This is a genomic window from Mesorhizobium sp. WSM3866 (genome assembly GCF_002294795.1).
GTDB lineage: Bacteria > Pseudomonadota > Alphaproteobacteria > Rhizobiales > Rhizobiaceae > Mesorhizobium.
Genome location: NZ_NSGC01000005.1, coordinates 167,239 through 391,417, shown reverse-complemented (window position 1 = coordinate 391,417; position 224,179 = coordinate 167,239). Strand labels below are relative to the sequence as shown.

The following is a 224,179-nucleotide window of genomic DNA, read 5'->3' as shown; positions in this document are numbered from 1 at the left end:
GATGGGCCAGGCCTATCCGGAACTGGTGCGTGGCGAAGCGCTGATCACCGAGACGCTGAAGCTCGAGGAGACGCGCTTCCGCAAGACGCTGGTCCGCGGTCTCGGCCTGCTTTCGGAGGCGACGGAACAGCTACACGCCGGCGACATGCTGGATGGCGAGACGGCCTTCAAGCTCTACGACACCTATGGCTTCCCGCTCGACCTGACGCAGGATGCGCTGCGCCAACGCGACATCTCGGTCGATCTTGCCGGCTTCACCGCTGCGATGGAGCGGCAGAAGGCGGAAGCGCGCGCGCACTGGGCGGGGTCGGGCGAAGCGGCGACCGAGACGGTCTGGTTCCCGGTGCGCGAGCAGACCGGCGCCACCGATTTCCTCGGTTACGAGACGGAAGAGGCGGAAGGCCTGATCCAGGCCCTGGTCAAGGATGGCAAGATCGTCGACAGCGCGGGGCAGGGCGACGCGGTTGCGGTCGTCGTCAACCAGACGCCGTTCTATGGCGAATCCGGTGGTCAGATGGGCGATAGCGGCATGATTTCCGGCGACGGCTTCTCGATCGAGGTCACCGACACGCAGAAGAAGGCCGACGGGCTTTTCGTGCATTTGGGCAAGGTGACGCGCGGTACGATCAAGACCGGCGCTGCCGTGGAGCTAAAGGTCGATCACGCGCGCCGTTCGAAGCTGCGCGCCAATCACTCCGCGACGCATCTCATCCACGAGGCGCTGCGTGAGGTGCTGGGCACCCATGTCGCGCAGAAGGGTTCGCTGGTCGCGCCTGATCGCCTCCGCTTCGACATCTCCCACAACAAGCCGATCTCGGCCGAGGAGCTCGAGGATGTCGAGCGCATGGCCAACGAGATCGTCGTGCAGAACAGCCCGGTGACGACGCGGCTGATGTCGGTGGACGATGCCATTGCCGAGGGCGCGATGGCGCTGTTCGGCGAGAAATACGGCGACGAGGTGCGCGTCGTTTCGATGGGCACCGGCCTGCACGGCGCCAAGGCCAACCGTCCCTATTCGGTCGAGCTCTGCGGCGGCACGCATGTCAGGTCGACCGGCGATATCGGCCTTGTGCGCATCCTGTCGGACAGCGCGGTCGCCGCCGGCGTGCGCCGCATCGAGGCGCTGACCGGCGAGGCGGCGCGCAAGCATCTCGACGAGCAGGACAAGCGCCTGAAGGCAGCCGCGGCGACCTTGAGGATCTCGCCGGCCGACGTTCCGGCGCGTGTCGAGACTTTGCTCGAGGAGCGCAAGAAACTCGAGAAAGAGCTCACCGAGGCGCGCAAGAAACTGGCCCTTGGCGGCGGCGCGGCCGTTGCCGATGCTCCGGCCACCAACGAGACGGTTGCGGGTGTCGGCTTCCTCGGCAAAGCGGTCAGCGGTGTCGCGCCGAAGGACCTGAAGCCGCTTGCGGATGCCGGCAAGAAGACGCTGGGCTCCGGCGTGGTCGTCTTTATCGGCGCCGGCGAGGACAACAAGGCGAGCGTGGTGGTCGGCGTCACCGACGACTTGACCGGCCGCTTCAGCGCTGTCGATCTCGTCCGTGTTGCGTCCGCCGCGCTTGGCGGGCAGGGCGGCGGCGGGCGTCCCGATATGGCGCAAGCCGGCGGCCCCGACGCCTCCAAGGCGGACGACGCCATCGCGGCGGTAAAGGCGGCGCTCGAAGCCGCTTAGTGTTCCTGTGTCAGGAAGGCTTTGCCGCTTTCAGGGCGCGCGCCATTCTGACAGAGTCGCCCCAGGTGGACAGCCAGATGAGGCAATCCGTGGCGACGGCGATCGCCGCGCGCAGGAGGAGAAGCAGCGGGCCTGGTGCCAGCAGATGCTCCTCGGCGTGACGCAGATGGGCCAGCTCTTCCTCGCGGATCGACAGGATGATGGCGTGCAGTCCGGGATCGCGCCCGGCTAGATAGTAGAGCTGGTCGTCAAGATGGCGGTGCACGGTCGCTTCGACAGCGGCGGTGCATGCCCAGATGCCTTGTGGGCCGAGCAGGGCGGTGAGAAAGCCCAACAGCCAGCCGCCCCAGCTCCAGAACTGCATGACGCGACATGGACGCGAGTTTCGCATTGGCATGGCGGCACGGAAGGCGGCGCAATGCTGGCGCTCGTGTCCAAGCATCTCCGACAAAGACGGCACGCAATCGCGCCAAAAGTGCCGGGCGACAAAGATTTGCGCTGAATAGATCCTGATCGCTCCAAACTCGCCTGCGTGGTTGACCCGGACTATCCTGGCTGTGGTCAGCGCTTCGCGACCGGAAAGCTCATGCATTGGAGAAGCTTGCCCGCCTGACGATGCGATCCCACCGGTCCTGCAAGTCTGGAAAGCGGGCAAGCAGCTTTCGCCCTTCGGCGACCTTGAGGAAATAGCCGATAATTGACGCCCTTTCGGCCGTGAAGATGTCGAGAGGGACGAGCTCGTAGTCGACGCCCTTTTGATTGAGCGCCATTCGCGCGATGCGGACATAGACGCTGTAATGGGCGCCGTAGAGAAGAGGCTTTGCCACTTCATTCCTCTTTGGCTTGGCTGTCCCGTATCCAGACGCGCAGGGTGCCGGTGGTCTGAAAGCCGCAGTCCAGTGCGTCATCCAGCCCGCCGCCGCGTTCATACCCGACCAGCGCGCGACTTTCAGCAAACGTATTGGCTGCGGCTTGCACAGCATCTCGATAGGTCGAATTGCCATCCGTGGCAAAGACATTTGACAACCCGATCACGAGCTCGGATCTATTGGCTATGCAGCCGGCGGTGAAGCCGTCGGCCGTCCGTCGGCCAAGGATGGCGATGGCAGGGTCGGCCAGAACTGCGGTCGGAAAGACACGGCCGCTGGAGGAACCTGCGCCATCCGTCCAGGCAAGTTCCCACATCTCCAAGCTGGCTGCGTCCCCAACACGTTCCCAACCGGAGGGGGTCGTCGTTGGACGCCTTAGGTCCATCCAGATCCAGCTTGCTTCGAAGAGTTGGCTGAACCCGAGCGGTCGGAGATCCAGACGGCAGAAGCAATCCTTGACCGAAAAGCTGGTGGCAAGAACAGATGTCAGTCTGGCTATTTCTGCAAGTTGGATCGGTATGGCATCGGCATCCAAAGTGGCGGCATTGGGGTAGTAAGGAGGTGCTTGCTCATCGCTGGACCAGACGGAGCGGCTCCTCCGGCCGCTTAGCCCGTGCACCTTGAAAATAGCCTGGCAGAGGTCGGCATTGTTGCCAGCGCAAAGGCGACCCCTTTCGCTGGCAACAAGGCTCGGCACTTCTTACCCCATCGCCTTCTGCAGGTTCTCGTCGATCTTGTCGAGAAAGCCGGTGGTCGACAGCCAGGGCTGGTCGGGGCCGATCAGCAGCGACAGGTCCTTGGTCATGAAGCCGCCCTCGACGGTCTGGATGCAGACCTTTTCCAGCGTCTCGGCAAAGCGCTTGAGCTCGGCATTGCCGTCGAGCTTGGCGCGGTGGGCCAAGCCACGCGTCCAGGCGAAGATCGAGGCGATCGAGTTGGTCGAGGTTTCCTCGCCCTTCTGATGCTGGCGGTAGTGGCGGGTAACGGTGCCGTGGGCGGCTTCCGCTTCCACGGTCTTGCCGTCCGGCGTCATCAGCACCGAGGTCATCAGGCCGAGCGAGCCGAAGCCCTGCGCCACGGTGTCGGATTGCACGTCGCCGTCATAATTCTTGCAGGCCCAGACATAGCCGCCCGACCATTTCAGGCTGGAGGCGACCATGTCGTCGATCAGGCGGTGCTCGTACCAAAGTTTTCTCGCCTTGAACTCGGCCTCGAATTCCTTCTCGTAGACCTCCTGGAAGATGTCCTTGAAGCGGCCGTCATAGGCTTTGAGAATCGTATTCTTGGTCGAGAGATAGACCGGGAAGTTGCGCAGCAGGCCATAGTTCAGCGAGGCGCGAGCGAATTCGCGGATCGACTCGTCGAGATTGTACATGGCCATGGCGACGCCGGCGCCCGGCGCATCGAAGACGTCATGCTCGATCACCTGGCCGTCCTCGCCGACGAATTTGATTGTCAGCTTCCCCTTGCCCGGGAAGCGGAAGTCGGTGGCGCGGTATTGGTCGCCGAAGGCGTGACGGCCGACGACGATCGGCTTGGTCCAGCCGGGCACCAGGCGCGGCACGTTCTTCATGATGATCGGCTCGCGAAAGATGGTGCCGCCGAGGATGTTGCGGATGGTGCCGTTGGGCGACTTCCACATTTTCTTCAGCTTGAATTCCTCGACGCGCTGCTCGTCGGGCGTGATCGTCGCGCATTTCACGCCGACGCCGTATTTCTTGATGGCGTTGGCCGAGTCGACGGTCACCTGGTCATTGGTGGCGTCCCGGTTCTCGATCCCTAGATCGAAATAGTCCAGCTTGATGTCGAGATAGGGGTGGATCAGCTTGTCCTTGATGAACTGCCAGATGATGCGGGTCATCTCGTCGCCGTCGAGCTCGACGACCGGGTTCGCCACCTTGATCTTCGCCATGGAAAAATGCCTCGTTGCTGGGGATCTGAACGGCCTTGCCCGTGGCTTCGGCCGAGGTTGGGCAGCGTATATCAAAGCCTTTTTGAGCGCGCAAACCGCGATCAGCCGATCGCAGACCGGTGTCGCGCTTGTGAATGCTTCATTTTCAGGCCCGGATGTGGCAGGGGACGCCGAAACGCCGCAAACCTCATGTACGGAGAGCCATGCCAGCCGCAAACGACACCGCCAAGACCGCCGGACCGGCGATCATCCTTGTCGAGCCGCAACTCGGCGAGAATATCGGCATGGTCGCGCGCGCCATGGCGAATTTCGGCCTTTCTGAGCTGCGCCTGGTCAATCCGCGCGACGGCTGGCCGAGCGAGAAGGCGCGCGCCGCCGCCAGCCGCGCCGACCACGTCATCGATGCGACAACGGTGTTCGACGACCTTGCCTCGGCAGTGGCCGACCTCAACTTCGTCTTCGCCACCACCGCCCGCGAGCGTGACGGCTTCAAGCCGGTGCGCGGTCCGGTGGATGCGGGCAGGGCGCTCCGGGCCCGCGAGCAGGCGGGGCTGCGCACCGGAATTCTGTTCGGCCGTGAACGTTTTGGCCTCTACAATGAAGAGGTTGGTCTGGCTGACGAGATCGTCACCTTTCCCGTCGATCCCGGCTTCTCCTCGCTCAACATCGCACAGGCCGTGCTTTTGATGTCCTATGAATGGATGAAATCCGGCCTTGCCGAAGAGACCGCGACCAACTTCGCCGGACCGGAGCTCGTTCCGGCGACCAAGGAACAGCTGCACAGCCTGTTCACCTATCTCGAAGGCGCTCTTGAGGCGCGCGGCTATTTCCGCCCGGAAGAGAAGAGGCCTAAGATGGTCGACAATCTGCGCGCCGTGCTGACGCGGGCGGGATTCGCTGAGCCCGAGTTGAAGGTGCTGCGCGGCATCATCTCGTCGCTCGACAGGTTCTCGCCGGCAATGCCGCGCGGCGACGGCTCACCGGGGAATGATCCGAGGCGGGCGCCGGCTACGCGCAAACGAACAACGGACAAAGAAAGTTAAAATCCGTAAGCTCCGAACCTTCAAGGTAACCGAATATTATGCGGTTTGGCTCATCGTTCTCGAAACGATGGGGCAGCAGATGTTTACGTCCAATATTGGCCGTCTGCATTTCTTCTTCTATTCGCTAGGTTTGTTCATAGCGGAAGCGGTAGCGATCGTGCTCTGCATTGCCGCAACGACCGGCTTCGCGGGATTGATCAATTCGATGCCGGGTCCGTCGCGGCAAAGCCTGGCCGGCGCCGCGCTTGTTGTGTCGCTCGTCTTCGTCGCGCTGCGCGGCAACATCGCATGGCGCCGCAGCCGCGATGCCGATGGTTCAGGCTGGATCCTCTGGTCCTATATCGTCTTTTCCGGCATCTATGGCTTGCTGCAGGCGGGCACGCTTCTGGTTATCGATTTTGGCAATCCTGAGAGCGCGCCCGGTGGCCTGAACCTGCTCGGCCTTGCCATATTCGGCCTCTGGTGCACGATCCTGTGGGCAAAGCCTGTGGCCGGCAGCAACATCGATGAGCTGACCGAGGCTTTCGACTTTGAAGGCTCGTTGCCGGCGGAGGCGCGCCCCGCGAGGGCGACAGCGAGCGTCGCTCCAGCTGCGCCACGGACTGCTGCGCAACCCGCGCGTCCGGCGCCGGCGCCGGCGCCGCAGCCGTTTGGCCGGGCGCGACCCGCCGGCTTCGGCAAGCGGGGGCTCTGAGTTGCGCAAAAGCTGCTGGCATCTGCCACTTCAAGACCATGATCGTTCAGGATAGAAGCGCGGTTGGCCAAATCTCGGGTCAGCTTCTTCCTGTAGTCGGATGACAATGAACGATCGATCAAACCAGCGTCCGATCCTGATGTTCGATTCCGGTGTCGGCGGACTGACGGTGCTGCGCGAGGCGCGCGTCCTGATGCCGGATCGGCGCTTCGTCTATGTCGCCGACGACGCGGCTTTTCCTTACGGCGCATGGGAAGAGCCGGCGCTCAAGGAGCACATACTCGCCCTGTTCGGCAAATTGCTCGACCGTCTGCAGCCGGCGATCTCAGTGATCGCCTGCAACACCGCCTCGACCCTGGTGATCGATGCGCTGCGGGAAAAATTTCCCGGTCATCTGTTTGTCGGAACGGTGCCCGCGATCAAGCCGGCGGCCGAGCGCACGCGGTCCGGCCTGGTTTCGGTGCTGGCGACCCCGGGCACGGTTAAGCGTCAGTACACGCGTGACCTGATCAGCAAATGGGCGCAGAAATGCCATGTCCGGCTCGTCGGCAGCGACAGGCTTGCCGCATTGGCCGAGATTTATATGCGCGAAGGTTTTGTCGACGAGGAAGCCGTGCGCGCCGAGATCGCGCCCTGCTTCATCGAGCACGACGGGCAGCGCACCGACATCGTCGTGCTCGCCTGCACGCATTATCCGTTCCTGGCCAACCGCATGCGCAAGACCGCTCCGTGGCCGGTCGACTGGATCGATCCGGCGGAAGCCATTGCCCGGCGCGCCATGTCGCTGCTGCAGCCTATCGGCGAACCGTCGGGCGAGACCGAGCCCGATATCGCCCTCTTCACCTCTGGTAAGGTGGATTTCGCCACGCGCAGGCTCATCCAGGGCTTTGGGCTGACCTCGCGCTAGCTGGAACTGCGATAGCGCCGCAGCGTTTCTCTTCCCACTACCGCACAGGGAGAAATCGCATGCCAGCCAAATCGCAAGCCCAACAGAAGGCAGCCGGCGCAGCCCTTTCGGCCAAGCGCGGCGAGACCAAGAAAACCGAGCTTAAGGGTGCTTCGCGCGAGATGTACGAGTCCATGAGCGAGAAGCAACTCGAGGAGTTCGCCGAGACCAAACGCAAGGGACTGCCTAGCAAGAAGTCATGAACTCCTGCCTGGCTCTCAAGTTGGTGCCTGGATAGGAAACCGCGGCATGCCATGACGTGGCGGATCTGCTTGCGGCCATGCCAGTGCCTTCGCCGGGCTGCGGCTTTCTGACGGCAGAATAGTGGAGCCGGTGCGTCGCCGATCACGAGCTTGACACCGGTTAAATCTCTGTTTAACAGGGCCACCAACACCGGGCGGCGACGTCCGGTGGTTTCTTTTGCATGGGCAAGACCTCACCGGAAGCCAGTCTGTCGGCGGTCTTGTTCGAACTGACGTGTCCCGTGGGTTTTCCGTCGCGTTGCGTGGGAAAACCCTGTCAGGCCTCGAAAACGGAGGCCAGAGGAGGGCGCGTTTCCTTCACCCGGAGCCATGGGGCCCCGGGTCATATCGTTTTGAAAGGGAATGCGATGAGCAAGCGCGAATCCGCGAAATACAAGATCGACCGCCGTCTCGGCGAAAATATCTGGGGCCGTCCGAAGTCCCCGGTCAACAAGCGCGAATACGGCCCCGGACAGCATGGCCAGCGCCGCAAGGGCAAGCTTTCCGACTTCGGCCTGCAGCTGCGCGCCAAGCAGAAGCTCAAGGGCCACTATGGCGACGTTTCGGAAAAGCAGTTCCGCAAGGTCTATGAGGAAGCCAACCGCCGCAAGGGCGACACCTCCGAGAACCTGATCGGCCTGCTCGAGTCGCGTCTCGACGCGATCGTCTATCGCGCCAAGTTCGTGCCGACCATCTTCGCGGCCCGCCAGTTCGTCAACCACGGCCACGTCAACGTCAACGGCAAGCGCACCAATATCGGTTCGTACCGCTGCAAGCCGGGCGACGTCATCGAGGTGCGCGAGAAGTCGAAGCAGCTCGTCATCGTGCTGGAATCGGTAGGCTTGGCCGAGCGTGACGTGCCGGACTATATCGAGGCCGACCACAACAAGATGACCGCGACCTACAACCGCGTTCCCGGCCTGGCGGATGTTCCGTTCGCCGTCCAGATGGAACCGAACCTGGTCGTCGAATTCTATTCGCGCTGATCCGACCAATCGGCGACACCCATCCAAGGCCGCCCTCGAGGCGGCCTTTTCTTTGTTTGTCGCGTCGGCCAGGGCGGCAATTCCACCCTGGTCATTTTTTTAGCCGCAATTCCGCGACGGCTAGTGATTCCACTTGGCTGCAAAATGCTCTAAGCGAAGCGGCAACAGAACCGTGGGCACCTGCGCCATGAATATGCTGCCAAACGTCAAATCGCTTGAGCCGATCGCCGACGAGCCGGACGGCGGATTCCATCCGCTGTTCCGCGACGTGCCATCCTCGGTCGAGTTCAACAAGCTGCGCAAGCGGCTGCTGCGGCTCACGCGCCAGGCGATCGAAGACTTCGCCATGGTGAAACCCGGCGAGCGCTGGCTGGTGGCGCTCTCCGGCGGCAAGGATTCTTATGGCCTGCTTGCCTTGCTGCTCGATCTCAAATGGCGCGGGCTGCTGCCGGTCGAGCTGCTTGCCTGCAATCTCGACCAAGGTCAGCCGAATTTCCCGAAGCACATCCTGCCGGACTATCTCGGCGCCAACGGCATTGCGCATCGCATCGAGTACCAGGACACCTATTCGGTGGTCACCGACAAGCTGCCCGAAGGCAGCACCTATTGCTCGCTCTGCTCGCGGCTGAGGCGCGGCCATCTCTATCGCATCGCGCGTGAGGAGGGTTGCACCGCGCTGGTGCTAGGCCACCACCGTGAGGACATCCTCGAAACCTTCTTCATGAACCTCTTCCATGGCGGGCGTCTCGCCGCCATGCCGCCGAAGCTTCTTAATGACGAGGGCGACGTCATGGTTCTGCGCCCGCTCGCCTATTGCGCCGAGGCCGATCTCGAGAAATTTGCCACTGCAATGAAATTCCCGATCATCCCGTGCGATCTCTGCGGCAGCCAGGAAGGGCTGCAGCGCAACGCCATGAAGGCGATGCTCGACGATATCGAGAAGCGCATGCCTGGCCGCAAGGACACGATGATCCGCGCGATGACCAATGTGCGGCCCTCGCATCTGCTCGACCGAAAACTGTTCGACTTCGCCGCGCTCGATGCGCGCCTTACCATGGGAAAAGACATTTCCAATGACGTTTGACATGCAAGCGATCGACTGGCTGGCCGAGCTTCTAGCCGACGCAGCCAAGGCCGAAATCATGCCGCGCTTCCGCCGATTGGGCGAGGGCGACGTTCGCCAGAAGACTTCGGCCGCCGATCTGGTGACGGAGGCGGACGTCAACGCCGAAAGGCTGATCACTGCCAGGCTGCGCGAGCGTTACCCTTCAGCGATGATCCTCGGCGAGGAGGCCTGTTCCGACAATCCGGCCTTGCTCAAAGGGCTCGGCGATGCCGAACTCGCCTTCGTCATCGATCCGGTCGACGGCACCTTCAACTTCGCCTCCGGCGTGCCGCTGTTCGGCGTCATGCTGGGCGTCGTGGTCAACGGCGAGACGGTTGCCGGCATCATCCACGATCCGGTCGGCAACGACTGGCTGATCGGCGCCAAGGGGGCGGGCAGCCATATCCGCCACGCACATGGCGCGCTGGAGAGGGTGCGGGTTGCCGAGCCGGTGCCGATCGCCGAGATGACCGGCGCGATCTCGTGGCAGTATCTGAAGGAACCGGAGCGCTCGCGGCTCGCCCGCAACCACACAAAGGCGCTGTCGCAGTTCGGCTATCGTTGCGCCGCGCACGAATACCGGCTGCTGGCGAGCGGCCATGCGCATTTCGTCGTCTACAACAAGCTGATGCCGTGGGACCATCTGGCCGGCGTGCTGATCCATCAGGAGGCCGGTGGTTATGCGGCGCGGATCGACGGCGATGCCTATCTGCCGTCGCATGTCGACGGCGGGTTGTTGGTTGCGCCAGACAAGGATAGCTGGAACGAACTGCGGCGCGAGCTCTGGGCGGAATAGGATCGATTGCGCCAGCGAGGGCCAGCCGGTCGCCTGGAAGATGTCGACCTACGACCTCACGCAAATCCGGAGATGTGAATGGGCACCCGGTCCGCGATGGTCGCTCTGGCTCTCGCCATCGCCGTGACGATCACGGGTGCTGACGAAGCAGCGGCACGGGAGCGCGCCTGCGGCAGTCGCGATCCCGTAAACTCCATGGCGGAAATGTCGGCTGCCATTTACGCCTGCTGGCGGCCGCCCCGCGGAACTGCCGGCCTGTCCTTGACCCTGCGGTTCTCGCTCCGCCGAGACGGAACGCTCATTGGCAAGCCGCGCGCGACCTTCTCCGTACTCGGATCGAACGATGCATTGAACAGAGCCTTCGTTGCCTCAGTCCTCGAGGCTCTCGATAAGGCCCTGCCGTTACCCTTTACCGAGAGCATGGGCGAGGCGATCGCAGGGCGCATACTTTCGCCCCGCTTCACGGTTGCGCTTGAACGAAAATCCTGAGCGGGTGGCCGTAGGCGAGGGTTTCACACCGGCGGATTGTGGGGCTGGAACAGCCTTCCGCGCTCGGCGATCAGGATCATCAGCAGGGCGGCGAGGGAAACGCTGCAGAAGCCGGCGGCCAATGGCGTGACCGTGCCGTTATAGGCCTGGCCTATCAGCGTTCCGAGCAGGCCGCCGAGAAAGGTCTGCATGAAGCCGAGGATGGAGGACGCCGTGCCGGCAAGCTCGCCGAGCGGCTCCATCGCAAGCGCGTTGAAATTCGCGCCGAGACAGCCAAATGGAACCATCGCGCCGGCAAAGAAGGCGATGAACAGCCAGAGCGGCATCTCGATCTCGAGCGAGACGACGAGCCAGACCAGGCTGATGGCGAGGAAGAGCAGCAGCGCGCTCTGCGACAGGCGCCGCATGCCGACCTTGCCGACGAGCCGCGCGTTGAGGAAGTTCGAGAAGGCGAGCACGCCCGCGACGCCGGCGAAGATCAGCGGAAACAGCTCGCCGACATGGAAGACTTCGAGATAGATCTGCTGCGCGGAATTGATGAAGCCGAACATGGCGCCGAAGATGAAGGTGCTGGCAAAGGCATAGCAAAGCGCGATGCGGTTGGTGAGCACGATGCGGAAGCCGCCGACGACGGCGTTGACGGTTAAGGGCCGCCGGTATTCCGGATGCAGCGTCTCCGGCAAGCGCAACAGCGACCATGCCGACACGATGAGCGCGCCGACGGCCATGGTGACGAAGATCCAGTGCCAGGTGGCGAAAAGCATGATGAACTGGCCGATGCCGGGCGCGACGACCGGTATCGCCATGAACACCATGAAGATCAGAGACATGACCTCGGCCATGCGGCGGCCCTCGAAGGTGTCGCGCACGATGGAGACAGCGATGACGCGGGTGGCCGCCGCGCCGATGCCTTGCACGACACGGCAGGCGAGCAGGGTGGCAAAGGTCGGAGCAACAGCAGCGGCCGCTACCGCCGCCACATAGATGATCAGGCCGGCGACCAGCGGCGCACGGCGGCCGAAACGATCGGAAACCGGACCGAAGAAGAGCTGACCGGTGCCGAAGCCAAGGATGTAGGCTGTGATCACATACTGGCGGTGGTTTTCATTCTCGACGCCGAGCGAGGCGCCGATCTGCTGCAGTGCCGGCAGCATGATGTCGATGGCGAGCGAATTGAGCGCCATCAGCGCCGCGCAGAGCGCAATGAATTCCCAGCGCGGAATGGGCAAGCTTTTTGCCGACTGCTGCGCTAGTGCCTGATTGTCCACGGCAAAATCCGATCAATCAAACGAACACGCGCCGGTCGACCGGCGCATCAATTCGTCTCGTTCTCGAGTTCGAAAGCCAAAGTGCCGAGGTGGGGCGGCCCCGGATGTCATCGCGCAGCCGGCTGGGCCGGCCAGCGCGAGCTCAAATCAGGCGGCGCCTTTGACGCTGACGCCTTTTTCGACCAGGAAATCCTGCAGCTCGCCGGCCTGGAACATCTCGCGCACGATGTCGCAACCGCCGACGAACTCGCCCTTGACGTAGAGCTGCGGAATGGTCGGCCAGTTGGAATAGTCCTTGATGCCCTGGCGCAGCTCGGCCGAGGTCAGCACGTTCACGCCTTTGTAGTCGACCCCGACATAGTCGAGGATCTGCACCACCTGGCCGGAGAACCCGCACTGCGGGAAGCCGGGGGTGCCCTTCATGAAGAGCACGACGTCGTTGCTCTTCACTTCGCTGTCGATGTAGTCGTTGATGCCGCTCATGGGGGAATCCTTTCACGCCTGTGGGAGTCAGGCTCGAAGCATGTCCATCAAATAAACCCATAGGTTGGCTGAAACAAGACGTTAGCCGCGACGCACCCGAAATGGCGCAAAGCTTTGGTCCGCCATTGGGCCAAATCCGCCAGCCGGAACTCTTCCCACAAGCGGGCCGGCAGGCCGGTTCTCTTGTCCCGGTGCCGCTGACGGTTTCCCAGGTGCGCACGCGCCAGAATTATAGCTATAGCTAAATCTTGAAGCATGCGCTATCCTTGCCAGTGCCTTGGAGGAACGCGGATATGCGCGAAACGAAATCGCTGCTGGAACAAAAGCTCGATCGAAGGCTGCTTCTGGCCGGTGGCCTGGCGGCCGGCGGTACGGCGGTGATGGCGACCGCGGCGCGCGGGCAGACCGACCACGCCGGTCACGGAACGCCAGGGGCGGCCGAACCGCAGCCGGCGCACCTGTCCGCGCATGGGGCGATGATCACCGTCGGCGAGGTCGAGGATAGCCGCAACGGATTCGATCCGGTGAAGCTGCTGAGCCACTGGGAGACCGGGACGGTGTCGACGCTGCCGGACGGGCGGACACTGCGCAGCTTCGAGGTCACGGCCGAGGACAAGGAGATCGAGATCGCGCCCGGCATCCTGTTCCCCGCCTGGACCTACAATGGCCGCGTGCCGGGGCCGACGCTGCGGGCCACCGAAGGCGATCGCTTGAAGATCGTCTTCCGCAACAACGGCTCGCATCCGCATTCCATGCATTTCCACGGCATTCACGCAGCACGGATGGACGGCGTTCCGGGCGCCGGTTTGATCGGGCCGGGCGAGGAGTTCGTGTACGAGTTCGACGCCAGGCCGTTCGGCTGCCACCTCTATCATTGCCATGCGCTGCCGCTGAAGCGGCACATCCAGAAAGGTATGTACGGCGCCTTCATCATCGATCCCGATCCCGCCAGGCATCCGGAGCACGAGGCGGTCGCCCGCTCGCGCCTGCTCGGCACGCCGGAGAATGCCGGCTGGCAGGAATTCGTAATGGTGATGAACGCCTTCGACACCAATTTCGACAACGAGAACGAGGTCTATGCCGTCAACACCGTCGCCCATGCCTACGCGAAGAATCCGATACGGGTGCTGAAGGACAAGCCTGTCCGGATCTATCTCGTGAACGTGGTCGAGTTCGACCCGATCAACTCCTTCCATCTGCATGCCAATTTCTTCGACTACTACAATCAGGGCACGACGCTGACGCCGACACTCAGGACCGTCGATCTGATCACCCAGTGCCAGGCCGAGCGCGGTATCCTCGAGTTCCATTTCAGGGAGCACGAGCCAGGCCTCTACATGTTCCATCCCCACCAGTCGGAGTTTACCGAACTCGGCTGGTCGGGCATGTTCGACGTCGTGGAGGCCTTGTCGTGACCGATGTCAGTAGCACCTCCCGGGATACACAGGCCGGTCGGCCGCGCTGGCTCTCTCTGCTCTGGATAGTACTGCCGCTCGCCGTACTCGGGCTCGCGGTTGCGTGGATGGTCTCTTCCGACCCGTTGGCCAGCTTTCGCAACGGCGCGCCGCCGGTCGAGAACCTGACCTTCGAGCGGACAATTATCGGAAACGACGGCATTCGAATCCTCGTGCGGGCCGGTGGGTCGGAACCGATGACGATCGCACAGGTCCAGGTCGACGACGCTTACTGGCAGTTCACGCAGGATCCGCCGGGGCCGATCCCGCGCGGCGCAACGGCATGGATCAGCCTGCCATACCCCTGGGTGCTGGGGGAGGCGCATGCGATCAATGTCGTAACCAGTACCGGGACAACATTCGGGCACGATATCGCCGTCGCCGTACCCACACCGACGCGCAGTTCACCTAGCTTTGCCGCGCAAGCGGTGCTGGGCGGCTTTGTCGGCATCCTGCCCGTGGCGATCGGCCTGATGTTCTATCCGGCACTACGCGGGGTCGGGCGGAACGGCATGGACTTTCTCCTGTCGATGACCGTCGGTCTGCTCGCCTTCCTTTTCGTCGACACGCTCGAGGACGCGTTCGAACTGGCCGGCGAAGCAGCCGCCCTGTTCCAGGGGTCGACCATGATCGTACTCGCAGCCACCGCCAGTTTCCTTCTGCTCATGGCGGCAGGCCGGCGCAGCGGGACACCGACCGGGCTGGCGCTTGCCACCTTCATCGCACTCGGCATCGGCCTGCACAATCTCGGCGAAGGGCTGGCGATCGGCGCCGCCTTCGTCTCGGGCGCAGCCGGGCTCGGCACGTTCCTGGTGCTTGGCTTCACCTTGCACAACATCACCGAAGGCATCGCCATCGCCGCCCCGATCCTGAAGCAGCGACCGCCGCTCAGGACGTTCGCCATGTTGACGCTGCTCGCGGGAGGTCCAGCCGTCGTCGGCCTATGGATCGGCAGCCTCGCCTATGCGCCACAATGGTCGGCGCTGGCGCTGGCGATCGGCGCCGGAGCGATCCTGCAAGTGATCGTCGAGATGGTTTCGCTGCAGCTTCGCCAGCGCCCCGATGGCTCGCGCGCCTTGCTCGCACCGGCTGCGATGGCCGGGCTGACAGCCGGGGTCGGCTTCATGTACCTCACGGCGATGCTGGTAAAGATCTGAACAACCGCGGCGTCAACACTCAGTCCGGAACGCTGGTCTGCAGGGCGAGCGCATGCAGCACGCCGCCCATATTGCCTTTCAGCGCGTCATAGACCATCTGGTGCTGCTGGACGCGGCTTTTGCCGCGGAAGCTCTCGGCCACCACTTCGGCAGCGTAGTGGTCGCCGTCACCAGCCAGATCGCGAATTGTCACCTTGGCGTCCGGAATGCCTTCCTTGATCAGTCGTTCGATGTCGTGCGCATCCATTGCCATGGCAGAAATCCTGTTTTCGAGCGGGCGCAGCCCGTGCGATGAGAGTCGGGGATAAGCGTAGAGCCTTTCCGGTCCGGATTGAAGCGGTTCCATCCGTGACCGAGGCTTCACGGGACATTCCGATCCGGCTGAGCCGCGTCGCCGGCGGACACATCCTCGCGCGTCGAGTAGGCGCGACCGAGGCTGAAGGTCAGCACGTAGAGCGGCACGTTTATCGCGATACCGACCATCGGCAAGTAGCTCGTCCACTGCCAGACCGGGGAGAAAAACGGCCGGCCGTAGCCATCGCACATAAGCGAAGAACCATACGCCCAAAGCGCTCCGATGGCGGTTGCAATGGCGAAGAGCTTGACGCAAGTGACGATATGCCTTGCCCGAGCCGGCTCCGGCAAAAGGCGCTGCCACAGCACCAGGCACAAAACAGGAATGGCGTAGACGAGGTCCTGAGCGGCCAGCAACGGGATTGCGCCGTTCGCCGCAGCAAGGAACTCGGCTCGCGTTTCGAGCCTTGGACAGACCTCGCTCGAGGTCGTCGACAGCAGCAGAAAGACGAACGGGCCGAGGAACCAGAAAAAGAACAGCGACGGCCAGAAAACCGCTGCAAGCAGCGCCCGGACCGCCAGCCTGGTCAAATGGCCTGATCCATGAAGCGCGGGAACCAGCCCTCATGGGCGGCGGTCAATTCGCTGACCGGAACGGCACGCGCCTCGCCGAGCTTCAGCATGTCGCCACCGGTCGTGCCGATCCACGGCGCGAAGATGCCGAGCTTGCCCTGCTCCGCGCGGATCCTGTCCCATTCGCCGCTTTGCGGGTCGATCGACAAGGTCAGGAGATAACGTCCTTGGTCCTCGCCGAACCAGACCGGGATCGGATCGGTCCCGGTGAGACCGGGAATGGTGGCGCCGATGCCGGATGCCATCGCCATTTCGGCCAGCGCCACGGCAAGGCCGCCGTCGGAGACATCGTGCGCGGCAGTCACGATGCCGGAAGCGATCAGCGCGCGCACATGGTCGCCGACGCGCTTTTCATGTTCGAGGTCGACGGGCGGCGGCGAACCGTCGGCGCGGCCGTGGATGTCGCGCATATAGACCGATTGGCCGAGATGGCTGCCCCATGTCGGCGGCGCGCCGACCAGCACGATCATCTGGCCCTCGGCGGCAAAGCCGACGCGGGCCATCTTCGACCAATCTGCGATCAGCCCGACGCCGCCGATGGTCGGCGTCGGCAGGATGCCGCGGCCATTGGTTTCGTTGTAGAGCGAGACATTGCCGGAGACGATCGGGAAGCCGAGCGCGCGACAGGCGTCGCCGATACCCTTAACCGCTCCGACAAACTGGCCCATGATCTCCGGCCGCTCCGGATTGCCGAAATTAAGATTGTCGGTGGCGGCAAGCGGCAGGGCGCCCGTTGCCGTCAGGTTGCGCCAGCATTCGGCGACGGCCTGCTTGCCGCCCTCATACGGGTCGGCCTCGCAATAGCGCGGCGTGACGTCGGAAGAGAAGGCGAGCGCCTTGGTTGGATGGCCTTCGACGCGCACCACGCCGGCATCGCCGCCTGGGAGCTGCAGCGAATTGCCCTGGATCAGCGTGTCATACTGCTCCCACACCCAGCGGCGCGAAGAGAGGTCCGGTCCGCCCAGCATCGTGAGCAACGCGTCAGCGACGTCGGCCTTGGGCGCGTCGTTCGCTGCAAGCGACGCCGGCTTCTTCGTTTCGACCCAGGGGCGATCATATTCCGGCGCCTGGTCGCCCAGTTCCTTGATCGGCAGGTTGGCGACCTCGTCGCCATGGTGCAGCACGCGGAAGCGCAGGTCGTCGGTGGTCTTGCCGACGATGGCGAAGTCGAGGCCCCATTTGCGGAAGATCGCCTCGGCTTCCTCCTCTTTCTCGGGGCGCAGCACCATCAACATGCGCTCCTGGCTTTCCGACAGCATCATCTCGTAGGCGCTCATGCGCTCCTCGCGCACCGGCACCTTGTCGAGGTCGAGCTCGATGCCGAGATCGCCCTTGGCGCCCATCTCGACCGCCGAGCAGGTCAGGCCGGCGGCGCCCATGTCCTGGATGGCGATGACCGCGCCCGACGCCATCAGCTCGAGGCAGGCCTCCAGCAGGCACTTTTCGGTGAAGGGGTCGCCAACCTGTACGGTCGGCCGCTTCTCCTCGATCTTGTCGTCGAACTCGGCCGAGGCCATGGTGGCGCCGCCGACGCCGTCGCGCCCGGTCTTGGCGCCGAGATAGACGACCGGCAGGCCGACGCCCTTGGCCTGCGACAGAAAGATGGCGTTGGTTTTGGCGAGGCCGGCCGCGAAGGCGTTGACCAAGATGTTGCCGTTGTAGCGGGCGTCGAAATTGACCTCGCCGCCGACGGTCGGCACGCCGAACGAATTGCCGTAGCCGCCGACACCGGAAACGACTCCAGCAACCAGGTGCCGGGTCTTGGGATGGTCAGGCGCGCCGAAGCGCAATGCGTTCATCGCCGCAACCGGTCGCGCGCCCATGGTGAAGACATCGCGCAGGATGCCGCCGACGCCGGTCGCGGCTCCCTGATAGGGCTCGATATAGGAGGGGTGGTTGTGGCTCTCCATCTTGAAGACGACGCAGTCGCCGTCGCCAATGTCGACTACGCCGGCATTCTCGCCCGGCCCCTGGATAACCCGCGGGCCGCTGGTGGGCAGCGTGCGCAGCCATTTCTTGGAAGACTTGTAGGAGCAGTGCTCGTTCCACATCGCTGAGAAGATGCCGAGCTCGGTGAAGCTCGGCTCGCGGCCAACCAGATCGAGGATGCGCTGGTATTCGTCGGGCTTCAGCCCATGCGCGGCGACGAGCTCGGGGGTGATCGGCACGGAATTGGATATGGTCATGAGCGGCGATTGGTATCCGTGGGAGAGGGGGCTTTTCTGAGTCTCCTCTTATCGCAAGCTTTCGAGCGATACACCCCCAAAGCACGACGAAAACGCCGCAAAACCGCTGCGCCGGCACCGGCCGGTAGCGCGAGGCGCTTGGGAAAGGACTGGTCAGGAAAAACTGTCGTAGCCGGCGCGGCCCTCGTCGAGCAGGCGGCGGATGACCGCGACGCCACCGGCGACGTCCTTACTTTGCCGGGGTTGCGAAACACCGAAGCGGACGCCGTGGAAGACTTGCTCGGAACGACCGGCCTTGAACTCGTCCTCGTCGTCGATGAGCAAGCCCTGCGCCAGGCAGGCATTCTTGAAGGTGCCTGAGAGCCAAGGATCCGGCAAGGTGAGCCAGACGAAGGGCACATTGTCCCGCGCCTTGAAGTCAAAGCCAGCCAGCGTCTCGCGCACGACATGGAGACGAGCTTGGATCTCGGCAATGCAGCGCTTGCGGATATCGCTGGCCTGGCCCGACATCACCAGCCTTGTTCCGACCTCCGCCAGCAGAAAGGGCAGCCCGCCGGTCATCATCTTGTGCGCCACGCGGATGCGGTGGCGGTAGGCGGGCGGGCAGGACAGCCAGCCGCCGCGCACGCCGGCCGCGACCGACTTCGACAGGCCGCCGGCTACGATCGTGCGCTCAGGGGCGTATTCGGCGAGCAGTGGCGTCGGATCGTCGGTCAATTCGCCATAAAGATCATCCTCGATCAGGACGACATTGTACTCGCGCGCTATACGCGCGATCGCCTGGCGCCGCTCCGCCGACAGCGTAACCAGCGTCGGGTTCTTCGCCGTCGGCATCACGAACATCATCTTCGGGTGTTTCTGCGCGCAGACGCGTTCGAAATCGTCGGGATCGAGACCTTCATCGTCCGCCGAGACCAGCGCGGTACGGCGCCCGATCAGACCGGCGCTGCGCGAGATCTGCGAATAGGTGAGATGCTCGAAGACGATCGTGTCGCCAGGCGTGGTGAGCGCCGCGATCGCCGCCATCACCGCCGCATGGGTGCCAAGCGTCGGCACGATCGAATCGGGCGAGGGGTGAAAGGAATTGCGCTTGAGCCAAAGGCCGCCGGCCTCGAACCAGCGATCCGGGAAATCCCTGGTATAGCTTGAAATGTCGTGGGGGTGCTCCTCCGCCGTCCGCGCCAGCAGTTCGGCAATCAATGCGCCTTGTCCGACATCGGGGGCGGCGGTGCTGTCGAAGCGCAGCTTGCCGCTCGGCGCATCGACGAGCCGCGTTCCGAGCGCGGCGGGCTGCAGCTCGGGCTTGGGGCTCTCCGCGCGTTGCGCGAGCACATAGGTGCCGCGCCCGACCTCCCCACTCACCAGCCCGCGCTCGCGCAGCAACTGATAGGCCCGGCCGACCGTGCCGACCGTAGTGCCAATGTCGTAGGCGAGGTCGCGCTGCGGCGGCAGTTTTGCACCCGCATCGATGACGCCCTTGTCGATATCTGACTCAATGCTGTCAGCAAGGCGCTGATAGAGAGGGCCGGAACCGGAAGCGAGGTCTGGGAGCCAATTTGTCATGGTGACAATTTTTTATATTGCATCGCGAGACGAGTCAATTGATATGAGAACGCAGGTAACTAGAGTACAATCGATAGAATTGGTTGATCGCAAGATGAATACAATTGATACATTCCGTTATGACAGCGCCGGGTTGCACGGCCGCCCGTCGGGGCGCCGCGGGTTCGTTGACCGGGTCATATTCGTGCTTCGTGCCATCGCCAGGCAAATCGACCGAATGCTGGAACGCCGTCGCGGACGCCTTGCGCTCTTGGAGATGACCGACGAGCAGCTCAAGGACATCGGCATTTCGCGCTGCGACGCCCATCGCGAAGGTATCAGGCCGTTCTGGGACTAAGCGCGTCGCGACGCCCTTGATTGTTGCGATGCATGTCAAATCGCTGCGCGGTTTGGGCATACATCGACCGCGAACAGGGCTTCGATGGTATGTTGATTGACGAGCGCGAAAAGCCGACCGTCAATCCTGCATTTGCAGGAAGTGGGCTACGGCCGAGTCACGCGGCAGCGGCGCAGGATGAATTGCCGGCGTGCCAGCGCGCGATGTCGGAGCCTATGCGCGCGCCCAGCGGTTCGGCCATCAACGGCCCGAACACGTCCACTTTGCGGGAATTGCCTTGTGCTTGCACGACCAGCAGCGGCTTGCCGCCATAGTGCTTGGCGGGCACCAGCAGGAAGCGCGGCGTGCCGCTGTAGGAGTTGAGCTCGTTGGCCATCTGATAGGGCTTGAAGGCCGGGTCCTTGCTGGCGATCCAGCACTTGTGAGCGGCGATGGCGACCTGCTCCATGGCAAGCAGGGAAGCGCTCTTGCCAGAGGGGGGCGGCGTGGTCTTCGAGCCGGACTGGCAAGAGGCGAGCGCAAATCCGGCGGCGGCCAGGAGAGCAAGGCGAGTAATCGTCAGTCTCATGGTCAGGCCGCCCCGTTCGTCTGAAAGAATGGTCTGAAGGAATCGTCTGAAAGGATCAAGCGGCGATGCCAAGCGCGCCTTCGAACAGCGCCCGGCCGTCGCTGCCGCCGTGTGCCGCCTCGATCAGGTTCTCCGGGTGCGGCATCAGACCGAGCACATTGCCCCTCTCGCTGACGATGCCGGCGATGTCGTTGATCGAGCCGTTGGGATTGGTGCCTTCGGCATAGCGGAACACCACCTGGCCTTCGCCTTCGAGGCGCGCCAGCGTTTCGGCGTCGGCGAAATAGTTGCCGTCGTGATGCGCGACCGGTGAGCGAATGATCTGGCCGGGCTGATAGCCGCGGGTGAACATCGTGTTGGCGTTGGCGATCTCGAGCTTCACGTGCCGGCAGACGAATTTCAGCGAGGCGTTGCGCATCAGGGCGCCGGGGAGCAGCCCCGCCTCGACCAGGATCTGGAAGCCGTTGCAGACGCCGATCACCATCACGCCCTTGGCCGCCTTTTCGGCCACTGCCCGCATCACCGGCATGCGCGCGGCGATCGCCCCGCAGCGCAGATAGTCGCCGAAGGAAAAGCCGCCGGGAATGGCGATCAGGTCGACGTCCGGGATTTCGGTATCGGTCTGCCAGACGGTCGCCGGCGCCTGACCGGAAATCTTGGTCAGAGCCGCGATCATGTCGCGGTCACGGTTGAGACCGGGGAGGAGTACGACGGCTGATTTCATTGCAGTTCCCGTTCGCTGATCTGATGCAGATACCGGGGTGGGACGTGATTGGTCAACCAGACGCCATTGTCGGATAGAAAGAAAGTCATTCCATCCCCAGTCATGGCTGCCGAGTCGATGCGCAGGATAGCATCCTTTCCCTTGCGGCGGCGCGCCACGATCCGGGCCGTTCCGATATCCTTCGATAGATGCACATGCTGGCGCGATTGGCTGGTCAGGCCTTCGCGCAGGATCGCGGGAAGATACTCTTCCTTGGTGCCATGATAGAGCAGCGCGGGCGGAGCGTTGGGCGCAAGTCCGAGATCGATGTCGAGGCTGTGACCCTGGACGGCGCGAATGCGATTACCGTCGATTGCGAACCGCTTCTTCGGATTTTCCGTAACGATGCGCTCGACATCGGCCGCCGAGGCGCCGAACTTCTGCGCAATGACCGCGCAGAGCGCGGCGAGATCGGCCCAGCCGCTGTCATCGAGGGCGAGCCCTGCCTCCTGCGGCGCATGCCGCAGAACGAGGCTCATGAACTTCGAGATTTGGATATCGTTCGGCATGCTGAAGATAGTCCCACATGCCACCAAAGTTCAAAAGGCCTTTGAGCTTCGGCGAGTTCGCGAAGTTCCAAGCTTTTCTATACGATCGAGCCGATCATCCTGGCGCGCCAAAATCCCATAAATATTATGGATGTCGCTTTGCGTAGCCACCAAATGACCCCGTATCACATTCAACTCGCGCTTCGTCTCGGAGACATCCTGGCGAAGCTCACCAGTTCATGGTGCACACACTTCAAGAGCCCGAACATCAGCTCATTCGTGGCTTCCGGCATAACGCCTCCGGCACAACCTCAGGTAATAGCCACACTATAATTCTCAATCACCGTGTTCGCCAGAAGCTTGTCGCACATGGCCTTGAGGTCGGCTTCGGCCTTGGCTTTGTCGGTTCCGGTAAGCTCGATGTCGAAGACCTTGCCCTGCCGCACCTGGCCGACGCCATCGAAGCCCAGCCCTGAGAGCGCGTGCTCGATCGCCTTGCCCTGCGGGTCGAGAACTCCGTTCTTGAGGGTGACGGTGACGCGGGCTTTCATCGATACTCCTGAGTGATCGGTAGTGCGGAGGGCGGGCACGCCGTTTCCGGCAGGCCCGCGCTGGAAGTCAGTGCTTCGTGCTCTTCGAGGGCTCGGAAGAGGCAACGAGCACCGGGCCAGTCGGGCGCGGCGGCTCGTTCTCGTTCATGATGCCGAGGCGGCGGGCAACTTCCTGGTAGGCCTCGACCAGCCCGCCCATGTCGCGGCGAAAGCGGTCCTTGTCGAGCTTGTCCTGAGTGGCGACGTCCCACAGCCGGCAGGAATCCGGCGAGATCTCGTCGGCGACGACGATGCGCATCATGTCGCCCTCGAACAGGCGCCCGCACTCGATCTTGAAGTCGACAAGCTGGATGCCGACGCCCAGGAACAGGCCGGAGAGGAAGTCATTGACGCGGATAGCCAGTGCCATGATGTCATCGATCTCCTGCGGGCTGGCCCAGCCGAAGGCGGTGATGTGCTCTTCCGACACCATCGGGTCGTCCAGCGCATCGGCCTTGTAGTAGAATTCGATGATCGAGCGCGGCAGAACCGTGCCTTCCTCGATGCCCAGGCGCTTTGCCAGCGAGCCGGCGGCGACGTTGCGCACCACCACCTCGAGCGGGATGATCTCGACTTCCTTGATCAGCTGCTCGCGCATGTTCAGCCGGCGGATGAAATGGGTCGGGATGCCCATACGATTGAGGTGATTGAAAATGTGCTCGGAGATGCGGTTGTTGAGCACGCCCTTGCCGTCGACCACCTCATGTTTCTTCTTGTTGAAGGCGGTGGCGTCATCCTTGAAGAACTGGATCAGCGTCCCGGGCTCAGGTCCTTCATAGAGGATCTTGGCCTTGCCTTCGTAAATGCGGCGGCGATTTTTCATCTGATTTTTTCTCTGGATTGGCGGGCAGGCGGCAAGCGACCAGTTCCTGTCCGTCTGCCTAAATTAGTTGTGGCGACGGGTGCGTTCAATGCCGGTGTCTATAGCAATCGTAATGTTTGCTCAATCGGCAAATCCAGCCGATCAACCGCTTTCGGAACCGAAATGCCGCAGCGCAGCATGGGACGTTGCATATTGACCGGCCCGCGACCTTTTGGTTTGTGCTGGGTAAGCACACATATTCATAGCCAAGCGAATCGATTTGATCGGAGGGACGCATGAGCAGCATGAAAGACCGCGAAGAGGGCTTCGAGCGCAAATTCGTCTTCGACGAGGAGCTCCGCTTCAAGGCCTCGGCGCGCCGCAACAGAGCGCTCGGCCTGTGGGCCGCCGAAAAGCTGGGCAAGAGCGGAGCCGATGCCGAGGCCTATGCCAAAGCGGTAGTCGTCTCCGACATCGAGGAGGCTGGCGACCATGACGTCTTCCGCAAAATCCGCGAGGACTTCGACGCCGCGGGCGTCAACCAGTCGGACCATCAGATCCGCCGCACCATGGACGAGCTGATGGCGCAGGCGATCGAGCAGGTCAAGAACACGTAAAAATCGTTGGACCAATCGACCGCCCGGCTCAGCCGGGCGGTTTTCTTAGCCTTGCCGCCGTTTCCGGCTGAGACTGCGGATCGTTACCAAGGAAGTTCCGATGTCGCTCAAGTCCCGCCTGGCCGCCGACGAAACGCTGTTCACCGCCTGGTCCGGCGTGCCGGACGCGCTGACGGTAGAGATCATCGCCAAGCAGGGCTTTGATGCCGTTACCCTCGACATGCAGCATGGCGGCCACCACGAGGACAGCGTTCTGCGCGGCCTGGTGCCGGTGCTTGCCGCCAACAAGCCGGCGCTGGTGCGCATCCCGGTCGGGCGCTTCGACATGGCGAGCCGGGCGCTCGATTTCGGCGCAGAGGCGGTGATCGCGCCGATGGTCAATTCCGTGGACGACGCCAGGCAGTTCGCCGCAGCGATGAAGTATCCGCCGATGGGCGAGCGTTCTTGGGGCCCGACCTATGCCTTCCCGCGCCATGGGAAGGGCGACCATGCCGAGTGGCTGCGCGACTCGAACCAGCGCACCATGGCCTTTGCCATGGTCGAGACGCGTGCGGCGTTCGAGGCGCTGGACGGCATCCTCGAGACGCCCGGCATCGATGGCATCTTCGTCGGGCCGTCGGATTTCTCGATCGCTTGGTCGAAGGGCACCACCGTCAATTCGACGCTGGAAAGCATGATGGAGACGGTCGCCTCGATCGCCGAGCGGACGCGCAAGGCAGGCAAGCACGCCGCGATCTATGTCATCGAGCCGGCCATTGCCGGCCGCGTCGTGTCGATGGGCTATCGGCTGCTCGCCATGGGTTCTGACCACACGCTGATCTCGCTCGGAGCCAGGACGCTGCTCAAGAGCATGCGGGATTCGATCGGCGCCTGAGGCGTTTCAAGGCTCCTTCAGTTCCGTGAGGAACTTGGCGAAGGTCATCGATCCCTCCGGCCAGGGGCCGAAGCCCGCGTCCTGGTTGAGATGGCCGGCGTCGCCGGCGTCGATGAACAGCGAACCCCAGGCGGCGGCGATGTCCTCGGCAACCTCAAAGGCGCAGAACGGGTCGTTGCGGCTGGCGATCACGATCGACGGAAAGGGCAGGGGATCGCGCGAATAGGGCCCGAAGGTCATCAGGTGCCTCGGCCTGATCTCCGGATTGGCGACATCAGGGGGCGCCACGAAGAAGGCGCCCGCGACCGGCTTCTGGAATTGCGGGATCGCCTGCACCGCCGCCGCCACACCCAGCGAATGCGCGACGATGACCACCGGCCGCTCGGCCTCGTTGACAGCTTTCGCTACACTTGCCGTCCAGTCCTCGCGCACGGGTTTCGTCCACTCGGCCTGTTCGACCCTGCGTGCCGTCGACAATTTCGACTGCCAGCGGGTCTGCCAATGCTCGGGACCGGAGTTGGTGTAGCCGGGTATGATGAGGATATCCGCGTCCTTGACTTTCATGGCGCCGATGTAGCGAGCGCCCCTGTCTGATGCAACCGGCCGGTGGAATGCAGTGGCATCACAAGGGTGAACAACGTGTTCGATTCTTTCAACCTTGTGTGAACGATGGTGATGAACGATCTGGAGAGGGAACAGGAATGAATAATAAACGTCGGAGCGACTGCCCATCGTGAGATCGGCGCCCGAACGGAGAGTGTGATGAGCGAACTGCCTTTTGCCGCGACCACCCCGGTCAGCGTCGCGCGTGTCGGGTTGAAGGCGCGCGATGCCGAAAACCTTGCCGCCTATTATCGTGCCGTCGTCGGCCTGCAGGAGTTGAGCCGCGCCGATGGCGCGATCACCCTCGGCGCCGCGGGCCGCCCGCTGCTGGTGCTGGAGCAGGATGCCTCGGCCAAGCCTGACGACCCGCGCAGCGCCGGCCTGTTCCATACTGCGTTCCTGCTGCCATCGCGCGCCGATCTCGGCCGGTGGATCAGCCATGCCGCCGCCAACCGGATCGGCATCGAAGGCGCCTCGGACCATCTGGTCAGCGAGGCGCTCTACCTCACCGACCCTGAAGGCAACGGCATCGAGATCTACGCCGATCGCCGTCCGCAGGATTGGAAATGGAACGGCGACAAGATCGCAATGTCGACCGAGCGGCTGAATCTCCCCGCGGTCGTCGCCAGCGTGCCCGTCGGTGACGCCGGCTGGCAGGGAGCGCCGGAAAACACCATTGTCGGCCATGTCCACCTGCGCGTCGGGCGTCCGGAAGACGCCGAAGCGTGGTGGCATGACGAATTCGGCTTCGACACGGTCGCCAAATATGGCGGTCAGGCGGTGTTCCTGTCCTCCGGCCACTACCACCACCATATCGGTGCCAATTCCTGGCGCAGCGCCGGCGCCGGCCGCCGCGATCCCTCCCGCTCGGGCCTCGCCTGGGTCGAAATGCGCTCGGACAACGTGAAGGCCGAGACGACGCGTGAAGATCCCTGGGGCACGGTGATCAGGACGGTGCCTGGCAAGGCCTGATTAGGCTGCGCCACGCTAGCGGGCCTTCCCCCGGACTCAGGCCTGTCCAAACACCCGCTTGAAGATCGTGTCGACATGCTTGGTGTGATAGCCGAGGTCGAACTTCTCGCGGATCTCGGCCTCGGGCAGTGCCGCTGTCACGTCCTTGTCGGCAAGCAGTTCCTCAAGGAAATCAGCACCTTGCTCCCATACCTTCATGGCATTGCGCTGCACCAGGCGATAGGCATCCTCGCGTGACACGCCAGCCTGGGTCAACGCCAGCAGCACGCGCTGCGAATGCACCAGGCCGCGGAACTTGTTGAGGTTCTTCTCCATGTTCTCGGGGTAAACGAGCAGCTTATCGACGACACCGGTCAGGCGTGCCAAGGCGAAGTCGAGCGTCACCGTCGCGTCCGGTCCGATCATGCGCTCCACCGAGGAGTGCGAGATATCGCGCTCGTGCCACAGCGCCACATCCTCCATGGCCGGCATGGCGTAGGAGCGGACCATGCGGGCAAGGCCGGTGAGATTCTCGGTCAACACCGGGTTGCGCTTGTGCGGCATCGCCGACGAGCCCTTTTGTCCCGGCGAGAAATATTCTTCCGCTTCCAGCACCTCGGTGCGCTGCAGATGCCGGATCTCGACGGCCAGGCGCTCGACCGACGAGGCGATCACGCCGAGCGTAGCGAAGAACATCGCATGGCGGTCTCGCGGGATGACCTGAGTCGAGACCGGTTCCGGCTTCAGGCCGAGTTTCTTCGCCACATGCTCTTCGACATAGGGATCGATGTTGGCGAAGGTGCCGACCGCGCCCGAGATGGCGCAGGTGGCGATGTCTTCGCGCGCGTGCAGCAACCGCTCGCGGCAACGCGAGAATTCGGCATAGGCCAGCGCGAGCTTGACGCCGAAGGTGGTCGGCTCGGCATGGATGCCGTGGCTGCGGCCGATGGTGATGGTATCCTTGTACTCGAAGGCGCGGCGCTTCAGGGCCACAAGCAGCGCGTCAATGTCGGCAAGCAGAATGTCGCTGGCGCGTGTCAATTGCACCGCAAGACACGTGTCGAGAACGTCCGACGAGGTCATGCCCTGGTGAATGAAGCGAGCGTCCGGTCCGACGAATTCGGCGAGATGGGTCAGGAATGCAATCACGTCATGCTTGGTGACGCGCTCGATCTCGTCAATCTTATCGACGTCGAATTTGGCCGCGCCGCCCTTCTCCCAAATCGTCTTCGCGGCTTCCTTCGGGATGACGCCGAGCTCGGCCAGCGCATCGCAGGCATAAGCCTCGATCTCGAACCAGATGCGGAACCGGGTTTCGGGCGACCAGATGGCGACCATTTCCGGCCGGGAATAGCGAGGGATCATGGGTTTAGTCCTGCTGGGAGAAGCTTTGGCCGCGTCCTAACAGAGGCCGGCTCAATGCTCAACGCCGCCGGCGTGCAAACCAGATGCTGGCGGCGGCAAGTACGGCAAAGCCGAACGGAAAATAGAGCCGGATGCCCAGGACGACGAACTGGTAGAGCGCGGCGAGGACCGTGAACACGAACTCAGACGCCCAGGTCCGCGTGAAGGCCGGCGCGTGCCACTCGGCGTAGTAAGAACGGTATTGCAGGGCAAACAGCCCGCCGGTGAAAGCGAGCGTCGCGCCAAGCAGGCATACGAAAGCTGCGGCGAGCGCGGTTTCCCAGTGGCGGCCGCGCGATACCAGTGCGGCGAACGTCAGCCCGACCGAAAAAGCAAGCGCGCCGCCGAGCGCATAAAGCAGCACGACGAAGCGGGCGCTGTCCGGCGTCTCCCAATAATACAGATTGAGGAAAGTGCTCGCCGCCATCGCAAGCCCCCACAGCAAGGCGCCGACAATTGCCGAGCTTGCTGATGGCAGAGCGTCGCGCAGGCGGTTTGCCAGGCGCAGACGCAAGGAGGCCGGCTGCAGCGACGTTACGGTCACTGGGCCACGTTCCGCGGCGAAAAGCGGTTCGGCTTGCGTGGTGTTGGCAATGCTCCCTGTCTCATTGGCGTCATGGCTATCACGCCATGGTGAACAAGACGTGCCACTCGATGCATCCAATCCGGCGGCCGTTTGTTATTGTGGGCGGCCGACAGGGACGCGCGGCCACCCACCGGAGGGACCAGCATGACCGTCGATCTCAGTAAGATACGCGAGCATATGGAAGTAGTCGGCGCCGATGGCGTCCATGTCGGCACCGTCGACAAGGTCGAGGGGCAGCGCATAAAGCTGACCAAGGCCGACAGCGGCATGGGCTCGCACAAAGGCCACCACCATTACGTTCCGCTGGCTCTGGTCGCGGAGATCGAAGGAAAGAAGGTCTGGCTCTCAGCGAATTCGGAAGTCGCGGTGACGTTCGAGGAAGAGAAGTCCGACCCGACCTGACCGGCGTCCAGAACTCTAGCGGGACGACCAGACCGGAAAGAGATCGCCGTCGGCCGGCCTTGCCGCGTGGACGCCGCGGCTGATGGCGCGGGCCATCGTAGACCCCGCTGCGGCATAGAGGTCGATCGCTGCATCGGCGCTGAGTTCGATGCCGCTCCTGCCGGTCGCGAGCGCAAAGACGAGATCGCCGTCGGCCGGTGTGTGCGTCGGCCAGATGGCGCGGGCAAATCCGTCATGCGCCGAAATCGCCAGCCGCTTGGCGGCCGACTTGGAAAGCACGGCATCGGTGGCAATGACGGCAATCGTCGTGCTGGCGCCCTCTGGTGGTTCCCCTGCGCGCCTGTCGCGGTACTTCAAGAGTATCTTCCTGGCGTCTTCCGGTATCGGGTCGGGATAACCCAAGCCGCCGAATTCATCGCCCATCTCGAAGGGAGCGGCCCAGAAATGGCGGCTGCGTCCGACCGTCACCGAACCGGTCGGGTTGACGGCGGCGAGCGCGCCGATGGTGACGCCGCTGTCGAGCATCGTCGAGGCCGAACCCAGCCCGCCCTTCAGACCGGAAGTCAGAGCGCCGGTACCGGCGCCGACCGTACCGAGCGGGAAATCGGTCGTTGTCGCCTGAGCCGCCTCGTAGCCAAGCTCGCGATAGGGCGGATAGCGGCCCCAATCCTTGTCGCCGCCATTGCGCAGGTCGAAGAGGATCGCGGCCGGCACGATCGGCACGCGAAAACCACCCACCTCGACGCCGATGTTTTTCTCCCGCAGCGCCGCCTGGACGCCGGAAGCGGCATCGAGGCCGAAGGCCGAGCCGCCGGACAGCACGACTGCGTGAATGGTCGCGATCGAGTTTTGCGGCTCGAGCAGGTCGGTCTCACGCGTGCCTGGTGCGCCACCCAGCACCTGGACTCCGGCCACCGCCGGCTCCTCGCAAAGCACTACCGTGACGCCGGACTTCAGCCTGGCGTCAGCAGCATTGCCGACGGTGAGTCCGGCGACGTCGGTGATCAGGTTGCGTGGACCGGTGCGGAACATCAGTTTTCCTCCAGCGGCACGAAATGGGTGCCGTCGAAGCGGAAGGCGCGGAATGGGTTTTGGCTGAGATCGCCCTTTTCGTCGAAGCGGACGGTGCCGATAGCGGTCGCGAAATCATGGTCGGTCAGCGTCTTGGCGAGCGGCTTGCCGGAGCTTTCTGCGTCGACCGCTGCCGCCTTGGCGACCTCCACCGCGGCATAAGCCGGCAGCGTGTAGCCGTCGGTCACGATCTTCCTTTCGCCAAAGGCCTGCACGACCTTGGGGTCCGCGACTTCTGCCCACTCCGGCAGCGCGATCATCAGTGTGCCGGCCGCATAGGGCACATCGCCGGGTGGCGTGCGCAGCGTCTCGCCGCCGGCGAATGTGATGCCGGCATTGAGCGAGGCAGCGTCGCGCCCCATGATGGCGATGTCGTCGCCGTCGCCGCCGGCAAACACTTTCGTGGCCCCCGCTTTTTTCAGGCGGCCGATCAGCCCGATCTGGTTGTCGAGCTGCGGCCGGAACGTGTCGACGAAGACCGGTTTCAGCGCCGCCTGCTCGGCGGCCGCGCGGAAAGTCTCTGCGATCTCTCGGCCATAGATGGTGCCGTCATCGATAACGGCGAACAATTCGTTCTGCCAGAGCCGAGTGAGGATCGTGGCCACCGCATTGCGTTCGTCGTCGCCGCGCGGCCCAAGCCGGTAGACCGGCCAGCCGGTCTTGGCGCGGCGGTCGGTCAGGCTCTCGGTGCGCACGCCGATCGCGATGACCGGAATGTTGGCATCCTTCAGGATCGGCAGCGCCGCCTCGATCGCCTCGGTGCACAGAAAACCGACAACGATGTTGACCTTGGCATCCACGAACTGCCTGGCAGCCGCTGCACCGCCGTCGGCCGTGCAGGCGTCGTCAACGGTTCGGACCGCGACGCCTTCGGCGTCCGCCGCCAGCGCGGTCCCCGCCTCGATCTGCTTGCCGAGGATCGCCGACGGCCCGGACAGCGGTGCGGCGACGCCAACCAGCGTCTCGGCATGGACGCTCGCGCCCAGCCAAAGCAGCGCGGCTAAAGTCGTCGTGAGAAGGCGCATTCGGGCGAAGAGGTCCTCCGTGCCGGGAGTATTGTTCCGGCACTATTCCAGCAAAGACCTAAAGGCTGCCTAATCCCGGTGCAACACGCGAATTCAGGATTGCGCTCAAGCACTTCGCTTGTGTCATACAATATGCAGCCATATATAACGAGCTTCCGTTTTGGCAGGTGGATCATCGGGTGCTGAAGATTAATGACATCGGGCCGCAAGCCTATCGCGATGCGATGGCGCATTTTGCCGGCCATGTGCATGTGGTGACCACGGACGGCCCGGCCGGGAGACGGGGCGCAACGGTGATTGCCGCCTGCTCGGTCTCGGATACGCCGCCCGCCGTGCTTGTCTGCCTCAACCGCGAAAATCCCAAGAACGAGGCCTTCATCCGGAACGGCAATTTCGCGCTGAACACGCTCGCCTCGGACCAGGAGGCGCTGTCGGTCGGCTTTTCCGGCATCACCGGCCTGCCGTCCGAGGAGCGCTTCGCGCTCGGCGAATGGGACGTGATCTCGACCGGCGCGCCGACGCTGAAAGGCGCGCTCGCCGTCTTCGATTGTCAGATCATCGATACCAAGGATTTGGCCACCCACCGTGTGCTTTTTGGCAAGGTGACAGGCCTGCGCATCGGCGATAATTTGCGGCCGCTGATCTACCACAACCGCGACTACCACGTTCTGTGAAAACCGCTCTTGCGCTTTGATGGTTCGAGGCGCGCCCCCGTGGCGTGAAGGCGATGCTGCCGCGTGTCGACGAGTTCCGCGCCGTGCACAATCTCGGACGCGCTGGCCGATCCTTGCGCCCCGCTCGCCCAGCGGCCGGCCGCAGCTGTGGACCTGCGGCGCTGGCTGGGAACTGGCGACAGGCGGGCCGCGTAGCCATATGTTTCGCAGCGATATATTCCTCTGGGACGTTCCCCGAGAAAATAGACTTTGTGAGAAGCGACGATGGACGAGAGCATTTATCTCGATGAGCTCCGCGATCCCCTGATCATCGCGGAAGGCTGGATGAAGAACGGTAAGAATGTCGCCATCGCGACCGTGGTCGAAACCTGGGGTTCGGCCCCCCGCCCGATCGGCAGCCATCTGGTCATCGACGCCGAAGGCAATTTCCACGGCTCGGTGTCGGGCGGCTGTGTCGAGGGCGCGGTGGTGGCCGAAGCGATCGACGTCATCGGCTCGGGCAAGCCGAGGATGCTGGAGTTCGGCGTTGCCGACGAAACCGCCTGGCAGGTGGGGCTGTCCTGCGGCGGCCGCATCAAGGTCTATGTCGAGCGGCTGGGTTGACTGCGGATGGATCCGTATGTTCTCAAAACATTGAACGAAGAGCGCCGCGCCAGGCGCGCCGCGGTGCTGGTCACCGACCTCGGTGACGGCCGCGACCGCATCGTGCGTGAAGGCGACCGCGTCGCGGGCGAGCTCGGCGCGGCGATCGCCAGTGCGTTCCGCACCGGCATCTCTCGATCGGTGGAAGCGGAAGGGCGGACTTTCTTTCTCAATGCGCATCTGCCGCGCCCGCGCCTGGTGGTGGTCGGAGCGGTGCATATCAGCCAGGCGCTGGCGCCGATGGCCAGAATCGCCGGCTATCCGGTCGAGATCATCGATCCGCGCACCGCCTTCGCCACGCCGGAGCGCTTCCACGATGTGGCGCTGCATGCCGAATGGCCGGAAGATGTGCTGAAGCGCCAGCCGCTCGACAGCTACACCGCGCTTGCCGCCGTCACTCACGATCCCAAGATCGACGATTTCGCGCTGAAGGCGGCGCTCGACGCCAGGTGCTTCTATGTCGGGGCGCTTGGCAGCAGGAAGACTCACGTCAAGCGGGTCGAGCGTCTGCTGGCGCTCGGCGCCAGCGCCGACCAGATCGCCCGCATCCATGCGCCGATCGGGCTGGACATCGGCGCCGCGAGCCCGGCCGAGATCGCCGTCGCGGTGCTGGCACAAACCATCCACGCCTTCCGCTCGCGCGGCCTGGAAAGCAAAGGCGCGGTGGCGTGAAGTTCGGCCCGATCGCGATCGATGAGGCCGAAGGCGCGGTGCTGGCGCATGCGACCACTGCCGGCGAGCGGCGATTCCGCAAGGCGCATCGGCTGAACGGCGAGGACGTTGCTGCGCTGAAGGCGGCCGGCATCAGCGAAGTCGTCGTGGCCGTTCTGGCTCCCGATGACCTCGGCGAGGATGCCGCAGCCGAAAAGATCGCGTTGAGCATGTCCCATCGCAACGTGGAGACGAAGCCCGCTGCAACGGGACGCGTGAACTTGCATGCCGAAGCCGCAGGCGTCTTCACCGTCGACGCCAAGATGATCGACGCCATCAATGCCATCGACCCCGCGATCACCATCGCTACCCTGGCGCAGCACGCGCCTGTCGAGGCGGGCCAGATGGTGGCGACGGTGAAGATCATTCCGTTTGCCGTCGCTGCGAGCCTAGTCGATGCGGTGGCCAGGATTTGCGCCGGCGGCGAAATCTGCGCCGTCAACGCCTATCGCCCGGTCAATGTCGGCGTCATCCAGACGACGCTGCCCGGCTTGAAGCCGAGCGTGCTCGACAAGACGCTGCGGGTCACCGAGGCGCGGCTGGCGCGCTCCGGCGGCCGGCTGAAGGCGGAGCGGCGCACGCCGCATGACGTGACGCTTGTTGCGGAAGCAGCAAGCGCGCTGGCGCGCGACAACGACATGGTGGTGATCTTCGGCGCCTCGGCGCTGGCCGATTTCGCCGATGTCATCCCTGCCGCGATCGAGAAGGCGGGCGGCAAAGTCATTCGAGCCGGCATGCCGGTCGATCCCGGCAATCTGCTGGTGCTCGGAACGCTCGACGGCAAGCGCGTCATCGGCGCGCCCGGCTGTGCCCGCAGCCCGAAGGAAAACGGTTTCGACTGGGTGCTGGACCGGCTGATCGCCGGGCTTGACGTGACGGCGGGCGACATTGCCGGCATGGGCGTCGGAGGCCTGTTGATGGAAATCCCGTCCAGGCCGCAGCCGCGCGAGCCGCTGCCGTCGCGGTCGGCAAAAGCGGAGCCGAGGGTCGACATCGTGCTTCTCGCCGCCGGGCGCTCCAGCCGCATGGGCGGGCCGAACAAACTGCTGGCGCTGTTCGACGGCAAGCCGCTGGTGCGGCGCACCGCCGAGCGGGCGCTGGGATCGAAGGCGGCCAACGCCATCGTCGTCACCGGCCATCAGCGCGAGCGGGTGCGCTCGGCGCTCTCAGGTCTCGATATCACGCTTGCCCACAATCCGGACTTCGCCGACGGGTTGGCCTCGTCGCTTAAGGCGGGCATCGCGCGGGTCGCGCCCGACGCGGCCGGCGCCATCATCGTGCTCGGCGACATGCCTGGTATCTCGTCTAAGGATCTCGATAGCCTGATCGATGCGTTCCGCCGATCCGGGGGCCGCGCGGTGGTGCGCGCGGCGCATCACGGCAAACGCGGCAACCCGGTGCTGCTGCCGCGGTCGCTGTTTGCCGCCGTCGCGCAGCTCGAAGGCGATACTGGCGCGCGCCATCTGGTCGAGGCCGAAGGGCTCGACGTCATCGATGTCGAAATCGGGCAGGGCGCTTCGATCGACGTCGATACACGCGAGGCGCTGGAAGGCTCGGGCGGCGTGCTGCAGGATTGACAAACCGAAGCCGAATTTCGCATGGCTTCGGAATGTCTTTGCGCTGCCGAACTCTGCTCACTTTGCTCGCCGCAACAGCATGTTCGCTCTCTGCCGCCGAGGGCCAGACGTTGTCGCTGAAACCCTTCAAGGACGAGCTTTTCGCTTACCCGGCGACGCTGTCGAGCGGCGACAACGGTGCCTATACGGTGCTCGACTATCGCGAGATGCGCGACATCAATCAGCGCGACGAGGTGCCTGAAAGGCGTGTGCATGCCCAATATATCGACCCCGGCGTGCGCAAGATGCAGCAGGACTTGATGCTGAAGACCGATGTCGGCGATGTCCGGCATGTCGCAGTCGGCAAGACGCAAGGTGCCGCCATCATCGTCCTTTACCTGCACGGGCAGGGCGGCAGCCGCAAGCAGGGCGTCGACGACTTCACCTTTGGCGGCAATTTCAACCGCCTGAAGAATCTGATGGCCGAAAATGGCGGTCTTTATCTTTCGCCGGACTTTCCCGATTTCGGCGACAAGGGCGCCGCCCAAGTCGCGGCTTTGATCGACCACTATGCAGAGACATCGCCCGGCGCGAAAATCTTCGTCGCCTGCGGCTCGATGGGCGGCATTCTCTGCTGGAAGCTGGCCGACCGCAAGGATATTGGCGCCCGCGTCAGTGGGCTCCTGCTGCTCGGCTCGCTCTGGGACGAAAGCTTCTTGACCAGCCCGGCGTTCAAGCGCCGCGTGCCGGTGTTCTTCGGCCAGGGCAGCCGTGACGTGGTTTTCCAGGTTGAGAAGCAGGAAGCCTTCTTCCGCTCGATTCTCGCCAAATCGAAGACCTATCCGGCCCGCTTCGTGCGGTTCGAGACCGGCACGCATGGGACGCCGATCCGCATGGTCGATTGGCGCGGCACACTGAACTGGATGCTGACGAAAGCGCCCTGATCAAGGCGGCGTGTTGTAGTCCAGGACGGTCTCGGGATTGGTCTCGCCGTCGTAGGACGCATCGACATCATACTGCACCAGCGAGAAATTGCCGTGGCGGAACAGATAGGTGCCGGTCGATGAAGCGTCGCCGGCGCCGCGCCATTTGTTCATCGAGGTGATCGTCTGGGTCTTGTCGTCATATTCGGAATTGACCAGCTGGTCGTCGGTCAGGAAGCCGATGATGTGGATGCCCTCGACCTTGCCTTCGCTGTTGTTGTTCTCGTAACGGATGTCGAGTTCCGGCGCGGCGAACTGCAACTGCCGGACGCCGGACACGTCGTCATAGATGTAATAGACCGCGCTTTCATTGTAGGCGGCCATCGAGCAAAAGAAGCGGAAGAGCCGCGTCTCGCGCTCCGGCTCGTCGGCTCCGGCGTCCTTGTCCTTGTAATGGATCGAGTAGGCGTCCGGCTCGCCGGCCGGCTTGCCTTCCGGGTTCTCCTTGTCGCACTGCTCGCCATAGGCGGCGAGGAACGCCTTCCTGGCCTGTTCCAGCGCCTCGTCCTTCTTGGGCGGCGGCGGGCCGTCGCCGCAGCTTCTCGGCACGGCATCCTGGAAATCCGAAGCCGACGGTTTCAGGGCGCCCTTGTCGATAAAGATCGGCTGGAACGGCGGTTCCTGGATCTGCGCGTTGACCTGGCGAAGCGTGTAGCAGCCGGCAAAGATCTTGGCTTCGCCCTTCTTGTCGGTGGCCTGGATGGCGACAGGGACGCTGTAGTAGATGCTGCCGGCAGCACCTTCGTCCGATACCGCGCCGGTCCTGACCTCGACGGTGTCGGTGCTGTCGTAGCCTTTAACGAAGGCGTCGAAATCTTTTGCCGGCTTGGTGTCGCCGAAATAACCCCAGGCGCGGGCGAATTCATGCCGGTTGATCGCGCTGTAGAGCGAGCGGACAACGGCCTCGGCACTGGACCGGTCGTCGATATAAGGAGCTTCGGCTGCAAGGGCCGACCGGCCGATGGCCGCAAGGGAGAACAAGGCAGTCGCTGCGATAAGGGCAGGTCTCATCGGGAATCTCCGCTCGATAACGAAAATACTACCACCGCGATTGCGGCGAGGCGGTGACGGGGGCGCACGGGCTGCTTGAAGAATCGAGCCGGGAAGCGCTAGCTCACGGCCCGCGGCGCTGACGCCGCCTGGGGAGATAACTCACGTGACCATATCCATGTACGATATTTCCGTGGCCGTCTTTTCGGCCCGGCTGAAGGCGCTGGCCAGCGTGCTGTCACTGGCCGAACAGAACGCCGCCGACCGCAAGATCGACCCGCAGGTGTTTCTGACCGCGAGGCTGGCGCCCGACATGTTCGCGCTGACCCGGCAGGTGCAGATCGCCACCGATCATGCCAAGGGCGCGCCGTCGCGGCTCGCCGGCCGCGAAGTGCCGAAATACGAGGACAACGAGTCCAGTTTCGAAGAGCTGCACGCCCGAATCGCCAAGACGCTCGATCATCTGGCGACATTCTCGGCCGCCGATCTGGACGGGTCGGAGGAGCGGACGATCGAATTGAGGCTTGCCGGACGCGAGGTCTCGATGGCCGGACTGCAATATCTGCTCAACGCAGCCATGCCGAACTTCTACTTCCACATCACCACGGCATACGACATCCTGCGGCACAATGGCGTGCCGCTGGGCAAGTCGATTTTCCTAGGACGCTGAAGACGGAGAGGTTTACCGGCGCCGCCGAGAACCCTCTTTTTCATCTTTGAATCAGCGTATCGACATCTCGCGGGCGATACGTGGAAAGTCGGCCGGCTTGATGCCGATATCGGCGCGGTCGGCGTTGCTCATCGCGTTCAGCAGCGCGAGCGCCGATCGGTAACGCTGCTGTTCCTGCGGCCGCGGCCGCGCGAACATTTCGGTGAAGAACCCCATATTCCAGCCCCTTGTTTGTCCTCCACACGCCGAGAATATAGGTGATTTGTTACCAATTGTGCAGTGCAGCAAGTGCATGGCTGCCATGCCCGGTGAATCTTTTTCCGCCAAAATCGCTTCTCTTCTGAAACTTTTGCGGAAACTCGACCGTACGCTGGGACCGGCCGGGCTTTTTCCTCGCCACTCTGGCGACCCTGCCGGTCTATATCGAATGCAGCCGGCATTTTTGTTTCCGGCCGACCTGCAGCTTCAACACTCGCAATTGTTAATGTCGTCGGCATTCATTTTTAACGACAGCGATCTATGGTCGACGGCAACAATGAATGCCGTTGCGACAGGAGGAGGCTGAGATCGGCACCGGGAACAAGCTGGATTTCGCTTCGTTGCTCGACGACCTCATCATCGCTTCCGAGAAGGGCGAAGACGGGGGCGCCCGGCCCTCTATTCCATTCGACTATCTGTCGGTGGCGGACGAGCTTCACTCCGGCCGCATCAAGGTCGCCGGCGTCGCCGCCGAGTACCGCGAAGCGGGCGCCGACCTTGCCGCCGAGTTCGCCGCGCTTCTCGACCAGGCCAAGCTGGCTCTCGCTGAGGAAGAGCATCGCCCTGAGGAAGAGCTGGCGCCGATCGACCCTGAATCGATTGCCGGCGAGCTCGGCCTCGATCGCCCTGCGAAGGATACCGATTTCGGCCGCATTCGACGCAACTTCGCCTTCGCCAACCATCCGGACCGTGTCGCCCCGCATCTGCGTCAGCGCGCCATGATCCGCATGCAAGTGGCCAACATGCTGATCGACGAGGCCAAGCGGCGCGCGCTGGCCGCGGCACGACGCTAACCGGTTTCCGAATTCACGCAAAAGTCGCCAGGACCGGCTTGGAGAAAATCCGGCCTATGCCTTATGCTTGAATTCCTCCCCGCGCAGCCGCGCGCCACCTCCCGCCGGAGACATTCCATGCAAAAACGCCGCCTCGGTCGGACAGACCTCCTTGTTTCGCAAATCTGCCTCGGTTCGATGACCTGGGGCCAGCAGAACACAGAGGCCGAAGGCCATGCCCAGATGGATCTGGCCTTCTCGCGCGGCGTGAATTTCATCGACACCGCCGAGCTTTACCCGATCCCGCCCAAAGCCGAGACGCAAGGGTGGACCGAGAGGATCATCGGCAGTTGGATGAAGACCAGGGGCAACCGCGACAAGGTCATCATCGCCTCGAAAGTGGTCGGCCGCACGGCCAACGCCTGGTTTCGCGGCGACCGGCCATCGAAGCTTGTGCGCGCCGACATTTTCGATGCGGTCGAGAAGTCGCTCGCCAAGCTCCGCACCGATTACATCGATCTCTACCAGATTCATTGGCCGGACCGGGACATTCCCTGGGGTTCGAACCCGACGCGGGTCGGGGCGGTAGCGCGGCGGGCCGATGCTGTCGGAGCGCCGGCGGACGAGACCCCGATCGCCGAGACGCTAGCCGTCTTCGAGGAACTGGTGAAGGCGGGAAAAATACGCCATTTAGGCCTGTCGAACGAAAGCTCGTGGGGCGTCATGCGTTTCCTGGCCGAGTCCGACAAGGGCGTCGGCCCGCGCATCGCGTCGCTGCAGAACGCCTACAATCTCGTCAACCGCACCTTCGAGGTGAACCTGGCCGAAGTCTGCCAACGCGAAGAGATCGCGTTTCTACCTTATTCTCCGCTGGCGCAGGGCTACCTCACCGGCAAATATGATCACGGCGCGCGGCCGCAAGGCTCGCGCACGCAGCTCTTCAATCGCGGCCAGCGCTACGAGACGCCGAATGCGGCGGAAGTGCTGCTCCAATACAGTGAGCTGGCGCGCTCCTTCGGCATGGAGCCGGCGCTCTTCGCCAACGCGTACGTGACGAGCCGGCCTTTTGTGACCGCGAATATCGTCGGCGCCACCAGCGTCGCCCAGCTCGACATGGCGCTGTCTTCGGTCGAGGTCCGCTGGACGGAGGAGATGCAGAAGGCGGTCGACGCCATCCACCAGCGCGTCGGCAACCCTTGCCCGTGACTGGAAATCATTGAGAAGGACGGAGCGATGGAGGCGATGGCAGATTTTCCGATCGAGCTCGTGCGCGGACGGTTTCCAGCACTTTCGCTGACCGACAAGGGCCGCCGTCGCATCTATCTCGACAATCCCGCCGGAACCCAGGTGCCGCAGGCGGTGGCGGATGCGGTCTCGCGCTGCCTGCTAACGACAAACGCCAACCTCGGCGGCTTCTTCGAAACGACGCTCGCGGCGCAGCAGGTGGTCGATGATGCGCATGCGGCGATGGCCGATTTTCTCGGTGCGGCGAGCGTCGAGGAAATCATCATCGGTGCCAATATGACGACGCTGACCTACCACATGTCGCGCACACTCGGCCGGACGATGAAGCCGGGCGACGAGATCATCCTCACCCGCATGGACCACGAGGGCAATGTCTCGCCCTGGCTGCAGCTTGCAGAGGATCTTGGCCTCGTCGTGCGTTTCCTGCCCTTCGACGAGAAGAGCTGGCAGGTCGAGGAAGCGCGGCTGAAGGCGCTGCTTTCGGAAAGGACGCGGCTTGTGGCGCTGAACTATGCCTCGAACCTCACCGGCTCGATCAACCGCGTGAGCGAGCTGACGGCACTCGCCAAGCAGGCCGGGGCGCTGGTCTATGTCGACGCGGTGCAATTCGCGCCGCACGGGCTGATCGACGTTCAGGCGCTGGGCTGCGATTTCCTGGTCTGCTCGGCCTATAAATTCTTCGGGCCGCATATGGGTATATTGTGGGGCCGCCGCGACGTCATCGATGCGCTGAAGCCCTACAAATGCCGCTGCTCGTCCAACCGCCTGCCGGAAAGGTTCGAGCTCGGCACGCCGCACATCGAGCTGATGGCTGGGTTGACCGCAGCGGTCGACTACTTCGCCGATCTCGGCGCCGCAGCCGGCGAGGGCGGTTCGCGGCGGCAGCGGATAGCGAGAGCCTTCGAAGTGTCGATCGCTTACGAGAATACGCTCGCCCGGCAGTTGATCGAGGGCCTGTCGAACATCGAGGGATTGACCATCCGCGGCATCACCGACCCGGAATGTTTCGGCGATCGCGTGCCGACAATTTCCTTCACGGTAGAGGGCATCGCGCCGGAAACGATCGTGCGACAGATGAATGCCGAGAACATCTTCCTGTGGTCCGGCCACAACTATGCATGGGAGATCGTCCACCAACTCGGCATTCCGCCGGAGCAGGGCGTCGTGCGCATCGGCATCGCGCATTACAACACAGCCGCAGATATCGACGAGACGCTGGAAAGCGTACATCGCGTCATTGCAATGCTGAGGCAGCAGCGCGCCTGAACTATCCTTTCTTCCCGCCAAAGCCGGTCAGGAAAGCGGTGAGGTTGTCGCCGAGCGCATCGCAGAGGTAGCCGCCCTCCTGGACGATGACCGTCGGCAGGCCAAGGCCGGCGATCGCCTCGCCGACGCGCGCGAAGCCGGGCGTCGTCACCGAAAGGCCTCCGAATGGATCGCCTTCGAATGCGTCGAGCCCGAGCGCGACAACCAGCGCTTCCGGCGCGAAGGCGCGGATGCGCCGGAAGGCTGTTTTCAGCCCTTCCAGAAATGCCGCGTCGCCGGATTTGCGCGGCAGCGGCAGGTTGAGGTTGTAGCCGAGGCCCGCCCCTTCGCCGCGCTCGTCGGCATGGCCCCAGAAGAAGGGATAGAAGCGCACCGGATCGGCATGCAGCGAGACGGTCAGAACATCCGGCCGGGCGTAAAAGATTCCCTGCGTGCCGTTGCCGTGATGCAGGTCGACATCGAGTATGGCGACGCGTCCCGCGTCCTTTCTCAGCACCTGCGCGGCGACCGCCGAATTGTTGATGAAGCAGAAGCCGCCCGCCACGTCGGCAAAGGCGTGATGGCCAGGCGGGCGGCAGAGCGCGTAAGCCGCCGTCGCGCCGGCCATCACGGCTTCGGCGGCTTCCACTGCGCTCCAGGCGCTCCAGAGCGCACTGTTCCAGGTCTCTGCCGAGATCGGGCAGGCTGTGTCGGCCATATGATAGCCAGCCTGGCCGACCGCCGAGGCCGGATAGGGGCCGCCGCGGCCGATTGGATGGATGTTCGGGATGACCTCCGCCGAGGCGCCATCGATGCGTTGCCAGCGCGCGAAGATGTGCTCGAGAAAGTCGAGATATTCGGGCGTATGCACGGCGGCGATCGGCCCAAGGCCATGGTCGTTGGGCCGTTCGATCGTCACACCGGCCGATCTTGCGCCGGCTAGCAATCTCTCGACCCGTTCCGGCTTTTCCGGATTGGGTTGCGGCGCGCCGCTGGAAAGGAAGGCCCTAGGGTCATGGCGCTTCTGTTCCTCGGCATAGAAGGCTTTCATCGTTCGTCCTCCGGCGCGTCGGCAAAGGCAAAAAAGGGCTCGCCGACAATCTTGTGCACCTGCTCGTAGCTCGACCGGCCGATACCGAGCTTTTCATAGAAGGTCTTGGCGGTCTCGTTATCGGTGTCGACGGAGAGCCTGAGATAGACGCCGCCTGCAGCGCGACACTCCTTGGCCACGCGCCGCAACAGCTTCTCACCGATGCGGCGGCCGCGAAAGCGGTCCTCGACATAGAGGTCTTGCACAAAGACCCCGGGCCGGCCCATCCAGGTCGAAAAGATCGGGAAGTGCAGGCAAAGCCCGGCGAACTCGCCGTCGACCTCGGCGACCAAGGTCGAAAAGGCGGGGTTTGCGCCGAAGCCGTAGCGGCGGAGGTCATCCGGTGTCGAGGTGATGTCCTGATGCGCGCCGATGTGGGTGCCGAGGCGCAGCAAGGCGGCATGGATGGTCTCGGCATCCTCGATTTGGCCGGGGCGGAGGATAATTGTGCTCACGACAAGTACGGCGCCCGGGCACCCGCCTCTGTCCCGCCGGACATCTCCCCCGCAACGGGGGAGATCAGCAGGTGCACCGACGGCGCTGTTCCTGCAACGTCGGCGATTGGCGAAAGCGACAGCGACATCGGATCTCCCCCCTCGCGGGGGAGATGGCCGGCCGGCCAGAGGGGGGAACGAAGGATCGCGAACATCTCAGGACGTCTCAAAGCGCCATTTCACCCTCAGCCTGCCACCGGCAGGTCGAGTTCTTCCGCCAGCGCCTCGAGCGAGTCGCCGATGATTGCGGTCATCTCGCCGATCTGCTCGCGCGTGATGATCATCGGCGGCGCCACCATGAAATTGTCGCCGTCGACGCCCCCTTTGACCTTGCGGCCATAGATGATCAGGCCGCGCGCATAGGCGTGGTCGAGCAGGCGCTGCGTTGCCTTTTTCGCCGGCGCGATCGGCGTCAGCGCCTCCGGATCGGCGACCATCTCGGCGCCGAGCAGCAAGCCCTTGCCGCGCACGTCGGCGATGAAAGGGAAACGCTTCTGCAACGCTTTCAACTCTGCGATCAGCACATCGCCCATGGTCGCGGCGTTGGCGATGAGATCGAGCCGGTCCATTTCGCTCAGCACCGCAAGGCCGGCCGCACAGGCAAGCGGATTGCCGGCGTAGGTGTGGCCGTGCTGGAAGCCGCCCGAGGCGAGCAGCGGCTCGACGAGCCGCATGGGAGCCGCCAGCGCGCCGAGCGGCGCATAGCCGGAGCCCAGCCCTTTTGACAGCGCGACGATGTCCGGCTTGCAGTTCCAATGGTCGCCGCCCAAAAAATTACCGGTGCGGCCGGCACCGCTCATCACCTCGTCATGGATGAGCAGGATGCCGTAGCGGTCGCAGATCTCGCGGATGCGCGGATAGTAGCTGTCGGGCGCGACAAGGGCCGCCGTTGCCGCGCCGCCGACGGGTTCCATGATGAAGGCGAGCACGCTTTCCGGGCCCTCGGCCTGTATCTTGTCTTCGAGCATGTCGGCATAACGGATGCCGCGCTGCTCCATCGAGAGGTTGTCGCGATCGCGCCAGGCGGCCGGCGCCGGCACCGTCGGCATCACCCGCATCAACGGCGTAAAAGTCTCGGCAAGCGCGTCGTCGCCGGTGATGGCGAGCGAACCCAGCGTGCCACCGTGATAGGACGGGAAGCGGGTGATCACCTTCCAGCGCTTCGGCTGCCCGGTGGCGACCGCCCATTGCCGGGCGAGTTTGATGCAGGATTCGGTCGCTTCCGAGCCGCCCGAGACGAAGAAGATGCGGTCCATGCCTTCGGGCAGCTTGTGAGACAGTGCCCGCGCCAGTTCTTCCGCCGGTTCGTTCTCGAAATGAAGCCGATAGGCGAAGGTGGTCTTGTCCATCTGCCGCTTCATGGCGTCGAGCACGTTGCGGTTGGAGTGGCCGATATTGGCGACCATCGGTCCGCTTGAACCGTCGATGAAGCGACGGCCGTCCTTGGTCCAGAAATAGATGCCCTCGGCGCGGTCGACGAGTGGCCGGCGCAGGCTGGAGAGATAGAACAAATGCGACGGCGGCCGCGCTTCGGCTTCAGGCGAGGGCTGCACTTCCGGTGTCGGCATGTCAGGACTTTCCGAGATAGCGGTCGAGAACATTCTTGGTGACGCGTTCGACCATCGCGTCCTGCCTTAGCAGGCCGGCGACCCATTCGCAGCTTCCGGCGTGGAAGACTTCGCCCTTGCCGCGCGGGAAATTGACGATCATGCCGTTGCCGCGCTTGACCTTATCGAGATTGGCGTCGCTGGCCTCGCCGAACAAAGTCTCGGCGGTGAAGCGGCCGTCCTCGTCGGTGAGGAACTGGTCTTCGATCGGAATGTCGGCGCTTTCCTCGACCTGGCTCGCCAGGCCGACGGCCAGCACCTGCAAGCCGTCCGGCGCGCCGCTCTCTTCAGTCGGGTACGGCAGGCCGCCGCGTATTTCGAAATCGAGCCCGTCGACCTCATAGCCATAGACATGGCTATCGGCGCCAAGCAGGTCGCCATAATAGATGCCGGTGCCGGCGAAGGCCCAGTGCTCGGGGCGGTAGACCGGGAAGCCGCGCACACCGCGCGGCGCGCAGCCGCCCCAGCCGGCATAGACGCCACGCGTCGCGTTGAGGCCGAAGGTAGCGCTGCCCGGACGGCCGATCTCCGGCGCTTCCCAGGAATTGGTGGCGCGGGTGATGTCGCCGCAGCGATAGGCCGGGTCTTCGGCCCGCGCCCGGTATTTGTAGCAAACCTGGCGTCGGCCCTCGTCCTCCAGCCTGGTCTGCCACATGAAATTGCCGGCGAAGCGCGCCGCGTGGCCGCCGCGCTCGACATAAGCGTCCACCGCGTCGCGCATCTCCCAGGTCCAGTATTCGTCGTGGCCGACGAAGACGACGCAATCATAGCCGTCGAGGATTTCCGGCGAGAAGTGCAGCTCGTGCTGGCTGGCGAGGTCGACCTGATATCCGGCGCGTTCGGCAAAGCGGAAGAAATGGCTGTCGTAGCTTGCCCAGCCGGAAGACGCGTATTTCTTCGAATGTCCCGTGGCAAAGGCCCATTCCATATGCGGATAACGCGGCACGGTCTTCGGCGGCATCGCGACTTCCAGCGGCACGCGCGGTGCATCCTTGGGCAGCACGACGAAGCCGCGGCACCAAGGGCGTTGCGTGGAGACCATCGTGGCATATCGGTCGCGGTTCGGGCCGGTGATGCCCTGATAGTGGTTGGAGCCGCCCCAGGTGTTATAGGCGAGCCAGGTGCCGGTCGCGGCGATCTGCAGCAGGCGACCAGGCTTGCGGCCGGGCAGGGGCGCGACGATGAAGAGGTGGTGGCTCTCGATCGGCGTGCCGTCCGGCCCTTCAGCCGAAAGCCTGACACGGTAAGCTCCCGACGGCCAGTCATCGCCGATGCGGAATTCGAACGAGGCTTCCCAGCCGCAGCCGTCGACCGAACATTGCTCGGGCGTTTCCTGCCAGCGCGCCGACAGTCCCGACCCATCGAAGACCTTGGTTTCATCACCGCCGTCGCGGACGATGACAATCCTGAATTGCGGGGCCGTCGAGCTGACGAAAAGCGTCACCGTCTCGCCCGGACGATAGGAAAAGCGGTCGCTGTAGCACCAGATCTCGCCGCTCGAGCCGTCCATGCCGGGCCACTCGTAATAATGCCCGCGCACCGCCTCCCGGCGCTGCTCGGGCGTCAGTCCGAAATCGGGAAAGTCGGCGGGCCGTTGCGTCATGGAAAAACCGAAACCAAGAGGTCGCCATTGAGACCGTAGGACGGCCAAGCGTCAAATGGAAACGATCGGGCCAGCAGGCGCTTGGCCTTATCCGGCAAACGGCTTATTTGATCTTCAGGCGATGTTTGAACGCCGGGAGCCAAGATGCTGCGCGTGCAAAGGGTCAAGGTCGACGACATCTATGTGCCGATGGCGAGGCGCAAGACGCTGCATCCGGAGACGGTGCGCCATCTTGCCGAGGATATCCTCGAGAACGGCATGAAGACCCCGATCCAGGTGCGCCACGACGGCAAGCGCCATGTCCTGATCGAGGGGCTGCACCGGCTGGAAGCCGCCAAATGGCTCGGCGAAACCGAGATCGACGCCTATCTCGTCCAGGCGCGCCGCCACTGACGCCATTCCCTATCGGTTGCCGTGTCGGCCCCTGCATCACCGTGAGCGATCGCGTCCTATCAATGCTTTTTAATTGACGCTGCGATGTTCGCCGCTACCGTGCCGGCCTTCCTGTCAATCGGGTACTTGGAAATGGCGAAATACCAGGGCGGATGCCTGTGCGGCGCAGTGCGCTATCGCGCCGAGGCCGAACCAATCAACGAGCGCGTCTGCCATTGCCGGCTGTGCCAGAAGGCGATCGGCGCCGCCTTCAATGCGCGGCTCCTGTTTCGCATCGATGATGTCACGATCGAGGGGCCGGTGGCGACGGTCAATTCCTCGCCGGACCTCAAGCGTGGCTTCTGCCCGGCTTGCGGCACGACGATCTTTTCGCGACGTGACTCCAGGGGCATTCTCGGCGTCACATCCGGCTCGCTCGACGATCCGTCCGCGTTCAAGCCCGACATGCATTTCTGGACCGCTTCGAAGCAGCCTTGGGTGCGGCTGGATGACGGCCTGCCGCAATATGAGGGGGCACCGCCGGCATAGAGTTTTCCGATCTCCCACAACAATGGGAGAAGGAAGAATGCCTGCACAAAAATTTCATCTTCGATTCACGAGATAGCCGGCAAAGCGTCATTGGCGGGCCATCATTGGCTGCCTATCTAAAGCGCCACGCGGGAAGGCATCGAGGAGGCGACGGATGAGCGAGAGCAGCAACCCCCTGGACGAGCTTTTGAACGACCCGATGATCCAACTCGTGATGGAGCGAGACCGCGTGCGCCCGGCCGAGCTTCGCCTGCTCTTGGAAAAGGCTCGCGACAGGGCTGCCGACGATTCCCGCTTCGACCAGCCGGTGCTGCCGCCGGCGCATATCGTGGCCAGAAGCTGCCTGAAGCAATGGCTGTACCGCTAAAGCGCGTCGCGCCGAACTGACGCGCTTTAGGTCTTTCCGATCAGCTCGAATGCGCCGGCAAATAGCTGTAATGACTGCGGAGATAGGCAATTTTGAAGCCGAGCCGGGCGTAGTTGCGGTAGGCCGGACCGTGGCGTTCGGGGCGCGGCGCCTCGATGTCGGCGACGAACAGTCTTGCGCCGGCGGCTATGCCGTCGCGGACCAGCCTTTCGCCAAGCATGGCGTCGAGGTCGAAGCTCGGCGCCATGATGCCAGGCACCGGGGCGTCGATCCCGCTCCAGGCGGCGCCATCCGAGATGAACATTGAACGCACGGCAGCCACGGCGCCATCGCGTTTCAGCATGTAGTGACGCCAACCCTCGCGGCCGACCAGCGCGATGAGCCAGGGCGAGGTGGGCAGCCTGTACTTCGCATCGATGAAGGAGGCCCATTCGGGAGCGGTCTTGGACGTAACCTCTTCGACCGACAGATCGTCTGCCGGGAACAGCGGCTCGGCAGGCAGCGGCGTTGCGACGCGAAAAATTCGTTCCCAGCCGCTCTGATGCTGGAGCCCGCGCGCTTCCAGCCAGCAGCGCAGCCGGGAAGGCTCGGTGTGCGGGCTTGTGCAGAACCACGGCCGCAAGATGCCGGCAGCGCGGTAATGCGCCAGCAGCGAATCGAGCTGATCTTCCGTGGCCGGGCCGTCGACGCCGATGTTCTTCACGCAGTTGAAATGGATGAAAGGGATCGTCGTGCAGGTGGTCCAGACGAGGTCGCCGTCGCGGGCGAGCGACAAGCCGTGCCGCGCGGCGAATTCCGTGGGCGCGGCATCGTAGAGATCGAGCCAGGCATTGACCTCTGCGCGCTCGATGGCGCGGCTCAAATCACGCGAGACCTCCTCGATCCCGATTTCCGGATGGTGCGACACCGGCGGGACGACCGGCTGCAGTTCCGAGAGGGCGGCAGTCGACATGCTAGTCCTCCTCCGATCTGCCTTACAGTGTAAGATTAGCGGATGATAATATGGAAGCGCCTGTTGTCAAGCAGGATAAGCGGCACCTTACAAATCCGTGAATTGGCTTCGCCGTACCATGAGGCTAAGCCTGCCCTTGAGGGGCTTTGCGCATAACAATTCATTTTTCGCCGGGGAAAGGACAGGGATGACGGACGTCTGCACGCAGGGATTGGACACCGGCTTCGTAAGCCTGGGCTACGCCAAGGTGGCGTTTCTCGGCATCGTGCAAGGCATCACCGAACTGCTGCCGATCTCTTCGACGGCGCATATGCGCGTCGTGCCCGCCGTGCTTGGCTGGCAGGACCCGGGCTCGGCCTTTTCTGCGGCTATGCAACTCGCGGCCCTTGCCGCGGTGATCAGCTATTTCTGGAGCGATGTCAGGGAAGTCGCGGTGGGGTCGCTGGCGGCGCTCACGCGCCGCGATTATGCCAACCGCTATTTCCGCCTGGCGATCGGCATCGTGCTTGCCACCGTTCCGATCGTCATCGCCGGCCTTGCGCTATCCAGCGTGCTCAATGCCTGCAACTCGCCGCTGCGCGGGCTTGCCGTGATCGGCTGGGCCTGCATCGCCATGGCCGTGCTGCTTGCGCTCTCGGAAATCTATGCCCGCCACAGGCTGACCCTGGACAAGGTGTCCGTGCTCGACGCCTTGCTCGTCGGCGTGGCCCAGGTCGGCGCGCTCATTCCCGGCGTGTCGCGCTCGGGATCGACGCTGACGGCGGCGCTGGGCCTTGGCTATGCCCGCCCGGAGGCGGCGCGGCTCTCCTTCCTGCTCGGCCTGCCGGCCATCGCGTTGGCCGGCCTGAAGGAGCTTTGGGAACTGCACAAGATTCACCTCGGCGCTTATGGCTGGTCAGTCCTGGCGGTCGGCCTCGTCGTCGCTTCGATTTCCGCCTTCTTCGCCATATGGGGACTGATGCGCGTGCTCGAGCGCTTTTCCGCCTGGCCCTTCGTCATCTATCGCGGCCTGCTCGGCGTCGTGCTGCTGATCGGCGTCGCCGTCGGCTGGCTGAGCTAGAGGCTTTCACCGAATCCGCTATACCGGCACCTGAACCTTGCTTCGGGTGCGCCTATGGACATTGCAACGCTGCTGCAATCGCTGCCGTTGCTGGCAGCGCTGGTGAAATCGGCGGTGCCGGCAGTAGTCGGTGCGGGCCTGGGGCTGAGCCAATGGGTCGCAGCGCTGCCGCCGTGCCGCAATCACACCTTCGAGACCGCGACCTATCTCGTCTGCGAGACGGACCCGAAGCATTACTCGATCGAGCTGTTCTGGAAGGATCCCGACGGCAAGCTCTACCAGTCGCTGCACAATCTTCGAAGCGCGCAGCAGGCGGCCGGACGCACCATGCTCTTCGGCATCAATGCCGGCATGTACCATCCCAATCTCGCGCCTGTCGGTCTCTATGTCGAGCGCGGGCAGCAGATCGCGTCGGCGAAGACCGGGGCCGGCTCCGGCAATTTCTCGATGCAGCCCAACGGCGTCTTCTATCTTAGCGACGGCAAGGCCGGCGTTCGCGCGACGAAGGATTATTTGAAGCGTTCCCCGAAGGTGGACTATGCCACCCAGTCCGGGCCGATGCTGGTGATCGACGGAAAGCTGCATCCGAAATTCCAGGCCGACAGCCCTTCGCGAAAAATCCGCGATGGCGTCGGCGTGCGTGGCGACGGCGTCGTCGTCTTCGCCATCTCGAACGACGTGGTGACTTTCCACGAATTCGCGCGCCTGTTCCGCGACGAGCTCGACTGTCCCAACGCGCTCTTCCTCGACGGGTCGATCTCCAGCCTCTATGCGCCGGCTATTGGCCGCAACGACGATTTCTGGAATCTCGGGCCGATGATTGGCGTGTTCAGGCGCTGAGCAATTCGAGGAAAACCGAGAAGCGGTGTGCCGTTCGGAAATTGCGTGGAAACAAAGGCGGAGCTTTTATTGTCGGCTTGCCTGGCGAATCGCCCCGCCGAACCAAAGGTAAATTTTGATTCAAACTTTGTTGGTAATTTCTCATTAGGAATGGGGCTTCCGGCGGCGCTGTTTCGGCCCTCGGTCTGTTTTGTTTTGCGTACAGGTCAAGATGCGGATTTTTGGCGTCGTCATTTTCGTGCTTGCAGGGCTTTGCCTTGCCGGCTGCTCGTCTACCTCGGGCGTTGATGCCTTGCAGATGCCGTCGAACGAGACGACCAGTTCGGTCGTGCGGCCGAGCGCGCCGGTAACGAAGGCAGTGAAGACCGCCGACGCTGCGATGACGGTGGAGACCGTTTCCATGGCGGGCGCCGCGCGCATCAGGCCGCCGGCGTCCCTGCCTGGCGACCAGAATGCTCGTGTTGACGAGGACAACGCGCGTCCAGGGGGCGAGAACTCGCGTCTTGACGTCGAGAATTCGCGTCCCTTTGGCTTGGCCGAGGAAGAGACGGTGGCATTCCCGGCGCCGGACCTGCCGGATACGGTCGAGCCTCCGGTCGAGGCCGCAGCACTCGTCTCGCCGCCGAAGCGGCTGTCCCGCGCAGCGCCCGCGATGCTGGCTGGCCCTGTTACCCGCTATGCCTTTCGCGATGCCAAACCGATCAATTTCGGGCGCGCCTCGCCCAGGCACCTTGCCGTCCATGGCGTCGACGTGTCGCGCTGGCAGGGCGATATCAACTGGCAAAAGCTGCGCGCCCAGGGCGCCAACTTCGCCTACATCAAGGCGACCGACGGCGGCGACCATCTCGATCCGATGTTCATGAAAAACTGGCGCGGCGCCGATGCCGCCGGGCTGAAGCGCGGCGCCTATCATTTCTTCTACTGGTGCCGCACCGCCGGCGAGCAGGCCGACTGGTTCATCCGCAACGTGCCGCGAGTCCAGGGCGCGCTGCCGCCGGTCATCGATGTCGAGTGGAACGGCGAGTCCTCCTGCAAGCGCCGGCCTTCGCGCCAGAAGGTGCTGGAGAAGATGCAGGTGTTCATGGACAAGCTGGAGCGCCACTACGGCCAGCGGCCCATCATCTACACGTCGCCGGATTTTTATCGCGACAATCTGCGTGGTGCATTTCTCGACTATCCGTTCTGGCTGCGCGCGGTGGCCGCCCATCCGTCAAAGGTCTATCCGGGCCGCAACTGGCTGTTCTGGCAATATTCGGGCTCCGGCCTGTCGCATGGCGTGAGCGGCCGCATCGACCTCAATGTCTTCCACGGCGACGAGCGGCAGTGGCGCAGGTGGCTGGGCGGCGGCGAGGTGGTAGCCGACGCGAATTGAGGCCGTATGCTTCACCCGGCGCGGGGCGGCGATCGACGGTAATTTCAGGATTTCTCTAACCATCGACTCACCGTCTCCCTTAGCGGCGCGGCAACGGCCTTCCGGTAACGTGTTCGTGATCGCGTCTTGGAGGGGTCTATGCGCAAACTGATTGTCACTGCCGCTGTGGTGGCCGCCGTCGGCTACGGATTTTTCAATTCGCACCTGCGCAGCAATACGCCCAACGCCAATGTGGTCGCCTATTCAACCACCGACGAGGCGATGCAGGGCGCTAAGGCCAAGGGCCACTCGACGCTACCCCGCTTCCATGAGTTGATGGCCGCCCGCACGCCTGGCGCCTATACGGTCAAGTTCCCGCTGACCCAGAACGGCGCCACCGAGCATATCTGGATGCAGCTTGTGGCTTTCAGCGACGGCCGCTTCGTCGGATTGCTGGCCGACAAGCCCGTCAACGGCAACCAGTACAAGATGGGCGACCGCATGACGGTTGCCGAGGCCGATGTCGAAGACTGGATGATCCGCAACGGCAGCGACGTCTATGGTGGCTACACGGTACGCCGGGCGCTGGCCGACATGCCGAAGGAACAGGCCGCGAAATACGGGATCACGTTCAAGGATTGAAGGCGGCGCTCCCTTCTCCCCACAAGAGCTGAGGAGAGGCCGTCCATCGCGCTTTCGTCGTCCTCGGGCTTGACCCGAGGACCCATGCCGTGACCATTGCCGTAGGGCGCAGCGTGCAGAATTCTGAAACGCCGCAGCGCCTTGATGTAACGGCATGGATTCTAGGGTCTGCGCTGCGTCGCTTCGCTCCTTGCTCCGCCCTAGAATGACGAAGCCGAAGGGCATCGCCCGTCACGCCTCGTTGATCATCGCCTCGATGTTGTAACCGTCGGGATCAAGCACGAAGCAGGCGTAGTAGTTCTCGGCATAATGCGGACGCGGCCCGGGCGCGCCGTGGTCCGCAGCACCCGCCTCAAGCGCCGCGCGGTAGAACGTATCGACCTCCACCTTGCTCTTCACCCTGAAGGCGACGTGCAGATGGGTGAGCGGCGGCGTCTCGCCCGTGCTCTGGATCTCGAACAGGCAGCCATTGCCGACATCGAAGGCCCAGAACACGCCTTCCTTGCCGAAAGCGAGGCGATACCCCAACGGCGCAAAAGCCTTTTCGTAGAAGAGCTTGCTCTGTTCGAGGTCGCTCACTTCGAGAGTGATGTGATCGATCATGGAAGGCCTTGGACAATCAGGCCAGTGCGGCCGGCCACGATGACGCGGCCGGCTTTGATCTATATTGGCGATGGCTGCATTTGGTTGCAACCAGATACCAGCCATCGGCCTCCAGCTTGCGAATAACTTCGCTGACTGTCAGCCTTGGCGGCATCGGGCCTCAGCTGCATCCGCTCGTCGAACCACACGTGTCGCACTTCTCGCAGGTGCCGTTCCGCACCATGGTGAAGTTGTGGCACTCCGAGCATTCGTTGCCGGTGTAGCCCTGGAGCAGCGACTGCTGGCGACGGGTGGCGGCTAGCTTCTTGGCCTCGGCGGCCTCGTTGGCGGCGGCGTCGGTGAAGAACGCCTCGGCGCCGCCGGCGGCCTCGGCTTCCTCTTCCACCATCTCCTCGGCCAGTTCCCTGGCGCGCTCCTCATAGTCGCGCTTGTAGGCAAGGGCCTCGTCGCTTGCCGGCTTCAATGCCAGCACGTTGGAGCCGGCAAAGGCGGTGGGCGCCGCGCGGGTAGGGGCGGTCGTCGGGGCTGAGCCGCCAAAGCCCTTGGGGTCCGAACCGGCAGCCGACACCAGCTTCACCGGCGAGGCACCGCGATAGAGGCCCTTGGAGAAGGGCGTCGCCTTGCCTTCGGTGATGCCGCGGCCGAGCGCCGTCTTGTCGAAGTCCGACTGGTCGACATGGGCGAGGTCGTGGCGGCCGAGATAGGACACGGCAAGCTCGCGGAACACGTAGTCGAGGATCGACGTCGCGTTCTTGATCGCGTCATTGCCCTGCACCATGCCGGCCGGCTCGAACTTGGTGAAGGTGAAGGCCTCGACATATTCGTCGAGCGGCACGCCATATTGCAGGCCGAGCGAGATGGCGATGGCGAAGTTGTTCATCATGGCGCGGAATGCGGCGCCTTCCTTGTGCATGTCGATGAAGATCTCGCCGAGGCGGCCGTCGTCGAACTCGCCGGTCCTGAGATACACCTTGTGGCCGCCGACGACCGCCTTCTGCGTGTAGCCCTTGCGGCGGTTCGGCAGCTTCTCGCGGTCGCGGTAGAGACGCTCGATGACGCGCTCGACGATCTTTTCCGTCACCTGCACGGCGCGCTGCGCGGCGGGCGCCGCAATCAGCTGCTCGACCGCCTCGTCCTCGTCCTCCTCGCCGTCGGCGAGCAGCGAGGCATTGAGCGGCTGCGACAGCTTCGAGCCGTCGCGATAGAGCGCGTTGGCCTTCAGCGCCAGCTTCCAGGACAGCATGTAGGCGTTCTTGGCGTCCTCGACCGTCGCCTCGTTCGGCATGTTGATGGTCTTGGAGATGGCGCCCGAGATGAAGGGCTGCGCCGCGGCCATCATCAGGATGTGGCTCTGGATCGACAGCGAGCGCTTGCCGATCTTGCCGCAGGGGCTGGCGCAGTCGAACACTGGCAGGTGCTCGGCCTTGAGGAACGGCGCCCCTTCGAGCGTCATCGCACCGCAGACATGGATGTTGGCCGCGTCGATGTCCTTCTTGGAGAAGCCCAGCGCCGGCAGCATCTCGAAGGAAAAGTCGGAAAGCTGCTCGTCGGTGAAGCCGAGCGTCTCTTTCACCCAATCGGCGCCGAGCGTCCACTGGTTGAACACGAACTTGATGTCGAAGGCCGACTTCAGCGCCGCATTCAGCGCCGCGATCTTCTCATCGGTGAAGCCCTTGGCCTTCAGCGAAGACGGGTTGATGCCGGGCGCCTGGTTGAGGTTGCCATGGCCGACGGCATAGGCCTCGATCTCGGCGATCTGGCTTTCGGAATAGCCGAGCGTGCGCAGTGCTTCCGGCACCGCGCGGTTGATGATCTTGAAGTAGCCGCCGCCGGCGAGCTTCTTGAACTTCACCAGCGCGAAGTCGGGTTCGATGCCGGTGGTGTCACAGTCCATGACCAGGCCGATCGTGCCGGTCGGCGCGATGACGGTCGCCTGCGCGTTGCGATAGCCATGCTCCTCGCCGAGCTCGATGGCGCGATCCCAGGCGGCGCGGGCATGCTCGGCCAGCGCCTGCTGCTTCAGGTCGGAGGCGACCAGCGGCACCGGATTGACGGCGAGCTTCTCGTAGCCATCCTTGTCGCCATAGGCGGCACGGCGGTGGTTGCGCATGACGCGCAGCATGTTCTGGGCGTTGCGGTCATAGTCCGGGAAGGCGCCGAGCTCGGAAGCCATTTCGGCCGAGGTCGCATAGGCGGTTCCGGTCATGATGGCGGTGAGCGCGGCGCAGATCGCGCGGCCCTCGTCGGAGTCGTAGGGAATGCCGGACGTCATCAACAGGCCGCCGATGTTGGCGTAGCCGAGGCCGAGCGTGCGGTAGTCGTAGGAGAGCTTGGCGATCTCCTTGGACGGGAACTGCGCCATCATCACGGAGATCTCGAGCACGACGGTCCACAGCCGAACGGTGTGCTCGTAAGCGGCGATGTCGATCGTGCCGTCTTCCTTGCGGTAGGGCAGGAGGTTGATCGAGGCGAGATTGCAGGCCGTGTCGTCGAGGAACATGTATTCCGAGCATGGGTTGGAGGCCCGGATCGCACCGGCGGAGGCGCAGGTGTGCCAGTCGTTCATCGTCGTGTTGAAATGCAGGCCGGGATCGGCGGACGCCCACGCGGCATAACCGATCTTTTCCCACAGATCCCGCGCCTTCAGCGTCTTCAGCACCTTGCCATCCTTGCGGGCGGTGAGCTGCCAGTCGCCGTCGGCCTCGACGGCGCGCAGGAAATTGTCCTTCAGCGACACCGAGTTGTTGGAGTTCTGGCCGGAAACGGTGAGATAGGCGTCAGAGTCCCAGTCGGTGTCGTAGGTCTTGAACGACATCGAGGTGTAGCCCTGGCGGGCGAACTGGATGACGCGATAGATGTAGTTCTCCGGCACGGCGTCCTTCTTGGCCGCCTTGATCTCGCGCTTCAGCGCGGTGTTGAGGGCCGGATCGAAGCAGTCGTCGCCATTGCCTTCGCAATTGACGCAGGCCTTCATGATCGCTTCGAGGTGCTTCTTGACGATCTTCGAGCCGGTCACCAGCGAGGCGACCTTCTGCTCCTCATTGACCTTCCAGTCGATGAAGTCCTCGATGTCGGGATGGTCGGCGTCGACGATGACCATCTTGGCGGCGCGGCGCGTGGTGCCGCCCGACTTGATGGCGCCCGCCGCGCGATCGCCGATCTTGAGGAAGCTCATCAGGCCGGACGAGCGGCCGCCGCCGGACAGCTTCTCGCCTTCGCCGCGCAGCATCGAGAAGTTCGAGCCGGTGCCGGAGCCGTATTTGAACAGGCGCGCCTCACGCACCCACAGGTCCATGATGCCGCCCTCGTTGACGAGGTCGTCCTGAACGCTCTGGATGAAGCAGGCATGCGGCTGCGGATGCTCGTAAGCCGACTTCGACTTGGTCAGCTTGCCGGTGAAGGGGTCGACATAGAAGTGACCCTGGCTCGGCCCGTCGATGCCATAGGCCCAGTGCAGGCCGGTGTTGAACCATTGCGGCGAGTTCGGCGCCACGCGCTGAGTGGCCAGCATATAGGCAAGCTCGTCGCGGAAAGCGCGGGCATCTTCTTCGGACTTGAAGTAGCCGCCCTTCCAGCCCCAATAGGTCCAGGTGCCGGACAGCCGGTCGAAGACCTGGCGAGCATCGGTTTCCGAACCATAGCGCTCGGCCTCGGGGAGCTTGGCGAGTTCGGCCTCGTCGGCAACCGAACGCCACAGGAAGGAGGGGACGTCGTTCTCCTCGACCTTCTTCAGGCGCGCCGGGACGCCGGCCTTGCGGAAATATTTTTGGGCCAGGATGTCGGCCGCGACCTGACTGAACTGCGCCGGCACATCGATGTTATCGAGGCGAAACACCACCGAGCCGTCGGGATTCTTGATCTCCGACAGGGCCTTGCGGAATTCGATCTCCGCGTAAGCTGCCCCTTCTTGACCTGCTTGGTCTGGCTTGGTGAAGCGACGCTCGATGCGCATTGGTCCGGTCCCTTTTGTCTACATATAGCGCTTTTCCCCAGGGATTGCTGCCCCGCCAGGCGAAAAGCACGGTCCGCCGTTTGCCGGCATCGCAGGCGACGCCGGCATTCTCCTCGTCGCGGGCAGCACCGTGCAGACAAGCAAACGCCCTTCCAGGCGCTCACCCAGGCTGCAGGCCGACCCGCGGGTCCCTCAAAACTGAAACTTTGTCGATTCCCTCGGAAGAGGGAGGTTCACACTATCTAGGGTCGAGCCTGCCTGCAAACACTAAATATAGTGTTAACAGATCATTTTTTCCAGCCCGACAATTCTCCCTTTCGCCCACCCAAGCCCCATCATTCCCAACGCTTCCGCCGGCCTCGTGAACGGGCGGAAATGTGGGCAAAACGCACAAAATCCGGGAAAAAAGACCGGCCTCTGAACTCTCCGGTCACGCCCGCAACAGGAGCGCATGGCCTATAAAAAGCGACTCGTTCTGACCCGTCAAGGATTCGTTTTTATAGGTTTTGCGACCCCAACATGTTGTGTGTCACATATGTGGATAACGGGGACAGAAAGGCGCTTCGAAAAGCGTTTATTTGACGGTCCTTGCGGACGGTCGCCGGGTTGCCCGGAGCCGGGCCCGGCGAGCGGCTTTTCATTTTAGCTGGCTTGCACTATCTGTTGCCCTGCGCGGGGGCGTGTCTTGTCAAGCCTGGAAGCATTCGCTACGCCCCGCTCATGACAGTTACAGTTCGTTTCGCCCCGTCGCCGACCGGCCGCATCCACATCGGCAATGCCCGCACCGCGCTGTTCAACTGGCTCTTCGCTATGAACAACAAGGGCCGCTTCATCCAGCGCTTCGACGATACAGACGTTGCCCGTTCGACGCAGGAATTCGCCGATTCAATTCTCTATGACCTGCATTGGCTCGGCATTTTTCCCGACGTTACCGAATATCAGTCGCGTCGCTTTGAAGTCTATGACGCCGCGGTGGAGCGGCTGAAGGCGGCGCGCGTGCTTTATGCCTGCTACGAAACGCCGGAGGAGCTCGACCTGCGCCGCAAGGTGCGCCGCACGCGCGGCCTGCCGCCGGTCTATGGCCGCGAGGCATTGACGCTGACGCCGGAGCAGGTGGCCGAATACGAATCCGACGGGCGCCGGCCGCACTGGCGCTTTCTTCTGCCGAACTTCACCGGCGACCCGCTGCAGCCGGAACGGACCGAGGTGCACTGGAACGACCTTGTGCGCGGCGAGGAGACCGTCGATCTCGCCTCACTGTCGGACCCAGTCCTGGTGCGTGAGGACGGCACTTATCTCTACACACTGCCTTCGGTGGTCGACGACATCGAGATGGGCGTCACCCATGTCATACGCGGCGACGACCACGTCACCAACACCGGCGTGCAGATCGCCTTGTTCCAGGCGCTGGGCGCTGAGCCGCCGGTGTTCGGTCATCACAATCTCTTGACCACCGTGTCGGGTGAGGGGCTGTCGAAGCGCACCGGCGCGCTGTCGATAGAAAGCCTGCGCGAGGACGGCATCGAGCCGATGGCTGTCGCCTCGCTGGCCGTGCTCGTTGGCACATCGGAAAATGTCACGGCAGCGCACGATCTCAACGAGCTCGCCAGCCATTTCGACCCGGCCGCGACATCCAAGTCTGCCGCCAAGTTCGATCCCGACGAGCTTTTCGTGCTCAATCGCACGCTGATGCACCAAATGCCGTTCGAGGAGGCGCGCGACCGGCTGATTGTGCTTGGCATTTCCGGCGACAGGGCCGAGCCCTTCTGGCTCGCGGTGCGCGGCAACATCGACCGTTTGTCCGACGCTGTCGCCTGGTGGCGAATCCTGAGCGACGGGCCGCAGGAGCCGGCAGAATTTTCCGGCGAGGACCGTGACTTCCTCCACCAGGCGTTCGACCTGTTGCCGGAAGAGCCTTGGAACGGCACGGTCTGGAAGGATTGGACCGGCAAGATCAGGGAAGCGACGGGCCGCAAGGGCAAGCCGCTGTTCATGCCGCTGCGGCTCGCCCTTACCGGGCGGTCTTCCGGGCCGGAGCTTGCAGATCTATTGCCGCTGATGGGTCGGGAAGGAACGCTGGCCCGACGACCCTGACCTTGCGCTGTTCCGGCGGCAGGGCCGAAACCGGTGACGCCGGCACCTTGGCGGTCAGCTGCTTGATAGCCGCGCGGTCGAGCCCGCCTGCAGCGTTGGCGAGCGTTTCGGGATCGGCGCCAGCATCGAGCTTGGCCGCCGGCGCCGGCACGAGGATCGTCGCCCCGCTGTCCGGCTGCGGCTGCTCCGGATTGGGCGGATTACCGCCTATGATCAAGAAGTTTTCGGCCTGGGCGTTGCAGCCGCATTGCGGCGGCCGCGAGTAGTTTGCCTGCTTGTAGAGATAGGCCGTCGGCAGCTCGCTGTAGGGACGGCCGGTCGCCGAGGACGTCATGTTGCCGGCGTCATCGTCCATGCCGCGCGTGTAGAAGACCTGCATCTCGGTGCCGGGGCAGCTCGATTCGCAATTCTTCTGATCGCGCTCGAAATCGCCAAGAGAGGCGGCGTTCGACATCGGGAAGAAATAGCCGTCGCAGGTGCGCACGCAGACGGTGCGGAACTCGCCGTTCATTCTCGGCAGGTCCATGCCGTCGGGTTGGTTGATCACCCGGCGGATGTTGCGCCGGCTGGGATCGTCTGGCGGAAGCGCTTCAGGCGTGTGGAGCGTAGCGATCTCCTCGTCGCCACGGCCGAAGAGCTGCTCGAACAGATTGCCGCCACCATTGTTGCGGGCGGCCTCCTGGATCGGGGCGCGAGGCGGCTCGACTTCATCATCGCGGCAGCCATTGGCGTCGAGCGCCGCAAGAATGCGGCTGCGGTCGCGCCGCGTGCCGCCGCCGGCCAGCCGCTGGCGCTTGGCCTGCAAGATGTCGAGATTGGTGTTCATGCGCTCTATCGAGGCATTGATCGCCGCGCATTGGCCGGCAATGCGCGAAAACAGCGCGAAGCCGCAATTGGCATCACCGGCGCGGCCGCGCGCCTTGGCCAGCTGCTCGCGCTGGCGGGCGATCGCGTCGTCATATTTGCGGATCAGTCCCGGACCGCCGCCACCGCCGCGCGTGGCTGCAAGCTCCGCTTCGAGCTGGCGGCAGGTGCGAGAAGCGGCCTGCGGCTCGGTCACAGCGACAGCCGACGCCGCCAACGCTGCAAGCAGCGCAGCAAGGTGCGTCAGCTTCAACCCCTTCATTCGCCTGGAATCCCGATTGCCGGTGGAAGGCTACCGCGTTCGTGGTTAACTGTTCCCTAGCTTACTAGCCAAACACAATTCCGCTGGCGCGAGCTCGCACAACCCAGAGCTCACCCTGAACTCAGATCGGGGCGAGCGCCTGCGCCTTGTGCGCCGCCTCGACCACCGCCAGTGCCGTCATGTTGACCACGCCGCGCGACGTCACAGAAGGGGTCAGGATGTGCGCGGGCTTGTCGGTGCCGAGCAGGATCGGCCCGACATGCAGCGCGTCCATCATGGCACGCAGCGCCGTCAGCGTGATGTTGGCCGAATCGAGGTTCGGGAACACCAGCAGATTGGCTTCCCCTTTCAGCCGCGAATGCGGGTAGACGCGCTGGCGCAGATGCTCGGAAAGAGCCGAGTCGGCATGCATCTCGCCATCGCACTGCAGCTCCGGCGCGATGCGGGCGAGGATGGCAGCGGCCTCGCGCATCTTGAGCGCGCCGGGCGAATCGCGCGAGCCGAAATCCGAATGCGACAGCAATGCTGCCTTCGGCTCGATGCCGAAGCGCTGGATTTCTTCCGCCGCCAGCACCGTCATCTCGGCGATCTCCTCCGCCGTCGGATCGACGGAGACATGGGTGTCGGTGAGGAAGATGATGCCGCGCTGCGAGATCAGCATCGACAGCGTCGAGAGATCGCGGTCCTTGATGCCGGGACGCGGCCCGATGATCAGCGTGACATTGCGCAGATGTCGCTCGAAGCGGCCTTCGAGCCCGCAAATCATCGCATCCGCATCGCCGCGCTTCAACGCAAGGGCGGCGATCACCGTGTTGTTGGTGCGCACCATGGTGCGGGCGGCTTCCGTCGTTATACCGCGGCGGCCGGCGAGTTCGATCAGCAGATCGACATAGTGCCGGTAGCGCGGATCGTCCTCCGGATTGATCAGGCCGAAATCGACGCCCGGCCGGATGCGCAGGCCGTAACGCTTCAGCCTGACTTCCACGACATGCGGACGGCCGATCAGTGTCGGCTCGGCGATGCCTTCCTCCAGGACTACCTGTGCCGCCCGCAGCACGCGCTCGTCCTCGCCGTCGGCGTAGATGACGCGCTTGGCGCTGGCGGCCTTGGCCGAGGAGAACACCGGTTTCATCACCAGGCCAGAGCGGAAGACGAAGCGGTTGAGCTTGTCGACATAGGCCGCGAAATCGGAGATCGGCCGCGTCGCCACGCCGGTGTCGCAGGCGGCTCTCGCCACCGCCGGCGCGATGCGCAGGATGAGCCGCGGATCGAAGGGCGAGGGGATCAGGAAGTCCGGGCCGAAGACCGGCGTCTCGCCGGAATAGGCGCGGGCGGCGACGTCCGATGGCTCCTCGCGGGCCAGCGCCGCGATCGCTCTGACCGCGGCCATCTTCATCTCCTCGTTGATGGCGCTCGCCCCGCAATCCAGCGCGCCGCGGAAAATGTAAGGAAAGCAGAGCACGTTATTGACTTGATTGGGAAAATCGGAGCGCCCGGTGCAGATCATGGCGTCGGGCCGTGCCGCGCGCGCCACCTCAGGCATGATCTCCGGCGTCGGGTTGGCGAGCGCCAGGATCAGCGGCTTCGGCGCCATGTGCTGCAGGAGTTCTGGCTTCAGCACGCCTGCGGCGGACAGGCCGAGAAAGACGTCGGCGCCGGGGATGACATCGGTCAGCGTGCGCGCCTGGGTGTCCTTCACATAAGGGTCTTTCCAGCGGTCCATCTCCTCGACCCGGCCTTTGTAGGCGACGCCGAAACGATCGGTGACCCAGATATTTTCGACCTTGGCCCCGAGCGAGACCAAAAGGTTGAGGCAGGCGAGCGCCGCAGCGCCCGCGCCGGACGTGACGATCTTGATGTCGGAGATCGATTTGCCGGCGAATTCCAGCCCGTTGAGCACCGCGGCGGCGACGATGATTGCCGTGCCATGCTGGTCGTCATGGAAAACCGGAATGCCCATGCGGGCCTTCAGCCGTTCCTCGACCTCGAAGCATTCAGGCGCCTTGATGTCCTCGAGATTGATGCCGCCGAAGGTCGGCTCGAGCGCGGCCACCGTCTCGACCATGCGCTCGATCTCGGGAGCATCGATCTCGATGTCGAAGACGTCGATGCCGGCGAATTTCTTGAACAGCACCGCCTTGCCTTCCATCACCGGCTTGGAGGCGAGCGGGCCGATATTGCCCAGCCCAAGCACCGCCGAGCCGTTGGAGACAACGCCGACGAGGTTGGCGCGCGCCGTGTAGTCGGCGGCGGCCGCCGGATCGTCCCGGATCTCGAGACAAGGAGCGGCAACGCCCGGCGAATAGGCAAGCGCGAGATCCCGCTGGTTGCCCAGCGGCTTGGTCGCCTGGATCTCGAGCTTTCCCGGGGTGGGGTGCTTGTGAAAGAAGAGCGCGGCCTCATCGAGGTCCGATCGGGCCGTTTTCTTGCTCTCGCCGTCCATTCGCGGCCCTCCTGCGCTTCTTGCTTTCGAGCCTTTTAGCATGCAGCGGCGATTCTTCGCGACGCCAAATGTCGGCCCTGGCATTCACGATGCCGAGGCGAAGATAATCAATCCATTTCAGCCTGTTGGCTCGGAAACTTGCGGCGGATTGACGAAGCTCGTCAGAACGCACTGACGTAGAGGCCGCCGTCGACCGGGATGTTCTGTCCAGTGAGATAGCCGGCATGAACCGAGCACAGGAAGGCGCAGATCTGGCCGAACTCTTCCGGCGTGCCGAGGCGCTTTGCCGGTACGTCGGCGCTGATGCGGGCCTTGCGCGCGGCGGCCGCTGCGGGGTCTTCCGGCGTGCCGGCTTCGTGCGGGCCTCGCAACCGGTCGGTGTCGAGCTTGCCGGGCAATAGGCTGTTGATGGTGACGTTTCGGTCGATCACCGTGCGGGCCACGCCGGCAAGGAACGAGGTCAGGCCGGCGCGGGCGCCCGACGACAGGTCGAGGCCCGGGATCGGCACATAGACCGACAGCGATGTGATGTTGACGATGCGGCCGAAGCCGCGCTTGGCCATACCGTCGATGACCGCCTGGATCAGCTCGATCGGCGTCACCATGTTCTGCGTCACGCCTTCGAGGATTTTCGCGCGGTCGAGCTCGCGGAAATCGCGAAGCGGCGGGCCGCCATTGTTGTTGACCAGGATGTCGGGGGCGGGGCAGGCGGCAAGCAATGCCTTCTGCACTTCCGGCTTCGAGACGTCGCCCGCGATCTCGATCACCTCGACACCGAATTTTTCGCGGATTTCCTGCGCCGTCTTCGCCAACAGCTCGGCGTTGCGGCCGTTGACGACAAGGTCGACGCCGGCTTCGGCCAGCGCAATCGCGCAGCCGCGCCCCAGTCCCTTGCTCGAGGCGCAGACGATGGCCTTCTTGCCGCGAATGCCGAGATCCATGCTGATTTCTCCTTTTTCGAGGGCGGCAAGCTAGCGCCTAGGCTGGACCAACCGCAACCGTCATACGGTTGTTGCATGAATCGAGGCATAGCACGCCAAAGAAAGGTGGAAATCGCGATGTCCGGTCCAGAGCCCCGCACTTTTCGCACCATGTTCATTTCCGACGTGCATCTCGGCTCGAAAGCGGCCAAGGCCGATTTCCTGATCGATTTCCTGCGCCACCATGACGCCGATACCATCTACCTGGTCGGCGACATCGTTGACGGCTGGCGCCTGCGGCGCAGCTGGCATTGGCCGCAGAGCCATAACGACGTGGTGCAGAAGTTGCTGCGCAAGGCGCGCAAGGGCGCCTCGATCACCTACATCGCCGGCAACCACGACGAATTCGCCCGCCAGTTCCAGGGGGTGCATTTCGGCGGCATCGTCGTTGCCGACCGCGCCATTCATGAGACCGCCGACGGCAGGCGGCTTCTCGTCATCCATGGCGACCAGTTCGACACTGTGGTGCACAATCAGCGCTGGCTCGCTTACCTCGGCGACTACGCCTATGACACGGCAATGCTGGTCAATCGCCTCGTGACGAGACTGCGCCACCTGCTCGGCCTGCCTTACTGGTCGTTCTCTTCCTGGGCGAAGGTCAAGGTGAAGAAGGCGGTGAACTTCATCGGATCGTTCCAGACGGTGCTCTCCGAGGAAGCGCGGCGCTCGCATGTCGACGGCGTGATCTGCGGCCACATCCATCACGCCGCGATCGAAAGCTATGGCGACGTGCAATACATCAACACCGGGGACTGGGTGGAAAGCTGCACCGCGGTGGCCGAGCATTTCGACGGCCGCATGGAGATCCTGACCTGGGCGCATGTGCTGCCCGAAGTTCCGGCCGGCAAGGACGCGCCGGTGCTCGATCTCATCGATCTCAAGGGCAGGGCGGTCAAGGCTGCCTGAGCGCCTTTCCGGCTCCGAGGTTCCTTGTCTTTCAACAGCTTTGGCCAGATCGACTGGTCCAGGCGGTTCCGCCGCGCCTTGCCGCGTGATAGGGATCGAAACGCGTTGCGGTCGTGGAATGCAGCGTAATTGGATCGATTCATGTCGCTACCGCCACTTTCGCCTGAGCAACTCGTCAAGCCCGCCCATTTCGAACTGCGCATGAGCCTGATCTTCGCGACATTGTTCGTGTCGCAGGGGACCCATCTGCCTTATTTTCCGCTCTGGCTGGAGGCGAAAGGCTTCCACGCCGAACAGATCGCCGTCATCCTGGCGGCGCCGATGTTCCTGCGCGTCGTGACGACCCCGATGCTCACCGCGTTTGCCGACCGGGCGAAGGACCGCGCCAATGTCTATATCACGCTGGTCGCGGCGACGATGATCATTTCGGCCGGCTATTTCCTGCCGGCCACCTATGCGGGCGTGCTGGCCATCTCGCTGTTGCTTTCGATCCCTTGGACGCCGCATTCGCCGATGGCCGATTCGCTGGCTCTGTCGGGCGTCCGCCGCTTCGGCTCCAACTACACCGCCATGCGCAAATGGGGTTCGATCTCCTATTTCTGCGCCAATATAGTCGGCGGCTTCATCCTGGCGGCCACCGGCCCGCAAGCAGTTCCGGCGATCATCTTTGTGGCCCTTGCCGCAGCGCTTGCCGCGGGTTTGTGGGCGCCGCGGATGGGCAAGCCTCGCAAGGCGTCGCCATTATCGGCGACCGACATTCAGCATTCGGCGCCAAGCCTCTTCAACGCCTATTTCCTCTATTTCACGCTGGGTGTCGGCATCATCACCGCCAGCCACGCCTTTCTTTACGGCTTCGTGTCGATCTACTGGAAGTCGATCGGCATCAGCGATTCCGTCGTGGGCCTGCTGTGGGCCTGGGGCGTGGTTGCCGAGGTCTGCATGTTCTTGTTCTTCAACCGCATTTTCGCCTCCGTTTCCGTCGTCAGGGTGATGGTGATCGCCGGCATCGGCTCGATCCTGCGATGGGCCGCCTTTCCGCTGGTCTGGCCGCTGGGGCTCGGCGTCGTCGGCTTCTTCGGCGTCCAGACGCTGCATGCGGTTTCGGTGGCGATGGTGCTGATCGGCCTGCAGAAGATGATCGGCGAAACGGTTTCCGAAGAGCGCACGGGCGCCGCGCAAGGCATCGCCTATTTCTTCAACGGCTTCTTCATGGCCGCGGTCACGTTGGTCTCCGGCCCGCTCTACGATCATCTTGGCGTCGACGGGTTCCTGGCGATGATCCCGATCGCGATCATCGGCCTCGCGCTGATCGGGCTTGCCGCGCGGTCAGCCCCACAGCGCCGGCTGAGGCGGTGAGACCAGCGAGCCCTGGTAGACGAGACCCGGTTCGCGGTCGTGCGCCAAGAGCAGCGGCCCGTCGAGGTCGACGAAATCGGCGCCTTGAGCCAAGAGCACTGCCGGCGCCATGGCGAGCGACGTGCCGACCATGCAGCCGACCATGATGCCGAAACCCAGGTCGCGGGCACGGTCGCGAAGGATCAGCGCTTCGGTCAGTCCGCCAGTTTTGTCGAGCTTGATGTTGACGACGTCATAGAGGCCGACCAGCGCTTCGAGGTTCTTTGCCTCGTGCACGCTTTCGTCGGCGCAGATCGGCACGGGATGCGCGATTTCGCGCAAGATGCCATCACGGCCGGCCGGCAGCGGCTGCTCGATCAGCACTATGCCGTGCTCGGCTGCGAATGCGAGATTCTCGACGATGTTGTTATCGGTCCAGCCCTCGTTGGCGTCGAGTATGATGCGGCTTTGCGGGGCGGCTTGCGTCACGGCGCGAATCCTTGCCGCGTCGTTGTCGCCGCCGATCTTGACCTTGAGCAGCGGTCGCGAGGCAGCGGTGCGGGCCTGCGCCGCCATCGCGTCAGGTTCGGCGAGCGACAGCGTGTAGGCGGTTTCAAGCGCCTAGGCGAAACGACCCCGATCCCGTCCGCCACCGGCCTGGCGCCCAGCTTGGCTTCGAGATCCCACAAGGCGCAGTCGATGGCATTGCGGGCCGCTCCGGCCGGCATGGCCGCGAGCAAGGCGGTGCGGCCGATGCCGTCGATGATCTGGCCGCGCATCGCCTCGATTGCGGCGCGCACGCCTTCCATCGTCTCGCCGTAGCGCCTGTAGGGCACGCATTCGCCGCGCCCGACATGTCCGTTCTCGGCGATCGTCACGGTGATGACTTCGGCCTCGGTTTTCGATCCGCGCGATATGGTGAAGGTGCCCGCGATGGGGAATCGCTCCGCCTCGACCGAAATGACACGCGCCATATTTTTCTTCTCCGGCTGAGCAACCCGGTCTCCCGGCAAATCGACACGCCAGTCCCGTCACGCTAAACAGGACGCCATGTTGACCATCCGCAAACGCGACGCAAGCCGCACGCCCGCCGGTGATGCCAATCACCAGCCGCGCATTATCGTCGGCGAGGAAGGCGACGTGCTCGGCTGCGCTTTCTCGGGTGTCTGGACGACGCGGACCGTGGCATCGGTCGATGCGGAGATGCGCAAGATCGAAAACCGCAACAGCGCCAAGAAGCTGATGCTCGACCTTTCGCAGATCGAGAAGATGGACACGGCCGGCGCCTGGCTGATCGATCGGCTGGCGAGCGCTTTCGAGAAGAAAGGCGTTGAAGTCCATGTGCAGGGGCAGAGCGAGATCGCCTCAATCCTGCTCGGCGCGGTGGGCGACGCGGTGCGTCGCGAACCCGAATCGGGGCCGGCCGGACCGCCCAACATCATCCTGCGCGCGCTGGAGCTGGTCGGCCGCCGCGTCTACGAGATGCGCGACGATTTTCTGGCCTCGATGAACATCCTCGGCGCCACCATCCGCGGCGCGCAGATGAAGCTCGGCCGCGGCCATGCCGTCAATCCGGCAGCAATCTTCAACCAGATCGACCGCATGGGCGTCGGCGCCATTCCCGTGGTGGTGCTGATGTCGGCCATCGTCGGCGCCATCGTCGCCCAGCAAGGCGCTTATCAGCTCAGCTATTTCGGTGCCGACATTTTCGTCGTCGACCTCGTCGGCGTGCTGATCCTGCGCGAACTTGGCGTGCTGATGACCGCGATCATGCTGGCCGGCCGCTCGGGCAGCGCCATCACCGCCGAGATCGGCTCGATGAAGATGCGCGAGGAGGTCGACGCGCTGAAGGTGATCGGGTTGAACCCGATCGGCGTGCTGGTGTTTCCGCGGCTCGTCGCCTTGGTGATTGCGCTGCCGTGCTTGACGATCATCGCGAATTTCGCCGCGCTCGGCGGCGGCATCATCGCCGCCTGGCTCTATTCCGACATTCCACCGGCGGCATTCATCGATCGGCTGCGGGTCGCCATCGACCTCAGCACCATTTTTGCCGGGCTGATCAAGGCGCCGTTCATGGCCATGATCATCGGCACCATCGCTTCGGTCGAGGGCATGAAGGTCGGCGGCAGCGCCGAATCGCTCGGCCAGCACGTGACCGCGTCGGTGGTGAAGTCGATCTTCGTCGTCATCATCCTCGACGGGCTTTTCGCCATGTTTTACGCATCGATCGGGTTTTGAGATGGCGGTTGCAAGCGGCAACGGGGTCAAGACGGCGCAGAACGCGGACCAGAGCGAGATCGTGCTTTCGGTCCGTGACGTCACCGTTGCCATCGAAGACAAGCTGGTCCTCGATAAGCTTTCGCTCGATATCGAGCGCGGCGAGATCCTGGGCTTCGTCGGCGCCTCGGGCGCCGGCAAGTCGGTGTTGCTGCGCACCATCCTCGGGCTTATGCCGAAGCAATCGGGAACCATCAGGCTGTTCGGCGTCGACGTCGACAAGGCAAGCGAGATCGAGCGCCTGCGCATCGACATGCGGCTCGGCGTCCTGTTCCAGCACGGCGCGCTGTTTTCGGCGCTGACAGTGCTGGAAAACGTGCAGGTGCCGATGCGCGAGTATCTCGACCTGCCGAAGAAGCTGATGGACGAGCTCGCCATGCTCAAGGTCGAGCTGGTCGGGCTGCCGCCGGACGCAGCGCAGAAATTCCCTTCCGAGCTGTCGGGCGGCATGATCAAGCGCGCGGCGTTGGCTCGCGCGCTGGCGCTCGATCCGGACATCGTCTTCCTCGACGAGCCGACCTCGGGCCTCGATCCGATCAGCGCGGCCGAATTCGACGAATTGGTCGTCAAGCTGCGCGATACGATGGATTTGACTGTCTACATGGTCACGCACGACCTCGACACGCTGTTCACCGCCTGCGACCACGTGGCGGTGCTCGGTAAGAAGAGGGTGCTGGTCGAAGGCACGATCGACGACATGCTGAAAAGCGAGGAGCCGTGGGTAAAATCCTATTTCCGCGGAAAACGCGCCCGGCAACTTGATCTTGCGGCTCGCGCATAGCCATAAGTGAGGTAATGGAAACCAGAGCCAACTACGTCATTGTCGGCATTTTCACGCTGGCCGCGATCCTCGCGGCCTTCGCCTTCGTCTACTGGACGGCCGCGATCGGCGAGCGTGGCGAGACGACGCTGTTGCGCGTGCGCATCCCGGGCTCGGCTTCGGGCCTTGGCCGCGGCAGCTTCGTGCTGTTCAACGGCGTCAAGGTGGGCGACGTCAAACGGGTCTATATCGATGTCGACAACCCGACGGTCGCCATCGCCGATACCGAGATCGACCGCATGACGCCGATCACCAAGTCGACGCAGGCCGATATCGGGCTCGCCGGCCTCACCGGCCAGGCCAATATCGAGCTGAAAGGCGCCGATCCAAAGGAAGTGAAGCTGCTCGACCAGGCCGAGAAAGAAGGCAGGGTTCCGGAGATCGTCGCCAATCCGTCGGCCGTGACCAACCTGCTGCAGACGGCGCAGAACATCTTCACGCGTGCCGACAAGGTGCTTTCCGAGTTGGAAGGCTTCACCAAGGATGTTCGCGGACCGCTGACGCAGACAGTCAAGAACGTCGAGACCTTCTCCAACGCGCTGGCCAAGAATTCGGACGGCATCGATAAATTCCTGTCCGCCGTGAGCTCGCTTTCGGAGCAATTGCAAAATGTGTCGGGCCGACTCGACAGCACGCTGAAGGCGGCCGAGGGCCTGCTCAATTCGGTCGACAAGGACCGGATCAAGAGCATCGTCGCCAATGTCGACACTGTCACCGCGAACCTCAAGGAAACCAGCGGGCAGTTGGACGGCGTGCTGAAGAACGTCGATGCCGCGGTGGGGTCGGTCAACGACTTCGCCAAGCAGACGCAAGGTACGCTCGCCAAGGTCAACGGCGTTCTCGATGGGATAGATCCGGCGGATGTCCGTACGGCGCTCGCCAACATCCAGAAGGCGAGCGACAGCGCCAACAAGGCGGCCGCCGACATCGCCAAGGTCACCGACAAGATCGCCAACCGCTCCGACGACATCAACGATACGATCAAGAATGCCCGCCAGCTTGCGCAACGCCTCAACGACGCCTCCGTGCGCGTCGACGGGATTCTCGAGAAGGTCGACAAGCTTCTCGGGTCCGGTGAAGCCAATGGCGTAATGGCCGATGCTCGGGCGACGCTGAAGTCCTTCAAGCAGGTTGCCGATACGCTGAACTCTCGGCTGGGCACCATCGTCGACAATCTGTCGCGCTTCTCCGGCCAGGGCCTGCAGGATGTCGAGGCGCTGGTCCAGGCCAGCCGGCGCTCGATCAGCCGAATCGAGGAAGCGGTGACAGATCTCAGCCGAAACCCGCAGCGCATACTGACGGGCGGCGAGGGGGAGGTCCGTCAGTTTGACGGCAGGGCACGGCGTTGACTTCCGCTGCTGCGAACGCCAAGAACATGGATTGCAGCTGTAAGTTGATCGTCAGATCCGGGGACAGTGGGGATCGCGCGTGAAGTTAGTGAGAGGGTTGAAGTCCGTTGCTGCCGCGACGCTCGTGTTCACGCTTGCAGGCTGCGCGGTACTGGGGGGCAGGCCGGCGCCGCTCGACACGTTCGAGCTTTCCGCGCCTTCGCTCGACATGCGAGGCCACAGCCGCCGCCAGATCCTGATCGCCCAACCCTCGGCGCTGAAGGCGCTGGACAGCCAGAACATCGTGATCAGGCCGTCCGACCAGTCGATCCAGTTCCTCAAGGGCGCGCAATGGGCGGACCGCCTGCCGCTGATCGTGCAGGCAAGGCTCGCCGAGACTTTTCAGCGCTCCGGCAGCTTTGCCGGTGTCGGCAAGCCGGGCGAGGGTTTGGCGATCGACTACCAGATCATCGTCGAGGTGCGGTCCTTCGAAGTCCGGGTCAATGGCGGCGAACATGCCGATGTCGAGCTGTTCGTGCGCATCCTCAACGATCGCAATGGCGAGGTGCGCGCCTCGAAGGACTTCACGGCCAGCGCACCGGTCTCGGGCGGCGGAAATGCCGCTTATGTCGGTGCCCTGGACAACGCGTTCGGCCAAGCGGCGAAGGACATCGTCCGCTGGACCGATTCGGTGATCTGAACGAATGCGCGTGCCGGTGCGGTGCCACGCAGGCTACAAACACTCGAAGACGTCTGCCTGCAATTTTTCGGATTTCAACAGATGTTGCAGGGTGTAGGTCAGCGATAGCGCATCGTCGAGCGCGTCGTGTGCCCGCAACGGAGCGTGGTCGACGCCATAATAGTCCGCCAGCTTGTTGCTGGGTGTCCTCGCCAAATCTTCGATCGGCATCCCTGCCGCTAGCAGCAGCTTGACTGCATTGTCGAACCGGTTGGCTGGTATGGAAACGGGAATGCCGGCGACATAACAACTGATCGCGACCATGTTCAGCTCGTCCTTGCCCCAGGACCAAAAGCGCGCACCGTCGGAGAACCGGTCGATGTCGGCAAGAGCTTCTGCCAATTCGACTCCCTCGGTCTCCAGGGTTTCTTCAGTGATGCCGGTGAGCTGGGTGAAAAACGGATCGAGCGCGTATCCCCGGCCGAATCGGTCAATCGGTTGCACATAGGCGCAGTGCGTGCCTAATAGGGGAAACTCCCCCTCAAGTCCGAGCTTTACTGCGCCGACCTGGGCTATGACCGGATCGGGATCATGAGCCGCGCACCAAAATCTGCGTTGCGAGCCTTCGAGGCAAAGAAATTCGCAGTCGAAGATTATCGCTGTCTTCAAGGCCTTCCCCGCCAAATCGAAGATGGGACCTGCGTCAACTGGAAGTGGATTCTAAAATGAAGAAGCGGAGCAATGCCCCCGCTTCAGTGTCTGACATGTGCCCCGTTCAGTGCAGGCGGCCGCTGGCGTGGGCCAGCATCGTGTAGACCTTGCCGGTGTCCGACGTGAGGTAGGTTTGCGCCATGATGTTGTCGCGGTCGTTGCGCGATACGTCCTTGAGCAGCTTCTCGAAATCGTCGCAGTAGCGGTCGACGGCGGCGCGGAACTCGGCCTCGGCCTGATACTTGCGGCGGATCTCGTCGAAGGTCTGCTGGCCCTTCAGCGTGTAGAGCCGGCGCGTGAACACGTCGCGCTCGCCGCGGCGGTAGCGGTTCCACAACTCGATCGAGGCGTCATGGTCGATAGCGCGGGCGATGTCGACGGATAGAGAGTTGAGCGATTCCATGACATGCAGCGGCGAACGCTGGGCAGGGGTCGCGCGCGGTGCTTCCGCGGGCGTCGCCGGCTTCAGCTCTTCCTCGCGCGAGGCGTTGGTCAGGAGATCGCGCACCCAGCCGCCCTGCTGCGTGCGGCCGTTCGGATCGCGGCGCGGCGTTTCCGCCGGGCGCTCGAGATCGAGGGTGCCGCGCAGCGTCGTCTCGCCGATCGGTGCCTGCGGCGCCGGGCGCTCCGGCTGAGGCTGCTGCGACGCCGGCGGGCGGCGCAGCGGCTGCTCGGCGGGGCGAGCGGGCGCCTGCGGCGCGGGGCGCAGGCCGCGCGGCTCGCCGGTTTCGCTGCTGCCGCTGCGGCCGGATTTCGCAACGATATCCGACAGTTCCTTGAGCGCGTTGATCTGCTCGGCGACGGCGCGGCGGATGGCCGAGGTCGATTCCTTGGCCTCCTCCGGCATCTCGATGACGCCCTTCTTGAGCTCGGCGCGGGTGAGGTCCAGCTCGCTCTTGATGGAACCTGCGGTGCGCCGCATCTCCTCGGTCGCGTCGGCGAAGCGGCGCGTCGCCGAATCGACGACCTCGGCGATGGCGGTGCGAATCTTCTCCGCCGATTCCATCGTCCGGCCCTCGGCATTCTGCATCGTCTGGCCCACAAGAGTCTCGAAGGAGCGCATGACTTTCTCGAGGTCTTCCGACTTCTTGACCAGACCGACGGCGAGGTCTTCCAGCGACGACTGCCGCTCCAGCGTGTGCTCGAGATTGCTCTGCGCGGAGCTCAGCAGGTCCGAGGCGCTCGACAGCAGGCGGCTGTGCTCGTCGAACTTGGTCGCGATCGAGGCGACCTCGCGCAACGTCGCCGACGACAGATCGGTGAGCCGCGTCGTGTTGGAATCAACGAGGCGCGCCGAGCTGGCAAAGGTCTGGGCCGCCTTCTCGGTGGTCGCCGCGAAGCTCTGCGTGCTGCCGCTCAGGCGCTCCTCGACCTGGCCGAGATTGACGGCCGCCTGGTCGATCAGCTGACTGAGCTGCGCGCTGGAGGTGGTCATGCGGCCGATAAGGTCGGCAACGCTGTCGGCCAGCGTCGAGCGAGCGCTCTCGACCGCCGAGAGCGTCTCCGCGGTACGGTTGGCGAGCGCATTGACGAGGGCCGCGTTTTCGCTGCGCAGCTTCTCGGTCGCCCGTTCGGTGACCTCTTCCATGCTCTTTTGCAGCTCGGAGCCGCCCTGGACGAAGCGCTCGACCAGGGGACGCGCCGTCTCGTCGAGAATCTTCGACATTTCGGCGGAGCGCGCCGCAAGCATGGTGTTGAGCTCGCGGGTGTTGGCGCCGATGGTCTTTGCCGCCTCGTTGGTGCTCTGGCCGATATGCTGGCCGACCGCGGTGAAGGTTTCGGCAATGACGTTGGCGCGCGAGATGAGCTGCGCCTCGGCGCTGGAGACCTGCTCGTTAAGCTTCTGACCCATCGTTTCGGCGCCGTAGGCGAGCCGGTTCTCGACGCTCGCCACCTGCTCCTCGACACGGGCCGCCGCCGTAGCGGCGCTCGAGGCCAGGCGTTCGTCGGCACCGGCAAGTGCCTGCTCGATCTCGCGGGCGTGGACGGCGAGTTCCTGGCCGGTCTGGCGGGCACGGTCGGCGACGCGCTGCTCGGTGGCGGCGAATGCGCCGACAATGGTGTCGGCATGTTCGCCGATGGTCGAGGTGCTGCTGGCGATGCGCGACACCAAACGGTTGTCGGCGTCGTCGAAGATGCGGGCAATTTCGGACGCCCGCGACGACAGCGCCTCCGAACCTTCGGCAATGCGCGAGATCAGATGCTGGTCGGCGGCGTCGAAGATGCGGCCGAGATCCGAAGCGCGGGCGGCCAGCGCTTCGGCCGATTCGGTGATGCGCATGCTGAGGCGCTCGTCCGCGCCCTCGAAGTTGCGCAGGATGTCGCCGGCGCGGGCTGCGAGCGACTGCGCCGTTTCGACCGCGCGGGCGACCAGTTTCTGGTCGGCGGCGTCGAAGGTGCCGGCGATCTCGCCGGCGCGGGCGGCGAGCTTGTCGGCGGTTTCCTCGGCACGGGCCATGAGCGCGTTGGACGCGTCATCGGCGCGGGCCATCAGCATACTCGAGGTGTCCTGCGCGCGCTCGTGCAGGCGGCGGTCGGCCTGCTCGAAGGCGTTGGCAATCTCATCGGCCCTGGCGAGCAGCGCAGCCGAAGTCTGTTCGGCGCGTTCGGCGATCTTGCGATCGGCGTCGCTGAAGGCAGCGCCCGCCTGCTCGTGCAGCGTGCTGGTGATTTCCATCACCTTGTCGCGCAGCGCGCCGGCAACGAAGACTGCGGTCTTTTCGAGGACGCCGCGGACATTGTCGACGCCGGCCGAAAGCGCACGCTCCATGGTGCCGGCGCGTTCTTCGATGACGCCGGTCTGGCGGCTGAAGGCCTGCTCGATCTTCTCGACATCGGCAGCGATCGCCGCCGAGATGTCGCTGCTCTTGGCCGCGATCTGGTCGATATGGCCGGACACCGAACGGTCGACGTCCTTGCGCGCTTCGGCGAGCTTGACGAGGTCATCTTCCAGCGCGCGGGCCAGCATGTCGCGGCCTTCGGACAGCTTGCCGATGTGACCGGCGATGACGCCGTCGATCTCCGAGCGGCTTTCCGCCAGCTTCTGCAGATCGGATTCAAGCGCTCGCTTGAGGATGTCGCGACCTTCGGCGAGCTTTTCCACCTGGCCGGAGACCAGCCCGTCGATGCCGGCGCGGCTCTCGGCGAGCTTGGCCAGGTCGGCCTCGAGGGCGCGCGTGAGGACATCGCGGCCTTCCGCGAGCTTGTCCACCTGGGCGGCAACGAGGCCGTCGATCGAGGCGCGGCTTTCGGCGAGCTTGGCGAGGTCCGCTTCGAGCGCACGCTTGAGGATATCGCGGCCTTCGGCCAGCTTCTCCACCTGGCCAGCGACCAGACCATCGATCGAGGACCGGCTTTCGGCCAGCTTGGCGAGATCGTCCTCCAAGGCCTTGGACAGGGTCGAGCGGTCCTGGACCAGCCTGTCGGCGTGGGTCTGCATGAGGCCGCTGGCATTGGCCATGTCGGCATCCAGGACGCGCGACAGCTCGGCGCGATGGTCGGCGATCTTCTGCGAATGATCGACGATCGCGCTCTGGATGGTGTTGAGATCCGCTTCCAGCGCGCGTTTGAGGATATCGCGGCCCTCAGCAAGCTTCTCGACCTGGCCGGCCACCAAGCCATCGATGCTGGAACGGCTCTCGGCCAGCTTGGCCAGATCGTCCTCGAGCGACTTCGACAGCACGGCGCGGTCCTGGACGAGCCTGTTCTGGTGATCGGAGATTGCGCCGCCGACAGTCTGCAGGTCGGCCTCCAGGGCCTGCGACAGCTGAGCGCGTTCCTCCTGCACCTTCTCGGAGTGTCCCGCAATGGCACCCCTGATGGTGTTGATGTCGGCTTCCAGGGCGCGCTTCAAGATATCGCGGCCTTCGGCGAGCTTCTCGACCTGGCCGGCGACCAGGCCGTCGATCGAGGCGCGGCTCTCGGCCAACTTGGCGAGATCGGATTCGAGCGTCTGGGACAGCAGGCTGCGGTCCTCGACAAGCCTGCCGGCGTGGCTGTCGATCAGGCTTCGGATTCCGCTCAGGTCGCTCTCCAGCGCGCGGCTGAGTTCACCCCTGTCCTCCGCGAGCTTGGCCGAATGGGTCTCGATCAGGTCCCTTATCCCGGCGATGTCGGTCTCCAGCGCCTTGGCGAGCACGGCGCGGCCCTCGGCGATCTTCTCGACCTGGCCGGCGACCAGGCCGTCGATCGAGGCGCGGCTGTCCGCCAGTTTGCCGAGATCGGCCTCCAGCGCGCGCGCCAGAATGTTGCGGCCCTCGGCCAGCTTGCCGACATGTCCAGCGACCATTTCGTCAATTATGGTGCGGGCTTGCACGAGTTTGCCGGAGTCTTCGTTCAGCGCCTGGGAGAGGCGGTTGCGACTCTCTTGGAGCTGCTCGAGATGGGCGCCGAGCGAGGCGTCGATGGCCGCGTGGGACTCGTTGACCTTGCGCAGGTCCTCTTCCAGCGCGCGAGAGATAAGGCTGCGGCCCTCGGCCAGTTTTAGGACCTGACTGGCCACGGCCTCATCGATGCCGGCGCGACTCTCGGCGAATTTCGCGAGGTCCTCCTGCATGGCGGCGGCCATACGGTTGCTGCTGTCGGAGAGCTTCCGGCTGTGGTCTTCGATGGCTTCGTCAATGCCGGCGCGAGCATCGGCGAGGCGCTGGATGTCGGAGTCGAAGGCGCGCGACACGACATGGCGGGCCGCCTCCATGCGTCCGGCGAAATCCGTGGCGCGGGCTTCGAGCATGGAAGAGGTCGACGAGATGATGTCGGCCATGTCGGCACCGATCTGGGTCTTGCCCTGATCGATCATCGACGACAGCTGGTCCTTGCTCTCGGCGAAGGTGTTGGCGATCTCGCGCGCACGTTCGACCAGAGTTTCGTTGATCTGGCGGGCACGCGCTTCGAGCGCGGCATTGAGCTTCTGGGTGCCGGTGTCGAGTGCTTCGGCGCGGGTCTGGAACTCGCTGATCAGCGCCTGGCCGCGCTCGGCCAGCGTCCGCTCGATGCCGCTGAGGCTTGCTTCGAACTCGGAGTTCAGTGTGCGGGCGGCGCCGCCGAGCAGCGAAACCATGCCGTTGGTGCGATCGTCAAGAAGATCGGTCAGCGAACGGGTAAGGCCGTCCGTGGTGTCGGTCAGCTTGGCGATGCGGGTGTCGAGCAGGCTGGCGAAGGCCTCGCCCGAGGTCGACAGGCGGTCAGTGATCGTGTCGAGCCGGGTTTCCACCGAATCGAAGATCGACAGCGAGCTCTCGTTGATGCGATCGATCAGCGTGTCGCCCGAATTGTTGATCGTCATCGACAGCTTGGTCGAGGCATTGAGGATCGAATCGCGGATGATATCGCTGGCGGCACCGATCTCGTCGCGCAGCGTCTCGTGCGCGCCGTGGATCGAAGCGCGCACGCGCTCGGCATGGCTAACGACAGCTTCGCGCTCGCTGCCCAGCCCGTCGACCAGCGAGCGGATACGCGCTTCGTTCTCGGAATAGGAGCGCTCGATCTGGTTGACTTCGCTGTGGACGAGGGTTTCGAGCTCGACGGCGCGGGCCAAAGTGCGTTCGATGCCTTCACCCATGGCGGCGACCTCGCGGCGAACGGCCTGACCGATCATCATGACGCGGTCTTGGGCAAGGTTTTCCGGCTCGGCGAGGCGGAAGGCCACTTCGGTCATGGATTGCGCGGCGATGCGCATTTCCTGCGCGCGCCGGATCATGGCGGCGAAGGCCCAGAACAGGATGACTGGGATGATCGCCGCGACCGCCAGGCCGATCAGCTCGGGGCGGGCGAAGAACTGGTCGAGAGTGCGGATCTGCCAGATGCTCGGCCCGAACAGCAGGTTGGCGAGGCCGCCGGCGCCCGCGATCCAGGCGAGTGAAATGAACGCGATCACCCAGTAAACGGTGCTCGAAGCGCGCCGGTTGAGGCCATGCAGAAGCGTCCGGTAATCCTTTTGGCGATCGTCATTGGCCGGCGTGAAACCGGCAGGAGCCGGCGTAAAACCGTTCGGTTGCGAGGCGCGCGATTCGAGCGGGCGCAGTTCCGCCGGCTTCGGCTGGGGCGCCGCCTTCGCGGCCTGAGGCTCATTTGCCGGCTCGATTCTATGGCTGCGGCCTTCGCGCGCCAGTTCATCCGCGGCCGCCGAAATCTGGGCCTCGAGATCTTCCATCGACGCCGCCATGTCGAGCCCGCCTTCGTCGCCGTTCAGGTCAAGGTCAAGCGCCTTTTCCAGTTCCGCGGCCACGTCGCTCTCGAGAGATTTGGTCGTCGTCGGTTTCTTAGCCATGCCTTCGCTACCCTGTACTAGCTGCCGCGGGACTTATGATTTTGGCCTGATTCTGGCTTGTCTGGTCCCAGACAGGAGGCTGAAAATGGACGTTCGTATCGTAATGACACACACGGGTAAAGAAAACATGCATTCCCGGCGATACGTAAAACTTTAAATATAAGGTTAACGAGAGCGTGATTTGGCTGCCTCCGTGACAACATTTTTCCCCGGCAATCGTTAACCCGTTGGCGACGGGAATCCGCCTATTTTCGGGCCGCCGGCCGCCCTTTCTTGGAGTAGCAGTGCGTATGCGTGGCGAGATTGGTATTGCGTTTTCCATGCCCGGCGGGGACGTGTCGGGGACGGCAGGTTCGCGACCTGTGGATATGGCCCACCTTGCGCGGCAGACGATGGATGATCGCGCGCTCGAACAGGAGGTGCTGGCGCTGTTCGTGCAGCAGGCGCTTTCGGTGCGCGACAAGATCGTCGATGCCGATGCCAAGGAACGGGTGCTCCTTGCACACGGCCTGAAAGGCTCGGCCCGCGGCATCGGCGCCTTTGCCGTCGCCGAATGCGCTGCAGCCATTGAAAAGCAGCCTGAGGATGGTCGCATCCTGAGGAAGCTGGGCGTGCTGATCGATGAAGTGCGGGACTTCATCGCCGCCATCAGCCGGTAGTCCTCCAGGGAGCACATCCAGAAAAAACGTCATGCGGTGGCGCTTTCGCGCCGCAGTTGACTTGTCCGGCGGAGTGATTATCTCGGCTGCGACTCCTCAGGTGACAAATGGCCAAGCTGACTTACATCGCCAATGACGGTACTCAATTCGACGTGGAGGCCGAGAACGGCTCGACCGTCATGGAAAACGCGATCCGCAACGCGGTGCCCGGCATCGAGGCCGAATGCGGCGGCGCCTGCGCCTGCGCGACCTGTCATGTCTATGTCGACGAGGCCTGGACGGGTGAGGTCGGCGAGCCGGAAGCGATGGAGGAGGACATGCTGGACTTCGCCTACGACGTCCGGCCCAACTCGCGCCTGTCCTGCCAGATCAAGGTGCGCGACGCGCTCGACGGGCTGGTCGTGCGCGTTCCCGAACGGCAGGGCTGAACCAAGTCTCCATTTCCAATTTTGCCGTAGCTGCTTGGCAGCGGGCCAATGCTCATGCACTGTCGCCAGCATTCCCAAAATGGGGCGGAGCTGATGACGGACACGATCAAGACGGACGTACTCATTGTCGGGGCAGGGCCGGTCGGCCTATTCGCCGTGTTCGAACTCGGGCTCTTCGACATGAAGTGCCATCTCATCGACATCCTCGACCGTCCCGGCGGGCAATGCGCCGAACTCTATCCGGAAAAGCCGATCTACGACATTCCCGGCTGGCCGATGATCACTGCGCAGGGTCTGGTCGACAAGCTGCTCGAACAGATCCATCCCTTCAAGCCGGACTTCACTTTCAACCGGATGGTCTCAAGCCTCGAAAAGCTCGAGGACGGCAGCTTCCGCGTCACCACGGACGAGGCTGAGGTGTTCGAAGCCAAGGTGGTGGTGATCGCCGCCGGCGGCGGCTCATTCCAGCCCAAGCGACCGCCCATCCCGGGCATCGAGAGCTACGAAGGCAAGAGCGTGTTCTATTCGGTCCGGCGCATGGAAGATTTCCGCGGCCACGATCTCGTCATCGTCGGAGGCGGCGATTCGGCGCTCGACTGGACGCTCAACCTGCAGCCGATCGCCAAAAGCGTGACACTTGTCCACCGGCGTCCGGAATTCCGGGCTGCGCCCGACAGCGTCAACAAGATGTACGCCATGCAGGAGATGAAAGAGCTGGAATTCCTGGTCGGTCAGGTGAGCTGGCTCGCAGGCGCCGACGGCCAGCTCTCGTCCGCCACCATTAAGGGTGGCCCGGATGGCGACATCGAGGTGCCATGTACGCGCATGCTGCCGTTCTTCGGCCTCACCATGAAACTCGGGCCGATCGCCGAATGGGGGCTGAACCTGCATGAGAACCTCATCCCGGTCGACACCGAGAAATTCCAGACGTCGGTTCCCGGCATCTTCGCCATCGGCGACATCAACTGGTATCCGGGCAAGCTGAAGCTGATCCTCTCAGGTTTCCATGAGGTCGCCCTGATGGCGCAGGCCGCAAAACGCATCGTCAGCCCGGGCGAGCGCATCGTCTTCCAGTACACGACCTCGTCGACCAGCCTGCAAAAGAAGCTCGGCGTCCACGATTGACGTGATCATTCGGCGAGCACGGGCGCTGCGTGCTCGTCCTTGCCGCGCAGCGGCTTTTCCGGCATCAGCGCCAGCGCGATCAATGCAAGAACAAGAGTGATGCCGGCGGTGAGGAAGATCATCACGAACGGCATTGCCGATGTCAGCTCGATATGCGTCTGCGAGCCCTCGGCGGCGAGCGGCAGGCCGCAGCCGAGCGCGACGGCGCCGAGCAGGGCGACGCCAAGCGCGCCGCCCAGTGTGCGCAGGAAGGTCAGGACGCCAGTCGCGACACCGAGATGGGCGCGATCGACCGCATTCTGTACCGAGACGGTGCTGACCGGGAAGGTCGTGCCACTGCCGAGGCCAATGAGGGTCGTCAGGATTTCGACTTCGAGCAGCGACGCGTGTGTCGCAATGGCACTCAGCACCCCGATGCACGCGATCGCCAAACTGACGCCGACCATGGCAATGCGCTTGTAGTGGACGAAGCGCGGGATCATGCGGCCGCTGAAAGTGGCACCGGCAACGGTGCCGAGCAGGAGACCCAGCATGGCGATGCCGGATTCACTGACCGAGAGCCCGACGACCGATTGCAGATAGACCGGCAGGTAAACCGACGCCCCGATATTTGCCGCCTGCAGCAGGAACATCGACAACGTGCCGGCGAGCACGATCCGGTTGCCCAGCACCTCGAGCGAGATCAAAGGCTCACTGGCCCTCAGCAGCCGCAGCGCGAACAATGCCCAGAACACGGCCGAGCAGGCCACCAGCCCAAGGATTTCCGGCGAGAACCACGGATAGGTGCTGCCACCCCAGTTGAGCGCCAGAAGCAGCAGCGCCGTGGCGATCACCAAGAGCACTGCGCCCAGCCCGTCGATGCGGTGATGTTTGGCCGCGATCGGCAACTTCTTCAGCGGATTGTTGATGATGGCCATCGCCAGGAAGCCGATCGGCAGGTTGATCCAGAAGATCAACGACCAGTGGAGATGCTCTGCGAAGACACCGCCAAGCAGCGGGCCGGCGATGCTGGCGACCGCCCAGGTGCCGGAGATCCAGGCGGCGTAGCGGGCCCGCTCGCGTGGCGGCACCAGATCGCCGATGACGGTTTGCGTCAGCGCGAAAAGGCCGCCGCCGCCGGCCCCCTGGATCGCCCGGCCGATGACCAGCACCAGCATGTTGGGGGCCAGGGCGCTGACCAGCGATCCCAAAAGAAAGATCAGGATGGCGGCGTAGATGACCGGCCGGCGACCGTAGACGTCGGAAATCTTGCCGTAGAGCGGCGCCATCGCGGTGGCCGTCAGCAGATAGCCGGTCACGATCCAGGGCAGGTATTCGGCATGGCCGAGCGCGCGCGCGATGGTCGGCAAGGCAGGCGACACAATGGTCTGGTCAAGCGCCGCCAGAAGCATCGACAAGAGCACGCCGCCGATGATGGCGTTCTTCTCGCTCTCGCTGATCGACGGCGAGGCCATTGTCCTCATCGTCGTGCGATTGTCGACGGTCTGGTCCATGCGTCACTCTTTCAAGGTCGGTGCGCCGTCGGCAAGAAGCAGCCGGTGCGGGGCGTCCTGCGCCCGTCATTCGTATCTCGGTTTCCAAAGTCCGCCGGACGGCAAACCCGATATATGTCGGTCGATATAGGCCGTTTTCGACCGATGCTCGAAAGTTTTCTGGAATCTGGCACCATTGTTTCGGCGGTGTTGGCTTTCGCCGGCACCACCGGTCAAATGGTCAAGCCGGCGGCAACCGCCCGCTTTGGGTGCGCTGCATCCGGTAGCGCAGGAGCCGGATGATTCGGCTCTCGAAATTGACGCTTTCGACGCGGTCGAACTGCACCTGGGCGCGATCGTGCTTGGCGAGGATGGCGGCCGAGATCTGGGCGGCCTGGGCCTTCGCGGCTTCGCAGGTCCTTTGCGGATAAGTCGCCTTCAGCGCGTCCTCGAGTTCGCGCGCGTGATTCTTGGCGATCTCGACATGGCGCTCTTCGTGGCGCTTGATGTCGGCCGACAGCGTATCCCAGAACAGCCTGACCTGCGGATCCGCCTTGCGCGGGCGCCGCCATTCCGGGAGGATCACCTTGACCTTCACGGTCACCTGCGCGTTCGCGATACGGCAGGAATTCGCGGTCTGCGCGTAGCTGACGCGGGTGGTGAAGGCCATCTGCGTTGCGCCCGGATGCCGGGAGCCGGTGCTCTTCACTTCCGGTCCGTTTTTCGTCAGCTGTTTTTCGATGTCGTCCAGCGTGCGGCCGCCGACGCTGAAATAGCTGTAGGTCTTCACCAGATTCGCCGCGGCGGCCGGCGTGGCGGCCAGCGTGAGCATCAGGGCGCAGAGCAGGGAACGGTTCATCATGTTGCCTCTTCACGCACCTTGCTTTACGGCCGTTGCCGGCGCAACGAAATTGATTTCGCGCGGATCACGCATGGTTGATGGACAATGACGACAAGGCGGTGGCAGCTCGCGCATGGACGCCATCTCGACCTCGGCCCCAAGTCGGTCGTGGTCGGCATCCTCAACGTCACGCCGGATAGTTTTTCCGACGGGGGATTGTTCATCGCGCCGGAGAAGGCGATAGCCCAGGCGCGCCGCATGGCGGAAGAGGGCGCGGCCATCATCGACATCGGCGGGGAATCGACGCGGCCCGGTTTTGCCCCGATCAGCGCCGAAGAAGAGCAGACGCGGGTGCTGCCGGTCATCGAGGCGCTCGCGGCATCGGGCGAGGCGCTGATTTCGGTCGACACCTATCGCGGGGACACCGCGCGGCGGGCCGTCGCTGCGGGGGCGCATATCGTCAACGATGTCTGGGGACTGCAGCGCGAGCCCGGCATCGCGAGAGTCGCGGCCGAGACCGGCGCCGGCCTCATCATTATGCATACCGGCCGTGAACGCCAGAAGCTGCCGGACGTGATCGAGGACCAGCTTCTGTTCCTCAGCAAATCGCTGGAGATCGCGCGCGCCAGCAATGTTGCCGAGGACCAGATCGTGCTCGACGCCGGTTTCGGCTTTGCCAAGGAAACGACGGAGGAAAATCTCGATCTGATGGCGCGGTTCTCCGAGCTTCAGGCGCTCGGCTTTCCGCTGATGGCGGGAACGTCGCGAAAGCGTTTTATCGGCGGCGTCACCGGGCGCGAGCCCGCTGAGCGCGCTGTCGGCACGGCGGCCACGAGCGTCATTCTGCGGCTCAAGGGAGCCGATCTTTTTCGCGTCCACGATGTCGCAATCAACGTGGATGCGCTGGCGATGGCCGATGCTATGCTGGCGCGAGAAAAACTTTCTCCCGGACGCTGACGATGTATGTCATCCGCATGAAGAACTGCGCCTTCTTTGCCCGGCACGGCGTGCTGGACGAGGAGGAGACGCTCGGTCAGCGTTTTTATGTCGACGCCGAACTCACCGTCGAGCCCAGCCGGCCGCTGGAGGACGATTCGATCGAGGATACCGTCAATTACGGCATCGCCTTTGCGGTCATCGAGAAGATCGTCACCGGGCACCGGCGTTTCCTGATCGAGGCGCTGGCGCTGGAAGTGGCGAAAGCGCTGGCGGCGCGCTTTCCGCAGATCAGGAAAGCGGAAATTACCGTGCGCAAGCCGAACGCCCCGGTTCCGGGCGTGCTCGATCATGTCGAGGTGACAGTTGTCTGGCCTCAATAGCGCCGTCTACCTTAGCCTCGGCGGCAATCTCGGCGATCCGGCGAAATCCATGGCCGCGGCGCTGCGCATGCTGGACGGCGACGACAAGACGCGCGTCACCGCTGTTTCCTCACTCTACCGGACGCCGCCGTGGGGCAAGCTCGACCAGCCGGATTTTCTCAATGCCTCCGCCGGGATCGAAACGGCGCGCTCGCCTCGCGACCTGCTCGATCTCTGCCTGGACGTCGAGAGGCGCCTGAAGCGGGTGCGCGAGGAACGTTGGGGGCCGCGCCTGATCGACATCGACATTCTGGTGTTCGGTGACCGGGTGATCCACGAGACGGGTCTTGAGGTTCCCCATCCGCGCATGCTGGAGCGGGCCTTCGTGCTGGCGCCGCTGGCCGAGATCGCGCCCGACCTTGTGGTCGGCAACAAAAGCGTGTCGGAGCGGCTCGGCGCCGTCGATATTTCGGGGATCGAGCGGCTGCCGTCCGGCCGGGAGTGGTGGCTCGCTTAGATTAGCCGAGGGTGGGATTGGTTGGAGGAAGACGGATCTTGGCCGTGGCGATCATCCATTCAACCACTTCCACGGACACTTCAGACTCAAACAGGGTCACGGTCATCTTCCTATCGAAATCCGAAAAGACAATCTGGCCCACAATGTGCCCGTGTTGGTCGGCGAGTTCCAGATACATGCCATCGCGTTGGACGTCGCTTCCGATCGTGGCTTCGTAGGTCCGCCCTGCTAAGCTCGATTGTGTTGACTATCCGCAGTTTGCCTGTTCAGCCGGAGAAACCGCCGCCCTCGAGAAACGTCTTTTCCTCTGGCGTCGTCTCGCGGCCGAGCATTTTGTTGCGGTGCGGAAAGCGCCCGAAGCGCTGGATGATCTCCAGGTGCTCCTTGGCGTATTTGATATAGTCCGGCGCCCTCGCCGCTGTGAGTTCGAGCGAGCGTTCCTGATCCGCGAGCGACTCCGAATGCTCGAAGGGGAGATAGAGGAAGACACGAAGCGCTTCTTCGAGCTCAAGATCCTGACCGGCGGCGATCGCCAGGTCGGCGAAATGCCTGGCCAGCGGATCGGTCGCGTACATATGTCCGGTGCCGCGGAAGCAGTTGCGCGGAAACTGGTCGAGCAGGATCATCAGCGCCAGCGATCCTTCGGCATGCTCGCTCCAGGCGTCGCATTCGCGCCGGGCGGCGGCGTGGTGCAGCTCGAGGTAGCAGTCGCGGAAACCCGAGTCGAACGCGTCGTTCTTCTCGAACCAGGCGTCCTCGCCGGCATCGCGCCAGAATTTGGTGACGGCAAGCGCCCGCGGGTCGAGTTCTGCCATGCGCTGCTCCTCAGCTTTTCGTCTCTGCCTTGTTCAGCACGCCGGCCGTCTCTTCGTTCAGCGCCCGGCCGGCGCGGCGCGGCTGCGCGAGCGGGGTCGGGATCGGCGTGCCGATATTGCCTTTGAGAAAGCGCTGGCCGGCGCGGATACCTTCGGCGAGCTGTGTCTCGATGCGAGCTGTGTCGCGGCGGCGAACGTCCTCGATCACCTCGGCTACCTGTTCCGGATCGACGCCCAGCGCTTCCAGGGCCGAGCCGCCGAAGACCAGCGCCGATTCAAAGGTCTCGCGCAACTGATAGTCGACGCCGGCGCGGATGAGTTGCAGCGCGGTGCCGCGGTCGAAGGCGCGCGCCAGGATAGTGACCAGCGGGAATTCGGCCTTGATCAATTGCGCGATGCGCACGGCCACGTCCGGTTTGTCGACGCAGATCAGCACGGCGCGCGCGCGGCCAGCGCCCGCCGCACGCAGGATGTCGAGCCGCGTGCCGTCGCCGTAATAGACCTTGAAGCCGAAATCGGCCGCCGCCTGGATCATCTCGACCTCATTGTCGATGATCGAGACGTCGAGGCCGCGCAGAAGCAGCGGCTGGCTGGCGATCTGGCCGAAGCGGCCGAAGCCGATGATCAGCACGCTTCCGGTTAGCCCGTCGGCGATGTCGACGCCTTCCAGCGATTGCTCGTCGCGCGGGGTGAGGTAGCGCAGTGCCAAGATAGCCACGGGCGTCAGCACCATGGAGATGATGACGATGGCGGTCAGCGTGGAATTGGCCTGGCCGTCGATGATGCCGACGACGGCGGCCGAGGAATAGAGCACAAAGGCGAATTCGCCGCCCTGCGCCATGACGACGGCGCGCTCGAGCGCCTCGCGATGGCCGCTCTTGAGCATACGCGCGACCAGATAGATGCCGAGCCCCTTCATGACCATATAGCCGACGACATAAATGGCGACTAGGCGCCAGTTCTGGGCGACGACGCCAAGGTCGAGCGACATGCCGACGGCAAGAAAGAACAGGCCGAGCAGGATGCCGCGAAACGGCTCGATATCGGCTTCGAGCTGGTGGCGGAAGGTCGATTCGGAGAGCAGCACGCCGGCGAGGAACGCACCCATCGCCATCGACAAACCGGAAAGCTGCATGGCTAGCGCCGACCCAAGCACCACCAGCAGGGCGGCGGCCGTCATCACTTCGCGGGCGCGGGCATCGGCCAGGATGCGGAAGAGCGGGTTGAGCAGATAGCGACCGGCCACGACGAGGCCGACGATCGCCGCGATCCCGATCCCCACTTCGGTCAAGCGCTCAGACAGGCTGGTCTCCGCGCCCCCCGGCGCCAGGAACGCCACCAGCGCCAGAAGCGGCACGATCATCAGGTCTTCGAGCAGAAGGATCGAGACGATGCGCTGCCCTTTGGGCGCGGCGATCTCGCCGCGCTCCTCGAGCAGTTGCATGACGATCGCGGTCGAGGTCAGCACGAAGCCGGCGCCGGCGACGAAGGATTGCGCGATCGGAAAGCCTCCGGCCAGGCCGACAAGCGTCAACAGAACGGCGCAGACGCCAACCTGCAGCGCGCCGAGACCAAAGATTTCCCGGCGCAGGCCCCAGAGTCGCGACGGCTGCATTTCCAGGCCGATGATGAACAGGAACATGACGACGCCAAGCTCGGCGACGTGAAGGATGGCTTCCGATTCGGAAAAAATGCGGAGGCCGAACGGCCCGATGACCACACCGGCAGCGAGATAGCCGAGGATGGAGCCCAGCCCGATGCGCTTGAAGATCGGCACGGCGATCACGCCGGCAGCGAGCAGCGCCACTACCTGTACGAGATCGCTGCCCGATGCTTCAGCCGCCATGACTACCGTCCTTTCGTTTCAGCACTCCTTGCATGCAGCGGGAGTGCGAGGCAAGGGCAGGGGCCTGGCAGGAAGAGCAGGGGTGTCGGCCCGAAAACGAGCGTGTGCCGTCAGGCAAACTCCCGCTGCAGCTTCGTACACAAGTTTACGGAGCCCGGTCGTTGCGCGCCGCCACAATCAAAGGTTAAGGCCGGTAGGCTTTGGCTATGGAGCTTCAGCCATTGGAGGGCAGCGGCGATGGGCCGCTGCCTTTTTTTGAGGAGATGACTGACATGAAGAAGTTTTTGCTCGTTGCCGTTGGCGTTGCGGCGCTGGCCGTTTCGGCCTGTTCGAAGGGACCGGAGTGCACACAGGAGATCGCCGCCAAGAAGGCGCAGGACATGGCTGCCGCGCTTCAGGAAGCAATCACCAAGGATCCGAGCAAGGCGGCTGATCTGACGGCCAAGGTGCAGGCCGTGACGACGAAATATCAGAATGCCACGACGCTGGACGAAGCCTGCAAGGCATATGACGAAGTGACTGCCGCCATCAAGGGTTGAGCCAAGTCAAAACGAAAGAAGGCGGTGGCCATTGGCTGCCGCCTTTTGTCTTCCTCGATCGCCTTTGCTCAGTTCTTCGCGATCGAGCCGACTTCGACCGTGTCGACCCGCTTTAGGCTCATGCCGATGACCGGCACCAGCTGCTTGTCGACGCGCACGGCGACCGTCACGGTCATCGAATTGTCGTCGGGAACGCGCGCCTGCATGACGCCGTTCAACTGATTGCGGTTAATGGTGAAGACGACCTTTTGGGGATCGACGACATTGCCGCCGACAATGTCCATGCCGTTGCCGGTCGAGCCGCCCATGAAAGTGCCTTTGTAACCATCCCGGCCCCGGCGTTCGACCGTCGCCGACATCTTCTGGGTGAAGACGCCGACCCGGCAGTCGCCGTCTAGCGTCATGCCGACCTTGCCGTCCGGCGTGGAACCGTTGAAATTGCAGGTGAATTTCGTGCCCTTGTATTTGCCGGCGATGATTTCGCCAGGGCCGACCCATTTGCCTTCGACCGAGCGGAAAAACTGCTTGTCAGCCTCTGCTCCAAAGGCCCTTTCGACGAGGCCGAGCGGTACGGCGGCCGCAACCGTTGCGGTCATGACGCAGGACAAGATTACGCTTCTCATTGACAACACCCGGCACGAACGAGTCTGCTGTTGGAACCAGAGTGACCATGAAGAAGATTGGTTAATGCTTCGTCACTGGCGACCGTTTCTGCATTTACCTTACTGCTCGCTTCGGCCATCCTTTCGCGTCGCGAACGAGGTCAATGCCGAGAGGAAATCGCCTAGCCCCGGTCGCTTTACCGCAATGAACGGCAGCGGGCGCGTCGTTTCCATCGCCGCGATGCCAATGCGCGCCGTCATCATGCCGTTGACGACGCCTTCACCAAGCTTTGCCGAGAGCTTCGCGGCAAGGCCGTGGCCGACGATCTGCTGCACGAAACTGTCCCCGACGGCGATCGAGCCGGTCACCGCGAGATGGGCAAGCACACCGCGCGCCAGGCGGAAGAAGCCCAGCGTGCCGGGACGGCCGCCATAAAGTTCCGACAGGCGCCGGATCAACCTGCCGGCTTCGAACACGACATAGGCGACGTCGACCAACGCGCGCGGGCTGACCGCCGTTACCAGCGAGACGCGCTTCGCGGCCTCCAGGATCATCATCTTGGCGCGGGCATCGAGCGGCGACAGAATCTCGGTCTCGGCGAGCCGCACCAGATTGGCGCCATCAATAATCTCGCCGCGCAATTCGGCGAGCGAGCGGCGGCCGGCCGCGGTCTCCGGTTTTGCCGCGACGAAGGCGGAAAGCTCGTCGACCAGAGCGCGCGCGGCCTTGGGGTCGTCGCGCGCCACCGCATCCACGGCCCGTCGCTGTAGTTTCTCGACCTCAGCGAGGCGTGCGATGGCGAGGAACTCGCGGATCAGGACGATCAGCAGCGACAAAAGCGCGATGGCCGCCATGCCGGCCGCCAGCCAGCCCAGCCATTCGGCGCGCGCGAAAAGATCACGGATGAGCTGATCCGTCCACAGGCCGACCGCGAGCGAGACAAGCACGCCGAAAGCTCCGAAAAACAGGCGTGCCAGCAGCGAGCGCCTCCTTGGAGCGGTCGCCGGTGGCGGCGGGGCCTGCTCGATATCCGGCTGGTCGAAAACGTCGATCTCCGAGGGAATGACCACGGTGACATCGGCCCTGGCGGCGCGTGGCCTGCGCACGGGCTGTTCGGTGCGATGCTTCTGCGGCGCCTCGTGCCTTGGCGCGGGCTCGGGCTCGATGCGGAAGGCCGCCGGTTTGCGGGGCGGATTCATGCCAAACGATCTCCGATCAGGAACTGAAGCGCGCGGTCGAGGCGAATATGCGGCAAAGACAGCGTGACGCCTTCGGCCGTCCGCTCGAGCTTCGGCGGACGAAAGCGCACGAAACGGATCGCATTGTTTTCCGCCTGCTGCCCGGAAACGTCGAACAGGGGATCGACCTTTTCCGGCAAGTCACCGGGAAATATGGCTGTTTCGGCTTTGCCGTCGAATGTCTCGCCGTTGATCTTCTCGCCTTTCAAGGGCGTGCCGATGATCACCGGCAATGTCTCGCGGCCTTGCTTCACGGTGCCCTCGCGGGTCGAGCGCACCGCCGCCATGGCGACCACATCGACATCGGCGCCGCTGAAATTGGCCCGCGCCACCGCCCGGTCGGCCAGGCGGCGCACGATCGCCTGCAGCCGGTCATGGCTTTCGTGGTGCAACTGGTCGGCTTTGGTCGCCGCCACCAGGATGCGGTCGATGCGCCTCGAAAACAGGTCGGTGACGAAATTGCCCCGCCCGGGTCGGAAGCAGGAGAGGATTTCGGTGACGGCCCGTTCGAGGTCGGCCATGGCGGCCGGGCCGGCGTTGAGCGCCTGCATGGCGTCTATCAACACGATCTGGCGGTCGAGACGGGTGATATGCTCGCGAAAGAACGGTTTTACGACATGGGTCTTGTAGGCTTCGTAGCGGCGCTCCATCATCGCCTGCAGCGATCCGGGGCGGCGCCGTTCCGACAATTTCATCAGCGGCGCGAAGGTCAGCGCCGGCGAGCCTTCGAGATCGCCCGGCATCAGGAAACGACCCGGCGGCAGCGTCGACAGCGCACGTTCGTCGAGCTTGCAGGCCGTGAGATAGGCGGCGAAGCTTTCGGCGAGACGGCGCGCCGTCATCTCGTCCGCGTCGGCGTCCGGATCGACCGAGGAGGCCAGCTCCTGCCACGCCTGTGACAGGTCGGAGCGGACCGGCAGGGCGGCCAGCTCCACCGCCTCGCGCGAAAAATCGGCGAAAGATTTACCGAGCAGCGGCAGGTCAAGCAGCCATTCGCCGGGATAATCGACGATGTCGATCGACAGCTTTCCGGCCGAAAACAGCCGGTTCCAGCCGGAGGCCGACTCGTATTCGATGGTCAGCCTCAGCTCTGAAATCGCGCGCGTCGAATCCGGCCAGACACGGTCGTCGACCAGGGCCGCGACATGGTCCTCGTACTGGAAGCGCGGGACGGCGTCGTCCGGCTGCTCCTCGAGCAAGGCGCGGGCGATGCGGCCCGATTTTTGCGCTTCGAACAGCGGCAGCCGCCCGCCATGGATAAGGTTATGGACGAGAGCGGAAATGAACACCGTCTTGCCGGCGCGAGAGAGGCCGGTGACGCCCAGTCGCAGGGATGGGGAGAAGAGCCCGGCGGCCCGGCCCGACAAGGTGTCGAGCGCAATCCTCGCCTCGTCGGTGAAAGTGGTCAGCGATGATGCCAAATCTGCCTCTGGGTCGCCCGTCAGGGCCCGATATAGGCCTTGGGCAAGGCGTTTGAAATGGTGTCAGAGATCGGCGGGACTGAGAAAGGCCTCGAGATAACCACGGCCTTGGCCTGCTTCACCGAGATTGCCGGGAAAACGCACGACGGCGAGTCCGGAAGTGGGAAAGCCGTGGTTGAGCATGCCTCGCGCGGTCTCATCGCCGTCGCCCGACACCGCCATGGCCAGGTCCTCGGTCATCGGATTGTGGCCGATCACCAGCAATGAGCCGGCCCCGCCGTTCTTACGAATGATTTCGAGGTAACCGGCGGCATCTTCGCTGTAGAGTGTGTCGAAGAACAGCACCCGGCCGGTGTCGGTGCGGCCCGCAAGGCCTTCCAGGGTCTGCCGTGCTCGCTTGGCGTTGGAGCAGAGCGTGACATCCGGCACGTAGTCCCGGGCCCGCATGGCGTCACCCATCGCCTCAGCGTCGGCCATGCCCGATTCGTCGAGCGGACGATCGAAGTCACGAACACCGGGCAGCGCCCATCCGGCTTTGGCATGCCTCAACAGATAAAGTCTGCTCAACCGGCTCCCCCTTTATGTTGAATACGCTGAGCGTTTTGGCGATTAGTCACCAGAACGGTGTCGTGCACAATGGCATAGGACGCGCAACCGCGCCGAATCGCTGATGATTTCGATCCCGACCGTTGAGAAATGGCCGCCGCGAATGCCTGCTGCTGCGAAGACTAACAAATGCGTGAAACTGTTATTGTTTCCGCTTGTGCAGCCCCTTGTCCGCGAATATATAGGCGCCAAATTTGGGGTTGTTGGGTGAGTCGAATGAACGACATCGTTACCGCCGATTACGTACCCTCCGAAGACGAGCCGTTCATGAACGAACGGCAGAAATCATACTTCCGCCAGAAGCTTATCACATGGAAGAATGACATCCTTCGCGAAGCGCGTGAAACACTCGAAATCCTCCAGCAAGAAAACGCCAACCATCCCGACCTAGCCGACCGCGCCTCTTCCGAAACCGACCGAGCCATCGAACTGCGCGCCCGCGATCGCCAGCGCAAGCTGATCTCGAAAATCGACTCCGCGCTGCAGCGGATCGACGAAGGCACCTATGGCTATTGCGAGGAAACCGGCGAGCCGATCGCGCTGAAGCGGCTCGACGCCCGCCCGATCGCGACGCTGTCGATCGAGGCGCAGGAGCGCCACGAACGCCGCGAGAAGGTCTACCGCGACGACTGACGCGGGTTGGGACAGACGCAGGTTTTGCGAAAATGGCCGGATCTTTCCGGCCATTTTCTTTTTTGAGCGGCAATCCTTTGGGGGTCAGCGTTTGTGGCTGGCCAGCTCGCCGAGAAGCTTGGTCATCTCGTCATCGAGCGAGGGCTTCGCCGCCGGCTTGCTTGCCGGTTTGGAATGGGACTCCTCCAACGATGCCTCGAGCTCGTGCATCAGTGTGTCGTCGATCGAGTCGTTGGAGGGCTGCGGCGGGGCCTGCCGGCCAGTGCCATTCGTCCCATACGCAGGGAGCGGCATGACTTTCGCGGCCGGGGAAGGCGGTACCGGCGGCTTTGCCGGAGGGGGCGCCGCGCGCGGGCGCGACACGGGCTCGCTCACGGGAGCCGGCGCCGGTGCGGTCGGCTGCCTGGCCGGGGCGGGTGCGGGCTGAGGCGCCCGCGGGCGCGGCGCGGCGGCCTGCTGCTGGCCGCTGTCTCCGGTCAGCGCCGGACGGCGAGGTGCTGCCAGCCTTATGTCTTGTTCGACCACGACATCAGTCGGGCCGCCGATCAGGATGAGGTGTTCGATATCGTCGCGCCGCACCAGCACCAGCCGGCGGTGGCTGTCGACAGCGGTGGCGTCCATGACGGCGAGCCGTGTCTTGCGATTCCGGCCTCCGGCAACGAAGGTGCCGAAAGTCAGGTTGCGGACTACCTTGATGACGAGCAGGACCACGACCAGCAGAACAAGGGCCGCGAACGTCCATAGAATTGCAGCGACATAACCCGGCCCCGCTACGCTATCCAGCCACTGCAGCATCGGTGCACCCAATCGCCTTTGAAGTGACGCGACACTAGACCTTAGGGACTAGCCTCCGCAAGGCGACATCACCCATCGTGAACAGTTTGAAACATGAATCGTTGATTTTATCGGACATTTGCCGTCCGGGCCTTTTCCGCTACAGGAGAATGTGATTCAACCGGCCGTTCGCGGGTGTCGGGGCATCGGAATCACGAGCAGGGGGCACATGGCCAAGGAAACGCGCGGCGATTTCTATCCGGTACCGATCGTCGACCAAAACACGCGTCCGGGCGCCATCGCCAGGCTCATCATCTTCATCGTCGTTTTGACCGGCGCGGCGGTCGTTTTCGGGTTGTTCCGCGAGCGCCTCGGCGATCCGTTCCTGCTCGGCATGCTTGGCGTGCTCGCCATGATCGGCGTCGGCTTTCTGTTCGCGACGGCGATCGGCTTCGTGCAGATCGCCCCGCGTTCAACCGGCGACGAGCTGTCCAAAGCGTTCGTCGATTCAATGTCGCAAGGCCTCCTGGTCACCGACACCAAGGGTCGCGTAATCTACGCCAACCGGGCCTATGCCGAGATGACGGGGGCCGCTTCGGCGGCGGACCTCAAGACGGTCGAGGGGCTGCTTTCGGACGTCCCCGAGGCTTCAATGACCATCTACCGGCTGGCGTCCGGCCTGCGCGACGGCCAGGCTGGCGACGGTGAATTTCGCCTGGCGCAGTCGATCAAGCCTGGGGCCGAGCCGGGCGCGCGCTGGTACCGCGTCCGTGCCCGCGCCTTCAATGTGCCGGGCCAGCGGCTGCCGATGCTTGCCTGGCAGATCGCAGACATCTCGCAGGAGCGGGCGGAACAGGAGCGTTTCTTCCTCGACCTGCAAAAGGCGATAGACCATCTCGACCACGCGCCCGCAGGCTTCTTCTCGGCCGACCAGGAAGGCCGCGTTACTTATATCAATGCGACGCTTGCCGAATGGCTAGGCATCGACCTTGCCAGCTTCACCCCGGGCGCGGTCACGCTGCCGGAGATCGTCGCCGGCGACGGCATGGCGCTCGTCCGCTCGGTCAAGGCTGATCCCGGCGCCACGCGCAACGCCGTCATCGACCTTGATCTGACGACAATGAGCGGCCAGGCACTGCCTGTCCGCTTCATGCACCGCGTTTCGGCAAGCCGCGAAGGAGTGAACGGGCCGACGCGCACCATCGTGCTCAACCGCACCCAGGGAGAGGACGCGTCCGCCGACCTGCGCGCCTCGGAGGTGCGCTTCACGCGTTTCTTCAACTCGACGCCGATGGCGATAGCCGGCGTCGATGCCGGCGGGCGCATCCTGCGCACCAATGCGCCGTTCCTGTCGCTGTTTTCGTCCGTCGTCGACCGAGACGCTGTCGACCGGCGCGTGCGTTTCGAGAGCGTGGTGCATGAACGCGACCGGCCGGCCTTCGCCGCCGCCTTCGAGAAGGCGCGGCAGCGGCAGGCCAATATCGAGCCGATCGACTCGTTGCTGCCCGGGCATGAGGAGCGCCACATCCGCTTCTACGTGAATGCCGTCGCCGACGGCGCCGGTAGCGAGGGTGCGGAGGAATCGGCCATCGTCTACGCCGTCGAGACTACCGAGCAGAAGGCGCTCGAGGGCCAGATGGCGCAGAGCCAGAAGATGCAGGCGGTCGGCCAGCTTGCCGGCGGCATCGCGCACGACTTCAACAACGTGCTCACCGCCATCATCATGGCGTCGGACCTCCTGCTCACCAACCACCGGCCGTCGGACCCGTCCTTCCCCGACATTATGAACATCAAGCAGAACGCCAACCGGGCGGCGTCGCTTGTTAGGCAGTTGCTGGCGTTCTCGCGCAAGCAGACCTTGCGGCCGGAAGTTCTCAACCTGACCGATGTGCTTGCCGATCTGCGCATGCTGCTTGCCCGCCTGGTGGGCAACGATATCAGGCTAAAGATCGACCACGGGCGGGATCTGTGGCCGGTCAAGGTCGACATCGGCCAATTCGAGCAGGTGGTGGTTAATCTCGCCGTCAACGCGCGCGATGCGATGCCCACCGGCGGCGATCTTACCGTGCGCACCCGCAACGTCATGGCCGAGGAGTGCAAATCCTTCCCGTATCGCGAGCTTATCCCGGCAGATTATGTGCTGGTCGAGGTCGAGGACACGGGCAGCGGCATCGCGCCGGAGGTGCTGAAGAAGATATTCGAGCCGTTCTTCACCACAAAGGAGGTCGGCAAGGGAACGGGCCTTGGCCTCTCGATGGTCTATGGCATCATCAAGCAGACCGGGGGCTTCATCTACTGCGATTCCGAAGTCGGCAAAGGCACGGTGTTCCGCATCTTCCTGCCGCGTCACGTGACGGAGGTGAAGAAGGCGAGCGAGCCTGCCGACACTGCGGCGGCGGCAGCTCCAGCCAAGCCGGCCGACACGGCGAAGGACCTCTCAGGTTCGGCGACCGTGCTTCTGGTCGAGGACGAGGACGCCGTTCGCATGGGCGGCGTGAGGGCGCTGACCTCGCGCGGCTATACCGTGCACGAGGCTTCCTCCGGCGTCGAGGCGCTGGAGGTCTTCGAGGCGCTCGGCGGCAAGGTCGACATCGTGGTGTCCGATGTGGTGATGCCGGAAATGGACGGGCCGACGCTGCTCGGCGAGCTGCGCAAGCGCCAGCCGGACATAAAATTCGTCTTCGTTTCCGGCTATGCCGAGGACGCCTTTGCCAAAAACCTGCCGGCCGACGCGCATTTCGGCTTCCTGCCCAAACCATTCTCGCTCAAGCAACTGGCGACGATCGTCAAAGACGTGCTGGAATCTTAAAGCGCATCGCCGAAGCGATCAGACGACGCGCTTTAGATCATGCTTGATGCAGGTCCTTTCCCCAAAAGCGCTGCGCCCTTTTAGGCGACATGTCTTAAACAGCTATCGCTTGCACATTGCAGCCAGCCTGCCATGATGCAGGTCGGATGGGTCCTGTCATGGGGGTGATAGCGCGTGACGCCGCACATCGAGGCGGGCAGGGGAGATTATGCCGAAACGGTGCTGCTGCCGGGCGACCCCGAGCGCGCGCAGTGGATGGCGCAAACTTTTCTGGAGGCGCCGCGCTGCATCAATCTCCGTCGGGGCGCCCTCGGCTTCACCGGCCGTTTCCGCGGTAAGCCGGTCAGCATCCAGGCAACCGGCATCGGCGTCTCTTCTTTCCTGATCTATGCCCATGAGTTGCTGGACTATCATGGCGTGAAGACGCTGATCCGCACAGGAACATGCGGCGCATTGTCGGACGATGTTCCGCTGCGGGGCTTGGTCGTTTCAAGCGCCGTGCGCGCCGAGGGCCCGATCAGCGGGCAGGTGTTCGGACTTTACCAGCCGGCCGGCCCCGATGAGGCGCTCCATGCGCTGGCGCTGCAGCGGGCCGCCGATCTCGGCATTGCCTGCAGCGCCGGCCTGACCGTCTGCAGCGACATCTTCCATCATCCCGATGGCCGCGCCCGCTTCGACGAGCCCAGGGCGCTCGGCGCGCTGGCGGTCGACATGGAAACCAGCGCGCTCTACCGCATCTCGGCGCAGTTCGGCGCGCGCGCCCTATCGCTGCTGACCGTGGTCGACCACGTCGCCGCCGACGAGCAGACCGACTATTCCGAACGCCAGGCGCTGTTCACCGACATGACCCGCCTGGCACTGGAAGTCGCGGTCACTGCTTAGGCGGTTTCCGCTTCAACTGCCCCTCGGCTGTCGGCCGGCGACCCGCAGATAAAGCGGCAGGTTGTGCGCAGCATCGAAGCGAAGTTCCTTGTTCGATCAATGTTTGGTGCAGGTGGAGGCGGTAAAGGCGCCGTCCTGCTGCTTCATGATGATGTCGAAGGAGGGAGCGCCTGGATCGTCGAGCGTCGCCTGCGTCAGCGAGATCGAGTTGCCGCCGCTCGTATAGCCGCCGAGCGGGCCGAGCCAGCTGATCTCGCCATTGGCGTCCATCTGGTAGTTGTAGGTTCCCGACGTGCCGAAGGTCACTGGACCGCTATAGACATTGCCCTTGATGGTGATGTCGCCGAGATTGATGAAGAGGCCGAGCAGATAGACCTCGCAATGATAGACGCCGTCCGGAAGCTTGCCTTCGGCGAAGTCCGCGCGGGTCTTGCCCACGGCCGACGCAAGAAGCAGCAAGCTCAGAAGAATGCGAATCGGGAAGGCCATGCGGTCGCTCTTTTCGGCGGCGACCTTGCCCCATTTTGCCGCTGCCCCGCAACTGGCCGGCGAGTGCCGGTACAGGGACGAGATTAAGCATTGGGCAATTTTATAATTTGGGCAAAATCTAGGCAGAGCTGCGCAACGTTTTCTCAAACCCAGGGTGCTTGATCGGCGTCGTTTTATTCGATTGGCAGGCAGTAAGTCTTTGTATTTAATGACTATTTTTCCTGACCCGTGCATGCGTCCGCGTTTGGCACGTCGCTTGCAACCAAGTTTGATGAGATCGATCGTCGGCCATCACCGGTTGACGAGCGGAAGGGTTGCCTTCGAGGGGAAGGCGCTCGACCGGAGCGCGGCGTATGACCGCGCCCGGTCGGGCATCGCATCGTGCCGCAGGGCAGGGAGATTTCTCCGCTGCTCACGGTGCGCGAAAATCTGAAGGCCGGCTTCGCGCCGCTTCGGCGCGGCGACCGCAACATTCCTTCGCATGTCTTCGAGGTGTTTGCGGTGCTGAGGCAGATGCCTTCGCGGCACGGGCGGCGACTTGTGCGGTGACCAGCGGCAGCTCGCCACTCGGGCGGGCGCTGGTGATGCGGCCGAAGCTGCGCACGCCGTCGCCGGTCTCGCGATGCAGAATAGATTCCTCGTGCGGACGCCTAGATCATTGCGGATTATGCACCATTAATGACGCTTCCAAGTAACGGAATGGATCCTTGGGTCTTCGCTCCGGTTCGCGTCGTTACGCGGAAGGATGACGAAGTGTTCGACGGCTCTGGTGTGGCCAATAGCGCATGCTAGTCTTTGCATGGCCTTGGTGAGTCGGGCTCTTTCCGTATCAGTCGAGATGAAGGGGGATGGCGCGGGCTCCGCCCGCAAGGTCCGCGCAAGCAAGCCCGCCTAGCTTTCCCCGCAGTGATTGTCGGTCGATGCGTCCAACAAAAGCTTGCCAGGGGAAGGCGATGGAACGTTTTGTCGAGGACTATCAGAAGCGGCGGCTGACCGAGCGCGTCGATATCATGACGGCGATCAACATCCTGATGTCGCAGGGCTACGACGAGGATGATCTGCTCGGCGAAATAACCAAGGTTTTTTACGTCGACCTCGACGCCTATAACGAAGTAATCGGGCACCATTGACGGCTTGAGCCGCAAGACTTTAACCGTTCCGGACGGAAACCGCACTTTTCCTGAGATTGCCCTGAGGTTCAAGCGCAGCGGCGGGTGTCGAGCACGCGGTTGCGGCCGTCGCGCTTGGTCGCGAAAAGCGCCGTGTCGACCGCGCTGAGCACCTTGTCGAAGCTCATGCGTTTCCCGCTGCCGAAGGTGAAGCCGGCACTCACCGTGCATCTCATCCGACCCGTGTCGGTTTCGAAGGTTCGGACCGCGAACGCGGTTCTGATCCGTTCGGCCGCCGCCTCGACCATCTCCGGCAAGGTGCGCTTCAGCACCAGCGCGAACTCCTCGCCGCCCATGCGGCGGCCACATCGTTCGGGCGAAGATTCCTGACAACTCTTCTGCGACGCCCTTCACAGCGGTGAAGACTCCGACATTCCGTAAGGTCAGAGGACGAACACCGACAACAGCAGTATGATGCCGACTGCCATCATCACCAGACCTGGCCAATTCTGAGACAGGCCGAGGAAACGGAGTCCGCGTCGCCGCGGCTCCAGTGTGGGGCCTGGTGTTGCCAGGTTCGGCGCCGGACGGTCCGGCGCTGTAGATGCCGGGTCACTCAGGCGTCCGCGCCTCAAAGTGGCGCCTGCCATGTAGACGACGCCTGCGATGGTAAGCAACGCACCGAGGATGACGGTCATCTTCCCTCGCTCCTTTCCGACGCTGCGGGATGTGGCGAGCGTTTCGCGAGGTCGCCGTACCGATCTTTCGGCGAGATAACCCTCCGCCGACCTCGCGATCGGCTGGGACAGAACGGTCAACATGGCCGGCAGGTTCCGACAAGCCAACTGCCGACGGCGTGCCGCGCCGGGCAAACTTCCGGCGTTCCAACAAAAGAGCCGCGCCAGTTTAGGCCGCCACCCGCTTCATCAGCGCCATGGCACCGAAGGGCGCACGCACCTTGCCCTCGCTTATGAAATAGGCGAACACGTCGCGCGGCTTGACCGGCGCGTCGGTCTTGGGATCGGCGCGCGGCAGGTCGGCCGGCTGCCCGCCTTCCGCCCAGGTCTTGACGCGGCCCGCCCATTCGTCGAGCCCTTTCGGCGTGTAGCAATCGGGATTGTCGTCGCTGCCGGTTTGCAGGCGGGCATAGACGAAATCGCCGGTGACGTCGGCGATCGCCGGATATTTGGCGTGGTCGGCATAGACGATGGCGGCATTGTATTTGCGCGCCAGAGCCGGAAATTCCGGCACGATGAAGGTGTCATGCCGCACTTCGAGCGCATGGCGCAGCGGCACGCCGTCCTGTTTCTCGGGCAGCAGCTTCAGGAAGGCCTCGAGATCGTCGGCATCGAATTTCTTCGTCGGCGCGAACTGCCACAGGATCGGTCCCAGCTTGTCGCCGAGCGCGACAATGCCCGAGCCGAGGAAGCGCATTATCGATTCCCCGGCCTCGCCAAGGACGCGGCGGTTGGTGACGAAGCGGTTGCCCTTGAGCGAAAAGACGAAGCCCTCCGGCGTGTCGTTCGCCCACTTGACGAAGGTCGGCTCCTTGAAGCTGGAATAATAGGTGCCGTTGACCTCGATGCTCGGCACCTGGCGGCTGGCATAGTGCAACTGCTTGGCCTTGGCTAGCTTGTCCGGATAGAAGGAGGTGTCCCAGGGCTCGAAGGTCCAGCCGCCCATGCCGGAGCGGATCTTTCCTTGGCTCATCGTCTTCCTCCTCCGAGTTTTGAATGCGGCTCAGGCTGCTTTGTCGACCGGCTTGGCCATGTCGACCAATATCCATCCTGGCCGGTAAGGGTTGGCGCGGCGACCCGTCTCCCGATAGCCGTAAGCCGAATAGAGCGCGATGTTCCGCTCCATGCGCGAATTGGTGTAGAGCCGCACCTCCGGCACGCCCCATGACCGCGCCTGCTCGTCGGCGAAGTCGAGCAGCGCGATGCCGAGTTTCCTGCCCTGGAAGGCCGGCGAAACGGCAACGCTGAAGATCATGGCATGATCGTCGTGCCGCTCGAGGACAAGCAGCCCGGCCAGATCGGAACCATCCTCCAGCAGCCAGACCTCGCCGCGCGCAATGCGGGGCGCATAGTCCTCGGTCACCGGGATCGGCGGCGCGCCGAACAGGGCGGTGTAGGGGGCGTAGGCGTCCGTGGTTATCGCGACGACAGCTTGGAGATCACCTGCAAGCGCTTGCCTGATCTTCATTTGAGACTGTTCCAAACGCTTGCCGACCCACTTGCTCACTCGGCCGCTTCGCGCTTGCCCCCGGGGCGCCGCTCCAGAAGCTCCTTCAGGAACTGGCCGGTGTAGCTGCGCTTTTCGCGCACGATCGCTTCCGGCGTGCCGGAGGCTACCAGCTCGCCACCGCCGTCGCCGCCCTCGGGGCCGAGGTCGAGCACCCAGTCGGCGGTCTTGATGACTTCGAGGTTGTGCTCGATCACCACCACCGTGTTGCCCTGGTCGACCAGCTCATGCAGCACTTCCAGAAGCTTGGCGACGTCGTGGAAATGCAGGCCGGTGGTCGGCTCATCCAGGATGTAGAGCGTCTTACCGGTCGCCTTGCGCGACAGTTCCTTGGCCAGCTTGATGCGCTGCGCCTCGCCGCCGGACAGCGTCGTCGCCTGCTGGCCGATATGGATGTAGCCGAGCCCGACCTGCTTCAGCGTCTCCAGCTTGTCGCGCACGCCGGGCACCGCCGAGAAGAACTCGACGCCTTCCTCGACCGTCATGTCGAGCACGTCGGCGATCGACTTGCCCTTGAACAGCACGTCCAGCGTCTCGCGGTTGTAGCGCTTGCCATGGCAGACGTCGCAGGTGACGTAGACGTCGGGCAGGAAGTGCATCTCGATCTTGATGACGCCGTCGCCCTGGCACGCCTCGCAGCGGCCGCCCTTGACGTTGAAGGAGAAACGGCCCGGCTGATAGCCGCGCGCCTTAGCCTCCGGCAGACCGGCGAACCAATCGCGGATCGGCGTGAAGGCGCCGGTATAAGTGGCGGGGTTGGAGCGCGGCGTGCGGCCAATCGGCGACTGGTCGATATCGATGACCTTGTCGAGGAACTCCAGGCCCTCGATGCGATCATGCTCGGCCGGATGCTCGCGCGAGCCCATGATGCGGCGTGAGGCCGCCTTGAACAGCGTCTCGATCAGGAAGGTCGACTTGCCGCCGCCGGAGACGCCGGTGACGCAGGTGAAAGTGCCGAGCGGGATCTCCGCCGTGACGTTTTTCAGATTGTTGCCGCGCGCGCCGACGACCTTGATACGCCGGTTCTTTTTCGCCTCGCGGCGCACCGCCGGCGTCGCGACCTCGAGCTCGCCCGACAAATACTTGCCGGTGATCGAGGCGGGCGTCGCCATGATCTGCTGCGGCGTGCCTTGCGCGATGATCTCGCCGCCATGGATGCCGGCGGCCGGGCCGATATCGACGACATAGTCGGCATGCAGGATGGCGTCCTCGTCATGCTCGACGACGATCACCGTGTTGCCGATGTCGCGCAGGTGCTTCAGCGTATCGAGCAGGCGGGCATTGTCGCGCTGGTGCAGACCGATAGACGGCTCGTCCAGGACGTAAAGCACGCCCGTCAAGCCGGAGCCGATCTGCGAGGCCAAACGAATGCGCTGGCTCTCGCCGCCCGACAGCGTGCCGGAATTGCGCGACAACGTCAGATAGTCGAGGCCGACATCGTTCAAGAAACGCAAGCGCTCGCGGATTTCCTTCAGCACCCGGACGGCGATCTCATTCTGCTTCTCGTTGAGCTGCGCCGGCAGATCGGTGAACCACCGGTCGGCCTTGCGGATCGACAGCTCCGTGACCTCGCCGATGTGCCTGCCGGCGATCTTGACCGAGAGCGCTTCCGGCTTCAGCCGGTAGCCGTTGCAGGCGGGGCAGGGGGTGGCCGACATGAAGCGCTCGATCTCCTCGCGCATCCAGGCCGATTCCGTTTCCTTCCAGCGCCGGTCGAGGTTGGGGATGACGCCCTCGAAGGTCTTGGTCGTTTTGTAGGAGCGCAGGCCGTCGTCATACTGGAAGGTGATCTCGCGCTCGCCCGTGCCGTGCAGCACGGCCTGCTGCGCCTCGGCGCTCAGATCCTTGAACTTGTCGCCGAGCTTGAAGCCATAGGCCTTGCCCAAGGCCTCAAGCGTCTGCGCGTAATAGGGCGAGGTCGATTTCGCCCACGGGCTGATGGCGCCGTCGCGCAGCGAAACATTCTCGTCCGGCACAATGAGGTTGGCGTCGATGGCGCGCTGGCTGCCGAGGCCGTCGCAGGTCGGGCAGGCGCCGAACGGATTGTTGAAGGAGAACAGCCTGGGCTCGATCTCGGGAATGGTGAAGCCGGACACGGGGCAGGCGAATTTTTCCGAGAACATGATGCGCTCATGCGTCTCGTTCTTCGACTTGTTGACCGAGTCCTCGCCCGTCCGGCTGGCGTCGAGCGGCTTGTCGGCGAACTCGGCCACCGCAAGCCCGTCGGCGAGCTTCAGCGCCGTCTCCATCGAATCCGCAAGCCGCGTCGCCAGATCGCCGCGAACGACGATGCGGTCGACGACCACGTCGATGTCGTGCTTGTATTTCTTGTCCAGCGCCGGCACGTCGGCGATCTCGTAGAAGACGCCGTCGACCTTGACGCGCTGGAAACCCTTCTTCTGCAGCTCCAGAAGTTCCTTGCGGTATTCGCCCTTGCGGCCGCGCACGATCGGCGCCAGCAGGTAGAGACGCGTGCCCTCGTCCAGCGCCAGCACGCGGTCAACCATCTGGCTGACCGTCTGGCTTTCGATCGGCAGGCCGGTGGCCGGCGAATATGGAATGCCGACGCGGGCGAAGAGCAGGCGCATATAGTCGTAGATTTCGGTGACGGTGCCGACTGTCGAGCGCGGGTTGCGCGACGTCGTCTTCTGCTCGATCGAGATGGCGGGAGACAAGCCGTCGATCTGGTCAACGTCCGGCTTTTGCATCATCTCCAGGAACTGGCGGGCATAGGCCGAAAGGCTTTCGACATAGCGGCGCTGACCCTCGGCATATATGGTGTCGAAGGCGAGCGATGACTTGCCGGATCCCGACAGGCCGGTCATGACGATCAGGCTGTCGCGCGGCAGGTCGAGATCGACGTTCTTGAGATTGTGTTCGCGCGCGCCGCGAATGGAAAGATATTTTTGGTCGGCCATCGCCGGTCGCCGCCTCAGGTCTGAATTTGCTGGATTGGCGGGTTTGTCCCGGCCATTCCCTATGTAGGTAATCTCGTCGCCGCGTCGAGAGACGCCACAATCTCGACCAAAGCGTTTAACCGCCTTTCGCGCGAGCGGGCAAGCGGAAAGAACAAAGGCCGAACACCCTCCTGACAAAGCGCTGTGGAAACAGCGGCTGCAAAAACCGTCGCGACCGATCAGTCGAAGGCATTCGACTTACCTGGACGTAACCTCCAACCGATCACATTTTTCTGTAACCGGCTCTTCAACGGTTGACGTGTCGGACCCATAGGGGCAGTCTCAAAGGCGTCAACGAAGCTGGCCGTCTGTCGATGGCCTCGTCACCCAGAGGTGGCCTGCGAGACGCCGCAGGCTTCAGCGATTTGCGCTTCGGACGACATTGCCACAACGGACCAGGAGCGGAGCATGACGCCACCGGACAGTCCCTTGAGGCTCCACGAAGCGATGGAGCCGCGGCGGGCATAGTGCCAGGGTAGGCGTGAGCGCCACCCGCAAAACGTGACCTGCCGATTCCTACAATCAGAGACCATAGTCGGATCGTCGGCTGAAAGCCGCGTTGCATCCGAAACAGAACGCCGGCAGTCCACTCCCGGCTAAAATTGGGTTTCAGATCCATGAAAGCCCCGTCCACCTGCGGAAGCAGTGGCGGGGCTTGCATTTTGCGAGTCGGAGGTCCGTCGCCGGCGTCCGCAATGCGGGGTAAGCTTCAGTGGTTGGGAGGCCTGATGGCGCCCGTTGCCATGTCGATGGTTATGCTGCCCGAAATCCTGACATCGGTGTCGCCGATCTTGAACGTGCCGTTGCTGCCGGCTGGCAGTGCGTCGTCAGGCTCGGGCTGCGGCGCGGGCTTGGCGATACGGTAGTCGCTGCTCACGCCAGGCAGTTTTTGTGTCGAATTGTCGTGGGCAAAAGCGGCGGTGCCGACCGCAAGCACGCCGGCGACTGCGACAACGGCAAAACCCAGATTCGTCAAGGAACGCGCTCGGATCATGCGCGAACTATAGAGGCGCGCCGAAGGCGAGGCCAGACGCGCCGCAATCAATTTGCCGCGCGGTCAGGCCGCCTTCTTGCGCGTGTCGTAGACATGGTCGACGAGGCCCCAGGCCTTCGCTTCCTCGGCGGTCATGAAATAGTCGCGGTCGAGCGTGCGCTCGACCTCGTCATAGGTCCGGCCGCAATGCTTGGCGTACAGCTCCGTCATGTGGCGCTTGGTGCGCAGGATGTCCTCGGCGTGGCGCTGGATGTCGGAGGCCTGGCCCTGGAAGCCGCCCAGCGGCTGATGCAGCACGATCCTGGTGTTGGGCAGCGCGATGCGCCGACCGGGCGAGCCTGCCATCAACAGGAATGAGCCCATCGAGGCGGCAAAGCCCATGCACACCGTCGACACCGGGCAGGAGATGTACTGCATGGTGTCGTAGATGGCGAAGCCGCTGGTCACCACGCCGCCCGGCGAGTTGATGTAGATCGATATCTCCTTGTCGGGATGGTCCGATTCCAGCGACAGGAGCTGCGCGCAGACCAGCGCCGACACGCCGTCATTGATCTCGCCGTTGATGAAGACGATGCGTTCGCGCAGCAGCCGCGAGAAAATGTCGAAGGCGCGCTCGCCGCGGCTCGACTGCTCGATCACCATCGGCACGAGATTGGCAAAGGCGCTCATCGCAGATCTCCTCGGTTCTTTGGTCAAGCCGCGCGCAGCATCATGCTTGGCGCATTGGCGGCAGCTGGGCTCTTGCGCGCGTGGAGCGAAATCCCGCAGCCGGCGCCGGAAACGGCGACGACAGGTTGCGCGACCGTCGCGAAACCATCATGGACGATGCTGAGATGCGTGCCGCCGGAAACCATGCGCGCGAGCGTGAAGGTGACAATGCTGTCGAAGACAGGACCGTCGAATGCCGGTAGCCGGTCGGCAGCGTCCACGCCCGGTCGCTCGCGCCAGGAATAGCGCAGCAGCTTGCCGGGCTCGGCCTCCAGCACTTCGCACTCGATCGGCGCGTTTGGTCCGGCAAAGGCAAAGCGCTCGCCGATCGCCGGCTTGATGTCGTTGGGCATCAGCCACGCGGCGAGCAGTTCCGGCTCGGTGAGCGCCCGCCAGACTTTTTCCGGCGGATCGGGAAGCTCGCATTCGAAGCTGAGCGGCGCGTTGGCCGCTGCCAGGTGTTTGGTAATCGTCATTGGTCCATTTCCTTCAGAACCCTCTTCAAACGCTCGATGCGCTCCGGCCAGAAGGCGCGGTAGCGTTCGATCCAGCCGAGCAAGGGATCGAGCCCTTGAGGGTCGGCGCGGTAATAGGCGTTGCGGCCGGCGCGCCGCTCGATCACCAGTCCGGCGCCGCGCAGCACGGCAAGATGCTGCGAGACGGCCGGCTGCGACACGCTGACGCCGGCGCGCAGCTCGGACACCGTCAATTCGCCGGCCGCGAGCCGCTCGTAGACGGCGCGGCGTGTCGGATCGGCCAGGGCCCGGAAAATCTCTGCTTCGATCATGCGCAAAGCATAAGTCGATACTTATTGGTTTGGCAAGCGCTGTTTTAGGCCGTCCAGCGTCTCACCGGCTCCGCCGCTCCGTCGAAGCTTGCCTCGAAGATTGGCGATGCGAGCACGGCATGGATGTGAAGCGTGCCGGAAGCCACGTTTCGAAAGCCATGTTTGCTGTGCGCGGGAATGATCAGGGACTGCCCGGCGGCAAGCACGGCCCGTCGGTCGTCGACCCACATTTCGGCTTCGCCGGCAATCACCGTCAGTACTTCCTCGACCATATGCGCATGCGTTGGTGCGCCGCTACCCGGTCCGACCCACTGCTCGAATATGCAAAGGCCCGCCGCGCCATTGGCGGCGGCAACATGCATGCGGGTTTCGACCCCGGCGCGCCACGTTTCGCGCGGCTGATCCTCATGCGAAACAACGTTCATTCCGATATCCCCCTTGTTTCCTGCCCAGGAATACTACCTGTTGCTGACATTCCTTGACAGAAACAGCGGTCAAGACTAGAACGAACAGAGAACAAAAACCTTGTGGGAAAAGCCAGCCTTCGCGGGCATGGGCGAACCGCAGGCTGTAAGGTGAGCGACTTAAAATTTGTTTCGGATGAGCGCGGAGAAGTATGATGGCGGGTAGCGTCAACAAGGTCATTCTGGTCGGCAATCTCGGGGCGGACCCTGAAATCCGCCGCCTGAATTCGGGCGACCCGGTCGTCAACATCCGCATCGCCACGTCGGAAAGCTGGCGCGACAAGAATTCCGGGGAGCGCAAGGAAAAGACGGAGTGGCACAATGTCGTCATCTTCAACGACCAGCTCGCCAAGGTGGCGGAGCAGTATTTGAAGAAGGGCATGAAGGTCTATGTCGAGGGCCAGCTGCAGACGCGCAAATGGCAGGACCAGACCGGCAACGATCGCTACACGACCGAGGTCGTACTGCAGAAATTCCGTGGCGAGCTGCAGATGCTCGACGCGCGCGGCGAAGGCGGCGGCCAGGTCGGCAGTTATGCCGGCGGCGGCAACAGCCGGGGTTCCGATTTCGGCCAGTCGGGCCCGAACGAAGGCTTCAGCCGTGGCGGCGGTGGCGGTTCCAGGGGCGGTGGCGGTGGTTCGTCGCGCGAGCTGGATGACGAGATTCCGTTCTGAAGGTCTCGCAATCGTCGTTTGAGGGGAAGGCGCGATGTCGCTCGGACCGTTGCTGACAGCGCCTCCTCCCATTCCATGGCACGCGTTCGCCGCCTTCGCCGCGCTGGCGATAGGCGGGGCGCAACTGGCATTGCCGAAAGGCACGACACGCCACCGCGTCTTGGGCTATGCCTGGGCCGCGCTGATGCTGGGCGTCGCCGTCTCGAGCTTCTGGATCCAGCAGATACGCCTGATCGGGCCGTTCAGCCCGATCCACATCCTGTCGATCCTGGTGGTTGTCACCGCCCCGCTGGCGGTCTGGTATGCGCACACCCATAAAGTGGCCGCGCATCGCAGCGCCATGATCAAGCTCTACCTATTTGCGCTGATCGGCGCCGGCATCTTCACGTTGGTGCCCGGCCGCATCATGCACACGGTCGTATTCGGCCAATAAACAATTTCGAGCGAAAGTGCGTCGCGGTTTTCCGTCCGGAATTGCCTATAGTTGATAGTTGCGGCGATAGTCCGCTTGCAAAGCAGCGTCTAAGGAAGATCATCGTGAAAGCACGCGTCAAATGGGTTGAGGAACGCACCTTTGTCGGCGAGTCCGGCAGCGGTCACAAAGTCGTGCTGGGCACGGCGCATGGGCCGGAAGGCCGGACGCCAGGGCCGAGCCCAATGGAGCTGGTGCTGATCGGCACCGGCGGTTGCTCGGCCTACGACGTGGTCCACATCCTCGAAAAAGGTCGCGAGGCGGTCGAGGACTGCGTGGTCGAGCTGGACGCGGATCGTGCCGAGACGGAACCGCGCGTCTTCACCCGCATCCACATGCATTTCATCGTCAAGGGTCGCGCGCTGTCGCACGACAAGGTGAAAAGGGCGATCGATCTGTCGATCGAGAAATACTGCTCGGCCACCGCCATGATGGCCAAGACGGCGGCCGTCACGCATGATTTCGAGGTGGTCGATACAGCAGTGAAATAAGGCAGTAGGGATGCTGCTCAGGCAGCCATCAGCGCCCTGACGCCGTCGGCGACGAACTGCACCGCAAGCGCGGCCAGGATGACGCCGAGCAGCCTCGTCAGGATCGAGCGGCCGGTCTGGCCGAGGATGCGGTCGATGCGCTCTGCCAGCACGAACACCAGAAAGGTGAGCACAAGACAGATCGCGATGATGCCGACCAGCGCCGCTTGCGCGGCAAAGCCCTCGAAGTGTCCTGACAGCAGCACTGTCGCCGATATCGCGCCGGGACCGGCGATCAGCGGGATCGCCAGCGGAAAGGCGGCGATGTTGTGGATCATGTCCTTGGTGATGGCGACGTCGCCGATCTTCTCCTTGCGGTCCTGACGGCGCTCGAACACCATTTCGAAGGCGATGAAGAAAAGCAGGAAGCCGCCGGCGACGCGGAAGGCCGGCAGCGTGATGCCGAACACCGACAGGATCGAGGCGCCGGCGACGGCGAACAACGCCATCACCAGAAAGCCGATCACCGAAGCTCGCACCGAGACCTGCTGGCGCTCGTCCCGGTTCATGCCACGCGTGACGGCGAGGAAGAGCGGTGCCAGCCCGGGCGGATCGATGGTCACCAGGATGGTGACGAAGGCGTTGAACAGGGTGTCGAAGCTCGGCATCGCTGGTCCCCTCCCGCCTGGCGAAGCCCAAGCCCTGCATTCGTAGAGCAAAGCGGGAGCGGTGGGAACAGGACGGGAGGATTTCAGCCGGCTATTCAGCTTTGCTGCAATAAGCCTCGAGCCGGTAGCCGTCAGCGTCGATTACGAAGGCGGCGTAGTAGTTGTCGCCATAGGCGGCGCGCAGGCCGGGCCGGCCATTGTCCTTGCCACCCGCAAGCAAGGCCGCCGCATGGAAAGCGTCGACGCCGGCGCGTGTCGGTGCGGCAAAGCAGAAGTGCAGGCCGGAGTCCGCGTCGGCCGGGACCGGCCGGCCGGCCTCATTGACCCAGAGTTCTACGGTCCTGGCGCCGTAGCCGAGCGAGCCGGGTGACTGGCTGAGGCACGAGTAGCCGAGGGGCTCCAAAGCGGCGTCGTAGAAGCGTTTCGAGGCGTCGCAGTCGCGGACGCCGATCGAGATATGGTCAAGCATCGTTTTCTCCATGATTACAGGTGGTTGATCGGTCAGGCTGGAGTCGAGCGCCGCGCCAGGAACTCGACCTCCATGCGCCAGGTTTTGCCGCCGTCATGCGAACGCTCGCCAAGCCAGCGGAATGCGTTCTCGGTGATGTGCGAAAAGCTCCAGCGCACCGAGGAGCCGGTGCCGTCGGCGCCGATCTGCACGATCGTGTCGCCTTCGGCGCGGCCGAGCTGGCGGCTGTAATACTGGTTGCGCGGATCGCTCCAGAAGATATGCCAGGCGTCCGCGCCGGGGTCGTAGACGCGCAACGTCGTGCCGTAGAAGGTCCATGGCCCGAGAGAGGCTTGCACCCCGGCATTCCGCGCGGGCAGGATCCAGACGTCCTGGACCGCCTTGCCCTCCAGAACCCAGCCGAAATGCACCTCGCCGCGCCCAGTGAGCCTGGTGCCGTCCTCCAGCGTGCGCGTGGCGTCGAAGGTCCAGGCGCCGATGAAGCGGCCGTAGAGTTTGAGCTTCTCGGCGAGATCCGGATTGGGAGCGTCGCTGTGCAGGGCTTCGGCAAAGGGATCGGTCATGGTTGCTGCCTCGTTTGTCAGGAGAGGCGAGCAATAGGGGCATGGCGGGGTTCTGGGCTTGGGAAAAATTGCTATTTTTTCGCGATGGCGACGACTGAGAAAAACCTGGCCTCAGGGCATGGCTGGCAGGTATCCGACGTGATCTGCACGGCTCGCGCCGGCGACCGCCCGTTTGAGGAACAGCATCGCGGTTTCTGCCTCGCCGCCGTGACCAGAGGCACGTTCCGCTACCGGACGCGCCAAGGCACCGCAATGCTTGCTCCAGGCGCCATCCTGCTCGGCAATCCGGGCGCCTGCTACGAGTGCGGCCACGAGCACGGCGCCGGCGACCGCTGCCTCTCCTTCCATTTTTCGCCGGCCTATATGGAGCGCGTCGTCGCCGATGTGCCGGGCGCAAGCCGGCTCGGCTTTGCCGACCCACGCCTGCCGCCCTTGCCGGTGCTGGCGCCGTTGCTGGCGCAAGCGGAGGCGGCGCAGCAAACGGGCGACGGCGAGGCGTTCGAGGAACTCGGTCTGCGCATTGCCTGCGCGGTGGTCGGGGCTGCGGCCAATTCGTCTGAGGTTGCCTGGACACCCAGCGCCCGCGACCAGAAACGCGTAGCCGAGGCGGTGCGTTTGATCGAGCTCAACGCCGATCGCCCGCTTTCGCTGACCGAACTCGCCGACGGCACGGCGACCAGCCCGTATCATTTCCTGCGCACGTTCCGTCATGTCGCCGGCATGACGCCCTATCAGTTCCTGCTGAGGACCAGGCTGCATCGGGCCGCGGTGCGGCTGTGCGCGTCGAACGAAGCGATCTCGACAATTGCTTTCGATGCCGGCTTCAACGACCTTTCGACCTTCAACCGGAGGTTCCGGCGCGAGATGGGAGAAGCGCCCGGCGCCTACCGCTGCAAACGGGCGGGCAGACGCGGGCATTAGCCAAGGCCGTTCGGGATCGACTTGGCCTGCGAGCTCAAAGTGTGGCTTTGGCCATATCGTCGCAATCAGCGGTATCCATTTGAAATTGCCCCCGAAATTGTCTTTGGAAAAGTGTCGTAGCCATTGGAGTTTCAGCCCGGCTTCCTATATAAGCGGCGAGTGATTCCCGACTGGATTGTGACCTGATTTGACCGACCAGAAGACACCGCGCGGGCCGGAGGGCGGCCCCACCGGCATCGAGCCGATTTCGATCATCGAGGAGATGCAGCGCTCCTATCTCGATTACGCCATGAGCGTGATCGTCAGTCGGGCGCTGCCCGACGTGCGCGACGGCCTGAAGCCGGTGCACCGCCGCATCCTCTATGCCTCGCATGAGAGCGGCTATCACTGGAACCGCAAATATGTGAAGTCGGCGCGCCCGGTCGCCGACGTGATGGGTAAATACCATCCGCATGGCGATGCCTCGATCTATGACGCGCTGGTGCGCATGGCCCAGGATTGGTCGCTGCGCGTGCCGCTGATCGACGGTCAGGGCAATTTCGGCTCGATCGACGGCGACCCGCCGGCGGCGATGCGCTACACCGAGTCCCGGCTGACCAAGGTTGCGCATGAGCTGCTGGAGGACATCGACAAGGAAACCGTCGATTTCCAGGACACCTACGACGCCTCCGCCACCGAGCCCAAGGTGCTGCCGGCGCGCTTCCCGAACCTGCTCGTCAACGGCTCGGGCGGCATCGCCGTCGGCATGGCCACCAACATCCCGCCGCACAATCTGGCCGAAGTCTGCAACGGCGCCATCGCCATCATCGACAATCCGGCGATCGACCTGCCTGCGCTGATGGAGATCGTGCCCGGTCCGGATTTCCCGACCGGCGGCATCGTGCTTGGCCGCTCCGGCATCTACAATGCCTATTCGACGGGCCGCGGCTCGATCGTCATGCGCGGCCGCGTCAACATCGAGGCGCGCGGCAACGACCGTGAATCGATCATCATCACCGAGATTCCCTATCAGGTGAACAAGGCGGCGATGATCGAGAAGATGGCCGAACTCGTGCGCGAGAAGCGCATCGAGGGCATCTCCGACATCCGCGACGAGAGCGACCGCCAGGGCTACCGTGTCGTCGTCGAGCTCAAGCGCGAGGCGGTCGCCGACGTCATTTTGAACCAGCTTTACCGCTTCACGCCGCTGCAGACCTCGTTCGGCGCCAATATGGTCGCGCTGAACGGCGGCAAGCCGGAAGTGCTGACGCTGATCGACATGCTGAAGGCCTTTGTCGGCTTCCGCGAGGAGGTTATCAGCCGGCGCACGAAATATCTTCTGCGCAAGGCGCGCGAGCGCGCCCATGTTCTGGTCGGTCTCGCTATCGCCGTCGCCAACATCGATGAGGTGATCAAGCTGATCCGCACCGCGCCAGATCCGCAGACGGCGCGCGAGCAGTTGATGGAACGGCGCTGGCCATCGCACGACGTCGCTCCGCTGATCCAGCTGATCGATGATCCGCGCCACCGCATCAACGAGGACGGCACCTACAATCTATCCGAGGAGCAGGCCCGCGCCATCCTCGACCTGCGCCTGCAGCGCCTGACCGCGCTCGGCCGCGACGAGATCGCCGACGAGTTAAACAAGATCGGCGCTGAAATCCTTGATTACCTTGACATCCTGTCTTCTCGCGCGCGCATCCAGCAGATCGTCAAGGACGAGCTGATCGCCGTCCGCGACGAGTTCGGCACGCCGCGCCGCACGGAACTCGCCGAGGGCGGGGCGGACATGGAAGACGAAGACCTGATCCAGCGCGAGGACATGGTCGTCACGGTCAGCCATTCCGGCTACATCAAGCGCGTGCCGCTGTCGCTCTACCGGGCGCAGCGCCGCGGCGGCAAGGGCCGCTCCGGCATGTCGACCAAGGAAGAGGATTTCGTCACCCGGCTATTCGTCGCCAACACGCATACGCCGGTGCTGTTCTTCTCCTCGCGCGGCATCGTCTACAAGGAAAAGGTCTGGCGCCTGCCGGTCGGCAACCCGCAGTCGCGCGGCAAGGCGCTGATCAACATGCTGCCGCTCGAGCAGGGCGAGCGCATCACCACCATCATGCCGCTGCCGGAGGACGAGACGAGCTGGGGCGAGCTCGACGTGATGTTCGCGACCACGCGCGGCACCGTGCGACGCAACAAGCTGTCCGACTTCGTCCAGGTCAACCGCAACGGCAAGATCGCCATGAAGCTGGAGGAAGAAGGCGACGAAATCCTCGGCGTCGAGACCTGCACGGACAATGACGACGTGCTGCTGACGGCGAATTCCGGCCAGTGCATCCGCTTCTCGGTCTCCGATGTGCGCGTCTTCCAGAGCCGCAATTCCGTCGGCGTGCGCGGCATCGCCATGGCCGAAACCGACCGCGTGATCTCGATGTCGGTGATCGAACATGTAGATGCTTCACCGGCTGAGCGCGCGGCCTATCTCAAGCGTGCGGCATCCGAGCGTCGGCTTGCCGCCGGCGGTGCAGCCGAGGAGGAAGAGATCGCGCTGACCAATGAGGAGATCGGCGAGGAAGCCGAGCTTTCCGACGAGCGCTACGAATTCCTCAAGATGCACGAGCAGCTTGTGCTGACGGTGACCGAATACGGCTACGGCAAGCGTTCCTCGTCCTATGATTTCCGCCTGACGGGTCGCGGCGGCAAGGGCATCCGCGCCACGGATGTCTCGAAAGTGGCCGAGATCGGCCGGCTGGTCGCGACCTTCCCGGTCGGCAACGACGATCAGATCATGCTGGTATCGGATGGCGGGACCGTCATCCGCGTGCCCGTCGATGGCATCCGCTTCGCCAGCCGTGCCACCAAGGGGGTGACCATCTTCAACACCGCCGAAGGTGAGAAGGTGGTGTCGGTCGAGCGGATTTCGGAGCCGCAGTCGGACGAGGAAGCCGAGGAAGCGCCTTCGGGTGAAGCCGACCCCGCAGAAGATTCGGGCGAGGGAAATCCCGAATAGCCTTACTGCGCGCCACCGGCCCTTGGCCGGTGCGATCATGGCTGGAAGTCAGCGGCGGTGGTACAGGTTGCGGCCTACGAAGCCATCGAGCCGCTTGGTGTTGGTCTTGATGCGCACCCGCGCCGCTTCCTGGTGCAACCCGAATGCGGTGGCGATCAGCATCACGATGGTCATTGCAGTGGCAAGCATGTAGATCAGCATTTGCGTGTTCTCCTGCGATCACAACGATAAAGATGGTGCTTTGGTTTCATCTCCTGAAGCGGCAAGCTGGTGAATGCTGCGTGAAGCGTTCGTGATTGTCGCATTCGTCTGTCGTTGACGTCCGTGAAAAGGTTCACGACCGGGCGCACCAATGGGATTTGCCTTTGTCGGAGAGGCTCGCTAGAAGCCTGCCATGACCGAACGCACCGCCCTTTACGCCGGCTCCTTCGACCCGCTGACCAATGGTCACCTCGACGTGTTGAAGGCTTCGCTTGCCGTGGCCGACACCGTCTACGCTGCAATCGGCATTCATCCCGGCAAGACGCCGCTGTTTTCCTTCGAGGAACGCGTGAAGCTGATCGAGGCCGCGACCAAGGCGGAATTCGGCCGCGACAGCGACCGCATCAAGGTCGTCTCGTTCGATGGGCTGGTCATCGACGCCGCCAGGAAGCATGGCGCCTCGATCATCATCCGCGGCCTGCGCGACGGCACCGATCTCGACTATGAGATGCAGATGGCGGGCATGAACGAGACCATGGCGCCGGAGCTGCAGACGGTTTTCCTGCCGGCCAGCCCGTCTGTGCGCACCATTACCGCCACACTTGTCCGCCAGATTGCGTCGATGGGCGGCGACATCCGCCCGTTCGTGCCGGCGGCGGTCGCAGGCGCCCTCACTGCCAAATTCGCGAAATAGTGCATGTCGCCCAAAGGTGGATCCCGGTTTTGGGGCAACGACATGCACCCAAACAAAGACTTTCGGAGAACCTCATGCAGCTGAAAAAGCTTGCTTCGTTGCTTGTCGTGCTTGCCGGCGTTTTGGCGGCGTCCTTGCCGGCCTCGGCAGCCGACAAGGAAAACACCATGATCATCACGCTGAAGGACGGTGACGTGACCGTCGCGCTGCGTCCCGATCTGGCGCCGAAGCATGTGGCGCAGATCAAGAAGCTGGTGCGCGAGGGCGCCTATGACAATGTCGCCTTCCATCGCGTCATCGACGGCTTCATGGCCCAGACCGGCGACGTCAAGTTCGGCAACATGAAGAAGGGTTTTAATCCCGAGGCTGTCGGCACGGGCGGATCCGACCTTCCCGATCTGCCTGCCGAGTTCTCGCAGACCGAGCAATTCACCCGTGGCGTGGTCGGCATGGCCCGCTCACAGGACCCGAACTCGGCCAATTCCCAGTTCTTCATCATGTTCGCGCCCGCGCCGAACCTCGACGGGCAGTACACCATTGTCGGCAAGGTGGAGAGCGGCATGGATCTGGTGGACAAGATCAAGAAGGGCGATGAGGCGGACAACGGCACGGTCAAGGACCGGACCGCATGATCAAAGTCCGCATCGCTGCCGACAGCAAGTAACTGCTCGATTTTCAAAAGGATTTTCTGACATGGCTGAGATCAAGGACCGCGAGAACGCGCTCATCATGGAAACGACCAAGGGCGAGGTCGTCATCGAAATGTATCCGGACCTTGCGCCCGGTCACGTCGCGCGCATCAAGGAATTGGCGCGCGAGGGCGCCTATGACGGCGTGGTGTTCCACCGTGTCATCGACGGCTTCATGGCGCAGACCGGTGACGTCAAGTTCGGCAACTCCTCGAAGCCGACGTTCGCCCCGTCGCGCGCTGGCATGGGCGGCTCCGACAAGCCGGACCTCAAGGCCGAATTCTCCAACGCCAATCACGGCCGCGGCACCTGCTCGATGGCGCGGGCGCAGAACCCGAACTCGGCGAACTCGCAGTTCTTCATCTGCTTTGACGATGCCTCCTTCCTCAATCGCCAGTACACGGTCTGGGGCCAGGTCATCGAAGGCATGGAGAATGTCGACAAGATCAAGCGCGGCGAGCCGGTGCAGGATCCCGACAAGATCGTGTCGCTGAAGGTCGCGGCCGACGTCAAGTAAGGCATAGTACGATGATGGGCGCAGTCTGGTCCCTGCTCGGCATCCTGTCCGGCGCCTTCATCGCCATCCAGGCGCCGATCAACTCGCAATTGGCGCGCGGCCTCGGCCTTCCGGTCGCGGCCGCCGCTTTCTCGTTCCTGTCGGGCGCCGTCGTTCTCGGTATCATCGCGATCGCCGTGGTGAAGCTGCAGGGCCTCTCGCTCGACTGGAAGCGCCGGCACCCTGGCTGTTCGTCGCCGGCGGCATGCTCGGCGGATTCTACGTCACGCTCTCCACCATTCTTACGCCGCGCATCGGCGCGGCGGCGCTGATGGCCTTCCTGGTCGCCGGCCAACTGATCGCCGGCATGCTGGTCGACCGGGCCGGCTTCCTTGGTGTTGCCGTGCGCGAGGTCTCGCTTGGCCGCGTGGCCGGCGCCGTGCTGCTGCTCGTTGGAGCGCTGCTCATCCGGCTCTACTGATGCGCGTCGATCTTTTCGACTTCGACCTGCCGGAGGAGCGCATTGCGCTGCGCCCGGCCGAGCCGCGTGACAGCGCCAAGCTATTGGTGGTCAAACCGGGCGAAACGCTGCGCGACCGCACCGTCAGCGATCTGCCGTCGCTGCTGAGAGAAGGCGACGTTCTGGTATTCAACGATACCAAGGTCATTCCGGCCCAGCTGAAAGGCATCCGCAAGCGCGGCGAAGCGATGGCGCAGGTCGAGGCCACGCTGCATATGCGGCTCGCGCCGGACCGCTGGCGGGCCTTCATGCGGCCCGGCAAGCGCATCGCCGTCGGCGACCGCATTCATTTCGGCCACGACCAGAATTCCTGCTTTCTCGGCCAGCTCGACGCGACGGTGATCGAGAAGGGCGAGGCGGGCGAGGTGTTGCTCGGCTTCGACCTCTCGGGCGTCTTTCTCGACGAGGCAATGCACGCCGTAGGCCACATCCCATTGCCGCCATACATCGCCTCGAGGCGAGATGACGACGAGCGCGACCGCAGCGACTACCAGACCATCTATGCCAGGGAAGAGGGCGCGGTCGCGGCCCCCACCGCCGGCCTGCATTTCACGCCGGAGCTGTTTGCAGCGCTGGAAGCCAAGGGCATCGAGCGGCGCTTCGTCACGCTGCATGTCGGCGCCGGCACTTTTTTGCCGGTTAAGGCCGACGACACCGCCGACCATAAGATGCACGCGGAAACGGGCTTGGTGAGCCAAGAAACGGCAGACGCGCTCAACGCTGCAAGGGCGCGGGGAGGGCGGCTTGTCGCCGTCGGCACGACCTCGCTGCGCCTTCTGGAAAGTGCTGCGCTTGAGGATGGCAGGATCGAGGCCTGGTCCGGGCCGACCGATATCTTCATCACCCCCGGCTACCGCTTCAAGACAGCTGACATGCTGATGACCAATTTCCATCTGCCGCGCTCGACGCTGTTCATGCTGGTCTCGGCCTTCAGCGGACTGGACGCGATGCGTTCGGCCTATGCGCATGCCATCGAGAGCCGCTACAGGTTCTACTCCTACGGGGACTCCAGCCTGCTTTACCGAGCGGAGACGAGCGATGGACGATGATCTAGAGAGAATGGACCGCGAGGCGCTCATCGCGGAAGTGACAAAGCTGCGCGCCGGTATCCGCGCGCATCGCGATGCGACCGGCCATGATCTCTGCTGGCATCATCCCGACCTCTGGGACCTGCTGGCGGAGAAGACCGAGCCGGCGATCGCCGTGCCGCCGTGGCCGAAATTCATGCGCGGCTGCATCCGCTACCGGCAGTCGCTCGACGAGCAGGCACCCGGCGCCCCGGTGCACGACAAGGAATTCGATGGCTGAGACTTTCTCTTTCAAGCTGCTCGCCACCGACGGCAAGGCGCGGCGAGGCCTCATCAGCATGCCGCGCGGCGAGATCCGCACGCCGGCCTTCATGCCGGTCGGCACCGGCGGCACCGTCAAGGCCATGTATATGGATCAGGTGCGCGGCGTCGGCGCCGACATCATCCTCGGCAACACCTATCATTTGATGCTCAGGCCAGGCGCCGAGCGCGTGGCGAAGCTCGGCGGCCTGCATGAATTCGCGCGCTGGCCGCACCCGATCCTGACCGATAGCGGCGGCTTCCAGGTAATGTCGCTGTCGAAGCTGAGGAAGCTTAGCGAAACGGGCGTCACCTTCCGCTCGCATATCGACGGTGCGCGCTACGAGATGTCGCCGGAGCGGTCGATCGAAATCCAGGGGCTGCTCGATTCCGATATCCAGATGCAGCTCGACGAGTGTACGGCGCTTCCCGCCAAGCCGAAGGAAATCGAGCGCGCCATGGAACTGTCGCTGCGCTGGGCCGAACGCTGCAAGACGGCGTTCGGCGATCAGCCGGGCAAGGCGATGTTCGGCATCGTGCAGGGCGGCGACAGTGCTGTGATGCGCGTGCGTTCGGCGCAGGCGCTGGCGGCTATGGACCTCAAAGGCTATGCCGTCGGTGGGCTGGCGGTCGGCGAGCCGCAGGCGGTGATGCTGGAGATGCTGGACATAACCTGCCCGGAACTGCCGGCCGACAGGCCGCGCTACCTGATGGGCGTCGGCACCCCGGACGACATCTTGAAATCCGTGGCACGCGGCATCGACATGTTCGACTGCGTGATGCCGACGCGCGCCGGCCGCCATGGTCTGGCCTATACGCGCCGCGGCAAGATCAACCTGCGCAACGCCCGCCATGCCGACGATCCGCGTCCGCTGGACGAGGAAAGCGACTGCCCGGCCGCGCGCGACTATTCGCGCGCCTATCTCCATCATCTCGTGCGCTCGCAGGAGTCGCTCGGCGCAATGCTGCTCACCTGGAACAACCTGTCCTACTACCAGAAGCTGATGCAGGACATCCGCGCCGCGATCGAGGCAAAAGCCTTCGAGACGCGCGCTGCCGCGATTTCGGAATACTGGGCGAGGGGCGATCTGCCGGCGCTATGAGCGCTTTTATGTGCTCACCGAAGTCGCGGCGCGCAGGCTGCAGCCGGTGATCTTAAAGCTGCCGTCGGGCTGCTGTTCGAGCGTGTACACCGCCTCATAGTCCTTGCCATCGGGCCCGACGATCAGCACCTGCTGGACGATCGAGGCCGGCCCGGTCTGCTCCACCTTGCCGAAGGAATAGTTCTGCGGCCTGCGCACCGGCGCATAGCCGTTGGTCACCATGTTCATGAAGGTGTCGACGGTCGGGAAGATCCGCTTCACATTTGGCGCGGCGAAGCTGTAGGCGGTGGCGCCGTCATCGGCGAGAAAGGCCTTGAGCTGGCTGTCGATGACTGTTTGCGCCGCTTTGATCTCGGCGTCACCGGCGAAGGCCATGGATGCAAGAACCATCGGAACGAGAGCGAGTGCGAACAATACGCGGCGCATGGCCTGTCTCCAGAATTCGCGTGGAACTGTCCTTGGTGGCGTCCCCGGGCCGGTGTGGCATGCCGATCGCGGAGTTGCGGCAAGCGGCCGCCAAGGCGCGTGCAGCCTGATGCTTGAAAGCCCGTCGCCAGTCTGCCACAAGGGCCGCTCATTCGCGAAGACTGGCAGGACCGGGAAATGAAGGCATTTTTCGTGCAGATAAAGTGCGATCTGGGCAAAGCCTATGAGGTCGCCAGCGCGCTCGCCGATGCCGAGATCGCCTCCGAAATCTATTCGACCGCCGGCAATTACGACCTGCTCGCAAAATTCTATGTCGACGACGAGGAAGACATCGGCCACTTCATCAATGAACGGGTGCAGATCCTGCCTGGAATCAAGGACACCTTCACCATCGTCACTTTCCGGGCGTTCTGATTTGCCGTTTGATGCCCGCTCACCGGGCATGAACTGACCCGGCGTCGCTCCCGCTGCCCTAATCGTAGGCAATTTGCATAGGACGGCCGCCAGCGCCGCCCAAATCATCGATTGCGCTTGATTTTCTCCAGCCGGGCCAGTGAAATGGCTTCAGAGGGGAGTACGCGATTGGCAGCGTTCGACGAAATGCTTCCGGAAGTCTCCGGATTGAGAAGACCATACCAGGCTTATGATCGCTGGCTGAAGGAACAGGACCCGGCCAGGCTCACCCAGAAAATGGAGGACGCCGAACGCGTCTTCCGCAAGACCGGCATCACCTTCGCCGTCTATGGCGAGCAGGAAGCTTCCGAACGGCTGATCCCCTTCGACATCGTCCCGCGCATCATTTCCGGCCAGGAATGGCGCCGGCTGACGCAGGGCATCGAGCAGCGCGTGCAGGCGCTCAACGCCTTTCTCGACGATATCTACCACCGCCAGGAAATCCTGCGCGCCGGGCGCGTTCCCAAGGAGCTGGTGGCGAAGAATGAAGCGTTCCTGCCGGAGATGATCGGTGTGAGACCGCCGGCCGGCGTCTACACCCACATCATCGGCGTCGACATCGTGCGCATCAGCGAGAATGAATTCTACGTGCTCGAGGACAATGCCCGCACGCCGTCGGGCGTCTCCTACATGCTGGAGAACCGCGAGACGATGATGCAGCTCTTCCCGGAGCTGTTCCAGCAGATCAAGGTGCGGCCGGTGGAGAACTATCCGCAACTGCTGCGCCAGTCGCTGGCGGCGGTGCGGCCGCAGAGCGCAAAGGGCGCGCCGACCATCGCGGTGCTGACGCCGGGCAGCTACAACTCCGCCTATTTCGAGCACGCCTTCCTCGCCGACCAGATGGGCGTGCAACTGGTCGAAGGACAGGATCTGCGCGTGGTCGACGGCCATGTCACGATGCGCACCACCGAGGGCTACAAGCAGATCGACGTGCTTTACCGGCGCGTGGACGACGCCTTCCTCGATCCGCTGACCTTCCGGCCGGATTCCGCGCTCGGCGTGCCGGGCATCATGGATGTCTATCGGGCCGGCAACATCACCATCGCTAACGCGCCGGGCACCGGCATCGCCGACGACAAGGCGATCTATTCCTACATGCCCGAGATCGTCGAGTTCTACACAGGCCGCAAGGCGATCCTCGGCAACATCCCGACCTGGCGCTGCTCGGAACCCGACAGCCTGAAATATGTGCTGGAGCACATCGGCGAGCTTGTCATCAAGGAAGTGCACGGCTCCGGCGGCTACGGCATGCTGGTCGGCCCCGCGGCGACCAAGAAGGAATGCGAGGCGTTCGCCAAGAAGCTGCAGGCCAAACCCGGCAACTACATCGCCCAGCCGACGCTCGCGCTGTCGACATGCCCGATCCTGACCGAGAAGGGGCTGTCGCCGCGCCATGTCGATCTCAGGCCTTATGTGCTGGTTTCGGATCGTATCCAGATCGTCCCGGGCGGCCTGACTCGCGTCGCGCTCAAGGAGGGGTCGCTTGTGGTCAACTCCTCGCAAGGCGGTGGGACGAAGGATACGTGGGTGTTGGATGATTAAAGAGCGAATAGAGAGTAGCGAATAGCGAATAGCGAATAGGGAAAGAGGGGGATCCGACGCAATCAATTCTTACAGGGACCTAATTGTTTGGAAGGTGGCCAAGCTGACGAAATCGGAAAAATGCTGCGATCGATGATCAGGAGCCTTCAATAGAGATCATGAAATCTTTTTTTCGCTACTCGCTACTCACTATTCGCTATTCGCTCGACACCGGAGCAAGCTGACATGCTTCTCGGCCGCACCGCCAACGGTCTCTACTGGATGAACCGCTATATAGAGCGGGCCGAAAACATGGCGCGCTTGGTCGATGCCGGCCTGCGCATGGCGCTGACGCGGACGCAGAACGCGTCGGAGGAATGGAACTCCGTGCTGCTCAGCGCCGGCTCCGACCTGGCCTTCTCGCAGAAATACCAGGACTACACTGTCGCCAACGTCTCGGATTTCCTGCTGCGCGACACTTCGAACCCGTCGAGCACGATGGCCTCGATCGAGACGGCGCGCAACAATGCGCGCATGGTGCGCACGGCGCTGACGCGCGAGACCTGGGAGAGCATCAACGAGGCCTGGATGTCGCTGAAGCGGATGCTGGCACGGCCGATCGACGAGCGCGATCTGCCGACGGTGCTCGATGCGATCAAGCGCGAGACGGCGCTGATCCGCGGCTCGTTCTACGGCACGATGCTGCGCAACGAGATCTTCGACTTCTCGCAGCTCGGCACCTATGTGGAGCGCGCCGACAACACGGCCCGCATCCTCGACGTGAAATACTATGTGCTCTTGCCGTCGATCTCCTGGGTGGGCTCGACACTCGACAATTATCAATGGGAATCGATCTTGCGCTCGGTGTCGGCGCACCGCTCCTACCGGTGGGTGTATGACGCGGACTACAAGCCGACCAACATCGCCGACTATCTGATCCTCAATGTCCGTATGCCGCGCTCGCTGACCTTCTGCTATCGCTTCCTGGGCGAGCATCTGAGATTCCTCGCCGACGACTATGGCGAGCGCCATGCCTGCCACGCGACCGCCGAGAAAATTCAGACGATGCTGAAGAAGGGGTCGATCAAGGATATTTTCGACCACGGCCTGCATGAGTTCCTGGCGGAATTCATTCGTGACAACACCAGGCTGGGGGATGAGATCGCCCTGGACTACCGGTTCTACTGAGCGCTGGAGAGACAGGCGCCATGCGGCTCAAGATCACACACCGGACCGAGTACCGCTACGATGCACCGGTGCAGTACCTGTTGCAGCGGCTGCGCCTGATGCCGGTTAGCGGATCGACTCAGACGGTTGCGTCCTGGGTGATCAAAATCGACGGCGCGCGAGAGGAGGTTCGCTTCACGGACCATTTCGGCAATGACACGCAGCTGGTGAGCGCCGAGGGCGGCCAGCACACCATCATAGTCGAGGCGGCGGGCGAGGTGACGACGCGCGACACTGCCGGTGTGTCCGGTGCGCATCATGGTTTCGCGCCGCTCTGGCTGTTCAGCCAGCAAACGCCGCTTACGACCGTCGGCGACGGCATTCGCGACCTGGCCGCGTCGGTCGGGGAGGGGACGGATATCGACAGGCTGCACAAGCTGATGGGCGCGATCCGGGAGCGCGTCGCCTATAAGCCCGGGACGACCAGCGCCGTGACGCCGGCGGAAGAAGCGCTGACGCTCAAGGCCGGTGTCTGCCAGGATCACAGCCACATCTTCACCGCCGTGGCGCGCGTGATGGGCTTCCCCGCGCGCTATATCAGCGGCTATCTGATGATGGATGCCTCGGTCGAGCAGGCGGCAAGCCATGCTTGGGCAGAAGCGCATGTGCCGAGCCTGGGGTGGGTTGCCTTTGATCCCGCCAACGGTATCTCTCCCGACGAACGCTATGTAAGAGTAGCGACGGGTCGGGACTATCGCGATGCCTCGCCTGTGTCGGGAATACTGCTGGGGCAAGCGGAAGAGAAGCTTGCCGTCACCGTCACGGTAGAGCAGTAGTCTCTCCCAAGATTCACCAGAAGAGCGACCATGACCTATTGCGTCGGCCTCAAGATCGATCGTGGACTCGTGTTCATGTCGGACACGCGCACCAATGCCGGCATGGATTCGATTTCGACCTTCAGGAAAATGCATGTCTGGGAAGAGCCTGGCGAGCGCGTCATCGTGCTGATGTCTGCAGGCAATCTTGCCACGACGCAAGCCGTGGTCAGCCTGCTGGACGAGCGCAACAAGGCGGCCGGCGACCGTCACGAGAAGCTGCTCGAGACCCCGTCAATGTACCAGACGGTGCGGCTGGTCGGCGAGACGGTGAAAGAGGTGATCGCACACTCTTCGCCCGCCGGCGATCAGGCGGATTCCTATTTCAACGCCTCCTTCATCCTCGGCGGCCAAATCAAGGGCAGCCAACCCCGGCTGTTCATGATCTATCCCGAGGGCAATTTCATCGAGTCGACCGACGACACGCCATTCTTCCAGATCGGCGAGACCAAATACGGCAAGCCGATCATCATCCGTGCCTATGACCGTACGATGAGCCTGGCCGAGACGGTGAAGCTGCTGTTGGTCTCCTTCGACTCGACGCTGAAGTCGAACCTGTCGGTCGGCCTTCCGCTCGACCTGCTCTTCCTGGAACTGGATGCTTTCAAGGTCGGCCTGAAGAAGCGGATCGGTCATGACGACCAATATTACCGAACCATATCGGATGGCTGGTCCAACGCGCTAAGGGCGGCCTTCGCCAGCCTGCCCGATTTTCCCGGCTAGGGCGTTCGCCTACGAGGCGCATTATATTTAACATGTTAATTAAAGGTCGAAGTGGCGGGCCGATCAAGGTCCGGCGGCTGCTGAGAGGATACATGGACAAGAAAGAATTCCGCGATTGGTCGAGGCGAGCCGCGGATTGGGGCGTGGACTACCGGTCCAGCCTGCGCGATCGTCCGGTTCGGCCGGCGATCGCGCCCGGCGACATATTCAGGAGCATCGAAGAGTCGCCGCCCGAGACGGCCGAGCCGATGGAAAAAATCTTCGCCGATTTCGAAACGAAGATCGTGCCCGGGATGACGCATTGGCAGCATCCGCGCTTCTTCGCCTATTTCCCGGCCAACGCGGCGCCGGTCTCGGTGGTGGCCGAGTATCTCGTCTCGGCGATGGCCGCGCAGTGCATGCTGTGGCAGACCTCGCCGGCGGCGACAGAGCTCGAGACGCGTATCGTCGACTGGATGCGCCAGGCGCTGGGCCTGCCCGAAGGATTCTCCGGTGTCATTCAGGATTCGGCTTCGTCGGCGACGCTTGCCGCGGTGCTCACCATGCGCGAGCGGGCGCTTGACTGGCAGGGAAACAGACAAGGTCTCGCCGGCCAGGCGAAGCTGCGTGTCTATTGCTCCAACCAGGTTCACACCTCGATCGACCGAGCGATCTGGGTCGCCGGCATCGGCGAGGAGAATCTCATCCGTATCCCGGTAACCGGTCGTTTTCGCGCGATGGATACGGCGGCGCTCGAGGCGGCAATTATCGCCGATCGCGAGGCCGGCCTGCTGCCGGCGGGCATTGTCGCCTGCGTCGGCGGCACCAGCACCGGCGGCACCGACGACATCGCTGCCGTAGCGGCCGTGGCGAAGCGGCACGGCCTTTACCTGCACGTCGATGCGGCCTGGGCCGGGTCGGCGATGATCTGCCCGGAGTACCGGCATTTCTGGGCCGGTGTCGAGAGCGCCGATTCCATCGTCTTCAATCCGCACAAATGGCTCGGCGCGCAATTCGACTGCTCGATCCAGTTCGTCAGCCAACCGGAAGACCTTGTGCGCACGCTGGCCATCAAGCCGGACTATCTCAAGACCAGAGGTCATGACGGCATCATCAACTATTCGGAATGGTCGGTGCCGCTTGGCCGCCGATTCCGTGCGCTGAAACTCTGGTTCCTGCTGCGCGCCCACGGACTGGAAGGATTGCGCAAGATGATCCGAAACCATGTAGCCTGGAGCGAGGGACTTGCCGCACGCCTGGCCGGGGAAGCGGATTTCGAGCTCGTCACCGAGCCGATGTTGTCACTGTTCTCGTTCCGCCATCGCGCTCCTCAGGGTGCCGATCCAGACGAGCACAATTTGCGTCTCGTCGATGCCATCAACACGGACGGACGCATCTATTTGACGCAGACGCGCGTCGATGGTCGGGTGGCGATCCGCTTTCAGGCAGGACAGTTCGAGACCACGGCCGGCGATATTGATGCGGCCTTCGATGTCGTCACAGAGATTGCGCGCCGGCTTACCATTGAGGCAACGAACTGATTGCAGACCGGTTTGCCTTTGCGAGAAGGTGAATTTCCTTGGCCGGCTGTCCCTTTCCATCACTTTCGTTTTCCGATATAGACGGAAAAAACGAAAATGAAGGATAGCGGATGTTCCTTTCGCCCCGTCACGCCGAGATCATCCAGATGGCGAAGGACGACGGCCGGGTGCTGGTCGACGATCTGGCGACACATTTCAGCGTGACGCCGCAGACCATCCGCAAGGACCTCAACGATCTCTGTGACCAGCGGCTGCTGACGCGCATCCATGGCGGGGCGCTGTTCCCGTCCGGCATCGAGAACATGGAATACGAGGCGCGGCGCAAAATCGCTGCCGATGAGAAGGAGGCGATCGGCCGCGCGGCGGCCAGGCTCATTCCCGACAACGCCTCGCTGTTCATCAATATAGGCACCACGACGGAAGCTGTCTCAAAGGCGCTTCTCGACCATAACGGGCTTATGGTCATCACCAATAACATCAACGTTGCCAATAGGATGCGGATCTATCCTTCGATCGAGGTGGTGATCGCCGGTGGCGTTGTACGCGGCTCCGACGGCGGCGTCGTGGGTGAGGCCGCGGTGGATTTCATTCGCCAGTTCAAAGTCGACTACGCCGTCATCGGCGCCTCGGCCATCGACCATGACGGCGCGCTGCTCGACTTCGACTTTCGCGAAGTGAAAGTGGCGCAGGCCATCATCGCCAATGCGCGTCATGTGATTCTCGTCTCCGACCGGACAAAATTCGAGCGCACGGCGCCGGTTCGCATTGGTCACCTGTCGCAGGTGAACACCTTCATCACCGACCGTTGCGACATCCCTTCGGTGCGCCGGATTTGCGAGGAAACGGAGGTTCGTTTGATCGAGACAGCGCTCGGATAACGTCTCTTCACGGACATCTCACGCACCTGTGATATTTCGTTTGACATTCGGATCGAGTTCGAAATAATCCCGCCACGGTTTCGCGAAACACAAAAATGGTGCAATGCGAAATCGTGGAGGAACCCTGTGGACGCATCTCCGATCCATGACATTTTTGTCATAGGCGGCGGCATCAATGGCTGCGGCATCGCCCGCGACGCCGTTGGCCGCGGATTTTCCGTATACCTCGCCGAGATGAACGATCTCGCCAGCGGGACTTCCTCCGGCTCGACCAAACTGATCCATGGCGGGTTGCGCTATCTCGAGTTCTACGAATTCCGGCTGGTGCGCGAAGCGCTGATGGAGCGCGAGGTTCTGTGGAAGAACGCGCCGCATATCATCTGGCCGATGCGCTTCGTGCTGCCCTACGCCAAGGGCCTGCGTCCGGCCTGGCTGATCCGGCTCGGCCTTTTCCTTTACGACCATATCGGCGGGCGCAAGCTGCTTCCGGCGACCAAGACGCTGGACATGGCCACCGATCCGGCCGGCAAGCCGCTGAAGCCGCTGTTCCGCAAGGCGTTCGAATATTCGGACGGCTGGGTCAACGATGCCCGCCTCGTGGCGCTCAATGCCCGCGACGCGGCCGACCGCGGCGCCGTCATCCGCACTCGCACCAAGGTGGTCAGCGCGCGCCGCGAGAGCGGGCTGTGGACGATCAAGATCCAGAACGTGCTGACCGGCGAGATCGAGGAAGTCCGCGCGCGTCTTCTCGTCAACGCCGCCGGGCCGTGGGTCGATCAGGTATTGGCAAAAACCGTCGGCCAGAACGATGTGCACAATGTTCGGCTGGTGCAGGGCAGCCACATCGTCATCGGCAAGAAGTTCGACGATCCGCGCGCCTATTTCTTTCAGAACAAGGACGGACGCATCATCTTCGCCATTCCTTACGAAGAAGAGTTCACGCTGATCGGCACCACCGACCGCGACTTTCCCGGCGATCCGCATGAGGTGAAGATCAGCGATACCGAGATCGACTATCTTTGCGCCGCCGCGAGCGAATATTTCGCCCAGCCGGTCAAGCGTTCGGACATCGTCTGGACCTATTCGGCGGTGCGCCCGCTTTATGACGACGGCGCCTCGAAGGCGCAGGACGCGACGCGCGACTATGTGCTGAAGGCCGATGGCGGGGAGGGTGCTGCCCCCTTGCTCAACGCCTTCGGCGGCAAGATCACCACGTTCCGCCGGCTGGCGGAATCGATGTTGGAGAAGATCGAAGGCTTTCTCGGCAAGCGCGGCAAGCCATGGACCGCCAACGCGCCGCTGCCCGGCGGCGATTTTCCGGCGACCGGGTTCGACGAGCAGGTATCGAGGCTCAAGAACGCCTATCCGTTCCTCGACCAACGGCTGGCACGCAGGTTGACCCGGCTTTACGGCACGCGCGCGGAGAAGCTGCTTGGCCTCGCCAAGTCGAATGCCGATCTCGGCCGCAATTTCGGTGCCGACCTCTACGAAGCCGAGGTGCGCTACCTGGTCGAGAACGAGTGGGCGATCACCGCCGAGGACGTGCTGTGGCGCAGGACCAAACGCGGCCTGCATTTCAGCCGCGAGCAGACGGCGGCATTGGAAGAATTCATGCGCGGGTTGAGCAGCCGCCATGTCGCCGCGGCGGAATGAGGATCGAGCGCTGATGCGCAAGGCCTGGGAGGAGGCGTGATGCTGGAACTGAGGAACGTGGCGAAGGCGGTCGGCGCGCAGGAGCATATTCGCGACGTGTCGCTGACGCTTCAGCACGGCTCGCTGAATGTCCTGCTCGGGCCGACGCTTTCCGGCAAGACCAGCCTGATGCGGCTGATGGCCGGGCTCGATGCGCCAACTTCGGGCTCCGTCTGGTTCGACGGCAAGGACGTCACCGGACAGCCGGTGCAGAAGCGCAACGTTGCCATGGTCTACCAGCAATTCATCAACTACCCGGCGATGACGGTGTACGAGAACATCGCCTCGCCGCTTCGGGTTGCCGGCGTCGAACAGGCCAGGATCGACAAGGAGGTGCGCAACGCTGCGGCACTTCTCAAGCTCACGCCCTATCTCGACCGCACGCCGCTCAACCTCTCGGGCGGCCAGCAGCAGCGCACGGCGCTTGCCCGCGCCATCGTCAAGAACGCCAGCCTGGTGCTGCTCGACGAGCCGCTCGCCAATCTCGACTACAAGCTGCGCGAGGAGTTGCGCGCCGAATTGCCGAAGATTTTCGCCGCGGCGGGCACGATCTTCGTCTATGCCACGACCGAGCCGCACGAGGCGCTTTTGCTCGGCGGCAACACCGCGACGCTTTCGGAAGGTCGCGTCACGCAGTTCGGCCCAACCGTCGAGGTGTTCCGCAAGCCGGTCGACCTGGTGACGGCGCGGACCTTCGCCGACCCTCCGCTCAACACCATTGTGCTCGCCAAGAAGGGATCGGACTTCCTTCTCGAAGGAGGCGTGAAGCTGCCGGTGCCGCCCGAACTGCTCGGCATTCCGGATGCCAGCTACACGATCGGCTTCCAGCCGCACCATTTGTCCCTGGAGCGTCCCAACCCCGGCGCCGTGCCGGTGCGGGCCAAGGTCACCATCACCGAGATCACCGGCTCGGAAAGCTTCGTCCATCTCGACTTCGCCGACGCGCGCTGGGTGATGCTCGCGCACGGCATCCTCGATTTCGAGACCGACGACGAGGTCGAGGTGTTCATCGACCCGCGCCACATCATGGTCTTCGACCAGAACGGCCGCGCGGTGACTGCGTCGAAGCTGGCGGCTTGAGGAGGGAGCGATGGCACGCATCGACGTCAACCACATCCGCCACTCCTACCTGACCAATCCAAAGAAGGATTCGGATTTCGCGCTGAAGGAAGTGCATCACACCTTCGAGGACGGCGGCGCCTATGCGCTGCTCGGGCCGTCCGGCTGCGGCAAGACCACCTTGCTCAACATCATCTCGGGGCTGCTCCATCCCTCGCACGGCCAGCTTCTGTTCAACGGCCGGAACGTGACCAATCTGTCGACGCAAGAGCGCAATATCGCCCAGGTGTTCCAATTCCCGGTCATCTACGACACCATGACCGTCTACGACAATCTGGCCTTTCCGCTGCGCAACCGCCGCGTGCCGGAGGCCGATGTCGACCGCAAGGTGCGCGAGACGCTCGACATGATCGATCTCGCCTCGATGGCGAACCGGAAGGCGCGCCGGCTGACCGCCGACCAGAAGCAGAAGATCTCGCTCGGTCGAGGACTGGTGCGCTCGGACGTCAACGCCATCCTGTTCGACGAGCCGCTCACCGTCATCGATCCGCATATGAAATGGGTGCTGCGTTCGCAGCTCAAGCAGCTGCATCGCCGGTTTGGTTACACCATGGTCTATGTCACGCACGACCAGACCGAAGCGCTGACTTTCGCCGACCGCGTCGTGGTCATGTATGACGGCGAGATCGTGCAGATCGGCACGCCGGCCGAGCTGTTCGAGCGGCCGCGCCACACCTTCGTCGGCTATTTCATCGGTTCGCCGGGCATGAATGTGCTTCCGGTTGCGCTCGAAGGCAGGACGGCGTTGCTCGGCTCGCAGCGCATCGAACTGCCGGGCGCACCCAAGGCCGAAGCCGGTCCCGTCGAGCTCGGCATCCGTCCCGAATATGTCCGGCTCGGCCGCGAAGGCATGGCGGTTTCCGTCAGCAAGGTCGAGGATGTTGGCCGCCACAAGGTGGTTCGCGCCAATCTCGAGGGCAAAGAGATCGCCGCCGTCATCGGCGAGGACGATGAGGTGCCGACCGAACCCAGGGTCCGCTTCGATCCGGCCGGCATCAACATCTATGCCGATTCATGGCGCGTCGAGATGGGGGCGTAGATGGAAAAGACCTGGAACAACAAAGCCTGGTTCCTCGTCCTGCCGGTGTTGGTGCTGGTGGCCTTCTCGGCCGTCATTCCGCTGATGACCGTCGTCAACTATTCGGTGCAGGACACGTTCGGCAACAATGTCTTCTTCTGGGCCGGCACCGAGTGGTTCGAGGAGTTGCTGGCGTCCGACCGCTTCTGGGAAGCGATGGCGCGCAACCTGATCTTCTCCTTCATCATCCTGGCGATCGAGGTGCCGCTCGGCATCTTCATCGCGCTCAACATGCCGAAGAAGGGATGGGGCGTGCCGGTCTGCCTGGTGCTGATGGCGCTGCCGCTGCTCATCCCATGGAACGTTGTCGGCACGATCTGGCAGGTGTTCGGCCGCAACGACATTGGCCTGCTCGGCTACTACGTCAACGCATTCGGCATCGACTACAACTATGTCCAGGATCCGATCGACGCGTGGGTCACCGTCATCATCATGGACGTGTGGCACTGGACGAGCCTGGTCGTGCTGCTCTGCTATGCCGGCCTGGTTTCGATCCCGGACGCCTTCTACCAGGCGGCCAAGATCGACGGCGCCTCGCGCTGGGCGGTGTTCCGCTACATCCAGTTGCCGAAGATGCAGCGCGTGCTGCTGATCGCGGTGCTGCTGCGCTTCATGGACTCCTTCATGATCTATACCGAGCCCTTCGTCGTCACCGGCGGCGGTCCCGGCAATTCGACCACGTTCCTGTCGATCGACCTCGTCAAGATGGCGCTCGGTCAGTTCGATCTCGGTCCGGCGGCGGCCATGTCGCTGGTCTATTTCCTGATCATCCTGTTGTTGTCGTGGGTGTTCTACACCGTGATGACCAACTACGACGCGGAGCGCTGAGATGGCGAGCGCAAACGAGACGACACGCGTAAGCGAAGCGGCGGTCACCGAGGTAGGCAGCACCCTTTCGCAGGACGAGGTGGCGAAGCTGATGCGGCGCCGGGGCGAGGAATCGCGCTGGTGGTGGATTGTGCCGACACTCTACATCGTCGTGCTGCTGCTGCCGATCTACTGGCTCATCAACATGAGCTTCAAGACCAATGCGGAGATCGTCTCGTCGCTGACGTTGTTCCCGCACAATCCGACGCTGGCAAACTACCGCACCATCTTCACCGATGCGTCCTGGTATTCGGGCTACATCAATTCGATCACCTATGTGGTGATGAACATGGTGATCTCGGTGGCCGTGGCGCTGCCCGCGGCGTACGCCTTCTCGCGCTACCGCTTCCTCGGCGACAAGCACCTGTTCTTCTGGCTGTTGACGAACCGCATGGCGCCGCCGGCGGTGTTCGCCCTGCCGTTCTTCCAGCTCTATTCGGCCTTCGGCCTGATCGACACGCATATCGCGGTGGCGCTGGCGCACTGTCTGTTCAACGTGCCGCTGGCGGTGTGGATCCTGGAAGGCTTCATGTCCGGGGTGCCGAAGGAGATCGACGAGACCGCCTATATCGACGGCTATTCCTTCCCGCGCTTCTTCGTAAAGATCTTCATGCCGCTGATCGCGAGCGGCATCGGTGTCGCCTGCTTCTTCTGCTTCATGTTCTCTTGGGTGGAGCTTTTGATCGCCCGCACGCTGACGACGACCGACGCCAAGCCGATCGCGGCCACCATGACCCGCACCGTCTCGGCCGCCGGCATGGACTGGGGGCTGCTCGCCGCAGCCGGCGTGCTGACGCTGATCCCCGGCGCGCTGGTGATCTGGTTTGTGCGCAACTATATCGCCAAGGGCTTCGCCCTGGGGAGGGTGTGATCGATGAACCTCGACTTCTCCTGGATGGCGTGGACGTTGCCGACGGCGGCTTTCTTCGGAACGGTATTGCTGCTGCTGGTCGGCATGGCGGCCTGGGAATATGCCTCGCCGGGCGGCAATCCGCGCGTTGGGATCCTGCGCTTCGAAACGACGCGCGGCGACCGCCTCTTCCTGTCGCTGCTCGGCAGCGCCTTTATCCATCTCGCTTGGCTGGGTCTCGTAGGACCCAACCTGTGGTGGGCTCTCGCTCTCTCCGTGGTCTACGCGATCGGCGTATTCCGATACGTATAGAGGGGGAAATAGTTGGAGCGGCCGCGTGCCGGCGGCCGCTCCAGATCGCACTTGCAACCTAAGACTGGAGGAAACACATGCGACGGCAAATTTTTACATCAACGACAGCCATTGCACTATTGCTGGGCGTCGGTAACGCCTATGCCGGTATGGACGAGGCAAAAGCCTTTCTCGACAAGGAGATAGGTGATCTGTCGACGCTTTCGCGCGCCGATCAGGAAAAGGAAATGCAGTGGTTCATCGACGCAGCCAAGCCGTTTGCCGGCATGGACATCAAGGTCGTGTCGGAAACCATCGCCACCCATTCCTATGAATCGCAGGTGCTGGCGCCGGCCTTCTCGGCCATCACCGGCATCAAGGTCACCCACGACACGATCCAGGAAGGTGACGTCGTCGAGAAGATCCAGACCCAGATGCAGACCGGTCAGAACCTCTATGACGGCTGGGTCAACGACTCCGACCTGATCGGCACGCACTGGCGCTACCAGCAGGTGCGCAACCTGACCGACTGGATGGAAGGCGACGGCAAGGACGTCACCAATCCGAATCTCGACCTGAAGGACTTCATCGGCACCTCGTTCACGACGGCGCCCGACAAGAAGCTCTATCAACTGCCGGACCAGCAGTTCGCGAACCTCTACTGGTTCCGCTACGACTGGTTCAACGACGAGAAGAACAAGGCCGACTTCAAGGCCAAGTACGGCTACGACCTCGGCGTTCCCGTCAACTGGTCGGCCTATGAGGACATCGCCGCGTTCTTCACCGGCCGCGAAATCGATGGCAAGAAGGTCTACGGCCACATGGACTACGGCAAGAAGGACCCGTCGCTCGGCTGGCGGTTCACCGACGCCTGGCTGTCCATGGCCGGCAACGGCGACAAGGGCATTCCGAACGGCCTGCCGGTCGACGAATGGGGCATCAAGGTCGACGAGAATTCGCGGCCCGTGGGCTCCTGCACCGCGCGCGGCGGCGACACGAATGGTCCGGCTGCCGTCTACTCGATCCAGAAATACCTCGACTGGCTGAAGGCCTACGCTCCGGCCGAAGCGCAGGGCATGACCTTCTCCGAATCCGGCCCGGTTCCGGCGCAGGGTGGGGTGGCCCAGCAGATCTTCTGGTACACCGCTTTCACCGCCTCGATGGTCGACGCCAGCGCCAAGGCGGTGCTGAACGACGACGGCACGCCGAAGTGGCGCATGGCGCCGTCGCCGCATGGTGTCTACTGGAAGGACGGCATGAAGCTCGGCTACCAGGACGTGGGTTCCTGGACGTTGATGAAGTCGACGCCGACCGACCGCGCCAAGGCCGCCTGGCTTTACGCCCAGTTCGTCACCTCGAAGACCGTCGACGTGAAGAAGAGCCATGTCGGCTTGACCTTCATCCGCGAGAGCACGATCCACGACAAGAGCTTCACCGAGCGCGCTCCGAAGCTCGGCGGCCTGATCGAGTTCTACCGCTCGCCGGCCCGCGTCCAGTGGTCGCCGACCGGCACCAACGTGCCTGACTATCCGAAGCTCGCTCAGCTCTGGTGGCAGGCGATCGGCGATGCGTCGTCGGGCGCCAAAACCGCGCAGGAAGCGATGGACTCGCTTTGCGCCGAGCAGGAAAAGGTCATGAGCCGCATCGAAAAGTCGGGCGTCCAGGGCGATATCGGCCCGAAGATGGCCGAAGAGCATGATCTCGAATACTGGAACAAGGACGCGGTCTCGAAGGGCAACCTTGCGCCGCAGTTGAAGATCGAGAACGAAAAGGAAAAGCCGATCACCATCAACTACGACGAGCTGGTGAAGAGCTGGCAGCAGCAGTAACTGCATGACGCAGGCCCGCGAGCCTGTGTAGGAAATGCAGGGGAGGCGGCTTGGCCGTCTCCCCTGTTGCATGAGAAGTGGAGGGACGGAATGAGCGGTTTTGTGCTGGCCATCGACCAGGGAACGACCTCGACCAGGGCGATCGTCTTCGACAGCGAAATGAAAGTCGCCGGCACGGGCCAGCAGGAATTCACGCAGCATTATCCGGCTTCCGGCTGGGTCGAGCATGATCCGGAAGACATTTGGGCAAGCGTGCTCGCGACAGTGAAGGCGGCGCTGAAGGCTGCCGGTTGCGCAGCATCGGATATGGCCGCGATCGGCATCACCAACCAGCGCGAGACGGTGGTCATCTGGGACAAGGCGACGGGAAAACCGATCCACAACGCGATTGTGTGGCAGGACAGACGAACCGCGCCGCTTTGCCAGAAGCTCAAGAAGCAAGGGCTGGAGAAGACGTTCACGAAAAAGACCGGGTTGCTGCTCGATCCCTATTTCTCCGGCACCAAGATCGCCTGGATGCTGGACAAGGTGAAGGGCGCGAGAAAGCGCGCCGAGAAAGGCGAATTGCTCGCCGGCACGATCGACAGTTTTCTCATCTGGCGCCTGACCGGCGGCAAGGTACACGCCACCGATGCCACCAACGCCTCGCGCACGCTGGTCTACAACATCGAGAAGAATGTCTGGGACGACGAGCTGCTGTCCATCCTGAACATACCGGCCGCGGTCCTGCCGCAGGTGAAGGACTGCGCCGATGATTTCGGTGTCACAGAAAAGAGCCTTTTCGGCGCCGAGATGAGGATTCTCGGGGTCGCCGGCGACCAGCACGCAGCGACCATCGGCCAGGCCTGTTTCGAGCCGGGCATGATGAAGTCCACCTACGGCACCGGCTGCTTCGCGCTGCTGAACACCGGCGCCGATCTGGTGCGCTCGAAGAACCGGCTCTTGACCACCATCGCCTATCGGTTGAACGGCAAGACCACCTATGCGCTGGAGGGCTCGATCTTCATTGCGGGTGCCGCCGTGCAATGGCTGCGCGACGGCATCAAGGTGATCGGCAAGGCCGAGCAGAGCGGCGCGCTGGCGGCGACCGCCGATCCGGCGCAACAAGTCTATCTGGTGCCGGCCTTTGTCGGCCTGGGCGCGCCGCACTGGGACGCGGATGCCCGCGGCGCGATCTTCGGCCTGACGCGCAATTCAGGCCCGGCCGAGTTCGCGCGCGCGGCGCTCGAATCCGTCGCCTTCCAGACGCGCGACCTGCTCGACGCCATGCGCAAGGATTGGAAGGGCGCTTCCGCCAAGACCGTGCTGCGGGTCGACGGCGGCATGGTCGCATCGGATTGGACCATGCAGAGGTTGGCCGACATCCTCGACGCGCCGGTCGATCGGCCGACCATCCTGGAAACGACCGCGCTGGGTGCCGCCTGGCTTGCCGGATCCAAAGCCGGCGTGTGGCCGAAGGCGAAGGAGTTTGCCAAGACCTGGGCTCTCGATAAGCGCTTCAAGCCGGATATGGACGCCGCCACCCGTTCCGCCAAGCTGAGTGGCTGGCGCGACGCAGTGCGCAGGACGCTGAGTGTGCAATGAGGGGCGCGGGAGACACGGCAAGGCGAGGGGGCATGAAGCATCCGGACTGGTACCCCGCATGGCGTGACGAGGCTTTCGACCAACTGAACGCCAAGAACCATCGTTTGGAGGATGAATTCCGCCTCGGCAGCTGGCAGCGCTACGACTATGACTTAACCACCGGAAAACTGCTTTTTTCGGCAGATGGTGTCGTCAAGGTGGTCGCTCACATACAGATTGCCGGCTCTACAAGCGCCAAGGCGGACAACTGGCTATGGGCTTGGGCAAATTCAAATTTGCCGGGCGACCTTCTCAGCGACGCCAAACTGGTTCGGTCATTCGGCGAGGAGAAGGGCATAGACGAACTGGCGCAGGCTTATGTGCTCGACGTGGCCGATGACCTCGAAGCGCTTGGTTGGGGACTGACCGGTGCCATGGTTCGGATTTGCAACGCGCTCGGAGCCTATCGCTCACCGCGAGGGGAAGGCGGGGGCCTGTACCTGATATTGAAAAGCGTCAACTGGGCCAGCTGAATGAACAGAGAGCCCGTGCCTTGCGGCACGGGCTCGGTCAACGACCCTGGATACTGACTGGAGGCTGTCAGTAGGGCGAAACGCACTGCTGACGCGGGCCGTTGTAGGGCTGGAAAGTGTTGTCCGAGGCGCGATAAGACCGATAACGGTCATAGCACCACTGCACATGCGCATCGCCGCCACGATAGACGCGGTTCTGGCTGTTGATAATGGCGCCGGTAATCAGCGCGCCGGTGGCGAAGGCAGCGAGCGGGAACCAATAATCGCCATGCCGGCGATAGCCGCGGCGATATTCACGGTAGCCGCGATGGCCATTCCAGTAGACGACGCCGTCCCGACGCGAGAAATCGCGGTTGAAGCTGCGGTGTCGTCTCCAATCCCGATACTGCACGGTCTGGACATCCGACCAGAGGCCCTGGGATTGTGGCACATAGGCCGGCTGAGCGTTGACCGGCACCATCTCCGCCGCGATGAACGACGCCGAGAGGGCGGCTGCCATCAGGCCTGATGCGATCCTTTTCATCGATGTACTCCTCAAGGGTTTGGTAATCGTCCCTGTGTTGCGAAACGAGCCTGGGTTGCAATGGTTCCCGCATCTCCATCAACCTGTTGTTATCGTAGGGCTTTCTGAAGCGGCCCGGGTCCGGGTGATTGGTGGAGGCACCGAACGCTTCTCCCGGCCACCTTAAGCGCTCCCTTGGAATCCGTTCAAAATCCGCCTTGGAAGCTGGTGTTTTTCCGGTTGACCGGTCGCGGCACTCTCCCTATGTTCCGCGCAATTTCGAGGGCGGTGTTTTGAGCCCGCGGGAGCGCGTAGCTCAGCCGGTAGAGCAACTGACTTTTAATCAGTAGGTCATGGGTTCGAATCCCATCGCGCTCACCAAATATCCAGGCCATTTCAACGAGATAAGGTTTCGACTTCGAGACGGCAGACCGCTTCTCACGCCCCGGATTTTCTGTGGCTGCCAGATTCGTGATTGGCACCGAGAAAGCCCGGCAGCCGAAACGACCCGACCAGGTGGCATTTGGTCTTCCTGTCTCGTCTTGGGACGGGAATGCTTGGCATTGGCTTTGCACCGCAGACATGGCCGGCTTGATCCCCGGCAGCTCGTCGGGCTTGAAGGCCGTTGTTGGGGGCCTCGCCCGGCGAGTTCTTCCCAAAGCGCTTCGATGCCAGCTCGCGTTAAGTTGACGGCATCCTTGGCGCAGCATCCCGCCTAGGCCGCTCAACAGCTTCTGTGAGTTCTGACTGCCAGATTCCGCAAGATCGCTTGCGCAGAGACACTCATGCTCGGCATGCGGCTTGCGCGGGCAGGACGGTTGCGCGATGCTGCGGTTGGGGAGTGGTGTCGCAATATCGATTCTGTGGAATCACCACTATGTTCGTTGACTACTATGAGCTGCTCGAGATCAGCCCGAACGCCAATTCGGAAACGATCGAGCGGATATTTCGTTACTTTGCCATGCGCTACCATCCCGACAATCGGGATACCGGCAATGAGTCACGCTTCAGCGAAATCGTAGAAGCCCACAATACGCTCAAGGATCCAGTCAAACGCGCCCAATACGATGTCCAGTATAGAGACCATTTGAGTGTTCGCCGCGAGCTCGCCGAAGAAGCCAGCGATGCCAAAGGGCTTGAACGGGACGTTGTCATCCAGGCCAAGCTGCTGTCGCTTCTCTATGTAAAACGTCGACAGGACGTCAACAATCCTGGCATCGGCGATGAAGAGCTCGAACGCTTGTCGGGCTGCCCGCGAGAACATCTGGAATTTCATCTTTGGTATCTGAAGGCAAAGAGCTGGATAGCAAGGATCGAAAACGGGATGTTCGCGATCACCGTAGACGGCATCGACCGCGCCAATTCAGAGCATCGCCGTGAAACCGTCGCAACCAGGCTGCTGGATCATGCAACTTGACGATGCCCTCTGATACTGCCGGCTGATCGGTTGCTTTTACATTCGCGAATGCTTGTGTTCGAATTCGCCGGGGCCATGGTTGCCCGGCGAGTAGGATCGATCCGGGGTGGGCCGGCCGCGCCATGCCTGGTTCGGTGCAACCTGGCAGGTAGCGTCAGGATGGCGGCCCAAGGGGAGGATAAATTGCCCGAGAAGAAGGTGATTGCCGTCAAAGACTGGACTTGCGCCATGAGTGACGAACTCGGCCGCGTGGCCCTGACCGTCAATCCGACAGACGGTGAGCCGATCCTGGTCTTGCTGACGATCTTTCAGGCGGCAAAGATGGGGCGCGAGCTGCAGTCGCCGAAACGCGTTCAGTTTTCCATCTAACTGGGGATCGAGACGTCGGCAAAGGCTGGAGCGGCACCCCAACCTTGTCGCCAGGCGGGGTGGCGGCTAAGCTCGATCCTTCCCGAAGGAGAGCTCGACCATGGCACTTGACCTTTCGGTGGATGCTTCAGCCGCTAAAGCGGCGACGCTGCCTGGCAAATATCTGTTTGGCCCGGTCGCCGATTTCCTCATGCTCGGCGGCAGCGCGTTTCTGATCCTGCCCATCCTGTTCCTGGTGCCGCTCGAATATGAAGGCCTCGTCGCTGCAACCATGGTCGTCGTGGCATATCTGGTCAACTACCCCCACTTCGCCCACTCGTACCAGATTTTCTATCGCAATTTCGGGCGCAAGGTGAGGGGCAACGGATACGAGAAGAGCCTGCAGCTTCGCTATATTTTCGCGGGCATCGTCGTCCCCCTGATCATGGCCGCGTTCTTTGCATATGGCGCGGCAAGGGCGGACACTCGGCTGCTGGGATACGCAGCCAACGCCATGTTCTTCTTCGTCGGTTGGCACTACGTCAAGCAAGGCTACGGCATGCTGATGGTCGACGCCGTGCTGAAGCGTAAATTCTTCGACGATCGTGACAAGAAGGTGCTGCTGGTCAACAGCTATGTCGTGTGGATCCTGGCATGGCTCCAGACGAACACGGCGGTGACCCAGGGGAAATATTACGGCCTGGAATATTACACATTCGCGGTCCCTTCCTGGATAACCAACATTGCCCTGCTGGCGGCCGTCGCCTCGACGGCGGCCACGGTTCTGATGCTGATCAACCGCTGGCACAGAAATGGTCATGCGCTGCCGTATAACGGCATCGTAGCCTATGTCGCGTCGCTCTATCTGTGGATCCTGATTGCGAGGATAAACCCGCTCTGGCTGCTAGTGGTGCCGGCGCTCCACTCGCTGCAGTATCTGGCCGTGGTCTGGCGCTACCAGACGAACGTCGAGCGCGACGTCGCGGATGCCGCACAAAATCCGCAACCGAAGGTACTGTCCTTTCTCGGACCTCTCTACAGGCTTAGGGTTCTGGGATTCATCGTCGGGGGTGGTGCGCTCGGATATCTCGGCTTCTGGCTTATGCCGATGGCGATGACTGCCTTGATCCCCTACGACAAGCAAGTCCTCGGGTCCTCGCTGTTCTTCTTCATCGTGCTGATCTTCATCAACGTGCACCACTATTTTCTGGACAACGTGATGTGGCGCCGAGGCAATCCTGAAGTGTCCAAATATTTGTTCCGCTAACGCTGAAGCCGCAGGTCGGAGCAGCAGCCGGGTTCACGCCACCAGCGACACGTTCCCGCCGGCATGGCGCTCGAGGCGTCCGGCGAGGTCGAGCTCCAACAGCACCATGGCGATCTGCGCGGCGCTCAAGCCTGTGTGGCGGATGATCTCGTCGACCGCGATCGGCGTCGGGCCGAGCGCTTCCAGCACGTCGGCGCGTTCGTCGTCGCCGGGCGGCGGCATTGCCGACAAGTCGGGCGCCCCGGCGAGCGGCATGGTCCTTGGCGGGCGAGTGCCAGCCAGCGGTGCCAGCGCGCCCAGAATGTCGGCCGCTTCGGTGACGAGCGTGGCGCCGTCCTTGAGCAGCGCATTGCTGCCGGCGGCACGCGGGTCGAGCGGCGAGCCCGGAACCGCGAAGACCAGTCGGCCCATCTCGCCGGCCAGCCTGGCGCTGATCAGCGAACCCGAGCGCTGTGCGGCTTCGACCACGACGAGCCCGAGCGCAATGCCGGCGACGAGGCGGTTGCGGCGCGGGAAATCCTGCGCTCGCGGCTGCCAGCCGAAGGGCATTTCCGAAACGATGGCGCCGCCGCGCTCGGCGATGTCGTCGCACAGACCGGCATTTTCCGGCGGGTAGGGCACATCGAGGCCGCCGGCCAGCACTCCGACCGTGCCGGTCGAAAGGCTCCCCTGATGCGCCGCGGTGTCGATGCCGCGTGCGAGGCCGGAGACGATGGCGTAGCCCTCGCGACCGAGGTCGCTCGCCAGCATTCTCGCCATCTTGATGCCGGCGAGCGAGGCGTTGCGGGCGCCGACGATCGCCACCGCAGGGAGACGGAACACCGCGCCTTCACCCTTCACCGCCAACAGCGGCGGCGGGTTGTCCAGGGTCTTCAGCAAAGCGGGATAGTCTGCTTCGCCGATGCCGACGAACCGGGCGCCGGCGCGCCGGGCCGCTTCCAACTCCGCCTCGGCTTCGCCGGCGGAGGGAATGCGAGCGATGCGGTTGGCGCCGCCCGAGATCATCAGCTCGGGCAGCATTTCGAGCGCGGCTTCGGCCGAGCCGAAGCGATTGATCAGTTCGCGAAAAGAGGCAGGGCCGACGTTCGGCGTGCGGATCAGGCGAAGCCAGGCAAGCCGTTGCCGCTCGCTAAGGCGCGGGCCGGTGACCGGAGCACTCACCCCTTCGCCCCGATCTTGCCCTCGGTGCCGGCGAGCAGCCGCGAGATGTTGGCGCGGTGCTTGACGAAGACGATCAGGCTCATCAGCGCGAACAGGCCGGCGATCTGAGGCGTGCTGATGAAGTAAAGCGCGATCGGCACGACCACCGTCGCCGCGAGCGCCGCGAGCGAGGAGTAGCGGAACAGGAAGGCCATGGCGAGCCAGACAACGGCGAAGACAACCATGCCCTGCCAGGCAAGCCCGAGCAGCACGCCGAGGTAGGTGGCGACGCCCTTGCCGCCCTTGAATCCTAGCCAGACCGGAAAGAGATGGCCGAGGAAAGCGCCGAAGCCGGCGAGCAGTCCGAAGTCCGGCGAGAAATGTCCGGCGATCAGCACTGCCGCGGTGCCCTTCAGCGCATCGAGCAGCAGCGTCGCAGCGGCGAGCCCCTTGTTGCCGGTGCGCAGCACATTGGTCGCGCCGATGTTGCCTGAACCGATCTGGCGGACATCGCCGAGACCGGCCGCGCGGGTAATCAAAAGCCCGAACGGGATCGAGCCGAGCAGGTATCCGAAGATCAGTGCGAGCCCGTAACCCATTGTCCCCCACCTATTTCAGCCGATCCAGCTGCTTCCGGCTTTGGTCGATTGATGTTCAGGCCGAAAACACTGTGCGGCCCGCTACCATGGTTTGCAAGACTTTGCCCTGAAGGCGCGCGCCTTCGAAACAGGTGTTCTTCGACCGCGAGTGCAGGCCGCTCTCGCTGACGATCCAGGGCTCGTCAAGATCGACCAGCGCAAGATCGGCCGCGGCACCCGGCTTCAGCGTGCCGCCGGGCAGGCCGAACAGTCTTGCCGGCGCGGTGGACAGGGTCTCAACCAGCCTGAGCAGCGGCACATCGCCATTGTGGTAGAGCCGAAGTGCTGCGCCAAGCAGCGTCTCCAGCCCGATCGCCCCGGCGGCGGCATCCGCGAAAGGCAGTCGCTTGGTATCGACATCCTGCGGGTCGTGCGAGGAGACGATGAGATCGATCGTGCCGTCCTTGATCGCCTCGACCATCGCCATCCGGTCGTCCTCGGCGCGCAAGGGCGGGGTGAGCCGGAAGAAGGTGCGGTATTCGCCGACATCGTTCTCATTGAGCGACAGATTGTGGATGGCGACGCCCGCCGTGACATTGGCGCCGTCGGCCTTTGCCCGGCTCACCGCGCCAACCGCCATCGCAGTCGAGATCTTGGCGGCGTGATAGGCGCCGCCGGTCAGCCGCGCCAGCGCCAGGTCCCGCTCCAGCGGGATGAGCTCGGCCTCGCGCGGGATGCCGGAAAGGCCGAGCCAGCTCGCATAAAGGCCCTCGTTCATCACGCCGGCCGAGGCAAGGTCGGCATCCTGGGTTTCATGCGCGATCACGCTACCGAAATCGCGGGCATAAGTCAGCGCGCGGCGCATGACCAAGGCGTTGGCGATCGTGTGTCGACCATCGGTGAAGGCCACGGCGCCGGCTTCGCGCAGCAGGCCGAACTCGGTCATCTCGCGGCCGTCGAGACCCTTGGTGATTGCCGCCGCTGGGAAGATGTTGACGCTTGCGGTGTCCCTTGCCGTGCGCAGCACGAATTCGACCAGCGCCACATTGTCGATCACCGGATTGGTGTCAGGCATCATGACGATGGAGGTGACGCCGCCGGCTGCCGCAGCGACGCTTGCCGAGGCGATGGTCTCGCGGTGCTCACCGCCGGGTTCGCCGATGAAGACGCGGGCATCGATGAGACCCGGAATAATCGTCTTGCCGGCGCAGTCGATGACGACAGCGCCTTCGGGCGCGCCCTGGTTCAGCGCCGCCTTGCCGGCGGCGACGATCCGGCGGCCGTCGACGATTACCGCACCGATCTCGTCGACACCGCGCGAGGGGTCGACGATGCGGGCCTTGTTGAAGACCGTCACGCTCATGCGCCGCGTCCCTCCTGGTTGCGACGCGGGTCTAACAGCGCTTGCATAACCGCCATGCGCACGGCTACGCCCATCTCGACCTGTTCCTGGATGACGCTCTGCGGCCCGTCGGCGATCTCCGAGGCGATCTCGACGCCGCGGTTCATCGGCCCGGGATGCATGACCAGCGCATCCTCCTTGGCCGCTTTCAGCTTCTCGGCGTCGAGGCCGAAATAGCGGAAATATTCGCGGATCGACGGCACGAAGGCGCCTTCCATGCGCTCGCGCTGCAGGCGCAGCATCATCACGACGTCGGCGTCCTTCAGTCCTTCCGCCATCGAGCGCGACACGATCACGCCCATCCTGTCGATGCCCGCGGGCAGCAGCGTGGAGGGTGCGACCACCCGCACCTGCGCGCCGAGCGCGTTCAAGAGCATGATGTTGGAGCGGGCGACGCGCGAATGCAGAATGTCGCCGCAGATCGCCACGATCAGCTTCGACAGCGGTCCCTTGGCGCGGCGTATGGTCAGCGCGTCGAGCAGCGCCTGCGTCGGGTGCTCATGCGCGCCGTCGCCGGCGTTGACCACCGAGCAGCCGACCTTTTGCGCCAGAAGCGCTGCCGCGCCCGCCGACTGATGGCGGATGATCAGGATATCCGGACGCATGGCGTTGAGCGTCATGGCGGTGTCGATCAGGGTCTCGCCCTTCTTCACCGAAGAGCTCGCCACCGACATGTTCATGACGTCGGCCCCGAGCCGTTTTCCGGCGAGCTCGAAGGACGATTGCGTGCGGGTCGAGGCCTCGTAGAAGAGGTTGATTTGTGTCCGGCCGCGCAGCGTCGAGGTCTTCTTTTCAGATTGCCGCGAGATCGAGACGGCCCGGTCGGCGCGATCGAGCAACAGCTCGATATCAGCGGGGGAAAGATCGCGGATGCCTAGAAGATGGCGGTGAGGGAACAGCGGCAGGGACGAAGCGTCGGTCATCTCAAGGCGCTGCTATAGGGTGCGGTCCGGCCAGCCGCAAGCGCCAGCTTTGGATTGCGCGCGTTCTCCCCGGTATTTTCGTCGCGCGCCTTGCATTGCTTGGCTATAAGGCCCGATGGCTTCGGATTCGCGACCGCGGCCTTGAGATGGTAAGGACCTCTCTGCCAACTGAAGGATTGGGCGTGACCGACGAGGTGATCAACCAGCCGCCGCCACTGACGGGCGGCAACGCATGGCGGGGCGATCCGTTGCTCATCCAGCTTGCCGAGCGTTTTTCCGATTCCGTCCGCAAGGATCTGGACGGGCTCGGCAGGTTCGTCATGACGCAGGAAGCACAGGAACTTGCCCGGCTCGCCAACACCGACACTCCGAAGCTCAGGACGCATGACCGCCAGGGCCGACGCGTCGATCTGGTCGAGTTTCATCCCGCTTATCACGCGCTCATGCGACGCTCGGTTGCCGGCGGCCTGCATTCCTCGGTTTGGGAAAACGGCGATGCCGAGATCGGCCGCCGGCATCAGGTGAGGGCGGCGCGCTTCTACCTGACCGCGGAGCTCGAGACCGGACATCTTTGCCCCATCACCATGACCAGCGCTTCGCTGGCGGCGCTGATGGCGAGCCCAAAGCTGTTCCGCGAATGGGCGCCGCGCGTGACAACGCGCAAATACGACCAGAGCCAGAAGCCGCCGGTGCAAAAGACCGGGCTTACCCTCGGCATGGGTATGACCGAGAAACAGGGCGGCACCGACGTGCGCGCCAATGTCACAAAGGCCGAGCGCGCGGGAAACGGCTTCTATCGGCTGACCGGGCATAAATGGTTCATGTCGGCGCCGATGTCCGACGCCTTTCTCGTGCTCGGCCAGGTGCCGGAAGGGCTTTCATGCTTCCTGGTTCCGCGCATTCTGGGCGACGGCTCGGGCAATGGCTTCCGTTTCCAGCGCCTGAAGGACAAGCTCGGCAACCGCTCCAACGCCTCGTCGGAGGTCGAGTTCGCCAATGCCATCGGCGAGATGGTCGGCGAGCCGGGCGCCGGGATCAAGACGATCATGGACATGGTCACGCTGACCAGGCTCGACTGCGCCGTCGCTTCGTCAGCGCTCATGCGCGCCGGGCTGGTCGAAGCCGTCCACCACGTGCGCCATCGCCAGGTGTTCGGCACCAGTCTGGTCGATCAACCGCTGATGCAGCGGGTCCTTGCCGACATGGCGCTCGACGTTGCCGCCGCGACGGCGCTGTCGTTCCGGCTGGCGCGTTCCTTCGACGAGGCGGCGAGCGATCGCGGCGAGGCGGCCTTTGCACGCGCCATGACGCCGGTGGTCAAATACTGGGTATGCAAGATCGCACCGGCCTTGCTTTACGAGGCGATGGAGTGCCTCGGCGGCAACGGCTATGTGGAGGAAGCGCCGCTTGCTCGCTATTACCGTGAGGCTCCGGTCAACGCGATCTGGGAAGGCTCCGGCAACGTCATGGCGCTCGACGTGCTGCGTGTGCTTGGCCGCGCGCCAGGCCTGTTCGAGGAGGTGCTGGCCGGCATCGACCGCGACCTCGGCGCCGGCGGGCGGGGCACCATCAGCGTGCTCAATGCGGCCATGCAGGTGGCTTCGACCGACCAGGGCTCTGCTCGCCTGCTGACCGAACAGCTGGCGCTTTCGGCGGCGGCGGCGGAGCTGCGCCGGCTGGGGGCAGGGCGGATCGCCGACGCCTTCGTCGAAACAAGACTCGGCGGCCAATGGCGCACCACCTACGGCATGCTCGATTCGCGCCATGACGCGCGCATGATCATCGACACGCTTTACCCGCCGCTGAATTGAGCGGCCTGAAAGGCGTTCGATCGCCGGCCTGTGGATTGCCGTTAACCTTAACGAATGGTTTCCGTTGCGGGGAGGCTTCGCGGAGCCCACTCTGTCCACCGGAGTAGGGAAATGTTAACCATGACGATCCCGTGCTCCCAGGCAGGAAGCGCATGCGGCACGTTTTGACATCATTTCTGGCCTTGCATTGGGCGGTTGTCTTCGCCCTGCTGGCCTACATCTGCATGGATGGCAATCGCGGCATCGCGTCGGCGCTCGGCGTGCTTGGCGTCTCGCTGCAAAGCAGCCGTTTCCCGGATCTCGATCATGCTCTCGTCGTGGCGCCGCTCGCGGTCGCTCTGCTGATCGTCGCGCTGCTGTTCTGCTGGGCCTTCGTCGAGACGCTGCTCAACATCGCGACAAGGCCGGATGCGGGCGATACGGTGGTGCGGATAGCCTTCATCTGCGCCTCCTTCCTGCTTTCGGTGATTCTCGTCGGCGGCGCCGCGCAAGGCATCAACGGGCTGTTCATGGTCGTCGCCATCCAGATGACGGCGCTGCTCGCCTCTTATGTCGCGGTGCTCGCCGAGCGACGCTCGGCTCTCGCCGCGATGACCTTGCATGAAGGCGAAGCCCCCCTGGTTTCCCATCGCATGGCAGCGAGCGTCGCGCACAGCTCGCTCCTGTCCCGCATCTCCAGCCGGCCGGAAACCAGACCCGGAGGTCGCCGCTGATGCGCGCCTTGTTCGCATTCTGGGCGGCTCCGCTGGTCCTGTTCTGGGGCTGGTTCTTCCTGTCTCTCAACGACATCAATTTCGGCTACGTGATGCTCAGCCGCCAATTGCACGACCTGGTCTTCCAGCTTTACGGCCAGATGCTCGGCGTCGATCCGGGGATCATCCCCGGTATGGTGGCGCGGGCCTGCGTGTTCGACAGTTTCCTGCTGCTCGGACTGGTGGCATTCCGCCGCCGGCGCCAAATCGCCGAATGGATCAGGCGGCGCCGGGAAGGCCCTGTCAGCCCCGATCAGCTCGGCCGAGCGACTGGAGTCGGTCCAACGCTCCCTGCAGAATAAAGGCCGCCGCCGCCGAATCGATCTTGCCGGCGCGCTTCTTGCGCGAGAAATCCATCTCGATCAGCGTCCGTTCCGCCGCGACCGTCGACAGCCGCTCGTCCCATAGCACGAAGGGCAGGTCGGACAAGGCGGCCATGTTGCGCGCGAAGGCGCGGGACTTCTGGGCGCGCGGACCTTCCGATCCGTCCATGTTGACCGGAAGGCCGAGCACGATCGCGCCGACATTGTCCTTCTCGAGCTGAGCCAGCAACTGGGCGGCATCGAGCGAAAACTTCTTGCGCAGGATGACCGGGCGCGGATGGGCAAAGGACAGGCTTCGGTCCGATACCGCCACGCCGATCGTCTTGTCGCCCAGATCAAGCCCGGCGAGCGTGCGGCCGCCCGCGAGAAGTGCCGGCAATTCCTCAATGCTTATGATGCCCAACGGCTCGTCCTGGTTAGTCGCCGCGCGCCTTTTTGATCGGCCGCGGGACTTTCAATTTGCTTTCGGCGTTCTATCCTTTGGCAACGAGAAAATCGAGGAATCCCTTCATGAAACTGACCTGGTATGGACATTCGGCATTCCGCATCGAGACCAAGGACGCCAACATCCTCATAGACCCGTATCTGGTCGGCAATCCGTCATGGACGGGCGGCTGGGAAAATCCAGCCGAAGGGGTGACGCATGTTCTTCTGACCCATGGCCACAGCGATCATATCAGCGGAGCCGCCGAGGTACTGAACAAGAGCGGCGCCATGCTGGTCGCCAATTTCGAGATCTGCATGTATCTCGTCGGCCAGGGCGTCAGCGATAAGAAGATTAATCCCGGCAATATCGGCGGTACGGTCGATTGCGGTCCCTTCACCGCCACTTTCGTCCAGGCTTTGCACTCCTCTTCGTTCGGCGGACAAGACGGTACCAACACCTATCTCGGCAATCCGGGCGGGCTCGTGCTGCATTTCCCGGAGGACAAGACGCTCTACTACATGGGCGACACCGACATCTTTTCCGATATGGGGCTGATCAACGAATTGCATGAACCGAAGATCGGCATCGTGCCGGTCGGCGATCGCTTCACCATGGGCGGCGCGGTGGCTGCCCTAGCCTGCCGCCGCTTTTTCCGCTTCGATACGGTCGTTCCCTGCCATTTCGGCACCTTCCCGATGATCGACCAGACCGCCGACAAATTCGTCGCCGGCATGGAGGGATCCGGCGTCAAGGTGGCGCTGCCCGAGATCGGCAAGGCGATCACGATCTAGGCGTTCGCCCTATGTAGTAGGGTACACTACCTAGAGCGGCGCCCGAAGCACCGCATCCCGGTCGGCGGCATGATCTATGTTGCGCCGCAAGCGCGGCGCCGCTATAGCCCGCACTGGTTTTCCCGAGGCAAATAGACATGTCCGTTGATCTTCAGACCGTGAAGCGCGTCGCGCACCTTGCCCGCATTGCCGTGAGCGAGCAGGATGCCGAACGCATGACAGGCGAGCTGAACGCCATCCTTGGCTTCGTCGAGCAGTTGAACGAGGTGGACGTCTCCGGCGTCGAACCGATGACTTCGGTCACGCCGATGGAGATGAAGAAGCGGCAGGATATGATCACCGACGGCAACAAAGCGGTCGACATCGTCGCCAACGCGCCGGCCATGGAAGAGAATTTCTTCCTCGTTCCCAAGGTTGTGGAGTAAGGGCAGGATGGCCGTCGAAATCGGCGTCGAGACGCCCTTGCAGGACGACGTGCGCGCGCTGGTCGCAGAACTCAACACCGCGCTGCTCGAACTGACGCCGCCGGAACATTGCTATCACCTCACCGTCGAGCAGATGGCTGGCCACGACACGACCGTGTTCGTCGCCCGCGACGCTGGCCTTGCGGTCGGCTGCGGCGCGCTGAAGCGTCATGCGGACGCGGTCGGCGAGGTCAAGCGCATGTACACGCGGCCCACGCATCGCGGCCAGAAGATCGGTGCCCAAATCGTTGCGCGGATCGAGGGTCTGGCGCGGCAGGAAGGCCTGAAGCGCCTGGTTCTGGAGACCGGCGATCGCCACCCTGCCGCCTGGGCCGTCTACGAACGCGCCGGGTTTTCGCGTTGCGGCCCGGTGCTGGATTATCCCGACTCGGAATGGTCGGTGTTTTACGAAAAGAGCCTTGCCTGATGAGCGACCTCACACATCTCACCATTTCCGAGGCCCGCGCCAAGCTGCGCGGCAAGGAGATTTCGGCTGCCGAGATCACCGAAGCCTATCTCTCGGCGATCGAGCGCGCCAATCCGGTGCTCAATGCCTATGTCGCGGTGACCGGCGACAAGGCGCGCGAGATGGCCAAGGTTTCCGACGCGAAGCTCGGCAAGGGCGAGGGCGGGGCGCTCGAAGGAATTCCGCTCGGCATCAAGGATCTGTTCGCCACCGAAGGCGTCCACACCCAGGCCTGCAGCCATGTGCTCGACGGTTTCCAACCGCGCTACGAATCGACCGTCACATCCAATCTGTGGGCCGACGGCGCCGTTATGCTCGGCAAGCTCAACATGGACGAGTTCGCCATGGGCTCCTCCAACGAGACCTCCTATTACGGCCCGGTCATCAATCCTTGGCGGCGCTCGCGCCTCGACACGGTGGTGACGCGGACGACGCATCAGGGCGACGGCGGGTTTGTCTCGGCCGGCGGCGCGAAGACCGCGCGGACGCTGGATAACGCCCAGCTGGTGCCGGGCGGCTCCTCCGGCGGATCGGCTTCCGCGGTCGCCGCCTTCCTCTGCGCCGGCGCCACTGCGACCGATACCGGCGGCTCGATCCGCCAGCCGGCAGCCTTCACCGGCACCGTCGGCATCAAGCCGACCTATGGCCGCTGCTCGCGCTGGGGCGTGGTCGCTTTCGCGTCCTCGCTCGACCAGGCCGGTCCGATCGGGCGCGATGTGCGCGACGCCGCGATCCTGTTGAAGTCGATGGCCTCCTCCGACCCGAAGGACACGACGTCGGTCGACCGGCCGGTGCCGGACTACGAGGCGGTGATCGGCAAGCCGATCAAGGGCATGAAGGTCGGCATTCCGAAGGAGTACCGCGTCGACGGCATGCCCGAGGATATCGAGGCGCTCTGGCAGAAAGGAATTGCCTGGCTGAAGGATGCCGGGGCGGAGATCGTCGATATCTCGCTGCCGCACACCAAATACGCGCTGCCGGCCTACTACATCGTGGCGCCGGCCGAGGCCTCGTCCAACCTCGCCCGCTATGACGGCGTGCGCTACGGGTTGCGCGTGCCCGGCAAGGACATCGTCGACATGTATGAGAAGACGCGCGCCGCCGGCTTCGGCCGCGAGGTTAAGCGCCGCATCATGATCGGCACCTATGTGCTTTCCGCGGGTTACTACGACGCCTACTACCTGCAGGCGCAGAAAGTGCGCACGCTGATCAAGCGCGATTTCGAGACCGTCTTTGCTGCCGGTGTCGACGTCATCCTGACCCCGGCCACACCGTCGGCTGCCTTCGGCGTCGCCGACGAGGACATGAACGCCGATCCGGTGAAAATGTATCTCAACGACATCTTCACCGTGACGGTGAACATGGCCGGGTTGCCGGGGATATCGGTGCCCGCCGGCCTTGACCGCAAAGGCCTGCCGCTCGGCCTGCAGCTCATCGGCAGGCCGTTCGACGAGGAAACGCTGTTCCAGACCGCCCACGTCATCGAACAGGCCGCGGGCAGGTTCCAGCCGGACAAGTGGTGGTAGCGTTGTCCCTCATCTAGTCCATTAGCGTTGTGGCGTCCTTTGTGCGTCCAAACGGACGCGCGGCGCCGTAATGGGGTGAGGGATGTTCTATTATCTTTCCAAGATCCTCTGGTTTCTCGTCCAGCCGCTCAATCTGGCGATCTTCCTGCTGCTCGCCGGTCTGCTGGCGGCGCTCTTCCGCCGCCCTCGGCTGGCCGGCACCGGCAGCGTGCTCGCCTTCCTGATCCTCGCGCTTTCGGCCTGGACCTCGCTTGGCGCAATGATGCTCAATCCGCTGGAGGAACGCTTTCCCAAGCCGCCGCTGCCGGACAAGGTCGACGGCATCGTCGTGCTCGGCGGCGGTTTCGAGGGCGCGATCAATCTGGCGCGCGGCGGCTATGAGCTGAACAGCGGCGGCGATCGCATGGTCGAGACCGCGATCCTCGCCAGGCGTTTTCCGCAAGCGAAAGTGGTCGTCTCCGGCGGCAATGGCGAGCTTTTCCTGGACGGCGAGGGCGATGCCGACACCGCGCCGCGCCTGCTTGGCGCGCTGGGGGTCGCGCCCGATCGCCTGATTCTTGAGAACAAGTCCCGCAACACGTACGAAAATGCAGTCTTCACCCGCAGGCTGGTCGAGCCGAAACCGGGCGAGACATGGCTGCTGGTGACGTCTGCCTTCCATATGCCGCGCGCCAAGGCGCTGTTCGACAAGGCCGGTTTTCCAACCGTCCCCTGGCCGGTCGATTACCGCACCTCAGGCAAGGAAGGCACCGGTCTGTTCCGCGACAATCCGGCCGATTCGCTGCAGGCGACCACCATGGCGATCCGCGAATGGATCGGGCTCTCCGCCTATTGGCTGTCGGGCCGCATCGATCAACCTTTCCCTGCGCCGGGCGGCTGACCGAGCACTGCCTGGCGCGCGGCCGAGAAGAACTGGCGCCGCACAAGCACGGCAAGCAGCACCAGCGTCGACAGCACGAACACCGTCGGGCCGACGAACGAGCCGAGATAGCCGATCGAGAAGAAGACGGCGCGCAGGCCGGAATTGAAATGCTTGCCGGCAAGCACGTTCATGCGGGTGGCCCGCCACACCGCCGCCCCGCTGACCGGATTGCGCGAGGCCTCGCCATGCGGGACCGGCACGGCACCGATCAGGATCGAGCAGTAGTTGAACAGCCGGTAGGCCCAGCCGAATTTGAAGAAGGCGAAGGCGAGGATCAGCACCAGGCCGAACATCTTGGTCTGGAAGGCTTCGCGGGAGGATGCGGAGGCCAACGGCAGGTCAGCCATTATGGTTAGAACCCGGTCGGAAGCGCCGAGAAGGGCAAAGCAGCCGCCGAGCGCGATCAGAGAGCTCGAGGCAAAGAAGGCGGTGCCTTGCTGCAGCCCGGACATGATGGCGGTGTCGACTATGCGCACCTCGCGCTCGGCCATGTTGCGCATCCAGGCTTCGCGCTGAGCGTTCATGGCCGTGGTCAGCGACACGCGGCTAACCAGCTTGCCGTCGGAGGCCAGCGTATGCAGCACCCAGACGACCAGGAAAAAGGCCAGAGCGGCCAGGTCTGTCGCCGAAAGATGAAGGGAATCGCCCATACGTTCTTTTACCACAGGCCGGGCGCTTCGACGGCGGAAAGCAAGCGGTACATGTCGCTGCCGGAGCAAACAAGGTCGGCTGACGCCGCGCCGCGACATGCAAAACAGCGGAAACATCGCGAGAATTCCTATATGTAAGTTTTGAGCGGCCTCCAGGAGACAGCGGCGCGTGTTCCTTTCGGTTTTCGACCTGTTCAAGATCGGCATCGGTCCATCGAGCTCGCATACGATGGGGCCGATGACGGCTGCCCGCCGTTTCCTCGACGAGATCCTCGCCGACGACTGGCCGCGCCCGGCCGGCGTCAAGGTCGATCGGATCGGCGCCAGCCTGCACGGCTCGCTCGCTTATACCGGCATCGGCCATGGCTCGGACCGCGCCGTCATCCTCGGACTGGCCGGCGAGACGCCGCAGACGGTCGATCCGGATGAGGCGGATAGCATCGTTGCCCGCATCGGAACGGAGAAACGGATTTCACCGCCTGGGCATCCGGCCTACCGCTTCGACCCGGCCAAGGATCTGGTGCTCGACCGCAAGACGCCGCTGACCGGCCACGCCAACGGCATGGCCTTCTATGCCTACGATGCGTCCGACCGGCTGCTGCTCAAGCGCATCTATTATTCGATCGGCGGCGGCTTCGTCGTCTCCGAGGAAGAGTTGCAGCGCATGAAGGCCAAGGGCTCGGTGACGACGGAAGGCAAGAAGGTGCCTTATCCGTTCAAGAACGCCGTCGAGATGCTGGCGATGGCGGCCAAGAGCGGGCTTTCGATCGCCGAGATGAAGCGGTCCAACGAGGAAACGCATATGTCGCGCGAGGAGCTGGACGCCGGACTCGACGCGATCTGGAGCGCCATGAAAGGCTGCATCGACCGCGGGCTGTCGCAGGACGGCATCATGCCGGGCGGACTGAAGGTGCGGCGCCGCGCACGCCAATTGCATGACAAGCTGCAGGAACAGTGGCAGCAGAACCGGCCCAACCCCTTGCTAGCCAATGACTGGCTGTCGATCTATGCCATGGCGGTGAACGAGGAGAACGCCGCCGGCGGGCGCGTGGTGACTGCGCCGACCAACGGTGCCGCCGGCACGCTGCCGGCGGTGCTGCGCTACTGGCTGCATTTCCATCCCGAAGCCGACCAGCCGAGCATCCGCGACTTCCTGCTGACGGCCGCCGCCGTCGGCGGCATCATCAAGTCAAACGCTTCGATCTCGGGCGCCGAGGTCGGCTGCCAGGGCGAAGTGGGATCCGCTTCGGCAATGGCGGCGGCCGGGCTTTGCGCGGTCATGGGAGGCACTCCGGAGCAGGTCGAGAACGCCGCCGAAATCGCGCTCGAGCACCACCTCGGCATGACCTGCGATCCGGTCGGCGGCCTGGTGCAGGTGCCCTGCATCGAGCGCAATGCGCTGGGCGCGGTCAAGGCGGTGACAGCCGCCTCGCTCGCCATCAAGGGCGACGGGACGCATTTCGTGCCGCTGGATGCTGCGATCGAGACCATGCGCCAGACCGGTCTCGACATGAACGAGAAATACAAGGAAACCAGCCTCGGCGGACTCGCTGTCAACGTGGTCGAGTGCTGACCTTGCCCTTTCCACCGGCGGGCTTGGTTTGCCGAAGCGATCGAAACGGCCACGCTGGCCTCATGATTTGGCTGCAGTCGGCCTGTGCATAATCCCGCTTGGCGTTGAATGCCTCCGGCGCTGTCGCTAGATTGCGGGCATGTCTCTCAATCTCGTCAAACTCTGCGTCGGCTGCGACAGCGTCGAGGACCTGGAAGAGTGGATCGCCTTCCGTCTCGACGAGCGGTGCCGCGCCGGCGAGCCGGCCGAGCACTGGCACACCACGCGCATGGTGCCGACGCGCGGTGGGGAGATCACCGATGGCGGCTCGCTCTACTGGGTGATCAAGGGCAACGTCCAATGCCGGCAGCTGATCACGGAGATCCGGCCTTTCGTCGACGGCGAAGGCATCGGCCGCTGCCATCTCGTGCTCGATCCCGAAGTGGTGCGCACCGACTGGCAGCCGCGCCGCGCCTTCCAGGGCTGGCGTTATCTTAAGCCCTCCGATGCGCCGGCCGATCTCGGCAAGGGCAGGGCCGCATTGGCCGAGATGCCGCCGAAACTGGGCCTGGAGCTTGCGGAACTCGGCCTGCTGTAGGACTGCAGGTCCTCATCTTCCGCTTGCTGGCCCTTCGAGCGGCCCGGCGTGGGGCTTGCAAGCACCGCCCCTGCGCCACATCTTGATTTTGATGCACAATCATTTGGATGGCGGTGCAAACTGATGGGCGTGATCATCGCATTGGCAGCCGTGCTCCTGATGCTTTTCGGCGCTGCGACAATCTTTGTGCGTGCCGACGCAGCGAGGATGGCGGACAGTCTCAGAACGCTTGGGCCCGCGCTGTTGGGCCTGATCGGCGCGACGATGCTCGTGGTCGGCCGCAGCAGCTTTGGCGGCCTGCTGATGATTGCGGGTGCAGGCTGGTATGCCTGGATGCGGGCGAGGCGACCGCCACCGAAGCTTGTCGCGGCCAAACGCTCAACCGTGCGCACCGCGGCTCTCGAAATGGAGCTCGACCACGACAGCGGCAAGCTCGAAGGCCTTGTTCTCGCCGGCCATTACGAGGGGAGAATGCTGAGCGCCATGGGGATCGAGGAGCTGCAGCAACTCCATGTCGAGCTGCGGCCGGACCCGGAGAGCCGCCAGCTGCTAGAGACGTATCTTGACGGCCGTTTTCCCGTCTGGCGCAAGGACGCGCAGCCGGACAGTGGCGAAGGGCTGGGTGTTGCGCCAGGTGCGGGCGCCATGACTAAGGAGGAGGCCTACAAGATCCTTGGTCTTGAAGCGGGGGCTGCCGCGGCGGATATCCGCAAGGCGCACCGCCGCCTGATGCAGCGCCTGAACGCCGATGTCGGCGGCACGTCTGTCCTGGCGGCGCGGATCAATGAAGCCAAGGACGTCTTGCTCTCCAATCACGACTAGTCTCCTTCGACGCGGAACTTCCCGGGAGGTTCAAAAGCCGCCTATTGCTGGACGGCGTAGCACTCGATCTTCTTTCGCTTCAGGGCGTCGCAAGCTTTCCAGGCTGCGTCCTTCGAGCCGAAACCGCCGAAGCGGGCGCGGTAGTAGGTGACGCCGCCCTTGTCGAACGCGACCGTGAAGCCCGATGCGTCGGCCAGCACCTTCGGCGCCTGCTTGGTCGTCTTGTCGAGAAGCGCCTGAGCCCCCGATTGCGTCGGCGAGGACGCGACCTGCACCACCCATCCCGACGGCAGCGAGGCCGTCTTGACCGGATCGATGGCCGGGGCGGCGGCTGCGGCCGGCTCGGCGTAAGCGGCAACCGTCTGGGACGTGGCTTCGGGCTGTGATGCGGTTTCGGTCTCTGAGGTGGTTTCTTGGGGCGCGGCTGCCGAAGCCATGGCGGCCACCGCAACCGTCTTCACCTTCCTGACCTGGATCACCGGCTTGGTTTCCTCAGCGACCGGCGCGCTGTCATCGGCTGACGCGACTTCGGTGTCGTCGACAGCCGGTTTTTCGTCCGGAGTCGGCGCGTCATGCTTGGGCAGGAGGACCTTGGCCAGAGCCTTGATCGGATTGCCGCCGCCCGCCTTGGCGATCAGGTTGCCGCCGCCGCGGGTCGAGGCGCGCGGCAGATAGGTGTTGATCAGTGAAGCCATCTGGTTGTCGCGGCTGCGGCCGGAAGCGCCGCCCATCACCACTGCGACGAGGCGGCGATCGCCATCGGCGACTGAGGAGACCAGGTTGTAGCCGGAAGCGCGCGTGTAGCCGGTTTTGATGCCGTCGACACCCTTGATGCGGCCGAGCAGGCGATTATGGCCGTTGATGCGCTGGCGGCCATAGAGGAACGAGCGCTGCGAGAAATAGCCGTAATATTGCGGGAAGTGCTCGCGGAGCGCGATGCCGAGCATCGCCATGTCGTGCGCCGTGGTGAACTGGCCCGGATCGGGCAGGCCATTGGCATTGCGGAAGACAGTGCCGTTCATGCCAAGCTGGCGTGCCTTGGCCGTCATCATGCGGGCAAAATTGTCTTCGCTGCCGCCGAGCAACTCGCCCAGCGCGGTCGCCGAGTCGTTCGCCGACTTCGTCACCATCGACAGGATCGCGGTCTCGACCGGCACCGACCCGCCGGCGCGCACGCCGAGCTTGGTCGGCGGCTCGGACGCGGCATGGGCCGAGAACGGCACCGGCGTGTTCTTGCCGATCCTGCCCTTCGCCAATGCCTCGAAGGTGAGGTAGAGCGTCATCATCTTGGTGAGTGAAGCCGGATAGCGCCGGCCGTTGGCGTCGGCCGAATAAAGCACCCTTCCGGTCTTGGCGTCGACGACAATCGCGGCAGACTTTGCCGCCATCGCGGAGGCGACATCGGCGGTGACAATCGTCACCGCGAGCGCGGCAATCATGATCGCCTTGAAGGAGAATGAAGATTTGGAGACGAAGCCCGACAACGCCTGACGCACCGTTACTTACCCTGAATTTTCGTTGCCCCGGAGGCGGCAGAGGGGTGCCTGCCTCACTTCCGGCCAAGCTATCGCGGTCAGCGTTACCAATCCGTTTATGGTAACCGCCGCGTTCACCATTTTCTGGCGATTTGAGCCTCTGTTTATTCGAACTTTAGCGGTCGCTGTCGCGCGGAGCCCTTGCGGCTCAAGGCAATCTTGACTTTTGTGCAGCGCACAATATATTCCAGTGCATTGCACAAGGGCGCCCGGGGCTAAATGGGCGTTTCAACCAAGGGAAGGCATGAAATGACCCAGACCTATGAGGACTTCGCGAAATACGGCAAGGAGTTTGCCGACACCGGGCTGAAGAGCTTTGCCTCGCTCACCAAGGGTGCGCAGGCGATCGCGACCGAAGCCGGCGAATACACCAAGAAGAGCTTCGAGGCCGGCAGCGCCGCCTTCGAGAAGCTGTTCTCGGCCAAGTCGATCGAGAAGGCCATCGAGATCCAGACCGACTACGCCAAGCAGAGCTACGAGAGCTTCGTGGCCGAGGCCAGCAAGATCGGCAATCTCTATGCCGAGCTCGCCAAGGAAGCCTACAAGCCGTTCGAATCGGTCGTCGCCAAGGCGAAGTAATTTCGTCCGATCACATCGGGCAGGCTAGCCGGCCCGCAAAAACAACCCGGTCGCGGAAGCGCGGCCGGGTTTTTTCATGCGCCGCCGCAACCACCCGCGCCTTGCCGCATTCACGATTGAGAAATTCGCTGAAGTTTGCGTACCTAGCCATATTGTCAGCTAAACAGAAGGGCTTAAAATCGGCCATCGAAGACCTACATGTTGAACTCGCATGAGGATTCGAAAAGGCAGGACTACGTGACGATCGGTTTGACTGCCACGGCAGGCGTGGTGCGAATGCAAGGTGACGGCGACCGCAGCGATCCCGGTCGCGGCACGGCGGTCATCACGCGCACCAAAACCAAGACAAAAAAGCCCAGCCTCTACAGGGTCCTCATCCTTAACGACGACTACACTCCCATGGAGTTCGTGGTCCACGTCCTGGAGCGTTTTTTCCAGAAGGACCGCGAGGCCGCCACACGCATCATGCTGCATGTTCATAATCATGGAGTGGGCGAGTGCGGGGTCTACACATTCGAGGTGGCCGAGACCAAAGTGTCTCAGGTCATGGATTTCGCCCGACAGAATCAGCATCCGCTGCAATGCGTGATGGAGAAGAAGTGAGGTAACATGCCGGCTTTCTCCCAAGGCCTGGAAAAGGCGCTACATCAGGCGCTGACGTTCGCCAACGAGCGGCATCATGAATATGCAACGCTCGAACACCTGCTGCTGGCGCTCATCGACGACACCGAGGCGGCCGCGGTGATGCGCGCCTGCAATGTCGATCTCGACGAGCTCAAGCACACCGTTCTGACCTATATCGACACCGAGCTCGACAATCTCGTCACCGGTTACGACGAGGATTCGAAACCGACCGCCGGGTTCCAGCGCGTCATCCAGCGCGCCGTCATCCATGTGCAGTCGTCCGGCCGCGAGGAGGTGTCCGGGGCCAATGTGCTCGTCGCAATCTTTGCCGAGCGCGAAAGCCATGCGGCCTATTTCCTGCAGGAACAGCAGATGACCCGCTACGACGCGGTCAACTACATCTCGCACGGCATCGCCAAGCGCCCCGGCGCTTCGGAGTCGCGCACGCCGCGCGGCGCCGACGATGAGCAGGGCGGTCAGAACGGCGCCGAGCCGCAGGAAGACGGCGGCAAGAAGAAGCCGCAGGACGCGCTGACGGCCTACTGCATCAACCTCAACAACAAGGCCAAGGCCGGCAAGATCGATCCGCTGATCGGTCGCGAGAGCGAGATCAATCGCACCATCCAGGTGCTGTGCCGCCGCTCCAAGAACAACCCGCTCTATGTCGGCGACCCAGGCGTCGGCAAGACGGCGATCGCCGAGGGCCTTGCCAAACGCATCGTCGAAGGCGACGTGCCCGAGGTGCTGCAGGACGCCACCATCTTCGCGCTCGACATGGGCACGCTGTTGGCCGGCACCCGCTATCGCGGCGACTTCGAGGAGCGCCTGAAGCAGGTCGTCAAGGAGCTCGAGGACTATCCGGGCGCGGTGCTTTTCATCGACGAGATCCACACCGTGATCGGGGCAGGGGCCACGTCCGGCGGCGCCATGGATGCCTCGAACCTGTTGAAGCCGGCGCTGTCGTCCGGCGCGATCCGCTGCATCGGCTCGACAACGTACAAGGAGTTCCGCCAGTTCTTCGAGAAGGACCGCGCGCTGGTGCGGCGCTTCCAAAAGATCGACGTCAACGAGCCGACCATCGAGGACGCCATTGAGATCATGAAGGGCCTGAAGCCCTATTTCGAGGAGTTCCACAAGGTCCGCTACACGAGCGAGGCGATCAAGGCTTCGGTGGAGTTGTCGGCCCGCTACATCAGCGACCGAAAGCTGCCGGACAAGGCGATCGACGTGATCGACGAGACCGGCGCCTCGCAGATGTTGGTGCCTGAGGCCAAGCGCAAGAAGACGATCGGCATCAAGGAAATCGAAGCGACGATCGCCACCATGGCGCGCATCCCGCCGAAGACGGTCTCGGCGGACGACGAGAAGGTGCTGCAGGGTCTCGATGTCGAGCTGAAGCGCGTCGTCTACGGTCAGGATACCGCAATCACGGCGCTGACGTCGGCGATCAAGCTGGCGCGGGCGGGCCTGCGCGAGCCGGAGAAGCCGATCGGTTCCTACCTGTTCTCGGGGCCGACCGGCGTCGGCAAGACGGAAGTGGCCAAGCAACTTGCGGCCTCGCTCGGCGTCGAGCTGATCCGCTTCGACATGTCGGAATATATGGAACGCCACACCGTCTCGCGGCTGATCGGCGCACCTCCCGGCTATGTCGGCTTCGACCAGGGTGGACTGTTGACCGACGGTGTCGACCAGCATCCCCATTGCGTGCTGTTGCTCGACGAGGTGGAGAAGGCGCATCCGGATCTGTTCAACATCCTGTTGCAGGTGATGGACCATGGCAAGCTGACCGACCACAACGGCAAGCAGATCGACTTCCGCAACGTCATCCTGATCATGACGACCAATGCGGGCGCATCGGACGCTCAGCGCGCGGCGATCGGCTTCGGCTCGACCAAGCGGGAGGGCGACGACGTCGAGGCTATCAACCGGCTGTTCACGCCCGAATTCCGCAACCGTCTCGACGCGATCATTCCGTTCGGCTCGCTGCCGATACCGGTGATCCATCAGGTGGTGCAGAAATTCGTCATGCAGCTCGAGGCTCAGCTTTCCGAGCGGGGCGTCACCTTCGACCTGTCGCCGGACGCGATCGCCTGGCTGGCCGACAAGGGCTATGACGAGCGCATGGGCGCGCGTCCGCTCGGCCGCGTCATTCAGGAGCACATCAAGAAGCCGCTGGCCGACGAGGTGCTGTTCGGCAAGCTGAAGAAGGGTGGCACGGTGCGCGTCACCGTCGAGAAGAAGGAAACCGGCGAGACCGGCCTGAAGCTCGAATCGTTGGCCGATGAAGCTCCGGTGAAGCCAAAGAAGGAAGAGCCGGAGGACGCGCCGAAGCCGAGGAAGGCGGCGGCGAAGAAGCCTGCCGCCAAGAAGGCCGTGGCGCAGAAGCCGGAGCCGAAGGGCAAGGACGGCGGCAAGCGAAGCCTGGTGCCACAGCTGCCCCGCAAGGGCTGATCGACCTGAAGCGCGTCCCGCTGAAACGGATTCAGGCGGCGCGCACTAGGTGCTTGTTACCAAAACGGCCGCCCGTCTTTGGGCGACATGCATTGCAGTCAAAAAGCCCCGGCAACGGGGCTTTTTGATTGGGAGGAACCGGCACGTGACGGCTGGCCAAATCATCCATACGGAATGGCGCGCGGCCCTCCGGAAGTCGAGCATTGCCGCCCCGGGAAATGTTTGGCTGGCTGCAGAGTCAAGCAACGCCGTCCGGCGCGAAGCGTGTCAGGAAATATCCGCACGCCTTCCAGATCATGATCGACAAGAGCGCACCCGCGTAGCCGTCGATGGCATAATGCCAGCCAAGCGCGACTGAGCCGACCATTATCATGGCAGCGAATGCCCACATCAGGATACCGGCCGGCCGGGAGCGCCGCGTTGCGTACAAAGAGAAAAGCACCGCCATCGCCACGTGCATGGACGGGAAAGCGGATATGCCGATGCTGCCGACGGTCGCGCCGGTATAGCCGCTCCATAGCATGTCCTGCGTGCTAAGCGCCCAGATCGGATAGATGCGATCGGCGGCGGCGAGTGCCTGCATGAGGGGACGGAAGTCACCGCCGAGTCCCAGTCGCTCGTAAAAGCACGGCCCTGCCGACGACAGCCCCATCGCCAGGAAGAAGCCGCCAAGCGTCCATATCAGCATGAAGCTCATCAGGAACTGATGACGCAGCTTCGTATCTTTGCGCGTGATGCAGGCGGCGAAAACTGTGGCGATGAGCACGATGAACCAGAAATTGTAGGCGAGATTGAGCGTCCTCAATGCAAATGGCGACTGGACGACAAACCACAGCCATTCGTCCGGGGCTCTACCGAAATGCAGGATCCGATCGGCGTGGGCCAGCGCCTTGTCCCGTGCAAAAGGGGAGAGGATTGCGATGGCTCCTTTCAGAACACCGACGGCGGATACGAAGGCGATGCTGGCGGTCAGGCCGTTGAGGCTGTTGGCCGTGCGTTCGGCGTCGCCGAAAAAGCTGCCCAGCGATTTCAGGAAGGTGCCGAGCGGTTCGGGATCCCGTTTGACCAGCGCAAGGTGGAGAAAAATCCCAAGTGCAAAGACGCAACCGCAGATCCAGAAAGCGATCAAAAGGTACTCAATGTATTCCTTCAATATGCCGAAATCCGGCATGTTTCCGGTGCGCATGCCGATCGCTATTGCCAGAAGCAGAGCGCCGACGGCCAAGGCGTGAAGCAATCTGTGTCGTCGAAAGGCGTGTGCCAGGGCGATCAGAAAAGCCCGTCCGCCAGCCATCCTCGCAAGGGGGGTCGACGCCGCAACCGAATTGTCCATGGTTTGAAATCCAATAGCTCGCAACGCCCCAGCGTTCTACAGCGAGATGGTTCGATATTTCCTAACCAAACGATTCGAGTGCAAACGGTCGCATCCGGGCGCCGCACGCGGCCGGCCGGGGAAAACGCGCCGGGGTTGTCGCGGCAAACCGATATAGGATCGTCAGTGCGAGGCTGTCAGTCGGCCTTCAACGGCGACGGGACCGCGCGCTTTAGTTCCCTAGTGCCGCGCGGATTTTGCCGGCGTTCTCGGCCAGCACTTCCGGCTTTTCCATCTGCCCGGAATGGGGCTTCAGCGGCACGCCGTCGAAGCGCGGAATGACGTGGACATGGAGATGGTAGACGGTCTGCCCGGAGGCCGGCTCGTTGAATTGCATCAAGGTGACGCCGTCGGCATTGAAGGCCTTTTTCACGGCAACCGCCACCTTCTGCACCACGGCAAACAGCGGACCGAATGTTGCCGGATCGGCGTCGAGGATATTGCGCGACGGCGCCTTCGGCACCACCAGCGTGTGGCCGACTCCTTGCGGCATCACATCCATGAAGGCTACGACCGCATCGTCCTCATAGATGCGGTGCGAGGGGATTTCGCCGCGCAGGATTTTCGCAAAGATGTTGCCGGGATCGTAGGCTTCGGCCATGGCGGGCACTCCGGATTAGGTGTCGTCGTCCGGTGTAGCGAAGCCGCTTCCGAGCGGCAAGACGATTGAGCCGATCTGTCGGCAGCGCGGTCGGCCATCGCTGTTGCATGATCGCAGGTGTTGTCGTCTGATACGTCAATGTCAGGATGGAGCGACTGTGAAGTGGATCGTCGCCGGATGGCTGTTGTTCATTGTGTCGGCGCTGTTCTTCATCGCCGCCGCGTGGCGCGCAGGCGATCTGCTGGCGCTTGGCGGCGGCATTTTCTTCCTGGTTGCCTGCTTTTCGTTCCCCGTTCCGATCGCGGCCCGAAAGCCGCAATGACTGTGGATGGCAAGGCCCGAGCTATTCCTTGAGATCCTTGCGGAACGGGGTGTGCTCTTCGAGATACTCCCCCATCCGCTCCACCTCGCGACGCTCGCGGCGAAGGTAGTCGGCAACCGCGTTGCGCAGGCCGGGATGGGCGATGTAGTGCGCCGAATGCATGGTCACCGGCTGGTAGCCGCGCGCCAACTTGTGCTCGCCTTGCGCGCCGGCCTCCACCACCTTCAACTTGCGCTCGATCGCGAAGTCGATCGCCTGATGGTAGCAGACCTCGAAATGCAGGAAGGGGTGATCCTCGATGCAGCCCCAGTTGCGGCCGTAAAGCGCGTCGGACCCGATGAAGTTGATGGCGCCCGCAATGTAGCGGCCGTTGCGCTTGGCCATGACCAGGAGAATGTCCTCGGCCATGCGCTCGCCGATCAGCGAGAAGAACTGGCGGTTGAGATAAGGGCGGCCCCATTTCCTGCCGCCGGTATCCATGTAGAAAGCGAAGAAATCGTCCCAGGCGCGTTCGGTGATGTCCCTGCCGGTCAGCCAATCGATGCTGATGCCGTCGGCCAGCGCCTCGCGACGCTCCTTTTTCATCGCCTTACGCTTGCGTGAAGCGAGCGTGGCGAGGAAGTCATCATAGCTCGAAAAGCCTTCGTTGAAGAAATGGAACTGCTGGTCGGTTCGGTGCAGGAAACCCGCTGCTTCGAGCGTCGCAATGTCGGGCTCGGCGGCGAAGGTGACATGCGTGGAAGACACGCCGAGCTTGTCGGTCACCAATTTCAGGCCGGCCGCGAGGCCGGCCCTCACCGCGCCTTCGTCCTCGCCCCTGCTTACGAGCAGGCGAGGCCCGGTGACCGGCGTGAACGGCACCGAGCATTGCAGCTTGGGATAATAGCGTCCACCTGCGCGCTCGAACGCGTCCGACCAGCCGTGGTCGAAGACATATTCGCCCTGACTGTGCGATTTGAGATAGCAAGGCACGGCGCCCAGCAGCTTGCCTTGCGCCGTCTCGAGCCTGAGGTGATGACCCTGCCAGCCGGTGCGCCGCACGGCACAGCCAGAATCCTCAAGCGCGCTCAGAAAACCGAATGAAACGAGGGGGTTGTAGCCGTTTGCTTTGTCGCCGCGCGTGGTTGCGGCGAAGCCGTTCCATTCATCGCAGGTGAATGCGCCGATGGTCGCCGCGACGCGGACCGAATAGTCCGCATTCGCTGTCGGTCCATCGTCGTCGTCACCCTGATCCATCCGGCTTATTTAAGCGTCCTCAGGGCAGCTACAAGTCACGTTTCAGGCACTGCCTCACAGCATAATGCCGAAAGTGCGAAGCGGTTTTCGGACGGCATCATGCTCGGATCTGATCCAGGTCGTTCGACCTGAAATCATCCAGCTCTAGGCGACCTTGACCAGGTCCGGCTCAAAGCCCTCGAAGGTCATCTGGTCGGCATATTTGAAGGTGAGGTCGACCGCCGGCTGGTCGTGCACGGTCCAGGTGATGACCGGCATCTTGAGCTTTTCGCGCACGAAGCTGACGAACGGGTTCGGCAGATCGCCGGCGGCGTAAGAGGTGAAGGCGAGGTTGTGCGCCAGCATGGCAAAATGCGCCTCGATCAGCTGGTCGTCCTTGCCGTAGGCGGTGAGCCCGCCGGGAATGCCCGGCGCCTCCTTGGCGAAGTCGCGGATCAGCCAATGGTCAAACGACATGATCGCCACCTTGCCAGTGTAGCGCTTGAGCAGCCTGCCGACGCTCGCGACCAATCCTTTGTCGTGGCCGGGAACACCTTTCAGCTCGACCACCAGCGGCACGCGTCCGTCGATCAGGTCGAGCGCCTCCTGCAACGTCGGCACATGATCTTTCGTGCCGCCCACCTTGAGCGCGGTGAGCTCGGCCGCGGTGCGTTGCCAGACGAAGCCATTCTCGCCTGTCAGGCGTTTCAGGTCGCAGTCGTGGATGATGACGGGAACGCCGTCGGACGAGACATGCACGTCGCATTCGATCGCGTAACCGCGGTCGGCTGCCGCGGCGAAGGCCGACAGCGTGTTCTCCCAGCGTGTCTTGTTCATGTCATGGAAGCCGCGATGCGCGACGGGGCGGGCAATCAACCAGGAAAGGTCGGTCATGTCAGGCTCGTTTTACTCGACTTCGAAGATCGCTTCGATCTCGACCGCGGCATTGAGCGGGAGCGACGCAGTGCCGACGGCGGAGCGAGCGTGCTTGCCACGTTCGCCGAGGACCGCGACGAGGAAGTCGGAGGCGCCGTTGGCGACCAGATGCTGCTCGACGAAGTCCGGCGCCGAGGCGACGAAGACCGTGATCTTGACCAGCCGGCGGATTTTTTCGAGATCGCCAAGTGCTGCCTTGGCCTGCGCCAGGATGTTGATGGCGCAGAATTTTGCGCCCTCCTTGCCGGCGGCGGTATCGATGTCGCGGCCAAGCAGCCCGCTTGCCTGCAGCTTGCCGTCCTTCAGCGGCAGCTGCCCGGCGGTGAAGAGGGTGTTGCCGGTCCGGCAGTAGGGCACGTAGTTGGCGGCCGGCGCTGCTGCGGCCGGAATGGCAACGCCGAGATCGCTTAGCCGCTTTTCGATTGTTTCGCTCATTGGTTTTCCCTATTGCTGGAAGGCGCCGCGTTGGCGGGGCCGAAATTGCTATTTTTGCCTCGCTTCCGCCACGACTTTTTTTAAGCTGGACCATCTTTCCCTGCGGCCTGCCATCGGCCGCGACGATCGGAGCACTGCATGCGCTTGACGCGCCTTTTCCTTTCCACCGCTCTCGTGTCGGCGGCCATCCCGATGGCTCCGGCCCTTGCCGTGCCCGCGCTGCAGGCGCACCGCGCCGTCTATGATCTCACCCTCAACAAGGCGTCCGACCGCTCCGGCATCACGGGCATCTCCGGCCGCATGGTCTATGAGTTCAACGGCTCTCCCTGCGAGGGCTATACGGTGAAGTTCCGTTTCGTCACGCAGATCGTCACCAGCGAGAACACTAGGCTGACCGACCAGCAGACGACGACGTTTGAGGACGCAGAAGGCAAGACCTTCTCCTTCGTGACGAAGTCCTTCGTCGACCAGAACCTCGACAAGGAAGTCAAGGGTATGGCGACCAGGGAGCCGAAGGGCCTCAAAGTCAACATCGACAAGCCCGAGAAGAACACGCTCGAGCTCGCCGCCACGCAGTTCCCCACCCAGCACCTCGTGGAGCTGATCGGCAAGGCCGAGAAGGGAGAGAACTTCTATCAGACCAATCTGTTCGACGGCTCCGAGGATGCCAATAAGGTGATGACGACCACCGTCGTCGTCGGCAAAAGAGCCGACGCCGACAAGGCGGACCCGGAAGCGCCGGCGCTCGCCAAGCTTGCCACCGACAAATACTGGCCGGTCGACATCGCCTATTTCGACGACACCGACAAGAGCGGCGAAGAGGTGCCGGAGTACCGGATCAGCTTCAAACTGCATGAGAACGGCATCACGCGCGACCTCGTCATGGATTATGGCGACTTCTCAATGACCGGCAAATTGGTGAACCTGTCGCTGTTCGATCAGGCCAAGCCCTGTCCGGCCTCGAAATAGCGGCGGGTTAACCGCTACGGCGATCCGTCGCCGAGCCTGACTTGAAGACGCCGCAATCCCGTTCCAGCATCCCGTAGGCATTTCGGGGGAAAAGCTTGGGCAGGATCGACGTGTTCGTGGCGCCGCGACCCAATCCGGCGCTGATCAAGGTGATGACGATCGTCAACCGCATCGTCATGTTGCGAGGGGTTCCCGGCTTCCGCGACCTGTTGCCGTTCAATCGGCTCGCCGGCCTGCGCGGCGTCGCCAATATCCGTCACATCGACTTTCCCGTCGCCGACCAGCAGAAGCTGCACGCCTGCTGCGGCGAAGGCCAAGCGACGTTCATCACGCCCAACCATCCGGAATTCTTCACCGACTGGATGATCGACAAGGAGATCGTCTCGCGCGTCAGCCCGCTTGCCGCCTCATGGGCAACACATGGGGTGGTGAACGGGCTCGGTCGGCTGATGCAGAAATTCTGGCTGGCCAACAATCTGATCGCGCAGATTCCCGGCAACAGCGAAGCCGCCAAGGCGCATTCGGTCGATTGGGCGCTGAAAGGCCATGGCGTGCTGCTTCATCCGGAAGGCAGCGTCGGCTGGCACGGCAACCATGTCGCGCCGCTGCTTCCCGGCGCGGTGGAGATGGGGCTGGCGGCGCTGAAGCGCGGGCGCGAAACCAACAAGGATTTCAAGGTCTGGGTGGCTCCTGTTGTCTGGAAGCTCGCCTTCATCGGCAATGTCGAGCGGCCGCTCGCCAGGGAATGCGCCTATGTCGAGAAAAAGCTGAAAATGGAAAGTGTTGCAGCCGGCTCCCTGCCGGAGCGCGTCTACAGCATCTATTCAGGCCTGCTCTCCCTCGACGAGCAGGCCTGCGGCCTGACCGCAGAGGCGGGCGCTTCCTTTGCCAGCCGCCAGCAAAGGGTGCTGGCCGAGCTTGGCCTGCGGCTCGCCGATGCCGTTGCGGCCGAACCCGACCTCGATTTGGCCGAGTTGCTGCGGCGTTCACGCCGCTGGCTGCGCGAGGGCAAGGCTGATGCGGATGAGCAAAAACGCGTGCGAAAACTGGCGGAAACGATCCAGCGCGTCCAGCGCGTCGGCTCCTGGGCCTTCGCCAATCAGACGATAACCCAGGAGGAGATCGCCGAGCATCTGAAGCGCATCCGCAACGACTATTGCAAAGGCGCTTTGCGCGATTCGATCAACCGCTTCATTCCGCAGCCCGCCGGGCCGCGCTGCGCTCACATCCGCGTGCCCGAGCCGTTGGCGCTTCATGCATATGATGGTTCGGTCGAAGAGGCGCTCGCCGTGCTGCGCTCAAGGATGCAGGAAGCGGTGTCGAGAATCGTGACCGAACTTGAAGCCGCCGGCGGCTTCATTTCCTATCCGAATCCCTTTTATCATCGCTGACTTCGCGTCGGCCCGGGATGATTGTGAGCGGGCCGCCGATGTCGGTTGGAGTGCGGCAAGCTCGATGGCTGTCTATGTCGATGCGGCGATCTGGAAATGGGCCGGCCATCGCTGGTGCCATCTGCTCGCCGACGACACCGACGAGCTCCACCGCTTTGCCGCCGATCTCGGCCTCAAGGGCTCGTCCTATCAGGGGCCGCCGAAGACTTCGGCGCCGCATTACGATATCACCGGCTTTGAGCGCGACCGCGCCGTGCGGCTTGGCGCGGTCGAATGCAGTCGCGAGGAGATTGTCGCCGTCTTCCGCCGCGTCAGAGTACCGAACGGCAAGACCCGACGCTGACGGAGTTTTGATGCATGTCGTTGTCCCAGAACCGCCGAACACTTCTGGGCGACATGCATAAGTGCGCGGATCGCCGCAGGTGAGGGCGTTTTCCGGTAGCTCGCTTGCGTTTACGAGACTTCCCCTCTATATGCCCGCTCATTCCACACACGGACTTTGGTGTCTGCCCGGGAGAAATCCGGCTGAAACCTCCGGTGGCATCAGGACCTACGTCCGAAATGCCTGTGTCCGTGGAGGCCAACCGGAAAGGAACTAAGGAATGGCTCTGCCTGATTTCAGCATGCGCCAGCTTCTGGAAGCTGGTGTTCACTTCGGCCACCAGACCCACCGCTGGAACCCGAAGATGGCGCCCTACATCTATGGCGCCCGCAACAACATCCACATCATCGACCTCTCGCAGACGGTGCCGCTGCTGCACCAGGCCCTGAAGCAGGTTTCCGACACCGTCGCCAAGGGCGGCCGTGTGCTGTTCGTCGGCACCAAGCGCCAGGCTTCGGACATCGTCGCCGACGCCGCCCAGCGTTCGGCCCAGTATTATGTCAACTCGCGTTGGCTGGGCGGCATGCTGACCAACTGGAAGACGATCTCGAATTCGATCCAACGCCTGCGCAAGCTCGACGAGACGCTGGCCGGCGAGGCCCAGGGCCTCACCAAGAAGGAGCGCCTCAACCTCGACCGTGAGCGCGAGAAGCTCAACAAGGCGCTGGGCGGCATCAAGGACATGGGTTCGACGCCGGACTTGATGTTCGTCATCGACACCAACAAGGAGGCGATCGCCATCCTCGAGGCTAAGCGCCTCGGCATCCCGGTCGTCGCCATCATCGATTCCAACTGCGACCCGGACAAAATCGACTTCCCGATCCCCGGCAATGACGACGCGGCCCGCGCGATCCAGCTTTATTGCGACCTGATCGCCAAGGCTGCGATCGACGGCATCGCCCGGCAGCAGGGCGCGCTCGGCATGGACATCGGCGCGTCGGCCGAGGCTCCGGTCGAACCGGCGCTCGACACTCCGGCCACTGAAGCTCCGGAAGCTTGAAAAACGAAGGCCGGCTTCGGCCTTCATCTTTCCAATAAGTTGGCGCGTTAAAGCGCTTTTGCCGGGCGCATCATCGGGATTCGATGGTGCGTCGGCGCTTTTGAAACAAAGAGGCGACAATGAGCATTTCGGCTGCACAGGTCAAAGAACTCCGCGACTTGACCGGCGCGGGCATGATGGACTGCAAGGCGGCGTTGAACGAAACCAACGGCGACATGGAAGCGGCCGTCGACTGGCTGCGCAAGAAGGGCATCTCCAAGGCCGACAAGAAGGCCGGCCGCACCGCGGCGGAAGGCCTGATCGGCGTCGATTCCGGTGTTCGCGAAGCCGCGGTCGTCGAGGTGAACTCCGAGACCGACTTCGTCGCGCGCAACTCCGCCTTCCAGGAAATCGTCGCCAACGTCGCCAAGGTGGCGCTCGCCTATGGCACGACCGAAGCAGTTGCCGCGGCCAAGTATCCGGGCTCCGACAAGTCAGTCACCGACACCATCAAGGACGCGGTCGGCACCATCGGCGAGAACATGGGCTTCCGCCGCTCGGCCAAGCTCACTGTCCCGCATGGCGCGGTGGCGACCTATGTCCACAATGCCGTCGCGGATGGCCTCGGCAAGCTCGGCGTGCTGGTCGCGGTCGAGACCACCGGCAATGAGCATGCGGCGAACGCCTTCGGCCGCCAGGTCGCCATGCATGTCGCCGCGACCAACCCGGTTGCGCTGACTGCCGAGGAAGTCGACCCGGCCCTGATCGAGCGCGAGAAGGCGATCTTCTCCGACCAGGCCCGCCAGTCCGGCAAGCCGGAAGCGATCATCGAGAAGATGGTCGAGGGCCGGCTGCGTAAGTTCTATGAAGAGGTCGTGCTCCTGAAGCAGGCCTTCGTGCTCAATCCCGACATCACCGTCGAGAAGGCGCTGAAGGATGCCGAGAAGGAGATCGGCGCTCCGGCGAAGATCACCGCCTATGTGCGTTACGCGCTGGGCGAGGGCATCGAGAAGGAAGCGACCGATTTCGCGGCGGAAGTCGCGGCCGCGGTCAAGAAATAGCCCGAAGCAAAAGTAAGGCTACAGAGCTCAGGCAACTCGGCCGGGTGTCCGCATGGATGCCCGGCCGATCTCTTGAGCGGTATCGATAAAGGCTCTGAGCTTCGGCGCCATCGATGCCCTGCGCGGGAAATAGAGGAACAGGCCCGGCTCCTCGATCGCCGTCTTCGGCAGGATCTGAACCAGACGACCCGCGGCGAGATCGGCGCGCACCAGCGGCTCGAATACGTAGGCGAGCCCGACGCCAGCAAGCGCAAGATCGATCGCCGCAAGCGAATCTGTGACGATGGCCGTGCCGCGCGTCTCGACCACGACATCCTTGCCGTTCTCGTTCAGATCCCAACGATAGAGCCCGCCGGAGCGGACAAGCCGGTAGCCGATGCAATTGTGCCTCGCCAGGTCGGCTACGTCGCGCGGCCGGCCGTGCTTTCCGATATAGCCGGGCGAGGCGACAACCACTGCCTTGACGGGAGGCGTAAGCCGCACGGTGATCATATCCTGTGCGATCATCTCGCCCAGCCTGATGCCGGCATCGAAACCCTCGCCGACGATATCGACCAGGGCCTGGTCGGCGAAGACCTCGACCGTCACCTCCGGATAGCGTTCGGCCATGGCCGCGATCACCGGCGTGACCGCCAGGGGGATCGCGATATTGGACGCATTGATCCTGAGCAGGCCGGAGGGCCTGCCCTTGACGCCGCGGATGCGGTCGATGCGCTCGGAGATGTCCTGCAGGGCAGGGGCCGCGGTCTCCACCAGCGCCTTGCCGGCTTCGGTCAGCGAAACGCTGCGCGTTGTGCGCGCAAACAGCGGCTGGCCGATGCGCTCTTCCACCAGCCGCACCGCATGGCTGACGGCCGACGGACTCATGCCGAGCTCGGCCGCGGCAAGCGCGAAGCCGCCGCGCCGAGCCACGGCGACGATCACCGGCAGATGCGTCAGCAGATCTCGATCCATTCATGAACAACATCGCATAGTCCTTGCGAACAATACAATCTTATCGATGCCGTCAAGCTGGTCCACATTGTCGCCAAACACATCGGCGGTGGGGCCGATGCGCAAGGAGAAAAAACATGAATGCTTTGAGACATGTGACCTTCGCGGCAGGACTGGCACTGGCGCCCGTCGATGCCGGCGGAGCCGAACCAACGGGCTGGCAAACGCTCGCCGACGAGCGCGCCGTCATCCGCATCGCGGATGCCATTGACCGCGCCGTCGATGCGCAGGATTGGAAACTCGCCCGCAGCTTCTTCGCCGACCGGGTTACCGCAGACTTCAGCAGCCTTTCCGGACAGCCCGCGGCCACGGTCGCCTCCAACGATCTGATCGGCGCCTGGGCTGCCAATCTCAAAGGCAGCAAGACGAGCCTGCACCTGCGGACCAACCATCAGGTCGAAATAGAGGCCGATACGGCGACCGTCCGTTCCAACGGCTATGCCTGGAACAGGATGGAAGGCAACGGCGATCCGCTCTGGGAGGTCTGGGGCACCTATGAGCATCGCCTGAGCCGATCGGGTCAAGGCTGGAAGGTGGACGGCTTCACGTTCCGCATGACGCATGAGCGCGGCAATCCCTGGGTGAAAGCGACCCCTGGCCAATAAGCCCATACCAAACACGATCGGAACACGTCATGAGCATGAACTATTACACGCTCGGCAATAGCGGCCTGCGCGTCAGCCGGCTGGCGCTGGGCACCATGACCTTCGGCACCGAATGGGGCTGGGGTGCTGACAGGGAAACCTCCCGCGCCATGTTCGACGCCTATGTCGAGGCTGGCGGCAATTTCTTCGACACGGCCGACCTCTACACCGGCGGGACGGCAGAGACCTGGCTCGGCGAATTCGTCGCCGAGCGCGGCTTGCGCGACAAGGCGGTGATCGCCACCAAATTCACGATGAACAAGGAACCCGGCAATCCGAATGCCGGCGGCAATGGCCGAAAGAACATCATGCGCGCGGTGGACGCTTCGCTGAAGCGGCTCGGAACCGACTATATCGATCTTTACCTCATGCATGTCTGGGACAGGCTCACGCCGGCCGAGGAGGTGTTGCGCACGCTGGACGATTTGGTGCGTGCCGGCAAAGTACGCCATATCGGTCTTTCTGACGTGCCGGCCTGGTATGCCGGGCGGGCGCAGGCGATCGCCGAACTGCGCGGCTATGAGCCGGTCTCGGCCCTGCAGCTCGAATATTCGCTCGTCGAGCGCTCGATCGAACATGAATTCGCGCCTTTCGCCTCGCGTCAGGGCGCCGGCATCATGGCGTGGAGCCCGCTGGCCAGCGGCCTGCTAAGCGGCAAATACCGCCCGGCGCAAGCCGGGAATGCCGGCCGGCTCGACGGGTTCCGCAACACCACGCATCCGGGTTTCCAGAAATTCAGCGAACGCAATTGGGCGATCGTTACGGAACTCGAGAAGGTGGCTTCCGAACTCGACCGAAGCATGGCGCAGGTGGCGCTGAACTGGGTTGCGGCGCAGCCGGGTGTGGCCACCGTCATCCTCGGCGCGACGAAACTTGCCCAGTTGCAGGACAATCTGCGGGCGCTCGACTTTTCAATCCCTGCCGAACTTCGCAAGCGGCTCGATTCGGTGAGCCTTGCGCCCGCGCCGTTCCCGCATTCCTTTTTTGGACCCGAGATTCAGGTCAGGGTGGCCGGCGGTGTCGTGACCGGCGACAAGCCGTCCGGCTATTCGCTGCCGGTCCTGATCGAAGGCGAACTGGTCGGGATCAGCAGCAACTGATCGGAAAAGCCTGGAATTTTGAGCGAGGGCGCGGCGTGACATCGCCGCGCCCTTCGTGTATCGGGTCGAACCATCGTGCCAGCGCCGCCAGGCGAGGCGGGGCGCCTTCGCCTCCAGATTTGCCCGCGCCGAGATTTTTCGAGGAACCAGATGACGGTGAAGCCCCTCTATCGACGTGTCTTGCTGAAAGCTTCGGGCGAAGCCTTGATGGGGGAACAGCATTTCGGCATCGACGTCTCGGTCGTCGACCGTATCGCAGCCGACATTGCCGAGGCGCGGGCGCTTGGCGTCGAAGTCGGAGTCGTGATCGGCGGCGGCAACATCTTCCGCGGCGTGGCCGTCGCCTCCAAGGGCGGCGACCGCGTCACCGGCGATCACATGGGCATGCTCGCCACCGTCATCAACTCGCTGGCGCTGCGCACCTCGCTGAACAAAATCGGCGTCGACGCCGTGGTGCTTTCGGCCATTGCCATGCCGGAACTCTGCGAAAGTTTTTCACAGCGCCAGGCGACCGCCTATATGAATCAAGGCAAGGTGGTGATCTTTGCCGGCGGCACCGGCAATCCGTTCTTCACCACCGATTCGGCCGCAGCGCTGCGCGCCGCCGAGATCGGCGCCGACGCGCTGTTCAAGGGCACGCAGGTCGACGGCGTCTATTCGGCCGACCCGAAGAAGGATCCGGATGCGGTGCGCTTCGACCGCATAAGTCATGCCGAAGTCATCAAACGCGGGCTTACGATCATGGATACGGCCGCGATTGCACTTGCGCGTGAAAACAACATTCCGATAATCGTCTATTCGATCCACGAAAAAGGTGGTTTCGGCGAAATTCTAAGAGGCGGCGGCCGTTGCACGATCGTCGCGGACAATTGACTGGGGCCGAAGACGGCTGAATGATCGCCGGTCCGGTCGAGACTAGAAGACAAGCATTGAACCCGGCGAACGGGTCGAGGAGATGATCATGAGTGGCGAGTACGACGATCTCAAGCGGCGCATGGACGGGGCGATCGCGGCCTTCAAGCACGATCTCGCTTCGCTGCGCACCGGCCGCGCTTCCAGCAACCTGCTCGACGCCGTGCAGGTCCATGCCTATGGCACGACGATGCCCATCAACCAGGTGGCCAACGTCACGGTTCCGGAGCCGCGGATGATTTCGGTATCGGTTTGGGACAAATCGATGGTGAGCGCCGTCGACCGCGCTATCCGCGAAGCCAATCTTGGCTTCAATCCGATCGTCGACGGCACCAATCTGAGGATTCCTTTGCCCGAACTCAACGAGCAGCGCCGCAAGGAACTGGTCAAGATCTCGCACGGCTATGCGGAGAACGCCCGCGTCGCGGTTCGCCATGTCCGTCGCGACGGCATGGATTTCCTCAAAAAGGCGGAAAAGGACGGCACGATCAGCGAAGACGATCATCGCAAGCGCTCCGACCAGGTTCAGAAGCTGACCGATGAGATGATCAGCACCATCGATCACCTGCTTTCCGATAAGGAAGCTGAAATCATGCAGGTTTAGGGTCGGTTTTTCACCGGCTCGAAAGCGAGACCATGACAACCCCCGCGCATGTCGCGATCATCATGGACGGAAACGGACGCTGGGCCAAGGCGCGCGGCATGCCGAGGCTCGCCGGCCACCGCGCCGGCGTCGAAGCCTTGCGCAAGACGGTGCGCGCCGCGCCAGAGCTCGGCATCTCCTATCTGACGGTCTACGCCTTCTCCTCTGAAAACTGGTCGCGGCCGAAGTCCGAGGTCAGCGACCTGATGGGCCTCCTGAAGCTCTTCATCCGCCGGGATCTCGCCGAGCTGCACCAAAACGGCGTGCGGGTGAGGGTGATCGGCGACAGGGAAGGGCTGCAGCCGGACATCAGAGGCCTGCTGCAGGAGGCCGAATCGCTGACCGCGGGCAATGAGGCGCTGACCCTGGTCATCGCCTTCAACTATGGCGGGCGCGACGAGATCGTGCGCACCGCGCGCAAGCTCGCCGATGCCGTGGCTCGCGGCGAAATGACAACCGACGCCATCACGATGGAGAGCTTTGCCGGCGCGCTCGACACCGAGGGCATTCCCGATCCGGACCTCGTGATCCGCACCAGCGGCGAGCTCAGGCTGTCGAACTTCCTCTTGTGGCAGGCCGCCTACAGCGAGCTCGTCTTCCTGCCTTGCTACTGGCCGGACTTCAGCCGGGAGCACTTGGCCGACGCCCTGCGCGACTTTGCCGGCCGCGAACGCCGTTTCGGCGGGCTCGCCGCCCGCGACGTCGCCTTGTAGCGCGGCATCGATGAGCAATCTCCAGCAGCGTGTCATCTCGGCCATCGTGATGGCAGCCGCCACACTTGCGCTCACCTGGCTCGGCGGGCTGCCGTTCCGCCTGTTCTGTGCGGCGATCGCGGCGTTGATCTTCTACGAATGGACGCGCATGTCGCGCGCTGAGAACGGTGCGACGCTCGGCTTTCTGCCGGAAGTGCTGATTCTGGTCTTCATTGGTGCGCTGATCGCCGGTCTGCCGGCACTGTGGCTGCTGCTTCTGGTCGCATCCGTCACTGCTGTCGTCGCTGTCGCCGCGCGACTGCGGGGAGCAGCGCAGTGGGAGGCCTCGGGGCTGGCATACGCGTCGTTGTCCGGCTTGTCGCTCGCCTATCTGCGCGGGGACAGCCACTCAGGATTGATCGCCATCCTCTTCCTGTTCGCGGTCGTCTGGGCGACCGACATAGCGGCCTATTTCGTCGGCCGCAGGGTCGGCGGCCCGAAGCTTGCGCCATCAATCTCGCCCGGCAAGACGCAGAGCGGCGCGCTTGGCGGCGCTGTCGGCGGCATCGCTGCCGGATTGGTGCTGGCAATCGCGGCCGGGGCCGGCAATCTCACTATGCTTGGCCTCGTCGCCTTGGCGCTCTCGATCGTCTCGCAGATCGGCGATCTGTTCGAATCCTGGGTCAAGCGCCGGCACGGCTGCAAGGATTCGAGCAATCTCATTCCTGGCCATGGCGGCGTCATGGACAGGGTGGATGGGCTTGTCGCGGCTGCGTTCGCCCTGTACGTCATCGGTTGGATTGCGGCGGGCGCCGACCATCCGGCAATGGGGCTGTTCCCGAACTGATTGGCGTCGCCAATGGGCGAAAACGACGCGTGCCACGGATTCGCCCGGATTGATGCCACAGTCGCGGCGGACTGTCGCGCTGGGCGAATTTTGAGGGCATGACTTGAACGAGATTCTTCACGCGCTCTTCAGCACGCAAGGCTTTGTCCTCGGCACCCTTGTGCCGTTCCTGTTCGTGCTCACCGTCGTGGTGTTCGTGCATGAGATGGGCCACTACCTCATCGGCCGCTGGTGCGGCATCGGCGTCAAGGCTTTTGCCATCGGCTTCGGCCCGGAGCTCTTCGGTTTCAACGACCGCCACGGAACCCGCTGGAAGCTTTGCGCCATTCCGCTTGGCGGCTACGTGAAATTCGTCGGCGACATGAACGCGACATCGAGCCAGCCGAGCACCGAGGACCTCGAATCGCTGAGCGAGGCCGAGCGCGAGGTCGCCTTCCACACCCAGCCGATCTGGAAACGCGCGGCGACCGTCGTCGCCGGGCCGCTGTTCAATTTCCTGCTGACGATCGCCGTGTTCGCGGTGCTGTTTTCGCTCTATGGCCGCCCGGTGATGGAGCCGATGGTGGCCGAAGTCAGCGCCGGCAGCCCGGCGGCGCGGGCGGGCATTCAGCCCGGCGATCGATTCGTCAGAGTCGACGGCAACAAGGTGGAGACCTTCGCCGACGTTCAACGCCTGGTTTCGGGCCGCGCCGGCGACGCCATCACCTTCACCATGTTGCGCGACGGCAAGGAAATCACCGTCACCGCGACACCGGAACCGATGGAGCAGCAGGATGCGCTGGGCAACAAGGTCAAGGTCGCGATCATCGGCGTGGCCAACAATGCGGAGCTCGGGCAGCCGCGACTGGTCTCCTACACGCCCGCGGGCGCGCTGGCGGCGGCTGTCGAGGAAACCGGGCATGTGATCGAGCGCACCGGGCAATTTCTGCAACGTTTCGTCGTCGGGCGCGAGGACAAATGCCAACTCGGCGGCCCGATCAAGATCGCGAAAATGTCGGGTCAGGCGGCCAAACTCGGTTTCGAATGGCTGGTGCAGCTTGTTGCATTCCTGTCAGTCGGGATAGGGATTCTCAATCTGCTACCGATTCCCCCTCTCGACGGCGGCCACCTCTTGTTCTACGGCGTGGAGGCCGTCATAAGGCGGCCCGTGTCGGAGCGGATGATGGAGATGGCCTACCGGACCGGTCTCCTTCTGGTGCTCGGATTTATGGGTTTCGTTTTTTGGAATGATCTGTTTGGGTGCTGAAATCATGAAGGAATTTGGCTTCGGCCCCACCCATATTGAGACGCCGTTTACCATGCGTGGGGATATGCGTGACACGAAAGCCACGCAACAGGGTTAAGTAAATACAAATTAACCGGGAGCCTTGCGTGTAGGGGAAATCCGGTTAATACGGTAAGGGAAAATACCGCACGTCCGGTTTTCTCGCCGTGGGGACTACGAGAAAAAGGTACAAAAGCCCGATGAAGGCAGCATCCAAGTTTCTGAGCGCCGCGTCCGCGGCGGCTTTGTCCGCCGCCCTGGTTTTGCCAGGCGCGCTCGCAGTGCAGTTCGTTGCCACATCGGTAGCCGAAGCAGCAGTGGTCAGCAGGGTCGAGGTCAGCGGCAACCAGCGTGTCGATGCCGAAACCATCCGCAATTACATCGCGATCAAGCCCGGCAAGGCGTTTTCAAGTGCCGATATCGATAGCGCCGTGAAGGCGCTGTTCGGCACCGGGCTGTTCTCGGACGTCCAGATCAATCAGGTCGGCTCGACCCTGGTCGTCAAGGTTTCCGAATACAAGGTCGTCAACCAGGTCCTGTTCCAGGGCAACAAGAAGCTCAAGGACAACGCGCTCCAGGCCGCTGTCCAGCTGAAGCCGCGCGCGACCTTCTCGCAGCAGGCGCTCGACGCCGACGTCGAGGCGGTCAAGGCTGCCTATCGGCGTATCGGCCGCGACGACGCCGCCGTGACCACTCAGATCATGGACCTCGGCGACAATCGCGTGAACGTGGTCTTCAACATTAACGAAGGCGCGCGCACGCAGATCGCGGCGATCAATTTCGTCGGCAACAGCGCTTTTTCCAGCCGACGCCTGTCGGACGTCATCAACACCAAGCGTTCGTCCTGGCTTTCGTTCGTGCTGCGCGACGACGTCTATGACGAGGACAAACTGCGCGCCGATCAGGAGTTGCTGCGCCGCTTCTACTACAATCACGGTTACGCCGATTTCCAGGTCGTTTCGGCCGTCGGTGAGTTGGACGAAGCCACCAACAAATACACGGTCACCATCACCGTGCAAGAAGGCGAGCGCTACAACTTCGGCGACATCAGTGTCGAGAGCACGATTCCCGAGGTCGACTCAAAGTCGCTGGAATCGGTGGTCGAGACGCACAAGGGCGATGTGTATAACGCCAAGGACGTCGAGGACACGATCGTTGCGCTCACCGAAAAGGTCGCCGGCTCAGGCTATGCGTTTGCCCAGGTAACGCCGCGCGGCGACCGCAATTTCGAGAATCACACGATCTCGGTCGTCTACACAATCGACCAGGGCACCAAGGCCTATATCGAGCGCATCGAAATCCGCGGCAACGACCGCACGCGTGACTATGTCATCCGGCGCGAATTCGACGTCAGCGAAGGCGACGCCTTCAACCAGGTTCTTATCCAGCGCGCGAAGAAGCGGCTGGAAGCCCTGGATTATTTTGAAAAAGTCGACATCTCGACGGTCCCTGGGTCCGCTCCGGACCAGGTCGTCCTAGTGGTTGACGTGGTCGAGAAGTCGACCGGTGAGTTCTCGGTCGGCGCCGGCTATTCGACCGGCGGCGACACGCCGGGCCCGTCCGTCGAAGGCTCGATCACCGAGCGCAACTTCCTCGGCCGCGGCCAGTACATCAAGCTGTCGGCCGGCGGCGGCAAGAACTCGCGCGACTACGCGATCTCCTTCACCGAGCCGTATTTCCTCGGCCGGCGCATCGCCGCGGGCTTCGATATCTACAAGTCGACCCGTGAGTACAACCATTACGATACGGACGTCACCGGCGCGACCATTCGCTTCGGCCTGCCGATCACCGACAGCATTTCGACGCAGCTGGCGTATAATATCTCGCAGGAGAAGTATTCGATCGCCGATGGCTGCTTGACCAGCGGCGTCTACGATCCGTCCAAGTGCACGATCTCCCAGGCCATCCGGGACGGCGTCGCCGAAAGCCCATGGACCAAGTCGTCTATCAGCCTCGGCCTGGTCTACAATACCATCGACGACATGAAGAATCCGCACGAGGGTCTTTACATCACAGGCACAACGGAAGTCGCCGGTCTCGGCGGTGACGCCAAGTGGGTGAAGTTGACCGGGCGAGCAAGCGTCTACCAGACCTTGTCCGAGCAGTTGGACCTAGTCGGCCTGGTGTCGGGTGGCGCTGGCTATATCGCGGGCTATGGCAATGGCGATCTGCGCATCTTCGACCACTTCCAGAGCAATGACCGCATGATCCGCGGTTTCGCCTATGGCGGCATTGGCCCGATTGCCAGCGACACCAGTGGCGACCATCTCGGCGGCACGACCTATTTCAATGCCTCGGCGGAAGCCCAATTCCCGATGCCGGTTATTCCGGAAAGCTTCGGCTTGCGTGGCGCTGTGTTTGCCGATGCGGCAACGCTTTACGGCAGCAAGCTCGATCCTGCTTTGATCAAGCCGGGGTCGGCTGACATGCATCTGCGCGCTTCGGTCGGTGTCGGCCTAATGTGGGCTTCGCCGTTCGGTCCGATCCGCATCGATTATGCGATTCCGGTCGAGAAGCAGCCGGGCGACGACGTGCAGGAATTCAACTTCGGCATAGCGACCCGTTTCTAATCCGCGGGTTACGATGTTTCCGGGTCGTGTGATGACCCGGAATCGACTGATCCGACCTAGCTGGATAATGTTTGTGGAATGACCGATCCGGTGTTCTTCGCGCCTTCACGCCGGTATACGGCTGGCGAGGTCGCGAATCTGACCGGCGCCAATCTTATTGATTCCTCGCAGGCCGACATCGCCATCGACGCGCTGGCGCCCGCCAATGAGGGTGGCGACGGTGCGCTCGTCTTTGTCGACGGCAAGCGCAATTTCGCCTTGATGCATTCGCTCAAGGCGGCTGCCGTTCTCTGTCCCGCCGACTTCGCCAACAGGGCGCCCCAGGGGATTGCGGTGCTGGCGCATCCGCGCCCGCAGCAGGCCTTCGCCATGGTGGGGCGGCTGCTCTTTCCGCAGGCCGCCACGCCCGGGCCGATGACCGGCGAAACCGGCATTTCGCCGCAAGCGCACATCGATCCGTCCGCGCATGTCGAGGCGGGTGCGATCGTGGAGGCGGGCGCCGTGATCGGTCCCGACGTTTCTATCGGGAGCGGCACGGTCATTGCGCCCCATGCGGTCATTGGCCGCTCCTGCAAGATAGGTCGTGATGGCTATGTCGGTCCGGGTGCCAGCATCCAATATGCGCTGATCGGCAACCGCGTCATCATTCATGGCGGTGCAAGGATCGGTCAGGACGGGTTCGGCTTCGTGGCCGGCGCGAAGGGACCTGAGCGCGTGCCGCAGATCGGCCGCGTCATCATCCAGGATGACGTCGAGATCGGCTCCAACTCGACCGTCGATCGCGGTGCGATGTCCGACACGATCATCGGACAAGGCACCAAGATCGACAATCTGGTGCAGATCGCCCACAATGTTCGCATCGGCCGCAATTGCATTATAGCCGGGCTTTCGGGTATTTCCGGTTCCGTCGTCGTCGGCGACAACGTCACCATGGGTGGCGGCGTCGGCCTCGCCGATCATTTGACCATCGGTCCCGGGGCCAAGCTTGCTGCGAGAAGTGGATTCATGAGCAACGTGCCGGCGGGCGAGGTCTGGGGAGGCTATCCGGCGCAGCCAATGGCGGAAGCCATGCGTGAGATCGCGATGCTGCGCAGGCTGGCCAGGACGCGCAAGCAGGGCGACGGAAATGGCTGACACGGTTGCGATGACACTTGAGGCGGTCGACATAATGGGGCTGATGAAGCTCCTGCCGCACCGTTATCCGTTTCTGCTGATCGACCGCATCGTCGAAATCGACGGCGACGACTCCGCGGTCGGCATCAAGAACGTGACCATCAACGAACCTCATTTTCAGGGCCATTTCCCGCAGCAGCCGGTGATGCCGGGCGTGCTCATCATCGAGGCGATGGCCCAGACCGCCGGCGCGATCTGCATTCGCAGCCTCAATGCGGAAAAGCCGTCGCTGGTTTATTTCATGACCATCGACAACGCGAAGTTCCGCAAGCCGGTCGTCCCAGGCGATCAGCTCAGGATCCACGTCAAGAAGATCAAGAAGCGCGGCAACCTGCTGAAATTTGCCTGCGAGGCGATGGTGGATGGCGCAAAGGCCGCCGAAGCCGAAGTTTCGGCTATGATGGTCACCGGCTGACGGTTTCTAATGCTCATGAAAGTTCAGACATCAATCCACCCTTCCTCGGTCGTCGAAGAAGGTGCCCAGCTCGGCGAAGGTGTGCGTATCGGACCCTTCTGCCATGTCGGCGCCGATGCCGTCATCGGCGATCGCGTCGAGCTGGTCAGCCATGTCTCGGTGATGGGCGCGACCACCGTCGGCGGCTCGACCAAGGTCTATCCAATGTCGACGCTCGGGGCGCCGCCGCAAAACACCAAGCACAAGGGCGGGCGCACGACGCTGGTCATCGGCGAAAATTGCACCATCCGCGAAGGCGTCACCATGCATGTCGGCACCGATTCCAGCCGCGGCGAGACGACGGTCGGCGATAATGGCAATTTTCTGGCCTATGCCCACATTGCCCATGACTGCGTCGTCGGCAAGAATGCCACCTTCGCCAACGGAGCAACGCTAGGCGGGCATTGCGAGATCGGCGACAATGTCTATATCGGCGGCCTGACCGCCGTGCATCAGTTTGTCCGCGTCGGCGACAACGCCTTTATCGGCGGCTGCTCGGCGGTCGTCGGCGATGTCATTCCCTTTGCGATCGCGGTCGGCAATCGCGCCAAGCTGCGCGGGCTCAACGTCATCGGCCTGAAGCGCTCCGGCCTGCCGCGCGCCGAAATCTATATGCTGCGCAGGGCTTACAGGGCGATTTTCGACCACTCCCGCACGGTCGGGGAGAATGTCGAGATCGCCAAGGCGGAATTCGCCTCGTCGCCGACGGCCATGAAGATGATCGACTTCATCACCAGTCGCGGCAAGCGGCATTATGCCGTCCCGCCGCTTAAGGGCGGTGGCGGCGATGACGATGGCGATGACGAGGGCTGAGCCCGCCGGGTCAGCGCTTGTACTCGCGCCGGGCTCCAGGGTCGGCATCATCGCCGGTGGCGGCAGCCTGCCGGTCGAAGTGGCGGAAGGTCTGGTCAGACAGGGACATTCGCCTTTCATCATCCTGGCCGAGGGCGAGGTGGATCGCGAAGCGGACTTTGCCGCCTACGAGCAGGCGACGCTTGCGCTCGAAGACATCGGCTTCCTGCTTCCCTTGCTGAAGCGCGAAGGCATTAGCCACCTGGTTCTTGCCGGCGAGATCAAGCGCAGGCCGCGGCTTGCGAAGATACGTCCAACGCTCAGTCTGCTGACGATAATCCCCTCCGTGGCAATGGCGCTGGCCCGCGGCGACGACGGGCTTCTGAAGGTTCTGACGCGCGGGCTGGAAAGGCGCGGTATCACGGTGGTCGGAGCGCATGAGATCGTTCCAGATCTCGCTGCCGGCGAGGGCACGCTGACCAAGGCAGGACCAAAGCAATCGGACTGGCGCGATATCGAGGCGGGCCGCGCGGCGGCCAAGGTAATCGGCGAGCTTGACGTCGGCCAGGCGGCGATTGCGGTCGGAGGGCGGGTTATCGCGTTGGAAGGCATCGAAGGCACTAAGGGCCTGCTCGAGAGGACGCGCGAATTGCGCGGGCACGGCAGGCTCGCCAGCAAGACGCGCGGCGTCCTGGTCAAATGCGCCAAGCCAGGGCAGGAGCTGCGCGCCGACTTGCCCTCGATAGGCCCGCAGACGGTCGAGGCCGCACACGCGGCCGGCCTTGCCGGCATCGCCGTCGAAGCCGGCCGCTCGCTCATTCTCGAAGGCCCGGCGACTCTCGCGCGGGCCAATGCGCTTGGCTTGTTCATCGTCGGATTTCCCGCGACGGAGCCGACCGATGGCCAGTGAGAGGCCGCTCAAGATCGCCATCGTCGCGGGCGAGGAATCGGGCGACCTGCTGGGCGCCGACATCGTGCGTGCGCTCGAGAAGACCACCGGCCGTAAGATCCGGCTCGTCGGCATCGGCGGCCGGCATCTGCAGGACCTGGGGCTGACACCGCTCTTCGACGGCAGCGAGATCGCGCTGATGGGCTTCAGCGCCGTCTTGCGCGACCTGCCGCGGCTGATGCGCCGGATCAGTCAAACAGCCGGCGCCATCGCGGCGGAGCGGCCGGATTGCCTGATCACCATCGACAGCCCTGATTTTTCGCTGCGGGTCGCCAAAAGGGTCCGCGCCGCCGCGCCCGCTATCCCGATCGTCCATTATGTCTGCCCGAGCGTGTGGGCATGGCGGCCGGGCAGGGCGGCGGCGATGAAGCCCTATGTCGATCACATCCTCTGCATCCTGCCCTTCGAAGTGAAGGCGCTCACCCGACTTGGTGGGCCCCCCGGCACCTATGTCGGCCACCGGCTGACCCAGGATCCCGGCGTGCTTGGCGCCGCGAAGGCGCAGAGCTTGCCGCGGGACCTGTCGGAGGATCGCGTGAAGACGCTGCTCGTGCTGCCCGGCTCGCGCCGCGGCGAGGTGCGCCGGCTGATCGAGCCGTTCGGCAAAGCGATGTCGGTCTTGCATCAGCGCGGTCACCGCTTGCGGCTGATGCTGCCGACGGTGCCGCATGTCGCCGACCTGGTGAAAACATCTGTCACGCGGTGGGACGAGAAGCCCGAGATCATCACCGATCCGGAGCGCAAATGGTTGGCTTTCGGCAAGGCCGATGCGGCTCTGATCGCCTCCGGAACCGTTTCGCTCGAGCTTGCGCTTTGCGGTGTTCCAATGGTCTCCAGCTACAAGCTCGATCCGATCGCGAGGCAGCTGCTGCAGCATCTGGTGACGACCTGGTCGGCGCTGCTGCCCAATTTGATCGCCGATCGCGCGCTGGTGCCGGAGTTCTACGATCAGTATGTCAGGCCGGAGAACCTGGCGCGTCAGCTGGAAGCCCTGTTTGCCGATACCGGCATGCGCGCCTGGCAGCGGGCAGGTTTCGCCGAAATCGCCAGGCGCATGGCGACCGACAGGCCGTCGGGCGAGATTGCTGCCGAGGTGGTGCTGGGGTGCATCAAGAAAGCGAATAGGGAGTAGCGAATAGCGAGCAGGCTAGGCGCGAGCGCCGACGGGTTTCTTTCACTGCTCGCTACTCGCTATTTCGCTATTCGCTCAATCACCGCTTCGCAATCGGCACGTAGTCGCGCTCCGTGGCGCCGGTGTAGAGCTGGCGCGGGCGGCCGATCTTCTGGTGCGGGTCTTCGATCATTTCCTTCCACTGCGCGATCCAGCCGACGGTGCGGGCGACCGCGAACAGCACGGTGAACATGGTGGTTGGGAAGCCCAGCGCCTTCAGCGTGATACCCGAATAGAAGTCGACGTTCGGATAGAGCTTCTTCTCGATGAAATACTCGTCGGTCAGCGCGATCTTCTCCAGCTCCATCGCGATGTCGAGCAGCGGATCATCCTTGATGCCGAGCTCGCCCAGCACCTCATGCGCCGTCTTCTGCATGATCTTGGCGCGCGGATCGTAGTTCTTGTAGACGCGATGGCCGAAGCCCATCAGGCGGAACGGGTCGTTCTTGTCCTTGGCGCGGGCGATGAATTCCGGGATGTGATCGACATGGCCGATCTCGCCCAGCATGTTGAGGGCCGCCTCGTTGGCGCCGCCATGCGCGGGGCCCCAGAGGCAAGCAATGCCGGCCGCGATGCAGGCGAACGGATTGGCGCCCGAAGAGCCGGCGAGACGAACCGTCGAAGTCGACGCGTTCTGCTCGTGATCGGCGTGCAGGATGAAGATGCGCTCCATGGCGCGCGCCAGCACCGGATTGATCTTGTACTCCTCACACGGCACGGCAAAGCACATGTGCAGGAAGTTGGCGGCGAAATTCAGCTCGTTCTTCGGGTAAATGAAGGGCTGGCCGATGTGGTATTTGTAGGCCATCGCCGCGATCGTCGGCATCTTGGCGATCAGTCGCATGGAGGCGACCATGCGCTGATATGGGTCCGAGATGTCGGTCGAGTCGTGGTAGAAGGCCGACAGCGCGCCGACCACGCCGCACATGACGGCCATCGGATGGGCGTCGCGGCGGAAGCCGGTGAAGAAGCGCGACATCTGCTCATGCACCATGGTGTGGCGCGTCACGCGATAGTCGAAGTCGTCCTTCTGCGCCTTGGTCGGCAATTCGCCGTAGAGCAGGAGATAACAGACCTCGAGGAAGTCGCCGTGCTCGGCGAGCTGGTCGATCGGGTAGCCGCGATGCAGCAGGATGCCGGCGTCGCCGTCGATGAAGGTGATCGCCGACTCGCAGCTTGCCGTCGAGGTGAAACCGGGATCGTAGGTGAAGGCCCCGGTGGTGCTGTACAGCGCGCCGATGTCGATCACGTCGGGCCCGGTCGAGCCGCTTCGCACCTTGAATTCATGCGTCTTGCCGGCGAGCTCGAGCCTTGCGGTCGACTCGCGCGCCTTGCCGCCCGATTCCAGTTTTGTCGCAGCTTCGCTCATTGCAAACTCCTTTATGTTTTCTCATGCCGGCAAGGCAATTCCTGCAAACGACACGTCGAAATCACCGGAATGCGCGAACTTGCCACCGCATTTTAGGAGGTGCGTGCCAGATTGGGCCAAGGCCTAATGTTGCACTGCGAAACACACCTTTCAATGCCAATCTTCTTGGGCCAGTTCGCTCCTAATCGATTTGATCCGCAACCCGCGCCAGGCTCTCCTCACGGCCGAGCACAGCGAGCACATCGAACACGCCGGGCGAGGTGCTGCGGCCGGTGAGCGCAGCTCTCAGCGGTTGAGCCACGGCGCCGAGCTTATGGCCGCCTGCCTGCGCAAAATCGCGAATAGCGGCTTCCGCGGTCGCGGCGCTCCATTCGCTGGAGATCGCGGCGAGCGCGGCATGGGTACCGCGCAAAATGGCGCGGGCGTCGCTGCCAAGCAACCCCGCAGCCCTTTCGTCGAGCTGCAAGGGCCGCTCGGCGAACAGGAAGCCGGCTCCATCGACGAGCTCGACCAAGGTCTTTGCCCGCTCCTTGAGGCCCGGCATGGCAGCAAGCAGCTGTGCCTGGCGCCTGTCGTCGAGCTTGGCCGCAAGCGCCGGGCCACCCTCGAGATAGGGCAGGGTGGCTACGAGAATATCAAATAGCGCCTTGTCGTCCATCTTGCGCATATGGACGCCGTTCAGCGCCTCGAGCTTGGCGAAGTCGAACCGGGCGGCGCCCTTGTTGACGTCGCCGATGTCGAACCAGGAGATCATATCCTTGATCGACATCACCTCGTCGTCGCCGTGGCTCCAGCCGAGCCTGGCCAGATAGTTGAGCAGGGCCTCCGGCAGATAGCCCATGGCGCGATAAGCCTCGACGCCGAGCGCGCCGTGGCGCTTCGACAGCTTGGCGCCGTCGGCACCATGGATCAGCGGGATGTGCGACATCGACGGCACGGTCCAGCCCATGGCGTTGTAGATTACGGTCTGGCGCGCGGCGTTGGTCAGGTGATCGTCGCCGCGGATGATGTGGGTGACGCCCATATCGTGATCGTCGACGACGACGGCATGCATGTAGGTCGGGTTGCCGTCCGAGCGCAGGATGATGAAGTCGTCGAGGTCCTTGTTCGGGAATCGCACCTCGCCCTGCACGCGGTCGTGCACGACGGTCTCTCCTTCGGTCGGCGCCTTGATGCGGATGGCGCCCTTGACGCCGGGAGGCGCCTCGGAGGGGTCGCGGTCGCGCCACTGGCCATTGTAGCGCGGCGGCAGCCCCTTGGCCCGCGCCGCCTCGCGCATCGCCTCCAGCTCGGCAGGCGTCTCATAGCTGTAATAGGCCTTGCCCAGCCGTACGAGCTCCTCTGCCACCTCACGGTGGCGCGGCGCTCGCTCGAACTGCGACACGGCCTCGCCGTCCCATGAGAGGCCGAGCCAGGTCAGCCCGTCCAGGATAGCGGCTGTCGCCGCTTCGGTGGAGCGCTCGCGGTCGGTGTCCTCGATGCGCAGCAGCATCGTGCCGCCCGTGTGCCTGGCGTAGAGCCAGTTGAACAGCGCCGTGCGCGCCCCGCCGATGTGCAGATAGCCGGTGGGCGAGGGGGCAAAGCGGGTGACGACCTTGTCGGACATGGAACTCTCGGAAGAAGCTCTGAAGCGGGCATGATTGCGCGGACTTTCGCGCGGTGGGCGTTCATGTAGCATAGGAGGTCTGGGGCGCAAGGGGCAGACCCGATGGCTGGACGTGGCCGGGGTGCGGAGGATGGCGAGAAGACGACAGCTGGCGTGAGCGAGCGCCTGCTGTTTGCCGACACCGTGCCTGCTGAGGCAGTACCGGTTTGGGTTCCCGTGCCGCGTCCGGCCACCGAGATTTCGGACGGCGACGCCGTCGTGAAGCCGCCTCCGCCGGCAGCCATCGACTTGATCCGCAGGCGGTTCCGCCGAGCCTCGTTTTCCGCGATTCGCCGGGGTGTGGCCGAGGCAGCCTCCACCGAGCTCGACCGCGGCATCGGCTTCCTCCTGGTGCCGGTGTTCCTGGCCGCCGGCGTGATACTCTATTATTCCTTGAGCGCCGAGCCGGATCTTTACAGACCGCTGGCGGCGGTGGCGCTGATGGCTCTATGCGCGGCGGTTTCGCGTCCCTGGCTGAAGACACACCTGGTCTTTATGGCGGCGTTGTTTTGCGCGCTGGGATTCGTCGCCGCGAAGGTCGAGACCTGGCGCGCCGCTACACCGATGCTCGGCTCCGAAATCCAGACGCGGCTGACAGGCCGCGTCGTCATCGCCGAGGAAATGGCCAATGGCCGCGTCAGGCTGACCATCGATCTCGTCTCGACCGCGCATCCAAAGCTGCGCTACGCGCCGGATCGCGTCAGGCTTTCGGCACGCAGGATCCCGGCCGGCATGAAGGCCGGATCGCTGGTGATGGGTTACGCGCGGCTTCTGCCGCCGACCGGGCCGGTCCGTCCCGAAAGCTATGATTTTTCCTTCGACAGCTATTTTTCCGGCATCGGCGGCAGCGGATTTTTCCTCGGCGACCCGAAAGTCATTCCGCCAACCGACCCGATCGCTCAGACGAGCATCGCCTCGGCCATCGAGAACGCGCGCGAAAATATTGCCGACCACATCAGAAGCACCGTCGGCGGACCCGAAGGCGAGATTGCCGCCGCACTGATCGTCGGCGTGCGCGCCGGCATTCCCGAGGACATCAACGAGGCGATGCGGCGGACCGGCATCTATCACATCATCTCGATTTCGGGCCTGCACATGGCGCTGGTCGCCGGCACGGTCATGCTTCTGCTGCGCGGCGCCTTTGCGCTGTTCCCGGATTTTTCGTCACGCCGGCCGGTGAAGAAATATGCCGCGACAATCGCGCTTATGTCGATCGCCGCCTATCTCGTCATCTCCGGCGTGGTGGTCGCCGCCGAGCGAAGCTTCATCATGCTGGCCGTCATGCTGATCGCCGTGCTTTTCGACCGAGCCGCGCTGACGATGCGCAACTTGGCGATCTCGGCCATCGCCGTCATCCTGGTGTCGCCGCATGAAGTGGTTGGCCCGAGCTTTCAGATGTCGTTCGCGGCAACCGCCGCCCTTGTCGGCGCCTATGCCGGCTGGTCCGACTACCGCGCCGGCAAGGTGAGAGCGCCGCCGGACAAGCGTTCGTTCCTGCGGTTCATGTCGCACAAACTGGCAGTCGGAGCAGGTGGCGCCGCAATGACGTCGATCATTGCCGGAAGTGCCACGGCGCTGTTTGCCATCTGGCATTTCCAGCGCGTCTCGCCGCTCAGCCTGCTGGCCAATCTCGCGATCATGCCGATCGTCACGATCGTGATGTTTCTCGCCGTCGCCAGCGCGGTCATGATGCCGTTCGGCTTCGACGGGCCCTTCCTCTATTTGATGGGCAAGGGCCTGGCGGCGATGATCGCGATCTCGGCGTGGATTTCGGAGTGGTCGCCGGTCGATGCCGTGGGCCTGATCTCGATCCATTCGGTGCTGCTGGCGACGATCGCGCTCGTCATCGCCACGATGGCGACTACCTGGTTCAGGCTGGCCGCAATTCCTTTCGCTGCCGCGGCCGTGATGATCATCCCGCAGGTGCGCACGCCGGACCTGCTGATCTCGGAGGACGCGCATCTGGTGGCGATGCCGATCGGCGGCGGCGAACTCGCCATCAATCGCGCCCGCTCCAACGAGTTCACCACCGATAACTGGAAACGTGCGCTCAAGGCCGAAACGATCGTGCCGCCGGAGACATTCGCCAAGGGCACGCTGGACTTGGCCGATCCGGTCGACCTGCCGCCTGGATCGCCCTTTTACTGCACGGGCGATCTCTGCATTGGCCGGCATCCATCAGGCGCGATCGTCGCGCTCGCCGAGAACCGCGAAGCTGCCCGGCCTGCCTGCGACTTCGCAGACCTCATCGTCATCAACGACGCCACGGCCTACAATCCCTGCCACGATCCGCGTATCCTCGTCGTCACCAAGCGGCAGCTCGCGCGCGACGGCAGTGCCGCCGTCTTCTTCGATCCGCAATCGGCGACGGCGCGAGCAACCATTCAATACGCCGTCGAAAAACCGTACCGCCCTTGGCACGAACAGCGGCGCTACTCGCGTGAGGCGAGGGGGTTGGCGCCTTACAAGAAGCCCGAGAAGCCGGAAGCCAAGCCGCAGCCCCCTCAGTAGCGGCGGATGAGCCCGACGAGCTTGCCCTGAACCTTCACGCGATCGGGACCGAAGATGCGCGTCTCATAGGCCGGATTGGCAGCCTCGAGCGCGATGGAGGCGCCCTTGCGGCGGAAGCGCTTCAGCGTCGCCTCCTCGTCATCGACCAGCGCCACGACGATCTCCCCGGGGCTCGCAGTGCTGGCGTTGCGGATGATGACCGTGTCGCCGTCGAAGATGCCGGCCTCGATCATCGAGTCGCCTTTGACCTCGAGCGCGTAGTGCTCGCCGCCCGCGATCATGTCCGGCGGCACTGTGATCGAATGCGTCTGGTGCTGGATGGCGTCGATCGGCACGCCGGCGGCAATGCGACCCATCACCGGGATGGAGACGGCTGAAACGGCGTCGTCGTCATTGCTGGGCGTCGGCGTGCGGGCGGGCGCCGCGGGTTTGATCTGGCGGCCGAGATTGCCTTGGCCGCCCTGGATGACGCTCGGCGAGAACTTCTTCGCCGCATTGAGGCCGGGCGCGATCGAGTCAGGTAGGCGCAGCACTTCAAGGGCACGCGCCCGGTTCGGAAGCCGGCGAATGAAACCGCGCTCCTCCAGCGCCGTGATCAGGCGGTGGATGCCCGATTTCGAGGCAAGGTCGAGCGCTTCCTTCATCTCATCGAAAGACGGCGGAATGCCGCTTTCCTTGAGCCGTTCATGGATGAACATCAGCAGTTCATGTTGTTTGCGCGTCAGCATGGCGGCCCCCATGGGTTCTGAAACCAGAATCAGAAAAACAAACCCAGAACAAACACTATCTGTTCCAGTTGTGTTCCGCAACCGTTTAAAGTTTAGTGAATGTGTTGACGTTTTGTTCAGCGTAACATCAGAACGCTGCATTCCTCGCCGGCTTCAGCCGCCGGTGCGAAGGGTTGGCGCACGATCAGGCCATTGGCATCGGCGAGCATCCTCAACATCGAGGAATCCTGGATGCCGAACGGTGTTGCGATCAACGCCCCCGCATCTTCGCGGACCACGGCGCGCACATAGTCCTGCCTGAGATCGTTGGCGTGCATTGCGACGCCTAACCGGGCCGTGCGGATTTCCTGACGGCAGGACCGGCCGCCCAGCCGCGCCAGAAGCGGCTTCAGGAACAGCTGCGAGCAGACCAGGCTTGCGACCGGATTGCCGGGCAGGCCGATGCAGCGAATGTCGCCGAGCCGGCCAAACATCAGCGGCTTGCCGGGACGCATGGCGATCTTCCAGAAGTCGAGCTGCATGCCTTCGCCGGTCAGCACGTCATGGATCAAGTCGTGGTCGCCGACGGAGGCGCCGCCAAGCGTGACGATGACGTCGGCGCCGGCCTTGACCGCCTTCTTGACCAGGGCCGCGATCGCGTCCTTGCGGTCGGCGGCGATGCCGAGGTCGAGCGCGCGCGCGCCGACCGACTGGGCCGTAGCTGTGACGCCACAGGCATTCGACGAGATGATCTGGTCGGGGCCGAGCGCGCTGCCCGGCGGCAGCAATTCATCGCCGGTGGCGATGATGGCGAGCAGCGGCTGCCGCACCACGTTGAGACTCGGATGGTTGGCCGATGCCGCCAGCGAAAGCGCCGCCGGATCGAGCTGGCGGCCTTTTTCGAGGAGCAGGTCGCCCTCGCAGAAGTCGAGGCCGCGGCGACGGACGTTTCGTCCCTCCACGGTCGGCTCGGTCACTTCGATGCCGCCGCCGCCGAGATCGCGGACATTCTCCTGGATAACGATGGTATCGGCGCCTTCGGGGAGCGGCGCGCCGGTGAAGATGCGCACGGCCTCGCCCTTGCCGACAGAGCCGGTGAAGCCACGCCCGGCGGGGGCCATGCCAATCACGGAGAGCCGGGCCGGCGCCGAGGCTACGTCGGCGGCCCGTACGGCGTAGCCGTCCATCGCCGACGCATTGAAGGGCGGCTGGGTGCGCAGAGCCACCACGGGGTCGGCCAGCACCCGGCCGGACGCGTCGGCCAGCGGCACGCTTTCGCCTGGCAGCGCGGTCGCGCCGTCCAACAGGCGTTGGAGCGCGTCAGCGACTGGAAGCAAAGCCATGCTAAGGACCTACCTTGTAGTCGCCCGACTTGCCGCCGGTTTTCTCGACCAGCCTGATGCCGGAAATCGCCATGCCGCGGTCCGCTGCCTTGGCCATGTCGTAGATGGTGAGGCAGGCGACCGACGCCGCGGTCAGCGCCTCCATTTCCACCCCGGTCTTGCCGGTAACCCTGGCAAGCGCGCTGACCCTCAGGCCGGGAAGCGCGTGGTCGGGCTCGATCTCGACGGACACCTTGGTGAGAAGGAGGGGATGGCAAAGCGGGATGAGCTCATGCGTCTTCTTGGCCGCCATGATGCCGGCGAGGCGCGCCGTGCCCAGCACGTCGCCTTTCTTGGCGTCGCCGGCCAGGATCATCTCCAGCGTTTCCGGCTGCATGGTGACATACCCTTCGGCGATGGCCGTGCGCGTCGTCTCGGCCTTGCCGCCGACATCGACCATGTTGGCTTCGCCCTTGGCGCCGAGATGCGTAAGCGCGGGCATCCTCAAACGGCCTCGGCAGGCGCCTTGCCCGTCAGCAGAAGGGCGGTCGCGGCGGCCACGTCGGCCTGCCGCATCAGGCTTTCGCCAACGAGGAAAGTGCCGATCTTGCTCTTTTCCAGCCGCCGGCAGTCCTGATGGGTGAAAATGCCGCTCTCGCTGACCAGCAGCCGGTCGTCCGGGACCATGGCGGCAAGCCGCTCGGAAACGTCGAGGCTGGTTTCGAAGGTTCTCAAATCGCGGTTGTTGATGCCGATCAGCCGCGACGAGAGGCGAAGCGCGCGTTCCATCTCCTGTTCGTCATGCACCTCGACCAGCGCGTCCATGCCGAGATCGAAGGCCGTGGCTTCCAATTCACTGGCCAAGGCGTCGTCGACGCTCGCCATGATGATGAGGATCGCGTCCGCGCCCCAGGCGCGGGCTTCATGAACCTGATACGGGTCGAAGAGGAAATCCTTGCGCAGGGCGGGCAGGCCAACGGCGGCGCGCGCTGCGGTCAGAAAGCCGGGCGCGCCCTGGAAGGACGGTGCGTCGGTCAGCACCGAAAGACAGGCAGCACCGCCTTGCTGGTAGGCCCTGGCGAGCGCCGGCGGGTCGAAGTCGGCGCGGATCAAGCCCCTGGAAGGGCTGGCCTTCTTGATCTCCGCAATCAGCGCGAAGCCGCCAGCCTTCCGCTTGGCCTCAAGCGCCGCAAGGAAGCTGCGCGGGGGTTCCGCATCCTTGGCCTTCGCCTTGACCTCGGCAAGCGGCGCGCTGAGCTTTGCGGCGGCGATCTCATCGCGCTTGTAGGCTTCGATCTTGCGCAGGATATCGGACAAAATTCTAACCGTTCGAAATCTCGATGAGCTTGTCGAGCACCGCCAGCGCCCGGCCGCTGTCAATGGCCTGCGCTGCTGCCTCGATGCCATCGCCGAGCGTGGTCGCCTTGCCGGCCACCACCAGCCCGGCGCCGGCATTCATCAGCACAGTGTCGCGATAAGCGCCGGCAGCGCCGCCCAGCATATCGCGCAATGCCCTGGCATTGTAGGCCGCTTCGCCGCCGCGCAGATCTTCCTTGTTATGCCGCTTCAGTCCGACCGCTTCCGGAGTGAGGGTAAAGGTGCGGATCTCGCCGCCGGCGAGCTCTGCGACCTGCGTCTCGCCCGTGGTGGTGATCTCGTCATAACCGTCGCCGTGCACGATCCAGGCATGATCGGTACCCAGCGCCTTCAGCGTCTCAGCCACCGGCATGATCCATTCGGGCAGGAAGACGCCAACCATCTGCCGGCCGACGCCGGCTGGATTCGACAGCGGCCCGAGCAGATTGAAGATGGTGCGCGTGCCGAGCTCGCCCCGGACAGGACCGACATGCTTCATCGCCGGATGATGCGCTGGCGCGAACATGAAGCCGACGCCGGCTTCCTGGATGCAGCGGCCGATCGTCTCCGGTGCGATGTCGACTTTGACGCCTAGCGCCATCAGCACATCCGCCGCGCCGGTCAGCGAGGACAGGCCGCGATTGCCGTGCTTGGCCACCGGGACACCCGCGGCGGCGATGACGAATGCCGATCCGGTCGAAATGTTGACCGAATGCGAATTGTCGCCGCCGGTGCCGACGATGTCGATGGCGCCGCGCGGGGCTTCGACGCGGAGCATCTTGGCGCGCATCGTGGCGACCGCGCCGGAGATCTCGCTCACGGCCTCGCCGCGCACGCGCAACGCCATCAGGAAGCCACCGATCTGCCCCGGCGTCGCGTCGCCCGACATGATGATGTCGAAGGCCTCGCGCGCTTCCTCGAAGGAGAGCGCGGTGCCGGTCGCGACCTTGGCGATGTATGTCTTAAGCGCGCTCATCGTGTCTGTGCTTGGGAAACGGCGGCCGGATCGATACGAACGTCATATTGCGACTGCAGCTGCGCCACCAGCTGATCGAGCAGGTCGTCGGATATGCCGGCGCTGAAAGATTTCTGCGCGTCTTCCGGGACAGAGCTGCCATCGGCGCCGGCAGGTTCGAAGACTTCGGCAACCTTGAACAGGATCTGACCGTCGCCGGTGGGCGAGGGGATCAGGCCCGTGCCGCCTTCGCCGACGCCGAACATGGCCGCCGCGCCCTCCTTGCCGAAATCGGCATCGTCGGCTTCGCGCTTCAGGCCGCGCTTGGTCTGCTTCTCGAGCTTCAACTCGCCCGCGATCACGTCGAGCGTCGCACCGGCCTTGAGGCGCTTTTCCAACTCCCCGGCCTTGGCGGTGAGCCGCTTGTCGGTCTCGGCCGCGGTCCAGTCGGCCACCACCTTCTGGCGAACCTCGTCCAGCGTGCGGTCGCGCGCCGGCGTGATCGACTGGACTTCATAGAAAACGAAGCCGTTGGCGGCAGTGGTCAGGCCTTCATTCTCGGTGTTCGGCTCGGCCTCGAAGACGGCCTTGATGAGGTCCGCCGATTGCGGCAGGTCGTTGACGATCGTGCCGTCCGGCCGCTGGCCGGTACGGTCGATGGCGTCGATGGTGACGACCTTGAGCTTTAGCTTGTCGGCCGCCTGGGCAAGCGAGGCACCGGAAGCGCGGGTGTCCTCGTAGCTGTCGTGGACGTCGAGCAGGACGCGGCTTGCCTCGCCGAGCGCAAGATCCTTGCGGATCTGGTCGGACACTTCCGAAAGCGGCTTCACCACCTGCGGCTTGATTTCGGTGACGCGCAAGAGCACCGGGCCGAAGGCGCCCTGAACCACCGGGCTGACCTCGTTGACGTTGAGCGAGAAGGCTGCGTCGGCCACCGCCTTGTCGGCGATCTTGTCCTTTGCCAGCGTGCCGAGCACGGTGTCGGCCTGCGTCTTGCCCTCTGCGGTGACGATCTTGTCGAAGGTGGCGCCGGCCTTCAGGGAGTCAAATGCCGCCTTGGCCGCGTCCGGCGTCTTGAACACCAGCTGTTCGATGGTGCGCATTTCGGGTGTCGTATAGCGCGCCTTGTTCTTGTTGTAGTCCTCAGCGACTTGGCTGTCGGTCACCGCCGTCGGGTCCATGATGTCCTGCGGCTCAAGCCGGATATAGGAGAATTTGCGGTATTCCGGCGCGGCGTAGTTCTTCTTGTTGGCTTCGAAATAGGTTTTCAGCGCGCTGTCGGACGGCGCCTCGATCGGCTGGACGAGTGTCTTCGGCAGGACGAGATAGTCGATCGTGCGGTCCTCGCCGCGATAGAGCGCGACCGCCTTCAGGAAGGTCTGCGGCGCCTTGAGGCCGTCGGAAATCGCCTCGACGATCTGTTGGCGGACCGCCACTTGCGAGCGGTTCTTCAGATAGTCCTCGGGTCGCATGCCGATCTGGCTCAGCAGATATTCGAAGGTCCTGCGGTCGAACTGGCCGCCTGGACCCTTGAAGGCCGGATCCTCGCGCGTCAGCTCGGCCAGCCGGTCCTTGGAAAGGCCAAGCCCGAGCTTGCGAGCCTGCTCGTCGAGAACGGCGCCGGAGACGAGCTGCGCCAGGACCTGGTTGTCGAGGCCGAGCAGCTTAGCCTGTTCATGCGTGATGCGCTGGCCATATTGCTGCGACAGCAGGTTGATCTGGCGATCGTAGGCGAGGCGGTATTCGTTGATCGAAACCGTGGTGCCGCCGGCGGTAATCACCGAATGATGGCCAGCCAAGCTTCCCGACAGGCGCCCGGAAATACCCCAGACGGCAAAGCTCACCACCAGCAAGGACAGCAAAGCTTTCGCGACCCAGGTGCCCGCCGCGCTTCTCAAAATACCAAGCATGCCCACTTCCGATCTTTGCGCATTTTCGCATGCGCCGACTCTGAAACAAGCGCAATAGCGTCCTTCCGGCCCACTGTCGATTGCTTTGTGGCCCGATTTTGGTAGTGAGGGCGCTGCCTTATGTTGCCTGGAGAACTCGACGCCATGACCCCTGGAATCCGTCCGCTCGTTGCCGGCAACTGGAAAATGAACGGCACCAGGGCCTCGCTCAACGAGTTGAGGATGATCGGCAACGGCTTCATGAGCGGCCTCGATGCGGAGACGGAAGCCCTGGTCTGCGTTCCGGCCACCTTGCTTCACCAGGCCGCAGAGATCCTTTCGCGGACACCGGTTCGCGCCGGCGGCGAGGATTGCCACCCCAAGGAGAGCGGCGCCTATACGGGTGAGATTTCGGCCGAGATGCTGAAGGATGCCGGCGCAAGCCATGTCATCGTCGGCCACTCCGAGCGGCGCGAGCAATGCAGCGACGATGATGCGATCGTCAACGCCAAGGCTTCGGCCGCCTGGCGGGCAGGGCTGGTGGCCCTCATCTGCATCGGCGAGACGCGCGCCGAGCGTGAATCCGGCGCGACGCTCGATGTCCTGTCGCGCCAGCTCGACGGTTCGGTGCCGGCGAGCGCCACCGCCGCCAACACCATCATCGCCTACGAGCCGGTCTGGGCCATCGGCACCGGCCTGACGCCGACCGCGGCCGACGTCGCCGAGGCGCATGCCCATATCCGTGGCAAGCTGACGGCGCTGCTCGGCGATGCCGCGGCCAGAATGCGCATTCTCTATGGCGGTTCGGTCAAGCCGTCCAATGCTGTGGAGCTGCTCGGCGTCGAGAATGTCGATGGCGCGCTGGTCGGCGGCGCAAGCCTGAAGGCGGCCGACTTCCTCGCCATTGCCGAAGCCTATATGCACATGTCATAGCCGCAGACGGCGGCAGGGGCGCGGCCCAAATCGTTGCAATGGCCGCATTGCTCCCCATATTCCCGGCCACGGGCTTGGAAATGCCGCCAAAGCATTGTAAGGAGCCGCCTCCAAATCACCGGTCGTATGCGCGGCCGCGCAAGGCCTCGCCAGGATAAATTATGGAAACGGTACTGATCGTCGTTCATCTTATGGTCGTGCTCGCCCTTGTCGGCGTGGTGCTGCTGCAGCGCTCCGAAGGCGGCGGTCTCGGCATTGGTGGCGGTTCCGGTTTCATGACGGCGCGGGGCGCAGCCAACGCGCTTACCCGCGCGACTGCGATCCTGGCCGCGGCTTTCTTCGTGACCTCGCTCGCGCTCTCCATCCTTGCCCGCTACGGCGAGAAGCCGATCGACATCCTCGACAGGGCACCGGCTTCGACCTCGGGCAATGCCGGCAAGGGCGTGCTCAACCAATTGCCGGGCGCCACCGGTCCGGTGGGCAGCTCGCCGCCGGCGGCGCCGGCTGGCGGCACCGCGCCGGCCGCCCCGTCGGGCGGAACGACAACCACGACGCCGCTGTCGAATGGCGGCACCACCACGGCCCCGGCCACTGCTCCCGCAACACCGGCGCCTGCGAATCCGACCACGCCGCCGGCCGCGAACGGCGTTACCTTGCCGGTCACCCCGCAGGTTCCGAACCAGTAGCCGGACAAGCATTGCTGCCGCGATCTGTTGTTCTTTGAACACAGTCGCGGCAAATGCCGCTCGATCACGAAGATTCAACCAAATGTAACGCGTCGCTCAGCTTGAGGGCGCGCTGGCTAATCGATTATAGATTGCGCGCGGCACTTTTCGGCGTCCTTGGGGGGCGCCGGGCGACGCCGTTGGGCAACTAGCATAGAAAATCGGATCTTCGCCATGCAGCTTCGCAGCTTCATCCTTTTGGGATTCTGTGCCGTATTCGGCATGGGCTCCGCGGCCTTTGCCTCACCGGCAAATCTGGCCGCTTCGCCGTCGGTAGAGAAGACCGACGCAATTCCCGTCGCCGCCAAGAGCGACGCATCGCAGCTGAGGCTTCTCAAGAAGAAGAAAAACCCGACTCCGGACGACCTCGCGCAGATCGAAAAGCTCGAGGCCAAGATCGCTGCCGACAAGGAAGCGGCCAAGCAAAAGGCGCTCGAAGCCCGCAAGCTGGCGATGCGCGAGGCGGCCAAGGCCAAGGCGGATGCGGCGCGTCAGGAATGGCTCTCCAAAAAGGGTTCGGCCGCGCCGGCCGAAGTGGCCGATGCGAAGCCCGGGAAGAAGACCGTCAAGATCATCGAACCGCTCACGCCCGTGGCGCCGATCGCCTCGCTCCAGGCCGAGGAGCCAATCCCGGCCGAGGCGATGAACATCACGGCCACCGGCAACAACGGTGAGTTGCGAAGCGAACAACCCGGCCAGAAGCGGGCGAGCAGCGGCGGGCTGTTCGCCGGCCTGTTCGGCGGTTCCTCGGTGACCTCGATCAACTATCTGCCGGAGACCCGCGCGCTTGATTCGGCGCTCGCCAAGAAGGATGCCAAGAGGCCGTTCAAGGTGAAGCCGGAGTTCGTGCCGCAGGACGTCGCCTTCACCGGCTATGAGCCCGGGACGATCGTCATCGACACGACTGCTCGCCGTCTCTACCTCGTCGAATCGTTTTCCACCGCGCGCCGCTACGCCATCGCAGTCGGCCGTGAAGGCCTGCAGTTCAAGGGGACGGTGGCCGTCGGCGACAAGCAGGAATGGCCACGCTGGATCCCGACGCTCGACATGCAGAAGCGCGAGCCGAAGCACTATGGCCAGTACAAGGACGGCATGCCCGGTGGCGGCGAAAACCCGCTCGGCGCGCGCGCCATCTACCTCTATGACGGCAAGAAGGACACGCATCTGCGCATCCACGGCACCATTGCACCGCAGTCGATAGGAACCAGCGCTTCCAACGGCTGCTTCCGCATGATCAACGAGCACGTCATGGATCTCTACAGCCGCGTCAAGATCGGCACCAAGGTCGTTATTATCTAACGCGTTGAAGCAAACTGCCGAAAGGGCCGGCACCACCGGCCCTTTTTCTTTGATCGAAGCGCGTCGCGTTGAAAGACGCTGGTGCCGCGCTTTCGAGTTTCTGTTCTGATGCCTGCCGTTCTCCCAAAACCACTGCACAGTTTTGGGCGGCATGCTTCAGAGAAATGCCCGTCCGGACACAGCGCCATCTGGGAAAAAGCCTTCGCGGCGGTTTTTTCTCTGGCGGAATCAATCAGGCCGCGTTAAGCGATGACTCCCATGGCGCGATATGTATTCATCACAGGCGGCGTGGTTTCCTCACTCGGAAAAGGCATCGCTGCAGCAGCTCTTGGGGCTCTTCTGCAGGCGCGTGGCTATCGCGCGCGGATCAAGAAGCTCGATCCATACCTCAATATCGACCCCGGAACGATGTCGCCGTATCAGCACGGGGAAGTGTTCGTGACCGACGACGGCGCCGAGACCGATCTCGATCTCGGCCATTATGAGCGTTTTACCGGCCGCTCGGCCAACCAGCAGGACAACATCACCACCGGCCGCATCTACAAGAACATCATCGAGCGCGAGCGGCGCGGCGACTATCTCGGCGCGACCGTGCAGGTGATCCCGCACGTCACCGACGAGATCAAGCATTTCGTCCTTGAAGGCAATGACGATTACGACTTTGTGCTGTGCGAGATCGGCGGCACTGTCGGCGACATCGAGGCGATGCCGTTCCTGGAGGCGATTCGCCAGCTCGGCAACGACCTGCCGCGCAACAACGCGGTCTATGTGCATCTCACCCTGATGCCGTACATCCCTACCGCCGGCGAATTGAAGACCAAGCCGACGCAGCATTCTGTCAAGGAATTGCGCGGCATCGGCATCGCGCCCGACATCCTTCTGGTGCGCGCCGACCGGCCGATCCCCAAGGAAGAGCGCCGCAAGCTTTCGCTGTTCTGCAATGTGCGCGAGAGCGCCGTCATCCAGGCGCTCGACGTGCCGCACATCTACGACGTGCCGATGGCGTATCACAAGGAAGGGCTGGATTCCGAGGTGCTTGCAGCCTTCGGCATCGATCCGGCGCCGAAGCCGCGGATGGAGCCGTGGCAGGCGCTCTCCAGCCGCATCCACAATCCGGAAGGCGAGGTGACGATTGCCGTCGTCGGCAAATACACCGGCCTCAAGGACGCCTACAAATCGCTGATCGAGGCGCTGTCGCATGGCGGGCTTGCCAACCGCGTCAAGGTCAAGCTTGACTGGATCGAGAGCGAGATCTTCGAGAAGGAAGACCCGACGCCGTGGTTGGAGAAGGTGCACGGCATTCTCGTTCCCGGCGGTTTCGGCGAGCGCGGCTCCGAGGGCAAGATCCTGGCCGCGAAGTTCGCGCGCGAGCGCAAGGTGCCTTACTTCGGCATCTGCTTCGGCATGCAGATGGCCTGCATCGAGGCTGCGCGGTCGCTCGCCGGCGTCGAGCATGCCTCTTCCACCGAATTCGGCCCGACCGAGGAGCCGGTCGTCGGCCTGATGACGGAATGGCTGAAGGGCAACATGCTGGAGAAGCGCAGGGCTACCGGCGATCTCGGCGGCACCATGCGCCTCGGCGCTTATCAAGCCGACCTCGCCAAGGGGTCGAAGATCGCCGAGATCTACGGCGACACGCAGATCTCCGAGCGCCACCGGCACCGCTACGAGGTGAACATCGACTACAAGCAGCGGCTTGAGGATTGTGGCCTGGTCTTTGCCGGCATGTCGCCAGACGGGGTGCTGCCGGAGACGGTGGAATATCCCGACCATCCCTGGTTCATCGGCGTGCAGTACCACCCTGAACTGAAGAGCCGCCCGCTCGAGCCGCACCCGCTGTTTGCAAGCTTCATCGAAGCGGCGGTGGAGCAGTCGCGGCTGGTCTGAACGATCGGCCGGCGACCATGCGAACTTACGTCGCGCTGCTCTACAGCATCATCCTGGGCGAGGGGCGGCGCGTTGTCATGTCCGAGCTCAAGGCGATGGCCGAAGCCATCGGGCTGAAAAACGTCCGCACGCTGGTCGCCACGGGTAATCTGGTCTTCGAGGCGCGGACGGCCAGCGTTTCCGGTCTCGAACGGCGGCTGGAAAAGGCCTTCGAAGAGACTTTCGGCCGCCATGTCGATATCATCGTGCGCGGCGCAGAAGACTGGCTGAAGCTTGCTGCCGCCAATCCGTTCCCGGACGAATCGGCAAAAGCCGGCGATCAGGTCGCGGTGCGGGTGATGCGCCGGCCGGCGCCGGAAGAAGCCGCAGCGGCTCTTACAGCCTATGCCGCCGCGGACGAGAAGGTGCTGACGGTCGACGGCGATATTTGGGTCGTCTTTTCGCGCGAGCGGCCAAGCTCGCGGCTGCTCGCCGCAGCAAACCACAAGCGCATGGGGATCGGCACATCGCGCAACTGGAACACGGTGCGCAGACTGTCCGAGATGGTCGCCAAATAGGTTGAAATAAGGGTGGCTTTCGCCGCCCCGACTACTCAAGTCTCAACCCTCCGCGCCGGAGCAGGGCGAATCCGATTCCTCGATCGTTCACCGAAATCTGAGGCAGGCGACCGTTCCGATGAAAGGCCGCTGAGAAACACCTGCACGCAATCTGGAGATGATTCTCGTTTCGAGAAGCTGGCGCAAAACGGGAGATTTGATAAGGTTTGCTCAAGTCTACATGTCAGGGGGCATCGTGAGTTTGTAAGTAAATCTCAGCCACGCTTACAAGTGCCTAGCACGACACGGGCGTGGATTACACCGAAGAAGAACTGGGCTCGGCCGGGGTAGGGATGGCAAGCTTCTTTCGGACAGCACCTCAATGCGGGGGCGATAATCGCAATACCGTTCCAAGACAGCCAAGAGCTGGCCATACCGGCACGCGATTCCTGTTGCAACTCATCGGTTCATATTAGAGCGATGCCGGGAAAGCCCGACACAGAGTTCCGCCGTGCTTCAAACGAGGAGACGGAGCGGCTCACAACGGGTGAGCCGCTGCAAAATTGTCGAGCCGTCTCGGCTCTTATCGGGCATTCAGTGGGGGTTGGGCGGCGTATACGGCTGGCCAAGAGCCTCTGAAACCGCAACAAATACACGCGTTGCAGGCGAAGAGCAGACCGTGTCGCGTGGATCGTCGGTCAGCGTCGGCTCCGCCTTGCAATCGCCGGAAGCAATGTCGCTGTTGGTCTGGACCACGGCGGCTATGTCCGCACCTGCCTTGTAAAACAAGGTCGTGTTGTAGCCTGGCAGTTCGCCCGTATGGCCCACCCAGCCGCCGATGCAACCGACGCCGATCCCGTAGCCGGCCGCGCCCGGGAAGGTCAGCCGCTCCTTCTGCGCAGCTGCCCCCAGCAAGCCGTTCCCGGTGACCAGTGCCCGAGCATAAACCAGCAAATCGTCGATATTGGAAATCAGTTCCCCTGCAGTCCATCCCCAGGATGGGTTCCAGTTCGTCGCGTTGCTTGGTGCATCCGGCTTGGCAAAATCCCCCTGCAGGGTAAAGCCCTGAGCATAGGGCACCGGCATATCCACCGAGTCACCCGGCCAGGACGTGTTCTTGAGCTTCAGCGGATCAAAGATCTGCTCCTTGAAAACCTCGCCGACGGTCTTTCCAGTAACCTGCTCCATGACCATGCCGAGCAGGATAGTGTTGGTGTTCGAATAGTTGAACGAGGCTCCGGGCTCGAAGAGAGGCGATTCAGCCACGCCGATGGCCACCAGCTCCTTGGGCGTGAAGATCGTTTGAGGCTTGGAGAACAAGACATCTTGGAATTTTGCACTTTGGGTATAGCTCGCAATGCCGCTGGTCATATCGGCGAGCTGGCGGAGCGTGATCCGATCGCCATTGGGGATGCCGGGTACGTATTTCTGGATCTTGTCGTCAAGCGACAGCTTCCCAGCTTCGGCCAGCTGCATGATCGCTGTGCCGGTGAATGTCTTGGTAACTGAACCGATGCGCGTGTGCATCCCCACAGCCATGGGTGTGCCGGCGGAAGGGTCGGCCTTGCCATACGCCGCCTTCCATATTCCGGAAGGTGTCACCACGCCGACGATGACACCCGGTGCCGCCGTCTTGGGCAGCGCGGATCGAACCGCAGCGTCAAGCTTCGCGCTGAGCTTCGGGGGCAGCGGCGTTGCCTTGGCCGGAACCGACCCATCGGCAATCACTTTTTCGATGTTCGCAACGCATCGCGCGCTATCGGCTGCGAACGCATATTGGGAGGAAAAAGCAAACAGGGCGACGGAACCGATGCAGCGGACGATCAGACGAACCCCATTCTCTTCCATTGCCATTCTCCACATTTAGAAAAAGGTCGGACGAACATCATGGTGAGCAATTAAGGATCGAAAAGTCGGGCGCAGGGCGTTTTGGAGCTCTTGGCGGGGAAGCGCACAGCGCCGGCGTTGGTTGGCGAGCGCAAGTTCGTCTAAACGAACATTCTCAACCCGGACGGGAACTCGCCTCTCCAACTTGCGCCCCTCCGCATAAGCTACGTTCCGAGGCAAAGATACGATAAGATGAGGTCCGGAGCCAAGGTGTATCGCTGGGCGTGGAGCGCTTTGGCAGAACTCGCCTAGCTAAGCACGGCGTTAGTGCCAGCAAATGGTGCTCGGCGGCTTGGAGAATGGCGATGTTCGACTTCGAAAATCTTGGTCAGAAGCGACAAGCGGGAATTCTTGCGAAAGTATCGGAGACTTCCACCTTTCCGGTGACACGAAGGCACGTGCTCGCAAGCTCAACCCTGCCGTTTCTCGTCGCCTTTGCCGGTGTTCGGCGGGCAGCCGGCGGATCGCAGGATCCGGTGTTTCAATTGACCAAAAGCCAGGTTCCTGAACGCAGGGTCGCGCTCCTTCAATGCGTGCTCGAGGACAAAGGATTTTACTCTTCCGATGTTGATGGACTGTTTGGCCCGCACTGGGGACTACGAGGTCGATCTATATAACAGCGCGATTTTGGCAAGGATGGCTATCGCGTCTTACTCTCACGAATTCGGTTCCTGGTATCCTCTCACGGACGACCAGCTTATGGCGGGCTTTGCTGTTACGGACGGCTATATAGACGCAACAGGCCAGGACGTGGTCGTCGTGTCTCCTGAAGAAATGGATCCTACCATCTACATCATTGAGCCCGAGCTCGAACTGCCCTGACGCAACTTTTTCGAGCGCAAGGACCCCGCATTGGCTGGCCCGAGATGGTAGGCAAGTGAGACGAAGCAAATGGGGCGGCTTTCGCCGCCCCGACTGTGTTAAGCCTTGGCCATGCGTGCGCCGGCGCCGAGCGCCATTGTGCGCAGCACATAGTAGACGGCGCCCGCGATCGCGACCCCGAAGAACCAGCCATAGACGCCCCACCAGGACGGCAGCCAGTTGGTGAAGTTGGGCAGGATCGAGGAGAAGATCGCGCCGATGCCGGCGGCGATGAAGGCGTTGACGTGCCAGCCGCCCTGGAAGCGAAACTCGCCATCTTCGCGGTAGAGCGCTTTGACGTCGACCTCGCCCTTACGGATCAGATAATAGTCGACCATCATCACGCCGAAGATCGGCCCCATCGTCGCGCCGATGATGTTGACGAAGGAGGCAGCGCTGCCTTCCCACGGCGCAAACGGATAGAGCACCAGCGCGATCAGCGCCGCGATATAGCCGCCCTTCTTGAAGTCGATCTGACGCGGGAAGACGTTGGAGAAGTCGAAGGCCGGCGAGACGAAGTTCGCCACGACGTTGATGCCCAGGGTCGCCACCGCGAAGGTCAGCGCGGCAAGCGCCGCCAGGAACCAGCTGTCGAATTTGGCCGAGATCTGGTCGGGGTGGAGCAGCACCTCGTGATAGACGTCGTAGGCGGCGATCGTGGTGACGCCGGCGACCAGCGAGAACAGGATCAGGTTGACCGGCAGGCCCCAGATGTTGCCCTTGCGCAGCGCCGCGTTGTTGGGCGCGTAGCGGGCGAAGTCGCAGAAGTTGAGGTAGAGCGCCGAAAAGTAGGTTACCCAGATTGCCGCCACCGCGAACAGCGCGGTCCACGAACCCGGCTCGCCTGGCACGCCGGCATCCTTGGTCTTGTCGAGCAGCACGTCCATCGGAATATCGCTGGTGAAGGCGAAGGTGCCCGACTTGACGCAGAGATAGATCGCCAGGATCAGCATCATCACCCAAACGGCGGGTCCGGCCCAGTCCTGGAAGCGCCGCACCGTTTCCATACCCTTCTGAATGATCAAAAGCTGCAGCGCCCATATGACGACGAAGCAGATCACCTCCAGGGTGGAATGGCCGAGCAGATGCGAGGTCCGGTTGAATTCGTCGAACCACTGCAGCCGCGTCAGCAGCGCGACGATTGCGCCCGACGCGGCGGCCGTCTGGGCGCCATACCAGAAGCAGGCGACGACGGCGCGCACCAGCGCCGGAATGTTGGCACCCCAGATGCCGAAGGAGGCGCGCGCAAGCACGGGGTAGGGAACGCCAGTCTTCACGCCGGCACGACAAGGTTCATCAGGAAGTAGATGATCAGCGAGCCGATGCCGATGGCGATGATGAAGTTGACGAAGCCGCCGCAGAACAGAAAAAGGCTCGCGGCGAGATAATAGCCCCAGAGGCTGTGGACGTCGGAAGTCCAGACGTTAAAGATTGAAAACGGCCCCCAGTTCCTGACTGTTGCCGGAGCCAGATCCTCGTTGTAGAGGTCCGGCGAAGCGCCTTGTATAGTCATTGCAACTGTCCCCTTTTGCAAAACGCGGCGTCCCCGCGTTAACTGGTGAGGGTAAGCCTGACGCTGGGGAACCTACAAGCAATCCATTTGCCGGCTTTGGCCTTAAAGTCATTCAATGAGAATCGCGCTTCTCGTCGCGCCAAAACAGGAATCGCCTTTACTTGAGTCGGCTTGCCAATCGCGCTCCTGTCCGGTTCCGAACTTTTTCGACCAGCAACCAAAATTGTGTGGAACCAAACCCCTGGACATGCGTTTATGCGGGTTCGGCCGCTTTGCGGTCGACCGGGAGGATAGTGATGGATCGCTTGCATTTCTTTACCCCAGTGCGGATCGCGCGTGGGCAGGGATACCCCTTGGAGGAAGTCGACAGCGTCTCCGAAGCGATGGTGTTCCTGCGGAAGTGGCCAACGGGGAGGCGCGGCCCCGTTTATCAATGCGCCGTGAATTGCTGCTCGGCAGCTATGGCTGGCAAGATGTCGGCTGAGGAGGCGAGAAAGGCTTTTGTCGGCTTTGCCCGCATCACTCGGATTCTCGACGACGAGATGGCGCTGCCTCTGGGTGGCGTTTCGATGGACAATGTCTACGCTCTAAGGCGCTAGCACGTTCGAATCCTTCGGCAGCATGAGACGTCGGCCTGAGGCCGACGTCTCGGTGGTGTTGTGTGCTTACTGGCACGAGTTGCTTCGTTTCAATTCTCCCTGAAAGAGCGTGTGAGGGAGGCTTCCACCGGGGCCAGCATGTAGTCGAGCAAAGTGTGCTCCCCGGTCAGAATCATCACTTCCGCCGGCATGCCGGGCGATAGACGGACGTCGTGCAGTTCTTCGAGATCGGCCGCGTCGACCTTGACCTTGGCGAGGAAATACGGCTCGCCGGTCTTCTCATCCGTCAGCCGATCGGCCGACACCGAGGTGAGCAGACCGTGGATCTGCGGCAGATGCCTGCTCGGATAGGCCGTCAACACCACGCGGGCGGGCATGTCTGGATGCACCACATCGATATCCGTGGTCTTGATGCGTGAATCGATGACCAGATTGGGCTCGTTGGGCACGATATCGAGAAGCGGCTGGCCGCTGGCGATCACGCCGGATTCGGTCGTTACGCGAAAATTCATCACCGTTCCCGCAATCGGCGCGACGATGTCGGTCCTGGCCAGCACATCCTGGCGCGAGGGCAATTGGCTGCGCAATTCGGCCAGGTCGGTGCGCACCTTGGCGAGATCCTCGTTGGCGCTCTCACTGTCCTGCTGGCGCAGGTTGAGGAGTTGGAACTGGGTTTCGCCGATCTGCTGATCGTTGCGGGCCACTTGAGCCCGGTTTGACGCTTGGTTGGCGCGGATATCGGCCTGGGAGCGCAGCAGCGCCAATATCCGCGGCAAGCGCTCCAGCCCCTTTTTGTAAAGCTCTTGGGCGGAAGCGATCTCCTGGTCGATCAGCCTGAGTTGCTCGGTCTCTGCGGCGATCACGTCTCTTGATCCCGCACTTTGCTCCTCAATCTGCGCGATGCGCTTGTTGAGGATCTGCGTGCGCCCGTCGCGGGTCGCGAGGCGGCTGTCGAGCAGCGCCTGCTCTTCGGCGACCACGTTTCGCCCCAGCTCGCTGTCGATCGAGGTCAGCTCCTTGGGGAAGGCGACCCGATTCTGGCCGGCAAGCTCCGCGACAAGGCGCGCCTCGGTTGCCAGCAGGCGGATATAGCGCCCCTGCAACTCGTCGTAGCGGCCCTGCGCCTCCGTAGTCTTCAAGCTGATGAGGACCTCTCCGACGCCGACCTTATCGCCCTCCTTGACATGAATCGCGCCGATAATGCCGCCTTCAAGGTGCTGGACCGTCTTGCGATAGCCTTCGGGGCTGACGACGCCATCGGCGACGACGGCACTTGCCAGAAGCGCGACGCTGGACCACACGGCGACGCCGCCGACGAAGACGATCGATGAAACATAGCCCAGCATACGCGCCGGCCGGGTCCGTTGATTGAGGTCGCCACTGATTGCCTGGAATGCATGTGACCGCCGCCGGAAGAATCGGGAAATCAGGAGCAGGACGAGCGCGCCGGCGGCCACAGTCAGAGCGATACGCGTCGGCCAACCCAATCCGTCATACCAAATCGAGGCCGCGGCGGTCAGATCCTCGGCCAAGATGCTCAGCGTGCCGGTCAGCTCACGCAGGCTGTCCGCCAGCCCGTTCAGAAGCGTCGAGAAGTCCATGGCTCACTCCACCGCTTTCAGGTTTGCCGGCGCGAAGGCGGCAATCTTGTCCCGCATGGCCCCCGGCATCGGAATGCGCCTGGGCTGGCCTGCCAGCGCGCCGAGCACCTCGTCGCGCGTGCCGAGCATCATGACCGATCCGTCGCGGAGGAGGACGATGTTGTCAGCCGTGCGCAGAAGACTGGTCTGATGGCTGACGATAACGACCGTGCGGCCGCGCTCCTTCAACTGCTGAAGCACGTTGAACAGCGCCGCCTCTCCTTCGCCGTCGAGGCCGGTGTTCGGCTCATCGAGTACGATCAGCGGCGGGTCGCCGAACAGTGCCCGAGCCAGCGCGATGCGCTGCCGCTGACCGCGCGAGATCCGAACGCCGTGCGGTCCGACCTCGGTCCGATAGCCGTTCGGCAGCCGCAAGATCATCTCGTGAATGCCGGCGAGCTGGGCCGCGGCGATGACGGCTTCGCTGTCGACGTCGCGCAGGCGCGCGATGTTCTCGGCGATTGTTCCCGGGAACAATTGGACCTGTTGCGGCAGGTAGCCGATATGCTGGCCGAGCTCGTTCGACGGCCAATTCCAGACCTCCGCACCATCCAGCCTGACATGGCCCAGCGAGGGTCGCATCGTGCCGACGATGAGACGGCAGAGCGTGGTCTTGCCGGAGCCGGACGAGCCGATCACGCCGCAGGTCTGGCCGGGCTCGACACCGAAGCTTATCGCGTTCAGCAGGGCCTGCGGGGTTCCCGGCGCGTAATAGTGCAGGTTCTCTAACTTCAGCCGGCCTTGCGGGCGCGGCAAGGTGACGCCGACGTTCTGCGACGACCCGGTGGCGGCAAAGAGCTTGATCAGGTTCTGGCGCGCGGCCCGAGCGTTGACCAGGCTGCGCCAGGCGCCGATGGAGCGTTCGATCGGCGCCAGCGCGCGGCTGAGCAGGATGGAAGCCGCAATCATCGACCCGCCCGTGAGTTCGCGGTGCAGGACGAAATAGGCGCCGAGCCCCAGCACGGCCACCTGGAGGGCGAGGCGCAGGGAGCGCGACAGGCTGCCGATGACGGTGGTGCGCTGGAAAATGCGGGACTGCAGAGCTGTGAGAGCTTGCTGGTTTTGCTCCCAGCGCAACAGCGCCGGCTCGGACATGCCGAGCGAGCGCAATGTTTCGGCGCCATCGACAAATTGACCGACGGCGGCCTGGCTGCGGCGCAACCCTGCGGCTGCTTCCTGGTTTTTGCGGCGAGTGAGGAAATCGTTGGCTAGAGCGCAGCAGAACAGAAGCACCGCGCCGGCAAGGCCGAGCACCCCCAATGCCGGATGCAGAACCACATGAACGCCATGAATACCGGCGTCCATGGCGCGTCGAGAAAGGTCAGAATGCCGTCGCCGGCAATGAAGCTGCGAAGATCGCTAACGTCCTTCAGGCCGGCTTCGACGTTGCTGCCGGCCAGGCGCGCCGCCATGGCGCGTTCGATCACCGGGACGCTGAGCTGGTCGTCCAGCCATTGGCTGATATGCCCCAGCATCATCCGGCGGGCATGTTCCAAGAGGCCATAGACGGCAATGGCGCCGATGACGGCAAGGGTGAGCCACAGCAGCGTGTCGATCGAGCCGCTCGACAGCACCCTGTCATAGATCTGCAGCATGTAGATGGTGCTGGCAAGCAGAAGAAGATTGGTTAGCAAGCTGAAGAGGAAAAGGGCCGGCGCCTGGCGGCGCGCCAGACGCATCACTTCCTGGAATTGCGGCCTTGGCTGCATCACGGAACCCCCCGTTTCGATGCCTTACTGCCGAGTTCCAACGGGGGCAGCACTTGGCCGCCCCCGCTGCTTCTGTGTCAGGCGATGTCGACGAGTATGTGCTGGACGGTGGTCATATCGCCGTCCGAGTCCGCGATTTGGACGCCGAAGTCGAGGTGCGCGTCCGGCGTCGTGGTCTGCGTCGTGGTGAAGCCGATGTCCACGATTTTGATGACGTCGTTGTCGGCGACGGCTGTATCCACACCGTTCACCTTGGCCACGTCGTTGTCCCAAATCACCAACGGGGCGGAAAGGCTGCCACCATTCGCGCCGACCGCGCTATTCAGGTCGATCGCGGTAGCACCGCCGAGAGCGGCGTTGGTACCGGCCGGCGCACTACCGGCCCCGACCAGACCGTTGCCGGACTGCATGATCTGGACGCCTTGGAGCACCCAGTTCTCACCGGCACCGTTGTAGTCGTTTCGCTCTATGATCACTAGGCCGTCGTTGTTATCAAGCTGGAAGTCGGCGGCGTATGCGGAAGGTACCTGACCCGTCTTGTAGATGTCGGCGTTCGAGATGTAGATCGCCTTTGTCGTCGTAAGCGCCGGGTTGGCAGTAGACACGAGATTAACGATGACCATCAGGTCCTCGTTGCCGATACCGTCAAACTTGATGGCCATGTCGTTAGCCGTCTGGGTCGGGACGTGATTGGCACCGTTGTCGGTCGAGATACCCGGTGAGGTGTCGAAGAACCGAAGCGTCAGTGCCTCGCCCTTCTGGATAGTGTCGCCAGCGACCCCGTTCGTGGTCTGGGTTGCAGAAACCCAGTCTTCGTTGTTGTTGGTGACGAACTGGCCGGGGTTCCACACCTTGTCACCAGCAACCGGCGCGCCGTCGTCATCGCCGAGACCTAAGGGGATGCTCGAAGTTGCCGAGTTCGCCGTGAACTGCACGAAGAAGTCCCGATCGGTCGTTTCGGGTGTGCTGTCCGCCTCGAAGAGCTTCTCCACCACGATCAACGGGTGACCGGTATTGCTCGTGGGCTGCTTGGAGAGAAGCTCACTGGTGTGCAGGATGTCCCTGGTGAAGCCCTCCACCGCGTCGTTCAAGGTGATGGTGTAAGTGTCACTGTCCTTGTTGAAGACAAGGGTACCGCCCGCCGTGGCCATCTGATTGCCGGCCGTGTTCGGGTCGCTATCGTAGGAGATTTGCCAATTGAACGAAGCTTCGGTGGCGCTTTCCGACTGTAGCGTCGCGAACGAGCTGATGAATGGGGTCGGCGTGCCAGGGACAAGACCGGTGAGATTGCCATCAAGGCTGAGCTGGATGCCGGGAAGCACGCCATCCTGGTCGACGAAGTCCGAGTGCGTGGCGTCGTAGTAGGAAGCCGGGCGGCCGTCCGAACCGATGTCGTAGCCAAAAGCACCAGATGCCGTTTGACCGACTGCGTTGCCCAAGGTCTCGTGAGTACCATTGCTTCCACCCCCGGATGCGTCACCGTCGAACGGCACCGTGATCGTCGGGCCGTCGTCCTTGAAGGTGAGGTTTTGGCCGATGTTGAGTGTGGTCGATGTATGATCACCGTCCTTGTCGGTGATGGTCGCGGTGAGCGTAACTAGGTTATCCGCGTCCAGTGTCTTGCTTTCGTCCGGGTCGCTGGTCGGATGGACCACTGCCCGGAGTTGATCCAGGGTGACGCTGCCGGTGCCGCTAACAGAGACCGTGAAGACAAGGTCATTGCTCGTGGCGGTGCGACCTTCGATCACAGTGCCATTGAGCGAGAGGACGACGGCCTGACCGGTTAAGGTGTCGGTAAGGCCGGTCGAACCAGCAGTAAAGCCGAGTGCGTAGGTGACCGTGCCTGCGCCGTCGGCACCGAAGGCCGTGCTGAAGTTCGCCGCAAAGCTCTTCGTGTCGTTAGTCGTAAGAACCGTGTCGTCGACAGTGAGCGTAGGCTCGGTGCCGGTCGTCGAGATGCTCGGGCCGTCGTCCTTGAAGTTGAGGTTCTGGCCGATGTCGAGGGTGGCCGGTGCGTGGTCGCCGTCCTTGTCGGTAACCGTCGCGGTCAGTTTGATCAAATTGTCGGCGGCCAGAGTCGTGCTCTCGTCCGGGTCGCTGGTAGGATGGACCACCGCGCGGATCTGATCGAGGGTGACGTTGCCCGAGGCATCGACAGAGACCGTGAACACGAGGTCGTTGCTCGTGGCGGTTCGACCTTGGATGACGCCGCCATTCAGCGAGAGGACGACCGCTTGCCCGGTCGCGGTGTCGACAAGTCCGGTCGAACCGGCAGTAAAGCCGAGTGCGTAGGTCACCGTGCCGGCCCCGTCAGCACCGAAGGCCGAGCTGAAGTTCGCCGCGAAGCTCTTGGTGTCGTTGGTGCCAAGAACCGTCTCGTCGACAGTCAGTGTCGGTTCGGTGCCTGTCGTTGAAATACTTGGACCGTCGTCGTTGAAGTTGATGAAGGAGCCGACTTGTTCGTTGTGGGCATTAGCAACGTTCCCAGCGAAATGCACCTCTTTGACGTCGAAATAATCTTTCTCACCGTCGATATTCTTGATGGTGAATCGGTCAAAAGTTCCGCCCGAGCCGCCCGCCGTAGTAAAATCAACCGTAACGCCTTCGCCGACGTTGTGGAGGATCATTCCGGTGCCGTTGAGATCAACTGTGATGCCAAGGGCAGAGGCCGTCGTGGCGACGCCGTTCAACTTGAACGTTACTCCGGTGATATTGATCTCGGTATCGTTGTCGTCACCCGGCAACGCGGCGCCTTTTGCGTTGTCGTCGTTGTTGTAGGCGTGGACCTCGATGTCAGCTACTGTGTTAGTAGGCGTGGACTGCGAAATCGAGAAACCGGCGCCGGAGACGTTCTCGATGTGGCCTGTGTAGTTGGGAGCCAGCGGCGAGTTGGTAAAGTTCTTGCCTGCACTTTGGGTGCCGCCACTGATCAGGTCGATCTGAAGTTCACGGCCGAAGCGCACGTCCTGAGAAGAGACACCCAGACCTTGCGTGCTGACATTGACTTCAGCCTGCGTAGTGCCGTCGTGAGCCGTGACCAGAATTTTCTGTGTGCTCGCCGTGTCGGCGTCGAGGATATACCAATTGTTGTGTCCGGGAGGGGCGTCGCCGAGCTGGCTGAAATTGAGCACGGTGGTGCCGGTGACCGATGCGTACACCTTGTTGAGCAGATCGATCTGGTCGTTCGGGTCGTTCGCGTCCGGATGGAGCAACGGCACATACTGGACTAGGTACAAATCTGCGTTTGTTGCGCTGGTGCTGACCAGTCCAAACGAGAAGGCGAGATCCCCGGTCGCGGCGGGCATAGTGGCCGCACTGGAAGTGCCGATGACGCCGATCACGACGTTTGAATGCGTCGGGTCCTGGAACAGCCAAACATAGTTGCCATTCACCGTTCTAATGCCGCTGTTGACGCCAACGGTGGTGGAAAACGGCGTTCCTGAGGAATTCTGGGTAAGAACGACCGAGGTGATGGTTTCCCCTGCGTTCGCCGTGGCTACCACGAAGTTGGATTGGAAGGCGACCTCCGGTGAGGTCAGTCCGCCCGAACTGTCGCGACTTAGGAGATAGGCCAAAGTGGGGTCATTGTTGCCGATGGGATTAATGTCGTCACCCTGAAGACCCGTGGTCTCGTCGATGATGATGTCTTGAGCAGTGATGTCGAGTGCCATTGAAACTCTCCCTGGTTTCAATGCGACAGGCGCGAAATCAGCCCCAACGCTGGCAGCCGGCCGCATGGGCGCGCATCCACCAGCGGAGCCGGTGCCGCGCGTCATCGTTGAACGAAACTGGAGTTATCGGCTTAACCCGGGGTAGAGGGTGTTGAGGGGACCGCCGCTTCCCCGCTCCTTGCCCCGTCAGGCAATTCTGGGCGGATGCGTCCTATGCGCATCGGTAACCCACCAACAGCGGGCACCAAGGATCGATGATAAGGGCATACTCAACCCGCCCCTCTTCAACAGGCTATTGACTGCCTGTAACGCCTCCCGCTCAGAACATGAGCACGAAAAGTTTACTCTTATTTGTGGAAACTTAAACTCGTACTGTTGCTTTTTTGGAAAAATTGTGAAGCAAAAATGGTCCAACCGAGTGTGGGACCTTTGTCCCTGCTCTTTTCAACTATTTGAAGAATGTTGTCGCCAGCATCTACCGAATCTGGATGAAGGTAGAGCGGAAACACCTGAAAAAGGCTTTGCAACCAATGCTTGCGACGGGGGGCGGTCGCGCGGTCCTTTCACCGTCAGCTGACGCGCCGCGCGCCGCTCTACACCGAGTGTGGTCGCGACGGCGTCATCCAGGGCGAGGCGGGCCTGCTTGGATTCGAGGATTCCGAGCATCCCGTTGCGCAGCAATAAAACTCGGAGCCGCGGAAGCTTGTCGAAGCGACGGTGATCACAACGCGTTCGGTTGCGACGGAAGTCAAACCTCGGCGTCGGCTAAGTACGCGGCAGTGCTGGACGCGATGGCCGCTACGCAGCGCGTTCGGATCGTGAATGGTGGGCGCTGGTTGTGCCACACGCCATATACATGTTCGGACTGTTTCCATGGCCTATCGCCGGCGCGCCGCTACCGGCAGATTGTCCACCGGATGCATGACGGCCGGAATATCGTGCAGCGGAACTAAAAATCCCACCGCCCCTTTAGGTATGCAGCGTTGGACCGAGAGGCGTGTTGGCGAGGGATGCCGGCACGACGCGGATGCCATCCGGGCGGTTGGAGGCGGATTTGGCAGTTGATGTGGCGCGTGCGAAGAGCGGCATTCGCCTCACGGTGATCGCGGTGGCGGCAGTGCCGCTGCTGTTTTTGTTGAGCGGTCTTGTCATCCGCTACGCCGCATTCGCATCGGTGTCGCCGGATCCGAGCCTAGCGGCCTATGCCCGCGCCTTCTGCAAATGGGATTGCTCCTGGTATGTCGGCATTTCCGAACAGGGCTATGAGCGTTTTCCCATTCCTGGCCGCAGCAATGTCGGGCGCTGGGGGTTCTTTCCGCTTTATCCGATGCTGGTGGCGGCGGTCCGCACGATTCTGCCCTTCTCCACGATCGCGATTGCGACGGCGGCATCGCTGGCGTGCGGCTATGTCTCGTGCCTAGTGGCATGGCCGCTCATGGACAGGAACATGCGGGCCTATGTGCTTTATTGCGCCTTCCTGCTGAGCGGCCCGTTCTCGTTCTATTTTGCCACCTTCCTCACCGAGCCGCTCTTCGTGCTTTTGACGTCCTGCCTCTTCCTGGCGCTCAAACGCTCGAACCATCTCGCCGCGGGGTTGTCTTGCGCGCTGCTCTCGGCAACGCGGGTCGTCGGCGTGCTGGCCGTGTTCGCGATCGTCATTCGCATGCTTGAGGAGCATCGCGCCAAGGGCGGGTCGGCCATCGGCTTCCCACGCTGGCTGCTCGGCCGGCCGGATCTCATCATCGCCATACTCATCTCTCCCGCCGGCCTGTTCGCCTACATGCTCTACCTTTACGTCACGGTCGGGGACGGCTTTGCCTTCGTGCATGTCCAGCGCGCGTTCGGGCGCGTGGCCGGCAACCCGCTGCTGTTCCTCTGGGCGGGGCTGTCCTATCACCCCGGGGCCGGTTGGTGGCCCAGTGCGCCGCAATGGAGCGCGTCGACGGCAATCGTGGGACTGGCGCTGGCGGCGGTGCTCGCGGCGCGCAGGCAAATTGGCGCGGCCCTGTTCTGCGCCATGGCCATCATCCTGCCTTTGACCTCGAATCTGGCTTCGATGGTCCGCTATGTCGTCGGCCTCGCGCCGCTGACGATGCTGACGGCGGTGCTGTTGTCGGGCTCGAAGGCGACATTGGTCGGTGCGCTGATTGTCTTCCTCATCACCTGCTACTTCATGACCGTGGCCTGGCTTGGAGGCTATCTTGCGCTGGTCTGAGCTGACGGAATCGACCAGGCCGGTAATCCTGGGTGCCGGCTACGCGCTGGCGGGCGCGCTTGCGGCAGCCGAGATCGCCATCCTGGCGCTTGCCCTCAGCCCGAATGTCAACGACGATTACCACGCCTATTACATCGACAAGACCACCACATGCCTCAACCGGGACGCCGTGGGGCGCTACACGCCAGGCCGGACCGTATCGTTCCGCTCCGACGGCGCCCGGGAAGCAACCACCATGATGGTCTGCGGCTGGTCGGGGCCAGTGGCGGACGGCACCCATTCGCTGGGCGAGAGCTCTCGCCTGCGCCTTACCCTGCCGCCGCTCCGCGACGGGCTTCGGGCAACGCTGGAAATGGCCGCCGTTATTCGCCCGCCGCAGACCTGGCAGAGGATCGTCGTGTCGGCCAATGGGACCGAGGTGTATCGGGGGACGCTGTCGGGCGATGTGGCGACAACTGTGTCCTTCGTCATTCCGCACGCCGTGCTGGCTGGCAAGCCGACACTGGACATGGCCATCGAGTATCCCGACGGCATTCCGCAAAGCGCCGATGCGAGCAACATCTACAACCGCGCCATCAAGCTGAGATCTTTTCGGTTGGACACGCTTTGATCCTCAGGACGGCCCGTCATCGCGCAGGCGGCGCTCTGCAAAGACCCAGCGATCGAGCACAAGAAGGTTAAGCGCTGGGATGGCCAAGGAAGTGAGGAGAACGGGAACGGCGAGCGGCAGGCCGAATGTCACCGTCAGCAGGTACGGTGCCGCGTAAGCCATAGCGAGGCCGGCAATCGTCAGCAATACGAAACGCGGCGCCTGCGACCGGTGCGAGCCGGCCGACATGAAGGTGAAGGATTTGTGCGCCAGATAGGAAAACAGGGCGGCGGCCGCGTAAGCGGCGAGCGAGGCTTCGACGGGCGCGAGGCCGAGCCAATCCGATCGGGCAAAGATTGCGGTCAGGACGGCATAGAGGATTGTGGCGACAAGGCCGACTGAAGCGAAGCGCCCCAGGAGCTCCGTGCCGGCGACGGGACGATTCTCAGGCGCGGGCGACACAGGCATACTGCGCTCCGAGCGGCAGCCAAGCGAGCGCGCTTTCCAGTTTCCGGGCAAGCGGCTTGGCCGACGGCAGGAGCAGAAAATGCTCGCAGTGCGCGTCGCGGAAGCCCGCCTGCTCAAGCAGCGATGCCGCCTTGCCAGCGCGGAGCAGGACGGCGTCCTTGTCGAACGGGCATCTCAACACCGCCATACGGGTCAGCGGGTTGTAGGGATTGTGCTCGATGATGCAGCCAAGTCCGCCTCGCCGAACGACGCGCCGCATCTCGCGGAAGAAATCCAGCCACGACTGAGGCGGCACGTGGTGGACGACGCAACTGGCGAACGCCAGGTCGAACATGCCATCCGCGTAAGGCAGGCGTGAGGTGTTGCACACGCTGTACGCGACGTGCGGGTTCTCAGCGCTGGCACGCGCGAGTGATTCCTTCGACACGTCGCAGCCGTCGAGTCGATCGAAGACATCGGCGAGATGCGGATGAAGCGAGCCCACGCCGCAACCGACATCGAGCGCGCGCACGCCTGCGCCGCCCCGCCGGAGGTCCTGCTCGAGGACCAGTCGTCGCAGAAGCTCGGCCTTGGCACGCAGGAAGAAATCATGGCGCAGCCCGGAGAACCGGATCGAGCCCTCGACTGCCTCACTGTAGCTGGACCTATAGCTGTCGAAGAGTTCGGACATCCGCCGTGACCCCGTTCCTGGACTTGCGAAACGAAGCGCGCTTGTCGCGGGAGGCGACGCGCATCGGCCGGTCGAAGCCACTCAGCCTTTCGATAACGTAGAGCGGGCGCCGTTTGACCTCGGCATGGATGCTGCCGACGTAAAGGCCCATCACGCCGGTCATGAAAAGATTGATGCCGATTAGCAGCGACACGATCACCACCGTCGATGTCCAGCCGGCAATCACGCCGGTTTCGAGGATCCAGGCCGCGATGGCGTATGCGCCGAACGCCAGGGCGAGAGCGGAGATGGCCAACCCGGTCAACAGCACCAGTTGCAGAGGCCGCTCCGAAAAGCCGATGATGCCATGGATGGCAAGCCGCATCATCTTCCAGAACGGGTATTTGGTTTCACCAAGAGTCCGCGCCGGGCGCTCGAACGGCACCGCCGCCTGCTTGAAACCCATCCAGCCGAACATGCCCCTGACGAAGCGGTCGTGCTCTGGCATGCGCTTGAACGTGTCCAGCGCCTTCCGGCCGACGAGGCGGAAGTCTCCGACATCGCGCGGGATCTCGACCGGTGTCATCCTCTCCAGCAGCCGATAGAACAGGCTGGCGGTGACGCGCTTGAACCAGGTTTCGCCCTTGCGGCTGACGCGCCTTGCGTAGACGATCTCGAAGCCGTCCTTCCACTTCGCCACCAGGTCGAGAACGACCTCGGGGGGATCCTGCAGGTCAGCGTCCATGACGATGACGGCCTCGCCGGAGGCCGCTTCCATGCCGGCGCTGATGGCGATCTGGTGGCCGAAGTTGCGGGAGAGCTCGATCAGGCGGAAGCTCGGTTCGGCGGCGACCATGCCGCGCAAATAGCTCACGCTTCGATCGCTGCTTCCGTCGTCGACGAAGATGACTTCGGTGTCTCCGTCCAGTTTTGCGGTCAGTGCGCTGATCCGCTCGACCAGCCGGGGCAACACCTCCTCCTCATTGTATATCGGCAGCACCAATGAATAGCGTAGGGACGGTGCCCGCGTCCGGATCCGCTGGACAGATTCTTGCATGGGATTGCAATGGAACACCGGCCAGAAAGTTCCATAAGCAGGCGCTAATTGCGGAAGAAATGGCGCTGTTCCTCGCCAAAAAAGGCGCGCAACGTTCGGTTGAAATCTAAACCGGGTACCGACAGAAGTCCTTGGATCGAGGATTTTGATGCCCATCTTTTTCAGGCGGATGGAGCGCCACCAGATCGCGAAAGATCGGCGCTGCATCGTGCGCCGATCTCGGCGTTCCTGCGGCGCAAAACCTTTCTTGAGATGCCCCGTGACGAACCTGGGCTCTCCAAGAGCCGGATTTTAGTTTAGGGAAGGTGTCCAATTCGTCTGCGCCCCGTGTGCACGGACGCATCGGAAACCGGAAAAACGGCCCGTCCCGTGGGGGAAAAGACCACACACGACGTGGCCCAACATTTTTGAAACAACAAAAAAATGTCGAAGTATCAAGATTTCAGAATAGCCATAGCACCAATGATGGACTGGACGGACCGGCATTGCCGGTTCTTTCACCGTCAGCTGACGCGTCGCACGTTGCTCTACACGGAAATGGTGGTGGCGGACGCAGTCATCCATGGCGCACGCGAGCGCCTGCTCGGCTTCGACGGTGCCGAGCATCCGGTTGCGCTTCAGCTTGGCGGTTCGGATCCGCGAAAGCTTGCCGAAGCGGCGGTGATCGGCGAGGCGTTCGGTTACGACGAAATCAATCTTAATGTCGGCTGTCCGTCCGACCGCGTCCAGTCGGGCACTTTCGGCGCCTGCCTGATGAAGACGCCGGTGCTGGTCGCCGAATGCATCGCGGCGATGAAGGCGGCGGTGAGAATCCCCGTTACGGTCAAATGCCGCATCGGCGTCGATGACCAGGACCCCGAACCCGCTCTCGACACGCTCGCAGACGGCGTGCTGACGGCCGGCGCCGATGCGCTCTGGGTGCACGCCCGCAAGGCGTGGCTGGAGGGGCTTAGTCCCAAGGAAAACCGCGAGATCCCGCCGCTCGACTATCCGCGCGTCTATCGGCTCAAGACCAGGAAGGCCAACCAATTCATCGGCATCAACGGCGGCATTCAATCCCTTGACGAGGCAGAGGCGCACCTCGCTTATGTCGACGGCGTCATGCTCGGCCGCGCGGCCTATCATACGCCCGGCATCCTCACCGGCATCGATGCCGCATTTTACGGCGAGGCGCCGGTCGCTTTCGACTACGCGGCGCTGATGGACGCCATGGCCGCTTACGCCGCGCGTCACATCGAGAAGGGCGGACGGCTCGGCCATGTCACGCGCCATATGGTCGGGCTGTTCCACGGTCTCCCGGGCGCGCGCCGCTACCGGCAGATTTTGTCCACCGACGCCAACAGACCCGGCGCCGGGCCAGAGGTGCTGAATACGGCGTTCGCGGCAATAGATTTCGTGGCGGCGGAAACCGAAGCCGCTTGAGGCGGATCGGCGGCAGAGCATTTCACCGTTCCACAGAAACGGCGAACCGCTCCATCTGTTTGTCTAGACGAAATTCGGGGCGGATAGGCGGGAATCTAGTCGCGCAGGATCATCCGGTCACCCCGCACCTCGAAACCCGACAGCGAGCCGATGAAGTTCATGCCGAGCAGGCTTTGCTCGAGCATGCCGGGCGCCGCGACCATCACCGGCATATCCTTGCGCACGATGCCGCCGATCGCCATCTCGTCGGTCCTGACCGTTGCCGCACGCGCCATGCCGTTGGCGGTCGAGACGTCCACGGTGTAGCTGAGCGCCGCTGGGTTGAAGCCGGCCGCCTGGGCGTCCTCCGCCGTCAGCACCGTGCTGGTCGCGCCGGTGTCGACCACCGTGCGCACCGGCCTGCCGTTGACGAGGATTCGCGCCTCGAAATGGCCATTGCCGGCCTTGTCGAGCGTCACGGTGGCACGGCCACTATCGACGCCAAGCGCCAAGGGGCTTCCCGGAACAAGGCCGGCGGTGACGCGGCTGACAACATCCTGCAGCTCGTAGCGGTACTGGTAGCCGGCGATCAGCGCCAGCACGATTGCCGCCCAGACGCCGAAGTTGCGCGCCATGTCACCGAGCGGCCGGCCAGAGCGAATAAAGCTGGCGCCGATTACCGCCACCAGGACTCCAACCCAGATCAGCCTGCTGAAATCGTTGTTCTCGATGCCGAAGGTGCGGCCGGCGGAATCATTCATCATCAGCAGGATCAAGCCGGCGCCGATCACCAGCATGACGACCCAGAACAGGCGATTCATGGCCAGCCCTTTCTTACAGCCAGCTCTTTCACAGCACGCCGCGCTCGCGCGCCATGCGGGCGCGCCGCGTCTCGCGGCGGGGCCGGCGTTCGACCGTCTCCAGCCGCGCCGGCAACTCGGCCATGACTGCACGCCGGACTTCCGGCGTCATCGCGATCCACCCGGCGATCTCATCGCGCGTGCGGCCGCAACCGAAACAGAAGCCGGTTTTCATGTCGATGGAACAGACGAGTATGCAGGGAGACTCGATGGCGGTCATGCTGTTCTCTTGCCTTCACTCCACATGGTGCAACCGCAACGCCAATGCAAGCCCTTCGCGATGCGCCGTCGACCGGCGCTTTCGCGGCATTGCCGGGCGGTTGTGTTGTGCCAGGCGGTGAAGGCGGCTATGCCGCTGGCTGTTCCTGCAAAGAGACCGCATTCGATATGACCGCAAAGCCTTTCGACGATTTCCGCACTCTGCTGGCAACGCTGCCGCCGGCGGACGCCGCCGCCGAAACCCGCGTTCGCACCCTGTTTGCCAAGGCCGACAAGCCGAACGCCTCGCTTGGCCGGATTGAAGATGTCGCGGCATGGCTCGCCGCTTGGAGCGGGCGTGCGCCGCCGGCCCTCAATCGTCCGCTTGTGGCGATCTTTGCCGGCAACCACGGTGCCGTTCGGCATGGCATTTCGCCGCGGCCGGTTTCGGCGACCGCCAATGCCGTCGAACTCTGCGCCGCCGGAGGTGCGGCGATCAATCAGATCTGCATCGCCAACGATCTCGGCCTGAAGGTCTTCGACCTGGCGCTGGATATTCCGACCGGGGACATCACGGAAGAAGCGGCCCTCGACGAGCGCGGCTGCGCCGCCACCATGGCCTTCGGCATGGAAGCGGTCGCGGGCGGCGCCGATCTTCTTTGCCTTGGCGATCTGGGCGTCGGCAATTCAACCATCGCGGCCGCGCTCAGCGCTGCCCTCTTCGGCGGCAAGGGGTCCGACTGGGTTGGACCTGGATCGGGGGCGGACACGGCGATGATGGCGCGCAAGACCGAAGCGGTCGACCGGGCGCTTGCTTTCCACGGCGCCGGTCTCGGCGATCCGCTCGAAGCCTTGCGCCGCGTCGGCGGGCGCGAGTTCGCGGCAATCTGCGGCGCCATTCTCGCAGCCCGCATGCAGAAGATTCCTGTGCTGCTCGACGGGTTCGTCGCGACGGCTGCCGCCGCGGTTCTGCACAAAGCCTATCCTTCCGCGATCGACCACTGCCTGCTTGCCAGCCTGTCGCCGGAGCCGGGCCAAGCCAAAGTCGCCGAACGGCTTGGGCTCGAGCCACTGCTCGATCTTGCTGTCAGTCACGGCGAAGGAGTTGGGGCTGGACTTGCCGCCGGTCTCGTCAAGGCCGCGGCGCTCACGAGCTCCGGTATGGCGGCGGCGGTTCGGGTCCAACCGGCGTCCCGGAGCTAACGCCGGCGGGCGGCGACAGCCTTGGTCGGCAGCGCGGGCAATTCCTCCATCACTCGGCTCAGCGGGAAGATGGCGATGGCCTCGGTGCCTTCGCGCAGCTTGGAGTGCAGCTCGAACTCGCCGCCATGCATGTCGAGCAGACCCTGCACGATCGGCAGTCCGAGGCCCGTTCCCTGTTCGGCGCTCTTGATGGCGATCGAGCCCTGGCCGAAGGCGGAAAGCACCACTGGGATTTCCTCTTCCGGAATGCCGGGACCGTTGTCCTTGACCGAGATGTACTGACCGCCGCCCGCCGTCCAGCCGACGCGCACACGCACTTCGCCACCCGACGGCGTGAATTTGATGGCATTGGACAGCAGATTGAGCGCGATCTGCCGGATGGCACGCTCGTCGCCGAACAGGCGCGGCAGCGCGGTCTCGAACTCCTGGATGACGCGGATGTCCTTGTTGCGGGCTCTCAGTTCCATCATATGGCAGCAATCTTCGACGATCGTCACCAGCGCCACCGGCTCCTCGTTGAGCTGGTAGCGGCCGGCCTCGATGCGCGACAGGTCGAGGATCTCATTGATCAGATCGAGCAGATGCTGGCCGGATTCGTGCACATCACGCGCGTAATCACGATAGGTCGGGTTGTTCATCGGCCCGAGCACTTCATTGGCCATCACTTCGGAGAAACCGAGGATGGCGTTGAGCGGCGTCCGGAGCTCATGGCTCATCGAAGCGAGGAAGCGCGACTTCGCCAGATTGGCGTCCTCGGCGCGCCGCCTGGCCTCGTCGGACATGGATTTGGCAGTCTCCACCTCGGCGATCAGCGCGTCCTTCTCGGAGCGGAAGGAGAGCAGCATCCAGGATGACTGGTTGAGATGGCGCGCGACGTAGCCGAAGAAGGGCAGGGCAGCGACCAGAAGCGCCGCCATGATCCCTTCGATCGGCATCCACAGGCGCAGGACGGCATAGACATAGACCGCCACGGGAACTGCGAAGGTCGCCAGCAGCGCGCCGCCCAGGGACGATGCCATCACCGCAGTCGTCGCCATGGCGACCAGGAGCGCCATGGCCTTGACGACATGGAACTGGTCGACCTGGCATATGGCGCAGTCCAGCCAGGCGAACCAGGCCCAGCCGAGGCCGCAAAGCGAATGGCCGATCAGGAAATCGCGGCGCGTCTGCACCGGGTCGAGCTCGGCCGCCTCCGTGCGCTCGACGCGTCGCGCCATGAAGGTGACGATGGCGTAGCAAAGCAGCGTGAAGAGAGCCCAGACGGCGACCTGGTTGCCCAGGCCCGCGAAGCGGCCGATGGCCGCTACCACAAGCACAAGCAGAGGAATCGCGGCCGCACTGACCACCATGGCGCGTGCATGCAGCTTGAGCAGCTCGCGGTCGAAATCGAGGCTGCCGGCCTGCTGCGAAAGACGGTCACGCGTCCTGCGCACCGCGCGCGCCACATCGCTGTTGCGATGCGGTTTCCTGCGGTCCACAATGAATTTGTCCGCTGTGTCCGAGCGTAGCAAAGGCATGCAAGTTCAATTTCTGCGCGCAGCGATTTTCAGTTCGTTAAGCTACGTTCGAATGATTAAGAGACTGTTTGCCATATGAGCCGTTCCTGGTCGCGAAGACCGCGCCGGCGCTATGTTCCGCGGCCTCCGCGAAGCCTTTTGCGCAGGCTTCTGGATTACGGGCTGGCCGTGGTCCTGCTTGGCCTGTCCATCCTGGTGGCGGCGCGGCTCGACCGGTTCGAGACGCGACAGGAGCAAGGCACGGCCATCGTCAGGGACGGCGATTCGATCACGCTTGGCGCCGAGCGCATCCGCATGCGCGGCATCGACGCGCCGGAATACACACAGACGTGCCGCAAGGACGGGGCCGATTATGCCTGCGGCAGGCTTGCGCGGCAGTCGCTGGTGCGGCTGATCGCCGACAGGCCGGTCTCCTGCAGCGGCTGGCAGCGCGACCGCTACGGCCGGTTGCTCGGCGACTGCAAGGCGGGCGACACGGACCTCAACCGCGCGCAGGTACAGTCCGGATGGGCCGTCGCCTTCGGCGACTTCGAAACCGAGGAGGCCGTCGCGCGGGCTGCCAAGGTGGGCATCTGGGCTGGCTCCTTCGATCAGCCGCAGGACTGGCGCGACAGCCATCACAATCAACCCGTCGAAAGGAAGCACGGCGCACTGGCTTCGCTCGGCGATGCGTTGCGTGAGCTTGTTCGTTTCTGGTGATGCCCGCTTCGGGGGATGCTCTGTTTGCCAACATGTGGTCTTGCCAAACCGCTATGCAGTTTTGGGCGACATGCATTGCAGCGCGCCCTAAGATTGGCATGAAGATCGGAGACTAGAATGAAGCTGTTCGATGGCGGCCGGGCGCCCAACCCCAGGCGGGTTCGGGTTTTCCTGGCTGAAAAGGGGCTAGCCGTCCCTTTGGTGCCCGTGGACATGGGCGCGCTGGAGCATCGCAAGGAGCCGGTGGCGTCGCGCAATGCGCTGCGGCGGCTGCCCGTGCTCGAACTCGACGACGGGACCATCATCACCGAATCCATCGCCATTTGCCGTTATTTCGAGGAGTTGCATCCCGAGCCCGCCCTGTTCGGAACAGGCGCGCTCGGCAAGGCCATGGTGGAGATGTGGCAAAGGCGTCTGGAGCTAAACCTGATGAGCTGCGTGGCCGCCGCGTTCCGGCACATCCATCCGGCAATGAAGGAATGGGAGGTGCCGCAGATCCCGGAATGGGGCGAGGCCAACAAGCCGAAGGCCATCGAGTTCCTGCATCTCCTCGACCGGGAGTTGGCGGATAGGGAATTTGCCGCCGGCGACACCTATTCGGTCGCCGACATCACCGGGCTGATCGCCATCGATTTCATGAAGCCGGCACGCATCAAGGTGCCTGAGGAATGCGGGAATGTGCTGCGCTGGCACGCAGCGCTCTCCAGCCGGCCAAGCGCTGCTGCTTGAGGCTTGTTTTTGGAGAACCCGCCGGACATGAGCGAAGCGCTGGAGAGCCTTGCCGCCAAGGTGCGGGCTTGCCGCATCTGTGTCGAGCAGCCGCGCGGCCGGCCCCTGCCGCATCAGCCGCGCCCGGTGCTTGTGCCTTCGTCGAAGGCCCGCATCCTGCTTGCCGGCCAGGCGCCGGGCACGAAAGTCCACATCTCGGGCATGCCGTTCACCGACGCTTCCGGGGATCGCTTGAGGAACTGGCTCGGCGTCACCCCCGACGAGTTCTACGACACGGAAAAATTCGCCATCGTGCCGATGGGTTTCTGCTTTCCGGGCCAGGACACCAAGGGCGCCGACCTGCCGCCGCGGCGCGAATGCGCCACCGCCTGGCGCGCCGATCTGATGGCGCTGATGCCGCAGATCGATCTGGTGCTGACGATCGGCGGTTATGCGCAGTCCTGGCACATGGGCACGGCGCGTGGGCCGTCGCTGACGGAAACGGTCAGAAACTGGCGCGCTGTCTGGGATGCTGCAGCCGGGCCGAAAGTGCTGCCGCTGCCGCATCCGTCATGGCGAAACACCGGCTGGCTGAAGAAGAATCCGTGGTTTGAAATGGATTTGCTGCCATTCCTGCGCTCGGAAATCCGCTATCGCCTCAATTAGGCATCTTGCAAGAAATCACTCGCTTTTGCCGGCATTGGCAGAATTTCTTTCTTGTGAAAGGGCCTGATAAAAAGGATTATAGCCAAACTATTCCGCTGGAGCCTTCCCATGGACCGCCTAGACAGAAAAATTCTTCGCCTCCTGCAGGAGGACGCGACGCTTGCGGTCGCCGATGTCGCCAAGAAAGTCGGCCTGTCGACCACGCCGTGCTGGCGGCGCATCCAGAAGCTCGAGG

General features: G+C 63.4%; 221 protein-coding genes, 1 tRNA gene and 8 pseudogenes (2 of these 230 running past the window's edge). 134 read left to right on the top strand and 96 right to left on the bottom strand.

Features of this window, described 5'->3' with window-relative positions:
- Nucleotides 1-1,672, top strand: the 3' portion of a protein-coding gene (gene alaS, locus CK222_RS15025) for an alanine--tRNA ligase (protein ID WP_095800851.1). It extends 998 nt beyond the left edge of the window; only the last 1,672 of its 2,670 coding nucleotides appear in the window; its start codon lies off the left edge, out of view; it ends in the stop codon at nt 1,670-1,672.
- A gap of 10 nt (nt 1,673-1,682) precedes the next feature.
- On the opposite strand, the gene CK222_RS15020 is transcribed toward alaS, so the two are convergent.
- From CK222_RS15020 to CK222_RS15005, 4 genes and pseudogenes are all read right to left on the bottom strand, one after another.
- Nucleotides 1,683-2,264 carry a demethoxyubiquinone hydroxylase family protein gene (locus CK222_RS15020; protein ID WP_095800850.1) on the bottom strand — a complete coding sequence of 194 codons (582 nt, stop codon included), beginning with the start codon at nt 2,262-2,264 and terminating at the stop codon, nt 1,683-1,685.
- Between the two features lie 118 nt (nt 2,265-2,382).
- Nucleotides 2,383-2,499 (bottom strand): annotated as a pseudogene (locus tag CK222_RS33535) (glutathione S-transferase N-terminal domain-containing protein); the annotation flags it as partial.
- 1 nt (nt 2,500) lies between these two features.
- On the bottom strand, nt 2,501-3,238 hold the full coding sequence (locus CK222_RS31635; protein WP_141247066.1) for a hypothetical protein: 738 nt from the start codon (nt 3,236-3,238) through the stop codon (nt 2,501-2,503).
- A gap of 3 nt (nt 3,239-3,241) precedes the next feature.
- Nucleotides 3,242-4,453 (bottom strand): NADP-dependent isocitrate dehydrogenase, encoded by a 1,212-nt coding sequence (locus tag CK222_RS15005; RefSeq protein WP_095800849.1) that lies wholly within the window; start codon nt 4,451-4,453, stop codon nt 3,242-3,244.
- 203 nt (nt 4,454-4,656) lie between these two features.
- Between CK222_RS15005 and CK222_RS15000 the strand changes: the two genes are divergently transcribed.
- The 8 genes from CK222_RS15000 to CK222_RS14965 all read left to right on the top strand — a co-directional run bounded on the left by CK222_RS15000 (nt 4,657) and on the right by CK222_RS14965 (nt 10,754).
- Nucleotides 4,657-5,496 (top strand): RNA methyltransferase, encoded by an 840-nt coding sequence (locus CK222_RS15000; RefSeq protein WP_095800848.1) that lies wholly within the window; start codon nt 4,657-4,659, stop codon nt 5,494-5,496.
- A gap of 79 nt (nt 5,497-5,575) precedes the next feature.
- Entirely contained in the window at nt 5,576-6,190 is a 615-nt protein-coding gene (locus CK222_RS32285; protein WP_176477641.1) for a DUF805 domain-containing protein, read from the top strand.
- A gap of 106 nt (nt 6,191-6,296) precedes the next feature.
- Nucleotides 6,297-7,097, top strand: coding sequence for a glutamate racemase (gene murI, locus CK222_RS14990; RefSeq protein ID WP_067328310.1), 801 nt, complete (start codon nt 6,297-6,299; stop codon nt 7,095-7,097).
- 59 nt (nt 7,098-7,156) lie between these two features.
- A complete protein-coding gene (locus CK222_RS14985; protein ID WP_066995133.1) occupies nt 7,157-7,339 on the top strand; it encodes a DUF3008 family protein in 183 nt (60 codons plus the stop codon).
- A 407-nt stretch (nt 7,340-7,746) separates the two neighbouring features.
- Complete coding sequence (rpsD, locus tag CK222_RS14980) at nt 7,747-8,364, top strand: 30S ribosomal protein S4 (RefSeq protein ID WP_066995136.1); 618 nt, start codon at nt 7,747-7,749, stop codon at nt 8,362-8,364.
- 193 nt (nt 8,365-8,557) lie between these two features.
- The gene (gene ttcA / locus CK222_RS14975; RefSeq protein ID WP_176477648.1) at nt 8,558-9,448 is read left to right on the top strand and encodes a tRNA 2-thiocytidine(32) synthetase TtcA; all 891 of its coding nucleotides are present in this window, start codon (nt 8,558-8,560) and stop codon (nt 9,446-9,448) included.
- Nucleotides 9,438-10,265, top strand: coding sequence for an inositol monophosphatase family protein (locus tag CK222_RS14970; protein WP_067328312.1), 828 nt, complete (start codon nt 9,438-9,440; stop codon nt 10,263-10,265). Before ttcA ends, CK222_RS14970 begins: the two co-directional genes overlap by 11 nt.
- Before the next feature lie 78 nt (nt 10,266-10,343).
- Complete coding sequence (locus CK222_RS14965; RefSeq protein ID WP_067328314.1) at nt 10,344-10,754, top strand: hypothetical protein; 411 nt, start codon at nt 10,344-10,346, stop codon at nt 10,752-10,754.
- A 23-nt stretch (nt 10,755-10,777) separates the two neighbouring features.
- Here CK222_RS14965 and CK222_RS14960 read toward each other — a convergent pair whose 3' ends face one another.
- Nucleotides 10,778-11,977: a multidrug effflux MFS transporter gene (locus CK222_RS14960; RefSeq protein WP_066995308.1), complete on the bottom strand. Its 1,200-nt coding sequence runs from the start codon at nt 11,975-11,977 to the stop codon at nt 10,778-10,780.
- A 192-nt stretch (nt 11,978-12,169) separates the two neighbouring features.
- Nucleotides 12,170-12,505: a Grx4 family monothiol glutaredoxin gene (grxD, locus tag CK222_RS14955; RefSeq protein ID WP_066995148.1), complete on the bottom strand. Its 336-nt coding sequence runs from the start codon at nt 12,503-12,505 to the stop codon at nt 12,170-12,172.
- A gap of 293 nt (nt 12,506-12,798) precedes the next feature.
- On the opposite strand from grxD, the gene CK222_RS14945 reads away from it, so the two are divergent.
- Together CK222_RS14945 and CK222_RS14940 are read left to right on the top strand one after the other, a co-directional pair.
- Complete coding sequence (locus CK222_RS14945; protein WP_095800846.1) at nt 12,799-13,920, top strand: multicopper oxidase domain-containing protein; 1,122 nt, start codon at nt 12,799-12,801, stop codon at nt 13,918-13,920.
- On the top strand, nt 13,917-15,116 hold the full coding sequence (locus CK222_RS14940; RefSeq protein ID WP_066995154.1) for a ZIP family metal transporter: 1,200 nt from the start codon (nt 13,917-13,919) through the stop codon (nt 15,114-15,116). Before CK222_RS14945 ends, CK222_RS14940 begins: the two co-directional genes overlap by 4 nt.
- 19 nt (nt 15,117-15,135) lie before the next feature.
- On the opposite strand, the gene CK222_RS14935 is transcribed toward CK222_RS14940, so the two are convergent.
- From CK222_RS14935 to CK222_RS14920, 4 genes are all read right to left on the bottom strand, one after another.
- Nucleotides 15,136-15,369, bottom strand: coding sequence for a BolA family transcriptional regulator (locus CK222_RS14935; protein ID WP_023674714.1), 234 nt, complete (start codon nt 15,367-15,369; stop codon nt 15,136-15,138).
- A 107-nt stretch (nt 15,370-15,476) separates the two neighbouring features.
- Nucleotides 15,477-16,001, bottom strand: a complete 525-nt coding sequence (locus CK222_RS14930; RefSeq protein WP_067328318.1) for a hypothetical protein — start codon at nt 15,999-16,001, stop codon at nt 15,477-15,479.
- Nucleotides 15,998-18,229 carry a phosphoribosylformylglycinamidine synthase subunit PurL gene (gene purL, locus CK222_RS14925; RefSeq protein WP_095800845.1) on the bottom strand — a complete coding sequence of 744 codons (2,232 nt, stop codon included), beginning with the start codon at nt 18,227-18,229 and terminating at the stop codon, nt 15,998-16,000. The genes CK222_RS14930 and purL overlap by 4 nt, the downstream gene beginning before the upstream one ends.
- A gap of 153 nt (nt 18,230-18,382) precedes the next feature.
- Nucleotides 18,383-19,792 (bottom strand): PLP-dependent aminotransferase family protein, encoded by a 1,410-nt coding sequence (locus CK222_RS14920; RefSeq protein ID WP_095800844.1) that lies wholly within the window; start codon nt 19,790-19,792, stop codon nt 18,383-18,385.
- 94 nt (nt 19,793-19,886) lie between these two features.
- Here CK222_RS14920 and CK222_RS14915 point away from each other — a divergent pair, with 94 nt between their 5' ends.
- A complete protein-coding gene (locus CK222_RS14915) occupies nt 19,887-20,129 on the top strand; it encodes a DUF1127 domain-containing protein (protein ID WP_095800889.1) in 243 nt (80 codons plus the stop codon).
- 157 nt (nt 20,130-20,286) lie between these two features.
- On the opposite strand, the gene CK222_RS14910 is transcribed toward CK222_RS14915, so the two are convergent.
- From CK222_RS14910 to purC, 5 genes are all read right to left on the bottom strand, one after another.
- Nucleotides 20,287-20,697 (bottom strand): hypothetical protein, encoded by a 411-nt coding sequence (locus CK222_RS14910; RefSeq protein WP_095800843.1) that lies wholly within the window; start codon nt 20,695-20,697, stop codon nt 20,287-20,289.
- 55 nt (nt 20,698-20,752) lie between these two features.
- Nucleotides 20,753-21,421, bottom strand: coding sequence for a phosphoribosylformylglycinamidine synthase subunit PurQ (purQ, locus tag CK222_RS14905; protein ID WP_095800842.1), 669 nt, complete (start codon nt 21,419-21,421; stop codon nt 20,753-20,755).
- Nucleotides 21,418-21,969: an RNA 2'-phosphotransferase gene (locus tag CK222_RS14900; RefSeq protein ID WP_095800841.1), complete on the bottom strand. Its 552-nt coding sequence runs from the start codon at nt 21,967-21,969 to the stop codon at nt 21,418-21,420. The genes purQ and CK222_RS14900 overlap by 4 nt, the downstream gene beginning before the upstream one ends.
- 290 nt (nt 21,970-22,259) lie before the next feature.
- On the bottom strand, nt 22,260-22,499 hold the full coding sequence (gene purS / locus CK222_RS14890) for a phosphoribosylformylglycinamidine synthase subunit PurS (protein WP_066995172.1): 240 nt from the start codon (nt 22,497-22,499) through the stop codon (nt 22,260-22,262).
- Between the two features lie 67 nt (nt 22,500-22,566).
- Entirely contained in the window at nt 22,567-23,361 is a 795-nt protein-coding gene (gene purC, locus CK222_RS14885; RefSeq protein WP_040969563.1) for a phosphoribosylaminoimidazolesuccinocarboxamide synthase, read from the bottom strand.
- A gap of 275 nt (nt 23,362-23,636) precedes the next feature.
- Here purC and CK222_RS14880 point away from each other — a divergent pair, with 275 nt between their 5' ends.
- Together CK222_RS14880 and CK222_RS14875 are read left to right on the top strand one after the other, a co-directional pair.
- The gene (locus tag CK222_RS14880; protein WP_066995175.1) at nt 23,637-23,957 is read left to right on the top strand and encodes a DUF1476 domain-containing protein; all 321 of its coding nucleotides are present in this window, start codon (nt 23,637-23,639) and stop codon (nt 23,955-23,957) included.
- Nucleotides 23,958-24,057: 100 nt separating this feature from the next.
- Complete coding sequence (locus CK222_RS14875) at nt 24,058-24,831, top strand: HpcH/HpaI aldolase/citrate lyase family protein (RefSeq protein ID WP_095800840.1); 774 nt, start codon at nt 24,058-24,060, stop codon at nt 24,829-24,831.
- A 6-nt stretch (nt 24,832-24,837) separates the two neighbouring features.
- On the opposite strand, the gene CK222_RS14870 is transcribed toward CK222_RS14875, so the two are convergent.
- A complete protein-coding gene (locus tag CK222_RS14870) occupies nt 24,838-25,395 on the bottom strand; it encodes an alpha/beta hydrolase (protein WP_067328331.1) in 558 nt (185 codons plus the stop codon).
- A gap of 198 nt (nt 25,396-25,593) precedes the next feature.
- Between CK222_RS14870 and CK222_RS14865 the strand changes: the two genes are divergently transcribed.
- The gene (locus CK222_RS14865; protein WP_095780610.1) at nt 25,594-26,406 is read left to right on the top strand and encodes a VOC family protein; all 813 of its coding nucleotides are present in this window, start codon (nt 25,594-25,596) and stop codon (nt 26,404-26,406) included.
- A gap of 36 nt (nt 26,407-26,442) precedes the next feature.
- Here CK222_RS14865 and purB read toward each other — a convergent pair whose 3' ends face one another.
- Nucleotides 26,443-27,750, bottom strand: a complete 1,308-nt coding sequence (gene purB, locus CK222_RS14860; protein WP_095800839.1) for an adenylosuccinate lyase — start codon at nt 27,748-27,750, stop codon at nt 26,443-26,445.
- Between the two features lie 58 nt (nt 27,751-27,808).
- On the bottom strand, nt 27,809-28,297 hold the full coding sequence (locus tag CK222_RS14855) for a hypothetical protein (protein ID WP_245433043.1): 489 nt from the start codon (nt 28,295-28,297) through the stop codon (nt 27,809-27,811).
- A 222-nt stretch (nt 28,298-28,519) separates the two neighbouring features.
- Here CK222_RS14855 and CK222_RS14850 point away from each other — a divergent pair, with 222 nt between their 5' ends.
- Nucleotides 28,520-28,777, top strand: coding sequence for a DUF2171 domain-containing protein (locus CK222_RS14850; RefSeq protein ID WP_095800838.1), 258 nt, complete (start codon nt 28,520-28,522; stop codon nt 28,775-28,777).
- Between the two features lie 15 nt (nt 28,778-28,792).
- Here the strand turns inward: CK222_RS14850 and CK222_RS14845 are convergent, their stop codons facing one another.
- Together CK222_RS14845 and CK222_RS14840 are read right to left on the bottom strand one after the other, a co-directional pair.
- The gene (locus CK222_RS14845) at nt 28,793-29,809 is read right to left on the bottom strand and encodes a P1 family peptidase (protein WP_095800837.1); all 1,017 of its coding nucleotides are present in this window, start codon (nt 29,807-29,809) and stop codon (nt 28,793-28,795) included.
- Nucleotides 29,809-30,873: an ABC transporter substrate-binding protein gene (locus tag CK222_RS14840; RefSeq protein ID WP_095800836.1), complete on the bottom strand. Its 1,065-nt coding sequence runs from the start codon at nt 30,871-30,873 to the stop codon at nt 29,809-29,811. The genes CK222_RS14845 and CK222_RS14840 overlap by 1 nt, the downstream gene beginning before the upstream one ends.
- Nucleotides 30,874-31,052: 179 nt before the next feature.
- On the opposite strand from CK222_RS14840, the gene CK222_RS14835 reads away from it, so the two are divergent.
- The 6 genes and pseudogenes from CK222_RS14835 to CK222_RS14815 all read left to right on the top strand — a co-directional run bounded on the left by CK222_RS14835 (nt 31,053) and on the right by CK222_RS14815 (nt 35,400).
- Nucleotides 31,053-31,547 (top strand): flavin reductase, encoded by a 495-nt coding sequence (locus tag CK222_RS14835; RefSeq protein WP_067328468.1) that lies wholly within the window; start codon nt 31,053-31,055, stop codon nt 31,545-31,547.
- A 3-nt stretch (nt 31,548-31,550) separates the two neighbouring features.
- Nucleotides 31,551-31,742: pseudogene (locus CK222_RS32895) on the top strand (VWA domain-containing protein); the annotation flags it as partial.
- 69 nt (nt 31,743-31,811) lie between these two features.
- Nucleotides 31,812-32,150 (top strand): XdhC family protein, encoded by a 339-nt coding sequence (locus tag CK222_RS14830; protein ID WP_067328341.1) that lies wholly within the window; start codon nt 31,812-31,814, stop codon nt 32,148-32,150.
- 6 nt (nt 32,151-32,156) lie between these two features.
- Nucleotides 32,157-32,861 carry an XdhC family protein gene (locus tag CK222_RS14825; protein WP_095800835.1) on the top strand — a complete coding sequence of 235 codons (705 nt, stop codon included), beginning with the start codon at nt 32,157-32,159 and terminating at the stop codon, nt 32,859-32,861.
- Complete coding sequence (locus CK222_RS14820) at nt 32,858-34,477, top strand: molybdopterin-binding/glycosyltransferase family 2 protein (RefSeq protein ID WP_095800834.1); 1,620 nt, start codon at nt 32,858-32,860, stop codon at nt 34,475-34,477. Before CK222_RS14825 ends, CK222_RS14820 begins: the two co-directional genes overlap by 4 nt.
- A gap of 32 nt (nt 34,478-34,509) precedes the next feature.
- A complete protein-coding gene (locus CK222_RS14815) occupies nt 34,510-35,400 on the top strand; it encodes an alpha/beta fold hydrolase (protein ID WP_095800833.1) in 891 nt (296 codons plus the stop codon).
- Here the strand turns inward: CK222_RS14815 and CK222_RS14810 are convergent, their stop codons facing one another.
- Entirely contained in the window at nt 35,401-36,450 is a 1,050-nt protein-coding gene (locus tag CK222_RS14810) for a DUF1176 domain-containing protein (protein ID WP_095800832.1), read from the bottom strand.
- Nucleotides 36,451-36,595: 145 nt separating this feature from the next.
- Between CK222_RS14810 and CK222_RS14805 the strand changes: the two genes are divergently transcribed.
- Nucleotides 36,596-37,099: a DUF1993 family protein gene (locus CK222_RS14805; protein WP_095800831.1), complete on the top strand. Its 504-nt coding sequence runs from the start codon at nt 36,596-36,598 to the stop codon at nt 37,097-37,099.
- A 51-nt stretch (nt 37,100-37,150) separates the two neighbouring features.
- Here the strand turns inward: CK222_RS14805 and CK222_RS14800 are convergent, their stop codons facing one another.
- A complete protein-coding gene (locus CK222_RS14800) occupies nt 37,151-37,315 on the bottom strand; it encodes a DUF1127 domain-containing protein (protein ID WP_082954041.1) in 165 nt (54 codons plus the stop codon).
- A 76-nt stretch (nt 37,316-37,391) separates the two neighbouring features.
- Between CK222_RS14800 and CK222_RS31620 the strand changes: the two genes are divergently transcribed.
- The 4 genes from CK222_RS31620 (at nt 37,392) to CK222_RS14785 (ending at nt 40,641) form a co-directional block, all read left to right on the top strand.
- Complete coding sequence (locus CK222_RS31620; protein ID WP_141247065.1) at nt 37,392-37,664, top strand: hypothetical protein; 273 nt, start codon at nt 37,392-37,394, stop codon at nt 37,662-37,664.
- Nucleotides 37,639-38,151 (top strand): hypothetical protein, encoded by a 513-nt coding sequence (locus CK222_RS14795; RefSeq protein WP_176477640.1) that lies wholly within the window; start codon nt 37,639-37,641, stop codon nt 38,149-38,151. Before CK222_RS31620 ends, CK222_RS14795 begins: the two co-directional genes overlap by 26 nt.
- Before the next feature lie 117 nt (nt 38,152-38,268).
- On the top strand, nt 38,269-39,336 hold the full coding sequence (locus tag CK222_RS14790; RefSeq protein WP_095800886.1) for an aldo/keto reductase: 1,068 nt from the start codon (nt 38,269-38,271) through the stop codon (nt 39,334-39,336).
- Nucleotides 39,337-39,372: 36 nt separating this feature from the next.
- Nucleotides 39,373-40,641 (top strand): cysteine desulfurase-like protein, encoded by a 1,269-nt coding sequence (locus tag CK222_RS14785; protein ID WP_095800885.1) that lies wholly within the window; start codon nt 39,373-39,375, stop codon nt 40,639-40,641.
- 1 nt (nt 40,642) lies between these two features.
- Here CK222_RS14785 and CK222_RS14780 read toward each other — a convergent pair whose 3' ends face one another.
- The 4 genes from CK222_RS14780 to CK222_RS14760 form a co-directional block, all read right to left on the bottom strand.
- Nucleotides 40,643-41,671 (bottom strand): histone deacetylase family protein, encoded by a 1,029-nt coding sequence (locus tag CK222_RS14780; protein WP_095800830.1) that lies wholly within the window; start codon nt 41,669-41,671, stop codon nt 40,643-40,645.
- The gene (locus tag CK222_RS14775) at nt 41,668-42,165 is read right to left on the bottom strand and encodes a GNAT family N-acetyltransferase (protein WP_095800829.1); all 498 of its coding nucleotides are present in this window, start codon (nt 42,163-42,165) and stop codon (nt 41,668-41,670) included. Before CK222_RS14775 ends, CK222_RS14780 begins: the two co-directional genes overlap by 4 nt.
- A gap of 224 nt (nt 42,166-42,389) precedes the next feature.
- Nucleotides 42,390-43,772, bottom strand: a complete 1,383-nt coding sequence (locus CK222_RS14765) for an aspartate aminotransferase family protein (protein ID WP_095800828.1) — start codon at nt 43,770-43,772, stop codon at nt 42,390-42,392.
- 1 nt (nt 43,773) lies between these two features.
- Nucleotides 43,774-45,414, bottom strand: a complete 1,641-nt coding sequence (locus CK222_RS14760) for a N,N-dimethylformamidase beta subunit family domain-containing protein (protein ID WP_095800827.1) — start codon at nt 45,412-45,414, stop codon at nt 43,774-43,776.
- A gap of 144 nt (nt 45,415-45,558) precedes the next feature.
- Between CK222_RS14760 and CK222_RS14755 the strand changes: the two genes are divergently transcribed.
- From CK222_RS14755 to CK222_RS14745, 3 genes are all read left to right on the top strand, one after another.
- Nucleotides 45,559-45,807 (top strand): ParB N-terminal domain-containing protein, encoded by a 249-nt coding sequence (locus tag CK222_RS14755; RefSeq protein WP_095800826.1) that lies wholly within the window; start codon nt 45,559-45,561, stop codon nt 45,805-45,807.
- A 132-nt stretch (nt 45,808-45,939) separates the two neighbouring features.
- Nucleotides 45,940-46,335, top strand: a complete 396-nt coding sequence (locus tag CK222_RS14750) for a GFA family protein (RefSeq protein ID WP_095779642.1) — start codon at nt 45,940-45,942, stop codon at nt 46,333-46,335.
- 154 nt (nt 46,336-46,489) lie between these two features.
- Nucleotides 46,490-46,702, top strand: coding sequence for a hypothetical protein (locus tag CK222_RS14745; protein ID WP_067328366.1), 213 nt, complete (start codon nt 46,490-46,492; stop codon nt 46,700-46,702).
- A 40-nt stretch (nt 46,703-46,742) separates the two neighbouring features.
- On the opposite strand, the gene CK222_RS14740 is transcribed toward CK222_RS14745, so the two are convergent.
- Nucleotides 46,743-47,654: a hypothetical protein gene (locus tag CK222_RS14740; RefSeq protein ID WP_095800825.1), complete on the bottom strand. Its 912-nt coding sequence runs from the start codon at nt 47,652-47,654 to the stop codon at nt 46,743-46,745.
- 187 nt (nt 47,655-47,841) lie between these two features.
- Here CK222_RS14740 and CK222_RS14735 point away from each other — a divergent pair, with 187 nt between their 5' ends.
- The 4 genes from CK222_RS14735 to CK222_RS14720 all read left to right on the top strand — a co-directional run bounded on the left by CK222_RS14735 (nt 47,842) and on the right by CK222_RS14720 (nt 51,547).
- A complete protein-coding gene (locus CK222_RS14735; RefSeq protein ID WP_066995237.1) occupies nt 47,842-48,714 on the top strand; it encodes an undecaprenyl-diphosphate phosphatase in 873 nt (290 codons plus the stop codon).
- A 54-nt stretch (nt 48,715-48,768) separates the two neighbouring features.
- Nucleotides 48,769-49,554 (top strand): phosphodiester glycosidase family protein, encoded by a 786-nt coding sequence (locus CK222_RS14730; protein WP_095800824.1) that lies wholly within the window; start codon nt 48,769-48,771, stop codon nt 49,552-49,554.
- Nucleotides 49,555-49,765: 211 nt separating this feature from the next.
- On the top strand, nt 49,766-50,926 hold the full coding sequence (locus tag CK222_RS14725; RefSeq protein ID WP_095800823.1) for a GH25 family lysozyme: 1,161 nt from the start codon (nt 49,766-49,768) through the stop codon (nt 50,924-50,926).
- 138 nt (nt 50,927-51,064) lie between these two features.
- The gene (locus CK222_RS14720) at nt 51,065-51,547 is read left to right on the top strand and encodes a DUF2314 domain-containing protein (protein ID WP_095800822.1); all 483 of its coding nucleotides are present in this window, start codon (nt 51,065-51,067) and stop codon (nt 51,545-51,547) included.
- Nucleotides 51,548-51,778: 231 nt separating this feature from the next.
- Here CK222_RS14720 and CK222_RS14715 read toward each other — a convergent pair whose 3' ends face one another.
- On the bottom strand, nt 51,779-52,150 hold the full coding sequence (locus CK222_RS14715) for a VOC family protein (protein WP_095800821.1): 372 nt from the start codon (nt 52,148-52,150) through the stop codon (nt 51,779-51,781).
- Between the two features lie 160 nt (nt 52,151-52,310).
- Nucleotides 52,311-56,102 (bottom strand): vitamin B12-dependent ribonucleotide reductase, encoded by a 3,792-nt coding sequence (locus CK222_RS14710; protein ID WP_095800820.1) that lies wholly within the window; start codon nt 56,100-56,102, stop codon nt 52,311-52,313.
- Between the two features lie 720 nt (nt 56,103-56,822).
- Between CK222_RS14710 and gltX (CK222_RS14705) the strand changes: the two genes are divergently transcribed.
- Nucleotides 56,823-58,196, top strand: a complete 1,374-nt coding sequence (gene gltX / locus CK222_RS14705; RefSeq protein ID WP_095800819.1) for a glutamate--tRNA ligase — start codon at nt 56,823-56,825, stop codon at nt 58,194-58,196.
- Here the strand turns inward: gltX (CK222_RS14705) and CK222_RS14700 are convergent.
- The 3 genes from CK222_RS14700 to CK222_RS14690 all read right to left on the bottom strand — a co-directional run bounded on the left by CK222_RS14700 (nt 58,114) and on the right by CK222_RS14690 (nt 62,706).
- Entirely contained in the window at nt 58,114-59,322 is a 1,209-nt protein-coding gene (locus CK222_RS14700; RefSeq protein WP_095800818.1) for a DUF2865 domain-containing protein, read from the bottom strand. The two genes, gltX (CK222_RS14705) and CK222_RS14700, sit on opposite strands and share 83 nt — an antisense overlap.
- Before the next feature lie 121 nt (nt 59,323-59,443).
- Nucleotides 59,444-61,765, bottom strand: a complete 2,322-nt coding sequence (locus tag CK222_RS14695) for an NADP-dependent malic enzyme (protein WP_095800817.1) — start codon at nt 61,763-61,765, stop codon at nt 59,444-59,446.
- A gap of 161 nt (nt 61,766-61,926) precedes the next feature.
- Entirely contained in the window at nt 61,927-62,706 is a 780-nt protein-coding gene (locus tag CK222_RS14690; RefSeq protein ID WP_067328390.1) for an SDR family oxidoreductase, read from the bottom strand.
- A gap of 117 nt (nt 62,707-62,823) precedes the next feature.
- On the opposite strand from CK222_RS14690, the gene CK222_RS14685 reads away from it, so the two are divergent.
- Entirely contained in the window at nt 62,824-63,651 is an 828-nt protein-coding gene (locus CK222_RS14685) for a UDP-2,3-diacylglucosamine diphosphatase (RefSeq protein WP_095800884.1), read from the top strand.
- A 141-nt stretch (nt 63,652-63,792) separates the two neighbouring features.
- Nucleotides 63,793-65,007 carry an MFS transporter gene (locus CK222_RS14680; protein ID WP_095800816.1) on the top strand — a complete coding sequence of 405 codons (1,215 nt, stop codon included), beginning with the start codon at nt 63,793-63,795 and terminating at the stop codon, nt 65,005-65,007.
- Here CK222_RS14680 and dgcA read toward each other — a convergent pair.
- Nucleotides 64,978-65,960, bottom strand: a pseudogene (gene dgcA, locus CK222_RS14675) (N-acetyl-D-Glu racemase DgcA). The gene CK222_RS14680 and the pseudogene dgcA overlap by 30 nt on opposite strands.
- 76 nt (nt 65,961-66,036) lie before the next feature.
- On the opposite strand from dgcA, the gene CK222_RS14670 reads away from it, so the two are divergent.
- The 4 genes from CK222_RS14670 to CK222_RS14655 all read left to right on the top strand — a co-directional run bounded on the left by CK222_RS14670 (nt 66,037) and on the right by CK222_RS14655 (nt 70,111).
- Nucleotides 66,037-67,224 carry an ABC transporter permease gene (locus tag CK222_RS14670; protein ID WP_095800815.1) on the top strand — a complete coding sequence of 396 codons (1,188 nt, stop codon included), beginning with the start codon at nt 66,037-66,039 and terminating at the stop codon, nt 67,222-67,224.
- Between the two features lies 1 nt (nt 67,225).
- Nucleotides 67,226-68,044, top strand: coding sequence for an ABC transporter ATP-binding protein (locus CK222_RS14665; protein ID WP_095800814.1), 819 nt, complete (start codon nt 67,226-67,228; stop codon nt 68,042-68,044).
- Between the two features lie 14 nt (nt 68,045-68,058).
- Complete coding sequence (locus tag CK222_RS14660; protein ID WP_095800813.1) at nt 68,059-69,432, top strand: MlaD family protein; 1,374 nt, start codon at nt 68,059-68,061, stop codon at nt 69,430-69,432.
- Between the two features lie 88 nt (nt 69,433-69,520).
- Nucleotides 69,521-70,111 (top strand): ABC-type transport auxiliary lipoprotein family protein, encoded by a 591-nt coding sequence (locus CK222_RS14655; protein WP_095800812.1) that lies wholly within the window; start codon nt 69,521-69,523, stop codon nt 70,109-70,111.
- A 33-nt stretch (nt 70,112-70,144) separates the two neighbouring features.
- Here the strand turns inward: CK222_RS14655 and CK222_RS14650 are convergent, their stop codons facing one another.
- Entirely contained in the window at nt 70,145-70,759 is a 615-nt protein-coding gene (locus CK222_RS14650; protein ID WP_095800883.1) for a 3'-5' exonuclease, read from the bottom strand.
- A gap of 106 nt (nt 70,760-70,865) precedes the next feature.
- Nucleotides 70,866-77,069: a kinesin gene (locus tag CK222_RS14645; protein WP_095800811.1), complete on the bottom strand. Its 6,204-nt coding sequence runs from the start codon at nt 77,067-77,069 to the stop codon at nt 70,866-70,868.
- Between the two features lie 290 nt (nt 77,070-77,359).
- On the opposite strand from CK222_RS14645, the gene CK222_RS14640 reads away from it, so the two are divergent.
- The 3 genes from CK222_RS14640 to CK222_RS14630 all read left to right on the top strand — a co-directional run bounded on the left by CK222_RS14640 (nt 77,360) and on the right by CK222_RS14630 (nt 79,281).
- Nucleotides 77,360-77,728 carry an Hpt domain-containing protein gene (locus tag CK222_RS14640; protein ID WP_066992375.1) on the top strand — a complete coding sequence of 123 codons (369 nt, stop codon included), beginning with the start codon at nt 77,360-77,362 and terminating at the stop codon, nt 77,726-77,728.
- 107 nt (nt 77,729-77,835) lie between these two features.
- Nucleotides 77,836-78,156, top strand: a complete 321-nt coding sequence (locus tag CK222_RS14635; RefSeq protein ID WP_066992377.1) for a 2Fe-2S iron-sulfur cluster-binding protein — start codon at nt 77,836-77,838, stop codon at nt 78,154-78,156.
- Between the two features lie 93 nt (nt 78,157-78,249).
- Complete coding sequence (locus tag CK222_RS14630) at nt 78,250-79,281, top strand: NAD(P)/FAD-dependent oxidoreductase (RefSeq protein ID WP_095800810.1); 1,032 nt, start codon at nt 78,250-78,252, stop codon at nt 79,279-79,281.
- Nucleotides 79,282-79,286: 5 nt separating this feature from the next.
- On the opposite strand, the gene CK222_RS14625 is transcribed toward CK222_RS14630, so the two are convergent.
- Both CK222_RS14625 and CK222_RS14620 read right to left on the bottom strand, forming a co-directional pair.
- Complete coding sequence (locus tag CK222_RS14625; protein ID WP_095800809.1) at nt 79,287-80,774, bottom strand: MDR family MFS transporter; 1,488 nt, start codon at nt 80,772-80,774, stop codon at nt 79,287-79,289.
- Nucleotides 80,775-80,994: 220 nt separating this feature from the next.
- A complete protein-coding gene (locus tag CK222_RS14620; protein ID WP_067319718.1) occupies nt 80,995-81,615 on the bottom strand; it encodes a DUF922 domain-containing protein in 621 nt (206 codons plus the stop codon).
- An 84-nt stretch (nt 81,616-81,699) separates the two neighbouring features.
- Here CK222_RS14620 and folP point away from each other — a divergent pair, with 84 nt between their 5' ends.
- The 3 genes from folP to folK are packed head-to-tail and all read left to right on the top strand — an operon-like array spanning nt 81,700 to nt 83,409.
- Nucleotides 81,700-82,551, top strand: coding sequence for a dihydropteroate synthase (gene folP / locus CK222_RS14615; protein ID WP_095800808.1), 852 nt, complete (start codon nt 81,700-81,702; stop codon nt 82,549-82,551).
- A 2-nt stretch (nt 82,552-82,553) separates the two neighbouring features.
- Entirely contained in the window at nt 82,554-82,913 is a 360-nt protein-coding gene (folB, locus tag CK222_RS14610; RefSeq protein WP_066992392.1) for a dihydroneopterin aldolase, read from the top strand.
- Nucleotides 82,897-83,409, top strand: coding sequence for a 2-amino-4-hydroxy-6-hydroxymethyldihydropteridine diphosphokinase (folK, locus tag CK222_RS14605; protein ID WP_095800807.1), 513 nt, complete (start codon nt 82,897-82,899; stop codon nt 83,407-83,409). Before folB ends, folK begins: the two co-directional genes overlap by 17 nt.
- Nucleotide 83,410: 1 nt before the next feature.
- Here folK and CK222_RS32280 read toward each other — a convergent pair whose 3' ends face one another.
- From CK222_RS32280 to CK222_RS14595, 3 genes are all read right to left on the bottom strand, one after another.
- Nucleotides 83,411-83,587: a hypothetical protein gene (locus CK222_RS32280; protein WP_176477639.1), complete on the bottom strand. Its 177-nt coding sequence runs from the start codon at nt 83,585-83,587 to the stop codon at nt 83,411-83,413.
- Between the two features lie 88 nt (nt 83,588-83,675).
- Nucleotides 83,676-84,224 carry a DUF924 family protein gene (locus tag CK222_RS14600; RefSeq protein WP_095800806.1) on the bottom strand — a complete coding sequence of 183 codons (549 nt, stop codon included), beginning with the start codon at nt 84,222-84,224 and terminating at the stop codon, nt 83,676-83,678.
- A 10-nt stretch (nt 84,225-84,234) separates the two neighbouring features.
- Entirely contained in the window at nt 84,235-86,070 is a 1,836-nt protein-coding gene (locus CK222_RS14595) for a monovalent cation:proton antiporter-2 (CPA2) family protein (RefSeq protein WP_095800805.1), read from the bottom strand.
- A 221-nt stretch (nt 86,071-86,291) separates the two neighbouring features.
- On the opposite strand from CK222_RS14595, the gene CK222_RS14590 reads away from it, so the two are divergent.
- A complete protein-coding gene (locus CK222_RS14590) occupies nt 86,292-86,609 on the top strand; it encodes a hypothetical protein (RefSeq protein WP_245433041.1) in 318 nt (105 codons plus the stop codon).
- A 68-nt stretch (nt 86,610-86,677) separates the two neighbouring features.
- Here CK222_RS14590 and CK222_RS14585 read toward each other — a convergent pair whose 3' ends face one another.
- The 4 genes from CK222_RS14585 to CK222_RS14570 form a co-directional block, all read right to left on the bottom strand.
- Nucleotides 86,678-87,205: a hypothetical protein gene (locus CK222_RS14585; RefSeq protein ID WP_245299552.1), complete on the bottom strand. Its 528-nt coding sequence runs from the start codon at nt 87,203-87,205 to the stop codon at nt 86,678-86,680.
- A gap of 126 nt (nt 87,206-87,331) precedes the next feature.
- On the bottom strand, nt 87,332-88,411 hold the full coding sequence (locus CK222_RS14580) for a TIGR01620 family protein (protein WP_095800804.1): 1,080 nt from the start codon (nt 88,409-88,411) through the stop codon (nt 87,332-87,334).
- A complete protein-coding gene (locus CK222_RS14575) occupies nt 88,408-89,871 on the bottom strand; it encodes a YcjX family protein (protein WP_095800803.1) in 1,464 nt (487 codons plus the stop codon). Before CK222_RS14575 ends, CK222_RS14580 begins: the two co-directional genes overlap by 4 nt.
- A 63-nt stretch (nt 89,872-89,934) precedes the next feature.
- Complete coding sequence (locus CK222_RS14570) at nt 89,935-90,438, bottom strand: histidine phosphatase family protein (protein WP_067319736.1); 504 nt, start codon at nt 90,436-90,438, stop codon at nt 89,935-89,937.
- A 255-nt stretch (nt 90,439-90,693) separates the two neighbouring features.
- Here CK222_RS14570 and dksA point away from each other — a divergent pair, with 255 nt between their 5' ends.
- Nucleotides 90,694-91,110 carry an RNA polymerase-binding protein DksA gene (dksA, locus tag CK222_RS14565; RefSeq protein ID WP_040972254.1) on the top strand — a complete coding sequence of 139 codons (417 nt, stop codon included), beginning with the start codon at nt 90,694-90,696 and terminating at the stop codon, nt 91,108-91,110.
- 84 nt (nt 91,111-91,194) lie between these two features.
- Here dksA and CK222_RS14560 read toward each other — a convergent pair whose 3' ends face one another.
- Nucleotides 91,195-91,905, bottom strand: a complete 711-nt coding sequence (locus CK222_RS14560; protein ID WP_095800802.1) for a flagellar biosynthetic protein FliO — start codon at nt 91,903-91,905, stop codon at nt 91,195-91,197.
- A gap of 208 nt (nt 91,906-92,113) precedes the next feature.
- Between CK222_RS14560 and CK222_RS14555 the strand changes: the two genes are divergently transcribed.
- Together CK222_RS14555 and CK222_RS14550 are read left to right on the top strand one after the other, a co-directional pair.
- Nucleotides 92,114-94,693 carry a PAS domain-containing sensor histidine kinase gene (locus tag CK222_RS14555; protein WP_067319741.1) on the top strand — a complete coding sequence of 860 codons (2,580 nt, stop codon included), beginning with the start codon at nt 92,114-92,116 and terminating at the stop codon, nt 94,691-94,693.
- 174 nt (nt 94,694-94,867) lie between these two features.
- Nucleotides 94,868-95,575 (top strand): purine-nucleoside phosphorylase, encoded by a 708-nt coding sequence (locus CK222_RS14550; protein ID WP_095800801.1) that lies wholly within the window; start codon nt 94,868-94,870, stop codon nt 95,573-95,575.
- Nucleotides 95,576-95,671: 96 nt separating this feature from the next.
- Here CK222_RS14550 and CK222_RS14545 read toward each other — a convergent pair whose 3' ends face one another.
- Complete coding sequence (locus CK222_RS14545; protein WP_095800800.1) at nt 95,672-96,064, bottom strand: hypothetical protein; 393 nt, start codon at nt 96,062-96,064, stop codon at nt 95,672-95,674.
- Between the two features lie 265 nt (nt 96,065-96,329).
- Between CK222_RS14545 and CK222_RS33530 the strand changes: the two are divergent.
- Nucleotides 96,330-96,663 (top strand): annotated as a pseudogene (locus CK222_RS33530) (ATP-binding cassette domain-containing protein); the annotation flags it as partial.
- Between the two features lie 354 nt (nt 96,664-97,017).
- Nucleotides 97,018-97,194: a hypothetical protein gene (locus tag CK222_RS14535; protein ID WP_082953673.1), complete on the top strand. Its 177-nt coding sequence runs from the start codon at nt 97,018-97,020 to the stop codon at nt 97,192-97,194.
- Between the two features lie 68 nt (nt 97,195-97,262).
- Here the strand turns inward: CK222_RS14535 and CK222_RS14530 are convergent, their stop codons facing one another.
- From CK222_RS14530 to CK222_RS14485, 10 genes are all read right to left on the bottom strand, one after another.
- The gene (locus CK222_RS14530) at nt 97,263-97,529 is read right to left on the bottom strand and encodes a diguanylate cyclase (protein WP_095800799.1); all 267 of its coding nucleotides are present in this window, start codon (nt 97,527-97,529) and stop codon (nt 97,263-97,265) included.
- Between the two features lie 87 nt (nt 97,530-97,616).
- On the bottom strand, nt 97,617-97,871 hold the full coding sequence (locus CK222_RS14525; RefSeq protein ID WP_067320133.1) for a hypothetical protein: 255 nt from the start codon (nt 97,869-97,871) through the stop codon (nt 97,617-97,619).
- A 208-nt stretch (nt 97,872-98,079) separates the two neighbouring features.
- Entirely contained in the window at nt 98,080-98,883 is an 804-nt protein-coding gene (locus tag CK222_RS14520) for a DUF72 domain-containing protein (RefSeq protein WP_095800798.1), read from the bottom strand.
- Between the two features lie 30 nt (nt 98,884-98,913).
- Nucleotides 98,914-99,378, bottom strand: a complete 465-nt coding sequence (locus CK222_RS14515; RefSeq protein ID WP_066992439.1) for a GNAT family N-acetyltransferase — start codon at nt 99,376-99,378, stop codon at nt 98,914-98,916.
- A 35-nt stretch (nt 99,379-99,413) separates the two neighbouring features.
- Nucleotides 99,414-102,335: an excinuclease ABC subunit UvrA gene (gene uvrA, locus CK222_RS14510; RefSeq protein WP_095800797.1), complete on the bottom strand. Its 2,922-nt coding sequence runs from the start codon at nt 102,333-102,335 to the stop codon at nt 99,414-99,416.
- 748 nt (nt 102,336-103,083) lie between these two features.
- Nucleotides 103,084-103,350, bottom strand: a complete 267-nt coding sequence (locus CK222_RS14505; protein WP_095800882.1) for a hypothetical protein — start codon at nt 103,348-103,350, stop codon at nt 103,084-103,086.
- A gap of 81 nt (nt 103,351-103,431) precedes the next feature.
- The gene (locus tag CK222_RS14500; RefSeq protein WP_066992448.1) at nt 103,432-104,037 is read right to left on the bottom strand and encodes an ATP-dependent Clp protease proteolytic subunit; all 606 of its coding nucleotides are present in this window, start codon (nt 104,035-104,037) and stop codon (nt 103,432-103,434) included.
- A gap of 23 nt (nt 104,038-104,060) precedes the next feature.
- Entirely contained in the window at nt 104,061-104,552 is a 492-nt protein-coding gene (locus tag CK222_RS14495; RefSeq protein ID WP_095800796.1) for an SRPBCC domain-containing protein, read from the bottom strand.
- Nucleotides 104,549-104,863: a metalloregulator ArsR/SmtB family transcription factor gene (locus tag CK222_RS14490; protein ID WP_067319753.1), complete on the bottom strand. Its 315-nt coding sequence runs from the start codon at nt 104,861-104,863 to the stop codon at nt 104,549-104,551. Before CK222_RS14490 ends, CK222_RS14495 begins: the two co-directional genes overlap by 4 nt.
- A 44-nt stretch (nt 104,864-104,907) precedes the next feature.
- Nucleotides 104,908-105,288: a cupin domain-containing protein gene (locus tag CK222_RS14485; protein WP_245433039.1), complete on the bottom strand. Its 381-nt coding sequence runs from the start codon at nt 105,286-105,288 to the stop codon at nt 104,908-104,910.
- A gap of 194 nt (nt 105,289-105,482) precedes the next feature.
- Between CK222_RS14485 and CK222_RS14480 the strand changes: the two genes are divergently transcribed.
- The 3 genes from CK222_RS14480 (at nt 105,483) to CK222_RS14470 (ending at nt 106,964) form a co-directional block, all read left to right on the top strand.
- Nucleotides 105,483-106,001: a single-stranded DNA-binding protein gene (locus tag CK222_RS14480; RefSeq protein WP_067319755.1), complete on the top strand. Its 519-nt coding sequence runs from the start codon at nt 105,483-105,485 to the stop codon at nt 105,999-106,001.
- 34 nt (nt 106,002-106,035) lie between these two features.
- On the top strand, nt 106,036-106,434 hold the full coding sequence (locus tag CK222_RS14475) for a DUF2306 domain-containing protein (RefSeq protein ID WP_095800795.1): 399 nt from the start codon (nt 106,036-106,038) through the stop codon (nt 106,432-106,434).
- A gap of 104 nt (nt 106,435-106,538) precedes the next feature.
- A complete protein-coding gene (locus CK222_RS14470; RefSeq protein WP_095800794.1) occupies nt 106,539-106,964 on the top strand; it encodes an OsmC family protein in 426 nt (141 codons plus the stop codon).
- 17 nt (nt 106,965-106,981) lie between these two features.
- Here CK222_RS14470 and CK222_RS14465 read toward each other — a convergent pair whose 3' ends face one another.
- The 3 genes from CK222_RS14465 to CK222_RS14455 form a co-directional block, all read right to left on the bottom strand.
- Nucleotides 106,982-107,611 (bottom strand): MarC family protein, encoded by a 630-nt coding sequence (locus CK222_RS14465; RefSeq protein WP_066992466.1) that lies wholly within the window; start codon nt 107,609-107,611, stop codon nt 106,982-106,984.
- Between the two features lie 91 nt (nt 107,612-107,702).
- Nucleotides 107,703-108,080 carry a VOC family protein gene (locus tag CK222_RS14460; RefSeq protein WP_095800880.1) on the bottom strand — a complete coding sequence of 126 codons (378 nt, stop codon included), beginning with the start codon at nt 108,078-108,080 and terminating at the stop codon, nt 107,703-107,705.
- Nucleotides 108,081-108,112: 32 nt separating this feature from the next.
- Nucleotides 108,113-108,643, bottom strand: coding sequence for a hypothetical protein (locus CK222_RS14455; protein ID WP_095800793.1), 531 nt, complete (start codon nt 108,641-108,643; stop codon nt 108,113-108,115).
- Between the two features lie 84 nt (nt 108,644-108,727).
- Here CK222_RS14455 and CK222_RS14450 point away from each other — a divergent pair, with 84 nt between their 5' ends.
- Nucleotides 108,728-109,564 (top strand): AraC family transcriptional regulator, encoded by an 837-nt coding sequence (locus CK222_RS14450; protein ID WP_067319762.1) that lies wholly within the window; start codon nt 108,728-108,730, stop codon nt 109,562-109,564.
- 187 nt (nt 109,565-109,751) lie between these two features.
- Nucleotides 109,752-112,547 (top strand): DNA gyrase subunit A, encoded by a 2,796-nt coding sequence (gene gyrA, locus CK222_RS14445; protein WP_095800792.1) that lies wholly within the window; start codon nt 109,752-109,754, stop codon nt 112,545-112,547.
- Nucleotides 112,548-112,595: 48 nt separating this feature from the next.
- Here the strand turns inward: gyrA and CK222_RS14440 are convergent, their stop codons facing one another.
- Nucleotides 112,596-112,748, bottom strand: a complete 153-nt coding sequence (locus CK222_RS14440) for a hypothetical protein (RefSeq protein WP_082953674.1) — start codon at nt 112,746-112,748, stop codon at nt 112,596-112,598.
- A 193-nt stretch (nt 112,749-112,941) separates the two neighbouring features.
- Between CK222_RS14440 and coaD the strand changes: the two genes are divergently transcribed.
- The 7 genes and pseudogenes from coaD (at nt 112,942) to tgt (ending at nt 117,578) form a co-directional block, all read left to right on the top strand.
- Entirely contained in the window at nt 112,942-113,442 is a 501-nt protein-coding gene (gene coaD / locus CK222_RS14435; protein WP_095780560.1) for a pantetheine-phosphate adenylyltransferase, read from the top strand.
- A gap of 167 nt (nt 113,443-113,609) precedes the next feature.
- A pseudogene (locus CK222_RS14430) lies at nt 113,610-114,106 on the top strand (peptidylprolyl isomerase).
- 29 nt (nt 114,107-114,135) lie between these two features.
- Nucleotides 114,136-114,648, top strand: a complete 513-nt coding sequence (locus CK222_RS14425) for a peptidylprolyl isomerase (RefSeq protein ID WP_066992487.1) — start codon at nt 114,136-114,138, stop codon at nt 114,646-114,648.
- 11 nt (nt 114,649-114,659) lie between these two features.
- Nucleotides 114,660-115,108: pseudogene (locus CK222_RS14420) on the top strand (DMT family transporter).
- A complete protein-coding gene (queA, locus tag CK222_RS14415) occupies nt 115,108-116,196 on the top strand; it encodes a tRNA preQ1(34) S-adenosylmethionine ribosyltransferase-isomerase QueA (protein WP_095800791.1) in 1,089 nt (362 codons plus the stop codon). Before CK222_RS14420 ends, queA begins: the two are co-directional and overlap by 1 nt.
- Complete coding sequence (locus tag CK222_RS14410; RefSeq protein ID WP_095800790.1) at nt 116,186-116,455, top strand: hypothetical protein; 270 nt, start codon at nt 116,186-116,188, stop codon at nt 116,453-116,455. The genes queA and CK222_RS14410 overlap by 11 nt, the downstream gene beginning before the upstream one ends.
- On the top strand, nt 116,448-117,578 hold the full coding sequence (gene tgt / locus CK222_RS14405; RefSeq protein WP_095800789.1) for a tRNA guanosine(34) transglycosylase Tgt: 1,131 nt from the start codon (nt 116,448-116,450) through the stop codon (nt 117,576-117,578). The genes CK222_RS14410 and tgt overlap by 8 nt, the downstream gene beginning before the upstream one ends.
- 6 nt (nt 117,579-117,584) lie before the next feature.
- Here the strand turns inward: tgt and CK222_RS14400 are convergent, their stop codons facing one another.
- The gene (locus tag CK222_RS14400) at nt 117,585-118,004 is read right to left on the bottom strand and encodes a DUF4864 domain-containing protein (protein ID WP_066992501.1); all 420 of its coding nucleotides are present in this window, start codon (nt 118,002-118,004) and stop codon (nt 117,585-117,587) included.
- 177 nt (nt 118,005-118,181) lie between these two features.
- Between CK222_RS14400 and CK222_RS14395 the strand changes: the two genes are divergently transcribed.
- The 16 genes from CK222_RS14395 to CK222_RS14320 all read left to right on the top strand — a co-directional run bounded on the left by CK222_RS14395 (nt 118,182) and on the right by CK222_RS14320 (nt 134,963).
- Nucleotides 118,182-118,418 (top strand): Lrp/AsnC ligand binding domain-containing protein, encoded by a 237-nt coding sequence (locus CK222_RS14395; protein WP_066992504.1) that lies wholly within the window; start codon nt 118,182-118,184, stop codon nt 118,416-118,418.
- 168 nt (nt 118,419-118,586) lie between these two features.
- A complete protein-coding gene (locus tag CK222_RS14390; protein WP_066992507.1) occupies nt 118,587-119,999 on the top strand; it encodes a circularly permuted type 2 ATP-grasp protein in 1,413 nt (470 codons plus the stop codon).
- A gap of 225 nt (nt 120,000-120,224) precedes the next feature.
- The gene (locus CK222_RS14385; protein ID WP_066992511.1) at nt 120,225-121,166 is read left to right on the top strand and encodes an alpha-E domain-containing protein; all 942 of its coding nucleotides are present in this window, start codon (nt 120,225-120,227) and stop codon (nt 121,164-121,166) included.
- 20 nt (nt 121,167-121,186) lie between these two features.
- Nucleotides 121,187-121,981: a transglutaminase family protein gene (locus tag CK222_RS14380; protein ID WP_067319775.1), complete on the top strand. Its 795-nt coding sequence runs from the start codon at nt 121,187-121,189 to the stop codon at nt 121,979-121,981.
- A 30-nt stretch (nt 121,982-122,011) separates the two neighbouring features.
- Entirely contained in the window at nt 122,012-122,743 is a 732-nt protein-coding gene (locus CK222_RS14375) for a peptidase (RefSeq protein WP_095800788.1), read from the top strand.
- 92 nt (nt 122,744-122,835) lie between these two features.
- The gene (locus tag CK222_RS14370; protein ID WP_067319779.1) at nt 122,836-124,263 is read left to right on the top strand and encodes a pyridoxal-dependent decarboxylase; all 1,428 of its coding nucleotides are present in this window, start codon (nt 122,836-122,838) and stop codon (nt 124,261-124,263) included.
- Nucleotides 124,264-124,373: 110 nt separating this feature from the next.
- The gene (locus tag CK222_RS14365; protein ID WP_095800787.1) at nt 124,374-125,141 is read left to right on the top strand and encodes a DeoR/GlpR family DNA-binding transcription regulator; all 768 of its coding nucleotides are present in this window, start codon (nt 124,374-124,376) and stop codon (nt 125,139-125,141) included.
- A 126-nt stretch (nt 125,142-125,267) separates the two neighbouring features.
- Nucleotides 125,268-126,794, top strand: a complete 1,527-nt coding sequence (gene glpD, locus CK222_RS14360; protein ID WP_095800786.1) for a glycerol-3-phosphate dehydrogenase — start codon at nt 125,268-125,270, stop codon at nt 126,792-126,794.
- 39 nt (nt 126,795-126,833) lie between these two features.
- Entirely contained in the window at nt 126,834-127,913 is a 1,080-nt protein-coding gene (locus tag CK222_RS14355; protein ID WP_095800785.1) for an ABC transporter ATP-binding protein, read from the top strand.
- Between the two features lie 10 nt (nt 127,914-127,923).
- On the top strand, nt 127,924-128,991 hold the full coding sequence (locus tag CK222_RS14350; RefSeq protein ID WP_067319784.1) for an ABC transporter ATP-binding protein: 1,068 nt from the start codon (nt 127,924-127,926) through the stop codon (nt 128,989-128,991).
- Nucleotides 128,992-129,858: a sugar ABC transporter permease gene (locus CK222_RS14345; RefSeq protein WP_066992534.1), complete on the top strand. Its 867-nt coding sequence runs from the start codon at nt 128,992-128,994 to the stop codon at nt 129,856-129,858.
- A 1-nt stretch (nt 129,859) separates the two neighbouring features.
- Nucleotides 129,860-130,768 (top strand): carbohydrate ABC transporter permease, encoded by a 909-nt coding sequence (locus CK222_RS14340; RefSeq protein WP_066992537.1) that lies wholly within the window; start codon nt 129,860-129,862, stop codon nt 130,766-130,768.
- A gap of 3 nt (nt 130,769-130,771) precedes the next feature.
- Nucleotides 130,772-131,059: a DUF2160 domain-containing protein gene (locus tag CK222_RS14335; protein WP_067319787.1), complete on the top strand. Its 288-nt coding sequence runs from the start codon at nt 130,772-130,774 to the stop codon at nt 131,057-131,059.
- A 77-nt stretch (nt 131,060-131,136) separates the two neighbouring features.
- On the top strand, nt 131,137-132,867 hold the full coding sequence (locus tag CK222_RS14330; RefSeq protein WP_066992542.1) for an ABC transporter substrate-binding protein: 1,731 nt from the start codon (nt 131,137-131,139) through the stop codon (nt 132,865-132,867).
- 90 nt (nt 132,868-132,957) lie between these two features.
- A complete protein-coding gene (gene glpK, locus CK222_RS14325; protein WP_067319790.1) occupies nt 132,958-134,451 on the top strand; it encodes a glycerol kinase GlpK in 1,494 nt (497 codons plus the stop codon).
- A 32-nt stretch (nt 134,452-134,483) separates the two neighbouring features.
- Nucleotides 134,484-134,963, top strand: a complete 480-nt coding sequence (locus CK222_RS14320; protein ID WP_067319793.1) for a DUF6882 domain-containing protein — start codon at nt 134,484-134,486, stop codon at nt 134,961-134,963.
- 67 nt (nt 134,964-135,030) lie between these two features.
- Here the strand turns inward: CK222_RS14320 and CK222_RS14315 are convergent, their stop codons facing one another.
- Entirely contained in the window at nt 135,031-135,486 is a 456-nt protein-coding gene (locus CK222_RS14315) for a BA14K family protein (protein WP_066992550.1), read from the bottom strand.
- A gap of 284 nt (nt 135,487-135,770) precedes the next feature.
- Between CK222_RS14315 and CK222_RS14310 the strand changes: the two genes are divergently transcribed.
- The 4 genes from CK222_RS14310 to CK222_RS14295 all read left to right on the top strand — a co-directional run bounded on the left by CK222_RS14310 (nt 135,771) and on the right by CK222_RS14295 (nt 138,497).
- Nucleotides 135,771-135,846: transfer RNA gene (locus tag CK222_RS14310), tRNA-Lys, on the top strand.
- Between the two features lie 496 nt (nt 135,847-136,342).
- Complete coding sequence (locus CK222_RS14305) at nt 136,343-136,882, top strand: J domain-containing protein (protein ID WP_067319800.1); 540 nt, start codon at nt 136,343-136,345, stop codon at nt 136,880-136,882.
- A 183-nt stretch (nt 136,883-137,065) separates the two neighbouring features.
- Nucleotides 137,066-137,251, top strand: a complete 186-nt coding sequence (locus CK222_RS14300) for a hypothetical protein (protein ID WP_066992556.1) — start codon at nt 137,066-137,068, stop codon at nt 137,249-137,251.
- A gap of 100 nt (nt 137,252-137,351) precedes the next feature.
- Nucleotides 137,352-138,497 carry a hypothetical protein gene (locus CK222_RS14295; protein ID WP_095800784.1) on the top strand — a complete coding sequence of 382 codons (1,146 nt, stop codon included), beginning with the start codon at nt 137,352-137,354 and terminating at the stop codon, nt 138,495-138,497.
- Between the two features lie 33 nt (nt 138,498-138,530).
- Here the strand turns inward: CK222_RS14295 and dprA are convergent, their stop codons facing one another.
- The 4 genes from dprA to CK222_RS14275 are packed head-to-tail and all read right to left on the bottom strand — an operon-like array spanning nt 138,531 to nt 142,540.
- Complete coding sequence (gene dprA, locus CK222_RS14290) at nt 138,531-139,658, bottom strand: DNA-processing protein DprA (RefSeq protein WP_095800783.1); 1,128 nt, start codon at nt 139,656-139,658, stop codon at nt 138,531-138,533.
- Nucleotides 139,655-140,236: a glycerol-3-phosphate 1-O-acyltransferase PlsY gene (plsY, locus tag CK222_RS14285; protein WP_067319814.1), complete on the bottom strand. Its 582-nt coding sequence runs from the start codon at nt 140,234-140,236 to the stop codon at nt 139,655-139,657. Before plsY ends, dprA begins: the two co-directional genes overlap by 4 nt.
- Before the next feature lie 55 nt (nt 140,237-140,291).
- Nucleotides 140,292-141,578 (bottom strand): dihydroorotase, encoded by a 1,287-nt coding sequence (locus CK222_RS14280; protein ID WP_095800782.1) that lies wholly within the window; start codon nt 141,576-141,578, stop codon nt 140,292-140,294.
- Complete coding sequence (locus CK222_RS14275; protein WP_095777744.1) at nt 141,575-142,540, bottom strand: aspartate carbamoyltransferase catalytic subunit; 966 nt, start codon at nt 142,538-142,540, stop codon at nt 141,575-141,577. Before CK222_RS14275 ends, CK222_RS14280 begins: the two co-directional genes overlap by 4 nt.
- 182 nt (nt 142,541-142,722) lie before the next feature.
- Here CK222_RS14275 and CK222_RS14270 point away from each other — a divergent pair, with 182 nt between their 5' ends.
- The 3 genes from CK222_RS14270 to CK222_RS14260 all read left to right on the top strand — a co-directional run bounded on the left by CK222_RS14270 (nt 142,723) and on the right by CK222_RS14260 (nt 145,405).
- Complete coding sequence (locus CK222_RS14270; protein WP_095800879.1) at nt 142,723-144,351, top strand: DNA alkylation response protein; 1,629 nt, start codon at nt 142,723-142,725, stop codon at nt 144,349-144,351.
- 152 nt (nt 144,352-144,503) lie between these two features.
- Complete coding sequence (locus CK222_RS14265) at nt 144,504-145,064, top strand: hypothetical protein (protein ID WP_095800781.1); 561 nt, start codon at nt 144,504-144,506, stop codon at nt 145,062-145,064.
- On the top strand, nt 145,064-145,405 hold the full coding sequence (locus CK222_RS14260) for a DUF6105 family protein (RefSeq protein ID WP_066992578.1): 342 nt from the start codon (nt 145,064-145,066) through the stop codon (nt 145,403-145,405). Before CK222_RS14265 ends, CK222_RS14260 begins: the two co-directional genes overlap by 1 nt.
- Here CK222_RS14260 and ruvX read toward each other — a convergent pair.
- Nucleotides 145,347-145,829, bottom strand: coding sequence for a Holliday junction resolvase RuvX (ruvX, locus tag CK222_RS14255; protein ID WP_095780546.1), 483 nt, complete (start codon nt 145,827-145,829; stop codon nt 145,347-145,349). The two genes, CK222_RS14260 and ruvX, sit on opposite strands and share 59 nt — an antisense overlap.
- A 107-nt stretch (nt 145,830-145,936) precedes the next feature.
- Here ruvX and CK222_RS14250 point away from each other — a divergent pair, with 107 nt between their 5' ends.
- The 5 genes from CK222_RS14250 (at nt 145,937) to CK222_RS14230 (ending at nt 149,980) form a co-directional block, all read left to right on the top strand.
- A complete protein-coding gene (locus CK222_RS14250; protein ID WP_095800878.1) occupies nt 145,937-146,644 on the top strand; it encodes a metal-dependent hydrolase in 708 nt (235 codons plus the stop codon).
- A gap of 137 nt (nt 146,645-146,781) precedes the next feature.
- Nucleotides 146,782-147,069, top strand: a complete 288-nt coding sequence (gene gatC, locus CK222_RS14245) for an Asp-tRNA(Asn)/Glu-tRNA(Gln) amidotransferase subunit GatC (protein ID WP_095800780.1) — start codon at nt 146,782-146,784, stop codon at nt 147,067-147,069.
- Between the two features lie 7 nt (nt 147,070-147,076).
- Nucleotides 147,077-147,535, top strand: coding sequence for a GNAT family N-acetyltransferase (locus CK222_RS14240; protein ID WP_095800779.1), 459 nt, complete (start codon nt 147,077-147,079; stop codon nt 147,533-147,535).
- Nucleotides 147,535-149,100, top strand: a complete 1,566-nt coding sequence (locus CK222_RS14235) for an amidase family protein (RefSeq protein ID WP_095800778.1) — start codon at nt 147,535-147,537, stop codon at nt 149,098-149,100. The genes CK222_RS14240 and CK222_RS14235 overlap by 1 nt, the downstream gene beginning before the upstream one ends.
- A gap of 82 nt (nt 149,101-149,182) precedes the next feature.
- A complete protein-coding gene (locus tag CK222_RS14230; protein WP_095800777.1) occupies nt 149,183-149,980 on the top strand; it encodes a YdcF family protein in 798 nt (265 codons plus the stop codon).
- Here the strand turns inward: CK222_RS14230 and CK222_RS14225 are convergent.
- Nucleotides 149,953-150,672, bottom strand: a complete 720-nt coding sequence (locus CK222_RS14225; RefSeq protein WP_095800776.1) for a DUF599 domain-containing protein — start codon at nt 150,670-150,672, stop codon at nt 149,953-149,955. The two genes, CK222_RS14230 and CK222_RS14225, sit on opposite strands and share 28 nt — an antisense overlap.
- 169 nt (nt 150,673-150,841) lie before the next feature.
- On the opposite strand from CK222_RS14225, the gene CK222_RS14220 reads away from it, so the two are divergent.
- From CK222_RS14220 to CK222_RS14210, 3 genes are all read left to right on the top strand, one after another.
- On the top strand, nt 150,842-152,245 hold the full coding sequence (locus CK222_RS14220; protein ID WP_095800775.1) for an L-serine ammonia-lyase: 1,404 nt from the start codon (nt 150,842-150,844) through the stop codon (nt 152,243-152,245).
- Between the two features lie 139 nt (nt 152,246-152,384).
- Nucleotides 152,385-152,822 (top strand): DUF1489 family protein, encoded by a 438-nt coding sequence (locus tag CK222_RS14215; RefSeq protein ID WP_095800774.1) that lies wholly within the window; start codon nt 152,385-152,387, stop codon nt 152,820-152,822.
- A 123-nt stretch (nt 152,823-152,945) separates the two neighbouring features.
- The gene (locus tag CK222_RS14210; RefSeq protein ID WP_067319851.1) at nt 152,946-153,644 is read left to right on the top strand and encodes a molecular chaperone DnaJ; all 699 of its coding nucleotides are present in this window, start codon (nt 152,946-152,948) and stop codon (nt 153,642-153,644) included.
- A 41-nt stretch (nt 153,645-153,685) separates the two neighbouring features.
- Here CK222_RS14210 and CK222_RS14205 read toward each other — a convergent pair whose 3' ends face one another.
- Nucleotides 153,686-155,140, bottom strand: coding sequence for a D-alanyl-D-alanine carboxypeptidase (locus CK222_RS14205; RefSeq protein ID WP_095800773.1), 1,455 nt, complete (start codon nt 155,138-155,140; stop codon nt 153,686-153,688).
- 288 nt (nt 155,141-155,428) lie between these two features.
- Between CK222_RS14205 and CK222_RS14200 the strand changes: the two genes are divergently transcribed.
- The gene (locus CK222_RS14200) at nt 155,429-155,758 is read left to right on the top strand and encodes a phasin family protein (protein ID WP_066992785.1); all 330 of its coding nucleotides are present in this window, start codon (nt 155,429-155,431) and stop codon (nt 155,756-155,758) included.
- A 10-nt stretch (nt 155,759-155,768) separates the two neighbouring features.
- Here the strand turns inward: CK222_RS14200 and CK222_RS32275 are convergent, their stop codons facing one another.
- On the bottom strand, nt 155,769-155,945 hold the full coding sequence (locus CK222_RS32275) for a hypothetical protein (protein ID WP_156751000.1): 177 nt from the start codon (nt 155,943-155,945) through the stop codon (nt 155,769-155,771).
- Nucleotides 155,946-156,034: 89 nt separating this feature from the next.
- Here CK222_RS32275 and clpS point away from each other — a divergent pair, with 89 nt between their 5' ends.
- Nucleotides 156,035-156,361, top strand: coding sequence for an ATP-dependent Clp protease adapter ClpS (gene clpS / locus CK222_RS14195; protein WP_176477647.1), 327 nt, complete (start codon nt 156,035-156,037; stop codon nt 156,359-156,361).
- 6 nt (nt 156,362-156,367) lie between these two features.
- Complete coding sequence (gene clpA / locus CK222_RS14190) at nt 156,368-158,833, top strand: ATP-dependent Clp protease ATP-binding subunit ClpA (protein ID WP_066992605.1); 2,466 nt, start codon at nt 156,368-156,370, stop codon at nt 158,831-158,833.
- A 238-nt stretch (nt 158,834-159,071) separates the two neighbouring features.
- On the opposite strand, the gene CK222_RS14185 is transcribed toward clpA, so the two are convergent.
- Nucleotides 159,072-160,004, bottom strand: coding sequence for a phosphatase PAP2 family protein (locus tag CK222_RS14185; RefSeq protein WP_095800876.1), 933 nt, complete (start codon nt 160,002-160,004; stop codon nt 159,072-159,074).
- A 373-nt stretch (nt 160,005-160,377) separates the two neighbouring features.
- Nucleotides 160,378-160,806 carry an HIT family protein gene (locus CK222_RS14180; protein ID WP_066992609.1) on the bottom strand — a complete coding sequence of 143 codons (429 nt, stop codon included), beginning with the start codon at nt 160,804-160,806 and terminating at the stop codon, nt 160,378-160,380.
- 157 nt (nt 160,807-160,963) lie between these two features.
- Here CK222_RS14180 and CK222_RS14175 point away from each other — a divergent pair, with 157 nt between their 5' ends.
- Nucleotides 160,964-161,128 carry a cytochrome oxidase subunit III gene (locus CK222_RS14175; protein WP_095800772.1) on the top strand — a complete coding sequence of 55 codons (165 nt, stop codon included), beginning with the start codon at nt 160,964-160,966 and terminating at the stop codon, nt 161,126-161,128.
- Between the two features lie 21 nt (nt 161,129-161,149).
- Here CK222_RS14175 and CK222_RS14170 read toward each other — a convergent pair whose 3' ends face one another.
- The 3 genes from CK222_RS14170 to CK222_RS14160 all read right to left on the bottom strand — a co-directional run bounded on the left by CK222_RS14170 (nt 161,150) and on the right by CK222_RS14160 (nt 163,714).
- Nucleotides 161,150-162,364: a GNAT family N-acetyltransferase gene (locus CK222_RS14170; protein ID WP_095800771.1), complete on the bottom strand. Its 1,215-nt coding sequence runs from the start codon at nt 162,362-162,364 to the stop codon at nt 161,150-161,152.
- 144 nt (nt 162,365-162,508) lie between these two features.
- On the bottom strand, nt 162,509-163,237 hold the full coding sequence (locus CK222_RS14165) for a glycerophosphodiester phosphodiesterase (protein ID WP_095800770.1): 729 nt from the start codon (nt 163,235-163,237) through the stop codon (nt 162,509-162,511).
- A 12-nt stretch (nt 163,238-163,249) separates the two neighbouring features.
- Nucleotides 163,250-163,714 carry a RidA family protein gene (locus tag CK222_RS14160; protein ID WP_066992618.1) on the bottom strand — a complete coding sequence of 155 codons (465 nt, stop codon included), beginning with the start codon at nt 163,712-163,714 and terminating at the stop codon, nt 163,250-163,252.
- A gap of 138 nt (nt 163,715-163,852) precedes the next feature.
- Here CK222_RS14160 and CK222_RS14155 point away from each other — a divergent pair, with 138 nt between their 5' ends.
- From CK222_RS14155 to tsf, 5 genes are all read left to right on the top strand, one after another.
- Nucleotides 163,853-164,683, top strand: a complete 831-nt coding sequence (locus tag CK222_RS14155) for a cell envelope integrity EipB family protein (protein WP_095800769.1) — start codon at nt 163,853-163,855, stop codon at nt 164,681-164,683.
- Between the two features lie 95 nt (nt 164,684-164,778).
- Nucleotides 164,779-166,074: a hypothetical protein gene (locus tag CK222_RS14150; protein ID WP_095800768.1), complete on the top strand. Its 1,296-nt coding sequence runs from the start codon at nt 164,779-164,781 to the stop codon at nt 166,072-166,074.
- Between the two features lie 64 nt (nt 166,075-166,138).
- On the top strand, nt 166,139-166,417 hold the full coding sequence (locus tag CK222_RS14145; protein WP_095800767.1) for a DUF4031 domain-containing protein: 279 nt from the start codon (nt 166,139-166,141) through the stop codon (nt 166,415-166,417).
- Nucleotides 166,418-166,676: 259 nt separating this feature from the next.
- Nucleotides 166,677-167,456: a 30S ribosomal protein S2 gene (gene rpsB / locus CK222_RS14140; protein ID WP_059188654.1), complete on the top strand. Its 780-nt coding sequence runs from the start codon at nt 166,677-166,679 to the stop codon at nt 167,454-167,456.
- Nucleotides 167,457-167,575: 119 nt separating this feature from the next.
- A complete protein-coding gene (tsf, locus tag CK222_RS14135) occupies nt 167,576-168,496 on the top strand; it encodes a translation elongation factor Ts (RefSeq protein WP_095800766.1) in 921 nt (306 codons plus the stop codon).
- A 27-nt stretch (nt 168,497-168,523) separates the two neighbouring features.
- Here the strand turns inward: tsf and CK222_RS14130 are convergent, their stop codons facing one another.
- Nucleotides 168,524-169,450: a LysR family transcriptional regulator gene (locus tag CK222_RS14130; protein WP_095800765.1), complete on the bottom strand. Its 927-nt coding sequence runs from the start codon at nt 169,448-169,450 to the stop codon at nt 168,524-168,526.
- A gap of 116 nt (nt 169,451-169,566) precedes the next feature.
- Here CK222_RS14130 and CK222_RS14125 point away from each other — a divergent pair, with 116 nt between their 5' ends.
- The 13 genes from CK222_RS14125 to lpxB all read left to right on the top strand — a co-directional run bounded on the left by CK222_RS14125 (nt 169,567) and on the right by lpxB (nt 182,661).
- On the top strand, nt 169,567-170,094 hold the full coding sequence (locus tag CK222_RS14125; protein WP_095800764.1) for a nuclear transport factor 2 family protein: 528 nt from the start codon (nt 169,567-169,569) through the stop codon (nt 170,092-170,094).
- Between the two features lie 29 nt (nt 170,095-170,123).
- Nucleotides 170,124-171,233: an aldo/keto reductase gene (locus CK222_RS14120; protein ID WP_095800763.1), complete on the top strand. Its 1,110-nt coding sequence runs from the start codon at nt 170,124-170,126 to the stop codon at nt 171,231-171,233.
- Between the two features lie 150 nt (nt 171,234-171,383).
- The gene (gene pyrH / locus CK222_RS14115; protein ID WP_067319888.1) at nt 171,384-172,106 is read left to right on the top strand and encodes a UMP kinase; all 723 of its coding nucleotides are present in this window, start codon (nt 171,384-171,386) and stop codon (nt 172,104-172,106) included.
- A gap of 88 nt (nt 172,107-172,194) precedes the next feature.
- Nucleotides 172,195-172,749, top strand: coding sequence for a ribosome recycling factor (gene frr / locus CK222_RS14110; protein ID WP_082953689.1), 555 nt, complete (start codon nt 172,195-172,197; stop codon nt 172,747-172,749).
- A 32-nt stretch (nt 172,750-172,781) separates the two neighbouring features.
- The gene (locus CK222_RS14105) at nt 172,782-173,501 is read left to right on the top strand and encodes an isoprenyl transferase (protein WP_082953676.1); all 720 of its coding nucleotides are present in this window, start codon (nt 172,782-172,784) and stop codon (nt 173,499-173,501) included.
- A gap of 10 nt (nt 173,502-173,511) precedes the next feature.
- Complete coding sequence (locus CK222_RS14100; protein ID WP_095800762.1) at nt 173,512-174,327, top strand: phosphatidate cytidylyltransferase; 816 nt, start codon at nt 173,512-173,514, stop codon at nt 174,325-174,327.
- A gap of 103 nt (nt 174,328-174,430) precedes the next feature.
- Complete coding sequence (rseP, locus tag CK222_RS14095; RefSeq protein ID WP_066992647.1) at nt 174,431-175,573, top strand: RIP metalloprotease RseP; 1,143 nt, start codon at nt 174,431-174,433, stop codon at nt 175,571-175,573.
- A 218-nt stretch (nt 175,574-175,791) separates the two neighbouring features.
- On the top strand, nt 175,792-178,161 hold the full coding sequence (gene bamA, locus CK222_RS14090) for an outer membrane protein assembly factor BamA (RefSeq protein ID WP_095800761.1): 2,370 nt from the start codon (nt 175,792-175,794) through the stop codon (nt 178,159-178,161).
- 78 nt (nt 178,162-178,239) lie between these two features.
- The gene (gene lpxD / locus CK222_RS14085; protein ID WP_067319901.1) at nt 178,240-179,295 is read left to right on the top strand and encodes a UDP-3-O-(3-hydroxymyristoyl)glucosamine N-acyltransferase; all 1,056 of its coding nucleotides are present in this window, start codon (nt 178,240-178,242) and stop codon (nt 179,293-179,295) included.
- Nucleotides 179,288-179,749: a 3-hydroxyacyl-ACP dehydratase FabZ gene (gene fabZ, locus CK222_RS14080; protein WP_095800760.1), complete on the top strand. Its 462-nt coding sequence runs from the start codon at nt 179,288-179,290 to the stop codon at nt 179,747-179,749. Before lpxD ends, fabZ begins: the two co-directional genes overlap by 8 nt.
- 15 nt (nt 179,750-179,764) lie before the next feature.
- Nucleotides 179,765-180,601 (top strand): acyl-ACP--UDP-N-acetylglucosamine O-acyltransferase, encoded by an 837-nt coding sequence (lpxA, locus tag CK222_RS14075; RefSeq protein WP_095800874.1) that lies wholly within the window; start codon nt 179,765-179,767, stop codon nt 180,599-180,601.
- Nucleotides 180,588-181,490: a UDP-2,3-diacylglucosamine diphosphatase LpxI gene (gene lpxI / locus CK222_RS14070; RefSeq protein WP_095800875.1), complete on the top strand. Its 903-nt coding sequence runs from the start codon at nt 180,588-180,590 to the stop codon at nt 181,488-181,490. Before lpxA ends, lpxI begins: the two co-directional genes overlap by 14 nt.
- Nucleotides 181,480-182,661, top strand: a complete 1,182-nt coding sequence (lpxB, locus tag CK222_RS14065) for a lipid-A-disaccharide synthase (protein ID WP_095800759.1) — start codon at nt 181,480-181,482, stop codon at nt 182,659-182,661. The genes lpxI and lpxB overlap by 11 nt, the downstream gene beginning before the upstream one ends.
- A 79-nt stretch (nt 182,662-182,740) precedes the next feature.
- Here lpxB and gltA read toward each other — a convergent pair whose 3' ends face one another.
- Nucleotides 182,741-184,069: a citrate synthase gene (gene gltA / locus CK222_RS14060; protein WP_095777720.1), complete on the bottom strand. Its 1,329-nt coding sequence runs from the start codon at nt 184,067-184,069 to the stop codon at nt 182,741-182,743.
- Nucleotides 184,070-184,250: 181 nt separating this feature from the next.
- Nucleotides 184,251-185,675 (bottom strand): glutamate--tRNA ligase, encoded by a 1,425-nt coding sequence (gene gltX / locus CK222_RS14055; RefSeq protein ID WP_095800758.1) that lies wholly within the window; start codon nt 185,673-185,675, stop codon nt 184,251-184,253.
- A gap of 102 nt (nt 185,676-185,777) precedes the next feature.
- Between gltX (CK222_RS14055) and CK222_RS14050 the strand changes: the two genes are divergently transcribed.
- Entirely contained in the window at nt 185,778-188,225 is a 2,448-nt protein-coding gene (locus CK222_RS14050) for a ComEC/Rec2 family competence protein (RefSeq protein WP_095800757.1), read from the top strand.
- Here the strand turns inward: CK222_RS14050 and lexA are convergent.
- The 6 genes from lexA to CK222_RS14020 all read right to left on the bottom strand — a co-directional run bounded on the left by lexA (nt 188,219) and on the right by CK222_RS14020 (nt 194,475).
- Nucleotides 188,219-188,953 carry a transcriptional repressor LexA gene (lexA, locus tag CK222_RS14045; RefSeq protein ID WP_066992799.1) on the bottom strand — a complete coding sequence of 245 codons (735 nt, stop codon included), beginning with the start codon at nt 188,951-188,953 and terminating at the stop codon, nt 188,219-188,221. The two genes, CK222_RS14050 and lexA, sit on opposite strands and share 7 nt — an antisense overlap.
- 116 nt (nt 188,954-189,069) lie before the next feature.
- Nucleotides 189,070-190,275 (bottom strand): gephyrin-like molybdotransferase Glp, encoded by a 1,206-nt coding sequence (gene glp / locus CK222_RS14040; RefSeq protein ID WP_095800756.1) that lies wholly within the window; start codon nt 190,273-190,275, stop codon nt 189,070-189,072.
- Nucleotide 190,276: 1 nt separating this feature from the next.
- On the bottom strand, nt 190,277-190,756 hold the full coding sequence (moaC, locus tag CK222_RS14035) for a cyclic pyranopterin monophosphate synthase MoaC (protein ID WP_095800755.1): 480 nt from the start codon (nt 190,754-190,756) through the stop codon (nt 190,277-190,279).
- Nucleotides 190,757-190,758: 2 nt separating this feature from the next.
- Nucleotides 190,759-191,574 (bottom strand): indole-3-glycerol phosphate synthase TrpC, encoded by an 816-nt coding sequence (trpC, locus tag CK222_RS14030; protein WP_176477646.1) that lies wholly within the window; start codon nt 191,572-191,574, stop codon nt 190,759-190,761.
- 1 nt (nt 191,575) lies between these two features.
- Nucleotides 191,576-192,586 carry an anthranilate phosphoribosyltransferase gene (gene trpD / locus CK222_RS14025; protein WP_066992683.1) on the bottom strand — a complete coding sequence of 337 codons (1,011 nt, stop codon included), beginning with the start codon at nt 192,584-192,586 and terminating at the stop codon, nt 191,576-191,578.
- Nucleotides 192,583-194,475, bottom strand: a complete 1,893-nt coding sequence (locus CK222_RS14020) for a peptidyl-prolyl cis-trans isomerase (protein WP_095800753.1) — start codon at nt 194,473-194,475, stop codon at nt 192,583-192,585. Before CK222_RS14020 ends, trpD begins: the two co-directional genes overlap by 4 nt.
- A gap of 144 nt (nt 194,476-194,619) precedes the next feature.
- On the opposite strand from CK222_RS14020, the gene tpiA reads away from it, so the two are divergent.
- The 5 genes from tpiA to CK222_RS13995 all read left to right on the top strand — a co-directional run bounded on the left by tpiA (nt 194,620) and on the right by CK222_RS13995 (nt 199,855).
- Nucleotides 194,620-195,387, top strand: a complete 768-nt coding sequence (tpiA, locus tag CK222_RS14015) for a triose-phosphate isomerase (protein WP_095800873.1) — start codon at nt 194,620-194,622, stop codon at nt 195,385-195,387.
- Between the two features lie 161 nt (nt 195,388-195,548).
- Nucleotides 195,549-196,073: a preprotein translocase subunit SecG gene (gene secG / locus CK222_RS14010; RefSeq protein ID WP_095800752.1), complete on the top strand. Its 525-nt coding sequence runs from the start codon at nt 195,549-195,551 to the stop codon at nt 196,071-196,073.
- A 213-nt stretch (nt 196,074-196,286) separates the two neighbouring features.
- Nucleotides 196,287-197,411: a L,D-transpeptidase gene (locus CK222_RS14005; RefSeq protein WP_095800751.1), complete on the top strand. Its 1,125-nt coding sequence runs from the start codon at nt 196,287-196,289 to the stop codon at nt 197,409-197,411.
- 249 nt (nt 197,412-197,660) lie between these two features.
- A complete protein-coding gene (locus tag CK222_RS14000) occupies nt 197,661-199,298 on the top strand; it encodes a CTP synthase (RefSeq protein ID WP_095800750.1) in 1,638 nt (545 codons plus the stop codon).
- 17 nt (nt 199,299-199,315) lie between these two features.
- Nucleotides 199,316-199,855, top strand: coding sequence for a DUF1697 domain-containing protein (locus CK222_RS13995; RefSeq protein ID WP_067319938.1), 540 nt, complete (start codon nt 199,316-199,318; stop codon nt 199,853-199,855).
- Nucleotides 199,856-200,428: 573 nt separating this feature from the next.
- Here the strand turns inward: CK222_RS13995 and CK222_RS13990 are convergent.
- Nucleotides 200,429-201,682 carry a serine hydrolase domain-containing protein gene (locus CK222_RS13990; RefSeq protein ID WP_095800749.1) on the bottom strand — a complete coding sequence of 418 codons (1,254 nt, stop codon included), beginning with the start codon at nt 201,680-201,682 and terminating at the stop codon, nt 200,429-200,431.
- Nucleotides 201,683-202,026: 344 nt separating this feature from the next.
- On the opposite strand from CK222_RS13990, the gene CK222_RS31610 reads away from it, so the two are divergent.
- A complete protein-coding gene (locus tag CK222_RS31610; RefSeq protein WP_141247063.1) occupies nt 202,027-202,338 on the top strand; it encodes a hypothetical protein in 312 nt (103 codons plus the stop codon).
- Nucleotides 202,339-202,641: 303 nt separating this feature from the next.
- Here the strand turns inward: CK222_RS31610 and CK222_RS13980 are convergent.
- A pseudogene (locus CK222_RS13980) lies at nt 202,642-204,095 on the bottom strand (NCS1 family nucleobase:cation symporter-1).
- Nucleotides 204,096-204,391: 296 nt separating this feature from the next.
- On the opposite strand from CK222_RS13980, the gene CK222_RS13975 reads away from it, so the two are divergent.
- A complete protein-coding gene (locus CK222_RS13975; RefSeq protein WP_067319945.1) occupies nt 204,392-204,694 on the top strand; it encodes a DUF982 domain-containing protein in 303 nt (100 codons plus the stop codon).
- A gap of 89 nt (nt 204,695-204,783) precedes the next feature.
- Here the strand turns inward: CK222_RS13975 and CK222_RS13970 are convergent, their stop codons facing one another.
- From CK222_RS13970 to CK222_RS13955, 4 genes are all read right to left on the bottom strand, one after another.
- Nucleotides 204,784-206,151 carry an HlyD family type I secretion periplasmic adaptor subunit gene (locus CK222_RS13970; RefSeq protein WP_245322429.1) on the bottom strand — a complete coding sequence of 456 codons (1,368 nt, stop codon included), beginning with the start codon at nt 206,149-206,151 and terminating at the stop codon, nt 204,784-204,786.
- A gap of 147 nt (nt 206,152-206,298) precedes the next feature.
- The gene (locus CK222_RS13965; protein ID WP_095800746.1) at nt 206,299-207,639 is read right to left on the bottom strand and encodes an ATP-binding cassette domain-containing protein; all 1,341 of its coding nucleotides are present in this window, start codon (nt 207,637-207,639) and stop codon (nt 206,299-206,301) included.
- Entirely contained in the window at nt 207,543-208,046 is a 504-nt protein-coding gene (locus CK222_RS13960; RefSeq protein ID WP_141247062.1) for a hypothetical protein, read from the bottom strand. Before CK222_RS13960 ends, CK222_RS13965 begins: the two co-directional genes overlap by 97 nt.
- A 74-nt stretch (nt 208,047-208,120) precedes the next feature.
- A complete protein-coding gene (locus CK222_RS13955) occupies nt 208,121-211,714 on the bottom strand; it encodes a DUF5801 repeats-in-toxin domain-containing protein (protein ID WP_095800744.1) in 3,594 nt (1,197 codons plus the stop codon).
- A 1,054-nt stretch (nt 211,715-212,768) separates the two neighbouring features.
- Here CK222_RS13955 and CK222_RS13950 point away from each other — a divergent pair.
- Together CK222_RS13950 and CK222_RS13945 are read left to right on the top strand one after the other, a co-directional pair.
- Nucleotides 212,769-213,929, top strand: coding sequence for a hypothetical protein (locus CK222_RS13950; RefSeq protein ID WP_245433037.1), 1,161 nt, complete (start codon nt 212,769-212,771; stop codon nt 213,927-213,929).
- Entirely contained in the window at nt 213,916-214,539 is a 624-nt protein-coding gene (locus tag CK222_RS13945; protein ID WP_245433035.1) for a hypothetical protein, read from the top strand. The genes CK222_RS13950 and CK222_RS13945 overlap by 14 nt, the downstream gene beginning before the upstream one ends.
- Before the next feature lie 3 nt (nt 214,540-214,542).
- Here CK222_RS13945 and CK222_RS13940 read toward each other — a convergent pair whose 3' ends face one another.
- From CK222_RS13940 to CK222_RS13930, 3 genes are read right to left on the bottom strand one after another with little or no spacing between them, the layout of a single operon-like run.
- Nucleotides 214,543-214,986 (bottom strand): GtrA family protein, encoded by a 444-nt coding sequence (locus CK222_RS13940; protein ID WP_095800743.1) that lies wholly within the window; start codon nt 214,984-214,986, stop codon nt 214,543-214,545.
- Entirely contained in the window at nt 214,964-215,656 is a 693-nt protein-coding gene (locus CK222_RS13935; RefSeq protein ID WP_095800742.1) for a class I SAM-dependent methyltransferase, read from the bottom strand. The genes CK222_RS13940 and CK222_RS13935 overlap by 23 nt, the downstream gene beginning before the upstream one ends.
- The gene (locus CK222_RS13930) at nt 215,631-216,692 is read right to left on the bottom strand and encodes a glycosyltransferase family 2 protein (RefSeq protein WP_095800741.1); all 1,062 of its coding nucleotides are present in this window, start codon (nt 216,690-216,692) and stop codon (nt 215,631-215,633) included. Before CK222_RS13930 ends, CK222_RS13935 begins: the two co-directional genes overlap by 26 nt.
- 423 nt (nt 216,693-217,115) lie before the next feature.
- On the opposite strand from CK222_RS13930, the gene dusA reads away from it, so the two are divergent.
- On the top strand, nt 217,116-218,114 hold the full coding sequence (gene dusA, locus CK222_RS13925; RefSeq protein WP_095800740.1) for a tRNA dihydrouridine(20/20a) synthase DusA: 999 nt from the start codon (nt 217,116-217,118) through the stop codon (nt 218,112-218,114).
- A 95-nt stretch (nt 218,115-218,209) separates the two neighbouring features.
- On the opposite strand, the gene CK222_RS13920 is transcribed toward dusA, so the two are convergent.
- The gene (locus CK222_RS13920; protein WP_095800739.1) at nt 218,210-218,914 is read right to left on the bottom strand and encodes a TIGR02281 family clan AA aspartic protease; all 705 of its coding nucleotides are present in this window, start codon (nt 218,912-218,914) and stop codon (nt 218,210-218,212) included.
- Between the two features lie 28 nt (nt 218,915-218,942).
- Complete coding sequence (locus CK222_RS13915) at nt 218,943-219,173, bottom strand: DUF1289 domain-containing protein (protein ID WP_066992723.1); 231 nt, start codon at nt 219,171-219,173, stop codon at nt 218,943-218,945.
- Nucleotides 219,174-219,340: 167 nt separating this feature from the next.
- Between CK222_RS13915 and CK222_RS13910 the strand changes: the two genes are divergently transcribed.
- Nucleotides 219,341-220,354 carry a nicotinate-nucleotide--dimethylbenzimidazole phosphoribosyltransferase gene (locus tag CK222_RS13910; RefSeq protein ID WP_095800870.1) on the top strand — a complete coding sequence of 338 codons (1,014 nt, stop codon included), beginning with the start codon at nt 219,341-219,343 and terminating at the stop codon, nt 220,352-220,354.
- On the opposite strand, the gene CK222_RS13905 is transcribed toward CK222_RS13910, so the two are convergent.
- Complete coding sequence (locus CK222_RS13905; RefSeq protein WP_095800738.1) at nt 220,351-221,871, bottom strand: HAMP domain-containing sensor histidine kinase; 1,521 nt, start codon at nt 221,869-221,871, stop codon at nt 220,351-220,353. The two genes, CK222_RS13910 and CK222_RS13905, sit on opposite strands and share 4 nt — an antisense overlap.
- Nucleotides 221,872-221,946: 75 nt before the next feature.
- Between CK222_RS13905 and CK222_RS13900 the strand changes: the two genes are divergently transcribed.
- The 4 genes and pseudogenes from CK222_RS13900 to CK222_RS13885 all read left to right on the top strand — a co-directional run.
- Entirely contained in the window at nt 221,947-222,570 is a 624-nt protein-coding gene (locus CK222_RS13900) for a thermonuclease family protein (protein WP_095777701.1), read from the top strand.
- A 117-nt stretch (nt 222,571-222,687) separates the two neighbouring features.
- Nucleotides 222,688-223,299 carry a glutathione S-transferase gene (locus tag CK222_RS13895; protein ID WP_095780510.1) on the top strand — a complete coding sequence of 204 codons (612 nt, stop codon included), beginning with the start codon at nt 222,688-222,690 and terminating at the stop codon, nt 223,297-223,299.
- A pseudogene (locus CK222_RS13890) lies at nt 223,239-223,944 on the top strand (uracil-DNA glycosylase family protein). Before CK222_RS13895 ends, CK222_RS13890 begins: the two are co-directional and overlap by 61 nt.
- Before the next feature lie 108 nt (nt 223,945-224,052).
- Nucleotides 224,053-224,179, top strand: the beginning of a protein-coding gene (locus CK222_RS13885; RefSeq protein WP_067319982.1) for an Lrp/AsnC family transcriptional regulator. It continues 365 nt past the right edge of the window; the window shows 127 of its 492 coding nt (coding positions 1-127); the start codon lies at nt 224,053-224,055; its stop codon lies beyond the right edge, outside the window.

Coding starts and splice junctions, on each gene's coding strand:
- CK222_RS15020 (WP_095800850.1), bottom strand. CDS start 2,264: ATGCATGAGCTTTCCGGTCGCGAAGCGCTGACCACAGCCAGGATAGTC.
- CK222_RS15005 (WP_095800849.1), bottom strand. CDS start 4,453: ATGGCGAAGATCAAGGTGGCGAACCCGGTCGTCGAGCTCGACGGCGAC.
- CK222_RS15000 (WP_095800848.1), top strand. CDS start 4,657: ATGCCAGCCGCAAACGACACCGCCAAGACCGCCGGACCGGCGATCATC.
- CK222_RS32285 (WP_176477641.1), top strand. CDS start 5,576: ATGTTTACGTCCAATATTGGCCGTCTGCATTTCTTCTTCTATTCGCTA.
- murI (WP_067328310.1), top strand. CDS start 6,297: ATGAACGATCGATCAAACCAGCGTCCGATCCTGATGTTCGATTCCGGT.
- CK222_RS14985 (WP_066995133.1), top strand. CDS start 7,157: ATGCCAGCCAAATCGCAAGCCCAACAGAAGGCAGCCGGCGCAGCCCTT.
- rpsD (WP_066995136.1), top strand. CDS start 7,747: ATGAGCAAGCGCGAATCCGCGAAATACAAGATCGACCGCCGTCTCGGC.
- ttcA (WP_176477648.1), top strand. CDS start 8,558: ATGCTGCCAAACGTCAAATCGCTTGAGCCGATCGCCGACGAGCCGGAC.
- CK222_RS14970 (WP_067328312.1), top strand. CDS start 9,438: ATGACGTTTGACATGCAAGCGATCGACTGGCTGGCCGAGCTTCTAGCC.
- CK222_RS14965 (WP_067328314.1), top strand. CDS start 10,344: ATGGGCACCCGGTCCGCGATGGTCGCTCTGGCTCTCGCCATCGCCGTG.
- grxD (WP_066995148.1), bottom strand. CDS start 12,505: ATGAGCGGCATCAACGACTACATCGACAGCGAAGTGAAGAGCAACGAC.
- CK222_RS14945 (WP_095800846.1), top strand. CDS start 12,799: ATGCGCGAAACGAAATCGCTGCTGGAACAAAAGCTCGATCGAAGGCTG.
- CK222_RS14935 (WP_023674714.1), bottom strand. CDS start 15,369: ATGGCAATGGATGCGCACGACATCGAACGACTGATCAAGGAAGGCATT.
- purL (WP_095800845.1), bottom strand. CDS start 18,229: ATGACCATATCCAATTCCGTGCCGATCACCCCCGAGCTCGTCGCCGCG.
- CK222_RS14920 (WP_095800844.1), bottom strand. CDS start 19,792: ATGACAAATTGGCTCCCAGACCTCGCTTCCGGTTCCGGCCCTCTCTAT.
- CK222_RS14915 (WP_095800889.1), top strand. CDS start 19,887: ATGAATACAATTGATACATTCCGTTATGACAGCGCCGGGTTGCACGGC.
- CK222_RS14910 (WP_095800843.1), bottom strand. CDS start 20,697: ATGAGACTGACGATTACTCGCCTTGCTCTCCTGGCCGCCGCCGGATTT.
- purQ (WP_095800842.1), bottom strand. CDS start 21,421: ATGAAATCAGCCGTCGTACTCCTCCCCGGTCTCAACCGTGACCGCGAC.
- CK222_RS14900 (WP_095800841.1), bottom strand. CDS start 21,969: ATGCCGAACGATATCCAAATCTCGAAGTTCATGAGCCTCGTTCTGCGG.
- purS (WP_066995172.1), bottom strand. CDS start 22,499: ATGAAAGCCCGCGTCACCGTCACCCTCAAGAACGGAGTTCTCGACCCG.
- purC (WP_040969563.1), bottom strand. CDS start 23,361: ATGAAAAATCGCCGCCGCATTTACGAAGGCAAGGCCAAGATCCTCTAT.
- CK222_RS14880 (WP_066995175.1), top strand. CDS start 23,637: ATGAGCAGCATGAAAGACCGCGAAGAGGGCTTCGAGCGCAAATTCGTC.
- CK222_RS14875 (WP_095800840.1), top strand. CDS start 24,058: ATGTCGCTCAAGTCCCGCCTGGCCGCCGACGAAACGCTGTTCACCGCC.
- CK222_RS14870 (WP_067328331.1), bottom strand. CDS start 25,395: ATGAAAGTCAAGGACGCGGATATCCTCATCATACCCGGCTACACCAAC.
- CK222_RS14865 (WP_095780610.1), top strand. CDS start 25,594: ATGAGCGAACTGCCTTTTGCCGCGACCACCCCGGTCAGCGTCGCGCGT.
- purB (WP_095800839.1), bottom strand. CDS start 27,750: ATGATCCCTCGCTATTCCCGGCCGGAAATGGTCGCCATCTGGTCGCCC.
- CK222_RS14850 (WP_095800838.1), top strand. CDS start 28,520: ATGACCGTCGATCTCAGTAAGATACGCGAGCATATGGAAGTAGTCGGC.
- CK222_RS14845 (WP_095800837.1), bottom strand. CDS start 29,809: ATGTTCCGCACCGGTCCACGCAACCTGATCACCGACGTCGCCGGACTC.
- CK222_RS14840 (WP_095800836.1), bottom strand. CDS start 30,873: ATGCGCCTTCTCACGACGACTTTAGCCGCGCTGCTTTGGCTGGGCGCG.
- CK222_RS14830 (WP_067328341.1), top strand. CDS start 31,812: ATGGACGAGAGCATTTATCTCGATGAGCTCCGCGATCCCCTGATCATC.
- CK222_RS14825 (WP_095800835.1), top strand. CDS start 32,157: ATGGATCCGTATGTTCTCAAAACATTGAACGAAGAGCGCCGCGCCAGG.
- CK222_RS14815 (WP_095800833.1), top strand. CDS start 34,510: ATGTCTTTGCGCTGCCGAACTCTGCTCACTTTGCTCGCCGCAACAGCA.
- CK222_RS14810 (WP_095800832.1), bottom strand. CDS start 36,450: ATGAGACCTGCCCTTATCGCAGCGACTGCCTTGTTCTCCCTTGCGGCC.
- CK222_RS14800 (WP_082954041.1), bottom strand. CDS start 37,315: ATGGGGTTCTTCACCGAAATGTTCGCGCGGCCGCGGCCGCAGGAACAG.
- CK222_RS31620 (WP_141247065.1), top strand. CDS start 37,392: ATGGCTGCCATGCCCGGTGAATCTTTTTCCGCCAAAATCGCTTCTCTT.
- CK222_RS14795 (WP_176477640.1), top strand. CDS start 37,639: ATGCCGTTGCGACAGGAGGAGGCTGAGATCGGCACCGGGAACAAGCTG.
- CK222_RS14790 (WP_095800886.1), top strand. CDS start 38,269: ATGCAAAAACGCCGCCTCGGTCGGACAGACCTCCTTGTTTCGCAAATC.
- CK222_RS14785 (WP_095800885.1), top strand. CDS start 39,373: ATGGCAGATTTTCCGATCGAGCTCGTGCGCGGACGGTTTCCAGCACTT.
- CK222_RS14780 (WP_095800830.1), bottom strand. CDS start 41,671: ATGAAAGCCTTCTATGCCGAGGAACAGAAGCGCCATGACCCTAGGGCC.
- CK222_RS14765 (WP_095800828.1), bottom strand. CDS start 43,772: ATGCCGACACCGGAAGTGCAGCCCTCGCCTGAAGCCGAAGCGCGGCCG.
- CK222_RS14760 (WP_095800827.1), bottom strand. CDS start 45,414: ATGACGCAACGGCCCGCCGACTTTCCCGATTTCGGACTGACGCCCGAG.
- CK222_RS14755 (WP_095800826.1), top strand. CDS start 45,559: ATGCTGCGCGTGCAAAGGGTCAAGGTCGACGACATCTATGTGCCGATG.
- CK222_RS14750 (WP_095779642.1), top strand. CDS start 45,940: ATGGCGAAATACCAGGGCGGATGCCTGTGCGGCGCAGTGCGCTATCGC.
- CK222_RS14745 (WP_067328366.1), top strand. CDS start 46,490: ATGAGCGAGAGCAGCAACCCCCTGGACGAGCTTTTGAACGACCCGATG.
- CK222_RS14740 (WP_095800825.1), bottom strand. CDS start 47,654: ATGTCGACTGCCGCCCTCTCGGAACTGCAGCCGGTCGTCCCGCCGGTG.
- CK222_RS14735 (WP_066995237.1), top strand. CDS start 47,842: ATGACGGACGTCTGCACGCAGGGATTGGACACCGGCTTCGTAAGCCTG.
- CK222_RS14730 (WP_095800824.1), top strand. CDS start 48,769: ATGGACATTGCAACGCTGCTGCAATCGCTGCCGTTGCTGGCAGCGCTG.
- CK222_RS14725 (WP_095800823.1), top strand. CDS start 49,766: ATGCGGATTTTTGGCGTCGTCATTTTCGTGCTTGCAGGGCTTTGCCTT.
- CK222_RS14720 (WP_095800822.1), top strand. CDS start 51,065: ATGCGCAAACTGATTGTCACTGCCGCTGTGGTGGCCGCCGTCGGCTAC.
- CK222_RS14715 (WP_095800821.1), bottom strand. CDS start 52,150: ATGATCGATCACATCACTCTCGAAGTGAGCGACCTCGAACAGAGCAAG.
- CK222_RS14710 (WP_095800820.1), bottom strand. CDS start 56,102: ATGCGCATCGAGCGTCGCTTCACCAAGCCAGACCAAGCAGGTCAAGAA.
- gltX (WP_095800819.1), top strand. CDS start 56,823: ATGACAGTTACAGTTCGTTTCGCCCCGTCGCCGACCGGCCGCATCCAC.
- CK222_RS14700 (WP_095800818.1), bottom strand. CDS start 59,322: ATGAAGGGGTTGAAGCTGACGCACCTTGCTGCGCTGCTTGCAGCGTTG.
- CK222_RS14695 (WP_095800817.1), bottom strand. CDS start 61,765: ATGGACGGCGAGAGCAAGAAAACGGCCCGATCGGACCTCGATGAGGCC.
- CK222_RS14690 (WP_067328390.1), bottom strand. CDS start 62,706: ATGGATCTCGGCATTCGCGGCAAGAAGGCCATCGTCTGCGCCTCGAGC.
- CK222_RS14685 (WP_095800884.1), top strand. CDS start 62,824: ATGTCCGGTCCAGAGCCCCGCACTTTTCGCACCATGTTCATTTCCGAC.
- CK222_RS14680 (WP_095800816.1), top strand. CDS start 63,793: ATGTCGCTACCGCCACTTTCGCCTGAGCAACTCGTCAAGCCCGCCCAT.
- CK222_RS14670 (WP_095800815.1), top strand. CDS start 66,037: ATGTTGACCATCCGCAAACGCGACGCAAGCCGCACGCCCGCCGGTGAT.
- CK222_RS14665 (WP_095800814.1), top strand. CDS start 67,226: ATGGCGGTTGCAAGCGGCAACGGGGTCAAGACGGCGCAGAACGCGGAC.
- CK222_RS14660 (WP_095800813.1), top strand. CDS start 68,059: ATGGAAACCAGAGCCAACTACGTCATTGTCGGCATTTTCACGCTGGCC.
- CK222_RS14645 (WP_095800811.1), bottom strand. CDS start 77,069: ATGGCTAAGAAACCGACGACGACCAAATCTCTCGAGAGCGACGTGGCC.
- CK222_RS14640 (WP_066992375.1), top strand. CDS start 77,360: ATGCGTGGCGAGATTGGTATTGCGTTTTCCATGCCCGGCGGGGACGTG.
- CK222_RS14635 (WP_066992377.1), top strand. CDS start 77,836: ATGGCCAAGCTGACTTACATCGCCAATGACGGTACTCAATTCGACGTG.
- CK222_RS14630 (WP_095800810.1), top strand. CDS start 78,250: ATGACGGACACGATCAAGACGGACGTACTCATTGTCGGGGCAGGGCCG.
- CK222_RS14625 (WP_095800809.1), bottom strand. CDS start 80,774: ATGGACCAGACCGTCGACAATCGCACGACGATGAGGACAATGGCCTCG.
- CK222_RS14620 (WP_067319718.1), bottom strand. CDS start 81,615: ATGATGAACCGTTCCCTGCTCTGCGCCCTGATGCTCACGCTGGCCGCC.
- folP (WP_095800808.1), top strand. CDS start 81,700: ATGACGACAAGGCGGTGGCAGCTCGCGCATGGACGCCATCTCGACCTC.
- folB (WP_066992392.1), top strand. CDS start 82,554: ATGTATGTCATCCGCATGAAGAACTGCGCCTTCTTTGCCCGGCACGGC.
- CK222_RS32280 (WP_176477639.1), bottom strand. CDS start 83,587: ATGTATCTGGAACTCGCCGACCAACACGGGCACATTGTGGGCCAGATT.
- CK222_RS14600 (WP_095800806.1), bottom strand. CDS start 84,224: ATGGCAGAACTCGACCCGCGGGCGCTTGCCGTCACCAAATTCTGGCGC.
- CK222_RS14595 (WP_095800805.1), bottom strand. CDS start 86,070: ATGGCGGCTGAAGCATCGGGCAGCGATCTCGTACAGGTAGTGGCGCTG.
- CK222_RS14585 (WP_245299552.1), bottom strand. CDS start 87,205: ATGACCGCAACGGTTGCGGCCGCCGTACCGCTCGGCCTCGTCGAAAGG.
- CK222_RS14580 (WP_095800804.1), bottom strand. CDS start 88,411: ATGAATCCGCCCCGCAAACCGGCGGCCTTCCGCATCGAGCCCGAGCCC.
- dksA (WP_040972254.1), top strand. CDS start 90,694: ATGAACGACATCGTTACCGCCGATTACGTACCCTCCGAAGACGAGCCG.
- CK222_RS14560 (WP_095800802.1), bottom strand. CDS start 91,905: ATGCTGCAGTGGCTGGATAGCGTAGCGGGGCCGGGTTATGTCGCTGCA.
- CK222_RS14555 (WP_067319741.1), top strand. CDS start 92,114: ATGGCCAAGGAAACGCGCGGCGATTTCTATCCGGTACCGATCGTCGAC.
- CK222_RS14545 (WP_095800800.1), bottom strand. CDS start 96,064: ATGGCCTTCCCGATTCGCATTCTTCTGAGCTTGCTGCTTCTTGCGTCG.
- CK222_RS14535 (WP_082953673.1), top strand. CDS start 97,018: ATGGAACGTTTTGTCGAGGACTATCAGAAGCGGCGGCTGACCGAGCGC.
- CK222_RS14530 (WP_095800799.1), bottom strand. CDS start 97,529: ATGGGCGGCGAGGAGTTCGCGCTGGTGCTGAAGCGCACCTTGCCGGAG.
- CK222_RS14525 (WP_067320133.1), bottom strand. CDS start 97,871: ATGACCGTCATCCTCGGTGCGTTGCTTACCATCGCAGGCGTCGTCTAC.
- CK222_RS14520 (WP_095800798.1), bottom strand. CDS start 98,883: ATGAGCCAAGGAAAGATCCGCTCCGGCATGGGCGGCTGGACCTTCGAG.
- CK222_RS14515 (WP_066992439.1), bottom strand. CDS start 99,378: ATGAAGATCAGGCAAGCGCTTGCAGGTGATCTCCAAGCTGTCGTCGCG.
- uvrA (WP_095800797.1), bottom strand. CDS start 102,335: ATGGCCGACCAAAAATATCTTTCCATTCGCGGCGCGCGCGAACACAAT.
- CK222_RS14500 (WP_066992448.1), bottom strand. CDS start 104,037: ATGAGCGCCTTTGCCAATCTCGTGCCGATGGTGATCGAGCAGTCGAGC.
- CK222_RS14495 (WP_095800796.1), bottom strand. CDS start 104,552: ATGACGATTACCAAACACCTGGCAGCGGCCAACGCGCCGCTCAGCTTC.
- CK222_RS14490 (WP_067319753.1), bottom strand. CDS start 104,863: ATGATCGAAGCAGAGATTTTCCGGGCCCTGGCCGATCCGACACGCCGC.
- CK222_RS14485 (WP_245433039.1), bottom strand. CDS start 105,288: ATGAACGTTGTTTCGCATGAGGATCAGCCGCGCGAAACGTGGCGCGCC.
- CK222_RS14480 (WP_067319755.1), top strand. CDS start 105,483: ATGGCGGGTAGCGTCAACAAGGTCATTCTGGTCGGCAATCTCGGGGCG.
- CK222_RS14475 (WP_095800795.1), top strand. CDS start 106,036: ATGTCGCTCGGACCGTTGCTGACAGCGCCTCCTCCCATTCCATGGCAC.
- CK222_RS14465 (WP_066992466.1), bottom strand. CDS start 107,611: ATGCCGAGCTTCGACACCCTGTTCAACGCCTTCGTCACCATCCTGGTG.
- CK222_RS14460 (WP_095800880.1), bottom strand. CDS start 108,080: ATGCTTGACCATATCTCGATCGGCGTCCGCGACTGCGACGCCTCGAAA.
- CK222_RS14455 (WP_095800793.1), bottom strand. CDS start 108,643: ATGACCGATCCCTTTGCCGAAGCCCTGCACAGCGACGCTCCCAATCCG.
- CK222_RS14450 (WP_067319762.1), top strand. CDS start 108,728: ATGGCGACGACTGAGAAAAACCTGGCCTCAGGGCATGGCTGGCAGGTA.
- CK222_RS14440 (WP_082953674.1), bottom strand. CDS start 112,748: ATGCTGATCTACATGCTTGCCACTGCAATGACCATCGTGATGCTGATC.
- coaD (WP_095780560.1), top strand. CDS start 112,942: ATGACCGAACGCACCGCCCTTTACGCCGGCTCCTTCGACCCGCTGACC.
- CK222_RS14425 (WP_066992487.1), top strand. CDS start 114,136: ATGGCTGAGATCAAGGACCGCGAGAACGCGCTCATCATGGAAACGACC.
- queA (WP_095800791.1), top strand. CDS start 115,108: ATGCGCGTCGATCTTTTCGACTTCGACCTGCCGGAGGAGCGCATTGCG.
- CK222_RS14410 (WP_095800790.1), top strand. CDS start 116,186: ATGGACGATGATCTAGAGAGAATGGACCGCGAGGCGCTCATCGCGGAA.
- tgt (WP_095800789.1), top strand. CDS start 116,448: ATGGCTGAGACTTTCTCTTTCAAGCTGCTCGCCACCGACGGCAAGGCG.
- CK222_RS14400 (WP_066992501.1), bottom strand. CDS start 118,004: ATGCGCCGCGTATTGTTCGCACTCGCTCTCGTTCCGATGGTTCTTGCA.
- CK222_RS14395 (WP_066992504.1), top strand. CDS start 118,182: ATGAAGGCATTTTTCGTGCAGATAAAGTGCGATCTGGGCAAAGCCTAT.
- CK222_RS14385 (WP_066992511.1), top strand. CDS start 120,225: ATGCTTCTCGGCCGCACCGCCAACGGTCTCTACTGGATGAACCGCTAT.
- CK222_RS14380 (WP_067319775.1), top strand. CDS start 121,187: ATGCGGCTCAAGATCACACACCGGACCGAGTACCGCTACGATGCACCG.
- CK222_RS14375 (WP_095800788.1), top strand. CDS start 122,012: ATGACCTATTGCGTCGGCCTCAAGATCGATCGTGGACTCGTGTTCATG.
- CK222_RS14370 (WP_067319779.1), top strand. CDS start 122,836: ATGGACAAGAAAGAATTCCGCGATTGGTCGAGGCGAGCCGCGGATTGG.
- CK222_RS14365 (WP_095800787.1), top strand. CDS start 124,374: ATGTTCCTTTCGCCCCGTCACGCCGAGATCATCCAGATGGCGAAGGAC.
- CK222_RS14355 (WP_095800785.1), top strand. CDS start 126,834: ATGCTGGAACTGAGGAACGTGGCGAAGGCGGTCGGCGCGCAGGAGCAT.
- CK222_RS14350 (WP_067319784.1), top strand. CDS start 127,924: ATGGCACGCATCGACGTCAACCACATCCGCCACTCCTACCTGACCAAT.
- CK222_RS14345 (WP_066992534.1), top strand. CDS start 128,992: ATGGAAAAGACCTGGAACAACAAAGCCTGGTTCCTCGTCCTGCCGGTG.
- CK222_RS14340 (WP_066992537.1), top strand. CDS start 129,860: ATGGCGAGCGCAAACGAGACGACACGCGTAAGCGAAGCGGCGGTCACC.
- CK222_RS14335 (WP_067319787.1), top strand. CDS start 130,772: ATGAACCTCGACTTCTCCTGGATGGCGTGGACGTTGCCGACGGCGGCT.
- CK222_RS14330 (WP_066992542.1), top strand. CDS start 131,137: ATGCGACGGCAAATTTTTACATCAACGACAGCCATTGCACTATTGCTG.
- glpK (WP_067319790.1), top strand. CDS start 132,958: ATGAGCGGTTTTGTGCTGGCCATCGACCAGGGAACGACCTCGACCAGG.
- CK222_RS14320 (WP_067319793.1), top strand. CDS start 134,484: ATGAAGCATCCGGACTGGTACCCCGCATGGCGTGACGAGGCTTTCGAC.
- CK222_RS14315 (WP_066992550.1), bottom strand. CDS start 135,486: ATGAAAAGGATCGCATCAGGCCTGATGGCAGCCGCCCTCTCGGCGTCG.
- CK222_RS14305 (WP_067319800.1), top strand. CDS start 136,343: ATGTTCGTTGACTACTATGAGCTGCTCGAGATCAGCCCGAACGCCAAT.
- CK222_RS14295 (WP_095800784.1), top strand. CDS start 137,352: ATGGCACTTGACCTTTCGGTGGATGCTTCAGCCGCTAAAGCGGCGACG.
- plsY (WP_067319814.1), bottom strand. CDS start 140,236: ATGGGTTACGGGCTCGCACTGATCTTCGGATACCTGCTCGGCTCGATC.
- CK222_RS14280 (WP_095800782.1), bottom strand. CDS start 141,578: ATGAGCGTGACGGTCTTCAACAAGGCCCGCATCGTCGACCCCTCGCGC.
- CK222_RS14275 (WP_095777744.1), bottom strand. CDS start 142,540: ATGACCGACGCTTCGTCCCTGCCGCTGTTCCCTCACCGCCATCTTCTA.
- CK222_RS14265 (WP_095800781.1), top strand. CDS start 144,504: ATGCGGCACGTTTTGACATCATTTCTGGCCTTGCATTGGGCGGTTGTC.
- CK222_RS14260 (WP_066992578.1), top strand. CDS start 145,064: ATGCGCGCCTTGTTCGCATTCTGGGCGGCTCCGCTGGTCCTGTTCTGG.
- CK222_RS14250 (WP_095800878.1), top strand. CDS start 145,937: ATGAAACTGACCTGGTATGGACATTCGGCATTCCGCATCGAGACCAAG.
- gatC (WP_095800780.1), top strand. CDS start 146,782: ATGTCCGTTGATCTTCAGACCGTGAAGCGCGTCGCGCACCTTGCCCGC.
- CK222_RS14240 (WP_095800779.1), top strand. CDS start 147,077: ATGGCCGTCGAAATCGGCGTCGAGACGCCCTTGCAGGACGACGTGCGC.
- CK222_RS14235 (WP_095800778.1), top strand. CDS start 147,535: ATGAGCGACCTCACACATCTCACCATTTCCGAGGCCCGCGCCAAGCTG.
- CK222_RS14230 (WP_095800777.1), top strand. CDS start 149,183: ATGTTCTATTATCTTTCCAAGATCCTCTGGTTTCTCGTCCAGCCGCTC.
- CK222_RS14225 (WP_095800776.1), bottom strand. CDS start 150,672: ATGGGCGATTCCCTTCATCTTTCGGCGACAGACCTGGCCGCTCTGGCC.
- CK222_RS14215 (WP_095800774.1), top strand. CDS start 152,385: ATGTCTCTCAATCTCGTCAAACTCTGCGTCGGCTGCGACAGCGTCGAG.
- CK222_RS14210 (WP_067319851.1), top strand. CDS start 152,946: ATGGGCGTGATCATCGCATTGGCAGCCGTGCTCCTGATGCTTTTCGGC.
- CK222_RS14200 (WP_066992785.1), top strand. CDS start 155,429: ATGACCCAGACCTATGAGGACTTCGCGAAATACGGCAAGGAGTTTGCC.
- CK222_RS32275 (WP_156751000.1), bottom strand. CDS start 155,945: ATGGCCGATTTTAAGCCCTTCTGTTTAGCTGACAATATGGCTAGGTAC.
- clpS (WP_176477647.1), top strand. CDS start 156,035: ATGCAAGGTGACGGCGACCGCAGCGATCCCGGTCGCGGCACGGCGGTC.
- clpA (WP_066992605.1), top strand. CDS start 156,368: ATGCCGGCTTTCTCCCAAGGCCTGGAAAAGGCGCTACATCAGGCGCTG.
- CK222_RS14185 (WP_095800876.1), bottom strand. CDS start 160,004: ATGCCGGATTTCGGCATATTGAAGGAATACATTGAGTACCTTTTGATC.
- CK222_RS14180 (WP_066992609.1), bottom strand. CDS start 160,806: ATGGCCGAAGCCTACGATCCCGGCAACATCTTTGCGAAAATCCTGCGC.
- CK222_RS14170 (WP_095800771.1), bottom strand. CDS start 162,364: ATGGATCAGGGTGACGACGACGATGGACCGACAGCGAATGCGGACTAT.
- CK222_RS14165 (WP_095800770.1), bottom strand. CDS start 163,237: ATGACCGACCTTTCCTGGTTGATTGCCCGCCCCGTCGCGCATCGCGGC.
- CK222_RS14160 (WP_066992618.1), bottom strand. CDS start 163,714: ATGAGCGAAACAATCGAAAAGCGGCTAAGCGATCTCGGCGTTGCCATT.
- CK222_RS14155 (WP_095800769.1), top strand. CDS start 163,853: ATGCGCTTGACGCGCCTTTTCCTTTCCACCGCTCTCGTGTCGGCGGCC.
- CK222_RS14145 (WP_095800767.1), top strand. CDS start 166,139: ATGGCTGTCTATGTCGATGCGGCGATCTGGAAATGGGCCGGCCATCGC.
- rpsB (WP_059188654.1), top strand. CDS start 166,677: ATGGCTCTGCCTGATTTCAGCATGCGCCAGCTTCTGGAAGCTGGTGTT.
- tsf (WP_095800766.1), top strand. CDS start 167,576: ATGAGCATTTCGGCTGCACAGGTCAAAGAACTCCGCGACTTGACCGGC.
- CK222_RS14130 (WP_095800765.1), bottom strand. CDS start 169,450: ATGGATCGAGATCTGCTGACGCATCTGCCGGTGATCGTCGCCGTGGCT.
- CK222_RS14125 (WP_095800764.1), top strand. CDS start 169,567: ATGAATGCTTTGAGACATGTGACCTTCGCGGCAGGACTGGCACTGGCG.
- CK222_RS14120 (WP_095800763.1), top strand. CDS start 170,124: ATGAGCATGAACTATTACACGCTCGGCAATAGCGGCCTGCGCGTCAGC.
- pyrH (WP_067319888.1), top strand. CDS start 171,384: ATGACGGTGAAGCCCCTCTATCGACGTGTCTTGCTGAAAGCTTCGGGC.
- frr (WP_082953689.1), top strand. CDS start 172,195: ATGAGTGGCGAGTACGACGATCTCAAGCGGCGCATGGACGGGGCGATC.
- CK222_RS14105 (WP_082953676.1), top strand. CDS start 172,782: ATGACAACCCCCGCGCATGTCGCGATCATCATGGACGGAAACGGACGC.
- CK222_RS14100 (WP_095800762.1), top strand. CDS start 173,512: ATGAGCAATCTCCAGCAGCGTGTCATCTCGGCCATCGTGATGGCAGCC.
- bamA (WP_095800761.1), top strand. CDS start 175,792: ATGAAGGCAGCATCCAAGTTTCTGAGCGCCGCGTCCGCGGCGGCTTTG.
- lpxD (WP_067319901.1), top strand. CDS start 178,240: ATGACCGATCCGGTGTTCTTCGCGCCTTCACGCCGGTATACGGCTGGC.
- fabZ (WP_095800760.1), top strand. CDS start 179,288: ATGGCTGACACGGTTGCGATGACACTTGAGGCGGTCGACATAATGGGG.
- lpxA (WP_095800874.1), top strand. CDS start 179,765: ATGAAAGTTCAGACATCAATCCACCCTTCCTCGGTCGTCGAAGAAGGT.
- lpxI (WP_095800875.1), top strand. CDS start 180,588: ATGACGAGGGCTGAGCCCGCCGGGTCAGCGCTTGTACTCGCGCCGGGC.
- lpxB (WP_095800759.1), top strand. CDS start 181,480: ATGGCCAGTGAGAGGCCGCTCAAGATCGCCATCGTCGCGGGCGAGGAA.
- gltA (WP_095777720.1), bottom strand. CDS start 184,069: ATGAGCGAAGCTGCGACAAAACTGGAATCGGGCGGCAAGGCGCGCGAG.
- gltX (WP_095800758.1), bottom strand. CDS start 185,675: ATGTCCGACAAGGTCGTCACCCGCTTTGCCCCCTCGCCCACCGGCTAT.
- CK222_RS14050 (WP_095800757.1), top strand. CDS start 185,778: ATGGCTGGACGTGGCCGGGGTGCGGAGGATGGCGAGAAGACGACAGCT.
- lexA (WP_066992799.1), bottom strand. CDS start 188,953: ATGCTGACGCGCAAACAACATGAACTGCTGATGTTCATCCATGAACGG.
- glp (WP_095800756.1), bottom strand. CDS start 190,275: ATGGCTTTGCTTCCAGTCGCTGACGCGCTCCAACGCCTGTTGGACGGC.
- moaC (WP_095800755.1), bottom strand. CDS start 190,756: ATGCCCGCGCTTACGCATCTCGGCGCCAAGGGCGAAGCCAACATGGTC.
- trpD (WP_066992683.1), bottom strand. CDS start 192,586: ATGAGCGCGCTTAAGACATACATCGCCAAGGTCGCGACCGGCACCGCG.
- CK222_RS14020 (WP_095800753.1), bottom strand. CDS start 194,475: ATGCTTGGTATTTTGAGAAGCGCGGCGGGCACCTGGGTCGCGAAAGCT.
- tpiA (WP_095800873.1), top strand. CDS start 194,620: ATGACCCCTGGAATCCGTCCGCTCGTTGCCGGCAACTGGAAAATGAAC.
- secG (WP_095800752.1), top strand. CDS start 195,549: ATGGAAACGGTACTGATCGTCGTTCATCTTATGGTCGTGCTCGCCCTT.
- CK222_RS14005 (WP_095800751.1), top strand. CDS start 196,287: ATGCAGCTTCGCAGCTTCATCCTTTTGGGATTCTGTGCCGTATTCGGC.
- CK222_RS14000 (WP_095800750.1), top strand. CDS start 197,661: ATGACTCCCATGGCGCGATATGTATTCATCACAGGCGGCGTGGTTTCC.
- CK222_RS13995 (WP_067319938.1), top strand. CDS start 199,316: ATGCGAACTTACGTCGCGCTGCTCTACAGCATCATCCTGGGCGAGGGG.
- CK222_RS13990 (WP_095800749.1), bottom strand. CDS start 201,682: ATGGAAGAGAATGGGGTTCGTCTGATCGTCCGCTGCATCGGTTCCGTC.
- CK222_RS31610 (WP_141247063.1), top strand. CDS start 202,027: ATGTTCGACTTCGAAAATCTTGGTCAGAAGCGACAAGCGGGAATTCTT.
- CK222_RS13975 (WP_067319945.1), top strand. CDS start 204,392: ATGGATCGCTTGCATTTCTTTACCCCAGTGCGGATCGCGCGTGGGCAG.
- CK222_RS13965 (WP_095800746.1), bottom strand. CDS start 207,639: ATGGACGCCGGTATTCATGGCGTTCATGTGGTTCTGCATCCGGCATTG.
- CK222_RS13955 (WP_095800744.1), bottom strand. CDS start 211,714: ATGGCACTCGACATCACTGCTCAAGACATCATCATCGACGAGACCACG.
- CK222_RS13940 (WP_095800743.1), bottom strand. CDS start 214,986: ATGCCTGTGTCGCCCGCGCCTGAGAATCGTCCCGTCGCCGGCACGGAG.
- CK222_RS13935 (WP_095800742.1), bottom strand. CDS start 215,656: ATGTCCGAACTCTTCGACAGCTATAGGTCCAGCTACAGTGAGGCAGTC.
- CK222_RS13930 (WP_095800741.1), bottom strand. CDS start 216,692: ATGCAAGAATCTGTCCAGCGGATCCGGACGCGGGCACCGTCCCTACGC.
- dusA (WP_095800740.1), top strand. CDS start 217,116: ATGTCGAAGTATCAAGATTTCAGAATAGCCATAGCACCAATGATGGAC.
- CK222_RS13920 (WP_095800739.1), bottom strand. CDS start 218,914: ATGAATCGCCTGTTCTGGGTCGTCATGCTGGTGATCGGCGCCGGCTTG.
- CK222_RS13915 (WP_066992723.1), bottom strand. CDS start 219,173: ATGACCGCCATCGAGTCTCCCTGCATACTCGTCTGTTCCATCGACATG.
- CK222_RS13910 (WP_095800870.1), top strand. CDS start 219,341: ATGACCGCAAAGCCTTTCGACGATTTCCGCACTCTGCTGGCAACGCTG.
- CK222_RS13905 (WP_095800738.1), bottom strand. CDS start 221,871: ATGCCTTTGCTACGCTCGGACACAGCGGACAAATTCATTGTGGACCGC.
- CK222_RS13900 (WP_095777701.1), top strand. CDS start 221,947: ATGAGCCGTTCCTGGTCGCGAAGACCGCGCCGGCGCTATGTTCCGCGG.
- CK222_RS13895 (WP_095780510.1), top strand. CDS start 222,688: ATGAAGCTGTTCGATGGCGGCCGGGCGCCCAACCCCAGGCGGGTTCGG.